General features: G+C 72.9%; 180 protein-coding genes, 6 tRNA genes, 1 other RNA gene, 1 pseudogene and 1 riboswitch (1 of these 189 only partly in view). Of the genes and pseudogenes, 113 read left to right on the top strand and 75 right to left on the bottom strand.

Annotated elements, in window-relative coordinates; genetic code table 11:
• Positions 1-112: 112 nt before the first annotated feature.
• Positions 113-1,117, bottom strand: coding sequence for a DUF7847 domain-containing protein (locus tag AC27L3_RS16840; protein WP_487234818.1), 1,005 nt, complete (start codon positions 1,115-1,117; stop codon positions 113-115).
• Between the two features lie 156 nt (positions 1,118-1,273).
• On the opposite strand from AC27L3_RS16840, the gene mtnA reads away from it, so the two are divergent.
• From mtnA to AC27L3_RS16805, 7 genes are all read left to right on the top strand, one after another.
• A complete protein-coding gene (mtnA, locus tag AC27L3_RS16835) occupies positions 1,274-2,413 on the top strand; it encodes an S-methyl-5-thioribose-1-phosphate isomerase (protein ID WP_487234817.1) in 1,140 nt (379 codons plus the stop codon).
• The gene (gene mtrA / locus AC27L3_RS16830; RefSeq protein WP_344438496.1) at positions 2,410-3,087 is read left to right on the top strand and encodes a two-component system response regulator MtrA; all 678 of its coding nucleotides are present in this window, start codon (positions 2,410-2,412) and stop codon (positions 3,085-3,087) included. The genes mtnA and mtrA overlap by 4 nt, the downstream gene beginning before the upstream one ends.
• A 1-nt stretch (position 3,088) precedes the next feature.
• Positions 3,089-5,158, top strand: a complete 2,070-nt coding sequence (gene mtrB / locus AC27L3_RS16825) for an MtrAB system histidine kinase MtrB (RefSeq protein ID WP_487234816.1) — start codon at positions 3,089-3,091, stop codon at positions 5,156-5,158.
• The gene (locus AC27L3_RS16820) at positions 5,155-6,999 is read left to right on the top strand and encodes an LpqB family beta-propeller domain-containing protein (protein WP_487234815.1); all 1,845 of its coding nucleotides are present in this window, start codon (positions 5,155-5,157) and stop codon (positions 6,997-6,999) included. Before mtrB ends, AC27L3_RS16820 begins: the two co-directional genes overlap by 4 nt.
• Positions 7,000-7,126: 127 nt before the next feature.
• Positions 7,127-7,930, top strand: coding sequence for a ComF family protein (locus tag AC27L3_RS16815; protein WP_487234814.1), 804 nt, complete (start codon positions 7,127-7,129; stop codon positions 7,928-7,930).
• A gap of 279 nt (positions 7,931-8,209) precedes the next feature.
• Positions 8,210-8,893: a ribosome hibernation-promoting factor, HPF/YfiA family gene (gene hpf, locus AC27L3_RS16810; RefSeq protein ID WP_487234813.1), complete on the top strand. Its 684-nt coding sequence runs from the start codon at positions 8,210-8,212 to the stop codon at positions 8,891-8,893.
• A gap of 189 nt (positions 8,894-9,082) precedes the next feature.
• The gene (locus tag AC27L3_RS16805) at positions 9,083-9,823 is read left to right on the top strand and encodes a response regulator (protein WP_487234812.1); all 741 of its coding nucleotides are present in this window, start codon (positions 9,083-9,085) and stop codon (positions 9,821-9,823) included.
• Positions 9,824-9,871: 48 nt separating this feature from the next.
• Here AC27L3_RS16805 and AC27L3_RS16800 read toward each other — a convergent pair whose 3' ends face one another.
• Positions 9,872-11,104: a winged helix-turn-helix domain-containing protein gene (locus tag AC27L3_RS16800; RefSeq protein ID WP_487234811.1), complete on the bottom strand. Its 1,233-nt coding sequence runs from the start codon at positions 11,102-11,104 to the stop codon at positions 9,872-9,874.
• A 53-nt stretch (positions 11,105-11,157) separates the two neighbouring features.
• Complete coding sequence (locus tag AC27L3_RS16795) at positions 11,158-11,751, bottom strand: GNAT family N-acetyltransferase (RefSeq protein WP_487234810.1); 594 nt, start codon at positions 11,749-11,751, stop codon at positions 11,158-11,160.
• A 228-nt stretch (positions 11,752-11,979) separates the two neighbouring features.
• On the opposite strand from AC27L3_RS16795, the gene secA reads away from it, so the two are divergent.
• Entirely contained in the window at positions 11,980-14,790 is a 2,811-nt protein-coding gene (gene secA, locus AC27L3_RS16790) for a preprotein translocase subunit SecA (protein WP_487234809.1), read from the top strand.
• 53 nt (positions 14,791-14,843) lie between these two features.
• Here the strand turns inward: secA and AC27L3_RS16785 are convergent, their stop codons facing one another.
• Positions 14,844-15,329: an Rv3235 family protein gene (locus tag AC27L3_RS16785; RefSeq protein ID WP_487234808.1), complete on the bottom strand. Its 486-nt coding sequence runs from the start codon at positions 15,327-15,329 to the stop codon at positions 14,844-14,846.
• Between the two features lie 261 nt (positions 15,330-15,590).
• Between AC27L3_RS16785 and AC27L3_RS16780 the strand changes: the two genes are divergently transcribed.
• The 4 genes from AC27L3_RS16780 to AC27L3_RS16765 all read left to right on the top strand — a co-directional run bounded on the left by AC27L3_RS16780 (position 15,591) and on the right by AC27L3_RS16765 (position 23,418).
• Complete coding sequence (locus AC27L3_RS16780) at positions 15,591-16,094, top strand: DUF6912 family protein (protein ID WP_487234807.1); 504 nt, start codon at positions 15,591-15,593, stop codon at positions 16,092-16,094.
• Between the two features lie 45 nt (positions 16,095-16,139).
• The gene (locus AC27L3_RS16775) at positions 16,140-16,829 is read left to right on the top strand and encodes an HAD family hydrolase (RefSeq protein ID WP_487234806.1); all 690 of its coding nucleotides are present in this window, start codon (positions 16,140-16,142) and stop codon (positions 16,827-16,829) included.
• 345 nt (positions 16,830-17,174) lie between these two features.
• Positions 17,175-22,160, top strand: coding sequence for an NAD-glutamate dehydrogenase (locus AC27L3_RS16770; RefSeq protein ID WP_487234805.1), 4,986 nt, complete (start codon positions 17,175-17,177; stop codon positions 22,158-22,160).
• 97 nt (positions 22,161-22,257) lie between these two features.
• Positions 22,258-23,418 (top strand): hypothetical protein, encoded by a 1,161-nt coding sequence (locus tag AC27L3_RS16765; RefSeq protein ID WP_487234804.1) that lies wholly within the window; start codon positions 22,258-22,260, stop codon positions 23,416-23,418.
• Here the strand turns inward: AC27L3_RS16765 and AC27L3_RS16760 are convergent.
• On the bottom strand, positions 23,346-23,897 hold the full coding sequence (locus AC27L3_RS16760) for a GtrA family protein (protein ID WP_487234803.1): 552 nt from the start codon (positions 23,895-23,897) through the stop codon (positions 23,346-23,348). The two genes, AC27L3_RS16765 and AC27L3_RS16760, sit on opposite strands and share 73 nt — an antisense overlap.
• Positions 23,898-24,032: 135 nt before the next feature.
• Here AC27L3_RS16760 and manB point away from each other — a divergent pair, with 135 nt between their 5' ends.
• Genes manB through AC27L3_RS16730 form a run of 6 tightly spaced genes read left to right on the top strand, consistent with a single transcriptional unit; the run spans position 24,033 to position 32,788 of the window.
• Positions 24,033-25,112, top strand: coding sequence for a mannose-1-phosphate guanylyltransferase (gene manB, locus AC27L3_RS16755; protein WP_487234802.1), 1,080 nt, complete (start codon positions 24,033-24,035; stop codon positions 25,110-25,112).
• Positions 25,113-25,154: 42 nt separating this feature from the next.
• Positions 25,155-25,970, top strand: a complete 816-nt coding sequence (locus AC27L3_RS16750; RefSeq protein ID WP_365984392.1) for a polyprenol monophosphomannose synthase — start codon at positions 25,155-25,157, stop codon at positions 25,968-25,970.
• A gap of 11 nt (positions 25,971-25,981) precedes the next feature.
• The gene (locus AC27L3_RS16745; protein WP_487234801.1) at positions 25,982-27,508 is read left to right on the top strand and encodes a hypothetical protein; all 1,527 of its coding nucleotides are present in this window, start codon (positions 25,982-25,984) and stop codon (positions 27,506-27,508) included.
• Positions 27,505-28,803: a glycosyltransferase family 87 protein gene (locus tag AC27L3_RS16740; protein WP_487234800.1), complete on the top strand. Its 1,299-nt coding sequence runs from the start codon at positions 27,505-27,507 to the stop codon at positions 28,801-28,803. The genes AC27L3_RS16745 and AC27L3_RS16740 overlap by 4 nt, the downstream gene beginning before the upstream one ends.
• Positions 28,804-28,811: 8 nt before the next feature.
• A complete protein-coding gene (locus tag AC27L3_RS16735) occupies positions 28,812-31,604 on the top strand; it encodes a bifunctional glycosyltransferase/CDP-glycerol:glycerophosphate glycerophosphotransferase (protein ID WP_487234799.1) in 2,793 nt (930 codons plus the stop codon).
• Positions 31,601-32,788, top strand: a complete 1,188-nt coding sequence (locus AC27L3_RS16730) for a glycosyltransferase (protein WP_487234798.1) — start codon at positions 31,601-31,603, stop codon at positions 32,786-32,788. Before AC27L3_RS16735 ends, AC27L3_RS16730 begins: the two co-directional genes overlap by 4 nt.
• 84 nt (positions 32,789-32,872) lie before the next feature.
• On the opposite strand, the gene AC27L3_RS16725 is transcribed toward AC27L3_RS16730, so the two are convergent.
• Entirely contained in the window at positions 32,873-34,639 is a 1,767-nt protein-coding gene (locus tag AC27L3_RS16725; RefSeq protein ID WP_487234797.1) for a glycosyltransferase, read from the bottom strand.
• 85 nt (positions 34,640-34,724) lie between these two features.
• Here AC27L3_RS16725 and AC27L3_RS16720 point away from each other — a divergent pair, with 85 nt between their 5' ends.
• Positions 34,725-36,287, top strand: a complete 1,563-nt coding sequence (locus tag AC27L3_RS16720; protein WP_487234796.1) for a glycosyltransferase family 39 protein — start codon at positions 34,725-34,727, stop codon at positions 36,285-36,287.
• Positions 36,288-36,291: 4 nt separating this feature from the next.
• On the opposite strand, the gene AC27L3_RS16715 is transcribed toward AC27L3_RS16720, so the two are convergent.
• The 4 genes from AC27L3_RS16715 to AC27L3_RS16700 form a co-directional block, all read right to left on the bottom strand.
• The gene (locus tag AC27L3_RS16715; RefSeq protein WP_487234795.1) at positions 36,292-37,176 is read right to left on the bottom strand and encodes a carbohydrate ABC transporter permease; all 885 of its coding nucleotides are present in this window, start codon (positions 37,174-37,176) and stop codon (positions 36,292-36,294) included.
• On the bottom strand, positions 37,173-38,549 hold the full coding sequence (locus AC27L3_RS16710; RefSeq protein WP_487234794.1) for a carbohydrate ABC transporter permease: 1,377 nt from the start codon (positions 38,547-38,549) through the stop codon (positions 37,173-37,175). The genes AC27L3_RS16715 and AC27L3_RS16710 overlap by 4 nt, the downstream gene beginning before the upstream one ends.
• A gap of 14 nt (positions 38,550-38,563) precedes the next feature.
• Positions 38,564-40,033 (bottom strand): ABC transporter substrate-binding protein, encoded by a 1,470-nt coding sequence (locus AC27L3_RS16705; protein ID WP_487234793.1) that lies wholly within the window; start codon positions 40,031-40,033, stop codon positions 38,564-38,566.
• 649 nt (positions 40,034-40,682) lie between these two features.
• Entirely contained in the window at positions 40,683-44,024 is a 3,342-nt protein-coding gene (locus AC27L3_RS16700) for an FtsK/SpoIIIE domain-containing protein (RefSeq protein ID WP_487234828.1), read from the bottom strand.
• A 529-nt stretch (positions 44,025-44,553) separates the two neighbouring features.
• Between AC27L3_RS16700 and AC27L3_RS16695 the strand changes: the two genes are divergently transcribed.
• The 4 genes from AC27L3_RS16695 (at position 44,554) to AC27L3_RS16680 (ending at position 50,395) form a co-directional block, all read left to right on the top strand.
• Positions 44,554-46,359 (top strand): serine/threonine-protein kinase, encoded by a 1,806-nt coding sequence (locus AC27L3_RS16695; protein ID WP_487234792.1) that lies wholly within the window; start codon positions 44,554-44,556, stop codon positions 46,357-46,359.
• A 221-nt stretch (positions 46,360-46,580) separates the two neighbouring features.
• Positions 46,581-47,930: a serine/threonine-protein kinase gene (locus AC27L3_RS16690; protein WP_487234791.1), complete on the top strand. Its 1,350-nt coding sequence runs from the start codon at positions 46,581-46,583 to the stop codon at positions 47,928-47,930.
• 97 nt (positions 47,931-48,027) lie between these two features.
• Positions 48,028-49,146, top strand: coding sequence for a peptide chain release factor 2 (gene prfB / locus AC27L3_RS16685; protein WP_344438451.1), 1,119 nt, complete (start codon positions 48,028-48,030; stop codon positions 49,144-49,146).
• 244 nt (positions 49,147-49,390) lie between these two features.
• Positions 49,391-50,395, top strand: a complete 1,005-nt coding sequence (locus AC27L3_RS16680; RefSeq protein WP_487234790.1) for a hypothetical protein — start codon at positions 49,391-49,393, stop codon at positions 50,393-50,395.
• A gap of 108 nt (positions 50,396-50,503) precedes the next feature.
• Here AC27L3_RS16680 and AC27L3_RS16675 read toward each other — a convergent pair whose 3' ends face one another.
• Complete coding sequence (locus AC27L3_RS16675; protein ID WP_487234789.1) at positions 50,504-50,698, bottom strand: hypothetical protein; 195 nt, start codon at positions 50,696-50,698, stop codon at positions 50,504-50,506.
• Between the two features lie 297 nt (positions 50,699-50,995).
• Between AC27L3_RS16675 and ftsE the strand changes: the two genes are divergently transcribed.
• From ftsE to AC27L3_RS16610, 13 genes are all read left to right on the top strand, one after another.
• On the top strand, positions 50,996-51,685 hold the full coding sequence (ftsE, locus tag AC27L3_RS16670) for a cell division ATP-binding protein FtsE (protein ID WP_487234788.1): 690 nt from the start codon (positions 50,996-50,998) through the stop codon (positions 51,683-51,685).
• 30 nt (positions 51,686-51,715) lie between these two features.
• Complete coding sequence (gene ftsX, locus AC27L3_RS16665) at positions 51,716-52,627, top strand: permease-like cell division protein FtsX (protein WP_344440105.1); 912 nt, start codon at positions 51,716-51,718, stop codon at positions 52,625-52,627.
• 80 nt (positions 52,628-52,707) lie between these two features.
• Positions 52,708-53,949 carry a S41 family peptidase gene (locus AC27L3_RS16660; RefSeq protein ID WP_487234787.1) on the top strand — a complete coding sequence of 414 codons (1,242 nt, stop codon included), beginning with the start codon at positions 52,708-52,710 and terminating at the stop codon, positions 53,947-53,949.
• 18 nt (positions 53,950-53,967) lie between these two features.
• On the top strand, positions 53,968-54,453 hold the full coding sequence (smpB, locus tag AC27L3_RS16655; protein WP_487234786.1) for an SsrA-binding protein SmpB: 486 nt from the start codon (positions 53,968-53,970) through the stop codon (positions 54,451-54,453).
• A 99-nt stretch (positions 54,454-54,552) separates the two neighbouring features.
• Positions 54,553-54,922, top strand: a transfer-messenger RNA (tmRNA) gene (gene ssrA / locus AC27L3_RS16650).
• A 121-nt stretch (positions 54,923-55,043) separates the two neighbouring features.
• On the top strand, positions 55,044-56,276 hold the full coding sequence (locus AC27L3_RS16645; RefSeq protein ID WP_487234785.1) for a hypothetical protein: 1,233 nt from the start codon (positions 55,044-55,046) through the stop codon (positions 56,274-56,276).
• 40 nt (positions 56,277-56,316) lie between these two features.
• The gene (locus AC27L3_RS16640; RefSeq protein WP_487234784.1) at positions 56,317-56,898 is read left to right on the top strand and encodes a flavodoxin family protein; all 582 of its coding nucleotides are present in this window, start codon (positions 56,317-56,319) and stop codon (positions 56,896-56,898) included.
• A gap of 95 nt (positions 56,899-56,993) precedes the next feature.
• Positions 56,994-57,593 (top strand): CGNR zinc finger domain-containing protein, encoded by a 600-nt coding sequence (locus AC27L3_RS16635; protein ID WP_487234783.1) that lies wholly within the window; start codon positions 56,994-56,996, stop codon positions 57,591-57,593.
• A gap of 321 nt (positions 57,594-57,914) precedes the next feature.
• Entirely contained in the window at positions 57,915-58,454 is a 540-nt protein-coding gene (locus AC27L3_RS16630; RefSeq protein ID WP_487234782.1) for a sigma-70 family RNA polymerase sigma factor, read from the top strand.
• Positions 58,451-59,188 (top strand): zf-HC2 domain-containing protein, encoded by a 738-nt coding sequence (locus AC27L3_RS16625; protein ID WP_487234781.1) that lies wholly within the window; start codon positions 58,451-58,453, stop codon positions 59,186-59,188. Before AC27L3_RS16630 ends, AC27L3_RS16625 begins: the two co-directional genes overlap by 4 nt.
• Positions 59,189-59,357: 169 nt before the next feature.
• A complete protein-coding gene (locus AC27L3_RS16620) occupies positions 59,358-61,646 on the top strand; it encodes a HelD family protein (protein WP_487234827.1) in 2,289 nt (762 codons plus the stop codon).
• Positions 61,647-62,093: 447 nt separating this feature from the next.
• Positions 62,094-63,527 carry an NAD-dependent malic enzyme gene (locus tag AC27L3_RS16615; RefSeq protein ID WP_487234780.1) on the top strand — a complete coding sequence of 478 codons (1,434 nt, stop codon included), beginning with the start codon at positions 62,094-62,096 and terminating at the stop codon, positions 63,525-63,527.
• A gap of 286 nt (positions 63,528-63,813) precedes the next feature.
• Positions 63,814-64,095 carry an HU family DNA-binding protein gene (locus tag AC27L3_RS16610; protein WP_190128934.1) on the top strand — a complete coding sequence of 94 codons (282 nt, stop codon included), beginning with the start codon at positions 63,814-63,816 and terminating at the stop codon, positions 64,093-64,095.
• 297 nt (positions 64,096-64,392) lie between these two features.
• Here AC27L3_RS16610 and murA read toward each other — a convergent pair whose 3' ends face one another.
• Positions 64,393-65,745, bottom strand: coding sequence for a UDP-N-acetylglucosamine 1-carboxyvinyltransferase (gene murA, locus AC27L3_RS16605; RefSeq protein ID WP_487234779.1), 1,353 nt, complete (start codon positions 65,743-65,745; stop codon positions 64,393-64,395).
• A 385-nt stretch (positions 65,746-66,130) separates the two neighbouring features.
• Here murA and AC27L3_RS16600 point away from each other — a divergent pair, with 385 nt between their 5' ends.
• The 12 genes from AC27L3_RS16600 (at position 66,131) to AC27L3_RS16545 (ending at position 79,932) form a co-directional block, all read left to right on the top strand.
• A complete protein-coding gene (locus AC27L3_RS16600; RefSeq protein ID WP_487234778.1) occupies positions 66,131-66,724 on the top strand; it encodes a YqgE/AlgH family protein in 594 nt (197 codons plus the stop codon).
• Between the two features lie 30 nt (positions 66,725-66,754).
• Positions 66,755-67,048: a DUF3039 domain-containing protein gene (locus AC27L3_RS16595; RefSeq protein WP_344434586.1), complete on the top strand. Its 294-nt coding sequence runs from the start codon at positions 66,755-66,757 to the stop codon at positions 67,046-67,048.
• Positions 67,049-67,171: 123 nt separating this feature from the next.
• Positions 67,172-68,836: a beta-N-acetylhexosaminidase gene (locus AC27L3_RS16590; RefSeq protein ID WP_487234777.1), complete on the top strand. Its 1,665-nt coding sequence runs from the start codon at positions 67,172-67,174 to the stop codon at positions 68,834-68,836.
• Between the two features lie 332 nt (positions 68,837-69,168).
• Positions 69,169-70,083, top strand: a complete 915-nt coding sequence (locus AC27L3_RS16585; protein ID WP_487234776.1) for an FAD binding domain-containing protein — start codon at positions 69,169-69,171, stop codon at positions 70,081-70,083.
• Entirely contained in the window at positions 70,080-71,495 is a 1,416-nt protein-coding gene (locus AC27L3_RS16580) for a (2Fe-2S)-binding protein (RefSeq protein ID WP_487234775.1), read from the top strand. Before AC27L3_RS16585 ends, AC27L3_RS16580 begins: the two co-directional genes overlap by 4 nt.
• A gap of 5 nt (positions 71,496-71,500) precedes the next feature.
• Complete coding sequence (locus tag AC27L3_RS16575) at positions 71,501-73,867, top strand: xanthine dehydrogenase family protein molybdopterin-binding subunit (RefSeq protein WP_487234826.1); 2,367 nt, start codon at positions 71,501-71,503, stop codon at positions 73,865-73,867.
• Positions 73,868-73,954: 87 nt separating this feature from the next.
• A complete protein-coding gene (locus tag AC27L3_RS16570) occupies positions 73,955-74,380 on the top strand; it encodes a hypothetical protein (protein ID WP_487234774.1) in 426 nt (141 codons plus the stop codon).
• Positions 74,380-75,957 carry a hypothetical protein gene (locus AC27L3_RS16565; RefSeq protein WP_487234773.1) on the top strand — a complete coding sequence of 526 codons (1,578 nt, stop codon included), beginning with the start codon at positions 74,380-74,382 and terminating at the stop codon, positions 75,955-75,957. Before AC27L3_RS16570 ends, AC27L3_RS16565 begins: the two co-directional genes overlap by 1 nt.
• Positions 75,958-75,979: 22 nt before the next feature.
• Complete coding sequence (mycP, locus tag AC27L3_RS16560) at positions 75,980-77,152, top strand: type VII secretion-associated serine protease mycosin (protein WP_487234772.1); 1,173 nt, start codon at positions 75,980-75,982, stop codon at positions 77,150-77,152.
• A gap of 66 nt (positions 77,153-77,218) precedes the next feature.
• Complete coding sequence (locus AC27L3_RS16555) at positions 77,219-77,596, top strand: hypothetical protein (protein WP_487234771.1); 378 nt, start codon at positions 77,219-77,221, stop codon at positions 77,594-77,596.
• Between the two features lie 6 nt (positions 77,597-77,602).
• On the top strand, positions 77,603-79,372 hold the full coding sequence (locus tag AC27L3_RS16550) for an alpha/beta hydrolase (protein WP_487234770.1): 1,770 nt from the start codon (positions 77,603-77,605) through the stop codon (positions 79,370-79,372).
• Positions 79,373-79,380: 8 nt separating this feature from the next.
• Positions 79,381-79,932, top strand: a complete 552-nt coding sequence (locus tag AC27L3_RS16545; RefSeq protein WP_487234769.1) for a hypothetical protein — start codon at positions 79,381-79,383, stop codon at positions 79,930-79,932.
• Positions 79,933-80,048: 116 nt separating this feature from the next.
• On the opposite strand, the gene AC27L3_RS16540 is transcribed toward AC27L3_RS16545, so the two are convergent.
• The 3 genes from AC27L3_RS16540 to AC27L3_RS16530 form a co-directional block, all read right to left on the bottom strand.
• A complete protein-coding gene (locus AC27L3_RS16540; protein WP_487234768.1) occupies positions 80,049-81,338 on the bottom strand; it encodes a hypothetical protein in 1,290 nt (429 codons plus the stop codon).
• A gap of 73 nt (positions 81,339-81,411) precedes the next feature.
• Positions 81,412-81,750, bottom strand: a complete 339-nt coding sequence (locus AC27L3_RS16535) for a hypothetical protein (RefSeq protein WP_487234767.1) — start codon at positions 81,748-81,750, stop codon at positions 81,412-81,414.
• 187 nt (positions 81,751-81,937) lie between these two features.
• Positions 81,938-82,213 (bottom strand): hypothetical protein, encoded by a 276-nt coding sequence (locus AC27L3_RS16530; protein WP_487234766.1) that lies wholly within the window; start codon positions 82,211-82,213, stop codon positions 81,938-81,940.
• Between the two features lie 248 nt (positions 82,214-82,461).
• Here AC27L3_RS16530 and AC27L3_RS16525 point away from each other — a divergent pair, with 248 nt between their 5' ends.
• Positions 82,462-83,139: a rhomboid family intramembrane serine protease gene (locus tag AC27L3_RS16525; protein ID WP_487234765.1), complete on the top strand. Its 678-nt coding sequence runs from the start codon at positions 82,462-82,464 to the stop codon at positions 83,137-83,139.
• A gap of 4 nt (positions 83,140-83,143) precedes the next feature.
• Here the strand turns inward: AC27L3_RS16525 and AC27L3_RS16520 are convergent.
• Together AC27L3_RS16520 and AC27L3_RS16515 are read right to left on the bottom strand one after the other, a co-directional pair.
• A tRNA-Cys gene (locus AC27L3_RS16520) sits at positions 83,144-83,215 on the bottom strand.
• Between the two features lie 83 nt (positions 83,216-83,298).
• Positions 83,299-84,168 carry an alpha/beta fold hydrolase gene (locus AC27L3_RS16515; RefSeq protein WP_487234764.1) on the bottom strand — a complete coding sequence of 290 codons (870 nt, stop codon included), beginning with the start codon at positions 84,166-84,168 and terminating at the stop codon, positions 83,299-83,301.
• 88 nt (positions 84,169-84,256) lie between these two features.
• On the opposite strand from AC27L3_RS16515, the gene AC27L3_RS16510 reads away from it, so the two are divergent.
• The 3 genes from AC27L3_RS16510 (at position 84,257) to AC27L3_RS16500 (ending at position 86,887) form a co-directional block, all read left to right on the top strand.
• On the top strand, positions 84,257-85,162 hold the full coding sequence (locus AC27L3_RS16510) for a LysR family transcriptional regulator (RefSeq protein ID WP_365966759.1): 906 nt from the start codon (positions 84,257-84,259) through the stop codon (positions 85,160-85,162).
• Positions 85,163-85,268: 106 nt separating this feature from the next.
• On the top strand, positions 85,269-85,853 hold the full coding sequence (locus AC27L3_RS16505) for a cysteine dioxygenase family protein (RefSeq protein WP_487234763.1): 585 nt from the start codon (positions 85,269-85,271) through the stop codon (positions 85,851-85,853).
• Positions 85,850-86,887: a YeiH family protein gene (locus AC27L3_RS16500; protein WP_487234762.1), complete on the top strand. Its 1,038-nt coding sequence runs from the start codon at positions 85,850-85,852 to the stop codon at positions 86,885-86,887. Before AC27L3_RS16505 ends, AC27L3_RS16500 begins: the two co-directional genes overlap by 4 nt.
• 36 nt (positions 86,888-86,923) lie before the next feature.
• Here AC27L3_RS16500 and AC27L3_RS16495 read toward each other — a convergent pair whose 3' ends face one another.
• Positions 86,924-87,505 (bottom strand): hypothetical protein, encoded by a 582-nt coding sequence (locus tag AC27L3_RS16495; RefSeq protein ID WP_487234761.1) that lies wholly within the window; start codon positions 87,503-87,505, stop codon positions 86,924-86,926.
• A gap of 11 nt (positions 87,506-87,516) precedes the next feature.
• Here AC27L3_RS16495 and AC27L3_RS16490 point away from each other — a divergent pair, with 11 nt between their 5' ends.
• The 3 genes from AC27L3_RS16490 (at position 87,517) to AC27L3_RS16480 (ending at position 91,107) form a co-directional block, all read left to right on the top strand.
• On the top strand, positions 87,517-87,705 hold the full coding sequence (locus AC27L3_RS16490; RefSeq protein ID WP_487234760.1) for a hypothetical protein: 189 nt from the start codon (positions 87,517-87,519) through the stop codon (positions 87,703-87,705).
• A 75-nt stretch (positions 87,706-87,780) separates the two neighbouring features.
• Positions 87,781-89,148 (top strand): MFS transporter, encoded by a 1,368-nt coding sequence (locus AC27L3_RS16485; protein ID WP_487234759.1) that lies wholly within the window; start codon positions 87,781-87,783, stop codon positions 89,146-89,148.
• A gap of 168 nt (positions 89,149-89,316) precedes the next feature.
• Entirely contained in the window at positions 89,317-91,107 is a 1,791-nt protein-coding gene (locus tag AC27L3_RS16480) for a DEAD/DEAH box helicase (protein WP_487234758.1), read from the top strand.
• A gap of 54 nt (positions 91,108-91,161) precedes the next feature.
• On the opposite strand, the gene AC27L3_RS16475 is transcribed toward AC27L3_RS16480, so the two are convergent.
• Positions 91,162-92,139 (bottom strand): LAETG motif-containing sortase-dependent surface protein, encoded by a 978-nt coding sequence (locus AC27L3_RS16475; RefSeq protein ID WP_487234757.1) that lies wholly within the window; start codon positions 92,137-92,139, stop codon positions 91,162-91,164.
• 294 nt (positions 92,140-92,433) lie between these two features.
• Between AC27L3_RS16475 and AC27L3_RS16470 the strand changes: the two genes are divergently transcribed.
• Positions 92,434-93,075, top strand: coding sequence for an IclR family transcriptional regulator (locus tag AC27L3_RS16470; RefSeq protein WP_487234756.1), 642 nt, complete (start codon positions 92,434-92,436; stop codon positions 93,073-93,075).
• A 109-nt stretch (positions 93,076-93,184) separates the two neighbouring features.
• On the top strand, positions 93,185-93,979 hold the full coding sequence (locus AC27L3_RS16465) for a S16 family serine protease (RefSeq protein ID WP_487234755.1): 795 nt from the start codon (positions 93,185-93,187) through the stop codon (positions 93,977-93,979).
• Positions 93,980-93,991: 12 nt separating this feature from the next.
• Here the strand turns inward: AC27L3_RS16465 and AC27L3_RS16460 are convergent, their stop codons facing one another.
• Positions 93,992-94,456 carry an Lrp/AsnC family transcriptional regulator gene (locus AC27L3_RS16460; protein ID WP_344434557.1) on the bottom strand — a complete coding sequence of 155 codons (465 nt, stop codon included), beginning with the start codon at positions 94,454-94,456 and terminating at the stop codon, positions 93,992-93,994.
• Between the two features lie 124 nt (positions 94,457-94,580).
• Between AC27L3_RS16460 and hppD the strand changes: the two genes are divergently transcribed.
• A complete protein-coding gene (gene hppD, locus AC27L3_RS16455) occupies positions 94,581-95,723 on the top strand; it encodes a 4-hydroxyphenylpyruvate dioxygenase (protein WP_487234754.1) in 1,143 nt (380 codons plus the stop codon).
• A gap of 77 nt (positions 95,724-95,800) precedes the next feature.
• Positions 95,801-97,210 carry an FAD-binding oxidoreductase gene (locus AC27L3_RS16450; RefSeq protein ID WP_487234753.1) on the top strand — a complete coding sequence of 470 codons (1,410 nt, stop codon included), beginning with the start codon at positions 95,801-95,803 and terminating at the stop codon, positions 97,208-97,210.
• A 40-nt stretch (positions 97,211-97,250) separates the two neighbouring features.
• Here AC27L3_RS16450 and AC27L3_RS16445 read toward each other — a convergent pair whose 3' ends face one another.
• Entirely contained in the window at positions 97,251-97,667 is a 417-nt protein-coding gene (locus tag AC27L3_RS16445) for an SsgA family sporulation/cell division regulator (RefSeq protein WP_487234752.1), read from the bottom strand.
• A gap of 194 nt (positions 97,668-97,861) precedes the next feature.
• Here AC27L3_RS16445 and AC27L3_RS16440 point away from each other — a divergent pair, with 194 nt between their 5' ends.
• On the top strand, positions 97,862-99,085 hold the full coding sequence (locus AC27L3_RS16440) for an RDD family protein (protein ID WP_487234751.1): 1,224 nt from the start codon (positions 97,862-97,864) through the stop codon (positions 99,083-99,085).
• Positions 99,086-99,185: 100 nt separating this feature from the next.
• Positions 99,186-99,713, top strand: coding sequence for an RDD family protein (locus AC27L3_RS16435; RefSeq protein ID WP_487234750.1), 528 nt, complete (start codon positions 99,186-99,188; stop codon positions 99,711-99,713).
• On the opposite strand, the gene AC27L3_RS16430 is transcribed toward AC27L3_RS16435, so the two are convergent.
• Entirely contained in the window at positions 99,699-99,962 is a 264-nt protein-coding gene (locus AC27L3_RS16430; protein ID WP_487234749.1) for a hypothetical protein, read from the bottom strand. The genes AC27L3_RS16435 and AC27L3_RS16430 overlap by 15 nt on opposite strands.
• Before the next feature lie 341 nt (positions 99,963-100,303).
• Here AC27L3_RS16430 and AC27L3_RS16425 point away from each other — a divergent pair, with 341 nt between their 5' ends.
• Positions 100,304-102,721 carry an immune inhibitor A domain-containing protein gene (locus AC27L3_RS16425; protein WP_487234748.1) on the top strand — a complete coding sequence of 806 codons (2,418 nt, stop codon included), beginning with the start codon at positions 100,304-100,306 and terminating at the stop codon, positions 102,719-102,721.
• 131 nt (positions 102,722-102,852) lie between these two features.
• A complete protein-coding gene (locus AC27L3_RS16420) occupies positions 102,853-103,188 on the top strand; it encodes a hypothetical protein (RefSeq protein WP_487234747.1) in 336 nt (111 codons plus the stop codon).
• Between the two features lie 64 nt (positions 103,189-103,252).
• On the opposite strand, the gene AC27L3_RS16415 is transcribed toward AC27L3_RS16420, so the two are convergent.
• Together AC27L3_RS16415 and AC27L3_RS16410 are read right to left on the bottom strand one after the other, a co-directional pair.
• Positions 103,253-103,846 (bottom strand): isochorismatase family protein, encoded by a 594-nt coding sequence (locus tag AC27L3_RS16415; protein ID WP_487234746.1) that lies wholly within the window; start codon positions 103,844-103,846, stop codon positions 103,253-103,255.
• Between the two features lie 104 nt (positions 103,847-103,950).
• On the bottom strand, positions 103,951-105,282 hold the full coding sequence (locus AC27L3_RS16410) for a nicotinate phosphoribosyltransferase (RefSeq protein ID WP_487234745.1): 1,332 nt from the start codon (positions 105,280-105,282) through the stop codon (positions 103,951-103,953).
• Positions 105,283-105,427: 145 nt separating this feature from the next.
• Here AC27L3_RS16410 and clpS point away from each other — a divergent pair, with 145 nt between their 5' ends.
• From clpS to AC27L3_RS16395, 3 genes are all read left to right on the top strand, one after another.
• Complete coding sequence (gene clpS / locus AC27L3_RS16405; protein WP_344434545.1) at positions 105,428-105,739, top strand: ATP-dependent Clp protease adapter ClpS; 312 nt, start codon at positions 105,428-105,430, stop codon at positions 105,737-105,739.
• Entirely contained in the window at positions 105,739-106,332 is a 594-nt protein-coding gene (locus AC27L3_RS16400) for a DUF2017 domain-containing protein (RefSeq protein WP_365966741.1), read from the top strand. Before clpS ends, AC27L3_RS16400 begins: the two co-directional genes overlap by 1 nt.
• 324 nt (positions 106,333-106,656) lie before the next feature.
• Positions 106,657-108,126: an amino acid permease gene (locus tag AC27L3_RS16395; protein ID WP_487234744.1), complete on the top strand. Its 1,470-nt coding sequence runs from the start codon at positions 106,657-106,659 to the stop codon at positions 108,124-108,126.
• A 355-nt stretch (positions 108,127-108,481) separates the two neighbouring features.
• Here AC27L3_RS16395 and AC27L3_RS16390 read toward each other — a convergent pair whose 3' ends face one another.
• The 6 genes from AC27L3_RS16390 to AC27L3_RS16365 all read right to left on the bottom strand — a co-directional run bounded on the left by AC27L3_RS16390 (position 108,482) and on the right by AC27L3_RS16365 (position 114,225).
• Positions 108,482-109,081, bottom strand: coding sequence for a methylated-DNA--[protein]-cysteine S-methyltransferase (locus tag AC27L3_RS16390; RefSeq protein ID WP_487234743.1), 600 nt, complete (start codon positions 109,079-109,081; stop codon positions 108,482-108,484).
• 19 nt (positions 109,082-109,100) lie between these two features.
• The gene (locus AC27L3_RS16385) at positions 109,101-109,907 is read right to left on the bottom strand and encodes an MGMT family protein (RefSeq protein WP_487234742.1); all 807 of its coding nucleotides are present in this window, start codon (positions 109,905-109,907) and stop codon (positions 109,101-109,103) included.
• Positions 109,904-110,491, bottom strand: coding sequence for an RNA polymerase sigma factor (locus AC27L3_RS16380; protein ID WP_487234741.1), 588 nt, complete (start codon positions 110,489-110,491; stop codon positions 109,904-109,906). The genes AC27L3_RS16385 and AC27L3_RS16380 overlap by 4 nt, the downstream gene beginning before the upstream one ends.
• Positions 110,491-111,948 (bottom strand): MFS transporter, encoded by a 1,458-nt coding sequence (locus AC27L3_RS16375; RefSeq protein ID WP_487234740.1) that lies wholly within the window; start codon positions 111,946-111,948, stop codon positions 110,491-110,493. The genes AC27L3_RS16380 and AC27L3_RS16375 overlap by 1 nt, the downstream gene beginning before the upstream one ends.
• Before the next feature lie 29 nt (positions 111,949-111,977).
• A complete protein-coding gene (locus tag AC27L3_RS16370; RefSeq protein ID WP_487234739.1) occupies positions 111,978-112,670 on the bottom strand; it encodes an HAD family hydrolase in 693 nt (230 codons plus the stop codon).
• A 61-nt stretch (positions 112,671-112,731) separates the two neighbouring features.
• The gene (locus AC27L3_RS16365; RefSeq protein WP_487234738.1) at positions 112,732-114,225 is read right to left on the bottom strand and encodes an amidase; all 1,494 of its coding nucleotides are present in this window, start codon (positions 114,223-114,225) and stop codon (positions 112,732-112,734) included.
• A 294-nt stretch (positions 114,226-114,519) separates the two neighbouring features.
• On the opposite strand from AC27L3_RS16365, the gene AC27L3_RS16360 reads away from it, so the two are divergent.
• The 5 genes from AC27L3_RS16360 to AC27L3_RS16340 all read left to right on the top strand — a co-directional run bounded on the left by AC27L3_RS16360 (position 114,520) and on the right by AC27L3_RS16340 (position 117,732).
• Entirely contained in the window at positions 114,520-114,942 is a 423-nt protein-coding gene (locus tag AC27L3_RS16360) for a M67 family metallopeptidase (RefSeq protein ID WP_487234737.1), read from the top strand.
• A gap of 152 nt (positions 114,943-115,094) precedes the next feature.
• Complete coding sequence (locus AC27L3_RS16355) at positions 115,095-115,376, top strand: MoaD/ThiS family protein (RefSeq protein WP_487234736.1); 282 nt, start codon at positions 115,095-115,097, stop codon at positions 115,374-115,376.
• 13 nt (positions 115,377-115,389) lie between these two features.
• Positions 115,390-116,340, top strand: a complete 951-nt coding sequence (locus AC27L3_RS16350; protein ID WP_487234735.1) for a PLP-dependent cysteine synthase family protein — start codon at positions 115,390-115,392, stop codon at positions 116,338-116,340.
• A gap of 110 nt (positions 116,341-116,450) precedes the next feature.
• Positions 116,451-116,585, top strand: coding sequence for an eL43 family ribosomal protein (locus tag AC27L3_RS16345; RefSeq protein ID WP_361746852.1), 135 nt, complete (start codon positions 116,451-116,453; stop codon positions 116,583-116,585).
• Between the two features lie 394 nt (positions 116,586-116,979).
• Positions 116,980-117,732 (top strand): MBL fold metallo-hydrolase, encoded by a 753-nt coding sequence (locus AC27L3_RS16340; protein ID WP_487234734.1) that lies wholly within the window; start codon positions 116,980-116,982, stop codon positions 117,730-117,732.
• Positions 117,733-117,821: 89 nt separating this feature from the next.
• Here the strand turns inward: AC27L3_RS16340 and AC27L3_RS16335 are convergent, their stop codons facing one another.
• Both AC27L3_RS16335 and AC27L3_RS16330 read right to left on the bottom strand, forming a co-directional pair.
• Positions 117,822-119,099 (bottom strand): PTS transporter subunit EIIC, encoded by a 1,278-nt coding sequence (locus tag AC27L3_RS16335; protein WP_487234733.1) that lies wholly within the window; start codon positions 119,097-119,099, stop codon positions 117,822-117,824.
• Between the two features lie 259 nt (positions 119,100-119,358).
• Entirely contained in the window at positions 119,359-120,672 is a 1,314-nt protein-coding gene (locus tag AC27L3_RS16330; RefSeq protein WP_487234732.1) for a PTS transporter subunit EIIC, read from the bottom strand.
• Positions 120,673-120,779: 107 nt separating this feature from the next.
• Between AC27L3_RS16330 and AC27L3_RS16325 the strand changes: the two genes are divergently transcribed.
• The 3 genes from AC27L3_RS16325 to rdgB all read left to right on the top strand — a co-directional run bounded on the left by AC27L3_RS16325 (position 120,780) and on the right by rdgB (position 122,516).
• Positions 120,780-121,079: a PTS sugar transporter subunit IIB gene (locus tag AC27L3_RS16325; RefSeq protein ID WP_344434523.1), complete on the top strand. Its 300-nt coding sequence runs from the start codon at positions 120,780-120,782 to the stop codon at positions 121,077-121,079.
• A gap of 97 nt (positions 121,080-121,176) precedes the next feature.
• Complete coding sequence (gene rph, locus AC27L3_RS16320) at positions 121,177-121,908, top strand: ribonuclease PH (RefSeq protein WP_487234731.1); 732 nt, start codon at positions 121,177-121,179, stop codon at positions 121,906-121,908.
• Positions 121,905-122,516, top strand: a complete 612-nt coding sequence (gene rdgB / locus AC27L3_RS16315) for an RdgB/HAM1 family non-canonical purine NTP pyrophosphatase (RefSeq protein ID WP_487234730.1) — start codon at positions 121,905-121,907, stop codon at positions 122,514-122,516. The genes rph and rdgB overlap by 4 nt, the downstream gene beginning before the upstream one ends.
• A 47-nt stretch (positions 122,517-122,563) precedes the next feature.
• Here the strand turns inward: rdgB and AC27L3_RS16310 are convergent.
• Positions 122,564-122,647, bottom strand: a tRNA-Leu gene (locus AC27L3_RS16310).
• A gap of 243 nt (positions 122,648-122,890) precedes the next feature.
• On the opposite strand from AC27L3_RS16310, the gene AC27L3_RS16305 reads away from it, so the two are divergent.
• Both AC27L3_RS16305 and AC27L3_RS16300 read left to right on the top strand, forming a co-directional pair.
• Complete coding sequence (locus AC27L3_RS16305; RefSeq protein ID WP_487234729.1) at positions 122,891-123,418, top strand: hypothetical protein; 528 nt, start codon at positions 122,891-122,893, stop codon at positions 123,416-123,418.
• On the top strand, positions 123,418-124,680 hold the full coding sequence (locus tag AC27L3_RS16300) for a sensor histidine kinase (RefSeq protein ID WP_487234825.1): 1,263 nt from the start codon (positions 123,418-123,420) through the stop codon (positions 124,678-124,680). Before AC27L3_RS16305 ends, AC27L3_RS16300 begins: the two co-directional genes overlap by 1 nt.
• A 91-nt stretch (positions 124,681-124,771) precedes the next feature.
• Here AC27L3_RS16300 and bcp read toward each other — a convergent pair whose 3' ends face one another.
• Complete coding sequence (gene bcp / locus AC27L3_RS16295; RefSeq protein ID WP_344434516.1) at positions 124,772-125,239, bottom strand: thioredoxin-dependent thiol peroxidase; 468 nt, start codon at positions 125,237-125,239, stop codon at positions 124,772-124,774.
• Positions 125,240-125,385: 146 nt separating this feature from the next.
• Here bcp and AC27L3_RS16290 point away from each other — a divergent pair, with 146 nt between their 5' ends.
• The 3 genes from AC27L3_RS16290 (at position 125,386) to AC27L3_RS16280 (ending at position 126,594) form a co-directional block, all read left to right on the top strand.
• Entirely contained in the window at positions 125,386-125,736 is a 351-nt protein-coding gene (locus AC27L3_RS16290) for a DUF3618 domain-containing protein (RefSeq protein WP_487234728.1), read from the top strand.
• A gap of 122 nt (positions 125,737-125,858) precedes the next feature.
• Positions 125,859-126,161 carry a GroES family chaperonin gene (locus AC27L3_RS16285; protein ID WP_048831771.1) on the top strand — a complete coding sequence of 101 codons (303 nt, stop codon included), beginning with the start codon at positions 125,859-125,861 and terminating at the stop codon, positions 126,159-126,161.
• Positions 126,162-126,173: 12 nt separating this feature from the next.
• A riboswitch (guanidine-III (ykkC-III) riboswitch) is annotated at positions 126,174-126,242 on the top strand.
• Between the two features lie 31 nt (positions 126,243-126,273).
• Entirely contained in the window at positions 126,274-126,594 is a 321-nt protein-coding gene (locus AC27L3_RS16280) for a DMT family transporter (protein WP_487234727.1), read from the top strand.
• Positions 126,595-126,642: 48 nt separating this feature from the next.
• On the opposite strand, the gene AC27L3_RS16275 is transcribed toward AC27L3_RS16280, so the two are convergent.
• The gene (locus AC27L3_RS16275; protein WP_487234726.1) at positions 126,643-128,928 is read right to left on the bottom strand and encodes a transglycosylase domain-containing protein; all 2,286 of its coding nucleotides are present in this window, start codon (positions 128,926-128,928) and stop codon (positions 126,643-126,645) included.
• 242 nt (positions 128,929-129,170) lie between these two features.
• A complete protein-coding gene (locus AC27L3_RS16270; RefSeq protein WP_487234725.1) occupies positions 129,171-130,493 on the bottom strand; it encodes a GDSL-type esterase/lipase family protein in 1,323 nt (440 codons plus the stop codon).
• A gap of 176 nt (positions 130,494-130,669) precedes the next feature.
• Between AC27L3_RS16270 and AC27L3_RS16265 the strand changes: the two genes are divergently transcribed.
• The 7 genes from AC27L3_RS16265 to AC27L3_RS16235 all read left to right on the top strand — a co-directional run bounded on the left by AC27L3_RS16265 (position 130,670) and on the right by AC27L3_RS16235 (position 137,426).
• Positions 130,670-131,962, top strand: coding sequence for a DUF445 domain-containing protein (locus tag AC27L3_RS16265; protein WP_487234724.1), 1,293 nt, complete (start codon positions 130,670-130,672; stop codon positions 131,960-131,962).
• Positions 131,963-132,003: 41 nt separating this feature from the next.
• Positions 132,004-132,204, top strand: coding sequence for a DUF3311 domain-containing protein (locus AC27L3_RS16260; RefSeq protein WP_487234723.1), 201 nt, complete (start codon positions 132,004-132,006; stop codon positions 132,202-132,204).
• 41 nt (positions 132,205-132,245) lie between these two features.
• Positions 132,246-133,733, top strand: a complete 1,488-nt coding sequence (locus AC27L3_RS16255) for a sodium:solute symporter family protein (RefSeq protein ID WP_487234824.1) — start codon at positions 132,246-132,248, stop codon at positions 133,731-133,733.
• Positions 133,734-133,805: 72 nt separating this feature from the next.
• A complete protein-coding gene (locus tag AC27L3_RS16250; protein ID WP_487234722.1) occupies positions 133,806-134,120 on the top strand; it encodes a DUF6412 domain-containing protein in 315 nt (104 codons plus the stop codon).
• 115 nt (positions 134,121-134,235) lie between these two features.
• The gene (locus tag AC27L3_RS16245; RefSeq protein WP_487234721.1) at positions 134,236-134,976 is read left to right on the top strand and encodes a YidC/Oxa1 family membrane protein insertase; all 741 of its coding nucleotides are present in this window, start codon (positions 134,236-134,238) and stop codon (positions 134,974-134,976) included.
• 134 nt (positions 134,977-135,110) lie between these two features.
• Positions 135,111-135,968 (top strand): fumarylacetoacetate hydrolase family protein, encoded by an 858-nt coding sequence (locus tag AC27L3_RS16240; protein WP_487234720.1) that lies wholly within the window; start codon positions 135,111-135,113, stop codon positions 135,966-135,968.
• Positions 135,969-136,076: 108 nt separating this feature from the next.
• On the top strand, positions 136,077-137,426 hold the full coding sequence (locus AC27L3_RS16235) for a choice-of-anchor A family protein (RefSeq protein ID WP_487234719.1): 1,350 nt from the start codon (positions 136,077-136,079) through the stop codon (positions 137,424-137,426).
• Positions 137,427-137,433: 7 nt separating this feature from the next.
• Here AC27L3_RS16235 and AC27L3_RS16230 read toward each other — a convergent pair whose 3' ends face one another.
• Positions 137,434-138,066: a pyridoxamine 5'-phosphate oxidase family protein gene (locus AC27L3_RS16230; protein WP_487234718.1), complete on the bottom strand. Its 633-nt coding sequence runs from the start codon at positions 138,064-138,066 to the stop codon at positions 137,434-137,436.
• 92 nt (positions 138,067-138,158) lie between these two features.
• On the opposite strand from AC27L3_RS16230, the gene AC27L3_RS16225 reads away from it, so the two are divergent.
• Positions 138,159-139,091, top strand: a complete 933-nt coding sequence (locus AC27L3_RS16225; RefSeq protein WP_487234717.1) for an aminoglycoside phosphotransferase family protein — start codon at positions 138,159-138,161, stop codon at positions 139,089-139,091.
• Between the two features lie 153 nt (positions 139,092-139,244).
• On the opposite strand, the gene AC27L3_RS16220 is transcribed toward AC27L3_RS16225, so the two are convergent.
• Positions 139,245-140,336 carry a Gfo/Idh/MocA family oxidoreductase gene (locus AC27L3_RS16220; RefSeq protein WP_487234716.1) on the bottom strand — a complete coding sequence of 364 codons (1,092 nt, stop codon included), beginning with the start codon at positions 140,334-140,336 and terminating at the stop codon, positions 139,245-139,247.
• A 56-nt stretch (positions 140,337-140,392) separates the two neighbouring features.
• On the opposite strand from AC27L3_RS16220, the gene AC27L3_RS16215 reads away from it, so the two are divergent.
• From AC27L3_RS16215 to AC27L3_RS16190, 6 genes are all read left to right on the top strand, one after another.
• Positions 140,393-141,577: an ROK family transcriptional regulator gene (locus tag AC27L3_RS16215; protein WP_487234715.1), complete on the top strand. Its 1,185-nt coding sequence runs from the start codon at positions 140,393-140,395 to the stop codon at positions 141,575-141,577.
• Between the two features lie 67 nt (positions 141,578-141,644).
• The gene (locus AC27L3_RS16210) at positions 141,645-142,388 is read left to right on the top strand and encodes a hypothetical protein (protein ID WP_487234714.1); all 744 of its coding nucleotides are present in this window, start codon (positions 141,645-141,647) and stop codon (positions 142,386-142,388) included.
• 111 nt (positions 142,389-142,499) lie between these two features.
• Entirely contained in the window at positions 142,500-143,279 is a 780-nt protein-coding gene (locus tag AC27L3_RS16205; protein WP_344434496.1) for an HAD-IIA family hydrolase, read from the top strand.
• Positions 143,280-143,419: 140 nt separating this feature from the next.
• Complete coding sequence (locus tag AC27L3_RS16200; RefSeq protein WP_487234713.1) at positions 143,420-144,091, top strand: hypothetical protein; 672 nt, start codon at positions 143,420-143,422, stop codon at positions 144,089-144,091.
• A gap of 24 nt (positions 144,092-144,115) precedes the next feature.
• Complete coding sequence (locus tag AC27L3_RS16195; protein ID WP_487234712.1) at positions 144,116-144,808, top strand: class F sortase; 693 nt, start codon at positions 144,116-144,118, stop codon at positions 144,806-144,808.
• Positions 144,809-144,969: 161 nt separating this feature from the next.
• The gene (locus AC27L3_RS16190; protein WP_487234711.1) at positions 144,970-146,016 is read left to right on the top strand and encodes a glycoside hydrolase family 6 protein; all 1,047 of its coding nucleotides are present in this window, start codon (positions 144,970-144,972) and stop codon (positions 146,014-146,016) included.
• Between the two features lie 29 nt (positions 146,017-146,045).
• On the opposite strand, the gene glxA is transcribed toward AC27L3_RS16190, so the two are convergent.
• From glxA to AC27L3_RS16175, 3 genes are all read right to left on the bottom strand, one after another.
• Positions 146,046-148,010, bottom strand: coding sequence for a radical copper oxidase GlxA (glxA, locus tag AC27L3_RS16185; RefSeq protein WP_487234710.1), 1,965 nt, complete (start codon positions 148,008-148,010; stop codon positions 146,046-146,048).
• Positions 148,010-149,857 carry a glycosyltransferase family 2 protein gene (locus tag AC27L3_RS16180; protein ID WP_487234709.1) on the bottom strand — a complete coding sequence of 616 codons (1,848 nt, stop codon included), beginning with the start codon at positions 149,855-149,857 and terminating at the stop codon, positions 148,010-148,012. The genes glxA and AC27L3_RS16180 overlap by 1 nt, the downstream gene beginning before the upstream one ends.
• 323 nt (positions 149,858-150,180) lie before the next feature.
• Positions 150,181-150,254, bottom strand: a tRNA-Lys gene (locus tag AC27L3_RS16175).
• A 252-nt stretch (positions 150,255-150,506) separates the two neighbouring features.
• Here AC27L3_RS16175 and AC27L3_RS16170 point away from each other — a divergent pair.
• Together AC27L3_RS16170 and AC27L3_RS16165 are read left to right on the top strand one after the other, a co-directional pair.
• The gene (locus AC27L3_RS16170) at positions 150,507-151,337 is read left to right on the top strand and encodes a C40 family peptidase (RefSeq protein ID WP_487234708.1); all 831 of its coding nucleotides are present in this window, start codon (positions 150,507-150,509) and stop codon (positions 151,335-151,337) included.
• Positions 151,338-151,516: 179 nt separating this feature from the next.
• The gene (locus tag AC27L3_RS16165; protein ID WP_487234707.1) at positions 151,517-152,107 is read left to right on the top strand and encodes a lytic polysaccharide monooxygenase auxiliary activity family 9 protein; all 591 of its coding nucleotides are present in this window, start codon (positions 151,517-151,519) and stop codon (positions 152,105-152,107) included.
• Between the two features lie 49 nt (positions 152,108-152,156).
• On the opposite strand, the gene AC27L3_RS16160 is transcribed toward AC27L3_RS16165, so the two are convergent.
• The 5 genes from AC27L3_RS16160 to AC27L3_RS16140 all read right to left on the bottom strand — a co-directional run bounded on the left by AC27L3_RS16160 (position 152,157) and on the right by AC27L3_RS16140 (position 155,281).
• Positions 152,157-153,020 carry a cytochrome c biogenesis CcdA family protein gene (locus tag AC27L3_RS16160; protein WP_487234706.1) on the bottom strand — a complete coding sequence of 288 codons (864 nt, stop codon included), beginning with the start codon at positions 153,018-153,020 and terminating at the stop codon, positions 152,157-152,159.
• Entirely contained in the window at positions 153,017-153,781 is a 765-nt protein-coding gene (locus AC27L3_RS16155; RefSeq protein WP_487234705.1) for a DsbA family protein, read from the bottom strand. Before AC27L3_RS16155 ends, AC27L3_RS16160 begins: the two co-directional genes overlap by 4 nt.
• A gap of 78 nt (positions 153,782-153,859) precedes the next feature.
• Positions 153,860-154,264, bottom strand: coding sequence for a hypothetical protein (locus tag AC27L3_RS16150; protein ID WP_487234704.1), 405 nt, complete (start codon positions 154,262-154,264; stop codon positions 153,860-153,862).
• A gap of 86 nt (positions 154,265-154,350) precedes the next feature.
• A tRNA-Lys gene (locus AC27L3_RS16145) sits at positions 154,351-154,424 on the bottom strand.
• Positions 154,425-154,522: 98 nt separating this feature from the next.
• Positions 154,523-155,281, bottom strand: coding sequence for an IclR family transcriptional regulator (locus AC27L3_RS16140; protein WP_487234703.1), 759 nt, complete (start codon positions 155,279-155,281; stop codon positions 154,523-154,525).
• A 183-nt stretch (positions 155,282-155,464) separates the two neighbouring features.
• On the opposite strand from AC27L3_RS16140, the gene AC27L3_RS16135 reads away from it, so the two are divergent.
• Positions 155,465-156,565, top strand: coding sequence for an LLM class flavin-dependent oxidoreductase (locus tag AC27L3_RS16135; protein WP_487234702.1), 1,101 nt, complete (start codon positions 155,465-155,467; stop codon positions 156,563-156,565).
• Between the two features lie 193 nt (positions 156,566-156,758).
• Here the strand turns inward: AC27L3_RS16135 and AC27L3_RS16130 are convergent, their stop codons facing one another.
• On the bottom strand, positions 156,759-158,474 hold the full coding sequence (locus AC27L3_RS16130; protein WP_487234701.1) for a putative bifunctional diguanylate cyclase/phosphodiesterase: 1,716 nt from the start codon (positions 158,472-158,474) through the stop codon (positions 156,759-156,761).
• A 508-nt stretch (positions 158,475-158,982) separates the two neighbouring features.
• Between AC27L3_RS16130 and AC27L3_RS16125 the strand changes: the two genes are divergently transcribed.
• On the top strand, positions 158,983-160,218 hold the full coding sequence (locus tag AC27L3_RS16125; protein WP_487234700.1) for a M6 family metalloprotease domain-containing protein: 1,236 nt from the start codon (positions 158,983-158,985) through the stop codon (positions 160,216-160,218).
• Positions 160,219-160,283: 65 nt separating this feature from the next.
• Here AC27L3_RS16125 and AC27L3_RS16120 read toward each other — a convergent pair.
• The 7 genes from AC27L3_RS16120 to AC27L3_RS16090 all read right to left on the bottom strand — a co-directional run bounded on the left by AC27L3_RS16120 (position 160,284) and on the right by AC27L3_RS16090 (position 166,735).
• Positions 160,284-160,357 (bottom strand) — tRNA-Lys (locus AC27L3_RS16120).
• A 56-nt stretch (positions 160,358-160,413) separates the two neighbouring features.
• On the bottom strand, positions 160,414-161,061 hold the full coding sequence (locus tag AC27L3_RS16115) for a bifunctional DNA primase/polymerase (protein WP_487234699.1): 648 nt from the start codon (positions 161,059-161,061) through the stop codon (positions 160,414-160,416).
• A gap of 134 nt (positions 161,062-161,195) precedes the next feature.
• Entirely contained in the window at positions 161,196-161,561 is a 366-nt protein-coding gene (locus AC27L3_RS16110; RefSeq protein WP_344434478.1) for a hypothetical protein, read from the bottom strand.
• Positions 161,562-161,658: 97 nt separating this feature from the next.
• Positions 161,659-163,011: an AAA domain-containing protein gene (locus AC27L3_RS16105; RefSeq protein WP_487234698.1), complete on the bottom strand. Its 1,353-nt coding sequence runs from the start codon at positions 163,009-163,011 to the stop codon at positions 161,659-161,661.
• Positions 163,008-164,567 (bottom strand): hypothetical protein, encoded by a 1,560-nt coding sequence (locus tag AC27L3_RS16100; RefSeq protein WP_487234697.1) that lies wholly within the window; start codon positions 164,565-164,567, stop codon positions 163,008-163,010. Before AC27L3_RS16100 ends, AC27L3_RS16105 begins: the two co-directional genes overlap by 4 nt.
• A gap of 112 nt (positions 164,568-164,679) precedes the next feature.
• A complete protein-coding gene (locus AC27L3_RS16095) occupies positions 164,680-165,831 on the bottom strand; it encodes a hypothetical protein (RefSeq protein ID WP_487234696.1) in 1,152 nt (383 codons plus the stop codon).
• Positions 165,752-166,735 carry a phosphatase PAP2 family protein gene (locus AC27L3_RS16090; protein WP_487234695.1) on the bottom strand — a complete coding sequence of 328 codons (984 nt, stop codon included), beginning with the start codon at positions 166,733-166,735 and terminating at the stop codon, positions 165,752-165,754. The genes AC27L3_RS16095 and AC27L3_RS16090 overlap by 80 nt, the downstream gene beginning before the upstream one ends.
• A gap of 224 nt (positions 166,736-166,959) precedes the next feature.
• Between AC27L3_RS16090 and AC27L3_RS16085 the strand changes: the two genes are divergently transcribed.
• A complete protein-coding gene (locus tag AC27L3_RS16085) occupies positions 166,960-167,553 on the top strand; it encodes a histidine phosphatase family protein (protein ID WP_487234694.1) in 594 nt (197 codons plus the stop codon).
• A gap of 31 nt (positions 167,554-167,584) precedes the next feature.
• Here the strand turns inward: AC27L3_RS16085 and AC27L3_RS16080 are convergent, their stop codons facing one another.
• Positions 167,585-168,964 carry an NsdA family TPR-like regulatory protein gene (locus AC27L3_RS16080; protein WP_487234693.1) on the bottom strand — a complete coding sequence of 460 codons (1,380 nt, stop codon included), beginning with the start codon at positions 168,962-168,964 and terminating at the stop codon, positions 167,585-167,587.
• 276 nt (positions 168,965-169,240) lie between these two features.
• On the opposite strand from AC27L3_RS16080, the gene AC27L3_RS16075 reads away from it, so the two are divergent.
• Together AC27L3_RS16075 and AC27L3_RS16070 are read left to right on the top strand one after the other, a co-directional pair.
• Entirely contained in the window at positions 169,241-169,726 is a 486-nt protein-coding gene (locus AC27L3_RS16075) for a hypothetical protein (RefSeq protein WP_487234692.1), read from the top strand.
• 30 nt (positions 169,727-169,756) lie between these two features.
• Entirely contained in the window at positions 169,757-170,626 is an 870-nt protein-coding gene (locus AC27L3_RS16070) for a spermidine synthase (protein ID WP_487234691.1), read from the top strand.
• A gap of 61 nt (positions 170,627-170,687) precedes the next feature.
• On the opposite strand, the gene AC27L3_RS16065 is transcribed toward AC27L3_RS16070, so the two are convergent.
• From AC27L3_RS16065 to AC27L3_RS16025, 9 genes are all read right to left on the bottom strand, one after another.
• A complete protein-coding gene (locus AC27L3_RS16065; protein ID WP_487234690.1) occupies positions 170,688-172,079 on the bottom strand; it encodes a GH1 family beta-glucosidase in 1,392 nt (463 codons plus the stop codon).
• A 65-nt stretch (positions 172,080-172,144) separates the two neighbouring features.
• Positions 172,145-172,984: a carbohydrate ABC transporter permease gene (locus AC27L3_RS16060; RefSeq protein ID WP_487234689.1), complete on the bottom strand. Its 840-nt coding sequence runs from the start codon at positions 172,982-172,984 to the stop codon at positions 172,145-172,147.
• Between the two features lie 9 nt (positions 172,985-172,993).
• Complete coding sequence (locus AC27L3_RS16055) at positions 172,994-173,968, bottom strand: carbohydrate ABC transporter permease (RefSeq protein WP_487234688.1); 975 nt, start codon at positions 173,966-173,968, stop codon at positions 172,994-172,996.
• Positions 173,965-175,287 (bottom strand): ABC transporter substrate-binding protein, encoded by a 1,323-nt coding sequence (locus AC27L3_RS16050; protein WP_487234687.1) that lies wholly within the window; start codon positions 175,285-175,287, stop codon positions 173,965-173,967. The genes AC27L3_RS16055 and AC27L3_RS16050 overlap by 4 nt, the downstream gene beginning before the upstream one ends.
• Positions 175,287-175,490, bottom strand: a complete 204-nt coding sequence (locus AC27L3_RS16045) for a cold-shock protein (protein ID WP_487234686.1) — start codon at positions 175,488-175,490, stop codon at positions 175,287-175,289. The genes AC27L3_RS16050 and AC27L3_RS16045 overlap by 1 nt, the downstream gene beginning before the upstream one ends.
• 146 nt (positions 175,491-175,636) lie before the next feature.
• Positions 175,637-175,709, bottom strand: a tRNA-His gene (locus AC27L3_RS16040).
• A gap of 118 nt (positions 175,710-175,827) precedes the next feature.
• Complete coding sequence (gene orn, locus AC27L3_RS16035; protein ID WP_344434463.1) at positions 175,828-176,433, bottom strand: oligoribonuclease; 606 nt, start codon at positions 176,431-176,433, stop codon at positions 175,828-175,830.
• 5 nt (positions 176,434-176,438) lie between these two features.
• Complete coding sequence (locus AC27L3_RS16030) at positions 176,439-177,830, bottom strand: helix-turn-helix domain-containing protein (RefSeq protein ID WP_487234685.1); 1,392 nt, start codon at positions 177,828-177,830, stop codon at positions 176,439-176,441.
• 368 nt (positions 177,831-178,198) lie between these two features.
• Positions 178,199-178,531 carry a hypothetical protein gene (locus AC27L3_RS16025; RefSeq protein WP_487234684.1) on the bottom strand — a complete coding sequence of 111 codons (333 nt, stop codon included), beginning with the start codon at positions 178,529-178,531 and terminating at the stop codon, positions 178,199-178,201.
• Between the two features lie 365 nt (positions 178,532-178,896).
• Between AC27L3_RS16025 and AC27L3_RS16020 the strand changes: the two genes are divergently transcribed.
• Positions 178,897-179,418, top strand: coding sequence for a universal stress protein (locus AC27L3_RS16020; RefSeq protein WP_344434459.1), 522 nt, complete (start codon positions 178,897-178,899; stop codon positions 179,416-179,418).
• Between the two features lie 128 nt (positions 179,419-179,546).
• Here AC27L3_RS16020 and glmS read toward each other — a convergent pair whose 3' ends face one another.
• The 6 genes from glmS to AC27L3_RS15990 form a co-directional block, all read right to left on the bottom strand.
• On the bottom strand, positions 179,547-181,367 hold the full coding sequence (glmS, locus tag AC27L3_RS16015) for a glutamine--fructose-6-phosphate transaminase (isomerizing) (protein WP_365966673.1): 1,821 nt from the start codon (positions 181,365-181,367) through the stop codon (positions 179,547-179,549).
• A 114-nt stretch (positions 181,368-181,481) separates the two neighbouring features.
• Positions 181,482-181,757: a hypothetical protein gene (locus tag AC27L3_RS16010; protein WP_190128819.1), complete on the bottom strand. Its 276-nt coding sequence runs from the start codon at positions 181,755-181,757 to the stop codon at positions 181,482-181,484.
• 156 nt (positions 181,758-181,913) lie between these two features.
• A complete protein-coding gene (locus tag AC27L3_RS16005; protein WP_487234823.1) occupies positions 181,914-183,074 on the bottom strand; it encodes an acyl-CoA dehydrogenase family protein in 1,161 nt (386 codons plus the stop codon).
• 9 nt (positions 183,075-183,083) lie between these two features.
• Positions 183,084-184,037: a hydroxymethylglutaryl-CoA lyase gene (locus AC27L3_RS16000; RefSeq protein ID WP_487234683.1), complete on the bottom strand. Its 954-nt coding sequence runs from the start codon at positions 184,035-184,037 to the stop codon at positions 183,084-183,086.
• Positions 184,034-186,160 (bottom strand): acetyl/propionyl/methylcrotonyl-CoA carboxylase subunit alpha, encoded by a 2,127-nt coding sequence (locus tag AC27L3_RS15995; RefSeq protein ID WP_487234682.1) that lies wholly within the window; start codon positions 186,158-186,160, stop codon positions 184,034-184,036. The genes AC27L3_RS16000 and AC27L3_RS15995 overlap by 4 nt, the downstream gene beginning before the upstream one ends.
• An 8-nt stretch (positions 186,161-186,168) precedes the next feature.
• Positions 186,169-187,800 carry a carboxyl transferase domain-containing protein gene (locus AC27L3_RS15990; protein ID WP_487234681.1) on the bottom strand — a complete coding sequence of 544 codons (1,632 nt, stop codon included), beginning with the start codon at positions 187,798-187,800 and terminating at the stop codon, positions 186,169-186,171.
• Between the two features lie 90 nt (positions 187,801-187,890).
• On the opposite strand from AC27L3_RS15990, the gene AC27L3_RS15985 reads away from it, so the two are divergent.
• The 4 genes from AC27L3_RS15985 to AC27L3_RS15970 all read left to right on the top strand — a co-directional run bounded on the left by AC27L3_RS15985 (position 187,891) and on the right by AC27L3_RS15970 (position 190,928).
• Positions 187,891-188,517: an SACE_7040 family transcriptional regulator gene (locus tag AC27L3_RS15985; RefSeq protein ID WP_344434454.1), complete on the top strand. Its 627-nt coding sequence runs from the start codon at positions 187,891-187,893 to the stop codon at positions 188,515-188,517.
• Between the two features lie 101 nt (positions 188,518-188,618).
• Positions 188,619-189,776, top strand: a complete 1,158-nt coding sequence (locus AC27L3_RS15980) for an acyl-CoA dehydrogenase family protein (protein ID WP_487234680.1) — start codon at positions 188,619-188,621, stop codon at positions 189,774-189,776.
• A gap of 6 nt (positions 189,777-189,782) precedes the next feature.
• Positions 189,783-190,688 (top strand): acyl-CoA thioesterase II, encoded by a 906-nt coding sequence (gene tesB, locus AC27L3_RS15975; RefSeq protein WP_487234679.1) that lies wholly within the window; start codon positions 189,783-189,785, stop codon positions 190,686-190,688.
• Positions 190,689-190,703: 15 nt separating this feature from the next.
• Positions 190,704-190,928, top strand: coding sequence for a hypothetical protein (locus tag AC27L3_RS15970; RefSeq protein WP_487234678.1), 225 nt, complete (start codon positions 190,704-190,706; stop codon positions 190,926-190,928).
• A gap of 48 nt (positions 190,929-190,976) precedes the next feature.
• Here AC27L3_RS15970 and AC27L3_RS15965 read toward each other — a convergent pair whose 3' ends face one another.
• Positions 190,977-191,759 carry a phosphatase gene (locus AC27L3_RS15965; RefSeq protein WP_487234677.1) on the bottom strand — a complete coding sequence of 261 codons (783 nt, stop codon included), beginning with the start codon at positions 191,757-191,759 and terminating at the stop codon, positions 190,977-190,979.
• A 187-nt stretch (positions 191,760-191,946) separates the two neighbouring features.
• Here AC27L3_RS15965 and speB point away from each other — a divergent pair, with 187 nt between their 5' ends.
• The 4 genes from speB (at position 191,947) to AC27L3_RS15945 (ending at position 200,705) form a co-directional block, all read left to right on the top strand.
• Positions 191,947-192,918, top strand: a complete 972-nt coding sequence (gene speB / locus AC27L3_RS15960) for an agmatinase (protein WP_344434449.1) — start codon at positions 191,947-191,949, stop codon at positions 192,916-192,918.
• 144 nt (positions 192,919-193,062) lie between these two features.
• Complete coding sequence (kdpB, locus tag AC27L3_RS15955) at positions 193,063-195,213, top strand: potassium-transporting ATPase subunit KdpB (RefSeq protein ID WP_487234676.1); 2,151 nt, start codon at positions 193,063-193,065, stop codon at positions 195,211-195,213.
• Between the two features lie 99 nt (positions 195,214-195,312).
• Positions 195,313-199,074 (top strand): ABC transporter ATP-binding protein, encoded by a 3,762-nt coding sequence (locus AC27L3_RS15950; protein WP_487234675.1) that lies wholly within the window; start codon positions 195,313-195,315, stop codon positions 199,072-199,074.
• Between the two features lie 200 nt (positions 199,075-199,274).
• Positions 199,275-200,705, top strand: a complete 1,431-nt coding sequence (locus tag AC27L3_RS15945; RefSeq protein ID WP_487234674.1) for a S28 family serine protease — start codon at positions 199,275-199,277, stop codon at positions 200,703-200,705.
• A gap of 19 nt (positions 200,706-200,724) precedes the next feature.
• Here AC27L3_RS15945 and AC27L3_RS15940 read toward each other — a convergent pair whose 3' ends face one another.
• The 3 genes from AC27L3_RS15940 to AC27L3_RS15930 all read right to left on the bottom strand — a co-directional run bounded on the left by AC27L3_RS15940 (position 200,725) and on the right by AC27L3_RS15930 (position 203,126).
• Positions 200,725-201,366 carry a hypothetical protein gene (locus AC27L3_RS15940; RefSeq protein ID WP_487234673.1) on the bottom strand — a complete coding sequence of 214 codons (642 nt, stop codon included), beginning with the start codon at positions 201,364-201,366 and terminating at the stop codon, positions 200,725-200,727.
• Positions 201,367-201,513: 147 nt separating this feature from the next.
• Positions 201,514-202,152, bottom strand: coding sequence for a TetR/AcrR family transcriptional regulator (locus AC27L3_RS15935; RefSeq protein WP_487234672.1), 639 nt, complete (start codon positions 202,150-202,152; stop codon positions 201,514-201,516).
• 59 nt (positions 202,153-202,211) lie between these two features.
• Positions 202,212-203,126 carry a LysR family transcriptional regulator gene (locus AC27L3_RS15930; RefSeq protein WP_487234671.1) on the bottom strand — a complete coding sequence of 305 codons (915 nt, stop codon included), beginning with the start codon at positions 203,124-203,126 and terminating at the stop codon, positions 202,212-202,214.
• A gap of 109 nt (positions 203,127-203,235) precedes the next feature.
• On the opposite strand from AC27L3_RS15930, the gene AC27L3_RS15925 reads away from it, so the two are divergent.
• Positions 203,236-204,210 (top strand): EamA family transporter, encoded by a 975-nt coding sequence (locus AC27L3_RS15925; RefSeq protein WP_487234670.1) that lies wholly within the window; start codon positions 203,236-203,238, stop codon positions 204,208-204,210.
• Here the strand turns inward: AC27L3_RS15925 and AC27L3_RS15920 are convergent.
• A pseudogene (locus tag AC27L3_RS15920) lies at positions 204,209-204,838 on the bottom strand (sugar phosphate isomerase/epimerase family protein); the annotation flags it as partial. The gene AC27L3_RS15925 and the pseudogene AC27L3_RS15920 overlap by 2 nt on opposite strands.
• A 114-nt stretch (positions 204,839-204,952) precedes the next feature.
• On the opposite strand from AC27L3_RS15920, the gene AC27L3_RS15915 reads away from it, so the two are divergent.
• The 3 genes in view from AC27L3_RS15915 to AC27L3_RS15905 are tightly spaced (each overlapping or abutting the next) and all read left to right on the top strand, a layout consistent with a single transcriptional unit that may run on beyond the window.
• Positions 204,953-206,113, top strand: a complete 1,161-nt coding sequence (locus tag AC27L3_RS15915; protein WP_487234669.1) for a Gfo/Idh/MocA family protein — start codon at positions 204,953-204,955, stop codon at positions 206,111-206,113.
• Positions 206,110-207,261, top strand: coding sequence for a DUF993 family protein (locus AC27L3_RS15910; protein WP_487234668.1), 1,152 nt, complete (start codon positions 206,110-206,112; stop codon positions 207,259-207,261). Before AC27L3_RS15915 ends, AC27L3_RS15910 begins: the two co-directional genes overlap by 4 nt.
• On the top strand, positions 207,258-207,388 hold the start of the coding sequence (locus AC27L3_RS15905) for a sugar phosphate isomerase/epimerase family protein (protein ID WP_487234667.1). 700 nt of this gene lie beyond the right edge of the window; 131 of the gene's 831 nt are visible here — the first part of the coding sequence; it begins with the start codon at positions 207,258-207,260; the stop codon falls past the right edge of the window. The genes AC27L3_RS15910 and AC27L3_RS15905 overlap by 4 nt, the downstream gene beginning before the upstream one ends.

Here is a 207,388-nt window from a genome sequence, read left to right as displayed (position 1 = left end):
CAACGGGGCTTCTCTGCGTTTACGGGCACTCCACCCCCGTCCCCCACTCCCCCCGGCCGTGTCGCTGCGGCGAAGCATGCGCAGCGACACGGCGAAGGTGAGAGGACGTGCGTCAGGCGGTACGCGCCGCAGCCGCCTGGGCCAGCTCGATGTCCAGGGACTCGCGGCGGATGCGCTGGTCCGTGTACAGCAGGGCCGTGACGCCGGCCGAAATCGGCAGCGAAACCGTCGCGCCGATTGCCGCCACCACGCCGCTCGTGATCAGGAAAGGCCACGAGGAAGCGTAAGCATCCGTCATGTGGCCGCCATTCGCAATGAATTGAATGGCCGTCACCGGAATCTGAATGATCATTCCGACCAGGGCGACGATGAGTGCTGCCAGCACCTGTATTCCGAAGATACGCCAGCCGTCGCCTCGAACGAGTTTGACGGCCCGTCGCATTGCCGAGGCCACGCCCTGCTTTTCGAGCATGAGGGCCGGCGCCGCGAGGTTGAATCGCGTCCACACCCAGGCGGACCCCGCCAGCCCCAGCATTCCGCCGAGGAGGGTCAGGGACACCCCGATCGGTGTCTCCCCGCCCGCGGCCAGCAGCAGGCCGGGGGCCACGCCCACCGCGCAGGGCAGGAGGATGAGCAGCGGCACCACGCAGAACAGCCCGGTCAGCCGCAGGAGTTCGGGCCGGGCGCTGCGCCAGGCGTCGGCGGCCGAGGTGGGGCGACCCAGGATGGCGCGGCTGACGACGACCGTCAGCATGGCCGTGGCGACGATCGAGCCGACGAGTCCTATGAGCGAGGTGAGCGCCAGTTCGGGCACCCTCTCCTTGGCCGCGTCCAGGACCTCCCGCAGGGCCGCCTGCGGGTCGCCGGCCTGGCCGGCTTCGGTGGCCTTGCGGAACCAGATGCCCTGGGCGGCCGTGGACACGCCCGTGGTGACGACGGCGACGGCCGCCGAGACCCCGAAGACGGTGCGCCAGTGGCGGCGCATCGTGGCGAAGGCGCCGCCGAGGATCTCGCCCGTGCCGAGGGGGCGCAGCGGGATGACGCCGGGCTGGGGTGCGGGAGGCACCGGAGGGGGCCACGGGGCGGCGTAACGGCCGTTCCCCGGAGAGTCGTACATCTTTGCGTTGCTCCTTCTGCTGCCCGTTGTGCCGTACACCGGCTTTTCGAGCGGTTTGCCGGTGAGCCATCGTGTCAGGAGGACCGGCGAAGCCCGTAAGAGGGAGCCGCAGGAGGAGCCCTTCAATAGTTGGTGTGGCCGGGGCAGACTGGACCAATGGCTGATCAGTACGTGGCATCCGCGTCTGTTGTCGGGTCCGCTCCCGTCGCGCTGCGCTGGGACGAGCCCCCCGAGGGCCCGGTGATCGTCCTCCTGGACCAGCGGCGGCTGCCCGCCGAGGAGGTGGAGCTGGTCTGCACCGACGTGCCCGCACTGATCGACGCGATACGGACCCTCGCGGTCCGTGGCGCACCGCTGCTGGGCGTGGCGGGGGCTTACGGGCTGGCTCTGGCGGCCGTGCGGGGCTTCGACGTGGAGGAGGCCGCGGAGATGCTCTCCGCGGCCCGTCCCACGGCCGTCAACCTCGCCTACGGCGTCGGGCGGGCCCTCGCGGCGTACCGGGCGGCTCTGGCGGACGGGGCGGGGCCGGAGGGGGCCTGGCGGGCCGCGCTGGCGGAGGCTCGTGCGCTGCACGAGGAGGATGCGCAGGCCAGCGCCCGCATGGCGGAGCACGGGCTGGAGCTGTTGAAGGAGCTGCTGCCCGGTGGGGGCTTCCGGCTGCTGACCCATTGCAACACCGGCGCCCTGGTCTCCGGCGGCGAGGGCACCGCGCTGGCCGTGGCGGGTGCGGCGCACCGGATCGGGGAGCTGCGCCGGCTGTGGGTGGACGAGACGCGTCCGCTGTTGCAGGGTGCCCGGCTGACCGCGTACGAGGCGGCGCGGGCGGGCATGCCGTACACCCTGCTGACCGACAACGCGGCGGGCTCGCTGTTCTCGGCGGGCGAGGTGGACGCCGTGGTGATCGGCGCCGACCGGATCGCCGCGGACGGGTCCGTGGCCAACAAGGTGGGCAGCTATCCGCTGGCCGTGCTGGCCCGCTACCACCATGTGCCGTTCCTGGTCGTGGCGCCCACGACGACGGTGGATCTCACGACGGCCGACGGTGGGGCGATCGAGGTGGAGCAGCGGCCGGCTCTGGAGGTGACCGAGTTCCCCGGTGGGATGCCCGGGGAAGTGCCCGGAAGGGCGGTCGCGCCCCTGGGTACGCAGGCGTACAACCCTGCGTTCGATATCACACCGCCGGAGTTGGTGACCGCCATTGTCACGGAAAACGGCATTGTTTCACCCGTGACGAAGACGGGTTTGGCGGAGCTGTGTGCCAGGTCACGATCGGGTAATGGGATGATGTCGATATGAAGGGACGCGTCCTCGTCGTCGACGACGACACCGCACTGGCCGAGATGCTCGGAATCGTGCTTCGTGGTGAGGGTTTCGAGCCGTCGTTCGTATCGGACGGCGACAAAGCGCTGGCCGCTTTCCGGGAGGCCAAACCCGATCTTGTATTGCTCGATCTGATGCTGCCCGGCCGTGACGGCATCGAGGTGTGCCGTCTGATCCGGGCGGAGTCCGGTGTGCCGATCGTGATGCTGACGGCGAAGAGCGACACGGTCGACGTGGTGGTCGGTCTGGAGTCGGGCGCGGACGACTACGTCGTCAAGCCGTTCAAGCCCAAGGAGCTGGTGGCCCGCATCCGGGCGCGGCTGCGCAGGTCCGAGGAGCCGGCACCCGAGCAGCTGACCATCGGGGACCTGGTGATCGACGTCGCCGGTCACTCCGTGAAGCGGGACGGCCAGTCGATCGCCCTGACGCCGCTCGAGTTCGACCTGCTGGTGGCGCTGGCGCGCAAGCCGTGGCAGGTGTTCACCCGCGAGGTGCTGCTCGAGCAGGTCTGGGGCTACCGCCACGCCGCGGACACGCGGCTGGTGAACGTGCACGTCCAGCGGCTGCGCTCGAAGGTCGAGAAGGACCCCGAGCGGCCGGAGATCGTGGTGACCGTCCGTGGTGTGGGGTACAAGGCGGGGCCGAGCTGAGATGTCGGGCAACGGCGCCGCTCCGGAGCGCGATGCGGGGCGGCCCGTCGAGGCTCCGGGCGGCATCTCCTTCTTCCGGCGCCTGTGGCGCGCCGGGAGGATGCTCTCGGACGGCGCCGGGGCCGGCCCGGTGCATCCGCTGCTGCGCCTGTACGTACGCTGGGTGAGGCGGCCGCTGCTGCCCGCGATGCGGCTGTGGCGGCGCAACATCCAGCTGCGGGTCGTGGCGACCACGCTGCTGATGTCGCTGGGCGTCGTGCTGCTGCTGGGCGTGGTGGTCATCGGGCAGGTGCGCAACGGCCTGCTGGAGGCCAAGCGGCATGCCTCGCAGAGCCAGGCCGAGGGCGGTTTCAAGGCGGCGCGCGATGCCGCCGACCCCGGGTCGGACCGGGGTCAGGACACCGCGCAGTCCGGTGGCCGGGGCAATCCCGACTCCGGCGCCTGGCTGACGGGTCTGGTGCAGCAGCTGGCCAGTGGTGGCCAGGGCGTCTACCACGTGGTGGCCCTCAGCGCGGGCGACGGCGACACCTCGTACGTCGGCGGTACGCGCGGCCCGCGGGCCTCGGGGGACATCGATCCGGAGCACAGTGTGCCGGTCGATCTGCGTCGGCAGCTGGACACCCACACGGGGACGTTCGAGAAGCCCGGCACCATCAAGCACAGCGCCTCCGACGAGGGTGAGCCGGCGCTGATCGTCGGCAAGCGGCTCTACGACGTCAACGGCAAGCCGTACCAGCTGTACTACCTCTTCCCCTTCACGCAGGAGGAGAAGTCGCTCAGCCTGGTCAAGGGCACGCTGGCGACGGCCGGCGTGTTCGTGGTGGTGCTGCTGGGCGCCATCGCGTGGCTGGTCGTACGGCAGATCGTCACGCCCGTGCGGATGGCCGCGAGCATCTCCGAGCGGCTGGCGGCCGGCGTCCTGCAGGAGCGCATGAAGGTCACCGGTGAGGACGACATCGCGCGCCTGGGCGAGGCCTTCAACAAGATGGCGCAGAACCTCCAGGTGAAGATCCAGCAGCTGGAGGAGCTGTCGCGGATGCAGCGCCGGTTCGTCTCGGACGTCTCGCACGAGCTGCGCACCCCCCTGACGACGGTCCGGATGGCCGCGGACGTCATCCACGAGGCGCGCGAGGACTTCGATCCGGTGACCGCGCGCTCGGCGGAACTGCTCATCGGGCAGCTGGACCGGTTCGAGTCGCTGCTGGCGGACCTGCTGGAGATCAGCCGGTTCGACGCGGGGGCGGCCGCCCTGGAGGCCGAGCCCATCGACCTGCGCGACGTGGTGAACCGGGTCGTGGACGGGGCGCTGCCGCTGGCCGACCGCAAGGGCAGCCGCATCCTGGTGCGCGGCGCCGAGCAGCCCGTGATCGTCGAGGCGGACGCCCGCCGGCTGGAGCGGGTGCTGCGCAACCTCGTGGTCAACGCCGTCGAGCACGGCGAGGGCAAGGACGTCGTGGTGCGCCTGGCGGCGGCCGGTGGCGCGGTCGCGGTCGCGGTGCGCGACTACGGCGTGGGCCTGAAGCCGGGCGAGGCGACGCGGGTGTTCAACCGCTTCTGGCGCGCCGACCCCGCCCGCGCCCGCACCACCGGCGGCACGGGGCTGGGGCTGTCGATCGCCGTCGAGGACGCGCGGCTGCACGGCGGCTGGCTGCAGGCGTGGGGCGAGCCCGGCGGCGGGTCGCAGTTCCGGCTGACGCTGCCGCGCACCGCCGGCGACAGCCTGCGCGGCTCGCCGATCCCGCTGGAGCCCGAGGACTCCCGGCGCAACCGCGGCGCCGCCGCGAACGGCGCCGCCCAGCAGGTGCAGCCGCCCGCCGGGCCGCCGCCCGGGGCCGTACCGCCCGCGGGCACCGCGCAGAGCAGAAACGTACGGCCACCGGTCGACCCCACCGCACTGCCCGGCAGCGGCGCCCGCGTCGTGGCGCGCCCGGGCGGCACCCTGGCCCCCGACCGGGGCGAGGGCGGCTCCGCCGGCCCGGCCCCGGACGACACGCCCGGCGCGCCCGGCACGCAGGAGCAGGACGGCGACGCGGGGACGCCCGGCGGGCGCGAGGACCGGAGGCGGACGTGAGGACAGCGCAGGACCACGCGGGCCGGCGGCGCGGCCGCCCGGCCGCGCGCCTGGCGGCGCTGGCCGTCGGCGGCGCCCTGATCGCCGGGTGCGCCTCGATGCCGGACGGCGGCGAGGTCAAGGCGGTGGACTCCTCGCAGCGGGCCGAGGCCGACGCGCAGGTGCGCGTCTACGGCGTGCCGCCGCGCAAGAACGAGCAGCCGCAGGAGCTCGTCACCGGTTTCCTGGAGGCGACCACCAGCGACGACCCCGACTACGACACGGCACGGATGTACCTGGCCAAGTCGGTGAAGCGGCAGTGGGACCCCTCGGCCCAGACGACCGTGCTGGACCGCACCCCGCAGGTGCGTGTCGAGCGCACGAGCGGCGACCGGGAGGGCGGCTACCTCGTCACCCTCACCGGGCACCAGATCGCGGTCGTCGACGCCAAGCACGCCTACAAGCCCGACGAGCGCGACTACAAGGCGCAGTTGCACATGGCGCGCGAGGACGGGGAGTGGCGCATCGACGCCCTCGACGCGGGCCTGGTCCTCGGTGTCTCCGACTTCCAGCGGATCTACCGATCCGTCAACAAGTACTACTTCGCGGAGCTCGGTTCCGCCGGCGGGGGCGCGGGCAAGAGCCACGAGGTGCTCGTCGCGGACCCGGTGTACGTGCGCAAGCGCATAGACCCGGTGACCTCGACGGTGAAGGCACTGCTGGACGGGCCGACGTCGTGGCTGGGCCCGGTGGCCGCCTCGGCGTTCCCGACGGGCACGCGCCTGGAGGACCAGCGCGTGAGCCTGGACGACTCCAACGCGCTCAAGGTGCGCCTGAGCGAGCGGGCCGCGGGCGCCAACCAGGACCAGTGCCTGCGCATGGCCGCCCAGCTGCTCTACACGGTGCAGGAGTCGGCCAAGGTCACCGACGTGACCCTGCAGCGCAAGGACGGCTCGCGGCTGTGCGTGCTGGGCCGGGACGAGGCCCGGTGGTACGCCCCGGCGCTGACCTCGGGGCGGCCGGACCGGCAGTACTTCGTCGACGGCCAGCACCACATGGCGAGCCTGTCCGACAGTGACGAGGAGCCGCACCGCGTCGCCGGGCCGCTGGGCGCCGACGCCGGGGTGCAGCTGCGCTCGGTGGCGGTGGATCGCACCGAGCAGCGTGCGGCCGGGGTCGGTGCGAACGGGCAGTCGCTGTACGTCGCCCCGATGCGCAGCGGGGCGCCCCTGGGCGAGCCCCGGCTGACCGTGCGCGGCGGTACGGGCGCCAGGACCGGGCTCACGGCACCGAGCTGGGACGGCCTGGGCGACCTGTGGGTCGCCGACCAGGACCCGGACCACCCGCGGCTGCTGCGGGTGCCCGGCGGCACCGGCACCCCCGAGGAGGTCCCGGTGCCGGGGCTGGACGGGGGCCGCATCACGGGACTGCGCGTGGCCGCGGACGGGGTGCGGATTGCGCTGCTGGTGACCAAGGGCGACCATACGGCCCTGCGGCTGGGCCGGGTCGAGCGGCGCGGCGGGGCCGGGCGGCCGGGCCTGTCGGTGCAGGAGCTGCGGGCGGTGGCGCCCCGGCTGGAGGACGTCAGCGCCGTCTCCTGGGCGGGCGCGAGCCGCCTGCTGGTGGCCGGCAACGAGCCCGGTGGGCTGCAGCAGCTGCAGTACATCGAGACCGACGGCTCGCAGCTGAACGGCTCGGGCCTGCCGGGCATCACGAGCGTGCGCGGCGTGGCCGCCTCGGAGAACCCGGGCAAGGCCCAGGCGCTCGTCGCCGAGGGCGACGGCGGCATCGTGCGGCTGCTGCCGGACACCAACTGGAAGCTGGTGGGCCGCGACGGCTCGGCGCCGGTCTACCCCGGGTAGCGGCCGTTCGCGCTGCGCGGCCCCGCCGGCGCGGGCGTTTGCGCAGATCATCGGTGGTTCGCCGGCCCTCTGCCGGTGGCTTTCCACAGGGGTGGCGGGGCCGGCCGGGCCGCGCGAGAGTGGATCCATGCACGGGTTGTGGCAGGAGATCGCCGGCCTGGTGCTGCCGGCGGAATGCGCGGGGTGCGGTCTGCCGCGGTCCGTGCTGTGCGACGGGTGCCGCGCGCAGCTGTGCGGGCGGCAGCCGGAGCGCGTGTGGCCGCAGCCGCGACCGGCGGGCCTGCCGCCGGTCCACGCGGCCGCGCGGTACGAGGGCGCGGTGCGGTCGGTGCTGCTCGCCCACAAGGAGCGCGGCCGGCTCGGCCTGGCCGAGCCGCTGGGCGCGGCCCTGGCGGGTGCTGCGGCCATGGCCGGTGCCAGGGGCCGGGGCGGTGGCGTACGGGGCCGGGGCGGGCCTTTGCTGCTCGTGCCGGTGCCTTCGGCGCGGCGCGCGGTGGCCGGGCGCGGCCACGACGCCGGGCGGCGGATCGCCCTGGCCGCGGCGCGGGCGCTGCGGGCCGGCGGGCTGCCGGCCCGGGTGGTGCCGGGGCTGCGGCTGCGGCGGGCCGTCGCCGACCAGTCCGGGCTGGACGCGCGGCAGCGCAGGGCGAATGTGACCGGGGCGATGGGGGTAGCGGCGGGGGTGGAGCGTCTGTGGCGCCCCGGACGGCCGGTGGTGCTGGTGGACGACCTGATGACGACCGGCGCCTCGCTGGTGGAGGCGGCACGGGCGGTCGAGGCCGGCGGCGGGCACGTCGTGGGTGCGGCGGTGGTCGCCGCGGTTCCGCGGATGGCCGGATTTCACCGGTCGGAGAGCGGAACGGACCGTGAACGCCCGGCGTTCCTGAGGGAAACGGCGAGAAAACACCTGAATGGAGGTACGTGGCGATAGGGGGTACCGACGCGCTTCCGAGCGAGATATGTTCGGTTGTGAGGAAGGGCAGGACCTATGCCTGGAATCTCCGATTGGCGCGCTTCGTACGCCTTCGCTGAAGCTTGAAGAAGTTCGCTGACGCCCGAAGAGGCGCGACGCCGGTGGGGTGTAGATCTTGTCGACGGGGGAGGAGGAGGTGAAAACCGCCTAGTCGGTGGCTCCGGACCTCCCCGGGGCCTGATGCAAGAGGGATGCGCTCCGCACCTTCGGCGGAGCGATCCGGGAACGGAGTTCTGCGTGGACATCGTCGTCAAGGGCCGCAAGACAGAGGTCCCCGAGCGGTTTCGCAAGCACGTGGCCGAAAAGCTCAAGCTGGACCGCATCCAGCAGCTCGACGGCAAGGTGATCAGCCTCGACGTGGAGGTGTCCAAGGAGCCCAACCCCAGGCAGTCCGACCGCTCCGACCGTGTGGAGATCACCGTGCGTTCGCGAGGACCGGTGATCCGGGCGGAGGCCGCGGCGACCGATCCCTACGTCGCGCTCGACCTTGCCACCAGCAAGCTCGAGGCGCGCCTGCGCAAGCAGCACGACAAGCGCATCACCCGCCGCAACGGCCGGATTCCGGCAGGCGGCGTCGGCGCGCTGGTGACCGGGGCCGCGGAGCTCAACGACAGGGGTGAGCTGACGACGGAGGGTGAGGGCGAGGTGCCCGTCACCCACATGGGACCGCTGGAGATCCGGGGCGAAGGCCCGCTGGTGGTCCGCGAGAAGACCCACTCCGCGCCGCCGATGTCGCTCGACCAGGCGCTGTACGAGATGGAGTTGGTCGGCCACGACTTCTATCTGTTCGTCGACTCCGAGACCAAGATGCCCAGTGTCGTCTACCGGCGGCACGCGTACGACTACGGCGTCATCCACCTGAACAGCGACCCCTTCTACACCGGAGAGCCCGGTGGGGCCGGCGGTGAACTCGGCGGCTGACGCGGCTTCGTGACGATGCCCTGGGAGCACGGCTCCCGGGGCATCGCCCGTGCGAGCACGGCCGGGAAAGCACGGGCGGGCGGCGCGGCATGAAATCATGGTCGCGTCCAACCGCGGGTGCGCCGGAACCGGTGGGAACGGCGCAGACCGCGCAACCGCGAAGGGCCATGGCCTTCAGGGGGAGGAACGATGGCGGACAGGTTCGGACCCGTGGCCGGGTCCGGCGAGGACGACGAGGGCGCCCGCGCCGGCCGCGACGCCGCACGCGAGGAGCCGATCCGGGTCCTTGTCGTCGACGACCATGCGCTCTTCCGCCGCGGACTGGAGATCGTCCTCGCCCAGGAGGAGGACATCCAGGTCGTGGGGGAGGCCGGGGACGGCGCCGAGGCGGTGGACAAGGCCGCCGACCTGCTGCCCGACATCGTGCTGATGGACGTGCGGATGCCCCGGCGCGGAGGCATCGAGGCCTGCACCTCCATCAAGGAGGTGGCCCCCAGCGCGAAGATCATCATGCTGACGATCAGCGACGAGGAGGCCGACCTCTACGACGCCATCAAGGCCGGGGCGACGGGCTACCTCCTCAAGGAGATCTCCACCGACGAGGTGGCCACGGCGATCCGGGCGGTCGCCGACGGCCAGTCCCAGATCAGCCCGTCGATGGCGTCCAAGCTGCTCACCGAGTTCAAGTCGATGATCCAGCGCACGGACGAGCGCCGGCTGGTGCCCGCGCCCCGGCTGACCGACCGGGAGCTGGAGGTGCTCAAGCTCGTCGCCACCGGGATGAACAACCGCGACATCGCCAAGGAGTTGTTCATCAGCGAGAACACCGTCAAGAACCACGTGCGCAACATCCTGGAGAAGCTCCAGCTGCACTCCCGGATGGAGGCGGTGGTCTACGCGATGCGGGAGAAGATCCTGGAGATCCGCTGACGACCGGCAGCCGGGGACCGGCGGCCGACCGGACCCCACCGGCCACCGTCAGCCCTCCAGGGCCGCCACCAGCGCCGCCGCCAGCCGGGCGTCGTCACAGCGCTCGACGCGCACGGCGTCGCAGCCCACCCAGCCGGCCGCCTCCCACAGCGCCCGGGCCATGGGCTCGACCGCCTTGGGGCCCTCCATGGACACCTGCCGGGCCACCAGCGTGCGGCCCTCGCGCGCCGGATCCACCCGGCCCGCCAGAGCGCCGCCCGTCAGCAGCGGCATCGCGAAGTAGCCGTGCACCCGCCGGGCCTTGGGCACGTACGCCTCCAGCCGGTGGGTGAAGCCGAAGATCCGCTCCGTACGCGGCCGGTCCCAGACCAGCGAGTCGAACGGTGAGAGCAGCGTCGTACGGTGCCGCCCGCGCGGCTCCTCGGCCAGCGCGGCGGGGTCCGCCCAGGCCGGCCTGCCCCAGCCCTCGACCTCCACCGGCACCAGGCCCGTGTCCCCGATCACCGCATCCACCTGCTCGGCCTTGAGCCGGTGGTAGTCCGCGAGGTCGGCGCGCGTGGCCACGCCCATCGCCGCACCCGCCTGCGCCACCAGGCGCCGTATGCACGCGGTGTCGTCGAGGTCGTCGTGGAACAGCTCCTGCGGGACCGCCCGTTCGGCCAGGTCGTACACCCGCTTCCAGCCGCGCCGCCGGGTGCACACCACCTCACCGGTGTCCAGCAGCCACTCGACCGCGATCTTGGTCTCGGACCAGTCGTACCACTCCCCGCCGTTCTTGGCGCCGCCCAGCTCCGTGGCCGTCAGCGGCCCCTCGGCCTTCAGCCGCTCGCGCACCGCCGCGCAGGAGCCCTCCGCGTCCTTCATGACGTGCCAGCGGTAGCCGCGCCGGCGGATGGCCCGGCGGCGGAAGGCGAACAGCGGCCACTCCTCGATCGGCAGGATGCACGCCGCGTGCGACCAGTACTCGAAGGCGGCGGCGTCCTCCCCTTCCCCGCTCCAGTACGCCGCCTCCACCGCCTCGCGGCCCACCGCGCCCAGCCGCGCGTACGGCACCAGCTCGTGCGAGCGCGCCAGCACCGAGATCGTGTCCAGCTGCACCGCGCCGAGGCGCCGCAGCACCCCGCGCGTGCCCGCGCGCCGGTCGGGGGCGCCGAGCAGGCCTTGGGCCCGCAGGGCCAGGCGTCGCGCCTGGCCGGCGGAGAGCCGGACCTCGGCCCGGGGGCCGTGCTCGGCGGTGCGTCCGGCGGTCGTACGGGCCTTCGGGTGGGCGGCAGTTGTCATGCCGGACACCCTAGAGGGGACCACTGACAACGCCGGTGGATCCCGCCCTGCCCTCAGCCGTCCCCGGGGAAGGGCAGATAGGGGGTGGCGCTCGGAAGGCCCAGGTCGGAGGGGAGCAGGGAGCCGACCCAGGCGTCCCGACGGGTCCCGCTCGACGGCAGTCGGGAGCGCAGCATCCCCTCCATCCGGAAACCCGCCTTCAGCGCGACGGCGCGCGAGCCCTCGTTCCCGGCCTCGGCGAGCCATTCCAGCCGTTCGACGCCCAGGTCCTCCAAGGCCCAGCGGCACACCTCGCGCGCGGCCTCCACGGTGTAGCCGCGGCCGCGCTGCTCCTTCGCCGTCCAGTAGCCGAGCTCGGCCTCGCGCTCGGGGGCGTTCGGCAGGGACAGCCGGACCAGGCCCATCGCCCCGACCAGGTGGCCGCCGCCTCGGGTGAAGACGCCGAAGGAGTACGCGGTGTCCTCGCGCCAGCCGTCCACGGCGATGCGCTCGACGAACGTGCGCGCGTCCTCCTCCGTGTAAGGGGACGGCACGCGGGTCCAGCGCGGGATCTCCGGATCCTGGCAGGCGGCGTGCACCGCGGGCACGTCGGCGGGGGTGAAGGGCCGCAGCAGCAGGCGAGCGGTGCGCAGGCGTATGGGCTCCATGAACGGAGTCTAGGAGCGCGCCGCGCCCGGCCGCCGCGAATAAAACGGATGCCCGGCACCTTGGGGGACCGCCGTTCGTTCTCACAGCGGGTGACACCCGGCCTGGGTGGTGACGGACCTCCCGGCCCGGCGGGGTCCTCGCTTACGATGGCCGTTGCGGCGGGGACTGCCCCGTCGTGCCCGCGCACCCCACCGTGCCCAGGCCCGACCGGCAAGGAGCCAGCCTACGTGTCCGTCTTCGGCAAGATCATGCGTGCAGGAGAAGGCAAGATCCTGCGCAAGCTGCACCGCATCGCGGACCAGGTCAATTCCATCGAAGAGGACTTCCTGAACCTCTCCGACGCCGAGCTGCGTGCCCTCACCGAGGAGTACAAGCAGCGCTACGCCGACGGCGAGAGCCTGGACGACCTGCTGCCCGAGGCCTTCGCCACCGTCCGTGAGGCGGCCAAGCGCGTCCTCGGCCAGCGGCACTACGACGTGCAGCTCATGGGCGGGGCCGCCCTGCACCTGGGCTACGTGGCGGAGATGAAGACCGGTGAGGGCAAGACCCTCGTCGGCACCCTCCCGGCGTACCTGAACGCCCTGTCCGGCGACGGCGTCCACCTGATCACGGTCAACGACTACCTCGCCGAGCGCGACTCGGAGTTGATGGGCCGGGTGCACCGCTTCCTGGGCCTGACGGTGGGCTGCATCCTCGCCAACATGACCCCGGCCGAGCGTCGCGAACAGTACAACTGCGACATCACCTACGGCACGAACAACGAGTTCGGCTTCGACTACCTGCGCGACAACATGGCGTGGTCGAAGGACGAGCTGGTCCAGCGCGGGCACAACTTCGCCATCGTCGACGAGGTCGACTCCATCCTCGTCGACGAGGCCCGTACGCCGCTGATCATCTCCGGCCCGGCGGACCAGGCCACCAAGTGGTACGGCGACTTCGCCAAGCTGGCCACCCGCCTGACCAAGGGCGAGCCGGCCAACCCGCAGAAGGGCGTCGAGGAGACCGGCGACTACGACGTCGACGAGAAGAAGCGCACCGTCGCCATCCACGAGGCCGGCGTGGCCAAGGTCGAGGACTGGCTGGGCATCGACAACCTCTACGAGTCGGTCAACACCCCCCTCGTCGGCTACCTCAACAACGCCATCAAGGCCAAGGAGCTCTTCAAGCGCGACAAGGACTACGTCGTCATCGACGGCGAGGTCATGATCGTCGACGAGCACACCGGCCGCATCCTCGCCGGCCGCCGCTACAACGAGGGCATGCACCAGGCGATCGAGGCGAAGGAAGGGGTGGACATCAAGGACGAGAACCAGACCCTCGCCACGATCACCCTGCAGAACTTCTTCCGCCTCTACAACAAGCTCTCCGGCATGACCGGTACGGCCATGACCGAGGCCGCCGAGTTCCACCAGATCTACAAGCTCGGCGTCGTGCCCATCCCGACGAACCGCCCGATGGTCCGCAAGGACCAGTCCGACCTGATCTACCGCACCGAGGTCGCCAAGTTCGACGCGGTCGTCGAGGACATCGCCGAGAAGCACGCCCTGGGCCAGCCGATCCTGGTCGGCACCACCTCCGTGGAGAAGTCCGAGTACCTCTCCCAGCAGCTCGCCAAGCGCGGCATCCCGCACGAGGTGCTCAACGCCAAGCACCACGAGCGCGAGGCCCAGATCGTCGCCCAGGCCGGCCGCAAGGGCGCCGTCACCGTCGCCACCAACATGGCCGGCCGCGGTACGGACATCAAGCTCGGCGGCAACCCCGAGGACCTCGCCGAGGCGGAGCTGCGCCAGCGCGGCCTCGACCCCGAGGAGCACATCGAGGAGTGGGCCGCCGCGCTGCCCGCCGCCCTGGAGAAGGCCGAGGCCGCGGTCAAGGCCGAGAACGAAGAGGTCAAGGAGCTCGGCGGCCTGTACGTCCTGGGCACCGAGCGCCACGAGTCCCGCCGCATCGACAACCAGCTGCGCGGCCGTTCCGGCCGTCAGGGCGACCCGGGCGAGTCCCGCTTCTACCTGTCGCTGGGCGACGACCTGATGCGCCTGTTCAAGGCCCAGATGGTCGAGCGCGTGATGGCCATGGCCAACGTCCCCGACGACGTGCCGATCGAGAACAAGATGGTCACCCGTGCCATCGCCTCCGCCCAGTCCCAGGTCGAGCAGCAGAACTTCGAGACCCGCAAGAACGTCCTGAAGTACGACGAGGTGCTCAACCGCCAGCGCGAGGTCATCTACGGCGAGCGCCGCCGCGTCCTGGAGGGCGAGGACCTGCACGAGCAGGTCCAGCACTTCATGGACGACACGATCGACGCCTACGTCCAGGCCGAGACCGTCGAGGGCTTCGCCGAGGAGTGGGACCTGGAGCGCCTGTGGGGCGCCTTCAAGCAGCTCTACCCCTGCCGGGTGACCATCGAGGAGCTGGAGGAGGCGGCCGGCGACCGCGCCGGGATCACCGCCGAGTTCATCGCCGAGTCCATCAAGGACGACATCCGCGAGCAGTACGCCGCCCGCGAGGAGCAGCTCGGCTCCGAGATCATGCGTGAGCTCGAGCGCCGCGTCGTGCTGTCCGTCCTGGACCGCAAGTGGCGCGAGCACCTCTACGAGATGGACTACCTCCAGGAGGGCATCGGCCTGCGGGCCATGGCCCAGAAGGACCCGCTGGTGGAGTACCAGCGCGAGGGCTTCGACATGTTCACCGCCATGATGGACGGGATCAAGGAGGAGTCGGTCGGCTACCTGTTCAACCTGGAGGTCCAGGTCGACCAGCAGCTGGAGGAGGTCCCCGTCGAGGAGGCCGCCGGACCGTCCCTGCAGAAGGTCCAGGACACCGTGCCGGCCGCCCGCCCGGAGATCCGCGCCAAGGGCCTGGACGCCCCGCAGCGGCCCGACCGGCTGCACTTCTCCGCTCCCACGGTCGACGGCGAGGGCGGCCTCGACGAGCGCGACGAGGAGATGCTGGAGTACCGCTCCGAGGCGGACGGCCTCACGCGCGCCGAGCGCCGCAAGGCCCAGCGCAGCGGCGGCGGCCGCCGCCGCAAGAAGTAGCGGCAGGCTCCCCGGCGGGGCGGGACACCAGGAGGTGTCCCGCCCCGCCGGCGTTATCCGGCACGCACGCCGCCCAGCTCCACCGCGGCGCACCGCCAGCGCTCGTCGGGGCACCGCTCCAGCCGGAAGGCCAGCGCCTGCAGCCGGTCGCCCGTGGCGATGCGGGCGAACGCCTCGATGACGCCCGGCCGCGGCTGGAACTCGTCGCAGTGGCGGACGTAGGGAGCCGCCCGGTCCGGCGGGACGGGCCGCAAGGGTGCGGCGGGGGCCAGCTCCACCAGCTGGTCGTACGCCCGGGGCAGGGCGTGGCCGAGCATCCAGTGCACCGGCCGCTGCCCGCTGAGGGTGAGCAGCAGCCGCTCGGCGAACCAGTGGCGCGGGTGCCGCGCGGCCGGCTGCCGGTACCGGGCGGCAAGACCCGCGCCGGGGCGCCGGGAGTCCGTGCGGCGGATCTGCGGGCGCGGTGGCCGGCCTGCCGCCGGCTGGTTCGGCTGACTCCGGTGCACGCGAATCTCCCCCGTGATGGCCGGGCCCGGCATGGGATACCGGGCGGTAGCGTCGGTCGACGGATCTTCTACCGGCGGTTTTTCCCGGGTGGGCAAGGTGGTGCCCGCGCCCGGCCGCGCCCGGTGGGGGTTCACCTATCCGGGCGAGCGGCGGCCCCGCGGACGGGTCGCGGGCCGCCCGGCCCGCGAGGCGGCGCCTTCGCCCACAGGCCCACCGGCAGCTCGAAGGGGGACTCCCGCCCGTATGCTGGCAGCACTATCCGTAAGTCCTCCGGAATCACGAAAGCGGCGGTCATGCGCGTCTACGTCCCCCTGACCCTCCCCTCCCTCGCGAAGGCGCACGAGGTGGGTCACCTGGGCCCGGCCCCGCTCACCGCCTACGCCGTCACCCCCGCCCTGCGCGAGTGGTACGTCTCGGAGGACATGGAGGAGCTGGAGTACGCCGCGCTGGGCCGCGCGTGCCTGGCCTCGCTGCGGCAGCTGGCCGCCGACCCCGCGGCACCCCGCCGCCGCGTCGTCGTCGCGGTCGACGTGGCCGACGCGGTCGTGACGGCCGTCGCCGACCGGGGCCCGGAGCAGCCGGCCCCGGGCGAGGTGCGGCTGGCGGAGACGATCCCGCTGCGCAAGGCGGCCTCCGTGCACGTCGACTCGTCCGACGCCGAGCAGGACGTGGCCGCCGCGGCCGCCGCCCTGGAGGCGGCCGACAAGGGCGACGAGGACGCGCAGTTCACGGTCGACGGCGCCGAGGACCACGACCTGATGTGGTTCGGCGTGCAGGAGATCCCCAACCTGGTCTGAGCCCGACGGGCGCGTTGTCGCACCCCCCGGGTACGGTCTGGGGGCATGGGGATGCACAGCACAGGGCAACGGGCGGCCGAAGCGGCTCCGCACATCGTGTGGGACTGGAACGGGACGCTCTTCCACGACATCGACGCGGTCATATCGGCCAGCAACGCGGCGTTCGCCGAGGTCGGCCTGGCACCGATCACCCTGGAGCGCTACCGCGAGCTGTACTGCGTGCCCATCCCCCGCTTCTACGAGCGGCTGATGGGGCGGCTGCCCTCCCAGGCCGAGTGGGACCACATGGACGGTGTCTTCCACCGCCACTACCGCGACCACCACATACGCTGCGGCCTGACCGACGGCGCCGAAGCCCTGCTGGCCGCGTGGCAGGCGGCCGGCCGCACCCAGTCGATCATGTCGATGTACCAGCACGACGACCTGGTGCCGCTGGTGCGCGGCTTCGGCATCGAGCGCCGCTTCGTCCGGGTGGAGGGCCGCACCGGTCCCTCCGGCGGCAGCAAGGCGGAGCACATGGAGCGCCACCTTGCCGGACTGGACGGTGTGGGGGCCCGGCGCACGGTGGTCATCGGCGACGCCGTCGACGACGCGGTGGCCGCGGCCCGCGTGGGTGCGCGCGCCGTGCTCTACACGGGTGGTTCGCACAGCCGCGAGAGCCTGGCGGCCGCCGGGGTGCCGGTGGTCGACAGCCTGGAGCAGGCCGTCGCCGAGGCGGAACGGCTCGTGGGCTGAGGCGCGCTGTCCACAGCGTCAAAGTTCGGTGGCGGGATTTGTACGAAAGCAGCTCGTGACGTCAGCCAGGGAAAGAGCGATAGCCTTACCAGGTGATCAGCGCGATATCCGGCAGGGGCGACGGCGCCTCTGACCTGCCCCCGGGCCGCCACCGCGCCCGGGTCGCCGCCGATCGTCGGAACCGGTCGTTCCAGGTGTGCCCCGGCACGCCCGCCGAGTTTTCGCGGAACGCTCCGGTCACCCCTCATCCCGGCATACCGTCGGATACGACAGGACATCCCGAGTCGCGACGTGATGCCATCACCACCTATGTCTCGCAACGGCGCGCGACAGGAGCCAGAGGACATGCAGACCAAGCTGGACGAAGCAAAAGCCGAGCTGCTCGAGCGGGCAGTACGCGTCGCCGAAGGGGGCCCGGCGCAGGGCGCGCAGGCGGCCGGTCCCCAGGGTGACGGCGGCGGCCTCGACCGGGGCGCCCTGACCGCCTACCTCCAGCGTTACTACCTGCACACCGCTCCGGAAGACCTCACCGGCCGCGACCCGGTCGACGTCTACGGCGCGGCGCTGTCGCACTACCGACTGGCCGAGGAGCGCCCCCAGGGCACGGCCAACGTCCGCGTCCACACCCCGACCGTGGAGGAGAACGGCTGGACCTCCAGCCACTCCGTCGTCGAGGTCGTCACCGACGACATGCCCTTCCTGGTCGACTCCGTCACCAACGAGCTCTCCCGCCAGAACCGCGGCATCCATGTGGTGATCCACCCGCAGGTCGTCGTCCGCCGTGACGTCACTGGCCGGCTGCTGGAGGTCCTCGGCTCCGCCTGCGACGCGCACGGCACCGGCCGCGACGCCGAGCTGGCGCACGACGCGCTCGTCGAGTCCTGGATCCACGTCGAGATCGACCGCGAGACCGACCGCGAGGACCTCAAGCAGATCGCCGACGACCTGCGCCGGGTGCTCTCCGACGTGCGCGAGGCCGTCGAGGACTGGTCGAAGATGCGCGACGCGGCCCTGCGCATCGCCGACGGCCTGGCCGACGAGCCCACCGCCGACGTCTCGGCCACCGAGCTCGACGAGGCCCGCGAGCTGCTGCGCTGGCTCTCCGCGGACCACTTCACCTTCCTCGGCTACCGCGAGTACGACCTCACCAGCGTGCGCACGGACGACGGGGAGGAGGACGTCCTGACCGCCGTGCCCGGCACCGGCCTGGGCATCCTGCGCTCCGACCCCACGCACACCGCCGGCGGCCACCACGAGGGCCACCACGCGCCGCTGTCGCGCCCGTCCTCCGCGTCCTTCAGCCGGCTGCCCGCCGACGCCCGCGCCAAGGCCCGCGAGCACAAGCTGCTGGTCCTGACCAAGGCCAACAGCCGCGCCACGGTGCACCGCCCCTCCTACCTCGACTACGTCGGGGTCAAGAAGTTCGACGCCGACGGCAACGTGACCGGCGAGCGCCGCTTCCTGGGCCTGTTCTCCTCCGCCGCGTACACCGAGTCCGTGCGCCGCGTGCCGGTCATCCGCCGCAAGGTCGCCCAGGTCCTGGACGACGCCGGCTTCAGCCCCGACAGCCACGACGGGCGCGACCTGCTGCAGATCCTGGAGACCTACCCGCGCGACGAGCTCTTCCAGATCCCGGCCGACGAGCTGCGCGCCATCGCCACCAGCGTGCTCTACCTGCAGGAGCGCCGCCGTCTGCGGCTGTACCTGCGCCGTGACGAGTACGGCCGCTACTTCTCCGCGCTGGTCTACCTGCCGCGCGACCGCTACACCACCGGGGTGCGGCTGCGCCTGATCGACATCCTCAAGGAGGAGCTCGGCGGCGACAGCGTCGACTTCACCGCCTGGAACACCGAGTCGGTCCTCTCCCGTCTGCACTTCGTCGTCCGCGTCGAGCCCGGCTCGGTCCTGCCCGATCTCAGCGACGCCGACGTCGAGCGCATCGAGGCCCGCCTGGTGGAGGCCGCCCGCTCCTGGGCCGACGGCTTCGCCGAGACGCTCACCGCCGAGGTGGGCGAGGAGCGCGCCGCCGAGCTGCTGCGCCGCTACGGCCAGGCGTTCTCCGAGGGCTACAAGGCCGACCACAGCCCCCGCAGCGCCGTCTCCGACCTCGGTCACCTGGAGCGGCTCGCGGCGAGCGAGCACAACTTCGAGCTGAGCCTGTACGAGCCGGTCGGCGCCGCCCCCGGCGAGCGCCGCTTCAAGATCTACCGCCAGGGCGAGCCGGTCTCGCTGTCGGCCGTCCTGCCGGTGCTGCAGCGGCTCGGCGTCGAGGTCGTCGACGAGCGTCCGTACGAGCTGCGCTGCGCGGACCGCACGACCGCCTGGATCTACGACTTCGGTCTGCGCGTGCCCGAGCGCGTCGAGGGCGACGACGCCCGCACCCGCTTCCAGGAGGCCTTCGCGGCCGTGTGGACGGGCGAGGCCGAGAACGACAACTTCAACATGCTGGTGCTCAAGGCCGGCCTCGACTGGCGCCAGGCCATGGTGCTGCGGGCCTACGCCAAGTACTTGCGGCAGGCCGGCTCCACCTTCAGCCAGGCCTACATGGAGGACACCCTCAGCAACAACGTCCACACCACCCGCCTGCTGGTCAACCTGTTCGAGGCCCGGATGTCGCCCGCGCTGCAGCGCGCCGGCAACGAGCTGATCGACGGCCTGCTGGAGGAGCTGGACGGCGCCCTGGACCAGGTCGCGAGCCTGGACGAGGACCGCATCCTGCGGTCCTTCCTGACGGTCATCAAGGCCACCCTGCGCACCAACCACTTCCAGCGCGACGAGCAGGGCAGGCCCCGCCCGTACCTGTCGATCAAGCTGGACCCGCAGGCCATCCCCGACCTGCCCGCGCCCCGCCCGGCCTTCGAGATCTGGGTCTACTCCCCGCGCGTGGAGGGCGTGCACCTGCGCTTCGGCAAGGTCGCCCGCGGCGGTCTGCGTTGGTCCGACCGGCGCGAGGACTTCCGCACCGAGATCCTCGGCCTGGTCAAGGCGCAGATGGTCAAGAACACCGTCATCGTGCCGGTGGGCGCCAAGGGCGGCTTCGTCGGCAAGCGGCTGCCGGACCCGGCGGTGGACCGCGACGCGTGGCTGGCCGAGGGCATCGCCTCGTACAAGACCTTCATCTCCGGTCTGCTCGACATCACCGACAACATGGTCGCCGGCGAGGTCGTGCCGCCCAAGGACGTCGTGCGCCACGACGAGGACGACACCTACCTCGTCGTCGCGGCCGACAAGGGCACCGCCACCTTCTCCGACATCGCCAACGAGGTCGCCCAGTCCTACGGCTTCTGGCTGGGCGACGCCTTCGCCTCCGGCGGCTCGGCCGGCTACGACCACAAGGGCATGGGCATCACCGCCCGCGGCGCCTGGGAGTCGGTCAAGCGCCACTTCCGCGAGCTGGGCCACAACACCCAGACGCAGGACTTCACCGTCGTCGGCGTCGGCGACATGTCCGGCGACGTCTTCGGCAACGGCATGCTGCTCTCCGAGCACATCCGCCTGGTGGCCGCCTTCGACCACCGCCACATCTTCCTCGACCCCAACCCGGACGCGGCCGTCTCCTACGCCGAGCGCCGCCGGCTGTTCGAGCTGCCGCGCTCCTCCTGGGCCGACTACGACACCTCGCTGCTCTCCGCGGGCGGTGGCATCCACCCCCGGTCGGCCAAGTCGATCCCGGTCAACGCGCACGTGCGCGAGGCCCTCGGCATCGCGCCGGGCATCACCAAGATGACCCCCGCGGAGCTGATGAAGGCCATCCTCAGCTCCCCCGTGGACCTGCTGTGGAACGGCGGCATCGGCACGTACGTCAAGGCGTCCACCGAGTCGCACGCGGACGTCGGCGACAAGGCCAACGACGCCATCCGCGTCGACGGCAAGGACCTGCGGGTCAAGGTCGTCGGCGAGGGCGGCAACCTGGGCCTGACCCAGCTCGGCCGCATCGAGTTCGCGAGCAACGGCGGCCGGGTCAACACCGACGCCATCGACAACAGCGCCGGCGTGGACACCTCCGACCACGAGGTGAACATCAAGATCCTGCTCAACGGCCTGGTCACCGAGGGCGACATGACCGTCAAGCAGCGCAACAAGCTGCTGGCGGAGATGACCGACGAGGTCGGCGAGCTGGTGCTGCGCAACAACTACGCGCAGAACGTGGCCCTGGCCAACGCCGTGGCCCAGGCCCCCAGCCTGCTCCACGCCCACCAGCGGATCATGCGCCGCCTGACCCGCGAGGGCCACCTCGACCGCGCGCTGGAGTTCCTGCCCAGCGACCGGCAGATCCGCGAGCGGCTGTCGGCCGGCCGCGGGCTCACCCAGCCGGAGCTGGCCGTCCTCCTCGCCTACATCAAGATCACGGCGGCGGAGGAGCTGCTCGCCACCGAGCTGCCCGACGACGCGTACCTGCAGCGCCTGCTGTACGCGTACTTCCCCACGGCTCTGCGCGAGAACTTCGGCGAGCAGATCGACAGCCACGCCCTGAGCCGTGAGATCGTCACCACCGTCCTGGTGAACGACACCGTCAACTCCGGTGGCTCGACCTTCCTGCACCGCCTGCGGGAGGAGACCGGCGCCTCGCTGGAGGAGATCGTCCGGGCGCAGACCGCGGCCCGCGAGATCTTCGGCCTGAACGCCGTCTGGGACGCCGTCGAGTCGCTGGACAACATGGTCGCCGCCGACGTCCAGACCCGCATCCGGCTGCACTCGCGCCGGCTGGTCGAGCGCGGCACCCGCTGGCTGCTCAACAACCGCCCGCAGCCGCTGCAGCTGGCCGAGACCATCGACTTCTTCCGCGACGGCGTGGACGCGGTCTGGGCCGAGCTGCCCAAGCTGCTGCGCGGCGCGGACATCGAGTGGTGGCAGTCGATCCACGACGAGCTGGTGGCCGCCGAGGTGCCGGACGAGCTGGCCGTGAAGGTCGCCGGGTTCTCCTCGGTCTTCCCGGCGCTGGACATCGTCGCCACCGCCGAGCGCGTCGGCAAGGAGCCCCTCGACGTCGCCGAGGTCTACTACGACCTGGCCGACCGTCTGCACATCACCCAGCTGATGGACCGGATCATCGAGCTGCCGCGCACCGACCGCTGGCAGTCCATGGCCCGCGCCTCCATCCGCGAGGACCTCTACGCGGCCCACGCGGCGCTCACCGCCGAGGTCCTCTCCGTCGGCAACGGTGCCTCCACCCCGGAGCAGCGCTTCCGCGAGTGGGAGGAGAACAACGCGGCGATCCTCGGCCGGGCGCGCACCACGCTCGACGAGATCCGCGGCTCGGACGCCTTCGACCTCGCCAACCTGTCGGTGGCGATGCGGACGATGCGGACGCTGCTGCGCTCGCACGGCTGATCCGCGCCGTCGTGCCCGCATGAAAGGGGCGGCCCCGGGGAAAACCCCCGGGGCCGCCCCTTTCGCACGGCACGGTTCGCACGGCAAAGAGAGACGGATGACAGTCGTTTCGCGGCTCGCGCCGCCCCGGCCGGCCCACCGGGAGGCGGTCCTCGCGGCGGCCCTCCTGCTGTCCGTCGCCGTCCTCGGCTTCACCGTCCTGCTGGTGATCAACCACCGTCTCGGGCACGACGTGCGCTGGCTGCTGTACCGCTGGGACAGCGGCAACTACCTGCACGTCGCCGAGCGCGGCTACCCGCGCTCCCTGCCGTACCGCCCGGACGGCACCCCCGACTACAACCGGCTCGCCTTCTTCCCCCTCGTCCCAGCCCTCATCCGTGCCCTGCACCTGGCCACCGGCCTGCCCTACATGTACGCCGGGGTGCTGCTGTCGTGGGGCGCCGCCGCCGTCGCGGCCGTCGGCGTGCACCGGCTGGTGCGCGCGGTGGGCGGCAGCGCCGGCGCCGGGTACGCGTGCGTGGCGCTGTGGGCCTGCTGCCCGTACGCCTTCGCGCTGTGGGTGCCGTACTCCGAGGCCCTCTTCAGTGCGCTGCTGGTGTGGTCGCTGGTGTTCCTGGTGCGCGGCAGCTGGGTGGCCGCGGGGGCCCTGTGCGCCCTGGCGGGCACCGTGCGCCCCACGGCGAGCGTCCTGGTCGCGGGCGTGATGCTGGCCGCCGGGTGGGCCGCGGTGCGCCGCCGCGACGGCCGGGGCCCCTGGGTCGCCCTGGCGCTCGCCCCGCTGGGGCTGCTGGTCAGCTGGCTGTTCCTGGGCAGCCGGGTGGGCCGGTGGGACGGCTGGTTCGAGGCGGAGCGGGCCTGGGGGCAGTCGTTCGACTTCGGCGTGGGCACGGCCGCGGTGCTGCGCCACATCCTGCTCTACCGGGACCTCCACCTGGCGGACGACGTACGCCGTGCGGCGGTGCTGGCCGTGGTGCTGCTGACGGCCGTCGGGGTGCTGGCCCTCGCGCTGGACCGGCGGGTGCCCTGGCCGCTGGTCGTGGTGGTCGCCGGGGCCTGGGTGCTGATGGTGGGCACGCCCGGTTCCCCCTTCTCCAAGCCGCGTTTCATGCTGCCGTTCCTGCCGGTTCTGCTGCTGTTGGCGGCCCGGCCGCTCGCCCGTGTTCCGCTGGGGGTGCGGGTGTGTCTCTACGGTGGAGGTGCGGTGGTCTCGGGTTGGTACGCGGCCGGGTTGCTCGTGCTGTTCGACGGCTCGCCGTGACGCGAGGGCGCGAGGTGGCCGGGCAGCGCCCGGAAGACCCAGGCGCGGTAGGACCAGAAGCGGAAGAGGGTGGCCGTGGCGATGCCCAGGAACTTGAAGAGGTTCCCCAACAGCGGTCCGCGCCAGCCGAAGCCGTAGGTCGCCACGTACAGGACGCCGTTCTCGATCACCAGTCCGACGATGCTGAAGGCCGCGAAGAGCGCGACCTCCCTGCTGCGGTGCCGCCGGTCCCGGCGGTCGCGGTAGGCGAAGTACCGCAGCCCCAGATAGTTGAAGGTGATCGCGACCATGGTCGCGATCACGCTGCAGCGCACCACGGGCAGGCCGGTGGCGCCCCGGCAGAGGTTGAAGACGCCCAGGTTGACGAAGATCCCCAACCCGCCCACCGTGCCGAACTTCGCGAACTCCCTGCCCAGCGCCAGCAGGCCGGCCCCGCCGGCCGTGCGCTTCCCCCTCGATTGCGTCGGTCGCAAGGGCATCTCCGGTCGCAAGGGCATCTCCAGATGCGGTCGCCACGCGTAGCGGACATCTCACGTAGACAACCGATTGTAGTGTAAATTGCCGCAAAAACTGACGCAGTGCGACGGTGCGACCACAATGGGCGAGGATCTGGCATGACAGAGGCGGTACTGCTCGTCGGAGGAAAGGGCACGCGGCTGCGGCCGCTGACCATCAACACGCCGAAACCCATGGTCCCGGCCGCCGGGGTGCCCTTCCTCGCCCACCAGCTGGCCCGCGCCCGGGCCGCCGGCGTCGAACACGTCGTCCTCGCCACCTCCTACCTCGCCGAGGTCTTCGAGCCCTACTTCGGCGACGGATCCGCGCACGGCCTGCGGCTGACATACGTCCATGAGGAGGAACCGCTGGGCACCGGAGGCGCCATCCGGCACGCCGCCCGGGCGCTCACCGCGGGACCCGGCGACCCCGTCCTCGTCTTCAACGGCGACATCCTCACCGGCCTCGACATCAGGGCCCTGCTGGAGCGCCACGAACGGGCCCAGGCCCACATCACCCTGCACCTGACCCGCGTCGCCGACCCGCGGGCGTTCGGCCTCGTGCCCACCGACGCCGACGGCCGTGTCCTCGCCTTCACCGAGAAGCCCAGCCGCCCCGAGGAGATCGTCACCGACCAGATCAACGCCGGCGGCTACGTCTTCCGGCGCGAGGTCATCGACGGCATCCCCGCCGACCGCCCCGTCTCCGTCGAGCGGGAGACCTTCCCGCAGCTCCTGGCCGAGCGGGCGGTGCTGCACGGCGTGGTCGACTCCTCGTACTGGCTCGACCTCGGCCGCCCCGCCTCCTTCGTGCAGGCCTCGGCCGACCTGGTGCGCGGCATCGTCCACTCGCCGGCCGTGCCGGGCGAGCCCGGCGAGTTCCTCGTCCTGCCCGGCGCGCACGTCGACGCCGGAGCCCGCCTGTCCGGCGGTACGGTCGTCGGCGCCGGGGCGCACGTCGCCGCGGGCGCCGAGATCGCCGGCTCCGTCGTCCTGGACGGCGCCCGCATCGAGGCCGACGCGCGGGTGCACGCCTCGATGGTGGGCACCGGCGCCCGGGTCGGCCCCAGGACCGTGCTCGACGGGGCCCTCATCGGCGACCACTCCCAGATCGGCGCCGACAACGAACTGCGCGACGGCGCACGCATCTGGTGCGGCACCGCCATCCCCGACGCGGCCATCCGCTTCTCCGCCGTCTGAGCCGGCCCCTCGCACCCCGTGCCATCGACCGAGGAACTTGCCATGAGCGCTCCCCGTACCTCCGCCGCCGCACCGCTCCCCGCCGAGTGGGGCCGCACGCCGCTGACCGTCGTCATGCCCACGTACAACGAGGCGCAGAACCTGCCCACCATGGCCGAGGCCCTCATGGCCCTGCCCCTGGAGGGCCTGCGGCTGCTGGTGGTCGACGACAACAGCCCCGACGGCACCGGCACCATCGCCGACCAGCTGGCCGACAAGTACAACGAGCCCGGGCGCACCCGCATGGGCGTACTGCACCGCACCGCCAAGGACGGCCTCGGCCGCGCCTATGCGGCCGGCATGACCCGGGCGGTCGAGGAGGGCGCGGCCTACGTCCTGCAGATGGACGCCGACGGCAGCCACCCCACCGACAAGATCGCCGAAATGCTCGGCGTCGCCCTGGCCACCGGCGCGGACGTCGTCGTCGGCAGCCGCTACGTGCCCGGCGGCACCCTCTCCGACGCCTGGAAGCCCCACCGCAAGCTGCTCTCCCGCTGGGCCAACGCCTACGCCAGCGGCATCCTGGGCACCCGCGTGCGCGACATCACCAGCGGCTTCAACCTCTGGAGCGCGCCCGCGCTGCGCGCCGTCCGGCTCGACACCGTCGACAGCGCCGGCTACAGCTTCCAGGTCGAGACCAAATACCGCGCGCTGCGGGCCGGCTTCACCGTCATGGAGGTGCCGATCCACTTCGAGGACCGCACGGCCGGGGTCTCGAAGATGGATCTCGCCGTCCAGCTGGAGTCGGTGGCGATGCCCTGGCGGCTGCGCTCCAGAGCGCTCGGGCACGGCGCGCCCGGCGGCAGGCGCGCCCGCTGAGGGCGGCCCTGGTGCCCGCGCACGGACACGGCCGGGGGGCCCGCCTGCCGCACCGGACGGCCGTGGCCGCGGTCGTCCTGCTCGCCGTCCTGCTGCTGCTCATGGTGGTGCGGCTGCCGTGGTCCGGCGACCTCGGCATGCACGCGGCCGTCCTCGAACGGCTGCGCACCGACCTGATCCACCCGGGCAACCCCCTGGTCGACGCCGACACCGACAGTCCCTACTACTCGCCGTGGACCGTCGCCCTGGCCCTGGTCGCCGGCGCGACGGGGTGGGGGACGTTCGGCGTGCTGCGGCTGGCGGGCCTGGCCGGGCTGGCGGCACTGGGCACGGGCCTCGCCGCCTTCGTCCGTACGTTCACCCGCGCCCGTACGGCCGTGCCGCTGGCGCTGCTGTGCTTCCTGCTGCTCTACGGCACCGTGCCGTTCGCCTGGAGCGGGATGCCGGGGCTGACCTCGCTGAGCCTGACGCTCGCCTACCCCAGCACCTTGGCCCTGGGGCTCACGCTGCACCTGTGGGCGCTGCTGCGCCGCGCGGTGCGGGACGGCTGGGGGCTGAGGCGGTTCCTGTGTCTGGGAGTTCTGCTGGGTCTGGTGCTGCTGGTGCATCAGTTCACCGGGGCGGTCGCGCTGCTGGGCACGGTGGCGCTGCTGCTGGGGGCCCGGCCGTGGCCGGACCGCACGGTGTGGCGGCGTCTCGCGGCGGGCGGGGCAGCGGCGCTGGTCCTGCCGCTGTGCTGGCCGTACTACTCGTTCCTCGCGCTGCTCGACGGCGGCCGGCTGGACGCCGTCCACCGGCATCTGTACGCGCACCTGCCCGTGCGGTTCGGACTGCTGGCGGTGGGAGCGGTGGCCCTGGGGATGCGCTGGCACCGCGATCGCCGGGATCCCCTGGTGCTCCTGTTCGTCCTGGCGAGCGCGGTGTTCGCGGTGGGCGGGCTCAGCGGGCACTACGCGTGGGGGCGGGTGCTGCCGGCCATTCTGATCCCCCCGCAGATCGCCCTGGCCGCCGAGGCGGCAGGGGCACTGGAGGAGTCCGGGACGGCGCCGGGGGCGCGGCTGCGGCGGGTGGTGCCCGTGGTGACGGCGGTCGCGCTGGCGGCAGGGGCCTGGGGCCAGGCGGGCGCCCTGACGTACGTCCTGCACCGGCAGGCGATCCCCCCGGGCCTGCGGCACGCGCGCGTCATCGCGCTGTGGCCGGGCTTCGGCTGGGCGGCCCGCCGGGTGCCCCGGGGCGCCACGGTGCTGACCGCCGACTACTACGCGCTGCGGTCGCTGCCGGCCTACGGCCGGTACACCGTCGCCCCCGCCTACCCCGACCTCTTCCTTCCCGACGAGGAGCGGCGCCACCGGGCCGTCCGGCGCTACTTCGCCCCCACGACCTCCCGGGCCGAACGGCTCGGCATCCTCAAGGAGTACGGCGTGCGCTGGGTGCTGCAGAAGAACGACGGGACGGGGCCGCCCCCCGCCGACCCCGCCCTCAGGCCGGTGGCACAGGGCTCCGGCGGTCTGTCCCTGATGGAGGTCGTGGCCCGGTGAGCGCGAGCACGGCGCAACACGAGCCCCCGCACGACGCGACGTGCGGGTGGGAGGAGCTCGTCGTGCACCGGCTGCGCGAGCGCGCCTCGTGGCCCGCCCTGACGGCGGCGGTGCTGCTGTACACGCTCAGTTCGGTACGGGCGTACGCCAAGGACCGCACCGGCATCGACAACGCCGTCGTGGTGCGGGCCGCGCACACCCTGCTGGAGGGCGGCTCCCCGTACGCGGACAAACGGTTTCTCTATCTGCCGGGCGCGGTTTTCGCCGCGCTGCCGCAGACACCGCTCTCGCGCCGGGTGCTGTTCTACGCCGTCCCGCCGGTGACCGGCGCCCTGGTGGCGCTGGGGGTGGTGCTGGCCCTGCGGATCTTCGACGTGCGCGCGGACAGCCGGCTGGCGGCGGCGGCGCTGGTGGGCACGGCATTGTTCGTCCCCTTCCAGAGCCTGGTCTTCCTGGGCAACTGGACGGCGGCATCGGTGGTGGCCCTCCCGGCCGCCCTGCTGCTCGCGCGGCGCGGCCGCTGGTCGGGGGCGGGCATGGTGGTCGGGGCCGCGGTGGCGCTGAAACCCATGCTGGTGCCGGTGCTGCTGCTGTTCGTCCTCGCCCGGCGGTGGCGGGCGCTGGCTTGGGCCGTCGGCCTGCCGGCCGCGCTCTCCCTGGCGGCGGCCTGGGCCATGCCCCGGCCCGGGCTGTTCTTCACCCGCACCCTGCCCTTCCTGCTGCACGGGCAGGACTCCTACGCCCGCCCCTACGACTCGGCCTGGCCGAGCGTGCTGCCCCGGCTCGGGGTGCCGCACACCCTGGCCCTTGTGCTGGCCGTGGCGGCCGGGGCGGCGGTGCTGTCCTTCGCCCGGCTGCGCTGGCGCGCGGGGGGCGAGGAGGCGTTGCGGCTGGTGGAGTGCGCCTCGCTGCTGATGCTGGCGGCTTTCGTGGTCTCGCGGCCCGCCTTTCTCAACTACGCGCTGGTCGTCGTGCCGTCGCTGGCCGCCTCGGTGGTGGAACGGGGTGCGGCGGCCCGCTCGGTGTGGTTCTGGATGCCGCTGGTGCCGCAGGTGGGGGGAGTGCCGTGGCCCGGCCTCGACACCGCGCAGCGGCACGCCTTCCGGGACGCGGTGATGTACGGGGGGCTGGCGGTGGTGCTCGCGCTGACGGCGAGGCGACGGGCGGGGCGGTCGTGGCGGCCGGGGCCGTCGGGGTGGTCGGGCGCGAAGGGACCGGGAAGAGGGCTTGTCACTCTCCGTAATGACGACTACTCTCTGTGTAGGGAAGGTCAGCCCAGAGCGACCCCGGAGTGAGGTGAGCCATGTCCGCCGCCCCTGACGTCAGCGTCGTCCTCATCGTCTACAACGACGCCGGGCGCCTGCCGCGCGCCGCCCGCTCGGTCCTGGCGCAGTCCCTGCACAACCTTGAACTGATCGTGGTCGACGACTGCTCCACGGACGCCACCGCGCACGTGGCCCGGCAGCTGGCCGCCACCGACCCACGGGTCAGAGTGCTGCGGCTGCTGGTCAACAGCGGCGGATGCGGAGCCCCGCGCAACGCGGGCATCGAAGCGGCCCGCGCCCCCTATGTGATGTTCCTCGACAGCGACGACGAACTCCCCTACCACGCCTGCAAATCCCTGCTGCTGACCGCCGAACGGACCGGAGCCGACTTCGTCACGGGAGAGGTCACGCGCCTGTTCGAGGAGAGCGGCACCACCGCTTTGTGGTACCCCGAACTCTTCGCCGAGGAACGCCTGGTGACCGGCCTGGCCTCCGCGCCCGCCTACTTCCTGGACCACCTGTCCACCAACAAGCTCTACCGCGCCGGCTTCCTCGCCGCCCACGGCCTGCGCTTCCCCGAAGACCTCCACTACGAGGACCAGCTCTTCTCCGCCCGGGCCTTCGTACTCGCCCGCTCCTTCGCCGTCGTCCCCTGGCCCGTCTACACCTGGCGACTGGCCACCGACCCGGCCACCGGGCCGTCCATCTCGTCGAGCCGGCACAAGATCGGCAACGTCGCCGACCGCATCGCGGTGGCCCGGCTCATCGACGACTTCCTCGCGGAATCCGGCAACGGCGGCCTCAAAGTCGCCAAGGACACCAAGTTCCTCCGGCACGACCTGCGGCTGTACCTCGGCGACCTGCCCTTCCGCGCCCCGGAATGGACGAAGGAGTTCGCCGCCACGGTCACGCCCTACCTCGCCGGCATCGCCCCCGAAGCCGTCGCCGCCATGCCGCGCGAACAACAGATCTGCCAGTACCTGCTGCAGACCGGACGGCTCGCGGAAGCCACCGAGTGCGCCCGCACCCTCGACCGCCCGCGCATCGCCCCGCGGCACGTCGTACGGGACGCCGCCGGGCGCACCTTCTGGGGCCGGACCCCGCCCGGCGACGAACAGGTCGCCCGCGCCCTGGACATCGGCTCCTGGCACCTGGACGAGCAACCCTTCGCCACCGGCCCCCTGCGCCACGAGATCACCGGCCTGCGTCTGACCGGAACCCGGCTGCGGATCGGCCTGCACACCTACGACCCCGCCCGGCTGCTCGGCGGCGCCGTCCCCGTCACGGCCGGACTGCGCGTGGCCGCCGCCGGGGACGCGCTCACCGTGCCCTTCTCCTACGCGCCGGCCCGGCCCGGCGCCCGGGAGCACACCGCCGACATCGATGTCGACCTGCGCCGCGTCCCGCTCGGCCCCAAGGGGTTCCACGGGCGCCGGCACCCCGTCGTCGTCCTCGAACGCCTCGGACTCGGCCGCACCGACCCCCTGCTCGCCCCCCACGACCTGTCGCCGCGGTCGGTGCGCACCGCCGGGCACCGGGTGCACATCCGGTGCGAGGGGCACGGCGCCGGACGGCTGGAGCTGCAGTGGGAGCGCACCGGCCTCCTCGGCGGCGCCGAGGCCGCGGCGGCGCGCCTCGGGCCCCTGGCCGCCGGGGCGGAGCGGCTGCACCGCAAAGTGACCGGGCCCCAGGCCAAGGCCCTGGTCCACCGGGAGCTGCAGAGGCTGCCCATCGACGAGGAACTGGTCGTCTTCGAGGCCCTGGAGGGCCGGGGCTACGCCGACAGCCCCCGCTACCTCCACGAGGAAGTGCGCCGCCGCGGGCTGCCGCTGCGCTGCGTGTGGTCCCACGCCGGGAGCACCGCCTCCTTCCCGGCGGACACGGAGCTGGTCCGGCGCGGCAGCTGGGAGTACGTCCGCCTGCTCGCCCGGGCCCGCTACTGGGTGGACTCGCACGGCTTCCCCGCCCCCCTCGCCAAGCGGCCGCAGACCCGCTACCTGCAGACCTGGCACGGGCAGGCCTTCAAGCACATGGGCTTCGACATCCCCGAGCTGCGCCTGGCGAACCCCGAGCAGCGACGGCGGCACCACGAGGCCGTCGCCCGGTGGGACGCCCTCGTCTGCCCCAGCGAGGACTTCGAGCGCACCTTCGTGCGCGCCAACGCCTACCCCGGCCGGCTGCTGCACACCGGGCTGCCCCGCAACGACGTGCTCGTCCGCAAGGACGAACCCGAGCAGCGCGACCGCGCCCTGGCCGCCCGCGAACGCCTGCAGATCCCCGAGGACCGCAAGGTGCTGCTGTACGCCCCCACCTTCCGCGACGGGGCCCGCGGCACCGGCGCGTCCGTGCGCGTCGACCTCGCCCGGCTGCTGACGGGCCGTGACGGGGTCGGCGAGGAGTGGACGGTGGTCGTCCGCCCCCACTACTACGAGCACTTCACCGTGCCCCGGGAGCTGGGGCACGCCGTGCGCGACGGCCGGGAGTTCACCGACCTCAACGATCTGCTGCTCGCCTCGGACGCCCTGCTCACGGACTACTCGTCGGTGATGTTCGACTACGCCAACCTCGGATGCCCCATCCTGCTGTACGCCGACGACTACGAGGACTACCGCAGCGCCACCCGCGGGGCCTACTACGACCTGGCCGAGATCGCGCCGGGGCCCGTGCTCGCCGACACCGGCGACCTGGCCGCCGCGCTGCGCGACCTGCCGGCGGTGGCCGACCAGTGGGCCGGTGCCTACGCGAAGTTCCGGGCGCGATTCAACCCCCACGAGACCGGCCGGTCGAGCAAGGCCGTGGTCGACCTGTTCTTCGAAGAGGCACAGCGATGAAAGAGCCGCGGACGAGGGTGGCACGGGGTGCGGCCCGGCACCTGTTCCTGGTGGGCATCGACGTGGACTCCCTCGGCGGCTCCCAACGCGTGCTGCACACCCTCGCCCAAGGCTTCGCCGGGCGCGGGCACGCCGTCGAGCTCGTCGGCATCCGGCCCAGCCCCGAGCCGCACCCCTTCGTCGCCGCCCCCGCCTACCGGCGCACCACGCTCTACCGCGCCCCCGCCCCGCCGGCCCGGCGCGCCGCCTCCCTGGCCGAGCGGCTCGGCCCCGCGCACCTGCGCGCGGCCCGTGCCGAGCGGGCCGAGCGCGCCCGCGCCCGGGCGCTGCTGGCCCGGCGCCTGGCCGCGGTGCCGCACGGGGTGCGCGCCCACGTGATCGCCGGCTCGCCGTGGGCGGTGGTGTGGCTGCAATCGGTGCCCCGCGACCCGCGCATCACCGTCATCGGGCAGTACCACGAGTCGTTCCTGCAGGCGCGGGCCACGGCCAACCTGCAGCTGATCCTGCAGCACTACCCGGCGCTGGAGAAGGCCCTCTTCCTCAGCGAGGCCGACGCCGCCGAGTTCCGGCGCCGGCGACTGCCCAACGCCGCGGCGATGCCCAACCCGCTGCCGTTCGAGCCCCCGCCCGGGCCGCCCGCACCCGACACCCGCCGCGTCGGCGCGGTCGGCCGGCTGGAGGAGGTCAAACGGCTGGACCGGCTGCTCGACGCCTTCGCCACGGCGAGCGCCGTACGGCCCGGCTGGGAGCTGCACCTGTTCGGCGACGGCCCGCTGGAGCCACGGCTGCGCGCCCTGGCCGCCCGCCTGGGCATCGCCGATCGGGTCCGCTTCCGCGGCAGCGTGCGGGACATGGCCGCCGCCTACCGGGAGCTGTCCGTGCTCGCCCTGACCAGCGAACGGGAGGGCCGGCCGATGGCCCTGGCCGAGGCGTCGGCGGCCGGGGTGCCGTGCGTGAGCTTCGACCTGTCGGGCGGGGTGCGGGAGCTGGTCGTCGACGGGCGGACGGGCACCCTCGTGCCGCACGGCGACACCGAGGCGTTCGCCGCCGCGCTGGGGGAGCTGATGGCGGACGGCGCGCTGCGGGAGCGGTACGGCAGGGCGGCCCGCGCCCACGTCGCGCCCCTGGCCCTGCCGGCGGTGCTGGACCGCTGGGAAGCGCTGTTCGAAGAAATCGACCGGTGAGGCAATCACCACGGGGGGACGCAGGACATGCAAACGCAGGACATGCAAGCGCAGCAGGACACGGAAACGCAGGACAGCAAGGCACTAGGCGTCGTCGCGCCGGGATCGGGGCGTGCGCAGCACGGTCGGCAGCAGTCTGGCCAAGGAAAGCCTGACCGGCACGAGCCGCACGGCCGGGCGCGGCCCTACAACCGCAGGCCGCCGCGCGGGCAGCCGGCGCACGAGAACCGTGCGCATCCGGCGCAGGACGATCCCCGCTCCGCAGCGCACCCCGGGCGCCAGCCGCAGGGCGAGCGAGCCGGCGCCGGTCGTGCAGGGCTGGGCCAGCAGCACGCCGCCGCGCAGCCCGAAGCGGACGCTCGGGCGCGTGCGGACGGCGACGGCCCGGGCGGCGGTGCGCAGCACTCCGCCGTGGGTGCAGTGGATGCGCACCCGCACGTCCCACGCCTGTGGCCCCCGCCCCGCGCCGTCGCGGCGGCCGCGGGCGGCCAGTTGCCCGAGGTCCAGGTCGAGGGCGGCCCGCCAGCCGGCGCCGTCCCGCGTGAGGGGGACGGCGTGCTCGACGACGGCCGCGCCGTCCCGCAGCCGCAGTTCGACGTGCAGGGTGTGCGGGGCCGCGGCGGCCAGCCGGCCGTAGATCTCGTGGACGCGCAGCCGCAGCCCGGCGCGCAGTTGGGGGCCGGGCAGCAGCGTGGCATCCACCGTGACCGGCAGCCGGCGGGCCGGCTTGGCGCCCGGTCCGGTGAGCCCGTCCAGGACGGCCTGCGGCAGGTCGGCCGCCCACACCGGCTCGCCCGCCGCCTCGGCGTAGGGCGGCAGCAGCCGGGCGGGCCGGGCCGCGAGCTGGGCGAGGCGGTCGAGGTCGCGCGGGGCGGGGGAGGCGAGGACCACGCGGGCGATCCAGCGGGCGGGCGCGCGGGCGGCCCGCAGGTCGGTCTCCTCGCAGCCGGCCAGCCAGTCGCGGGTCACCCGCCACCAGGCGCGGCGGTACGCCGGGCCGTGCCCGGGCAGCTCCCGGACGTACATGCGCAGGTCGTGGTCGAGGAACTTCACCCGGGCGGCGTGCGCGAGCGGTGTCCTGCCCGCCTCCGCGAGCACCGCCACGCCCTGCCGGTGGGCCCGCAGGCGCGCCTGCCAGTTCTCCACGCGCCGGCGGTCCAGGGAGAGGGAGGCGCGGGCGGCGTTCCGCCGCACGTGCCAGACGTAGACCGTGTCGGGCACCAGGGCCAGCCGGGGGCCCGCGGCCAGCAGCCGTGCGCCGAAGACGAAGTCCTCGTAGGGGAAGCGGCCGTCGGGGAAGACGATGCCGTGCCGGGCGAGGAAGGCACGTGCGTAGAGCTTGTTGACGCACAAGGTGTCCCGCACCAGGGCCGGGTGGTCCTCGGGCCGGTCGTGGACGACGGCCCGCCGGTACAGCTGCGGCTGCCAGGGGGTGTCGCGGCCGCGGGGGAGCTCCCGGCGCACGCACAATCCCGCCGCGACCGGCACCTCGTGGGCGAGGGCCGCTGCCAGCAGGGCCGGCACGGCTCCCTGCGGGAGCACGTCGTCGCTGTCGAGGAACATCACGTACGGCGCGGTGGCCGCGCGGACGCCGTCGTTGCGCGGGGTGCCGCAGCCACCGCTGTTGACCGGGCGGTGAATCACCCTCAGACGCGGTTCGCCTGCGGCCAGGCGGTCCAGGAGCGGGCCGGTCCGGTCGGTGGAGGCGTCGTCCACCGCGATGACCTCGGCGACCGCCGGGCCCTGGCCGAGGGCGGAGCGCACGGCATCGGCGATGTGCGCGGCGTCGTCGTAGCCGATGACGATCACGCTGACCTGTGCTCCGGGGATTCCGCTCCCGTTCACTGCCATAGCACTCAGTTGTATCCAATAAGTATGCCTAATCGGGGCATTCTGGGGCCGCGCGTGGCTCGGTCGTGCGGGGAGGGGTACGGAAATGGAACATGTGGCGGAGCTGACCGCCCCGCGGGGCGCGTCACGCGCCACGCCGGGGCCGGCGCCCCGGGGCCGGCCCTTCGCGGTGCCGGTCGCGGTCGTCGTCCCCGCCGCCGTGATGCTCTTCCTGGGCCTGTGGGGGCTGGACCGGGGCACCATGTGGCGCGACGAGGCGGCCACCTTCCAGGTCGCGCGCCGCAGCCTGCCGGAGATCTGGCGGACGCTGGGCCACGTGGACGCCGTCCACGGCCTGTACTACGTCCTGATGCACCCTCTGCTGGCCCTGCGGGCCGACGAGATTGTGCTGCGCCTGCCCTCCGTCGTGGCCGCGGCGGTCACCGCCGGGCTCGTCGGGGCGATCGGCAGCCGGCTGGCCGGCCCCCGGGCGGGCCTGTGGGCCGGCCTGCTCTACGCCGCGACGCCGTTCGTCAGCCACTACGCCCAGGAGGGTCGCTCGTACGCCCTGGTCGCCGCCGGTGCCGCGCTGGCCACCTGGCTGCTGCTGGAGGCGGTGGAGCGCCAGGAGCCGGGCCGGTACGGGCCCTGGGCGGCCTATGCGGCGGTGGTGGCGGTCACCGCGCTGCTGCACGAGTTCGCGATCCTGCTGCTGGCCGCGCACGGCACCACCCTGCTGCTCGCGCGCGTGCCGTGGCCGGTGTGGCGCGGCTGGGGCTGCGCGGCGGCCGCCGCGTGCACGGTCCTCGCCCCCTTGGCGGTCGTCTCGCACGGGCAGAGCGGCCAGGTCTCCTGGCTGCGCGCCCCCGGCCCCGAGCAGGCCGGGGCACTGCTCGACGCCTTCGCAGGCCCGCGGACGGCGGTCGTCGCCGTCACCGTGCTGCTGGCCGGCCTCGCCTGCGTCCTGCCGCTGCCGGGCACCGGCCGGCTCGGTGCGACCCAGGTCGCCCTGCCGCTGGCCGTGGTGCCGCCGGTGCTGCTGTACGCCGCGTCCCGCTGGCAGCCGCTCTTCCTGGACCGCTACCTGCTCTTCTGCCTGGCCGGCGTCCCGCTGCTCGCGGCGGCGGGCGCCGAGCGGGTGCTCGGCCTGCTGCCGTGGCGGCGCCTCGCCGCGGTGGCCGGGGCCGCGGCGGTGGCGGTGGCCTTCGTCGTCCAATTGCCGCAGCACGAGCGCGAACGCCTGCCCGCGAGCCGGGGCGACGAGCTGGCCCGGGTCGCCGCCGTGGTCGGCAAGCAGGCCCGGCCGGGTGACGCGGTCCTCTTCCTCCCGCTGCACGAGCGGCGCATATCCCTGGCCTACCCCGGCGCCTTCACCGGGCTGCACGACGTCGCGCTCGCCCGCTCGCCCGCCGCCTCCGGCACCCTCTACGGGCAGGAGACGACAGCCCCACGGCTGCGGGATCGCCTGCAGCGGCTCCCGCCCCGGCAGCGGCTGTGGGTGGTGTGGGACACCACCACGGTCGGCACGCCGTGGTTCGGGGCCCAGCGTGCCGAGACGGCGAAGCGTGCGGTGCTCGACACGCTGTACCGGGAGGAGTCCACGGTCTTCGTGCGCGGCGGGGCGGTCTCCCTCTACACCCGCATTCCCCGTGCCGGGCCGCTTACGTGACCGCTTACTTGACCGCGCCCGCCATCACGCCGCTGACGAACTGCCGCTGGAAGGCGAAGAAGACGGCCAGCGGCACGACCATCGACAGGAAGGCCCCCGATGCCAGCACGTCGACGTTGTCCCCGAACTGCCGCACCTGCTGCTGCAGCGCCACCGTGATCGGCGGATTGCCGCTGTCCGCGAAGATCAGCGCGACGAGCATGTCGTTCCACACCCACAGGAACTGGAAGATGCCCAGCGAGGCGATCGCGGGCCCGCCCAGCGGCAGCACGACCCGGGTGAACAGGCGCAGTTCGCCCGCTCCGTCCAGGCGCGCCGCCTCCAGCAGCTCGCGCGGTATCTCCGCGAAGAAGTTGCGCAGCAGGAACACCGCGAAGGGCAGCCCGAAGGCGGTGTGGAAGAGCACCACGCCCACGGTCGTCTCGAAGATCCCCAGGGTGTTGAAGAGCTTGGCCACCGGGATCAGCGCGATCTGCACCGGCACCACCAGCAGCCCGACCACCAGCAGGAACCACCAGTCGCGCCCGGGGAAGTCCAGCCAGGCGAAGGCGTAGCCGGCCAGCGCGCCGATCACGATGACCAGCACCGTCGCCGGCACGGTGATCAGCGCGGTGGTCAGGAGGGAGTGCATCACGTGCTCGTTGCCGAACAGCGACCGGTAGCTGGCCGTCGTCAGCTGCCCGGGGTGGGCGAGGACCTGCCACCACCCCGACGCCGCGATGTCGGACTTGTCGCGCAGGGAGGACAGCAGCAGCCCCACCGCCGGTGTCAGCCACACCAGGCCGACCACGACGAGGAAGACCCGCACGGCGCCCCCGCCGAGCCGGGCGGTGATCCGGGCCGCCAGGGAGCGCCTGCCCCGTACGACCGTGTTCGCGGTGGTGGTCATCGCCGCTCCTTCCGTTCCCGGCGGATCCGGCGCAGGTTCATCACCATCACGGGGGTGACGAGCAGCAGCAGGAGGACGGCGATCGCGCTGCCCACGCCCTGGTTGACGTTGGTGCCGAAGGACGACTGGTACAGCTGCAGGGCCAGGACGTTGGCGTTGTCCAGGCTGGAGCCGGGGGCGATGATGTAGACGAGGTCGAAGATCTTCAGCACGTTGATCATCAGCGTGACGACGACGACCGCGAGCACCGGCGCCAGCAGCGGCACGGTCACCCGGCGGAAGACCTGCCATTCGTTCGCGCCGTCGACCCGTGCGGCCTCCAGCAGTTCGCGCGGCACCCCGGCCAGACCCGCCGCGATGAGCACCATCGCGAAGCCCGCCCACATCCAGATGTACGCGCCGATGATGGACGGCGTCACCAGCGCCGGGCCCAGCCAGTCGACGCCGTTGTAGGCGGTGGCGAAGTTCGCGGCGGGCAGCCGCAGCAGGGCCCCGTCGGCCGCCTGCGGCAGCGTGAAGGTGCCGTCCGACGCGGTGGTGGCCGAGGCGACCGTACGGCCGTCCCGGACGGCCTCCACCGTCACTCCGGCGAGTCCCTTCTCGCCGCGGTCGATGGCGCCCGGCGCACCGCCGCCGCCCCGGGTGAAGTCCAGCCACACCGTGCCGGTGATTTTCCCGGCCGCCGGCCGGGCCGGGGCGGCGTCCTTCGCCCCGCCGACGTCCTCCGGCTTGACGGCGACCAGCGGCATCAGCACCGGCGAGCCGGCCCGTACCGCCGCCCACGTCGTGTACGCGCCGCCGCCGGCCTCCTTCAGCCCGGCGTTGGGCCGGGGCCGCGCCCCCGGGTAGGGGGCCGGGGCGGCGAAGGTGTCGTGGATACCGACCCAGACGGCATTGGCCACGCCGCGGTCCGGGTCCTGCTCGTACACCAGCCGGAAGATGATGCCCGCGGCGAGCATGGAGATCGCCATCGGCATGAAGACGACCAGCTTGAACGCCGTGCCCCAGCGCACCCGTTCGGTGAGCACCGCGAAGACCAGGCCCAGCGCGGTGGCCACCGTCGGTGCGACGACGACCCACACGATGTTGTTGCGCAGGGCCGTGCGAATGCGGGCGTCGGTGAAGACCTCCTGGTAGTTGTCCGCGCCCGCGAAGGAGGTGCCGGAGGCGTCGAAGAGGCTGCGGTAGACGGAGTAGCCGATGGGATAGAGGACGAGTGCGCCCAGCAGGGCCAGGGCGGGCAGCAGGAAACAGGCCGCCACCCAGCCGCGGGTGCCCGGGACGCCGCCGCGCCGGCCCGGCCCCGGGGCGGGGACGGGCGGTGCGGGCTTGGCGGGCGGCGGTGCGGACGGAGGCGCGGTCGCGGTGGTCATCCGTGCCGCTCCCGTCAGTTGCCGAAGGCCTTGGCCGCGTCGGACTCCAGCCGCTGCTGGGTGCCCGCCACGTCCGAGGGATTGCGCAGGAAGTCCTGCAACTGCTTCCACTCGCCCTGCCCCGGCTTGCCGCCGAAGGCGGCCGGTGCCTGGTCGGACATGTCGAAGCGGAAGTCGTCGCCCGCTGCGACCACGGCCTTGGCGATCGTGCGCAGCACGTCGTCCGGGTAGGCGGCGGGGTCGAGGTTCTTGTTGGCGGAGACGAAGCCGCCGTCCTTCGCCCACACGGCCGCCGCGTCCGGGGAGGCCAGGAAGGTCAGCAGGGCCTGCGCGGCCGGGCCGTCCTTGAGGATCGTGCCCACGTCGCCGCCGGTGACCACCGGGGAGCGGCTGCCGACCGCGGGGAAGGGGAAGACCTTGGCATCCGAGCCGATCTTCGCCTTCGCCCCGATGATGTTGGCCGCCGCGAAGTCGCCCTCGAAGACCATGGCGGCCTTGGCCTTCTCGCCGCCGCTGAAGGTCTGCGTCACCGACGTCGGGAACTGTATCTGCAGCGCCCCGTCGTTGCCGCCCGCTAGCAGTTCCCGCTTCCCGAAGAGCTGGCCGAGCGTGGTCAGGGCGTCCTTGACCGACGGGTCCGTCCACTTGATCCTGTGCTGGGCCAGCTGGTCGTACTTCTCGCGGCCGGCCTGGGAGAGGTAGACGTTCTCGAACCAGTCCGTCAGCGTCCAGCCGTCCGCGCCGCCCACCGAGACGGGCGGGACCCCGTAGTCGGCGACGGCCTGGGCCGTGCGCAGGAAGTCCGCCCACGTCGCCGGCGCCTTGACCCCCGCCGCATCGAAGATCTTGGTGTTGTACCAGACGAGGGACTTGTTGGTGGCCTTGAAGTAGACCCCGTACTGCTTGCCGTCGGCCGAACCGAGGTCCTGCCAGCCCTGGGAGAAGTTCTTCTTCAGCTGCGCGACGGCCTCGGGCCCCAGCGGCTTGAGCCACCCCTTCTTGGCGAACTCCCGCAGTGCCCCCGGCTGTTGCAGCAGGGCCACGTCCGGCGGATCGCCGCCGGCCACCTTCGAACCGATGAACGCCGACATGTCGTCGCCGCTGGGCACGTACGCGACCTGGGCCCCGGTGCGCCGGGAGAACTCGGTCAGGACCTTGGTGAAGCTCTTCTGCTCGGCGCCCGTCCACACGGCGGTCACCTTCAGCTTCTGCCCGTCCAGCTTGGGCAGTTGCACGGTGTGCGGGACGACGTCGGAGGCGCCCGGCGCCGGGGCGGAACTCTTCGCCGCCCCGCCGTCCTTGTCGTCGCCACTGTCGCTGCACCCGGCGGCCGCCAGGGCCAGCACTCCCACCACGGCCACGGCCCGGGCGCGCCGGCCGGCCCGCGTTCTGCGCCCGCCCGGCGCCCCGCGCCCGGCGCCCGCGCCGTGGGCGGCGAGCACCGCGCGTATCGCGCGGAGCGGTGTGCGTGTTGCCGTGCGCATGGCCGTACCTCCCGTGCCCGGTTCCCCGCAGGCGGCCGCGCCGTCCGTCGTCCCGATGGGCGGCCGCACTTCCGTGCGACAGTCCTACGCCCGGGGCCAGGCCGCCGCAATACCGTCTCCGGTGTCAACCGGGCCATCGTGACCGGGATGTGACGCGCGATCGGCGAGCCGCAGGCACCTGCGGCGCAGCCGCTTCACACCCGTGCCGCGCGGCACACGAGTCACCGCGGGGCGGTGCCGCGAGCCACGCTGGCGCGCTCGCCCTGCGGGCGGGACCGCGGCGCCCCGTAAGGGGCGCGGGGAACTGCACGACAAGCCACGACGCGCCCGCAGGTACGTCGGCTGCAGGCCGTCGGTGGCCGATCGCGCCCACGCGGTGGCAGCCGCAGATCGAACGCTGCCCCGCGCCCCTTACGGGGCACTGGGTGATCCGCCGGGCCCGCCCGGCCGCCGGTGGCCGATCGCGCCCACGCGGCGGCAGCTCGAACGCTGCCCCGCGCCCCTGGCGGGGCGCTGCGCGATCCGCCGGATAGGCCCTGGAGCACACGGTGCCGTATCCGCGCTTGCGCCCCGGGCGGGCCTGCCCGCCGTGCTGCCCGGGCCGGCGCAGCGGCACGTGTGCCGCGCGGCGTGCCCCTGCACCGCGGGGCTACAGCAGTGCCGGGGCCGCGTCTGCGCCTGCCGACTGGGCCGCGCGTTGGAGCGCGCTTGCGAGGAGGGCGAGGTCGGTCGGTCCGTTGCCGAGTTCGCGCACCGGGCGGCGGGTGGGCGGGTCGCCCATGCGTTCCCAGTCCAGCGCCACGACGGTCGGGCGCAGGGTCGCCGTCCGCGGGATACGGCCCGTCACGCGCCCCGCCTGGAACGGCGTCGTCGCGTCGTCGTCGGGCCGCTGGAGCCGGCCGCGGCCCGGGGCGGGTTCGCCGGCGGCCACGCCGTCCGGGCCCGCCGCGGCGCCGCCGGGCGCGTCCGCCGCGGGCGGCGCGATCTCCAGCGTCACCCGCAGCCCGGCCCGTTCGACGGCCGCGGTGTCGGCGGTGCGCTCGGGGCGGCCGGACGCGGCGATCAGGTGGATGCCCAGCCGTTCGCCGTCGCGGGCGACCGCCTCCAGGGCCCGGACCACCGAACCGGCGGCCGGCCGGCCCGTACTGCCGAGTGCCGGCGCGACCAGCGCGTCGTAGTCGTCGACGAGGACGACGAGGCGCGGCAGCGCCGTCTGCGCCGTGCGCACCGGCCCCCCGCGCTGGGTGCGCAGCTTGAGCGTGCCGCTGGATGCGGTCTCCAGGTCCTCGCCAGCGGTGTCCGCCGGGCGGCGCGGCGCGCCGACGCCCGGGTCGGGGGCGGGGTTGCGCTCGTGCCAGCCGGCGAAGTCGAGGGTGCCCAGCAGTTCGGCGCGGCGCTTGAGTTCCGAGCCGAGCGCTTGGGCGAACTCGCGCATCCGTACCGGGTCCGCGGCGGCGAGGTATGTCGAGACGTGCGGCAGGTCGGTGCACACCCGCAGGCCCTCGCCGCGCTCGGCGGCGGCGCCGTCGACCAGGACCAGGGAGAGCCGGTCGGGCCGGTCGCCGGCGGCCAGGGAGGCGGCGAGCGAGCGCAGCAGTTCGGTCTTCCCACTGCCGGGGCCGCCCTCGACGACCAGGTGCGGCCCGTCCGCCGCGACGTCCACGCACAGCGGTCCGTGCGGGCCCGCGCCCAGCACCGCCACCGCCCGCCCGCCGGGCCGGGTGGCCCGGTCGGCGGCGGCCGCCCAGCGTGCCGTCAGCGAGGCGGGGGTGGCCCGGGCCAGGCCGAGTTCGTCCAGCAGGCGCGCCGAGCGCGGCAGGGCCACCGCGACCCGGGAGGCGTGGGCGGGGTCGGCGGAGTTCTCGGCCACGCGCAGCGGGGCGAGGGCCCGGGCGAAGCGCTCGGCCCAGGCGGCGGAGACGGCGGCGACGCCGGCGACGGCCGTCGCGGGCGCCCCCGGCTCGGCTCCGGTGCGGTCGATGACCTGCACCACGGTGGCCACTTCGCCGCTGAGCAGGGCGACGGTGCCGCACCGGTCGAAGGCGGGGGAGACCGCTCCGGCCGTGGCGAGGGTGGCCGTCACGGGTGAGGACGGCGTGGCCGCCGGCGCCTGCGCCAGGCACAGCAGGTGGATGCCGACGGCCGGGCCGCAGGCGGCCAGGCGTGCGATGGACTCGCGCAGTCCGGCGGAACCGGGGTCGCCGTCGACGACGACCACGGTGTACGGCCCGTGGTGCCGTTCCGCGGCCGCGGCCACCGCCTCGGCCGGGGCGCCGGCCCAGCCGGTGCCCAGGGGGCCGTCCTCCAGCCGCCGCACGAGCTCGGCCACGCGGGCCTCGGCCTGCTCGCGGTCGTAGGCGAGCAGCAGCCGGCAGTCCTGTCCGTGCACGGGGCGGACGTGCGGCAGCCAGCCCAGCCACGACCACTGCGCCACCCGCTCCTCGGCGGGCCGCGCCCGGTCGGCGCTGATCAGGACGAGCTCCAGGGTGCCGGGCGCGTGCAGCGCGGCCAGCTGCGCCAGGACGGAGCGGGCCAGTCCCGAGAGCCGCTCCTGCGGCCCCGCCAGCCCCAGGGCGCCCGCGCGTCGCAGGTCCGCGGTCACGGGTACGGAGGGCAGCGGCCCGCCGCCGTCGGCCGCGTAGCGGTCGGCGGTGCCCAGGCGCACGGTCAGCAGGTCGGGGTGGCCCGGGCCGCGTTCCCACAGCCGGGGGCCGGGGCCGAGCGCGGTGAGCAGGACGGTGGCCGGGTCGGGCCACCGCTCGCGCAGCGCGGCCGCGGAGGACGGGGTGCCCTGCGGTGCGCCGTCCTCGGCGGTGGCGCCCTCGTGGTCGCGCCCGGGCTCCGGGCGCTGCCCGGCGCCGCGGCCGCCCGCCAGGCGGCGGGCCCAGGCCCCTATGCCCCGCCCCCGGCGCCGGCCCTCGGCGGGCTCCGGCGCGGGGTCCGCGTCGCCGCCGGGCACGGGTCCGGCGAGGTGGGCGAAGCCGGCGGTGCGGCCGACGCCGCCGGGGCCGGGCGGCGGGGTGTCGGGTCCGGCGGCGCCGATGCTGCCGGTGTGCCGCACCGGGCGCCCGGCGGGCGCGGCCGGGCCCTGTTCGGGCACGGCCCAGGACGGCGTGCGCGCGGCCCGGGCGTCGGGCCCGTACTGCTCGCCCAGGGGCACGCCGGCGGGCGGGGTGCGCGTGTCGTCGTCCGGCCGGGGGCCGGGGACGCCCGCACGGCCGGTGCGGGCCTCCCCGTCGCGGGGGCCCGGGACGCGTGCGGCGCCGGCCGCCGGCAGGTGGGCGTACCCGGGGTGCGCGGCGGTGCTGCCGCGGGGGCGGGCACCGGCGCCGGGCAGCGGCACCCGCAGGTGCCCCTCGCCGTCGGGCGCGGCCGGCAGGACCGGCGGCGCGCTGCCGGCGCCGGTCCCGCCCAGGGTCAGCGTGGACTCGCCCACGTGCACCAGCGCGCCGGGGACGAGCGGGACGGGTGTGGAGCCGACGCCCTCGCCGTCCAGCCGGGTGCCGTTGGTCGAGCCGAGGTCGCACAGGGTGACCGTGCCGTCGTCGGCGACCGTCACGGCGCAGTGCAGCCGGGAGACGTCGGGGTCGTCCAGGGGGATGTCGGCGGTGCTCGACCGGCCGATGCGCACCTCGCCGCCGTGCAGCAGGTGCACGCCGCCCGCGTCGGGGCCCGAGACGACGTGCAGGCGGGCGTCGGCCGCGCCGGCGACGGGCGGGTGCTCCGGCCCGGCCGGGGCGCCCAGCGCCAGTACCGCCCCGTCGATCAGCGGCGGCTCGCCCAGGGCGCAGCGCTGGGGGTCGAGGCGCTCGCTGCCGGCGTGCACCACGACGGTGCCGCCGCCGAGGTCCGAGCCGGCCGCCGCCACGGCCGCGGCCAGGCCGCTGGTGACGGCGGCCAGGGCGGTGCCGGCGGGGGCGGTCACGAGCACGTCGCAGGCGCACGTGGCGTGGCCGCTGAGCGGCCCGAGGACGGTCAGCCGGATCTGCATCGCCGTCAACGGTCCCTTCTGCCCGGCGGGCGGGACGGGCAGAAGGCAAGGCCCCTCCCCGCACCCGGCACGGGCGCGTCGGCTCGTACAGGTCAGCGCGTCGCCCCGGGGGGCTCCCGCTCCCCTTCGGCGGCGCGCGTGCTGGCATGCATCCTCGCACCTGCACGCGGCGACGCGCCCGGCGAGCGTCGATTCGTGATCTTGAACGACCGGACGGGCGCGTCGGCACTTTCGACCATGGTCGGCGTGTGGTCTGTTTCTTTTGAAAAAGACCTGGTCCGGACCGTTTTCCTGCGATTGTTGGAGCTGTCGCCGGCAGCGGCGGCGCCGGACGCGGCAACCTTCGGCCGCCGGGTCGCGTCTTTCCCCGGAGCCCCACCGGATTCGTCCGACCGGCGGTCCGGGCGGCGGCACTACAGTGGGCGCAAGGCGAAAGCCGGATCGCAGAGCCCCGCTTTTCCTCAGAAGAACCAGTCCGGTGAGACCAGTCCGGTGAGACCGGTCCGATCACGACCAGGGAGCGCATGACGTGCGGCCGGTAGGCAGCAAATACCTGCTCGAGGAGCCGCTCGGACGCGGAGCCACGGGAACCGTGTGGCGGGCCCGGCAGAGGGAGACGGCCGGGGCCGAGGCGGCCGTGGCCGGCCAGCCGGGCGAGACCGTCGCCATCAAGGTGCTCAAGGAGGAGCTGGCCAACGACGCCGACGTCGTGATGCGCTTCCTGCGCGAGCGCTCGGTCCTGCTGCGCCTGACGCACCCCAACATCGTGCGCACCCGCGACCTGGTCGTCGAGGGCGACCTGCTGGCCCTCGTCATGGACCTCGTCGACGGCCCCGACCTGCACCGCTACCTCCGCGAGAACGGCCCCTTCACCCCGGTCGCCGCGGCGCTGCTCACCGCGCAGATCGCCGATGCCCTGGCCGTCAGCCACGCCGACGGCATCGTCCACCGCGACCTGAAGCCCGCCAACGTGCTGCTGCGCAACGACGGCGGGCAGATGCACCCGATGCTGACCGACTTCGGCATCGCACGCCTGGCCGACTCCCCGGGCCTGACCCGCACCCACGAGTTCGTCGGCACCCCCGCCTACGTCGCCCCCGAGTCCGCCGAGGGGCGCCCGCAGACCTCCGCCGTCGATGTCTACGGCGCCGGCATCCTGCTGTACGAGCTGGTCACCGGCCACCCGCCGTTCGCCGGCGCGACCGCGCTGGAGGTGCTCCACCAGCACCTGAGCGCCGAGCCGCGCCGCCCCTCGACCATCCCCGAACCGCTGTGGACGGTCATGGAGCGCTGCCTGCGCAAGCGCCCCGAGGAGCGCCCGAGCGCCGAGAACCTCGCCCGCGCCCTGCGCGTGGTCGCCGCCGGCATCGGCGTGCACGCCTCCCCGGCCCAGGCCGAGGCCGCCCTCGGCGTCGCCGGGCTGCTCGCCCCCGACCCGCAGCCCACCGAGGTGCCCGGTACGGGAGCGGCCGCCGCCGACGCCCAGGCCACCCAGGTGCTGCCCACCGGCTCCGGCGCGCCCGCCGGGTACGACCCCGACGCCGCGACCAGCGTGCTGCCCAGCACGTCGGCCGGCCCCGGCGCCGACCCCACCCAGGTGCTGCCCGCCGGCTCCGGCCCGCGGGGCTCCGCCGACCCCACGCGCGCCATGCCGCCCGTGCCGCCCGGCCCCCCGCAGCAGCAGGGCGAGGACCCGCACCCGTGGCAGACCCAGCTGCGCGCGGCCCGCGACCGCAACGAGCAGACGCAGTACCTCGACCCCGGCGAGGACCCGCTGCGCCGCCGTCCCACCCGCCGCCAGGCGCCCCAGCCGCCGCAGGCTCCGCAGCAGCAGTACGGCCACCAGCAGTACGGGCAGCAGCAGTACGGCCGGCAGCCCCAGGGGCAGCAGCAGTACGGCCAGCAGCCCCCCTACCGGGCCCCGCAGCCGCCCCAGCCCCAGCCGCAGCAGTCGTACACGCCCTCGCGCGCGCCCAGGCACCAGACGCCGCAGCCTCCGCAGGCGTACGCGCCCCAGCCGTACGCCGCCCCGCGGGCGCCCGAGCCGGCCGCCGCGCCGCCGCGCCGGGAGCCGCGTCCGCCGCGGCAGCGCAGCGCCAATCCCATGCACATCCCGGGCCTCGGCTGCCTCAAGGGCTGCCTGTTCATGATCGTCCTGCTGGTGGTCGGCTCCTGGCTGGTGTGGGAGTTCACCCCGCTCAAGGACTGGGTCGCGGACGGCAAGAGCTTCTGGGACGCCACGTGGGACTGGGTGACCGGCGTCAAGGACTGGATCAGCGACCTCGTCTCCGGCAGCTCGGGCGGCTCCGGCGGCTCGGAGAGCGTCGTTCCGTAGCCGGCCGGGGCTTGCCGACGGCCCTCCGGGCCGCCGACGGCCCGAATCTGTCGATATGTCGACACCCGAAGGGTGTTTTCTGCCGCAGAAGTGACGGTTGGCGCCGAATCGGAGTCCCCAACTCCCCTCCGGCCGCGTAGCTTGGTCGCCGGCGCGGTCGGCCACTGCCGGCCGCACGCCGAGGCACTGTCGTCGAATGGCGGAGGAGTCGGGGAACAGTCTTGGCACGGAAGATCGGCAGCCGGTACACCGCCCACCAGGTCCTCGGGCGCGGCAGCGCCGGAACGGTCTGGCTCGGCGAGGGCCCCGAGGGCCCCGTCGCCATCAAGCTCCTGCGCGAGGACCTCGCCTCCGACCAGGAGCTCGTCGGCCGCTTCGTCCAGGAGCGCGCCGCCCTCCTCGGTCTCGACCACCCCCACGTGGTCGGCGTGCGCGACCTCGTCGTCGACGGCGCCGACCTCGCCCTGGTCATGGACCTCGTCCGCGGCACCGACCTGCGCACCCGCCTCGACCGCGAGCGGCGCCTGGCCCCCGAGGCCGCCGTCGCCGTGGTCGCCGACGTCGCCGACGGCCTCGCCGCCGCGCACGCCGCCGGGATCATCCACCGCGACGTCAAGCCCGAGAACGTCCTCCTCGACATGCAGGGCCCCCTCGGCCCCGGCGGCGCCCATCCCGCCCTGCTCACCGACTTCGGCATCGCCCGCCTCGTCGACGCGCCGCGCCCGGCCCCGGCCCGCGAGCGCGCCTCCACCGCGGACGGCGCCCGCGTCCCCGCCCAGCGCAGCGTCATCGGCACGCCCGACTACCTCGCCCCCGAGATCATCGAGGGCCTGCCGCCGCGCGCCTCCGTCGACGTCTACGCCCTGGCCACTGTCCTGTACGAGCTGCTGGCCGGCTTCACGCCCTTCGGCGGCGGCCACCCCGGCGCGGTGCTGCGCCGGCACGTCACCGAGACCGTGGCGCCCCTGCCCGGCATCCCCGACGAGCTGTGGCAGCTGATCGTCCAGTGCCTGGCCAAGGCCCCGGCGTCCCGGCTGCGGGCCTCCGAGCTCGCCGCCCGGCTGCGCGAGCTGCTGCCCGGGCTGGCGGGCATCCCCCCGCTGGACATCGACGAGCCCGAGGACGCCCCCGCGGGCCCGGGCCCCGCCGGCCCGGAGGGCACCCCCGCCCGCCCGGTCGCGGGCGTGCCCGAACCGCGCCGGCGCGGGGCCGTCCCGCTCGTACCGGGCGGCGGCCGGCCCGACTCCAACCGCGACACCCACACCAGCATGCGCGTGCCCGGGCCCGAGGAGCTCGCCGGCGGCGCCCACGGCACGGCCCGGGCGCCGCGGATGCCGGGCCAGCGCCGGGCGGGCTCGGCCCGCCACCGCACGCACGCGGAGGAGGTGCGCCGGCGCCGCATCCGGCTGGGTGCGGCGGCGGTGGCCCTGGCGGCGGTCGCGGGCGTGGGCGGCTGGTTCGCCACGGGCGGCGGGTCGGACGCGGGGGATGCGAAGCCGGGCGGCAAGCACTCCCCGGGAATCCACCGCCAGGTCCCCCCGGCGGACCCCTCGGTGGCCCCCTTGCGCTAGACGGCCCCCGAGGCCGCACCCCCGGGTTGCCGGGGTGCGGCCTCGGATGCGGCGGCCGACGGACCGGGGAACCCGGCACAGCCGTTAGGCTGGGTGCGTGGCAGTCGTTGATGTATCCGAAGAGCTGAAGTCCCTCTCCTCGACCATGGCGTCGATCGAGGCCGTTCTGGACCTCGACAGGATGAGGGCCGACGTCGCCGTGCTCGAGGAGCGGGCGGCGGCCCCGTCCCTGTGGGACGACCCCGAGGCCGCGCAGAAGATCACCAGCCAGCTGTCGCACCTGCAGGCGGAGCTGCGCAAGACCGAGGCCCTGCGCAGCCGCATCGACGACCTCGCGGTGCTCTTCGAGCTCGCCGAGGCCGAGGGCGACGCCGACACCTTCGCCGAGGCCGAGGCGGAGCTCGTCTCGGTGCGCAAGGCGCTGGACGAGATGGAGGTCCGCACCCTCCTGTCCGGCGAGTACGACGCCCGTGAGGCCCTGGTCAACATCCGTGCCGAGGCCGGCGGCGTGGACGCCTCCGACTTCGCCGAGCGCCTGCAGCGCATGTACCTGCGCTGGGCGGAGCGCCACGGCTACAAGACGGAGGTCTACGAGACCTCGTACGCCGAAGAGGCCGGCATCAAGTCGACCACCTTCACCGTCCAGGCGCCGTACGCCTACGGCACCCTTTCCGTCGAGCAGGGCACGCACCGCCTGGTGCGCATCTCGCCCTTCGACAACCAGGGCCGCCGCCAGACCTCCTTCGCGGGCGTCGAGGTGCTGCCGGTCGTCGAGCAGACCGACCACGTCGAGATCGACGAGTCCGACCTGCGCGTCGACGTCTACCGCTCCTCGGGCCCCGGCGGCCAGGGCGTCAACACCACGGACTCCGCGGTCCGCCTGACCCACCTGCCCACCGGCATCGTCGTCTCCTGCCAGAACGAGCGCTCGCAGATCCAGAACAAGGCGACCGCCATGAACGTCCTGCAGGCCAAGCTCCTGGAGCGGCGCCGCCAGGAGGAGCAGGCGAAGATGGACGCGCTCAAGGGCGACGGCGGCAACTCCTGGGGCAACCAGATGCGTTCGTACGTCCTGCACCCGTACCAGATGGTCAAGGACCTGCGCACCGAGCACGAGGTCGGCAACCCGCAGGCCGTGCTCGACGGCGAGATCGACGGCTTCCTGGAGGCGGGCATCCGCTGGCGCAAGCAGCAGGAACAGCAGCAGGAGAAGTAAGTAGGACAACCCCCCGCACAGCCGGGCAACCCCACCCTTTCCTTCCTTGACGCTGCCCGAAAAACTGGGAAGGGTGGCGTGCGGCATGCGATCACTGGGGCGTGTGTGGCGGGGGGCGAGCGGCCCGGCTCGGAACGTGACAAGAGAACGTCCTCGGGCCGTCGGATCACGCCGACCCCCGGAGCGCCACCGCCCCGTGCAGAGCTGCTCCAATGACGAGATCAGCTACTGGGGGTAGCAGGCAATGACGAGAAGGACGCGTGTACGCGTCGCGCGAATAGCCGCTGGTGCGGTCATCGCAGCGGGTGCCTCCCTGACGGCCGCGGGTGCGGCCTCCGCCGCCGGACTCGACGTCGAGATCGGCGGCTTCGGCGTGACGGCCACCGCCGGTGTGGGCGGCCCCGACGAACCGGGTCCCACCACCGGCCCCACCACGATCCCGCAGCCCACGGGCGACCCGGGCACGACCGGCGGCACCGGTTCGACCGGCGGCACCGGCTCCACGGGCGGTACGGGTTCCACCGGCGGCACCGGCTCGACCGGCGGCTCGGACACTTCGACCGGCGGTACGGGTTCCACGGGCGGCACCGGCTCCACGGGCGGTACGGGCTCGACCGGTGGCACCGGCTCCACGGGTGGCACCGGCTCCACCGGCGGCACGGGCTCGACCGGCGGCTCGGACACTTCGACCGGCGGTACGGGTTCCACGGGCGGCACCGGCTCCACGGGCGGTACGGGCTCCACGGGCGGCACCGGTTCGACCGGCGGCACCGGCTCCACCGGTGGCACGGGCTCCACGGGCGGTACGGGTTCGACCGGTGGCACCGGCTCCACGGGCGGCACCGGCTCGACCGGCGGTACCGGCTCCACCGGCGGCTCCGGCACGACCGGGGGCTCCGGGGACCACGACCACGGCTCCGCCACCGGCGGCACCGGCTCCACCGGTGGCTCCGACGGTGACGCCCACACCTGCCCCGTCGACACCGACGGCAACTGCAACAACACCAGCACCGACAGCGCGGGCTCCCGCCCGGTCGAGCAGGGCAAGCCCAAGGAGCAGCTGACCCAGGTGGGCGACGCCGGCCAGGGCAGCGGCAGCGGCGAGAAGGCCCAGGCCTCGGGCCAGCTGGCCGAGACCGGTGCCGGTCAGACCACGTTCCTGCTGGTCGGCGCCGCGACGATGATCGCCGGCGGCATCGGCTTCCGCATGCTGCCGCGCCTGATCAACAAGGGTGCGGCCACGGCCTGACCGTACGCATGCGTGCGCTCGCACACCGTGCGCGGCGCACAACGACCGGGGCCCGGGACGCCATGGCGTCCCGGGCCCCGGCCCGTGCAGCCCTGTGGGCGCGCGCCCCTAGCCGGCGAATCCCCGTGCGAGCACCGTCAGCGCGACGAGCAGCACCAGCAGCGCGATCAGCGCCGCCGGCGTCAGTGCGCCGAAGATGCCTTCCTGGTGCTGCAGCCGCTCGCGGCTCGCCCGGCAGACCGGGCACCTGCCCTCACTGACGGGAGCCGCGCAGTTGGCGCACACCAGCCGGTCGCATGTCATGCGAAGTCCTTCCTCCGGTAGGTCCAACGCGCGGGAGAGCCATGCGGTTCCCCTTACCACTGTGCCAGCTTCCCCGCCGTCCGGCGCGTCCGGTCCGGTGACGCGCGAAAAGGGGAGCAAATGTGCTCGGTTTGTCCCCGATGGTGTCGGTCGCCGACGCGGCGCTGACGCCGCCGGGCGGACCCGCCGCCGCGGGCCGACTGCGCGTGCACGGGCGGTTCGGTAGGGTCACGCTCACCGACGGAGCCGCGAAGGCGGCGTTCCGTGCCGCTACCCAGGCCGACACGTGGTGCACTCGTGATCCGATTCGACAACGTCTCCAAGACCTACCCCAAGCAGAACCGACCGGCACTCCGGGACGTCTCCCTCGAGATCGAGAAGGGCGAATTCGTCTTTCTCGTCGGGTCCTCGGGCTCCGGGAAATCCACGTTCCTGCGCCTTCTGCTGCGCGAGGAGCGGGCCACCCACGGACAGGTGCACGTGCTGGGCAAGGACCTGGCACGGCTGTCCAACTGGAAAGTGCCGCACATGCGCCGGCAGCTCGGCACCGTCTTCCAGGATTTCCGGCTGCTGCCCAACAAGACGGTGGCGCAGAACGTGGCCTTCGCGCTGGAGGTCATCGGAAAGCCGCGCGGCGAGATCCGCAAGGCCGTGCCGCAGGTCCTGGAGCTGGTCGGGCTCGGTGGCAAGGAACAGCGGATGCCCGGCGAGCTCTCCGGCGGTGAGCAGCAGCGCGTGGCGATCGCCCGGGCGTTCGTCAACCGCCCCCTGCTGCTGATCGCCGACGAGCCGACCGGCAACCTGGACCCCCAGACGTCCGTGGGCATCATGAAGCTGCTGGACCGGATCAACAGGACCGGCACCACGGTCGTCATGGCCACCCACGACCAGCAGATCGTCGACCAGATGCGCAAGCGCGTCATCGAGCTCGAGCAGGGCCGTCTCGTGCGCGACCAGTCGCGCGGCGTCTACGGCTACCAGCACTGACACCGCACGGAAAGGCACCGGGAAGACGCCATGCGCGCCCAGTTCGTCCTGTCGGAGATCGGCGTCGGTCTCCGCCGCAACCTCACGATGACCTTCGCGGTCATCGTCTCCGTCGCGCTCTCCCTCGCCCTCTTCGGCGGCTCGCTGCTCATGCGCGAGCAGGTGAGCACGATGAAGGGCTATTGGTACGACAAGGTCAACGTCTCCATCTACCTCTGCAACAAGAATGACGCGGAGTCCCAGCCGGCCTGTGCCAAGGGCGCGGTCACGGAGGAGCAGAAGAAGCAGATCCGCGCCGACCTGGAGAAGATGCCGGTCGTCCAGAAGGTCCAGTTCGAGACCGCGGACGAGGCGTACAAGCACTACAAGGAGCAGTTCGGCAAGTCGCCGATCGCCGGCTTCCTGACCCCCGACCAGATGCAGGAGTCCTTCCGCGTCAAGCTCAAGGACCCCTCCAAGTACAAGGTCATCTCCAGCGCCTTCTCCCAGCGGGCCGGCGTCCAGGAGGTCGAGGACCAGCGCAAGACCCTCGAACCGCTGCTCAACCTCCTCAACGGCATGAACCTCGCGGCCCTGGGCGTCATGGCGCTGATGCTCGTCGTGGCCCTGATGCTGATCGTCAACACCGTGCGCGTCTCGGCGTTCAGCCGCCGGCGCGAGACCGGCATCATGCGCCTGGTCGGCGCCTCCAGTTTCTACATCCAGATCCCCTTCATCATGGAGGCCGCCTTCGCCGGACTGCTGGGCGCCGGTTTCGCGGGGGTGCTGCTGGTGTGCGGCCAGTACTTCCTGGTGAACAACTGGCTCGCCCACCAGATCGACGTCGTGCAGTTCATCGGCTGGGACGCGGTGCTCACCAAGCTGCCGCTGGTGCTGGCCATCGGCCTGCTGATGCCCGCGCTGGCCGCCTTCATCGCCCTGCGGAAGTACCTCAAGGTCTGACACCCGCAGCGGATCCGCGCCGAGGGCGCCGTACGGTCAACTCACCGTGCGGCGCCCTTCGGTGTCCTAGACTCACGCGCATGCCCGGCCCCACGAGGAGTGTCACGGCGTACGTCCCGCCGCGCCGCGTCAGGCGCGCGGGCGCCCTGACGCTGGTCTTCGCGGGCGTGGTCGCGGCCGGCGCCGCCACCGGCGCCTGGGGCGTGGTCTCCCGGTCGCACGAGGGGCCCACCACCCCGGCCCGCGACGGCGACCGCGCGGTCGCACGTCCCGCGGGCTCCCTGCCCGCGGCCCGCGGCGGGGTCGACCGCGGCCCGCTCGACGACGCCGCCGCGCGCGCCCGGGCGGACGGCAAGTCCGGTGCGGACGCCGCCGCCGAGGTCCTCGGCCGCAGCGGCGACACCTGGAGCGCGGTCTACAGCGCCCGGGAGTACGAGGGGTTCGCGCTCGCCCTCGACGGTGCCTACGTCGGCGTGGGACTGACCGTCCGGCGCGCGGGCGGCGGGGTGATCGAGGTCGACGGGGTCCGCCCCGGCGGGCCGGCCGAGCGGGCCGGCCTCGTGCCCGGCGACCGTCTGCGCACCGTCGACGGCGCCGAGGTGACCGGCCGGCCCGTCACCGAGGTGGTCTCCCTTCTGCGCGGCCTGACCCCGGCCGGTGCCGGCTCCCGCGTGCGCCTCGGCCTGGAGCGGGACGACCGGCGCTGGGAGCGCACACTGCAGCGGGAGCGGCTGGTCACCCCGAGCGTCCAGGTCGAGCGGGTGGACGGCGAGGACGAGGCGGCGCCCGCCACCGTGATCAAGGTGGCGGCCTTCACCCGGGGCACCGGCGAGCGGGTGCGCGACGCGGTGCGCGCGGCCGCTCCGGGGGAGGGGGTCCTGCTGGACCTGCGCGGCAACTCCGGCGGACTGATCACCGAGGCCACCACGGCCGCCTCCGCGTTCCTCGACGGCGGACCCGTGGCCACGTACGACATCCGCGGCCGGCAGCACGCGCTGCGGGCCGAGCCGGGCGGGGACACCCGCCGGCCCCTGGTCGTGCTGGTCGACGGCGGCACCATGAGCGCCGCGGAGCTGCTGGCCGGGGCCCTGCAGGACCGCGGCCGGGCGATCGTCGTGGGCGCGCCCACCTTCGGCAAGGGCTCGGTGCAGATGCCCACGCGGTTGGCCGACGGCTCCGTGGCCGAGCTCACCGTGGGCCACTACCGCACGCCGTCGGGGCGGGCCGTCGACGACAGCGGCATCGTGCCGGACCTGGTGGTGCGCGAGGACGCCGAGCACCGGGCCCGCACGGTATTGAGTGGCCTCGGGGGCGGGTCGTAGTGCGAGAATGACGACGCTATGGCTAAAGAGACAGGTCGCAAGCTGATCGCGCAGAACAAGAAGGCGCGGCACGACTACCACCTCCTGACCACGTACGAGTGCGGCCTGGTGCTCACCGGCACCGAGGTCAAGTCGCTGCGCCAGGGCCGGGCCTCGCTGGTGGACGGCTTCGTCCACATCGACGGTGGCGAGGCATGGCTGCACAACGTGCACGTCCCGGAGTACAGCCAGGGGACGTGGACGAACCACAGCGCGCGGCGCAAGCGCAAGCTGCTGCTGCACCGCGCGGAGATCGACAAGCTCGCCTCGAAGGCGGACGAGACGGGGCACACGATCGTGCCGCTCTCGCTGTACTTCAAGGACGGCCGGGCCAAGGTCGAGATCGCCCTGGCCAGGGGCAAGAAGGAGTACGACAAGCGGCAGACCCTGCGCGAGAAGCAGGACCGCCGCGAGGCCGACCGCGCCATCGCCGCGGCCCGCCGCCGTCAGCGCGCCAAGGGGTGACCCCGCGGGGAATACGCTGGCACCGTCGTGCGTTGGTCACGTACGATGGGCGCATCGCACACCGGCCGAGCCGGGGTGCGCACCTTGAAAAAACAACATGGGGATGATCGGTTTCGACAGCGGATGTCGAAGCAGGGGAAGCGAGCCGAGGAAGCGGCAATGATCTCGTAAACCATATGTCGCAACCAATAATCGCCAACACCAAGCGCGATTCCTTCGCCCTCGCTGCCTAAGTAGCGACCTGCGAAGTGTCAGCCCGGGACTGTTCCCGACCCGGATCCTGGCATCATTGAGGGAACTAAACCACTAGGCCCGGCCACGGGGCCTGGTGGGAAACCACACAGTGGCTGAGCCCGTCGGAGACTTGTCCGTGTGATCTCCGGGGCCGAGAAAATCGCAGCGGACTGCGCTCGGAGAAGCCCTGGTTCTGCACCGTTGGACGCGGGTTCGATTCCCGCCATCTCCACTCATCCCATGGTGGAAAAGCCCCCGGCCCGACGGCCGGGGGCTTTTTCGCGTTCACCGGGAGGTCTCGACGGACGGTGGGCCGGGGAGAAACCAGCTGAGGCGCGGAACGACAGGGGGTGCCCGTGAAGGCGGAGCGGAGGCGAGCGACCGTCGCGCTGGCGGGCGCGGGGGTGCTGTGGCTGGGCGTGCAGGGCGGCCCGGCCGTCGCCGTCGGCGAGAGCCCGGACGGGGTGCACCTGCTGCTGGGCGGCGCCTTCGGCAGCCGGCCCGGCGAGCTGATCGACGTCGATGTGCGGGGTCTGCGGGCCGGTGCCGGGCAGGTCATCGTCACCTCGCCCGCCTTTGCCCGGCCCGTGCGCCTGGCACCGTACGGCGATGCCGGCGGGCGCGGTTTCCACGCGCGCCCCGCGGTGGCGATGCGCGCCGCGCCGGGCACGTACCCGCTGCGCGTGCACGCCGGCGGGCGGGTGGTCGCCGAGGACCGGGTGCGCGTCGAGGCGGCACGCCGGCCGAGCTTTTCGGTCTCCGCCCGGGGGAAAGCGCGGCCGGGGGAGCGGCTCGGGCTGTTCTTCGACGACCTCTACCCCGGCGAGACGGGCGACGCCTTCACCGTCACCTCGCCCGTCCTGCGCGCGCCGGTGCGCCTGCGGCACGATGCGCGCGGCGTGGAGTGGCACAACCCGCGGATGTTCACGGCGCCGGCCGTCGTGGCGCCGGAGGCCAAGGACGGCACGTACAAGGTGACGCTGACCGGCCCCGCAGGCCGCCGGATCGCCGAGCGGCCGCTCGTGGTGCGCGCGGCCCGGCCGGGCGACGACGACTGGACCGGCAGGGTGCGCGGACCGTCCTTCTTCGGTCCCTCCGCCCACCCGGAGGACGCCCGCGCCGCCGGCCGGCGGGTCGAGGCCGGCGGCACCGTCAACGTCCTGTGGCGCGACGCCTCACCCGATCCGGGGGAGGAGGAGAGCCTGACGGCCGCCTCGCCCGCCTTCGAACGCCCCGTCGCCCTGCGGCGGGACGACAGCAAGGCCGGCGACGGCGACGACCCCCGCTACTACGGCGCGGCCCGCATCCGCCGTGCCCTGGCGCCGGGGAGCTACCCGGTGACGGTCGTCAGCCACCACGGGCGCGTCCGGCGTACGGGGCAGCTGCAGGTCACCCCGCCCGCGGCCGCCACGGTGGCGCCGGCCGCGCACGGCGGCCCGGACCGTACGACGCTGGTCGTGGCCGTGGTGGCGGCCGGCACGGGGGTCGCCGTGCTGGTCACGGGAGCGGTTGTCCCGGTGCTGCGCCGCCGCAGGCGGCCGCAGGCCGCGAAGCGGGCCGCGGGGCCTGCGGCGGACCCTCCGTCATGAGGCCGGGAATCGCCTTGCGTTGAGCGGTGTTGACCATCGCATGATCGAAAATGACCGGAGCTCCGGCTTCGAGGGCCGCAGTTTTCTCTTCCTCCTGGGCAGCGGCCGCGAAGGCGGCAACACCGAGGCGCTCGCCCGCCACGCCGCCGCCCAGCTGCCGCAGGACGTCCCCCAGCGCTGGCTGCGCCTGAGCGAGCACCCCCTGCCCCCGTTCGACGACCCGCGCCACACCGAGGCCGGCGTCCCCGCCGAGCTGTCCGCCCCCGAGCGCCTGCTGCTGGACGCCACCCTCGACGCCACCGACCTCGTCATCGCCTCCCCGCTGTACTGGTACGGCGTCTCCGCCTCCACCAAGCTCTACTTCGACCACTGGGTGAACTGGCTCGTGCTGCCCGGCGCGGACTTCAAGCAGCGGATGGAGGGCCGCACCCTGTGGGGCGTCACCGCCGCCAACGGCGCCGCCAAGCCCGGCATCACCGGCCCCCTCACCGGCATGCTGAGCGCCTCCGCCGCGTACATGGGCATGCGGTGGGGCGGCCTCCTCCTCGGCCAGGGCAACGCACCGGGCGACGTCGAGGCGGACGACGACGCCCTCCTGGCGGCCAAGTCCTTCTTCTCCTAGGGCCTTTCCCGCACGGGCCGTTCTTCCCGTGGGCCGGGCCACGGGGGCACCCTGGAGGCGCGGGGCAGGATCCGTGAGGGGAAAGGGTGACACCCATGGCACCGGCAGCGGCCCCCGGCGGCCCGTACGGCCTGCGGTTCGACTGCGGCAGACTCTGCCTCGACCTGCTGGCCACGGCACAGCCCGAGGAACGGCTCGACAGCCCCCGCCGGTTGCGCGCCTGGCTGCTCGGCGCCGGCATCGTCCCGCACGGCACCCCGCTGGAGGCGGTGGACGCCGTCTGGCTCGCCCGTTTCCGGGCCGCCCGCGCGGTGCTGCTGCGCGTCGTGCAGGACGAGGTCGACGGCCGCGCCACCGACCCCGACCTGCAGACGGTCAACGCGCTCGCCGCCGCGGCCCCGCCCGCGCCGCAGGCCGGCCGCGACGCGGGCGGCCTGCTCGTGCGCAGCCTCGCGGGGGCGGTGGACTGCGACGCCCTCCTCGGGCAGATCGCCCGGGACGCCGTCGAACTGCTCACCGACCCCGCCGCCCGCGGGCGGCTGCGCCGCTGCGCGGGCCGCAGCTGCTCCCTGGTCTACCTCGACACCTCCCGCGGCCACCGCAGGCGCTGGTGCTCCAGCGAGGTGTGCGGCAACCGTGAGCGGGTGGCCCGCCACCGGCGCCGGGCCGGCACCACCCAGGAGACGAACAGGTAGACCGCCGCGCACGGCACGGCGCCGGTGGAGCCGCCGAGGGGAGCGCCCCCGAAGGGGCGCGGGGCAGTGTCGATCTGCGGCTGCGCCGCGTGGGCGCGACCGGCCACCACCCCGGCGCGGAGCAACGGCACTTCGTCCGCGGGTGCGTCGTGGCTTGTCGCGCAGTTCCCCGCGCCCCTTCGGGGCATCGTGGCGCCGCACCACGAAGATTCCCCGTCCGGCGACGGCCACGCGCCGCGCCCGTTCGACCGCCCGCCGCTGAACGGCCGCCGGCCGTCGCCCGTACTCCCTCCCGACGCGCTATCGACCCAGGGGGAAGACGTGCGCAAGGATGCCGCCGTGGCCGACAGGACCAGTCCCGACGAGGACCTCATGCGGTCCCTCTACGCCGAGCACGCCGGCCCGCTCCTGGGCTTCGTGCTCCGGCTCGTGGCGGGCGACCGGCAGCGGGCCGAGGACGTCGTCCAGGAGACCCTGCTGCGCGCCTGGCGCAACGCCGACCGGCTGCGCGGCGCCACCGGCTCCGTACGGCCGTGGCTCGTCACCGTCGCGCGGCGCATCGTCATCGACCACCACCGCAGCCGGCAGGCCCGGCCGCCCGAGGCCGACGCCGCCCCCCTCGAACTGCTGCCCGCCGCCGACGAGATCGACCGGGCCCTGCGCCTGATGACCCTCTCCGAGGCCCTGGGGGACCTGACCGCCGCCCACCGAGAGGCCCTCGTCGAGACCTACTTCAAAGGACGCACCGTGAGCGAAGCCGCCGAAGCCCTCGGCATCCCCGCCGGCACCGTCAGGTCCAGGGTCTTCTACGCCCTGCGCTCGCTGCGGCTCTCGCTCGAGGAACGAGGAGTGACGGCATGAACCGCCCGGCAGCACCGGACCCCGGGCACACCGCGGTCGGTGCCTACGCCCTCGGCACCCTGGACGAGGCCGAGGCCGCCCGCTTCGAGGAGCACCTCGCCGGCTGCGAGCGCTGCGGCGCCGAGCTCGACGGCCTCATGGGCCTCGCCCCCCTGCTCGCCGACCTCAAGGAAGCCGGCCCCGACCCGGCCGCCGCGCCCCCGCAGCCGCCCCCGCGGATGCTGGACGCGCTGCTCGACGAGGTGGGTGCCACACGCCGCGCCCGCCGGACCCGCCGGCTGTGGCTCGTCGCCGCGGCCGCCGCGCTCATCGTCGCCGGCCCGCTGGCCGGAGCCGCCCTGACCGGCCACGACACGCCCGGCCACAGCGGGATCAGCGCCGCGAAGCAGATGTACGAGGAGGGGGACAAGAAGGGCGCCGTCGACCCGGCGACCAAGGTCGACGCCACCGTCTCCCTGCAGGACAAGCCCTGGGGCACCCACGTCGCCCTCCGGCTGGGCAACGTCAGGGGCCCGCTGACCTGCGACCTCGTCGCCGTCGGCCGCGACGGGCAGGAGCAGACGGTGACCACCTGGGCCGTCCCCGCGTCCGGCTACGGCCTGGACAAGGGCGACAAGGCGGACCGGGAGCCCCTCTACACCCACGGCGGCGCCGCCTTCAGCCGCGCCGACATCGCCCGCTTCGAGGTCCGTACGCTCGACGGCCACCGCCTGGCGACCGTCCCGCTGGAGTGATCGAGCGCGTTCCGTCAACGGGTGACACTCGTGGCAAACCCCTCATGTCCTGACAGGTGCGTCGGCACCCCTGTTCGCGTACGGTTGACGGCTGCCCTACGCACAGCAGAAGGGGGCCTGGGTGGCCGCGCAGAACGCCACGGACGCGCGAGTGGCGACAGGACCGGCGATGGAACCCGACGGGGTCCGCGACCGTGAGATCGGTGCCGAACAGCACCATCTGGACCGGGTGTACCGGCGTCTCGAGGAGAAGATCCACGAGGCGGAGTTCCTCATGGACGACGCCGCCAAGCGCGGCCAGGTCGGCACGCCGGGCGCGCTCGCCGAACGGGACGCCCAGGTGTTCCGCGCCGGCGTCCACCTCAACCGGCTGAACAGCGAGTTCGAGGACTTCCTCTTCGGCCGCATCGACCTGCTGCGCGGCAAGGACGGCAAGAAGGGCCCCGACGGCGCCTACACCTCCGTCGAACCCGCCGACGACGCCGTGCGCGGCGACCGCGCCGAGATCGCCGAAACCCTGCACATCGGCCGCATCGGCGTCCTCGACGCCGACTACTCCCCGCTCGTCATCGACTGGCGGGCCCCGGCCGCGGCGCCCTTCTACCGCGCCACCCCCGTCGCCCCCGGCCGCGTCGTGCGCCGCCGCGTCATCCGCTCCAAGGGCCGGCGCGTCCTCGGCGTCGAGGACGACCTGCTGCGCCCCGAGCTCACCACCACCCTCGACGGCGCCGAGCTGCCCGTCGTCGGCGACGGCGCCCTCATGGCCGCCCTCGGCCAGGCCCGCAGCCACACGATGCGCGACATCGTCTCCTCCATCCAGGCCGAGCAGGACCTCGTCATCCGCGCCCCCGCCGCCTCGGTCACCGAGGTCGAGGGCGGCCCCGGCACCGGCAAGACCGCCGTCGCCCTGCACCGCGCCGCGTACCTGCTCTACCAGGACCGCCGCCGCTACGCCGGCGGCATCCTCGTCGTCTCCCCGACCCCGCTGCTCGTCGCCTACACCGAGGGCGTCCTGCCCTCCCTCGGCGAGGAGGGCCAGGTCGCCATCCGCGCCGTCGGCTCCCTCGTCGACGGCGCCGAGGCCGAGGTGTACGACGAGCCGGCCGTCGCCCGCGTCAAGGGCTCCTCCCGCATGGTCAAGGTGCTGCGCAAGGCCGTCCGCGGCGCCCTGGAGATCCCGCCCGCCGGCACCGAGGTGCCCGAGCGGCTGCGCGTCGTCGCCTTCGGCGCCCGCATCGAGCTCGACGCCGAGGACCTCGGGCGCATCCGCCAGAGCGCCCTCGGCGGCACCGCCCCCGTCAACCTGCTGCGCCCGCGCGCCCGCCGGCTGATCCTCGACGCGCTGTGGTCCCGCGCCGGCGGCCCCAAGCGCTACACCGACCCCGAGCTCGCCGCCGAGGCCCGCTCGGCGTTCGACGAGGACATCACCACCGAGGACTCCTTCACCGCCTTCCTCGACGCCTGGTGGCCCGAGCTCACCCCCCGCCGCGTGCTGGCCTGCCTCGCCGACGACAAGCGGCTGGGCCGCTTCTCCCGCCGGGTGCTGAGCCCGCGCGAAGTGCGCCTCGTGGCCCGCTCGCTGCGCCGCCTGGACGCCGCCGGCACCGGCCCGCTCTCCGTGCACGACGTGGCCCTCCTCGACGAGCTGGAGACCCTGCTCGGCGTGCCGCCGCGGCCCCGCCAGCCCCGCGAGGCGGACCCGCTGGACGCGCTGACCGGCCTGGAGGAGCTGATGCCGCAGCGCTCCGAGACCCGCCGCGAGCGCGCCGAGCGGCTGGCCCAGGAGCGCCGCGACTACGCCCACGTCATCGTCGACGAGGCCCAGGACCTCACGCCCATGCAGTGGCGCATGGTCGGCCGCCGCGGCCGGCACGCCACCTGGACGATCGTCGGCGACGCGGCCCAGTCCTCCTGGTCCGACCCCGATGAGGCGGCCGCCGCCCGCGACGAGGCGCTGGGCACCCGCCCCCGACGCCGCTTCGAGCTCACCGTCAACTACCGCAACCCCGCCGAGATCGCCGAGCTGGCCGCCAAGGTGCTGGCCCTGGCCATGCCCGGCATGCGCGCGCCCCGCGCCGTGCGCTCCACCGGCAGCGAGCCCCGCTTCACCGTGGCCGGCGACGACCTCGCCGGCTGCACCCGCGACGAGGTGGTGCGCCTGCTGGCCGACGTCGAGGGCACGGTCGGCGTGGTCGTCCCCATGGGCCGGCGCGAGCAGGCCCGCACCTGGCTGGCGGGCCTGGGCGAGCGGGTCGTGGTGCTCGGCAGCCTGGAGGCCAAGGGCCTGGAGTACGACGCGACGGTCGTGGTCTCGCCCGCCGAGATCGCCGACGAGTCCCCGGCCGGCCTGCGGGTGCTCTACGTGGCCCTGACCCGTGCCACGCAGCGCCTGACGGTGCTGTCGGGGGAGCGGGACGAACCGGACGAGCACGGGGTGCCCGACCTGCTGCGGGACTGACGGGGGCGGGGCCGGGGGCCGGGTGCGCGCCTGCGCCATCCGGCCCGCTCGCGGCACCCGATCTGACGTTCTGCGGGTGGAAGGCCGCCCGACGGAATGACTTCGCGGGCGGGTTTGTTAGCCTGGATGCGGCACCGGCTCGATCCAAGCCCCCGGGCCCAACCTTAGTCGCTACGAGCGACCACTTGCCGCGAGGCGAGCATGGCGGGTCGGTGTCGTCACACGTGGCACGACGGGCGTTCTTTCCCCGGGTTTCTCCCCGGGGAAAGAACGCCCGTCGGCATTTTTTCCTCCCTGATTCCGGAAGGTTTCTTCCAAAAAACGAGGCTGGTTTCCCCCTACCGGCCGGTAGGTGGGACGATCGGACGTCTCGCACCCCGGTGCGGGGATGTCGCGTCCTCGTGACGCACGCACCAGCGAAACAAGCGAAAGCAGAGGAAAGCGGCCATGGCAACGGCGCCTAGCGTCTCGTACTCGATGACGGTCCGGCTGGAGGTTCCCGCGAGCGGGACCGCGGTCAGCGAGCTGACCACGGCCGTGGAGTCCTCGGGCGGGTCCGTCACCGGCCTGGACGTGACCGCCTCCGGCCACGAGAAGCTCCGCATCGACGTCACCATGGCCACCACCTCCACCGAACACGCCGCCGAAATCGTGGAGAAGCTCCGCGGCATCGAGGGCGTGGTGCTGGGCAAGGTCTCCGACCGCACCTTCCTGATGCACCTCGGCGGCAAGATCGAGATGGCCTCCAAGCACCCCATCCGCAACCGCGACGACCTCTCCATGGTCTACACCCCCGGCGTCGCCCGCGTATGCATGGCCATCGCCGAGAACCCCGAGGACGCCCGCCGCCTGACCATCAAACGCAACAGCGTCGCCGTGGTCACCGACGGCTCCGCCGTCCTGGGCCTGGGCAACATCGGCCCCAAGGCCGCCCTACCCGTCATGGAGGGCAAGGCCGCCCTCTTCAAGCGCTTCGCCGGCATCGACGCCTGGCCCATCTGCCTCGACACCCAGGACACCGACGCCATCGTCGAGATCGTCAAGGCCATCGCCCCCGGCTTCGCCGGCATCAACCTCGAGGACATCTCCGCCCCCCGCTGCTTCGAGATCGAAGCCCGCCTGCGCGAAGCCCTCGACATCCCCGTCTTCCACGACGACCAGCACGGCACCGCCATCGTCGTCCTCGCCGCCCTGACCAACGCCCTGCGCGTCGTCGGCAAGAACATCGAGGACGTACGCGTCGTCATGTCCGGTGCCGGAGCGGCCGGTACGGCGATTTTGAAGCTCCTGCTCGCCGCCGGCGTGCGTCACGCCGTGGTCGCCGACATCCACGGCGTCGTCCACACCGGCCGCCCCGACCTCGTCGACGCAAGCCCCGAATCGGCCCTGCGCTGGATCGCGGACAACACCAACCCCGAAGGCATCACCGGCACCCTCAAGCAGGCCGTCCAGGGCGCCGACGTCTTCATCGGCGTCTCCGCCCCCAACGTCCTCGACGGCGACGACGTCGCCGCCATGGCCGACGGCGCCATCGTCTTCGCACTGGCCAACCCCGACCCCGAGGTCGACCCCGCCATCGCCCGCCGCACCGCCGCCGTCGTCGCCACCGGCCGCTCCGACTTCCCCAACCAGATCAACAACGTCCTGGTCTTCCCCGGCGTCTTCCGCGGCCTGCTCGACGCCCAGTCCCGCACCGTGAACACCGACATGATGCTCGCCGCCGCCCGCGCCCTCGCCGACGTCGTCGCCGGCGAAGAACTCAACGCCAACTACATCATCCCCAGCGTCTTCAACGACAAGGTCGCCGGGGCGGTCGCGGGCGCGGTCCGGGAGGCCGCCAAGGCGGCCGGGGCGGCTGTGACGGCCACCACGACGATCTGAGCACGGCGCGTCGAGTGGCGCGACGCCACTTGGCCCCCCATAAGGTGTCGGGCAGACATCCGGCTGCAGAAATGCGGCTGCATCCGAGGCTGTGGCGCTGGCCGTGGCGCTTTCCGTGTGACTCTCCAGGGTGCCGGATTGGCTTTCCCGCCACTGGTGGGGGCAGGATGCGTAACCGGGCGCGAGGGTCTGGCAAACGGACCCGGGTCCGGGGACTGTCCGAGGGCCCTGGCAGCATCGGCTTCGATCTCACGCCTCATTGGCAAGAAGAACACGGGAGTACAACATGAACCGCAGTGAGCTGGTGGCCGCAGTGGCCGACCGCGCCGAGGTGACCCGCAAGGACGCCGACGCCGTTCTGGCTGCTTTCGCCGAGACCGTCGGCGAGATCGTCGCGAAGGGCGACGAGAAGGTCACCATCCCCGGCTTCCTGACCTTCGAGCGCACGCACCGTGCCGCTCGGACCGCGCGCAACCCGCAGACGGGCGAGCCGATCCAGATCGCTGCCGGTTACAGCGTGAAGGTCTCCGCGGGCTCCAAGCTCAAGGAAGCCGCGAAGGGCAAGTAAACCTTCAGCAGGAAGGGCGGCCACCCCACCGGGGTGGCCGCCCTTTCGGCGTAAACGGCCCGTGAACGGCCCGTGAACCCCCTAACGCGCCGTCAGGGTGCCCCGGGCCCAACGGCCCCCGCCCCGACGCCGTGGCGCCCCGTCAGAGCGCCCGACCGCAAACAGCTCGGCCACAAACAGACGGACGGGCTGCTGTTGCAGCCCGTCCGGCGTTTGAGGACACCGCGCGTCAGCGCGGTCCGGGGGTGCGAGGGGGCGGAGCCCCGCTCGGAAGCGGTGAAGGGGCGGGGCTGGGGCTCAGCCCTGCGCAGCAGGCTCCGCCGCGCCCGGCAGTTCCACGTTGGCGCCCAGATCGCGCAGCTTCTGCATGAAGTTCTCGTAGCCGCGGTTGATCAGGTCGATGCCGTGCACCCGCGACGTCCCCTGCGCCGCCAGCGCAGCGATGAGGTACGAGAAGCCGCCGCGCAGGTCGGGGATGACCAGGTCGGCGCCCTGCAGCTTCGTCGGGCCGGAGACGACCGCCGAGTGCAGGAAGTTGCGCTGGCCGAAGCGGCAGGCCGAGCCGCCCAGGCACTCGCGGTACAGCTGGATGTGCGCGCCCATCTGGTTCAGCGCCGACGTGAAGCCCAGGCGGGACTCGTAGACCGTCTCGTGGACGATCGACAGGCCGCTGGCCTGCGTCAGGGCGACGACCAGCGGCTGCTGCCAGTCGGTCTGGAAGCCGGGGTGGACGTCCGTCTCCAGCGCTATGGCCTTGAGCGAGCCGCCCGGGTGCCAGAAGCGGATGCCGTCGTCGTCGATCTCGAAGGCGCCGCCGACCTTGCGGTAGGTGTTGAGGAAGGTCATCATCTCGCGCTGGCTGGCGCCGCGGACGTAGATGTTGCCCTCGGTGGCCAGGGCGGCCGAGGCCCAGGAGGCGGACTCCAGGCGGTCGGGCAGGGCGCGGTGGTTGTAGCCGCCGAGCGTGTCGACACCGGTGATGCGGATGGTGCGGTCGGTGTCCATGGCGATGATCGCGCCCATCTTCTGCAGCACGCAGATGAGGTCCTCGATCTCCGGTTCGACCGCCGCGTTGGACAGCTCGGTGACGCCCTCGGCGAGCACGGCCGTCAGCAGCACCTGCTCGGTCGCGCCGACCGAGGGGTACGGCAGGCGGATCTTGCAGCCGCGCAGTCGCTGCGGGGCCTCCAGGTACTGGCCGCCCTCGCGCTTCTCGATGGTCGCGCCGAACTGGCGCAGCACCTCGAAGTGGAAGTCGATCGGCCGGCCGCCGATGTCGCAGCCGCCCAGGCCGGGGATGAAGGCGTGGCCGAGGCGGTGCAGCAGCGGGCCGCAGAAGAGGATCGGGATGCGCGAGGAGCCGGCGTGCGCGTCGATGTCCGCGACGTTGGCGCTCTCCACGTAGGTCGGGTCCATGACCAGCTCGCCGGGCTCGTCGCCCGGGCGGACGGTCACGCCGTGCAGCTGCAGCAGGCCGCGCACCACGCGCACGTCGCGGATGTCGGGGACGTTGCGCAGCCGGGACGGCCCGGTGCCGAGCAGGGCGGCGACCATGGCCTTGGGCACGAGGTTCTTGGCGCCGCGGACGCGGATCTCTCCCTCGAGCGGGGTACCGCCGTGGACAAGCAGGACATCGTCAGGGCCGGTCATGGATCTCGCGTTCCTGGAGTTGGGCAAGGGGCAAGAAGAAAGGGTAATGCGACCGCGGGGCCCTTCTGCCGCCCCGCAGGGGGTGCGGGAACGTCATGGGTTTGTCACAACACGCTCCGTTAATGGAACGGTCGCTACCGGTTATCACGCCGCCGTCGCGGCCGCGCCGCTACGGGCGGTATGACCCCTTACGGGCGCTGCGCGCACTCGCAAGACGCTCCCTGGCCCTTCCGGGTTCCCCGGCTGCGGCACCGGCATTCCGGCCTCCGCGGCCCGCCGCGGTGCCCCGGAGCGCCGCAGGGCTGCTCTCGTACGCCCCCGCCCGCCCCTGCCGGGCGGGCCACCGCACTCCCCACACCGGCCCGAAATGCGGGATCATGTCGCCATGACCGAGGTGTCCTCGCTCACAGGGCGACTGCTCGTGGCGACGCCGGCCCTGGCCGACCCGAACTTCGACCGGGCCGTGGTCCTGCTGCTCGACCACGACGCGGAGGGCTCCCTGGGCGTGATCCTCAACCGGCCGACCCCCATCGGCGTCGGCGACATCCTCCAGTCCTGGGCGGCGCTCGCCGGGGAGCCGGGCGTCGTCTTCCAGGGCGGGCCGGTCTCGCTGGACTCGGCCCTCGGCGTGGCCGTGGTGCCGGGCGAGGCCCACGGGGAGGGCGCCGGGGCCGGCGCCGCGCCCGGACCGCTGGGCTGGCGCCGGGTGCACGGGGCGATCGGCCTGGTCGACCTGGAGGCCCCGCCGGAGCTGCTGGCCAGGGAGGTGGGCTCGCTGCGGATCTTCGCGGGCTACTCGGGCTGGGGCCCGGGCCAGCTGGAGGAGGAGCTGGTCGAGGGCGCCTGGTACGTGGTGGAGTCCGAGCCCGGCGACGTCTCCTCGCCCGACCCGCAGCGGCTGTGGCGGGCCGTCCTGCGCCGCCAGCGCAACGAACTGGCGATGGTCGCCACCTATCCGGACGACCCGAGCCTCAACTGACCCGGCTCCGCCCCAGTACCCTTGGAGACCATGAGCACTCTCGAGCCCGAGCGCGGAGCAGGTACCGGCACCCTCGTAGAGCCGACACCGCAGGTGTCGCACGGCGACGGCGACCACGAGCGCTTCGCCCACTACGTCCAGAAGGACAAGATCATGGAGAGCGCGCTCTCCGGCTCCCCGGTCGTCGCCCTGTGCGGCAAGGTCTGGGTGCCCGGGCGCGACCCCAAGAAGTACCCGGTGTGCCCGATGTGCAAGGAGATCTTCGACGGCATGGGCGCCGGCGGCGACGACAAGGGTGGCAAGGGCGGCAAGGGCGACAAGTAGTCCCCTCCCGGCCCGCCTCGGCTCTGCCACGGCTCCCGGGACGCACCGGCAGGTGCGTCCCGGGAGCCGTGCGTGCACCACGGGGCGTGCATACGACGGCCTCGGGCTGTCGATGATCGGGGCATGACCGATCTCGACGCCGCCCACTCGTTGATTCCCGCGCCGCGGTCCGTCCGGGAGGTGCCGCCCGCGGGCCTGTACGTGCTCGACGAGGACACCCTCCTCGAAGCGCGGCCCGGCACCGAGGGCACCGCCCGCTGGCTGCGCGCGACGGTCGGGGCCGCCACCGGCCTGCCCCTCGCCCCGGGCGACGACGACGACAACCGCATCGTCCTCGCCGTCGACCCCGCCGTGGAGCGCGAGCTCGGCCCGGAGGGCTACCGGATCGTCGTCGACGGCTACGCCGTGCGCCTCGACGGCGGCAGCCCGGCCGGCGTCTTCTGGGCGGCCCAGACCCTGCGCCAGTTGCTCGGACCGGAGGCGTTCCGGCGTGCGCCGGTGACGGGCAGGCGGGAGTGGCACGTGCCCTGCGTCGTCGTCGAGGACGCACCCCGCTTCGCCTGGCGCGGCGTCCTGCTCGACGTCGCGCGGCACTTCATGCCCAAGGACGGCGTGCTGCGCTATGTCGACCTGCTGGCCGCCCACAAGCTCAACGTCCTGCACCTGCACCTGACGGACGACCAGGGCTGGCGCCTGCAGATCGACGCCCACCCCCGGCTGACCGAGGTCGGCGCCTGGCGCGCGCGGACCAAGCTCGGGCACCGCGCCTCACCGCTGTGGGACGAGCGGCCGCACGGCGGTCACTACACCAAGGACGACGTGCGCGAGATCGTCGCCTACGCCGCCGAGCGGCACGTCACGGTCGTTCCCGAGATCGACCTGCCCGGTCACTCGCAGGCCGCGATCGCCGCCTACCCCGAGCTGGGCAACACCGACGTCGTCGACACCGCCGCCCTCGGGGTCTGGGACACCTGGGGCGTCAACCCCAACGTGCTCGCGCCCACCGACCGCGTCCTCGCCTTCTACGAGGACGTCCTGACGGAGGTGCTCGACCTGTTCCCGTCGCCGTTCGTGCACATCGGCGGCGACGAGTGCCCCAAGGACCAGTGGCGCGCCTCGCCGGCCGCGCAGGCGCGGATGGCGGCGGAGGGGCTGGCGGACGAGGCGGAGCTGCAGAGCTGGTTCATCCGCCACTTCGACCGCTGGCTCGCCCGGCGCGGCCGCCGCCTCGTCGGCTGGGACGAGATCCTCGAAGGCGAGGCGACGAAAACCGGCCTGGCCGACGGCGCCGTCGTCTCCTCCTGGCGCGGGTACGCCGGCGGGGTCGCCGCCGCCCGGGCCGGGCACGACGTCGTCATGTGCCCCGAGCAGCACGTCTACCTCGACCACCGGCAGGCTCCCGGCCCCGAGGAGCCGGTGCCCATCGGCTACGTGCGCACCCTGGAGGACGTCCACCGGTTCGAGCCCGTACCGCCCGCGCTGACCGGCGAGGAGGCGCGCCGGGTGCTGGGGGCGCAGGCCAACCTGTGGACCGAGGTGATGGAGAACCAGCAGCGCGTCGACTACCAGGCGTTCCCGCGCCTGGCCGCCTTCGCCGAGACCGTCTGGTCCGTGCTGCCCGCGCCCGCGGAGCGCGACTTCGCCGGGTTCGAACGCCGCATGGCCGCCCACTATCCCCGGCTGGACGCCCTCGGCGTCGAGTACCGGCCGCCCGCCGGCCCCCGCCCCTGGCAGCGCCGGCCCGGCGTGCTCGGACGCCCGATCGAGGGTGCGCCCCCGATCGTGTGAGCCCGGCGGGAAGCTGACGAACCGTACGGTGGCTCCTGGCACGGTGGTCCTTCGCACACCACCGTAAGTCGCACAAGGGTTCCGAAGCATGGCATTAAGCGGGCAATCGGGCCCACCATGACCAAATCGGCCATCCGGCCCGGGGTGGAGCCGGTCGCCGCATACGGACCTTTTGCGTAAGTGGGTGTGTTCCGGTGGTTCGCGGACCCTCACGACGACGGACCCGGAAGATGTGCCACAGTTTCCACGTCCGGGCCGACAGCACGTACCGTACGGCGAGACCTGGCGGAACAGTCGGAACCACCGGGACCACCGGGGAAGGGGCAGCTGGGTTGACCACGCACGCACCACAGGCGGCGCACACCGTGACGTTGCCGGCCTCGCTCGACGAAGCCGTGGCAGCGCTGGCCGCCATGCCCACAGCCGTGCCCGTCGCCGGGGGCACCGACCTGATGGCCGCCGTCAACGCCGGCCTGCTGCGCCCCGCCGGCCTCGTCGGCCTCGGCCGTATCAACGAGATCCGCGGCTGGCAGTACCAGGACGGCGCCGCCCTGCTCGGTGCCGGACTCACCCACGCCCGCATGGGACGGCCCGACTTCGCCGCCCTCATGCCCGCCCTCGCCGCCGCCGCCCGCACCGCCGGACCGCCCCAGATCCGCAACGCCGGCACCCTCGGCGGCAACATCGCCTCCGCCGCCCCGACCGGCGACTGCCTGCCCGTCCTCGCCGCCCTGGAGGCATCCCTCGTCATCGCCGGCCCCGGCGGCGCGCGCCGGGAGGTCCCCGTCGGCCGCCTCCTGGCCGGCCTCGACATGCTCCGCCCCGGCGAGCTGATCGGGTACGTCCGCGTGCCCCTGCTGCACGCCCCGCAGACCTTCCTCAAGGCCACCGGCCGCACCGGCCCCGGCCGCGCCACGGCCTCCGTGGCCGTCGTCCTCGACCCGGCGCGGCGCAGCGTGCGCTGCGCGGTCGGCGCCGTGGCGCCCATGCCGCTGCGCCCGTTCGACGCCGAGCGCTGGGTGTCCTCGATCGTCGACTGGGACGGCGAACGCGCCCTCGCCCCCGACGTGCTGGCCGCCTTCGGCGAGTACGTCGCCGCCGCCTGCATCCCCGATCCGACACCCGCGCCGGACGCCCTGACCGACCACGGGGCGGCCGCGCCCGGTACCCTGCCGCCGGCCGTGCTGCACCTGCGTCGTACGGTGGCGACCCTGGCCCGCCGAGCACTGGGGAGGGCACTCGCGTGAGTGACGAACAGCAGCACCACACCGCCGCGCCCGGCGCGGGCACCTGGCAGCCCATCCCGCAGGGCGCCGGCCTCGACGCCGAGGGCACCACCTTCGTACAGCTCCCGCCCGAGCTGCTCGCCCACCCGGGCCCGGGCGCCACCGACTCCTGGGACCCGCTCACCGCGCCCGGCACGGGCTACACCCCGCCGCCGGCCGACACCGGTCACTGGCAGACGGCGTACGAGCCGGCCGTCGCCCCGGCGCCGGCTGCTCCTGCCGCTCCTGCTGCTCCCGCCGCTCCCGCCGGGGAGGGGCTCGACGACACGCAGCAGTGGGCCATGCCCTTCGCCACCGGCGACGAGCCCGCGCACGAGCCCGCGCACGCCCATGACGCGCACGCCACGGGGGAGTGGACGGTTCCGGCCGCCGGGGACGACTCCGTGGAGGAGTCCGGCGAGTACGCGCTGCGCGACGCGGCAGGCCCCCGCCCGCCGGCGTACGACGCCGGCACCGTCACCGATGCGGGCGATCACGGCCTGCAGGAGTGGACGCCTACTCCTGCCGAGAACGCGGCCGTCGACGTGACGGAACCGGTGGAGGAGCCGGCGGAGGAGCCGGTTGCTCCCGCGGCAGCCGCGGAAGAGGAGGCGGCCGCAGCCGACCACGCGGACACCCCCGACCGCCCGGTCGAGCCCGCCGACGCCGCCGACTATGCAGCCGCCGACTACGCCGCCGCGGACTACACCAGCGACTACACCGGCGACTACGACACCGCCTACGCCGAGCCCGGACCGGCCGCCGAGGCGCACCCCCACAACGAACACCCCTGCGCCTCCTACGTCCTGCGCGTCAACGGCACCGACCGGCCCGTGACCGGCGCCTGGATCGGCGAGTCGCTGCTGTACGTGCTGCGCGAGCGCCTCGGCCTCGCCGGCGCCAAGGACGGCTGCTCGCAGGGCGAGTGCGGGGCCTGCTCCGTCCAGGTCGACGGCCGCCTCGTGGCCTCCTGCCTCGTGCCCGCCGCGACCACCGCCGGCTCCGAGATCCGCACCGTCGAGGGCCTGGCCGAGCACGGCCGGCCCTCCGACGTGCAGCGCGCCCTCGTCGACTGCGGCGCCGTCCAGTGCGGCTTCTGCGTACCGGGCATGGCCATGACCGTGCACGACCTGCTGGAGGGCAACCACGCCCCCAGCGACCTGGAGACCCGCCAGGCCCTGTGCGGCAACCTGTGCCGCTGCTCCGGCTACCAGGGCGTCCTCGCCGCCGTCCGCCAGGTCGCCGAGGAGCGCGCCGAAGCGGCCGCGGCCCTGGCCGAGGCCCAGGAACAGCAGGAGGGCGGCCAGGGCGACGGCACGGCCCGCATCCCGCACCAGGCGGCCCCGTACGGCGACGACGGCACCGGCAGCGGCTTCGGAAAGGCGACGGCATGACGGCAATGGGCGGCACGTCCGGCAGGGGCGGGGCGGGTGGAGCTGCGGGCACGCCGGGCCTGGACGACCCCGGGTCCGTCGCCACGGCCTTCGCCCTGCCCGTCACGACCCCGCCACCCCGGCTGCGCGGCATCGGCGTCTCCCTGCCGGCGACCGACGCCCCCGCCAAGACGCAGGGCACCTTCCCCTACGCCGCCGACCTGTGGGCCGAGGGCCTGCTGTGGGCCGCCGTCCTGCGCTCCCCGCACCCCCACGCCCGCATCGTCTCGATCGACACCACCGCCGCCGCCGCGATGCCGGGCGTACGCGCCGTGGTCACCCACGCCGACGTGCCCGGCCGGGGCCCGCACGGCCACCGCACCGCCGACCGGCCCGTCTTCGCCTCCGACGTGGTGCGCCACCACGGCGAGCCCCTCGCCGCCGTGGCCGCCGACCACCCCGACACCGCGCGCCTCGCCGCGGCCGCCATCGCCGTCGAGTACGAGCTGCTGGAACCGGTCACCGACCCCGAGCAGGCCTTCGCCGCCGAACCCCTGCACCCCGACGGCAACCTCGTGCGCCACATCCCGCTGAGCTTCGGCGACCCCGAGGTCGTCGGCGAGGTGATCGTCGAGGGGCTGTACCGCATCGGGCGCCAGGACCCCGCGCCCATCGGCGCCGAGGCCGCCCTCGCCGTCCCCCGCCCCGACGGCGGCGTCGAGATCTACACCGCCTCCACCGACCCGCACGCCGACCGCGACCTCGTCGCCGCCCGCCTCGGCCTGGAACCCGAGCGCGTCAAGGTCGTCGTCACCGGCGTCCCCGGCGCCATGGGCGACCGCGAGGACCCCGGCACCCAGCTCGCCCTCGGCCTGCTCGCCCTGCGCACCGGCCACCCGGTCAAGCTCGTCGCCACCCGCGAGGAGTCCTTCCTCAGCCACCCCCACCGGCACCCCACCCTGCTGCGCTACCGCCACCACGCCGACGCCGAGGGCCGGCTGCTGAAGGTCGAGGCGCAGATCCTCATGGACGCCGGCGCCTACGCCGACTCCTCCTCCGAGGCGCTCGCCGCCGCCGTCGCCTTCGCCTGCGGCCCCTACGTCGTCCCCAACGCCTTCGTCGAGGGCTGGGCCGTGCGCACCAACAACCCGCCCTCCGGCCACGTGCGCGGCGAGGGCGCCCTGCAGGTGTGCGCCGCCTACGAGGGCCAGATGGACAAGCTCGCCGCCCAGCTCGGCCTCGACCCCGCCGAGGTGCGCATGCGCAACGTCCTGGCCACCGGCGACCTGCTGCCCACCGGCCAGACCGTCACCTGCCCGGCCCCCGTCGCCGAACTCCTGCGCGCCGTCCGCGACTACCCCCTCCCGCCGCTCCCCGTCGACGACCCCTCCGGCACCGAGGACCACTGGCTGCTGCCCGGCGGCCCCGACGGCGCCGGCGAACCGGGCGCGGTACGGCGTGGCGTCGGTTACGGCGTGGGCATGGTCCACATGCTCGGCGCCGAGGGCGCCGACGAGGTCTCCACCGCCACCGTCAAGGTCACCGGCTCGGTGGCCACGGTCATCTGCGCCGCCGTCGAGACCGGGCAGGGCTTCACCACCCTCGCCCGGCAGATCGTGCAGGACGTCCTCGGCATCGACGAGGTCCACGTCGCCCCCGTCGACACCGACCAGCCCCCCTCCGGCCCCGCCGGCCACGGCCGCCACACCTGGGTCTCCGGCGGCGCCGTCGAACGCGCCGCCCGCATGGTGCGCACCCAGCTCCTGCAGCCGCTGGCCCACCAGTTCGGCATGTCGACCGAGCTGCTCACCATCGCCGACGGCAAGATCACCTCGTACGACGGCGTGCTCAGCACCAGCGTCGACGAGGCCCTCGCCGGCAAGGAACTCTGGGCCACCGCCCAGTGCCGCCCCCACCCCACCGAACCGCTCGACGCCACCGGCCAGGGCGACGCCTTCGTGGGCATGGCCTTCTGCGCGGTACGCGCCGTCGTCGACGTCGACGTCGAACTCGGCACCGTACGCGTGGTGGAGATGGCCGTCGCCCAGGACGTCGGCCGCATCCTCAACCCCGCCCAGGCCCGGGCCCGCATCGAAGCCGGCGTGACCCAGGGCATCGGCGCCGCCCTCACCGAGAACCTCCGCACCACCGCCGGCCACGTCCGCCGCCCCGACCTCACCTCGTACGCCCTGCCGACGTCACTGGACACCCCCGACATCCACGTGGTGAAGCTCGTCGAGGAACGCGACGTGGTCGCCCCCTTCGGCGCCAAGGCCATCAGCGCGGTCCCGGTCGTCACCTCCCCGGCGGCCATCGCCTCGGCAGTCCGCGCCGCCACCGGCCGCCCGATCAACCGCCTGCCGATCCGCCCCCAAACGGCGACGGTGAACTGAGTACGCGTACTCAGGAACGGTGTCGGTGCCCCTTAGTAACCTGTCCGGGCCGTAGGAGTCACGGACACAAGGGGACGGGGAACAGGCGTGGGCGCGGGGTCGGCAGCACGACTGCAGGCGGAACTGGATTCCCTCAAAACCTTCAAGGGACAGGTGGACGACCTCCTCACCACCCTCCACGAAGGCGACGCCGCCCCCGCCCGCATCACCGACGCCCGCCTGGGCGCCGGCCACCTGGGCGTGAACTTCACGGAGGTCACCACACTCCACCAGGCCTACAACCAGGTCCACACCCAGCTGGAGACGCTGTCCCACCTCCTGTCCGACCAGATCGAAGCCCTGAGCACGGCGGTCCAGGGTGCCCGCATCGGCTACGAAAACGTCGACGCCGACCTCCGCGACCGCATGTGGGCCATCCAGCGCCGCACCGAACAGCTCTACAACCGCCCCCTGGACCCGAACGCCACCCCGGCAGCCCCCGCCAAGAGCGGCAGCGACGAAGGAGCCATCTGATGACGACTCCGATCGGCCCGGTGATCAACCAGCCGGTGAGCGGCCTGTTCACGACGTCGGACTTCGAGTCCAAGACGCACGAGGAACTGCGCGCGATGGTGGCGAACGCGCAACCTGGGAAGGCCAGTCATCTCAGTGCCAAGCTCGCCACTGTGGCGGATGCACTTGGCAAGATGGGCGATGCGCTCAAGCAACGTGCACAGCACGTCAGCTGGGAGGGCGCAGGCGGCGATGCCTTTCGCCTCTGTGTGTCCGATACGGCAAATTTCACGTTGCACCTTGGCGCATATGCCAAGACGGCCAGTACATGGCTCGGCCACGCGGCTGAGACCTTGAGTCACGTGCAGTCGGCGATGCCTCAGGTTTCGGCTACCGACAAGACCATGCTCGCTTCCTACCAGCAGAATCACCCGGGCCAGGTCGGCTCCGTCCCACAGCCTCTGCTCTCCGACCAGAATGCCGGCCTGCAACAGCAACAGGGACCGACGCAGCAGCAGGCGTACGCCGCTCAACAGCGCATGGAGAAGGACCGCCTCGAGGCAGCCCGCCTGATGCGTCAGCTGGCCGAGTCGTACGCATGGTCGACGCACAACATGCAGGAGGCTCCGCTGCCCAGGCTCAAGCCGATCGACCCCCGCGTCATGCCACCGAGTTACCGCCGAGACTTCGAGTACATTCCCGCACCTGAAAATGCAAAGCGCTCTGTCGGTGGCAGCAGCAGCGCTAGCCTGTCGAATCCATCCGGCGAAGGAGTGTCCCATGTGGCAGCTGCACCTGGCGTTGCATCCACCGGGCATCCGGGTGGTAGTTACACAACCGCCAGGTCATCTCACGAGTCGAGCATGCCGTCGTCCCATGTCAGGGTTGACGGGGTTCTGGCAGTGCCGCAGACACCCTCAGTTTTGCCAGCCGTAGAGGCTCCGAGCCGCTCCGACTCGATCAGTGTGCCCAGCCAGATCCCGACGCCAGCGCCGTCACGTGTTCCAGCGATGCCGCCGACTGGCCGTGATGGGACGGCCATTGCCAAGCCCGTACTGGGCTCTCGGGTACCTGATGCACGAACGGTTGCCTTGCCGGAGCGCGGTGGCGGCAGTGGTCTTGTTCGCCCTCCTGGCCTGGCGGTGCCGCGCGACGGAGTCCTCGGCGGACGACAGGTGCCTCGGCTGCCGGGCCAGTCGCAGCTGCCGCCCATGGGAGGCGCGACTGTGGGGGGCGAGGCGGGTTCGGGCCGAATCCCGTCAGCTGCCCAAGCGGGACAGATGCCCGCAGGGCAGGGAGTCGTTCCTGGCGTGGCGTCCGGGGGGCCTGCCGGTCGAGCTGGAGCCGGCACAACTACCGGACGACGACTGGCAAGCGAACCGGGAGGAGTCGTCGGTGGCCAACCCCGACGGCGTGCCGGAGTCAACGGTGAGGGTCCGTTCACCGCAGGTGGCACAGGGTTGGTGCGCAGTGCGGGCGAGCGTAGTTCGTCTCCATCCCGTTCCGGACAGAGGGGGCAACGTCCCGACTACCTGGTTGAGGATGAAGACACCTGGGCACTGGGCAATCGTCGAGTGGTCCCGCCGGTCATCGGCTGATCTCGAGGCAGGACCAAAAGGTATGAATTCGAAGATCACAGCAGTTCGATGGAAAAGCGGAGCATGCACTGTCGCTGCGTTCCTCTCCCTCGCTGTGACCGCGGCACCAGCGCATGCTGACCCGATTCGCTCGCAGCAGTGGCACTTGGATGCAATGCAGGCAGAGGAGATGTGGAAGGTATCGACCGGCACCGGAGTCACGGTCGCAGTCATTGACAGCGGTGTCGACCCGACCCTTCCTGACTTGCAGGGGCAGGTTCTTGCAGGTAAGGACTTCTCCGGAATTGACGAGGCGATGCCCCCGGACTACTACGGTCACGGCACGGGCATGGCAGTTCTCATTGCCGGGACCGGCAGGAGTGAGGGTGGGCAAGGAAGTTTCGGCCTTGCCCCCGGTGCCAAAATCCTGCCCCTGAGGGTTGCCGGTGATCACGCGCCTCGTACCAAGCTGCTCCCTGGAGCGACCATAGCTCGCGCCATCCGGTATGCAGCCGAGTCCGATGCAAAGGTCATCAACATTTCCATGGGCGCCCCGGCCGAAGATCCGGAGCAGGCCAAGGCCGTCGAATACGCTATCGCCAAAGGGAAGCTGATCTTTGCTTCGGCCGGCAACAACGGGGCTAAGGGCAATGAGGTGGAATACCCGGCAGCCTATCCAGGCGTGGTAGGCGTGGCCGCCGTGGACCAGAGCATCAAAGCAACGACAGAATCAGAACACGGGCCGCAGGTAGACCTTGCGGCCCCGGGCGAGAACATGGTGGCTGCATGCCTCGGCGGCACCGGCGTATGCCGCTCCCACGGCACGAGCGACGCCACCGCCCTCGCTTCCGCCTCCGCCGCCCTCGTCTGGTCCGCCCACCCCGACTGGACCGCCAACCAAGTCCTGCGCGTCCTCATCAACACCGCCGGCGGCCCCAAGAGCGGCGAGAAGCGCAGTGACAGCATCGGCTACGGCGTGGTCCGCCCTCGCGTCGCCCTGCAGAACCCCGGCGACCCGGGCCCCCCGGACGTGAGCCCTCTTCCGGAGCTCGCAGCCGCCAAATCCTCGGCGTCCGGCGCCAGTCCGGTCAGCACGCATGACGGCGACGGCCTGCTGTCCGAGCGCAACGTCATCGCTGCGGGCGTCTGCATCGTTGTCGCGGCAGTTGCCGCGACGACCGTGCTGATGGTCCGACGGCGTCGAGCGCTTTCCTGACCAACCTTCCCCTTTGTCCCTCACTCAGAGGCATTGATGACGCACGCCCCCATCGAGGAATCGCCCATGGAGTCGCGAATAACCCTGGCCTCCGCCGGCCCTGCCGGTGGAGGCAGCGGTACCCACAAGGCCAGTGTTCATCCCTGGACAACCGCGGGCGGCGTCGCCGACGAGCTGCACGAGGGTATGGACGCCGCCATCAGGGACCTGGGCCACGCCCACGACGGAATCAAGTCCGGCACTGCCGGCTTCGCGAGTGCAGCAGCCCTCGCCACCATCCTGGCCACCTGGGAGACACGGCTGAGTGCCGTACGGGCCGAGTGCAAGTACCTCGGTGGTGCCCTGAGGAAGACAGGTGTCGGTTACGGGGAGAACGAAGCAGCGGTGAAGTCGTCGCTCGAGTCGGTCAAGTCCAAGATCGATGAATACTCGAAGGGACGCTGACCCGCTGTGGTGACCATCGACGAGCTGAAGGACCTGGACGTCTCCAAGTTCACGAAGGCTGCTGAGAGCTGGAGTGCGGTCAGCAACCGGTCCAGTGCGGCACGAGGCCGCGTGGACCACGACATGCTGGCCACGCTGGACGCGACGCAGCAGGGGTTCGGGGCCGATGCAGCCAGGAGCAGGCTCGGCAGGCTCAGCAAGAACTACGAATACATCCATGCCGAGTGCGGCATGGTTCGTACCGCACTGACCGGCGTGGCCGAGGAGTTGGCCGCTCCGCAGCGCAAGCTGAAGCAGGCACTGGAAGACGCCGCCGCCCTGAAGTTCACCGTCAAGCCCGACGGCTCGGTGGAGTACCCCAAGAGTCCCTCCACCCCCGCGCCTCTCGTCCCCATCCCGGCCGCGCCCGGCGCCATGCCGTCCCTCCTCAAACCGGAGAGCACCCCGGACCCGAACCAGGCCAAGGCGCAGGACATCGCCAACCGCATCGGGACCGCCCTCAAGGAAGCAGCCGAGATCGACGCCCGCTACGCCAGGGTCCTGGCCAAGCTCACGGCTGACCCCGATCTGAACAAGACCGACGGGTCCGACGTCGCGCGGGACTTCAGGGATCTCCGCGCCGCCGCCGGGAAGCACTTCTCGGACTCGGCGATCCCGAAGAACAAATCGCCCAAGGAAAATGCCGCTTGGTGGAAGCGCCTGAGCCAGGCCGAGCGTGATGAGTACATGGCGCTCTACCCTGACCGTATCGGTGCGCTGGACGGGGTGCCCGCAGCCGTTCGGGACAACGCGAACCGTGACTACCTTCCCATTCTCATGGGGCGGCTCGAAGGGCAGGACGATGACAAGTCCAGAACTCAGCTCGAGGGGTTGAAGGTGATTGACGAGAAACTGAGATCCGGATCCCGTCCGCCCATGTTCCTCCTTGGTGTCAGTGATTCCGGAAATGGTCGCGCCATCGTTTCCTACGGAGACCCCGATGCAGCCAAGAATGTATCGGTTTATGTCCCGGGGCTGGGGACGAAGCTCGACAAGGATTTCGCTGACGGCGGCTTGGAGAGAGCCCAGCAGACCGCCCTCGAAGCGCAGAAGTTCGACCGCTCGAGCGCTTCCGTGGTTTGGCTCGGCTATGACGCTCCGCTCATGGGTGTGGATCAGGGGCTTGACAATCTGGATGTAGCCGACAAGGCGAAGGCGAAGAGGGGGGCTGTCGATTACGATCACTTCCTTGAGGCTGTCCACGTCACTAACCAGAACAAGGACCCGCATGTAACGGCGATCGGCCACTCCTACGGCTCTCTGACCGTCGGCATGTCCTCTCAACGCCCCGGCGGCGTTCCGGCAGATGACGTCATTCTTTTGGGGAGCCCTGGCGCCGGGGTCAAAAAGGCGGCGGACCTCGGGGTCGGTGCCGACCACGTATTTGTTGGCGCAGCAGAGAACGACCCCGTGTCAAAGCTGCCGTCCAAGACGGATGCAGCTGCGAGCCTGGCCGGCGAGTTGATATTTGGACCCGTGGGTGGAGTGGCTGCCCATGAGGTTGCGGGCCTGCTCGGGGAGGACGACGAGAACTGGTTCGGTACGGACCCTGCCAGTGAGGCCTTCGGCGCACGGCGATTCAAGGTTGCTGACGGCCCCCTTCCTCTTGTGGAAAAGGGTTTCATGCCGGCTCACTCCGGATATTTTGACCCTGAGAGGGATCCTGAATCTGCGCGGAACATCGGCCTCATAGTTTCGGGTCACTCGAACCAAATAACACCGGAGAAGCGTCGATGAGATCGCGTATGCCGGCGCTCGTGCTGGGTATCCTGATGTTGACCGGGTGCAGTCTCGTCAATCCTGGGAATGACGGAAAGAGGAGTGGTGAGATGAACATGCAGCAGGGCGCTGAACGGGCGGATGAGATACTCGACGCCACGTTTGCCGCCATCGTTCCCTCGGTTGAGTGGACGCACCGGGAGTCGACTCATGGCGGATGCGGTCGTTCGTCTCTTGGATCGGTGACGCGGCGTCGCGCGGTTATGACGGTCATATCCGAGGGGAGGCGTGGAAGCTTCCTCGGGGTGGTCGAGCGACACTGGAAGAAGCAGGGGTTCAGCATCACCGGAACGGCTGCCGGTGGCGAGTTCCCGGCCATCTTCGCCTCTACGCCCGACAAGTTCCGGATGAGTCTGGAGTTCGGGGCCAAGGGGCAGGCATTCTTCGACGTGGTCACGCCGTGCCTCGACAAGTCGGAAGTGCACCCCCCGAGGACTCCTGCGAACGGGTCGAACTATGCAGGGAGTGAAGTTCCGTACCCGGACAAGCATTCCGACTTCTGGTCTGCCACAGGATGACGCGCCGTCTTCAGGACAAGTGGCGGGGCACCAGATACCCCGACGGCGACGTCGTGCCGCTCTCCGTCCCGGAGGTGCGGGACGCGCTCGTAATCTGGATCCGACTGCTCCGGCGGTCAGTCGGTTCGGCCGTCCGCCGCCTGCCGGTCGCGCCGTAGTGCCAGGCGCGCCAGTCCCCGTACCGGTCGTGCCAGTGCCACCGTCAGTCCCGCCAGGGGCAGTACCAGCAGCAGGCTCTGGATCAGGGCCGAGGCCAGGGCCAGGGCCTGGTTGCCGGGTGTGGTGTGGGCTGTCGTCATCAGCCAGGAGATGTGCTGCCAGTCGGCGACCAGCAGCTCCGGGAGGTTGATGAGCACCATGCCCAGTTGCAGGACGATTGCCGGGATCAGGATCAGGACCCAGGCCGCCACCACGATCTGTGGGCCGCGTTTGAGGGCGGCGAGGCGGCCGTCCTCGTCGGGGCGTCGCAGGAGAACGCGCTTGAGGATGGGGGCGATGTATTTGAAGAGGTCGGGAATGCCGATCAGGTCCGCGACGATGTAGTAGCCGTCGAAGCGCAGGGTGGGCAGCAGCTGCTGGATCATTTCCAGGTGGACGGAGAGGATCGCCACCAGGAGCGGCTGGAAGCCGGTACAGGCGTAGGCGCCGAGCAGGCCCAGGACGAAGAGGGCGTTGAAGTGGACGCCGCCGAGGTCGGCGCGGATGCGGCCGGCGCGGCCGAGGCGGTACGAGTTGGTGATGTCGGTGTAGAAGGCCGGCCAGACGAGATAGATGCCGCAGCCCATGGCCCCGGGGCGTACGCCGCCGTAGCGGCATGCCGCGCCGTGGCCCATTTCGTGGAAGACGCACGACGCGATGGCCAGGAGGAGGACGAGCAGGACGCCGGCCGGGTCGGTGAGCGTGGTCTGCAGGGCGGCGCCGGTGTCCTGGGTCGTCCACAGCCAGGTTTCGCCGGCCACGAAGGCGGCGACGGCGAGGGCGACGAGCAGGGGGCGGAAGAGCCAGGCGAAGAGGCCGGAGAGGAACCAGGTGAGGTTTTCCGGCACCACCGCGATCCGGAAGCGGAAGGCGAGAAAGGGATCGCTCTTGGCCGTGGGCGGAGGCGGTGAGCCGTCGCTGTAGGTGGTGATGCCGAGTGGCGCGAGCTTCTTGTCCAGGAGGAAGGCGACGTGTTCCTCGGCGAATTCCCGCCCCGTCTCGTTGCTGAGGTCCGCGGCCACCTGGGCGGTGCTGGTGGTGCCTGCGGCGAGGGCCTTGGCGACCTGGTAGAGCAGCGGCGGCAGCCGGACGAGCTGTCCGTCGGGGCGGCAGACGAGCTGGGGTGGCTCGCGGTAGCCGGATCCCTCGAACTCGCCGACCAGTTCGGTGCCGGCGACCAGCGTGGGGGCGGAGGGCAGGGTCGTCATGGTCGGCTCTTCCCGGGATCCACGATGGGGGAGGGAAGGGCCGGCGGGAGCTCCCGGCCCTTCCCGGCGGCGGTCAGTGGCTGGAGATCGCCGCGGGCGTGCAGGTCACGTTGCTGGCCGGGTTCTCGGAGCCCAGGCCGAGGCTGCCGAACAGGCCCGGGGTTCCCTGGCGGTCGATGGACTGGCAGGACGAGAGGATCGTGGTGCCGTGGTCGTGCGGTACGGGGGCGAACACCCCGCCGCCCGAGGCCGCCGAGGAGCTGGCGCCGGACGCGGCGCCCGCGCCCGTACCGTCACCCGGTCCGGCCGCGAGGCGTCCGAACGGGCTGGCGACGATGCCCATGACCGTGCGCTCGGGGAGTACCTCTCCCGCCATGCCGGCGAGTTCCTCGAAGCTGACGGCGTTGTTCATTCCGTTCCCCTTTCTCTGGTTTCCGCACTCCGGTCACCCGGTACGCTGGCACGGCGTACCGGGCAGTTCGTCCTCGCGCGAGGTCCGCTTCCGCTGTGCATGTCCGTCGGGAATCGCACGAGAACGAGTTCTGGGGTTCCCTGGCAGGGAGTGAAATGGATACGGGGCAGGCGGCCGGTGCAGTGAATCAGTGGGTCGAAATGGCCGCGGGAATGCAGGTGGTGGTGTAGCCGGGGTTGCTGGGGGCGAGCCCCAGGGCGACGAGGAGCGCCGGGCCGGCGGCGTTCTGCCGGTACTGGCAGGCGTAGGCGACCGTCGCACCGTGCTCGGTTCTGACCAGCGTCGGGTACACCGGCTGATCGCTGCCGCCGGCCACCGGTGCCACGCTCGACAGCGCGATGCGCGGGGGAAGTTCCTCACCCTGCAGCTGTTCGAGCTCGCCGAAGGTCACGGCGGGTCCCATCGCGTGCTCCCTCCCTCTGGGACGCCGCTGCACGGCTGCGGGCCGGGCGCCGACGTCCCTGCGTGAGGTTAGCGGCGAATAGGAAGACCCGACACGTCATCAATCCGCTGATCACCCGGTCGTGAGGAGGGGTGCCCCGGAAGGGTGGAATGGTGAATGTCCTCTGACGCGTGTGGCGAAAACCGTGTCAGGAGAGGAACGCGTGCCCGGTTCCGTATCGGCCCGCAGGGCCGCCGTACCCTACGCGGATGAGCAGGAGAGCGGCAGCGGCCCCCGTGGACGCGGAGCGGATGGTGGCGGAGGCGCGGAAGGCGTTCTTCGTCGTGGTGGGGTTGCTGGCGGTCGTGTGGGCCGTGCAGGTGGTCAACTGGGCGAGCGGGTACGAGCTGGCGCGGGAGTTCGCCGTGGTGCCCACTGAGGTGGGGCGGCTGCCGGACGTGCTCGTGGCGCCGTTGCTGCACTGGAGCTGGGCGCACATCGAGAGCAACTCGGGGCCGCTGTTCGTGTTCGCCTTTCTCGCCGCCTATCGCGGGGTGGCCCGGTTCCTGGGGCTGACGGTGCTGGTCGCCGTGGCGAGCGGGCTGACCGTGTGGTGTCTGGAGCGGGCGAATTCCGGAACCGTCGGCGCCAGCGGGCTGGTCTTCGGGTACTTCGGGTACGTGGTGGTGCGCGGCTTCGTCGACCGGCGGCTCGTCGACAGTCTCGTGGGCGTCGTCATGGGCGCCTCGTACGCCTATCTGCTCACTCTCGCCGTGCCGGGCACCCCGGGCATCAGCTGGCTCGGACACCTCGGTGGACTCGTGGGGGGCCTGCTCGGCGGGTGGGTCTTCCGGGACCGGCGCAGGGGCCGTGAGAAGGAGACGGAGCCCGCCGGCCATCCCCGGGCCGGTCTGCACCGGGAACTGCGTGATCTCGGGCTGCTGTAGGCAGAGGCCGTGACTGGAATCGAACCAGCGTAACTCGCTTTGCAGGCGAGCCCCTGAGCCACTCGGGCACACGGCCAATGTTCGTGAGACCACCGTAGGGGTGGCCCCGGGCGGCCTCAAGGGGTGGGGACGGGCTGTCACTTTGCGGACATGCGGCCGTCACAGTCCCAGCGGGGTGCGCAGGAAGTCGTCCACCAGGGGGCGGAAGAGGTCCGGTTCGTCGACCCACGGGTAGTGGCCGACGCCGTGCAGCGGGCGCAGGGTGCCGTGGTGGAAGGAGGCGGCGACCGCTTCGCCCGCGCGCATGCCCGTGACGGCGTCGAGGTCGCCGGTCACGACGAGGACGGGGACGGGCAGCTCGCGCAGGGCGTGCAGGATCTGCAGGCGCATGTCCTCGTCCACGCCCTGCCAGAAGCCGGCGCGGGGGACGGGGTTGAGCTGGTCGGGTTCGCCGGCGGCGTGGGCGCGCTGGGGGGCGTCCCAGCGGCCGTAGGCCATCGGGGCGGCGCGCAGCAGGAGGGAGCGGACCTCGGCGAGGTTGCCGGCGTCGGGCAGGGAGTGGACGGCGACGTAGGCGTCGACCCACCAGGGTTCGCCGGTGCGGGATTCGAAGATCTCCTCGGCGTCGGTCGGCAGTTCGCCCTGCAGGCGGGAGCCGGGGGTGACGAGCACCAGGTGGCTGAGGCGGTCGCCGTGTGCGGCCGCGTACGCCTGGGCGGTGGCGCAGGCGGCGTCGTGGGCGAGCAGGGCGAAGCGTTCCAGGCCGAGGTGGGCGCGCAGGGCCTCCAGGTCGCGGGCGAGGGCGGGGAAGGCGTACGCGGCCGGGTCGCCGGCCGGCGGGGAGGCGCCCGTGCCGCGGCTGTCGGGGACGACGAGGGTGTGGTGGGCGGCGAGGCCGCCGAGGTCGCCGAGGTAGGCGGCGTCGCGGCCGGGGCCGCCGGCCAGGCACAGCAGGGGCGGTCCGCCGGAGTCCTCGCCGAGGATCCGGTAGCTCAGCTCCGCCGAGTCGTATGAGGTGTAGTGCGGCATGGGTCCACCATGACGGATATGTCCAGCGATCCAGAAGCAACCCCCGAGTACCCCCGCGCCTGTCCCAAATTCCGCTTATGATTCCGGCGTGTTCGACTCGCGGCACATCAAGACCTTCCATACGGTGGTCACCGCCGGGTCCTACTCCGCCGCGGCCCGCGCCCTGGGCTACACCCAGCCCGCCGTCACCCAGCAGATGAAGGCCCTGGAACGCGCCGTGGGCACCCCGCTGTTCACCCGCGTCGGGCGGCGGATGCGGCTGACCGAGGCGGGTGAGGCGCTCGCCCGGCACGCCGGGATCATCCTGGAGAGCATTGCGGCCGCACAGCGGCAAATGAGCTCCCTGACCCGGCTGCGCGCCGGACGGGTCCGGGTGTGCGCCTTCCCCAGCGCCGGTGCGACCCTCGTCCCCGAGGCGCTGGCCCGCCTGAGCGCCGAGCACCCCGGCGTCCGCGTCGAGCTGCAGGAGGGCGAACCGCCCGACTCGCTCGGCCGGCTGGTGCGCGGCGAGTGCGACATCACGCTGGCCTTCACCTACCCGGGCCTGCACGAACAGGTGCCCGCGGAGCTCGCCGAGATACCGCTGTTCGAGGACCAGCTCACCGTCCTGCTGCCCGTCGGGCACGCCCTCGCCCGCCGCCGCGCCGTCAAGCTCGCCGACCTCGCCGGCGAGCGCTGGATCGCCGGCTGCCTGCGCTGCCGGGCCAACCTCCTGCACGAGTGCGCCGAGCAGGGATTTGCACCTGACATCGCCTTCACCACCAACGACAACCTCGTCGTGCAGTCGCTGGTCGCCGAGGGGCTGGGCGTGGCGATGATGCCGGGGCTCGTGTTGTCGTTCCTGCGGCACGACCGCATCACCGGGCGGGCCCTGGACCCGGCCTCGCGCCGCAAGGTCGCCGCCTACGTGCTGCGCGAGCACCTGCGGATCCCCGCCACGGCGCTGGTGCTCGACGAGGTACGGGCGGCGGCCGCCCGCCGCGTCGGCTGCTGAGGACGCAGGGCCGCGCGCATGCGCCCGCCATCCATAAGCCGGTGTTGGCATCCCGGCAAGAAACCGTCGTTGGACCTGTAGGAACGACCGGGGCGATCCTCCTGGCATGACCACCCACGCCGCCCCCCGGACCCTCCCGGTGACCCCCCGCATGGCGCGGCTCGTCGGCGAGATCGGGGACACCGTGGCGCGGGGCCTGGCCCCCGACACCACGGCGTACCTCGTCGGCGAGCACCTCGCCCCCCACCTCGGCGCCCCCGACCTGCTCACCGCCGAGCAGTGCCGGGGCGACGCCCACCACTACCGTCAGCACGTGCTGCACGCCGAGCGCGACGGCAGCTTCTCCGTCGTCGCCCTGGTCTGGCTGCCCGGCCAGCACACCGCCGTCCACGACCACGTCTCCTGGTGCGTCACCGGCGTCCATCTCGGCCGGGAGAGCGAGCGCCGCTACCGCCTCGTCCCCGACGGCGCGACCGCCCGCCTCGTCGCCACCGGGGACGTCGTCAACCGGCAGGGCGACGTGTGCGGCTTCGCGCCGCCCGGCGACATCCACCGGGTCGGCAACGCCTCGGCCTCCGTCGCGATCTCCCTGCACGTCTACGGGGCCGACGTCCTGCGCCTGGGCTCCAGCGTGCGCCGCGTGTACGACCTGCCGGAGGACGAGGGCCGGGCCAAGGGCACGTCGCCGTGACGGTCACCGAACGGCAGGTGCGCACGTACCCGGTCGCCGGCCCCCGCTCGCTGCGCCCCGGGCTCGCGCTCGCCGCCGCCGGGCCCGCCCTGGCGTGGGCCGTGCACCGGCTGCTGCCCGCCGTACCCGTGCTCACCGCATCCGTCGTCCTCGGCGTCGCCGCCGCCCATCTGCCCGGCGTACGGAACGTGGTGCGCGGCAGCGCCCGGCCGGGCCTGGCGTTCGCCGGCAGGCGGCTGATGCGTGCCGGCATCGTGCTGCTCGGCCTCGGACTGGGCTTCGGCGACGTCCTCGCCCTCGGCTGGACCACCGTCGCCATGGTGCTCGCCGTCGTCGTCGCGACCTTCGCCGGGACGCTGTGGCTGGGCCGCCGCCTGGGGCTGCCCGGCGACCAGCCGCTGCTCGTCACGAGCGGGTACGCGATATGCGGAGCCTCGGCGATCGGCGCGGTCGGCGAGGCCGCCGGCAGCGACGAGGAGGACGTCGCCACCTCCGTCGCCCTGGTCACGCTGTGCGGCACGCTGGCCATCGCCGTCCTGCCCCTGCTGCAGCACCCCCTCGGCCTGGATGCGGCACGGTTCGGGCGCTGGACGGGCGCGAGCGTGCACGACGTCGGCCAGGTCGTGGCCACCGCGCAGACCGCCGGCGCGGCGGCGCTGGGGCAGGCCGTCCTGGTCAAGCTGCTGCGGGTGGCGCTGCTCGCCCCGCTCGTGACGGCAGTGGGAGTGGCCCTGCGCAGGCGCGGGCGCAGGCGCGGGACGGCGACGGCGAAGCGGCCGGCCGTCCTGCCGCTGTTCGTGCTCGGCTTCCTCGCCATGGCCGGCCTGCGCACCACCGGCCTGGTGCCCGGTACGGTGCTGGCCCTGGCCCGGCACGCGCAGGAGCTGCTGCTCGCCGCGGCCCTCTTCGGCCTGGGCAGCGCCGTGCACCTGCCCTCGCTGGCCCGCACGGGCGGGCGGGTCGCCGCCCTCGGGCTGGGCGCGTGGATCGTCGTCGCCGGGCTGTCGTACGGGGGCGTCCTGCTCACGACGTGACACGACGGTAGGAGGACGCCTGCGCCTACGGGCGGTTCACGAACCCGAGAGCTCGGTCATCTCGGTGATCTTGTTGCCGGGGCCGATCGTCACGTCGTAGTAGTTCTGGCCCGCGCACCACTCCTTGTGGTCCGCCTTGCTCTGGTTGTCGTACTGCTGGTGGTTCGGGTCCGCGCACTCCTTGACGTGGCCGATCCCGGACATGACGGTGCCGGTGGGCTTGGCCGGACGGGTCTGGGGGCCGTCCAGGGTGAGGACGGTGACCTTGGCGTTGTCGTTGTCGAAGGCGTAGGTCCGCGTCTCGCCCTCGGGGCGGTAGAAGGCGCCCTCGTCCATCTTCGTGTTGCAGGAGACCTTGGCGTCCTGCGCGACGATGTTGTTCATCGCGCCTTCGACGAGGTTCACCTTGACGAGCTTGTGGCCCTTGGGCAGCGGGGCACAGGGGTCCTTGTAGCCGTCCTTGCCCTTGCCGCCGTTGTCGCCGGTGGGCTTCGACGGGGCCGCGCTCGCCGCGCCCTTGGAGTCGTTCTTGCCGTCGTCGTCGGTGGGTCCGCAGGCGGTCAGGGTGAGCACGCCGGACACGAGCAGTGCGGCGGCGACGGCATGACGAATGGACACGTGAATCCCCCGTGGTGGTGCTGGCTCTCCGGGCGCCGGGTGGCGCCGATCGCCAGGAAGCCTATGGGCATGATCATGGCGAAAAATCGACGGTTTGCATGATCATGATCAAGTCGCTGCAGAACCAGGACGCAGCTGTGGCCGATCCGTGGCCGACCACGGCCGACAGCCGCAGACCGAGCCCTGCACCGACCACGTGACTAGATCGCAAGACGGAGTGGATCTCGGGCTCGCGACAGGGGTCAAACCGGCCTTCGCCTCTTACTCTGAAGGCCATGACCACCACCGCCGATGCCATAGCCGGACGGTCCGCAGAGCAGGCCGAGGACGGCGTTCTCGGGCGCAGCCACCGCGCCCTCACCCTCGGCATAGTCTCCGTCGTCTCCCTCATCGCCTTCGAGGCCAGCGCGGTGAACACCGCCATGCCGGTCGCCGCCCGCGCCCTGGACGGCATCGGGCTGTACGCCTTCTCCTTCTCCGCCTTCTTCACCGCCAGCCTGTTCGCCATGGTGCTGTCGGGGGAGTGGTGCGACCGCGCCGGACCGCTCGCGCCGCTGTTCGGCGGCATCACGGCGTTCGGGCTCGGGCTGCTGGGCGCGGGCTCCGCCCAGCAGATGTGGATGTTCGTCGCCGCGCGCGGCGTGCAGGGCGCCGGCGGCGGACTGGTGATCGTCGCCCTGTACGTCGTCGTGGGCCGGGCCTACCCCGAACGGCTCCGGCCCGCGGTCATGGCCTCCTTCTCCGCCGCCTGGGTCGTCCCCGTGATCGTCGGCCCGCTGGTCGCCGGCAGCGTGACCGAGCACCTCGGATGGCGCTGGGTCTTCCTGGCCATCCCCGTCCTGATCGTGCCGCCGCTCGTCGTGATGCTGCCGGCCCTGCGCCGGATGCCCGCCGGGGACCGCAGCGACCGGCTCGACCGGCGGCGCATCGTGCTGGCCCTCGCGGTCGCCGCGGGAGCCGGACTGCTGCAGTACGCAGGCCAGGACCTGCGCCCGCTCTCCGCCGTACCGGCGGCGCTGGGGCTGGTGCTGCTCGCTCCGGCCGCGCTGCGGCTGCTGCCGCGCGGGACGTTCCGGGCCGGACGGGGACTGCCGGCGGTCGTGCTGCTGCGCGGCCTCGCGCAGGGATCCTTCCTGGCGGCGGAAAGCTTCGTTCCGCTGATGCTGGTCAGCGAACGCGGGCTCTCGCCCACGCTGGCCGGCCTGTCGCTGACCGGCGGCGGACTGAGCTGGGCACTGGCCTCCTTCACCCAGAGCCGGTCGTGGGTCGAGCCGCACCGCGAGCGCCTGATCGTCGCCGGTATGACCCTGCTGGCCGCGGCCATCGCCCTCGTCCCCACCGTGCTGATCGGCGCCGTACCGGCCTGGACGGTGGCCGTGGCCTGGGTGATCGGCGGCTACGGGATGGGGCTGACGATCTCCAGCGGCGCCGTGCTGCTGCTGCGGCTGTCGCGCAAGGGGGAGGAAGGCGCGAACTCGGCGTCGCTGCAGGTCTCCGACGCCCTCGGCAGCATCGTGCTCGTCGGCGTGGCCGGGGTGCTCTTCGCCCTCGGCGGGCGGGCCTTCGTACCGGTGTTCGCCCTGGCGGCGGGCTGCGCGCTGGTCGGTGCCTACGTGGCGACGCGACTGCGGCCGCGCGAGTAGGGCGGGGCGGACGGGGAGGACGGGGAGGACGGGGGAACGTACCCGACACGCACCGTGTTGTGACCTCGGTCCCACCGCCGGGTGAGGAGGGCCGGTCGTACCCGGTCGCCCCCGCGGACGCGGTTAGGCTGACGCGGTTGCCGATCGCCGAGCCAGCCGACGGAGACCGTGACTACCACCACCGCCCATCACCATCTCTCGCCCGCCTTCCCCGGCCGGGCCCCCTGGGGTACCGCCAACAAGCTGCGCGCCTGGCAGCAGGGCGCCATGGACAAGTACGTCCAGATGCAGCCGCGCGACTTCCTCGCCGTCGCCACGCCCGGCGCCGGCAAGACCACCTTCGCGCTCACCCTGGCCTCCTGGCTGCTGCATCACCACGTCGTCCAGCAGGTGACGGTCGTCGCCCCGACCGAGCACCTGAAGAAGCAGTGGGCGGAGGCCGCCGCCCGCATAGGCATCAAGCTCGACCCGGAGTACAGCGCGGGGCCGCTGGGACGCGAGTACCACGGCGTCGCCGTCACGTACGCCGGCGTGGGCGTACGGCCCATGCTGCACCGCAACCGCTGCGAGCAGCGCAAGACGCTCGTCATCCTCGACGAGATCCACCACGCCGGCGACTCCCGCTCCTGGGGCGACGCCTGCCTGGAGGCATTCGAGCCGGCCACCCGCCGCCTGTGCCTGACCGGAACGCCCTTCCGGTCCGACACCAACCCCATCCCCTTCGTCACCTACGAAGAGGGCAACGACGGCATCCGCCGCTCCTCCGCCGACTACACCTACGGCTACGGCAATGCCCTCGCCGACGGCGTCGTGCGGCCCGTGATCTTCCTCTCCTACAGCGGCAACATGCGCTGGCGCACCAAGGCCGGCGACGAGCTGGAGGCCCGCCTCGGCGAGCCCATGACCAAGGACGCGGTCTCCCAGGCCTGGCGCACCGCCCTCGACCCGCGCGGCGACTGGATGCCCAACGTGCTGCGCGCCGCCGACCGCCGCCTGACCGAGGTGCGCAAGTCCATCCCGGACGCGGGCGCCCTCGTGATCGCCTCCGACCAGGACTCGGCGCGCGCCTACGCCAAACTGCTGCGCGAGATCACCGGCGAGGGCCCCACGGTCGTCCTCTCCGACGACTCCGGCGCCTCCCAGCGCATCGACGACTTCTCCGCCGGCGACTCCCGGTGGATGGTCGCCGTCCGCATGGTGTCCGAGGGCGTCGACGTACCGCGCCTCGCGGTCGGCGTGTACGCGACGACGATCTCCACGCCCCTGTTCTTCGCCCAGGCCGTGGGCCGCTTCGTGCGCTCGCGCAGGCGCGGCGAGACCGCGTCCGTCTTCCTGCCGACGATCCCCATGCTGCTCTCCTTCGCCAACGAGATGGAGGCCGAACGCGACCACGTCCTCGACAAGCCCAAGAAGGAGGGCGAGGAGGAGGACCCGTACGCCGAGTCCGAGAAGGAGATGGACGAGGCGAACAAGCAGCAGGACGAGGACACCGGCGAGCAGGACATGCTGCCGTTCGAGGCCCTGGAGTCCGACGCCGTCTTCGACCGCGTGCTCTACAACAGCGCCGAATTCGGCATGCAGGCCCACCCCGGCAGCGAGGAGGAGCAGGACTACCTCGGCATCCCCGGCCTCCTGGAACCCGAACAGGTCCAGCTGCTGCTCCAGAAGCGGCAGGCCCGGCAGATCGCCCACAGCCGCCGCAAGCCCGACGCCGAGGCGGACCTGCTGGAGATCCCCGCCGAACGCCGGCCGGTCGTCACCCACAAGGAGCTGCTGGAGCTTCGCAAACAGCTCAACTCGCTGGTCGGCGCCTACTCCCACCAGAGCGGCAAGCCGCACGGCGTCATCCACACCGAACTGCGCCGCGTGTGCGGCGGACCGCCGACGGCGGAAGCGACGGCGGGACAGCTCACCGAGCGCATCACCAAGGTGCGCGAGTGGGCCACGCGGATGAAGTGACCCACGGCGCCCGACGGGCCCCGGACGCGCCTCGCGTCCGGGGCCCGTCGTGCGTCACGCCTGCTCGGCGGCCGCGGAACGGCGTCGCCGCGTCGCCACGACGAGACCGGCACCCGCGGCGATCGCGGCCGCACCGGCCACGCCGATCCACGGCGTGGCGGGGTCCGAACCGGTCGCGGCCAGCTGACCGCTCGCACTGTTCGAGCCGGACCCGCTGGCGCTGTTGCCACCGGAGGACCAGCCGCTGCCGGACGAGGCGGAGGCGGTCGGCGAAGCGGAGGCGCTGGCGCTGGCCGAAGCGGAGGCCGACGTGGTCGGAGAGGCGGAGGCCGTCGGGGACTTCGAGGTGCCGGAGGTCGGCGTCGTCCTGCCGGTGGCCGTGGGCGATGCGTTGCCGGTCGGGGCCGTGTCGTCCTTGGCGGCAAGGACGGAGAACGTCTGCTCGCCCGTGATCTTTACGTCACCCTGGTCGATCACACGGAAGATGGCGTCGTTCGCCGGCGTCGACTTCTTGAAGCGCAGCCGTACCTCGAACGTCACGGTGGTGCCCTTCTTCACCGTGTATTCGGGCAGGGCGGCCTGGAGCGTGAAGGACTCACCGTCCCTGTCGCTCTTGCTCTTGGCCACCTGCAGGTTGTTCACGCGCTGCCACGTGGCGTCCGGCGCCCGGTACTCGAGTTCGAGCGCGTAGTCCTTGACCTTCTCCATGTGGGGCTTGGCGGGTATGTAGATGGCGTGCGGCTTGAACGTCGCATCCTTGTCGCCGTTGCTGTTGTCGTACGCCAGGTAGACGACGGAACCCTTCTCGGCGCCGGCCTTGAGGGTCTTCGGCAGGCCGTACACATCCAGCGGGTTGTGGACCTCCGCGGCCTTTTCCGCCGCACCCGTCGTCGTCTGGTTCGTCTGCGTCGTCTGCTCGGTGGTCTGTCCCGTCGTGGCCGGGGCGTCGGCGGCGGTGGCCGGCGCGGCCAGGAAGAGGGCCGGGGTGATGACACCGGCCGCCACGATCGTGGCTATTCGGGAAATCTGCATGGCGATCACACTAAAGCCCCTGCAACGTCAACGGCCCCCTGGATCGCTGCACTCACGGTGGCCGGTCCGTGAAATGCCCTGTGTCCTGCCCGGATTGTGGGCAGACTCTTCCGCTGAGCGGACCGGCGGCGCTACCGTGCCGGTCACGCACACGCCCCGTGGCAGCGCCGCCGCGGAGCGCAGCCGGAACATGCGTCAAGCCGCCGGCGGCCTCTTCTCGCGCGCTGCCGGACGGGACCGGCCGGCGCAACCCCACCGTGACGAGGGGCCGCCTCTCATCGGAGGAGGGGCGTCGTGACCGCGGAGACTTCGCAGACGCTCGACAGAGGGCTCAGAGTCCTCAAATTGCTGGCCGACACCGATCATGGGCTGACCGTCACCGAGTTGTCCACCCGGCTCGGGGTCAACCGGACCGTCGTCTACCGGCTCCTGGCCACCTTGGAGCAGCACGCGCTCGTGCGCCGCGACATCGGCGGGCGGGCCCGAGTGGGGCTCGGGGTGCTGCGGTTGGGCCGGCAGGTGCATCCGCTGGTACGGGAGGCGGCCCTGCCCGCGCTGCGGGCCCTGGCCGAGGACGTCGGGGCCACCGCCCATCTCACGCTCGTCGACGGCACCGAGGCGCTCGCGGTGGCCGTCGTCGAGCCGAGCTGGACGGACTACCACGTCGCGTACCGCACCGGGTTCCGTCATCCCCTGGACCGCGGTGCGGCCGGCCGGGCGATCCTCGCCGCCCGCAGGGGCGAGGTGGACAACCCCGGGTACGCGTTGACCCATGGCGAGCTGGAGGCCGGGGCCAGCGGTGCGGCCGCGCCGCTGCTCGGCGTCTCGGGCATCGAGGGCAGCGTCGGCGTGGTCATGCTCGCCGACTCGGTGCCGGACCGGGTCGGCGCCCGGGTGATGGCGGCCGCGAAGGAGGTGGCGGACGCCCTGAGCTAGGACCTGACAGGCGCGCACACCGTGCGGTGGACGGGTCCCACCCCCGCCCGTCCACCGGCACACCGGCACCGGTAGGGCGCTCGCCCCTGCGGTGAAATAGGGTCGCAGCATGTCAGCTGCTCGCACCTCGTCCCGCCGGGCCGTCGCCATGTGCGGCGTTCTCGTCGTCGCCCTGTTCGCCGTGGTCGCGCTCGCCCCTCTGCCGTTCGTCATCGCCCAGCCGGGCACGACGACCGCGAACGTGCTCGGGGAGCACAAGAACAAGCCCGTGATCACCATCAGCGGCAAGCCGACGCGCCTGACGACCGGGCAGCTGCGCATGACGACGATCGAGGCCACCGGGCCGGACACCGAGATCCGGCTGGGCGACGTGGTCGACAGCTGGTTCCGTACCGACCGTGCCGTGATGCCGCGCGAGGCGGTCTACCCGTCGGGGCAGTCCGACCGGCAGATCGAGCAGCACAACGTGGCGGAGATGAAGAAGTCCCAGGACGCGGCCGCCGATGCCGCCCTGCGCTACCTGCACCTCTCGCCCAAGGACGTCAAGGTCGAGCTGAGCCTGGCGGACGTCGGCGGGCCGAGCGCGGGGCTGCTGTTCTCCCTCGGCATCATCGACAAGCTGGCCGGTGACGGCCGCGCCGGCGATCTGACGGGCGGCCGTGTCATCGCGGGCACTGGCACCATCTCCCCGGAGGGCGAGGTCGGAGCGGTGGGCGGCGTCTCGCTGAAGACGCAGGCGGCCGCCCGGGACGGCGCCACCGTCTTCCTCGTGCCGAAGGGGGAGTGCTCGGACGCGAAGGCGGAGCTGCCCAAGGGCATGCGGCTGGTGCCGGTCACGAGCCTGGGCCAGGCGGTGGAGGCGCTGAAGACGCTGAAGAACGACGGGGGCGGCCCCACCTGCTGACCGGCCTGCGCCTCAGTCCTGCGAGGCCTGCCGCACCAGCGGGATGATCCGCAGCGGCACCGGGTTCTCCATGACGATGGCCGTCGAGGCGCGCACGATGCCCTCGAAGGCCACCACCTTGTCGATCACCCGCTGCAGGTCGGCGTTGGAGCGGGCCACCAGCCGGCAGAGCATGTCGCCGTGGCCGGTCGTGGTGTGCAGCTCCAGTACTTCCGGCACCGTCGCGAGGTGGGTGCGGACGTCCGCGCCCTGGCCCTGCTTGATCTCCAGTGTCGCGAAGGCGGTCACCGGGTAGCCCAGCGCCGCCGGGTCCACGTCGGGGCCGAAGCCGCGGATGACGCCCTGGGACTGCAGCCGGTCCAGGCGGGCCTGCACCGTGCCCCTGGCCACGCCCAGGCGCCGGGAGGCCTCCAGGACCCCGATGCGCGGCTCCTGCGCGAACAGCTCGATCAGCCGGCCGTCCAAACGATCGATCACCCTCGCCCACCTCTCGTGGTCATCCTGCACAGATCGCCCGCATTACCGGGGGCATCGCTGAGCACATTGCCCAACGAAGACGCAAAGTATTGCGCATCTTGCGGTTCGGAGAGACGCTGCGGCCATGACTCAGACCACGGATCACGCCCCGCACACCGCTCGGCAGGCCGACCCCTTCCCGGTCAAGGGGATGGACGCGGTCGTCTTCGCCGTCGGCAACGCCAAGCAGGCCGCGCACTACTACTCCACCGCCTTCGGCATGAAGCTGGTCGCCTACTCCGGACCGGAGAACGGCAGCCGGGAGACCGCGAGTTACGTCCTGGAGTCCGGCAGCGCCCGGTTCGTGTTCACCACGGTGATCAAGGCCGCCACCGAGCACGGCCGCTTCCTGGCCGCGCACGTCGCCGAGCACGGAGACGGCGTGGTGGACCTCGCCATCGAGGTGCCCGACGCCCGGGCGGCGTACGCGTACGCCGTCGAGCACGGCGCCACCGGTCTGACCGAGCCGCACGAGGTGAAGGACGAGCACGGCACCGTCGTCCTCGCCGCCATCGCCACCTACGGCAAGACCCGGCACACCCTCGTCGAGCGCTCCGCCTACAGCGGCCCGTACCTGCCCGGCTTCGTCGCCGCCCGGCCCATCGTCGAGCCCGGCCCCCGCCGCTTCCAGGCCATCGACCACTGTGTCGGCAACGTCGAGCTCGGCAAAATGGACGAGTGGGTGGGCTTCTACAACAAGGTGATGGGCTTCACCAACATGAAGGAGTTCGTGGGCGACGACATCGCCACCGAGTACTCCGCGCTCATGTCGAAGGTCGTCGCCGACGGCACCCGCAAGGTGAAGTTCCCGCTCAACGAGCCGGCCATCGCCAAGAAGAAGTCGCAGATCGACGAGTACCTCGAGTTCTACGGCGGCCCCGGCGTCCAGCACATCGCCCTGGCCACCAACGACATCGTGGCCACCGTGCGCGCCATGCGGGCAGCCGGCGTGCAGTTCCTCGACACGCCCGACTCGTACTACGACACGCTCGGCGAGTGGGTCGGCGAGACCCGCGTGCCCATCGACACGCTGCGCGAGCTGAAGATCCTCGCCGACCGCGACGAGGACGGCTACCTGCTGCAGATCTTCACCAAGCCGGTCCAGGACCGTCCCACCGTCTTCTTCGAGATGATCGAGCGGCACGGCTCCATGGGCTTCGGCAAGGGCAACTTCAAGGCCCTCTTCGAGGCCATCGAGCGCGAGCAGGAGAAGCGCGGCAACCTCTAGCCCACGCGGCGCGCGTCCGGGCCGGTGCCGGCCGCCGCGATCTTTCCGGCGGAGCCGGCGGGTGACAAGGTGGGGTCATGGGTGATCTCATCGATCAGTTGCGCGCCGGGCTCCCCGCCGAAGCCGTCGTCACCGACCCCGACGTCACCGCCTCCTACGCGCACGACATGGCGAGCTTCTGCGCCGCCGGCGCGCCCGCCGTGGTCGTCCTGCCGCGCACCGTGGAGCAGGTGCAGCACGTCCTGCGCACCGCCACCGCGCTGCGCGTGCCGGTGGTCCCGCAGGGCGCCCGTACGGGGCTGTCCGGGGCGGCCAACGCCATCGACGGGTGCATCGTGCTGTCCCTCGTCAAGATGGACCGCATCCTCGAAATCGACGCGGTCGAGCGCATCGCCGTCGTGGAACCGGGCGTCGTCAACGCCGACCTCTCCCGCGCGGTGGCCGAACAGGGCCTGTACTACCCGCCGGACCCCTCCAGTTGGGAACAGTGCACCATCGGCGGCAACATCGGCACCGCCTCCGGCGGCCTGTGCTGCGTCAAGTACGGCGTCACCGCCGAGTACGTCCTCGGGCTGGACGTCGTCCTCGCCGACGGCCGGCTGCTGCGGACCGGCCGGCGCACCGCCAAGGGCGTCGCCGGCTACGACCTCACCCGCCTGTTCGTCGGCTCCGAGGGCAGCCTCGGCGTGGTCGTGCGGGCCGTGCTCGCCCTCAGGCCCGCACCGCCGCAGCAGCTGGCGCTGGCCGCCGAGTTCCCCTCCGTCGCCGCCGCCTGCGAGGCCGTGCGGCAGATCATGGCCGGTGGGCACGCGCCCTCCCTGCTGGAACTGATGGACCGCACCTGTGTGCGGGCCGTCAACGCCCTGGGCAACATGGGCCTGCCGGAGAGCACCGAGGCCCTGCTGCTGGCCGCCTTCGACACCCCCGACCCGGCCCCCGACCTGGCCGCGGTCGCCGAGGTGTGCACGCGGGCGGGCGCCACCGAGGTCGTACCGGCCGAGGACGCCGCCGAGTCCGAACTGCTGCTGCAGGCCCGCCGCATGGCCCTGCCCGCCCTGGAGCGGCTGCGGCCCGCCACCATGATCGACGACGTGTGCGTGCCCCGCTCGGCGCTCGCGGACATGCTGCAGGGCACCGCGGCCATCGCCCGCGAACACGGCCTGACCATCGGCGTGTGCGCCCACGCCGGGGACGGCAACACCCACCCCGTCGTCTGCTTCGACCCCGCCGACCCCGAGGAGGCCCGGCGCGCCCGGACCTCCTTCGACCGCATCATGGCCCTCGGCCTGGAGCTCGGCGGCACCATCACCGGGGAACACGGCGTGGGGCTGCTGAAGAAGCAGTGGCTGGCCGAGGAGGCCGGGCCGCTGGCCATGGAGCTCCAGCGGGGCATCAAGGCCGTCTTCGACCCCCTCGGCCTTCTCAACCCCGGAAAGGTGCTCGACGTTGCATCCCCTCACTCCATCGGGTTTCCCACCCCCACGTGAGGCGCACCCGAAGGAGCCCTTCCGCCCGCACGGCCCGCGGCTAGGCCCCCGAGGCCAGCAGCTCGCGCAGCTTCTCGTCGAGGGACAGCCACGCGCGCTCCTCACCGGGCGGCACGGCCCGCAGCGTGCGGTCCAGCCAGGCCGAGACCGCCCGCGCCGGCGCCCTGAGCAGGGCCGTGCCGTCGGGGGAGGACAGCGCGACGCAGACCACCGCGCGGTCCCCGTCGCGTCCGGGGAAGATGCGCACGTCCCCGGCGCCGGCCGCCCGGAACACCCCCTCGACCAGCAGATCTCTTGCGAACGTCCAGGTCACCGGTTGCGTGGAGGTGATGTGGAAGGTCAGGTGGACGGCGTACGGGTCGGCCGTCCGGTAGGTCAGCCGGGACGGTACGGGGATGCTGCGCTCCGGCGACAGCACCAGGTCGGTCTCCAGCTCTCGTTCCACCACGGTGTGCATGAGTGCGCCCTCTCTGCTCGGGGATCAGCATTTCCCCAGAGGGCGGAGGGCGCGATTCATGACGCGACTTCCGGCCATCGGTACGGTTCGCACGTGTGAGTGGTCCGCCGCGGGTGCGTCACGCGGGGCGGGGCGGTCTGGTAGACCTGGTGACCACCCAAGTACGGCCGAGCAGATACGGGACACCGGAGACCATGAGCGCACCCACCTCGGGATCCGCTGACAGCAGCCCCCCGCAGGGGTACTACCCGGACCCGTCGATCCCCGGCTACATCCGTTACTGGAGCGGCACCGCCTGGGTGCCCGGCACCAGCCGGCCCGCGCCCGCCGAGGGCGAGCCGATGCCCGCGCCGCCGCCCTCGGCGGTCGTCGCGCCGCGCCCGGCACCGCCCGCGCCCGCCACCCCCCGCGGGGCGGAGGAGACCGGTCCGGTGTTCCTCGACGAGGAGCCCCCCGCGGCGGCGGCCGGCGCGGCCCCGGCCACGCCGGCCCTGCCCCGGGCCCGCGACCCGCGCCTGGCCGAACTGCCCGTCAAGGAGCCGCTGCGGCCCGCGCAGCAGCCCCCGCAGCGCCCCGAGGCGGCGGCCGCCGCCGTGGAGGGCGGCCAGGGCACGCTCGACCTGCGCCCCACGGCGCACGGTGCCGCCGCCTCGCCCGCCCCCGCCGCCTCGCCCACGCCGGTGGCGGCTCCCGTGGCCTGGCCCGACCGGCGCGCCCAGGAGCCGGCCGCCGCGTCCGCCGCGCCCGCCGCCCCGGCGGAGGCCGAGGCCGCCGGGCTGCCGGCACGGCGCCCGGAGTCCGCGCCGGTGCCCCGGCAGCAGCAGCCCGTGGGCTGGGCGCAGCAGGTGCAGCAGCTGGCCCAGCAGGCGCCGCCCGGGGCGCCGTGGAAGCCGGTCGTGGACGACCCGTTCGTGCGGGCCGCGCAGGCCGCCCAGGCCCGGCCGGCCGGGCTGGGCCGGCGGCTGGCCGCCCGGCTGCTGGACACGGTGGTGCTCGGCGGCGTGGTCGGCGCGGTGGCCGTGCCGTTGTGGGCGAAGTCGGTCGAGCACATCGACGAGAAGGTCGAGCAGGCGCGGCAGACCGGGCGGACGGTGACGGTCTGGCTCCTCGACGGCACCACCGGCACGTACTTGGCCGTGGTGCTGGCCGTGCTCTTCGTCGGCGGCCTGCTCTACGAGGCGCTGCCCACGGCGAAGTGGGGGCGGACGCTGGGCAAGAAGCTGTTCAAGGTGCGCGTGGTGGACATCGAGTCGCACGACGTGGCGGGCTTCGGCGCGGCGGTGCGCAGGTGGCTGGTCTACGGGGCGCTGGGGGTGCTGGTGGTCGGCGTGCTGAACGTGCTGTGGTGCGTCTTCGACCGCCCCTGGCGGCAGTGCTGGCACGACAAGGCGGCCCGTACGTTCGTCGCGAGCGGCTGAGCCGGCCGCCTCGCCGCGTGCGCCCACCCGCCGTGGGCGTACACCCCCGAACGGCGGCCGGTCGGATGCGACGGGCATGCCGGCACGGTGTACTCGGGCCATGAGCACGGAGCCGCCGCCGTTCCCGCCACCGCCGCCCGCCGCCCCGGATCCGGCCGATCCCCTGGCCGGCATGCCGCCGCTGGGCAACCGCTTCAGGCGGCTGGTCGCCCGCATCATCGACGGCCTCCTGATCAGCGTTCCGATCAGCGTGATCTACACGTTCGCCACCTGGGACCAGGACTACGGCACCTGGGACTGGCGCAACGACCAGGGCCGTTCGACCTCACTGTCGATCATCGTCGCCCTCGTCTACTTCCTCTACGAGGGGCTGATGCTCTCGGCGCGCGGTCAGACCGTGGGCAAGATGGCGATGAGGATCCGGGTCGCGATGCTCGCCGACGGTGCGATCCCGCACGGCAGGCCGGGCTGGACGCGTGCGGCGGTGTACTCGCTGCCGGAGGTCATTCCGTGCTGCGGCTTCGTCTTCTGGCTGGTCAACGTGTTGTGGTGCACCTGGGACGAGCCGTACCACCAGTGCATCCACGACAAGGCCGCGAAGACGGTGGTGGTCTCAACCGTGCAGTGAGGCGGCCGGTGTGCGCCGGTCGGCCACGGCGCCTTCGGCGGCCGGGCATCGGCCGTGGTCGCGCCGTGTCCTCGGACGCCGCCGGGACGGTACGACGAGGGCCACGGCGACCCCCAGGGCGAGTGCGGCCAGGGCGATGACGCCCAGTGCGGCGCCCGGGGCGCCCGGTGCCAGCAACAGCATGGCCAGGGCGGCGCAGACGACGGTGGCCGATCCGTACGCGATCTGTGCAGGAGCCGGACGCGGCATGGCGGGATCCGTCCTCAAGGCATCAAAGGCGTCAGCGGACAGGGGAGGGGATCGAGTCGTCGGTACATACCGCTGGTATGTACCGCCTTCGACTCTACGAGGGTCTTTGCCCTGACGGAACGGGCGGTAAGCGTGACCTAACCCACGGTACCGGGAGCACAAGGGGTGCACGGGGGTGTTCGGCGCGCCCGGAGTGAGCCGTCGCGCTCGGGCTTGCCCGTTATCCGCAACTTAAAGGCCGGATAACGTACTTGCTTGACCTTGCACAGTCAAGATCTGTCTTTTCTGGCGTCACTCCGGTCAAATACCTCCACAGTTCTTACTGGGGAGGACATTCACAAGTGAAGATCAGCCAACGTCGGGTCGTCCGATCCGCCGCGGTGGCCGCCGTCGTCGCGGCCCTCGGCACGGGCACCCTGTCGGCCGGGATCGCGCAGGCGGCGGGCGTGACCACCCCGTCCGGCGCGTCCGACCGGCCCGTGACCATCGAGCGCCAGGACCCGGCGCAGGTCAAGAAGGGCGCGGAGCACGACCTCAAGGGTCCGTTCAGCAAGAAGCAGGAGGACCAGCGCAAGGCCGCGCTGGAGCAGGTCATATCCGGCGACGCCACGGCGCAGCAGCGCGGCGCGTCCAAGGTCGTGCAGCTCGGCAAGGGCAAGTACGTCGAGCTCGGTCGGGAGAAGACCGACAAGATATTCACCATCCTGGTGGACTTCGGCGACAAGGTCGACGACACCACGATGTACGACCCGGACGGCCCCGACGGCCCCAAGCCGCCCGTGAAGAAGTACGGCGGCACCCCCGGCCCGGCGCACAACACCATCCCCAAGCCGGACCGTTCCAAGGACAACAGCACCGCCTGGCAGCAGGACTACAACCGCCAGTACTTCCAGGACCTTTACTTCTCGCACGACGAGAAGAAGGAGTCCCTGGCCAAGTACTACGAGAAGCAGTCCTCCGGCCGCTACTCGGTCGACGGCGTCGTCACCGACTGGGTCAGGGTCCCCTGGAACGAGGCCCGTTACGGCTCCAACTACTGCGGCTCCACCAACTGCCCCAGCGCCTGGGACCTGATCCGCGACGCGGTCAACCAGTGGGTGAAGGACCAGAAGGCCGCCGGCCGCAGCGACGCCGACATCAAGGCCACCCTCGCCCAGTACGACCAGTGGGACCGCAACGACTTCAACCACAACGGCAACTTCAACGAGCCGGACGGTTACATCGACCACTTCCAGATCGTCCACGCCGGCGAGGACGAGTCCGCGGGCGGCGGCGCCCAGGGCAAGGACGCCATCTGGGCCCACCGCTGGTACGCCTACGGCTCCGACGCCGGCAAGACCGGCCCGGGCAGCAACAAGGCGGGCGGCACCCAGATCGGCGACACCGGCTTCTGGGTCGGCGACTACACCATGCAGCCGGAGAACGGCGGCCTCGGCGTCTTCGCCCACGAGTACGGCCACGACCTGGGCCTGCCCGACGAGTACGACACCACCGGCACCGGTGAGTCCTCCGTCGCCTACTGGTCCCTGATGTCGTCCGGCTCCTGGCTGGGCGAGGGCAAGGACACCATCGGCGACATGCCCGGCGACATGAGCGCCTGGGACAAGCTGCAGCTGGGCTGGCTCAACTACGACAAGGCCAAGGCCGCGACGAAGTCCACCCACAAGCTGGGCGTCGCCGAGTACAACACGCGCGACAAGCAGGCCGTCGTGGTCGACCTGCCCGCCAAGAAGGTCACCACCGACGTGGTCAAGCCCGCCGAGGGCAACGCCCAGTGGTGGAGCGGCCAGGGAGACGACCTGAAGAACACCCTCACCCGCCAGGTCGACCTCACCGGCAAGTCCAAGGCCGCCCTCGACCTGTCCGGCTGGTGGGACATCGAGGAGAACTACGACTACCTCTACGCCGAGGTCTCCACGGACGGCGGCGCCAACTGGACGCCCGTCGACGGCACCGCCGACGGCAAGCAGATCACCCGTGACGGCGGCGACAAGCCCGCTCTGACCGGCACCTCCGGCGCCTACAAGAAGCTGTCGTACCCGCTCGACGCCTACGCCGGCAAGAAGATCGGCCTGCGCTTCCGCTACGCCACCGACGGCGGCACCTCCGGCAAGGGCTTCACCGCCGACGCCATCACCCTGACCGCCGACGGCACCCAGGTCTTCGCCGACGGCGCCGAGAACGGCGACAACGGCTGGACCGCCCAGGGCTTCTCGCGCATCGGCGCCTCCTTCACCAAGGAGTACCCGCAGTACTACATCGCGGAGAACCGCCAGTACGTCTCCTACGACCGCACCCTGCGCGTCGGCCCGTACAACTTCGGCTTCCGCAACACCAAGCCCAACTGGGTCGAGCACTACCCGTACCAGAACGGCCTGCTGATCTGGCAGTGGGACACCTCGCAGGCGGACAACAACGTCGGCGTGCACCCCGGCGCCGGCCGCATCCTGCCGATCGACGCCCACCCGAAGGCCGAGAAGTGGGCCGACGGCACGATCATGCGCAACCGCTTCCAGGCGTACGACTCGCCCTTCAGCTGGTACCCGACCGACGGCTACACCGTGCACAGCAACGGCGTCGCCGCCCGCGTCAAGGGCAAGCTCGGCACCCCGGTCTTCGACGACCACCGCAACACCTACGTCGACCCGGCCAACCCCTCGGGCGGTGTGAAGATCACCGACACCAACACCCGCATCCGGATCCTCAACGAGGCCCTCACCGGCTCCACGATGACGATCCAGGTGGGCCCCGCCAAGTAACCCCGCAGGGCTCGTAGCACAGCTGTACGGCCGGTGCCCGTCTGGCGGGCGCCGGCCGTTCGTGCCGAGAATGCTTCTCATGATGGTCTTACGGACGCCACCGGCGTCCCCGTCCCCCCGGCGGGGGTGAGATGGCAGGCGGAGGCTTCGTGCGGCTCCCCGACGGCAGTGTCGTCGTCGCCCTGTCCCTAGCCGCCCCCCACGGCGGGTCCGCCCCGCCGGACGGGCGCGTACGCGTCCTGGTGCGCGCCCCCAATCGGGCCCGGGCCCTGACCCGGCTGCGCAACCTCGGGCTGCGCGCCGTCTACCTGCGCGGCAACACCGAACCGCCCACCCCCGACGAGGTCACGGCCGTCCTGCACCACCCGGACGGGCTGCTGTGGCGCTCACTGCCGCACGGGCACACCGAGTCCTGGCACCCCATCGGCACCCTCCTGCGCCCCGCCCGCACCGCCGACCCGGGCTAGGGCCTCTCGGACGGATCGTGCAGCGCCCCTCACGGGGCGCCGTGGTGCCATGTGGCGGAGATCCTCACGCCGCCTGGACGACCGGCTCGCCGCGCAGCTGCACGCCCGCGGCCTCGAGCTCCTGCAGCGTGCGCCGCGTGGTCTCCGGGGCCACCCCGGCCGTCAGGTCCAGCAGCACCCGGGTGGCGAAGCCCGCCCGCTGTGCGTCCAGGGCGGTCGCCCGGACGCAGTAGTCCGTGGCGATGCCCACCACGTCCACCTCGGTCACCTCGCGCTCGCGCAGCCAGTCGGCGAGCTTCGCGCCGGTCTCGTCCACGCCCTGGAAGGCGCTGTAGCCGGCCTCGTAGGCGCCCTTGTCGAAGACCGCCTGCACGGCCCCCGAGGCGATGGCGGGCGCCAGGTTGGGGTGGAAGCCGCTGCCCTCGGTGCCGGCCACGCAGTGCCGGGGCCAGGAGTGCTCGTAGTCCGGCTCGTCGGAGAAGTGCTCCCCGGGGTCGACGTGCATGTCCCGGGAGGCCACGACGTGGGCGTACCCGGCGGGCGCCTCGCCCACCAGGTCGGTTATGGCCGCGGCCACGTCGGCGCCGCCGGCCACCGCGAGGCTGCCGCCCTCGCAGAAGTCGTTCTGCACGTCGACGATGATCAGTGCACGGGTCATGGTGCAGATCCTTATGTGAGGGGCCCCCGGCCGGTCGTACGGATCAGCCTGTGTGACCGAGGGTAGTGAGTCGGGTGGCGGTGCGGGAGGGGCACTGGGGGCGCTCAGGAAGCGTATTCCGTGGGCAGGACAGGTTCCCCGCGGGAGAGCTGCGTGGCGGACATCGGCAGCCCCGCCAGCGCCGTGCGGTGCCGCTCGCGGGCCGCGGCCAGCGGCTCCCGGCCGACGACGGCGCCCCCGCGCACCAGCTCGACCAGCAGCTGCCGGTCCGCGAGCTCCTCCGGGACGTCGCCGGTGCCCACGACCTCGGCCTCGGCCACCCCGTGCGCGTCCAGGCGGCGCGCCGCCCACTTGCGACCGCCCACGGAGGATTTGCCGCCCATGGACTTCTTGGCCACCGGCCGCAGCGGCGCGTCCGGGCCCGCCTCGTCCGAACGGGCGACCAGCTTGTAGACCATCGAGCAGGTGGGGTGACCACTACCGGTCACCAGCTGGGTGCCGACGCCGTAGGCGTCCACCGGGGCGGCGGCGAGGGAGGCGATGGCGTACTCGTCCAGGTCGCTGGTGACCACGATCTTCGTGTCCTTCGCGCCCAGCTCGTCCAGCTGCCGGCGCACCCGGTGCGCGAGCAGCAGCAGGTCGCCGGAGTCGATGCGCACCGCGCCCAGGTCCGGGCCGGCGATCTCCACGGCCATCCGGACCGCCTCGGCCACGTCGTAGGTGTCCACCAGCAGGGTGGTGTTCGAGCCGAGCGAGGCCACCTGCGCCGTGAAGGCGTCGCGCTCGCTGTCGTGCAGCAGCGTGAAGGCGTGCGCACTGGTGCCGACGGTGGGGATGCTGTAGCGGAAGCCCGCGGCCAGGTCGGAGGTCGAGCTGAAGCCGCCCACGAAGGCAGCGCGCGCGGCGGCCACGGCCGCCAGCTCGTGCGTGCGGCGGGCCCCCATCTCGATCAGCGGCCGCTCGCCGGCGGCGACCGACATCCTGGATGCGGCGGCGGCCACGGCCGAGTCGTGGTTGAGGATCGAGAGGATCACCGTCTCCAGCAGCACCGCCTCGGCGAAGGTGCCCTCGACGCGCAGGACGGGCGAGCCGGGGAAGTACACCTCGCCCTCGGGGTAGCCCCAGATGTCACCGCTGAAGCGGTAGTCCGCGAGGAAGGCCAGGGTGGCGTCGTCGACGACCTTGCCGTTGGCGAGGAAGTCGAGGATGGCACTGTCGAAGCGGAAGTTCTCCACGGCGTCCAGGACCCGTCCGGTGCCCGCGACCACGCCGTAGCGCCGGCCCTCGGGGAGCCGGCGCGTGAAGACCTCGAAGACCGAGCGGCGGTGCGCGGTGCCGGACCGCAGCGCGCCCTGCAGCATCGTCAGTTCGTACCGGTCGGTGAACAGCGCCGTGGACGGCACGGTCACCGGGAGTCCCAGGTCCGCAGTGTTCATGGCGCCGATGCTACCCCCGATACTCGTCAGAGTGACGATTTCCCGGCGCGGGGGCGATGCGGGGGCCGTTGCGCGGGGCCGAAGCGGGGACGACGCGGGGCCTTGCGGGGGGCCGTTTGTGCGGGCGAAGTCGGCAAGTGGCAGCATGGAACCTGTGAGTGTTGCACCGGTCGAGATCGAACGGCCCGATACGGGGGAGTCGCCCTTCGCGGTGACCGAGCCCGACGTCCCCTGGGTGACTCTGGTCCACAACGACCCCGTCAACCTCATGAGTTATGTGACCTACGTTTTCCAGGCGTACTTCGGCTACCCCAAGGACAAGGCGCACCGGCTGATGCTCGACGTCCACCACAAGGGCCGCGCGACGGTCTCCAGCGGCACGCGCGAGGAGATGGAGCGCGACGTGCAGGCCATGCACGGCTACGGACTGTGGGCGACCCTGTCGCAGGACCGTTGATGGCCGGGCACTTCGAGCCGCTCCCCGGCGGCGGGGCCGCCGTTGCCCTGGACGAGGTCGAGATCTCCATCCTGCGCAGCCTGGCCGTGCAGCTGCTGGAGCTGATCGGCCCCGGCGAGACGGACGGCCCCGAAGCGGCCGACCCGCTGGCCCGCCTGTTCGCGGAGGGCCCCAGTGAGCCTCCTGCCGATCCGGCCCTGGCCCGGCTCTTCCCCGATGCCTATGGCACCCCCGGCGCCGAGCAGGACCGGCAGGAGCGTGCGTACGCCGCCGAGTTCCGCCGCTACACGGAGAACGACCTGCGCGAACGCAAGCGCGAGGACGCCCTCGGGGTGGTGCGCTCGCTGGACGCGCTCACCGTTGCCGGGGACGGCGTGGCCGTGCTGCGGCTGGCCCCGCAGGAGGGCCGGCAGTGGCTGGGCGCGCTCAACGACCTGCGGCTGACGATCGCGGCCCGGCTGGAGATCACCACCGAGGACGACGGCGACGCGCTGTACCGGCTGCCGGACGCCGACCCCCGCAAGCCCATGGTCATGGCGTACCTGTGGCTGGGCGGACTGCAGGAGACGCTGGTGGAAGCACTGATGGCTTGATCGTTACTTGTCGGTATCCATATGCGTCCGCTCACCGAACGCTCAATTCCGGATAACGATCGAATCACTGTAACGGCGGCTATTAGCCGCCGTTATTGCTTTTGTCCTGATTTATTTGTGATGCAGGCCACTCCAGCTGCTCGTATGCCGAGACGATCTCACGGTCAACCGTGATACATCTTGCCGACCTGCCTCCGTGACGCCACCCCTGTCACGGCGGGAGCGCTTTGCCGGCCGACCGCCGGCACCGAGCAGGAACTCCATCCGGGGGGATCGGTACCCGATCCGGAGCAACCGGGTCGGTATGGAGAAAGGCGCACCACCATGACCTCTGAGCAGGTCGCGGACCGGACCGCAGTGCGGGACGGCGACGGAAGCGACAAGGAAGCTTCCGAGGGTTACCAGCGGGGACTGGGCAACCGTCAGATCCAGATGATCGCCATTGGTGGCGCCATCGGAACCGGTCTGTTTCTCGGCGCGGGCAAGGCCATTTCCAAGGCCGGACCGAGCCTCATCCTGGCCTATGCGATAGCCGGCCTGGTCATCTTCTTCATCATGCGAGCGCTCGGCGAGCTGCTCATGTACCGCCCGGTGTCGGGCTCCTTCTCGGAGTACGCCCGGGAGTTCCTCGGCCCCTTCTGGGGCTATGTGACCGGATGGACTTACTGGCTCTTCTGGGTCGTCACCGGAATCACCGAGGTGACCGCCGCGGCGACCTATGTGCAGTACTGGAACAAGTCGATTCCCCAATGGGCCTCGGCGCTGGTCTTCACCGTCCTGCTCTACTTCGTCAACCTGATCTCCGTGAAGCTCTTCGGTGAGCTGGAGTTCTGGTTCTCGATGGTCAAGGTCACCGCCATCATCGGCATGATCCTCATCGGCCTCGGCGTGATCATCCTCGGCTTCTCCAAGGCCGGTGACACCGCCTCCTTCACCCTGCTGTGGGACCACGACGGGTTCTTCCCCAAGGGCATCGGCGGCACGCTGATGACCCTGCAGATCGTGATGTTCGCCTTCCTCGCCGTCGAGCTCGTCGGCGTCACGGCGGGCGAGGCCGCCGACCCCAAGAAGACCCTGCCCAAGGCCATCAACACCGTGCCGTGGCGCATCGCCGTCTTCTACCTGGGCGCGCTGATCATCATCCTGTCGGTCGTCCCGTGGACCGAGTTCATGCCGGGCGTCAGCCCCTTCGTGGCGGCCTTCGCCAAGATCGGCCTGCCGGCCGGTGCGGGCATCGTCAACTTCGTCGTCCTCACCGCGGCACTGTCGTCCTGCAACTCCGGCATGTACTCCACCGGCCGCATGCTGCGCGACCTCTCGCTCAACGGCCAGGGCCCGAAGTTCTTCGGTCAGCTGTCCAAGAAGGGCCTGCCCTTCCGCGGCACCACCTTCTCGGCCGCGCTGATGCTCGTGGGCGTGTGGATCAACTACCAGTGGCCGGGCGACGCGTTCAACTACGTCGTCTCCTTCGCCACGATCTCCGGTATGTGGGCCTGGATCATGATCCTGCTCTGCCAGCTGCGCTACCGCCGCATGGCGAACGCGGGCCTGCTGCCGCAGTCGGAGTTCAAGGCCCCGGGCGCCCCCTGGACCAGCCTGTTCGCCCTGGCGTTCATCATCATGGTCATCGTCCTGATGGGCATCGACGAGGACGCGCGGATCTCCCTGTACTGCGCGCCGATCTGGGCCGCGATCATGTGGGTCTCGTACCTCGTGCTCAAGCGCCGCAACCCGCAGGCGTTCGCGCGCCGTGACTACACGGCCGCCGTCGAGAAGACCGAAGCGGCCGCCTGACCGCAGGCGTCCCTCACCGGGCCCGCTCGCACCCTCCGGGGTGCGAGCGGGCCCGTTGTTTTGACGCCGGGCCTTCGCGGCGCCTGGCCTCGCGGCGCTGAAGATCCAGCCACAACGGATCGACACCGCCCCCGCCCCGTGCGGGGGCGCCCCGTGGGGGCGCGGGGAACTGCGCGACAAGCCACGACGTGCCCGCAGGCAGGGTGCCGTGCTGCGCCCGGGCCTCGGGGTGGTGCGTCGACTGCGGGCCGTCGGCGGCCGATCGCGCCCACGCGGCGGCAGCCGCAGATCGACACCGCCCCGCACCCCTACGGGGCGCCGCGGTGGCGCGTGACGAAGATCCGCCGGACACGGCCTAGGTCGACGAGCGTGTGCCCGGGGACGGGGCGGGAGAGGCCGCAACGGACTCCGTGGGCCGGGCTTCGAGGTCGAGGAGGAACCGCTTGGCCGGTATGCCTCCGGCGTAGCCCGTCAGCCGGCCGTGCGCGCCTATGACCCGATGGCAGGGCAGCACCAGACACAAAGGATTGGACCCGAGCGCCACGCCCACGGCCCGCGCCGCGCCGGGCCGGCCGATCGCCGTCGCGATCTGCGCATAGGTCGTCGTCCGGCCGTAGCCCGCCTGCCGGTCGACCGCCCGGAGCACCTCGCGGGCGAAGTCACTGGCCAGCCTTGGATCCAGCGGCACGGAGAAGGTGCGGCGCTCACCGGCGAGGTAGGCGTCGATCTGCGCCTGCGCCTGCTCCAGCACCGCGCGCTGGCCGGGGCGGACGGTGCTCGGGTCGTCGGTGCTGTGCCGGGCCACCCGGGACAGCTTGCGTTGCACCACGTCCACGGGGGCGAAGCCGCAGTAGAGCAGGGCGTCTTCCGAAGCGGCCAGCGACAGCCGGCCCACCGCGGTGTCGTGCCTCGTCACCGCCACGGAGTCCAGCAGAAGCGAGCGGTTCTCGGTCACCGGGACCTCCTTGTCCGGTTCAGGCCGGCACGGGCCGGCAGCTCTTGCAGGGGCGGTACCCGGCGTGCTGGGCCTCCGCGGCCGAGCGGAAGGGCACCCGGTGCGGCGGCGTGATCCTGCGGGCATGCGCACAGGTCGGGTGGCAGTAGATGTGGGTCGTGTCGCTGCCGAGGAAGACCGTCTCCAGCCGCGTCAACGACTCGATGTACTCCGGGTCCATCCCCTCCGCCCGGCGCAGAGCGGCTCCCGCATCACGGCCGTACGCCGCGTCGTAAGGGATCCCCCTGTCGTCGGCCACCCGGTGGCAGGGAATGAGCACATGCACCGGATTCCTCGCCAGCGCCTCGATGACCGGGGCCGTCCCGGCGAGCCCGGCCTCGTGGGCCACCCAGGAGACCGGCCGTATCTGCCCACGCGGAATACGGCGCACGGCTCCCAGCACGGCCTGCTCCACGGCGCTCAGGCCCCCCAGGTCGATGGCCACTCCCGAGGCGCGCCCCGTCCGCAGCGCGGGCCGCACTCCGGCGGGCGGATCCGCGGCGGAGATCGCCGAACGTCCGGTGCGCGCCAGGTGTTTCTCCTCGAACTCCCGGCGGTCGGCGACCACCGCTGCCAGCGTGGCCCCCGTCAGCGCCCGCCCGTTGCCCGCGACATAGAGACCGCCTGCGGGTGAGTCGACCAGGGCGTATGTGTCGTAGCGGCTCTGTGCGATCCCCAGAGCCTTGAGGACCCCCAGCTCGAATTCCGTCGGGGCGTCCTCGGCCCCCAACGCCGCCAGCATCCCCTCCAGGGGCGTCACCCCCGAGGGGCCGTTGACACTGCTCATGTCATCACCTCCTTCAGCATGGATTCCTCCGTCTCCAGGGCTTCGCGTAGCTTGGCCAGCCCCCGGGAGACCTGTGCCTTGACCGTGCCGACGGCACACTGCTGCGCCTCGGCCACCTCGGCGTAACTGAGCCCCATCACATGGCGCATGATCACTGCGGCCCGGTAGCGCTCCGGCAGCGTGGCCAGTGCGTCGACGAGCGCCTTGCGCTCGACGGTGGCCGTCGCCTGCTCCTCCGGCCCCGGCCGGTCGTCGGGCCAGCCGAGGCCGGCCTCCTCCACCCGGCCCGCCGAGACCGGCCGTCTGCTCTTGGACCGGAGGTCGTTGCGCCAGACGTTCGTCGCGATGCTCATCAGCCACGCCCGTGGCCGGAGCGAACGCCGACGGGAGGGGGAGAACTCCCGCAGCGCCACGTAAGCGCGCAGGAACGTGTCCTGTCCCAGGTCGTCCGCCTCGGCGGGTGAGCCGGTGAGGCGTAATAAATACGTGCGGATCGCCGAGCCATGGACCCGGACCAGTTCCACGAAGCCGTCGTCGAGGTCCAAGGCCAGACGATCAGTCAGCTGCCCTGTCATCTCGTCCATTACCCAATGAACACCGACGGCTCGCCATCGGTTGCCCGCCGCCGGGTGCCCAGCCGGGCCGCCCCGGCACTGAGCACGGCCATGACCATGCACGTGGCGAGGACCAGACCCAGCGCCGAGGCGGACCGCTCCGGCGAGCCGTTCCCGGCGAGGGCGAGATAGCCGCCGCCCAGGGCGGCCACCCCCAGTGCCCCGCAGAGCTGGGCGTTGGTGCTGATCACCCCGGACAGGTCGGCGGCATAGCGGTCCGGCATGGCGGACGTCATCCAGCCGATCAGGGCGTTGGAGCTGATGCCGAGCCCCAGCCCGCCGATGCCCAGCAGCACGAAGAGCGTCGGCCCGCTGTGGTGGCCGCAGAGCACATAGACCCACACCGCGGCATAGCCCACGGCCAGGACCAGGCAGCCCACCACCGGCATCGCGGCCCGGCGCTCCTCGGGTATCCGGGCGAGCAGCGGACCGGCGAACCCGAAGGCGGTCACCCACGACACCATCGCCAGCCCCGCGTACGTCGGCCCGTGCCCCAAACCGTCCTGCAGGTAGACGGCGAGCACGAAGAGCAGGGCGAAGTACGTCAGCGTGGTCACGCCGTGGGCGACCAGCGGCCATCGCACCGCCGGCTCGCGTATCACCTCCTCGGCGATCAGCGGGCGCCCGCCCTTCGCCGCCAGGCGCCGCTGCCCGATGCGGAAGGCGGCGAACAGCGCGCCGCTGGCGGCCAGGGAGACCCACATCCACACCGACCAACCCTGGTCCGTGCTCAGCAGCAGCGGGACGATCAGCAGCAGCACGGCGGCCGCCAGCAGCGCCATGCCGCGCAGGTCGAGTTCCTCGGCCCGCCGGTCGCCCTCGTCCTGCGGGATCCAGCGCATTGCCGCGTAGATCAGGAACAGCCCCACGGGCACGTTGATCAGGAAGATGGGCCGCCAGCCGGTGCCGTAGAGGTCGGCCGCTATCAGCAGACCTCCCAGCGCCTGCCCGGCCACGGCGCCTCCCGACAGGGCGACGGCGTAGTAGCCCAGTGCCTTGATGCGCAGATCCCCGCGGAAGTGCAGCTGGATGCCGCTGAGCACCTGCGGCACCATCAGCGCCGCCCCGGCGCCCTGCACCAGCCGGGCCACGATCAACTGGACGGGCCCGGTGGCCAGGGCACAGGCCAGCGACGCACCGGTGAAGACCGCCATCCCCGCGTTGAAGACGCGGCGATGGCCGTGTGCCGCGCCCAGCCGGGCCCCGGCCACCAGCAGCACGGCGTAGGCCACCACATAGCCCGACACCACGAGCCCGGCCTCGCCGCCGGACGCGCCCAGTCCGGACTGTATGGACGGCGCCGCTATGTTGGCGATGGCGGTGTCCACATTGGCCATGAACTGCGCGGCCAGCAGCACCGCCAGCACACGCCAGCGACGCCTGTCCGTGAGCGCCGCCCCCTTCTGCACTGCGCCGGGTCGCGACATGCTGTCTCCCACCCTCCTGAGCGGTGTCGTCAGCCGGAGATGCCGAGGGCGAGCGGAGGCCGGCCGATCTCCCTGAGATCCGGCACCACCAGGTCAGCGGCCCGCAGTTCCGCGGCCGAGTGCGTGGTGGTGAGCCCCACGCAGGCCATTCCGGCCCCCTTGGCGGCGGCCACCCCCGCGGGGGCGTCCTCGAAGGCCACGGCGCGGGCCGGCTCCACTCCCAGGGCCGCGCATCCGGCCAGATAGCCCTCGGGGTCGGGCTTTCCCCGGCTCACGTCCTCCGCGGTGATCAGGGCCGAGAACATCTCGGCCCCGCCGACCAGCGCGAGGAGCTCCCGGGCGTGCTCCCGCAGGCCGGAGGTGACCACCGCCATCGGCACGCCCTCGGCGGCCAGCAGCTTGACCAGGGTCTCCGCCCCCGGAACCGCATACGCGGCAGGAATGCCGGGCCCGTTGAGATATCCCACGGCTTCGTCGAAGAGCTCGTCCACGGTGCTGCCCGGGAACCGGTGGACGTGGTCGGCCAGTGCTTCCTTGCCCCGCCGTCCGACGAAGGAGGCGAGCAACGCGTCGTCCACCTCCAGGCCGTGGGTCCGGAAAAGGCGGGTCCATGCGGCACGGCTGCGATGTTCGGTGGCCACCAGCGTGCCGTCGAGGTCGAAGAGCGCGGCGTGCCACGGCGGACTGCCGGATTCCGTCCGCACCACGGAGGGATCGGTCATGAGGTGAGTGCCAGCCTTTCCTGCGTTCGGTGCTTGTCCTGCGGCTTCTTCTGCTGCTGTGTCACGCGCCGGGGCGCACGGCCTTCGTGGACGCCGCGAGGGTCTCTTCGAGACCCTCGTAAAGGTGCTGCCACGGCCGCTGCGTCTGGAGGGCGGCGGCCCCCCGCACCACCGCCGCGTCGTGGTGACGCCGGGCGGCGATCTGCAGACCGACGGGGACCCCGTTGGAGGCCAGGCCGACGGGGACGGTGGCGGCCGGGCTGCCGATCAGGTTGAAGGGGCTGGTCATCGACCAGCCGACGAACCTGTCGACGGCCTGGCCCGCGACCTGCGCGGGGCCGACCGTGGTGCGCGTGGTGTCGTTGGGGATCCCGGCGATCGAATTGACCGGGCTGATGATCAGGTCGAACTCGTCGAAGACGCTCTCGAAGGTGTCGAGCACCTGGGTGCGCAGCAGATCCGCCAGGCGGAAGTCCACGGCGCTCAGGCCCGCACCGACCGCCACGCTCTCCCGGTAGCCGGGGTCGATCCGCTCGTCGCCGGCGAAGTCCAGCCCCATCGGCCGGCTGATCTCGGCGGACTCGGCGTGGGCGAGCGAGAGGTAGCGCCGCCAGGTCGCGGTCAGCTCCGCGTGCGGCACCGGCAGCCGGAAGTCCGCCTCGACGACCTCCGCGCCCGCCTCCTTGAACGCCGGCAGCGCCGCCCGCACCAGCTGCTCCACCTCCGCCTCGACCGGATAGCCACCGAGGTCGGGGCTGTAGGCGATGCGCATGCCCTGCAGCGAGGGTGTCAGCGCGGAGGCGAGCGTGTCGCCGACGGGGAAGGAGTAGGGGTCCCTGGGATGCGGCCCGGACATCAGGTCCAGCCCGAGGACGGCATCCTCCACGGTCCGCGCCAGGGGTGCGTAGCAGACCATCGGGTTCAGCCGCCGGAAGGCGTTGGGCCGGGCGGGCACGGCGACCCTGCCGAAGGTCGTCATCATCGTGAACACGCCGCAGAACGCCCCGGGGACGCGCAGGGAACCCCCCGCGTCCGACCCCTGGGCCAGCGGCACCATGCCCGAGGCGACCGCGGCGGCGCTGCCGCCGGACGACCCGCCGGCGTTCATGGCGGGGTTGAACGGGGTGGATGCCGGGCCGAACAGGGCGCTGTCGGTCGTCGCCTTGAAGCCGAACTCCGGCGTGTTCGTCTTCCCGACCACGATGGCGCCCGCCCGCACCAGCCGCTCGACGCATTCGATCGTGTCCGGCGCGATCTCGTTGGCGAAGATCAGCGATGCGCGGGTGGTCCGGACGCCGGCCACCGGATCGAGATCCTTCACGCCGATGGGCACACCGTGCAGCGGCCCGACGTCGGCTCCCGACAATAAGGCGCGCGCCGCCCGCTCGGCCGCCGCCAGTGCCTCGTCGTGGCACACCGTGACGAAGGCATTTACCACTCCGTTGTACTCCTCGATGCGCTCCAGACTCTTGCGCACCGCCTCGACAGGGGAGACGTCCCCGGCCCGGATGAGCTCGGCGAGGCGGCCGGCGGTCAGCGATGCAAAATCTTCCATGGACCTCGTCCTCTTCGGAATCGGTACGGATCGAACGACCCCGGACCATGGCCGGTCAGCAGGTCATCGTCTCGTCGTAGGGGAAACACCGGCGGACGCCGCCGGGTTGCACCGCACGGTCCACCCGGCGGGACCGGGCTCCTGCCGCACGAGCCGCTTGCCCCTGCGGCGCCGGCCGGCCCCTCACGGGCGATCCCCATGCCGAGGAGGGCCCGAGGGGAACCGTGGATCTTTGTTCATACAGGTGAAACACCGGCGTGCCCCCGAGCGTTGCGCCCTGCCTATCCTTTGCGCATGCTGACCATCACGCAGGCCCTGTACGACCGCATCGTCGAGCATGCCCGCGCCGACCACCCCGACGAGGCGTGCGGAGTGATCGCCGGTCCGGTCGGCAGCGGTCGCCCCGAGCGGTTCATCCCCATGCTCAACGCCGCCCGTTCGCCCACGTTCTACGAGTTCGACTCCACCGACCTGCTCAAGCTCTACCGCGAGATGGACGACCGCGACGAGGAGCCCGTCGTGATCTACCACTCGCACACGGCGACCGAGGCATATCCCTCGCGAACCGACATTTCGTACGCCAACGAGCCCGGCGCCCACTACGTCCTGGTCTCCACGGCCGACACCGACGGCGCCGGCCCCTTCCAGTTCCGCTCCTTCCGCATCCTCGACGGCGAGGTCACCGAGGAGGCGGTCGAGGTGGTCGACGCGTACTGAGACGCGTACCGAGACGCGTACTGAGCGGTGAGACGCCGCATCCCGCCACATGGGACGAACATGCGGTGGGCGCACGGGGAATCGATACGATGCGCCCACGGTTCCCCACGACGTACCAGGAATCCCTCCGCACTCCGGCAGGAGCACACACCATGGCCATCGAGGTCCGCATCCCGACCATCCTGCGCACGTACACCGACGGGCAGAAGGCCGTCGAGGGCAGCGGCGCCACGCTCGACGACCTCTTCCGTGACCTCGACAGCAGGCACAAGGGCATCCGCGAGCGCCTGGTGGACGAATCCGGTGAGCTGCGCCGCTTCGTGAACGTCTACCTCAACGACGAGGACGTCCGCTTCCTCTCCGGCATCGCGACCGAGCTCGGTGACGGCGACAACGTCACCATTCTCCCGGCCGTCGCCGGCGGCATGGCCTGATCGGGCGCCCGGCGTGCGCTACGACAGCCCCTTGGCGGCGGTGGGCAACACCCCGCTCGTCCGCCTGCCCCGCCTGTCCCCGTCCGCCGACGTGCGGATCTGGGCCAAGCTGGAGGACCGCAACCCGACCGGTTCGGTGAAGGACCGCCCCGCCCTGCACATGATCGAGCAGGCGGAGAAGGCGGGTCGGCTGACCCCGGGCTGCACCATCCTGGAGCCCACCTCCGGCAACACCGGCATCTCCCTGGCGATGGCGGCCCGGCTCAAGGGCTACCGCATGGTGTGCGTCATGCCGGAGAACACCAGCCAGGAACGCCGGGAACTGCTGGCCATGTGGGGCGCCGAGATCATCCCCTCTCCTGCCGCCGGCGGCTCCAACACGGCCGTGCGGGTGGCCAAGGAGCTCGCCGAGCAGCACCCGGACTGGGTGATGCTCTACCAGTACGGCAACCCCGACAACGCCGGCGCGCACTACGCCACCACCGGTCCGGAGATCCTCGCCGACCTGCCGGAGATCACCCACTTCGTCGCCGGCCTGGGCACCACCGGCACCCTGATGGGCGTCGGCCGCTATCTGCGCGAGCACAAGCCGGACGTGAGCATCGTCGCGGCGGAGCCGCGCTACGACGATCTGGTCTACGGGCTGCGCAACCTGGACGAGGGCTTCGTGCCCGAGCTCTACGACGCGACGGTGCTCACCACCCGCTTCTCGGTGGGTTCCGAGGACGCCGTCCGCCGCACCCGCGAACTGCTGGCCGAAGAGGGCATCTTCGCCGGCATCTCCACCGGTGCCGTGCTGCACGCCGCGCTCGGAGTCGCCCGTAAGGCCGTACGGGCGCAGCAGAGCGCCGACATCGTCTTCGTCGTCGCCGACGGCGGCTGGAAGTACTTGTCCACCGGCGTCTACACCGCCGCCACCACGGAAGAGGCCGTCGCGGCGCTGCACGGCCAGCTCTGGGCCTGACCGGGTCGGCGGGCGCACGGCGCGCGCACGCGCGGGGGCACCCCGCGCATGGGTGAAGTCGCTACTACCGATGTTGGGACGCTGCTGACATCATCACGTGGGAGACGCACATGAACTGTCCCGCATGTGGATCTTCGGACATGAGGCAACTCAACAATGGAAACTGGCAGTGCGGAAACTGCGGCGCGGTCACGGCTGGAGCGCACACGGCTCGACAGGGCGGCCTGGGAAGCGCTCGCCCCTGAGACGCGTGAGCGGCTCTCGGCGTTCATGACGCCGGAGGTGTTCACGGTGACGGCCGGCAGCGAGGAGTCGGCCGACCGCTTCCAGCGCTTCATGGAGACGCTGGACCGCGCGGAGCGGCACCGCCCGCTGTAGTCGCGCCCGCCCAGGGCCGCACGCCGCCGGCGAGCGCCCTGCGCACTTCCGTACGCCCCGGGCCCCGGTCGCGCGCCCTCACCGGCAGCGCGGCCGGGGCCCCGCGTCTTCCCGGGGTGGCCGAGGCCCGGGCCCGGCCACGTCCGTCCTGGTGATTCCGCCCACACGCCCTGTTCGCGGAGGAGTCACCGACCGGATCTCGTCTTACCCTCGACTGCACGCATGGCCCCCCGTAACCGGCCCACGGAGGTTCAGGCCCGCATGAAGCTCACCGTCGTCGGATGCTCGGGCTCGTTCCCGTCCACGGACTCGGCCTGCTCGAGCTATCTGGTGGAGGCCGACGGCCACCGGGTCCTCCTCGACATGGGCAACGGCGCCCTCGGCGAGCTCCAGCGCCACGTCGGTCTGTACGACCTCGACGCCGTGCTCCTCTCCCATCTGCACCCGGACCACTGCATCGACATGTGCGGGTACTTCGTCGCCCGCTACTACCGTCACGACGGCGGCCGGGCCGGCGCCATCCCCGTCCACGGTCCCGAGGGCACCGAGAAGCGGCTGCTGACCGCGTACGGCGACGTGCCCGACGAGGCGTGCATGAGCGAGGTCTTCGACTTCCGCACCCTGACCCCGGGCACCTTCCAGGTGGGCCCGCTGACGGTGCGTACGGTACGGGTGAGCCACCCCGTGGAGGCGTTCGCCTTCCGGGTCGAACACGGTGGCTCCTCGCTGGTGTACTCCGGCGACACCGGCCCCTGCGAGGCCCTCGACGAGCTCGCCCGCGGCGCCGACCTGCTCCTGTGCGAGGCGTCCTTCACCCACGGCAAGGAGGACATCCCCGGCCTCCACCTCAACGGTCGCCAGGCGGGCGAGGTGGCCCACGCGGCGGGTGTCGGCCGGCTCGTGCTGACCCACATCCCGCCGTGGACGGACCCCCTGACCAATCTGCGCGACGCGCGCTCGGTCTACGGCGGCCCGGCGGAACTGGCCCGCGCGGGCGCGGTGTACGAGCTGTAATACCCCGGCTCCCGTACAGCCGGTACGACGAAGCCCCCGGAACACCTGACGGTTCCGGGGGCTTCGGGTCTCACGGCCCGGTCAGGACGTCACTTGACGTCCTCGAGCTGCCCTTCGGGCTCGCGGCCCGGGGTCGGGATGTTGAACTTCGTAATGGCGAACCGGAAGATCGCGTAGTACAGCGCGCCGAAGCACAGACCCACGAGCATCAGCATCCACGGCTTGGTGGCGATGCCGAGGTTCAGCAGGAAGTCGATGACACCGGCGGAGAAGCCGAAGCCGTCCTTCATGCCGAGCGCCCAGGTCAGGGCGTGCGAGACACCCGTGAGCACCGCGTGCACCGCGAACAGGGCCGGGGCGAGGAACATGAAGGTGAACTCGATCGGCTCGGTGACGCCCGTGACGAAGGAGGTCAGGGCCAGCGAGCCCATCATGCCCGCGACGCGCTTGCGGTTCTCGGGGCGGGCGCAGTGCACGATCGCCAGGCAGGCGGCGGGCAGGCCGAACATCATGATCGGGAAGAAGCCGGTCATGAACTGGCCCGCGCTCGGGTCGCCGGCCAGGAAGCGGGCGATGTCGCCGTGCTTGCCCTGGTAGTCGCCGGCCTGCAGCCACGGGAAGGAGTTGAGCAGGTGGTGCATGCCCACCGGGATCAGCGCGCGGTTGAAGACGCCGAAGATGCCCGCGCCCACGGCGCCGGAGCCGACCAGCCACTCGCCGAAGTTGTGCAGACCCGTGCCGAGGACCGGCCAGATGAGACCGAAGAGGATGCCGATGAGCAGGCCGGCGAAGGCCGAGATGATCGGGACCAGGCGGCGGCCGCCGAAGAAGCCCAGCCACTCGGGCAGCTTCTTGCGGTGGTAGCGCTGGTAGAGCAGGGCGACGACGATGCCCATGACGACGCCGCCGAGGACGCCGGCGTTGACCGGCGCTTCCGTCATGACGATCTTGCCGTCGACGACCTTGGCGACCTTGGGCAGGTTGCTGTCGGTGAAGGTGGCCAGGACCTTCTGGAAGACCAGGTAACCGGCGACGGCGGCGAGCGCCGTGGAGCCGTCGGACTTCTTCGCGAAGCCGATGGCGACACCGACGGCGAAGAGCAGGGCCATGTTGTCGAGCAGGGCGCCGCCGCCCGCCGACATGTACCCTGCGATCTTGGTGACGAACTCCGGGAAGGAGTCGCGGCCGAGCATGTCGGTGTTGCCCAGCCGGACCAGGAGCGCCGCGGCCGGCAGGACGGCCACCGGCAGCATGAGGCTGCGGCCGATGCGCTGCGCGACCGCCATGGCACCGGCGCCGAACTTCTTCTTCTCTTCCGGTGCGGCCTTTTCAGGCGCCTTCTTCGCCGCCTTGGCTGCCGTACTCATCGGATTCCTCCAGGTGAGGCGGGCGCTCGGGGGAAGTGGAGGGGCCCGCAATTTGGTCTACACCACTAGTGGTTTAGACCTGTTGTAGCACGTGTGCCGGGCATAAAGGAATCCACTGTTCCCCGTGGTGGGGGCCACAAGGTTAAGGATGGCGTCAGCGCCCTGCGCTGGGTCACCCGCCCCTCACGTGCCGTTGCCGCACAGGCCGCAAAAGCGGCGAAAACCGCTGAAGGGCTCCCGCCCGTGTCGCCGGACGGTTCTACTCGACGGTCTTCTTCTCGATCTCTTCCGCGATCTCCTCCGGTTCACGCCCCGGAGTCGGCAGATCGAAGAAAATGATCGCCACGCGGAAGAGCACGTAATAGACGGCGGCGAAGACCAGCCCGATGGGAATGATCAACCACGGCCTGGTCGCGAGTCCCCAGTTGATGACGTAGTCGATCAGGCCCGCCGAGAAGCTGAAGCCGTCGTGCACCCCCAGTCCCCAGGTGACGGCCATCGACACGCCCGTCAGCAGCGCGTGCACCACGTAGAGCGCCGGCGCGATGAAGAGGAAGGAGTACTCGATGGGCTCGGTGATGCCGGTGACCAGGGAGGTCAGACCGACCGAGAGCATCATGCCGCTCACCGCCTTGCGGTGCTCCGGCCGCGCGCAGTGGGCGATCGCCAGGGCCGCGGCCGGCAGGGCGAACATCATGATGGGGAAGAAGCCCGAGGTGAACTGACCGGCGTGCGGATCGCCCGCCAGGAAGCGGTTGATGTCGCCGTGCACCACCTGGCCGTCCGGCTTGGTGTACGAACCGAACTGGAACCAGACGAAGACGTTCAGGAACTGGTGCACACCGATCACCAGCAGGGCGCGGTTGGCCACACCGAAGATCCCGGCACCCCATGCGCCCAGGTCCGACAGCCACTCGCTGAAGCTCGTCAGCCCCCGGCCGACCGGCGGCCAGATCCACAGGCACAGTGCCGCGAAGGCGATCGCCACGAACGCCATGATGATCGGCACCAGTCGGCGCCCGTTGAAGAAGCCCAGCCAGTCCACCAGCCGCACGCGGTGGTACCGCTGCCAGAACCACGCCGCCAGCAACCCGATGACGATGCCGCCGAAGACGCCAGGGTTCTGGTACGTCGCCGGGCCCGCCGGCCCCGTCGTCCCCACGCACACCCCGCCCAGCAGGCCCAGGCCCGTGAAGTGCCCGCCGCCCGGGCACGTCTCGGGGAACTGGTGCACCACCGCGTAATAGACGAGGAAGCCCGTCACCGCCGCCAGCGCCGTCGAACCGTCCGCCTTCTTCGCCATGCCGATCGCCACACCGACCGCGAACAGCAGCGGCAGCCCCAGGGAGGAGTCCAGCAGCGCCCCGCCCGCGCCCGCCATCACCTTGGCGACGTCCGTCCAGCCCAGGCCGTCCTTGCCGAAGACGTCGGGCTGCCCCAGGCGGTTGAGGATGCCGGCCGCGGGCAGCACCGCGATCGGCAGCTGCAGGCTGCGGCCCATCTTCTGCAGGCCCTGGAACAGGCCCTGCAGCCGCATGCGGCCGCCGGAAGCCGGGGCGGCGGTCGAGCTCATCGGCGTCCTCCCGGCGGCTGGCATACTGGTGTAGACCACTTGCGGCGCGCTTCCGGGACCCATCCTTCGCCAGATGGCGGACGAGCGCCCGCACAGCTGGTCCGAACGTGGAATACCGTGGGAAAGCCGGTCGGCGGCACCGCCGAAGGGCGCAAGACAACTCAGGAGTGCACATGGCCAGCAAGGCTGAGAAGATCGTCGCCGGCCTCGGCGGTATCGACAACATCGAGGAGATCGAGGGCTGCATCACCCGCCTGCGCACCGAGGTCGCCGACGCCTCCCTCGTCGACGAGGCCGCACTCAAGGCCGCCGGCGCCCACGGTGTCGTGAAGATGGGCACCGCCATCCAGGTCGTCATCGGCACCGACGCGGACCCCATCGCCGCGGAGATCGAGGACATGCTGTGAGCTGAGCCACCGCGCTCCGCAGCCGGGCCCCGCCGGAACCGTACCGAAACGGTCAACCGGAACGGGGCCCGTCTTTTGTCCCGATAGGCTCACCACCATGTCTCGCATCGACGGCCGCACGCCCGACCAGCTCCGCCCCGTGACCATCCAGCGCGGCTGGAGCAAGCACGCCGAAGGCTCCGTCCTCGTCTCCTTCGGCGACACCAAGGTCCTTTGCACCGCCAGCGTCACCGAAGGGGTACCGCGCTGGCGCAAGGGCACCGGAGAGGGCTGGGTCACCGCCGAGTACGCGATGCTGCCCCGCGCCACCAACACCCGCGGCGACCGCGAGTCCGTGCGCGGCAAGATCGGCGGCCGTACCCACGAGATCTCCCGCCTCATCGGCCGCTCCCTGCGCGCCGTCGTCGACTACAAGGCCCTCGGCGAGAACACGATCGTCCTCGACTGCGACGTCCTGCAGGCCGACGGCGGCACCCGCACCGCCGCCATCACCGGCGCCTACGTGGCGCTGGCCGACGCCATCACCTGGGCCCAGGGCAAGAAGCTCGTCAAGCACGGCCGCAAGCCGCTGACCGGCACCGTCTCCGCCGTCAGCGTCGGCATCGTCGACGGCACCCCCCTGCTCGACCTGTGCTACGAGGAGGACGTGCGCGCCGAGACCGACATGAACGTCGTCTGCACCGGCGACGGCCGTTTCGTCGAGGTCCAGGGCACCGCCGAGGCCGCCCCCTTCGCCCGCGACGAGCTCACCCGCCTCCTCGACCTCGCCGTCGCCGGCTGCGCCTCCCTCGACGCCGCCCAGCGCCAGGCCCTGGAGGGCACCCTGTGAGCACCCGGCGCCTCGTTCTCGCCACCCGCAACGCCGGGAAGATCACCGAGCTGCGCGCCATCCTCGGCGCGGCCGGCCTCGACGTCGAACTCGTCGGCACCGACGCCTACCCCGACGTCCCCGACGTGAAGGAGACCGGCGTCACCTTCGCGGAGAACGCCCTCCTCAAGGCCCACGCCCTCGCCCGCGCCACCGGACTGCCCGCCGTCGCCGACGACTCCGGCCTGTGCGTCGACGTCCTCGGCGGCGCCCCCGGCATCTTCTCCGCCCGCTGGGCCGGCCGGCACGGCGACGACCGCGCCAACCTGGAGCTGCTCCTGGCCCAGCTCTCGGACATCGCCGACGAGCACCGCGGCGCCCACTTCGCCTGCGCCGCCGCCCTGGCCCTGCCGGACGGCACCGAGCGCGTCGTCGAGGGCCGCCTCGAAGGCACGCTGCGGCGAGCGCCGTCGGGCAGCGGGGGCTTCGGCTACGACCCGATCCTGCAGCCGCTGGACGACACGCGCACCTGCGCGGAACTGACGCCGCAGGAGAAGAACGCGATCAGCCACCGGGGCAAGGCCTTCCGCGGGCTGGTGCCGGTGGTCCGGGAGCTGCTGGCCCCGTGAACGCCGAAGGGCCGTCCCGCTGAACGCGGACGGCCCTTTGTTCTCTGTGCGGCCGGAGGGACTCGAACCCTCACGGGTGTGAACCCACTGGGACCTAAACCCAGCATGACTGCCAATTCCATCACGGCCGCTCGGCACGGCCATCGTACTGGGCCGCAGCTCGGCCGCGACCACGGTCATCGGTATTCGGCCGCCCGCGGCCGCCACTGCCCCGAGGGCCTGGACCGGGCACGGCAGTTCACCCGCCGCCGGCGCGGTGCGGTACGCGTGTCCATCCGCGCGCAAGGGAACGTCCGGCCGTATTTCTCCGTCACTCAGGGTGGGGAGGGCAGGCCCCCGCAGGAACGGCCGCCCGTGAGCGAGGAAGAGAGCCGATGACCGATCGCGCCGCGGCCCGGTGGGCCGGCCTGCGTACCGTGGTTGCCGGGCTCGCCGGGGTGCTCGCGCTGGTGCTGGGTGCGGTGTGGCTGGGGGACGTCACGGACCGGGCGAGCGTGGTGGACGCGGCGCCGAAGACGGCGGCCGCCCAGAAGTCGAGCGCCCAGCAGGACTCCCAGGTGGAGCTGGACGGCGCCACCTCGCGGCAGCTGCCGGGCGTACGCGACTGCGGGGTCGGCGAGCCGGTGCCGGAGCCGACGATCATCACGCTGGACTGCTCGACCTCGGGCCGGGTCGCCAGCGGCATCCGCTGGGACGACTACGCGGCGGACGGCGCGGCCGGCAGCGGCGTGGTGCAGGTCTCCGGCGGCGCGGCGGGCGGCGCGGGCAAGTCCTTCCCGGCCAAGCTGCGCCTGTACGGACCCAAGGAGGTGGACGGCTCCGTGGCGTTCACCGCGCTCGAAGTCGTCTACACGGGTGCCACCCCGGCGGGTGAGCACCGAGAGGTGCTCCCGATCGCGTGATGGGTATCCGGGGCCGGATCGCGTTCGCGATCTCCTTCGTCACCGCCTTGGCCGTGGTGGTGCTGGGCGTGGCCGTGCACCACATTTCCGGGCTGGAGCGCGAGCGCCAGGCCAAGGCGTACCAGGACGGCCTGCTGAGCTCGGCACTGCAGATCTACCAGCGCGACGGTTCGCTGGCGCTGGGTGCGCAGCTCGACGACTCGACCTTGCCCTTCCCGCTGCGGCAGGCGACGGCGAAGGGCGAGTCCGGGACGTACATCAGCGGGGGCGAGGACCCGCGCGTGTGGGCGGCCACGCCCGTCGGCGGCGACAAGGTCCTGTCGATCTCGGCGTCGTACCCGGCGCGCGACCCGTTCCAGACGGCGCTGGACAAGGCGCTCGTGGTGGCGGGCGCGGCGACCGTGGCGCTGATGGCCGTGGTCGCGTGGTTCGTGGCGCAAGGGCTGTCGCGGCGGCTGCGGCTGAGCGCGGCGGCGGCGCGGCGGATCGCGGCGGGCGAGGCGCCGGACGCCCGGGCGCTGGACAGCGGCGGCCGCGACGAGGTGGCCGAACTGGGCCGCTCGGTGCACCACATGGCGACGTCACTGGCCGCGCGGGTCTCCGCGGAGCGGCAGTTCACCGCGGACGTGGCGCACGAGCTGCGCACCCCGGTCGCCGGTCTGGTGGCGTCGGCGGAGCTGCTGCCGCACCCGCGCGCGGTGGAGATGGTGCGCGAACGGGCGCAGACGATGCGGGCGCTGGTCGAGGACCTGCTGGAGGTCTCCCGGCTGGACGCGGGCGTGGAGAGTGCGCAGCTGGACGCGGTGGAGCTGCCGTCGCTGGTGCGCGGGGTGGTGGGCCGGGCGCAGGGCCAGCGCGGGGTGGCCGACGTGGCCGTGTCGGTGGTCGGCGAGGGCCGCATCGTGAGCACGGACGCGCGCCGGGTGGAGCGCATTTTGGTCAACATCCTGGCGAACGCGGCCAAGCACGGGCGGCCGCCGATCGAGGTGACGGTCGACGGCACGCGGATCGTGGTGCGCGACCACGGCGACGGCTTCCCGCCGGGGCTGGTGGACCAGGGGCCGCGCCGGTTCCGGACGGCGGCGCCGGAGCGCGGCACGGGCCACGGCCTGGGGCTGACGATCGCGGTGGGCCAGGCGGCGGTGCTGGGGGCGCGGTTGTCGTTCGGGGAGGCGGACGGCGGCGGTGCCATGGCCGTCCTCGACCTGCCGGAGGCCGAGGACGTGCCGGAGGACGTGGCGGTGACGGCCTCGGGGCCGTGAGGCGCGGGCCGTGTGTGCGGGCCGTGTATGCGGGCCGTGTGTAAGGCCCGGCGTCCGTGGCTGCAGCCCCTTACGGCCGGCCCGCGGCGGTCTACAGCCCCAGGTCCTTGATGATCTTGGCGACGTGGCCCGTGGCCTTGACGTTGTACAGGGCGCGCTCGACCTTGCCCTCCTCGTCCACGATCACGGTGGAGCGGATCACGCCGGTGACCGTCTTGCCGTACAGCTTCTTCTCGCCGAAGGCGCCGTACGCCTCCAGGGTCGACTTGTCGGGGTCGGCGAGGAGGGTGACCTTCAGGCTCTCCTTCTCCCGGAACTTGGCGAGCTTCTCCGGCTTGTCGGGGGAGATGCCGATGACGTCGTAGCCGTGGCCGGCGAGCAGGTCGAGGTTGTCGGTGAAGTCGCACGCCTGCTTGGTGCAGCCGGGGGTCAGGGCGGCGGGGTAGAAGTAGACGATGACCTTGCGGCCCTTGCGGTCCGCGAGGGAGACCTCGGTCCCGTCCGCGTCGGGGAGGGTGAAGGCGGGGGCGGTGTCGCCGGGCTGCAGTCGCTGGCTCATGGCTCTCCTCGGGAGGTCGCGTTACGGTCCGTCCCGAGCGTAGTCAGGTCACGGATCGGGGGTGCCGCGGGGCGTGGCCGGGGTGCAGCTGACAGACTGTAGTCATCACTCTTCATCATTCTTATCGACGAGACGGAGGCAGCGCGGTGGCTGAGGCCAGGACCCCTGCGCAGATCGAGGCGGACATCGCCCGCCGGCGGCAGGAGCTCGCCGTGGTGCTCGACGAGATCGGGGTGCGGATGCACCCGAAGACGATCATCGGGGACGCCCGGGCGAAGGTGGCGGCGAAGGTGGACCGGACGGCGGGCCGGGCGTACGTGACGGCCAACCGCGTCGTCTCCGACGTGCGCTCGCGCTTCGTGGACGAGGAGGGCCGGCCGCGGCTGGAGCGGATCGTCCCGGTGGCGTTGGTCGCGGTGGGCGTGCTCGGCCTGCTGACGGCGTCCGCCAAGAGCTCGGGCAAGGACGCCAAGGGCGGCCGCCGCCGGGGCCGCTAGGCAGGGGCGATTTCCGGCAGGTTCCTGTACGGATGACGGCCCTGTGACACCGGTCCCGGCCGGGGCCGGGTACCGTCGTGGGCGTGAGGACGAACACCAGCCACGACAAGCTGCCCATCCGCATGCTCCACGACCGGGTTCTGGTCAGGACCGACATCCCGGAGGGCGAGCGCCGGTCGACCGGCGGCATCGTCATTCCGGCGACGGCCGCGGTGGGCCGCCGGCTGGCCTGGGCCGAGGTGGTCGCGGTCGGGCAGAGCGTGCGCACGGTGGAGCCGGGCGACCGGGTGCTGTACGACCCGGAGGACCGCGCCGAGGTGGAGGTGCGCGGGGTCGCGTACGTCCTGATGCGCGAGCGGGACCTGCACGCGGTGGCGGCGGAGCGCCTGGAGGGGTCGGAGGACTCCACCGGTCTGTACCTCTGAGGCCCGTCGGGCCCGCTGTTTGCTACCGTCGTACATACCCGACGAGACGCGCCGTACCGGGTCAGGACAAGACGACGCACCCCTGGACGTTCCTTTCCCGGAGGTGCCCGTCATGGCATGGTTCCTGCTCGTCGTCGCCGGCCTGCTGGAGGTCGGCTGGTCGGTCGGCATGAAGTACACCGAGGGCTTCACACGCCCCCTGCCGAGCGCGCTGACGATCGCGGGCATCGCGGCCAGCATGTACCTGCTCTCGCAGGCCGCGCGGACGCTTCCCATCGGCACGGCGTACGGCGTCTGGGTCGGCATCGGCGCGGCCGGCGCCGCGGTGGCCGGCATGGTCCTGCTGGGCGAACCGGCGACCGCCTGGCGGATCTTCTTCGTGGTCTTGTTGCTGGTTGCCGTGGTCGGCCTGAAGGCGACGGCCGGCCACTGAAGCCCTGAGGCCCAGCCCCCGAGGCCCTGACGCCCCCGAGGCCCGCCCTCAGTACTCGTACCCCAGCAGGTCCCTGCCCTCGCCCGGCGGGCCGAACGTGGGCGGGCCCTGGGGCGTCGGGAAGCCCGGCGGGGTGACCGGCGGCGGGCCGGGGAACGTCGGCTCCCGCGGCGGCGGGGAGAACGTCGGCGGGCCCGTGGGCGGCCCCGTCGGGCTCGGCGGGCCGCTGGAGGAGGGCGACGCCGAGGTCGGCGTCGGCTCCGGCGGGGGCGGCGCCGCGCCGTTTTCGAGCACCAGGTCGAAGTCGGTGGCCTCGGTGCCCTCCAGCGCCTTGGCGGTGTAGGCGCCCCAGATCTGCGCGGGGTAGCCGCCGCCGTTGATGCGGGGCTCGCCCGCGGCGCCGTACAGGGACTTCTGGTCGCCGGTGTCGGGGTCCTGGCCCATGACGGCCACGACGGTGGCCAGGTCGGGCGTGTAGCCGGCGAACCAGGCGGCCTTGTCCTCCTCCGCGGTGCCCGTCTTGCCGGCCGCCGGCCGTCCCGCGGACTGGGCCCGGCGCCCGGTGCCGGACTCCACCACGCTCTGCAGGATGGACGTCGTGGTGTCGGCGGCCTCGCGGGAGACGGCCTGCCGGGTGTCGTGCCCGTCGGGCAGCTGCACCTCCTCGCCGCCCTTGACCACCTTCTCGACCAGTGTGTACGGGCCGTGCCGGCCGTGGTTGGCGAGGGTGGCGTACGCCTGGGCCATGTCCAGGACGCTGGCGGTGGCGGGGCCGAGGGCGATGGAGGGGGTGGCCGTCAGGTCGGGGGTCTTCTCGGGGACGCCGAGGGCGACGGCGGTGTCCTTGACCTTGTCGGGGCCGACGTCCTGGGCCATCTGGGCGTAGACGGCGTTGACGGACAGGTCGGTGGCGCGGGTGACGGTGATGTTCGGGTAGGAGATGCCGTCCTCGTTCTCGGGGCTGTAGCCCACCGGTCCGTTCGGCCCGAGGACGGGCCGCTTGTTGGTGCCGTCGTAGACCGTGTAGGGCGTGATGGTCTGGCCGCCCTGCGTGGTGGAGTGGTTGTCGACGGCGGAGGTGAAGACGAACGGCTTGAAGGTGGAGCCGACTTGGTAGTCGCGCCGGGTGGCGTTGTTGACGTACTGCTTGGTGTAGTCGATGCCTCCATAGAGGGCGACGACCTTGCCCGTCCTGGGGTCGACGGAGGCGCCTCCCGCGCGCACGTACCGGTCGACGGTGCGGCTGGTGCCGAGGTCGTTCATCAGCTCGGTGCGCACAGCGGAGACGAAGGCGTCCTCCTTCTTTTTGTCGATGGTGGTGGTGATGCGGTAGCCGCCGGCGGCGAGCGTCGTCTCATCGACGATCTTGTTGCTGGTGAGGTAGTCCTTGACGGCCTCGACGAGGTAGCCGCGCTGCCCGGACATGTTCAGACGCGGCCGGCTCTTGCCGGGGTTGGGGAAGGCCATGGCCGAGCGCTGCGCAGGGGTGAGCCACTTCTTCTTCACCATGCCGTCGAGAACGTAGTTCCAGCGGGCCAGGGCCCGGCCGCGGTTCTCGGGATGGGCGCCGACGTCGTAGGCGCTGGGGGCGTTGAGGAGGGTGGCGAGGTAGGCGCCCTCGGCGGCGGTGAGCTTGTCGGAGTCCTTGTTGAAGTACGCCTGGGAGGCGGCCTGGATGCCGTAGGCGTTGCGGCCGAAGTAGCTGGTGTTGAGGTAGCCCTCGAGGATGTCGTTCTTGCTGTACTCGCGGTCCAGCTTGATGGCGATGAAGAACTCCTTGACCTTGCGGCTGATGGTCTGCGCCTGCACCAGGTAGTAGTTCTTGACGTACTGCTGGGTGATGGTGGAGCCGGACTGCTTGCCCTTGCCGGTGGCGGTGTTCCAGGCGGCGCGCAGCATCGCCTCGGGGTTGACGGCGGACTCGGAGTAGAAGTCGCGGTCCTCGGCGGCCAGTACGGCGTGCTGCACGTCCTTGGGGACCTTGCTCAAGGACACGCTCTCGCGGTTGATCTCGCCGTCGCGGGCGAGTTGGGAGCCGTCGGAGTAGAGGAAGACGTTGGACTCGGCCGTGGCGGCCTTGTTGGCCGGGGGGATGTCGACCAGCAGGTAGCCGGCGACGAGCCCGCCCACGACGAGGAGCACGATCAGCAGGAAGGCGCCGAGGACCATGCGCCAGGTGGGCAGCAGCCGGCGCCAGCCGCGGCGGCGCGACCGCCCGGGCCGGCCCGGCCCGGCCGGCCGGCCGGGGTCCGTGGCCACCCGGCCCCGGGGGGCCCAGCCCGGTGGTGCGTGGCCGCCACCAGCCCGACGCTGCTGTGACTGCTCGTCGCTCATGTCTCTTGGGACTCCTCGGCCGCCGCCGGGGTTGTGCGGCCCCGGCGACGGGCTGTCGTCTGACGGCGGTTGAGAGCTGCAGGACTGCGTTCCACGCCCCCGGGACACTGTCGCATCATGCGTTCCGGTGCGGGGGCCAGCGCACCGTTGAGGGCCCCGGAAGGGCCTATCGGGCCGGTCCGACCACTCCTGGGGGTGAAAAACGGCGATTCGAGGTTCGACCTCACCCCATCGGGGGCGCGCTACAGGTGGGCCGGACCCTGCCCCTTGAGCGTGGCCAGGTCCAGGGCCTTCGCCATGACCAGGTAGCCGGTGTCGTTGGGGTGCAGGTGGTCCCCGCAGTCGTAGGCCGGCAGCAGCCGCTGCGGGACGGCCGGGTCGCGCAGCACCACGTCGAAGTCGACGACGTCGTCGAAGACGAGCCCGGTGCGGATGGCGTCGTTGACGCCCTGACGGACCAGTTCCTGGTCGGGGCCGGTGCCGGCGCGCCCGCCGAAGGGCGACAGCGTCGCGCCCACCACCCGCAGCCCGTGCGCGTGGGCCCGGTCCACCAGCCGCTGCAGGCCCGCCACGATCGCCTCGGGGTGCGTCTGGCGGGGGCGGCGCAGGATGTCGTTGACGCCGAGCTCGACGACGACGACGCGCACGCCCGCGCGCGCGAGCACGTCGCGGTCGAAACGCTCCAGCGCGCTGGGGTTGTTCACCCGGGAGGCGCCCATGCCGCCGAGCAGGACGCGGTTGCCGCTGATGCCCTCGTTGAGGACGCCGTAGCGCGGGGCGCCGGGTTCGGTGTGCAGGCGGCGGGCGAGGAAGTCGGTCCAGCGGCGGTCGGCGCCGACGGTGGCGGAGACCCCGTCGGTGATGGAGTCGCCGAGGGCCACGACCGCGCCCTGCGCCTCGGTGCTGCGGACGTCGACGGCGGTGACGTAGCGCCAGAAGGGCGTGGGGACGGTGTACGCGCCGCCGTCGCCGTCCTGGGTGTGGTCGCCGGCGGCGAGGAAGGACAGCTGGCGGGCGTGCGGATGCAGGGTGACGGGCCCGGACGGGGTGGGGGAGTAGGTGCTGACGAGCAGGTCCGCCGGGTAGCCGACGGCCAGGCCCACCGGGTCGCTGACGGCCGCCCGCCCGGCCGGGATGGTCACCGACGTCCGCCCGCCGAAGGTCATGGCGCGCACGCTGCCCGGCACGGCCGCGGGGCTGCCGGGTGCGGCGGCCACGGCGAGGGAGGCGTGGCCGATGGTCAGCGGGGTGGTGCCGAAGAGGTTGGAGAGCTGCACCCGGGCGGCGGAGCCGGCCAGCGTGGTGTGCACGACGTTGCGGATGGACCGGCCGGCGTAGCCGTGGGCCGTGCCCGGTTCGGCGGCGGCCGGGGCGGCGGCCCAGGAGCCGGCCCAGCGGCCGGCGGCCGGCGTCGCGGGGCGCGCCGGCACCGCTGCCCGGCGCTGCGCGGGTGCGCCGGCGCCGTGCGTGCCCGCCCATATCGGGACCGACACGGCCAGCAGCGCGGCCGTCAGCGCGGCGAGCACGGCCCGGACCGCGCCGCGCGGGGCCGGGGGCCTGGTCATGGCGGCGATCTCCTGTCCGAGGCGTCGGACACGGGGAACTCTTCGTCCGTCCCCCGAGTCGGTCGGGTAGGGACAATGCACAGGGGCGACAGCCGGAACGGGTGGTGTGGATGAAACGGTTCCACGGTGCAGGGCCGGCTGCCGCCGGAGGCGGCGCGAATGCCGCCGATGGGGTGATGCCCGGCCGTCCGGGCGGCTTCACCCCCGGCGCCCCGGAGAGCGCCGCCGACGCCGAGAAGCGGCGCGGTGTGCGCCGGATGAAGGCGCTGGCGACGGGCCTGCTGCTGGCGGTGGCGCTGGTGTACGCGCTGGCGAAGTGGGCGCAGGCGGCGGGTGCGGGCGGCTGGGCGGCGTACGTGGCCGCGGCGGCGGAGGCAGGCATGGTCGGTGCGCTGGCCGACTGGTTCGCCGTCACCGCGCTCTTCCGGCGGCCGATGGGGCTGCCGATCCCGCACACGGCGATCATCCCGACGAAGAAGGACCAGCTCGGCCGGCAACTGGGCGACTTCGTGGGGGAGAACTTCCTGTCGCCCGACGTGGTGCGGCTGCGGCTGCGCTCGGTGGGCGTCGGCTCCCGACTGGCGGCCTGGCTGGCGGATCCGGCGCACGCCGACCGGGTGACGGCCGAGCTGGCCACGGCCCTGCGCGGGGCCCTGACCGTGCTGCGCGACACCGATGTGCAGGCGGTGGTGGGGGAGGCCGTCACCCGGCGGGCGGAGGCGGCGGAGGTCGCCCCGGGCATCGGGGCGGCACTCGAGCGGATCGTCGCCGACGGCGGCCACCGGCGGGTGGTCGACCTGGTGTGTGCCCGGGCCCGCGACTGGCTGGTGCTGCACGGCGACTCGGTGGCGGCCGCCGTCACCGGCGGGGCGCCGGGGTGGACGCCGCGCTTCGTCGACCGCAAGGTGGGCGAGCGGGTCCACAAGGAGCTGCTGCGCTTCGTCACCGAGATGCGCGACATGCCCGACCACCCGGCCCGCGGCGCCGTGGACCGCTTCCTGGCCGACTTCGCGCAGGACCTGCAGGCGGACGACGACACCCGGGCGCGGGTGGAGCGGCTGAAGTCGGAGCTGCTGGGCCGGGGCGAGGTGCAGGACGTGATCGCCTCCGCGTGGTCCGCGGTGCGCGCAATGATCGTGGCGGCCGCGGAGGACGAGCACAGCGAGCTGCGGCGGCGCACGCGGGAGTCGGTGCTGTCCCTGGGCACGCGCATGACGGCGGACGACCGGCTGAGGGCGAAGGTCGACGGCTGGCTGGAGGACGCCGCGGTGTACGTGGTGACGACCTATCAGAACGAGATCACCGCACTGATCACGGACACCGTCGCGAGCTGGGACGCCGAGCACACCTCCCGCAAGATCGAGGCGCACATCGGCCGGGACCTGCAGTTCATCCGCATCAACGGCACGGTGGTGGGCGCACTTGCGGGCCTGCTCATTTACACCGCGTCGCGCCTGCTGGGGGCGTGAGGGGCAGCGGGGGCCGCCGCACGCGCCTAGGGTCGGACAACGTGCTGAAGAAACGTCCCCACCTGCTGTGGCTCCTGGTGCCCTACGGGCTGTACCTGGTGGCCCTGCCCCTGGCGAACCGGCTGCGGCCCACCGTCGCGGGCCTTCCCTTCCTGTTCTTCTGGCTGCTGCTGGCCACCCTCGCCACTCCCCTCGCCGTCTGGCTGGCCTGGCGGGGCGACCGCAAGCGGGGCCGGGCGTGAGCGCGAACGCCGCCGTCGCGACCGGCATCTTCGGCGGGTTCATGGTGCTCACCGTCGCCCTCGGGCTGCTCGCCGTGCGCGGCCGCACCCGCCGCGACCCGCACGGCGCCCTGGCGGACTGGTCGGTCGGCGGGCGCAGCCTGGGCACCGTCTTCATCTGGGTCCTGATGGCCGGTGAGGGCTACACCAGCTTCAGCTACCTCGGCGCCGCCGGCTGGGGCTACAACCACGGTGCGCCGGTGCTGTACGTGATCGCGTACCTGTCGTGCGGCTACGCGATCGGGTACGTCGTCGGGCCGGCCCTGTGGGCGTACGCGCGCCGCCACAACCTGGTGACCATCACCGACATGGTGGCCCACCGCTACGGGCGGCCCTGGCTCGGCACGCTCGTCGCCGTCCTGGCCACCGTCTGCCTACTGCCCTACATCCAACTCCAGATCACCGGCATGGGCGTGGTGGTCTCCACCATTTCCTACGGAACCATCAGCCTGAACTGGGCCTATTTCATCGCCTTCGCCGTGACGACCGCCTTCGTGGTCGTCAGCGGGCTGCGCGGCAGCGCCTGGGTCTCCGCGCTCAAGGACGCCCTGGTCATCCTCACCCTCGGCTTCCTCGCCGTCTACGTGCCGCTGCACTACTTCGGCGGCTACGGGCCCTTCCTGGACCGGCTGGTGACGCAGAAGCCGGACTGGCTGACGCTGACCGGGCACGGCGGCAGCGGCATGGGCGTGAGCTGGTTCGCCACGACCAGCCTGCTGAACTCCCTGACCGTCGTCATCTTCCCCACCACGGTCGCCGGCTACCTGGGTGCGCGCAATGCCGACGCGCTGCGTCGCAACGCCGTCCTGCTGCCGTTCTACAACGTGCTGCTGTTCGTGCCGATGCTGCTGGGGCTCGCGGCCCTGTTCGTCGTGCCGGGGCTGACGGGGGCGGGCTCGAACCTCGCTCTGTTCAAGCTGGTCGTCGACTCGCTGCCGGCCTGGGCGGTGGGGGTCATCGGCGTGGCAGCGGCCCTGTCCTCGATCGTGCCGATGGCGGTGTTCATGCTGGTCATCGGCACCATGTGGGGCCGCAGCGTGCTGGGCGCCGTGCCCCGCCTCGCGGGCCGGCCGGACCGGCAGAAGACGGCGGCGCAGGTCGTCGTGGTGCTCTCCGGCGCGCTCGCGCTGCTGCTGACGTACACCGAGCCGAACACGCTCGTGCGGCTCTCGCTCATCTCGTACGAGGGCATGGCCCAGCTCGTCCCGTTGATCCTGCTGGGGCTGACGTGGCGCAGGCTGACGCTGTGGGGTGCCCTGAGCGGGCTCGCGGTGGGCGGGACGCTGGTGTGCGCCCTGGTCTTCACCGAGCACGACCCGGTGGGTGGGGTGAACGCCGGCGCCCTGGCGCTGGCGGTGAACCTGCTGGTCGCCGTGGCTGTCTCCGTGTGGGGACCGAAGCCGTCGGCGGCCGATGCGGCCCGGCCCGACGACGAGGTCCTGGCCCGGGATCCGGGCCCGGACGCAACCGCTGTCAGTGGGGGCGTCTAGTATCGGTACCGAGCCGATGAGTGCTCAGGAGTTCGACGAGCAAAGGGCCGGACGGCCCGGGAGGGGAGTGCCATGAGTGCCGTGTTCCGCACGCACATCGGCCTGCTCCTGCTGCTGCTCGGCGAGCTCCTGCTGACCCAGAGCGGCCTGGGCGGCCTGCTCGGCGCCCTCGCCCTCGCCACGGCCACCGCCGTGGTCGCCGCGGCGGCGCTGCTGCTGTGCGCCGCGGCCGCCGCCCGCTCCAGCGGGCCGCTCACCCCCACGCGCATACGCACCGCGATACGCGACCGCGAGCTGCGCACGGCCTTCCTCGCCCAGCGCGACCCCGACGCCCGGGGCCGCCGCCGCCCGCGGGCACCCGGGTACGCCCTCCCGGCGACCGCCTAGGCACTTCGCCCGGCACCGGCCGCAAGGCCCTGCCGCGCGAGCTGCCCTGGCGCCTCGTCACGCCGATCGCTCCACCTTCCCCATCGGCACGACGGGACCCTCGGAGGGCTCACCCATGTCCGTCTTCGCATTCCTCGCCTCGCTCCTCGGCCACGTCGCCGACGCCCTGGACCCGCTGTTCGGCGCCTCGGCGGCGGCCGCCGCGGTCGTCCTGCTCACCATGGCCGTACGCCTCGCCCTGCACCCCCTGGCCCGGTCCGCGGCGCGCGGCGAGCGCACCCGCGCCGAGCTCGCGCCCCGGCTCGCCGAGCTCAAGCGCAAGCACCGCAAGAACCCCGAGCGGCTGCAGCAGGAGGCCGCCGAGATGTACCGGCAGGCCGGCTCCTCGCCGCTGGCCGGCTGCCTGCCGATGGCCGTCCAGCTGCCGGTCTTCTACGTCATGTACCACCTCTTCTCCACCGACGGCGGCGGCGACCTGCTGCGGCACACCCTGCTGGGCGCGCCGCTGGGCGACCGGTGGGCCGACGCCCTGGCCGACGGCGGCCCGCTGGGCGCGCGGGGGCTGGTCTACCTGGGCCTGTTCGTGCTGGTCGCGGCCGTCGCCACCTGGACGTACGTGCGCGCCCGCAAGGCAGCGGCCGCCGCGCCGGCACCGGTCGCGGGGGACGAGGAGGTGCCGGGCGCCGCGGTGCTGGCCCGCATGGGCAAGGTGCTGCCGCTGCTCTCCTTCGGCACCCTCGTCACCGTGGCCGTCGTGCCGCTCGCGGCCGGTCTGTACCTGGTGACGTCCACGACGTGGACGGCGGTGGAGCGGCTGGTGCTGCAGCCCCTGCGCACACCGGCCGGACAGGTCTGAGCCACCCGGGGGGAACAGCGCCCTTCGATGCGGGACGGGAGGGGCCCACGGGCCGAAAGGGGGCTTGTGGAGAGGGCCTCCGGTCCTGGACGATCAAGCCGGGCCCGACGACCTGAGACAACCGGAGTGTGGCGATGAGACTGCTGCGGGTCGGACCCGCCGGTGGCGAGCGTCCGGCGCTGCTCGAGGAGGACGGCACCCTGCGGGACCTGTCCGCCCTGGTGCCGGACGTCGACGGCGCGCTGCTCGCCGACCCCGCCGCGCTCGACCGCATCCGGGCGGCCGTGGGCGCGCGTGTCCTCCCCGCCCTCGACCCGTCGGGGCTGCGCATCGGCCCGCCGGTCGCCCGGATCGGCAAGATGGTCGGCATCGGCGTCAACTACCACGATCTGGTCGCCGAGATGCGGGTGGGCGTCCCCACCGAGCCGGTCGTCTTCCTCAAGGCGCCCGACACGGTCGTCGGCCCGGACGACACCGTGCTCGTGCCGCGCGGCAGCGTGCGCACGGACTGGGAGATCGAGCTGGCCGTCGTCATCGGGCGCACCGTGCGCTACCTGGACTCCGACGAGGAGGCCATGGCGGCGGTCGCCGGCTACGCCGTCGCCAACGACCTCTCCGAGCGCGACTTCCACCACGGGCGCGCCGGCCAGTGGGGCAAGGGCAAGAACTGCGAGACGTTCAACCCGCTCGGCCCCTGGCTGGTGACCGCAGACGCGATCCCCGACCCGCAGAACCTGCGCATGCGGCTGTGGGTCAACGGCCGTCCCGCGCAGGACTCCAGCACGGCCCGGATGATCTTCCCCGTGGCCCGGCTGATCCGCTACCTCAGCCACTACATGCCCCTGCACCCCGGCGACGTGATCAACACCGGCACCCCGGCGGGCGTGGCCCTGGCCCAGCCCGAACCCAAGCCCTACCTGCGGGCCGGGGACGTCCTGGAGCTGGAGATCGAGGGGCTGGGCCGGCAGCGGCAGGAGCTCAAGGACGCCTGATGCCCTGACGCCCCGGCACCCAACCCAGCCCGAGGGGCTGGGCCGTCCGGGGCAGTCGGTGGCGTGTGCTGCCGGCTTCCGGTCCGCCCGTTATGCATATTTTCGTACATGGAGCAGAAGGAGTACGTGCGCTGGCTCAGGGTGAACCGCCCCGCGGCGTCCGGCATGGCCCTGCTCTCCCTCATCGGGGGCACGCTGCTGGCCGGCGCCTTCACCCTGCTCGGCAGCACCGGCACGGCACCCGCCCCCGCCGGACCCGGCCCGTGCGTCCCGGGCAGCTGCCCCCGCTCGTACCCCGAACCGCACCACGGCCCCCTCAGCGGCCGTGACAACGGCGTCAACGTCTTCGTCGGCGGCGACTACGCCGTGCGGGCGGCCGCCGCCGGAGCCGAGGGCCGCGTCGTCGTCCTTGGCGACGTCGACGTCGCCAAGGACGCCGGAGCGCCGCCCGACTACAACATCGGCGTCCTCGCCACCGGTTCCCGCGTCGTGCCGGACGACGGCTCGCCGTTCCTGCGGGCGGGCGGTGACGTCAAGGTCGCGGCCGGCCAGCGGCTGGTGGCCCGGGAGGGCCCGGTCGCCGGCACCGTCGCCTACGCCGGCCGCGTCCACAGCGGCACCGTCGCCCCCAAGGTCGTACGGGATGCAGGAGCCGTCACCGCGTACGAGGCCGTCCGCGACCGGCTGACGGCCGCCAGCACCTGCTACGCCTACGACGGGGGCCTGCCGCGCAGGACCACGGGGGGCGTCGTCAGCCGGGGCGGCACCACGGTCCTCACCGGCGACGGCAGCTCCACCCCGCAGGTCTTCGACGTCCCCTTCGACATCGCCGCACCCGGCGGCGGACCGCAGGAGGTGTCCTTCCGCAAGGTGCCGCCCGGCGCGACCGTCCTGGTCAACCTCACCAACCCCACCGGGCGGACCCGCACCCTGAGCACTGCGGGCTCCGTCACCGGAGTGCGGCGCGAGAAGCTGCTGTGGAACTTCCCCGACGCCCAGGACGTCCGCCTGGCCGGCAGCGGCCGCCTGGAGGGCAGCGTCCTCGTCGGCCGGCGCACCAGCACCGTGCGGGTCAGCGCCCCGGCGGTGAACGGGCGGCTGTTCACCGCCGGTTCGCTCGTCCACGAGTCCCGCGCCGGTACCAGCGGGCAGGCCCTGTACGCGTACCCCTTCGAGGGCACCCTGCCGGAGTGCGCTGCGGCCCCCACGGCCGGTGCGGACGACTCCGGCGAACCCCTGCCCCTGCCGGTGCCCAGCGGGGCGCGGCCCCCCGACCCGGCCGGTCTCGCCGGCCCGCAGCAGCGCGCCGCCCCCGCCCCCGAGGCTCCCCGCGCCCGCCGCACGCCCGCCCGCAGCGGGCCCCCGATGAGTCCCGCCCTGGCCCTGGGCACGGCCCTGGTCGCCACGGGCGCGGTGCTGGCCCTGGCCGTCCTGTACCGCACGCGGGTCGATCGCTGAGCCCTGGTCAGCTGTAGAGCGTCTCGGCGTACCGCGGGCCGTAGTGGCGCTCCAGTTCCTCCAGGGACTGCTCCGGGACCTCCAGGGTCTTGGCGATGCGGGCCCGGGAGGGCATCGCCTGGGGGGTCCAGGTCTCCGGCTTCCACAGATCGGAGCGCAGGAAGGCCTTCGCGCAGTGGTGGAAGACCTCCTCGATCTCGACGACCAGTGCCAGCCGGGGGCGGTGGCCGGCCACGGTGAGGCGGTCGAAGAAGGGGGCGTCGCGCAGCAGGCGGGCCCTGCCGTTGATGCGCAGGGTGTCGCTGCGGCCGGGTATGAGGTAGATCAGGCCGACGTGCGGGTTGGACAGGATGTTGTGGAAGCCGTCCGCGCGGCGGTTGCCGGGGCGTTCGGGCAGGACGACGGTGGTGTCGTCCAGGACGAGCGTGAAGCCGGCCGGGTCGCCCTTGGGCGAGACGTCGCAGGTGCCGTCGGCGGCCGACGTGGCCACCAGGCAGAACGGCGACAGCGCCAGCCACTGCCGGTCCAGCTCGTGCAGGCGGTGGCGCACCTTGTCCCGGGCCCGGGGGAGTGGCGGACCGAGGAGTTCCGTCAGTTCCTCGTGCGTGGTGATCTCGGCTGTGTCCGCGGCGGTCCCCATCGGTGCCTCGTCCCTTCGTGCGGTCGCGCCCGCGCGCTTGCCCTGCGAAAACGCTTCGACGGAGCGCGGTTCCCGAGGGGAAGATCGCACGCATGAGCAACCTCAGCAAGCGTGCCGAACAAGCTGTGGCCCTGGCCACAGCGGCCGGAGAGCGGTTAGGGCTGCGGGCGGAGCAACCCCGCGTCCTGCACGACGTGTTCAACGTGCTCGTGCACCTCGCCCCGCATCCGGTGGTCGTGCGCGTCCCGTCACTGACCCTGGTCACCGCCGGGGAACAGGCGGCCAGGCAGCGCCGCGAACTGGCCGTCACCGGCTGGCTCGCCGACACCGGCGCGCCGGTCGTACGCCCCAGCCCGCTGGTGCCGCGCGAGCCGGTGGAGTGCGGGGGACGGTCTCTGACGTTCTGGGAGTTCGTGACGGAGGAGCCGCTCGCCGACGGCGCCGACCTGGCAGAACTCTTCGTCCGCCAGGCCGCGGACGCGGCTGCGCTGCACCGGCTGCTGGCCGGTTACCCCGGCGCGGGCGAACTGCCCGTGCTCTCCCCGCTCGTTCCCGCGACCGGAGCCGCCCTCGCCCTCCTGCGCACCCAGGACGGTCACGGCCTGACGGAGGCCGAACTGCAGCGGGCGGAGCGCGAGTACGCCGTCCTGGAGACCCTGGTGCGCGACCTGACGGCGCACTTCCCCGGCGCACGCGTCCAGACCCTGCACGGCGACTCACCCGCGTACAACATCCTGCGCACCACCGGTGGTCCCCTCTTCAGCGACTTCGAGGACGTCACCCGGGGCCCGGTCGAGTGGGACCTGACCCTGGCCGGGCCGCAGGCGATCGAGGCGTACGAGCGCGCCGGCGGCCGGCCGGTCGACCGTGCACTGCTGGACGTCATGGAGGGCGCCCGCCTGCTGCAGGTGGTCGGCGCCCTGGCGCTCGTACCGCAGATGCCGCAGATGGGGCCGATGATGGCGCCCGCCGTCGACCTGTGGCGCAGTCGGGCCCCGCTCGCCCTGCCGCACGGCGCCGCGTAGGGGGCGCGGGACGGTGTCGATCTGCGGCTGCCGCGCGTGGGGGCGACAAGTCACGACGCGCCCGCAGAGGGAGTGCCGCAGCTTCACCCGTGCCCCGGGGAGGCCCGTCACCTGCGGGTCGTCGGTGGCCGATCGCGCAGTTCCCCGCGCCCCTTACGGGGCGCCGGGCAGGGGGTCCAGCGTGACCGTGGTGCCCTTGGCGGCCGATTCCCTGGCCGCCTCCAGCACCCGCAGCGCGGCCGAGGCCTCCCGGGCCGTGACGGGCGGTTCGCCGCCCGTGCGCAGGGCCTCGGCGACGGCGGCGTAGTACGCGGGGTAGTCGCCCGGAAGGGTGCGCACCGGTTCGCCGCCGCCGGTGAGGGGGGACTCGCCCGCGCCCAGCCGGCCCCAGGCCGACTCCGCCTCGACACCCCACGACGGCGTCGTGCCCGGGCGCAGGCCCTCGCGCAGGGCGGCCTCCTGGGGGTCCAGGCCGTACTTCACATAGCCCGCCGTGCTGCCCAGCACCCGGAAGCGGGGGCCGAGCTGGGCGGCGGTGGCGCTCATCCACAGGTGCGAGCGGACGCCACCGGTGTGGGTGAGGGCGACGAAGGTGTCGTCGTCGGTCTCCGCGCCCGGACGGCGCACGTCCGCCTCGGCGTAGACGGAGGCGACCGGGCCGAAGAGGGTCAGCGCCTGGTCGACCAGGTGGCTGCCGAGGTCGTAGAGGATCCCGCCGACCTCGGCCGGGTCGCCGGACTCCCGCCAGCCGCCCTTCGGGTGCGGCCGCCAGCGTTCGAAGCGCGACTCGAAGCGCTGGACCTGCCCGAGCGCGTCGTCGTCGATCAGCTTGGCGACGGTACGGAAGTCGTTGTCCCAGCGGCGGTTCTGGAAGGCGCTCAGCAGCAGGCCCCGGCTCTCGGCCAGCCGGGCCAGCGACTCGGCCTCGGCGGCGGTCGCGGCCAGCGGCTTGTCCACGACGACGGCCAGCCCGGCGTCGAGTGCGGCGCGGGCGAGGGGGACGTGCGTGCGGTTGGGGGTGGCGACGACGACGAGGTCGAGCTCGCCGGCGCGGGCCCACAGCTCGTCGGCGGTGCCGGCGACGCGGACGCCGGGGTGCTCGGCGCGCGCCTGGTCGCGGCGGTCGGGGTTGGCGGTGACCACGGTGTCGAGGACGAGCCCGTCGGTGGCGGCGACCAGCGGGGCGTGGAAGACGGAGCCGGCGAGGCCGTAGCCGAGGAGGCCGACGCGGAAGGGATGGTCCATGGGCTCCACTTTGGCAACAGCGTTGCGTAAGTGCAAACGCGGGAGAGAATGGGCCCGTGAGCAATCTTGGGGCCAACCTCTCCGTCCTGCGCGACCACAACACGGCGGTCGTGCTCGGGCTGCTGCGCGACGCGGGCGGGCACGGGGCGAGCCGCGCGGAACTCGCGGCCGCCACGGGGCTGACGCCCCAGGCCGTCAGCAAGATCACGGCCCGGCTGCGGGACGAAGGACTGGCCGCCGACGCCGGCCGCCGCGCCTCGACCGGAGGCAAGCCGGCGGCGGCGTTGCGGCTGGTGGCAGGCGCTGCACTGGCGGTGGGGGTGCAGGTGGACCGGGACGCGGTCACCGCCGTGCTCGTGGATCTGGCGGGGGCGGTGTGCGCCGTGCGGACGGCGCGGCTGGACTTCGGGGCGGGAGCGCAGGCCGTGCTGTCCGCTGTCGCGGAGGAGGTGCGGGCCGTCGCGGGTGCGGTGGGGGCGGCGCGGGCCGGTGGGCCGGTCCGGGCCCGCCCGTGTCTCCCCCGGCTGTCGCCGGGGGCGCCCCCGGCGGGCGGACTGCCCGCGAACGAGGTGCTCGGCGTCGGCGTCGCCGTGCCAGGGCCGCTCGATCACCGGCTCGGAGTGCTCGGCAGGGTGACCGGCTTCGCGCAATGGGACGGGTTCCCGTTGCGGGAGGCGCTGCGCGAGCGGCTCGGGCTGCCCGTCGTCCTCGACAAGGACACCAACGCCGCCGCCCTGGGCCTCACCCGCCGCACGGCGCGGCCCGGCGGCTCCTTCGCCTATCTCCACCTCGGCACCGGTCTGGGCGCCGGTCTCGTGCTCGGCGGGGCGGTGCACCGGGGTGCGAGGACGGGCGCGGGCGAGTTCGGCCACCAGGTGCTGCAGCTCGACGGGCCCCCGTGCGCCTGCGGCCGCCGCGGCTGCCTGGAGGTGCTGTGCCTGCGCGCGGTCGCCGCGGGCGACCGTGCGCAGGCCGCGCGCCTGCTCGGCACCGGTGCCGCCAACCTCGTCCAGCTCCTCGACGTCGACCGCGTCGTGCTGGGCGGCCGTACGGTCCTGGCCGACCCGGAGGTCTACCTGCGCGGCGTACGGGCCGAGGTGCCGGCCACCGTCGCGGTGGCCGTCGCGCCCGCCGGGGAGCGCACCGTCGCCGAGGGGGCGGCCGAGTCGGTGCTGGCTCCGCTGTTCGGGCCGGCCACCCGCCCGGATGATGCGATCATCGCCCCGATGAGCGGCGTTTGACGGCCAGTCGGGTGTAAACCCCCGCTCCGCCCTCCGGTGCCGCGGGCACCGTGGGAGGTTCCCTCACATGCCTCCACGACGCCTGCGGCGTGCCCTTCTCGTCGGCGCCGCCGTCCTCGCGCTCGGCGCCGCGACCGGCGCGGCGCGCCCGTCCGCGGACACCCCCGGGCTGCACTGCGGCGACCCGCGCAGCACCGAGTTCCCCATCACCTCGCGCCTGATCGGCGGCCCGGCCGCGTACGAGCGCGGCGGGGTGCCCGCCACCTGGCGGCTGGAGCTGCACAACACCACCGCCGACGCGTGCCGGGACGTCCACCCCGTCGCCGTCCTGGCCGACCGCCGGCGCGCCCTGCAGCCGGGCCACTTCCACCTGGACTTCTACGACACCGCGCACTCCCGCTGGCAGCCGGTGCGCTTCGAGCGGACCGACGAGGCGGAGAACGTCGGGGTCCTGGAGTCCGGTTTCGCCGTTCCCGGCCACGGCACGCTCGTCGTGCCCGTGCGCCTGGGCTTCTCCGGCGACGCCCCCGAGGGGCCGGTGACCGCCAACGTCACGACCGTGCAGCGGCGCGGCACGGACGGCGCGTGGGTGGGGGAGTCCGGCGACTACGCCTTCGCCGTCGGTGCCGGTGACGGAGGCCCCGCTGCGCCGGCGCCGTCCCCGCGCGGTACTGCCGTCCGAACGCCGGTGGCCGGCGGGCTCGCCGACACCGGTGACGCCCGGCTGATGTTCGGCCTGGGCGCGGTCTCCGGCGTCCTGCTCGTCGCCGGTGCCGGACTGTTGTTCGGGGGCCGCCGGCTGCGGCGCTGATGCCCGAGGGGCGACTGATTAGGCTGGGGGTGCCGGGACGGCGCACGAGTGGTGCCGTTCCGGTTGTCAGCAGGCCCCCGCCCCGGGGCGCGAGCACGGCAGGAGTCCGTTGTGGCAGAGCGCAAGCCGATCGAGTCCTGGCTCACCGACATGGACGGTGTCCTCATGCACGAGGGCATCCCGATCCCCGGTGCGGACACCTTCCTCAACCGGCTCCGGGAGTCCGGCAAGCCCTTCCTCGTCCTGACCAACAACTCCATCTACACCCCGCGCGACCTGCACGCCCGGCTGCGGCGCATCGGCCTGGAGGTGCCGGTGCCCAACATCTGGACCTCCGCGCTGGCCACCGCCCAGTTCCTGGACGACCAGCGGCCCGGCGGCACCGCGTACGTCATCGGCGAGGCGGGCCTGACCACCGCCCTGCACGACATCGGCTACGTGTTGACCGACTCCGACCCCGACTACGTGGTGCTCGGCGAGACCCGGACGTACTCCTTCGAGGCGCTCACCAAGGCCATCCGGCTGATCGAACAGGGCGCGCGGTTCATCGCCACCAACCCCGACGAGACCGGCCCCTCCGCCGGCGGCCCGCTGCCGGCCACCGGCTCCGTCGCGGCCCTGATCACCAAGGCGACCGGCGCCGAGCCGTACTTCGTCGGCAAGCCGAACCCGCTGATGATGCGCGCCGGCCTCAACGCCATCGGCGCCCACTCCGAGACCAGCGCGATGATCGGCGACCGCATGGACACCGACGTGCGCGCCGGCCTGGAGGCCGGCATGGAGACCTTCCTGGTGCTCACCGGGCTGACCCGGCCCGAGGAAGTGGACCGCTTCCCCTACCGGCCCTCGCGTGTCGTCGACTCCATCGCCGACCTCGTCGAGCTGATCTGACGGATCCCCGCCGGCGCGCCGGCGTTGCTCCGATCGCCGCCCGGTCGGCTGAGCCGATCACCGGATGGAGCAATAGGACTACGGTCCGGATGCGGCGGCGGACCGCACCGGGTGAACCTCTGGATGACAGGAGGTTCACCATGGATGCAGTCCGCTTCGCCCTCTGCGGAGCCGTGACGGCGGCCCTCGCCGTCAGCGCGGGCCCCGCCCACGCCCACGACGGTCCCGCCCTGCGCTCCGGAACCCTGCAGCTCGCCCCGGTCTCCGGCAGGCCCGGCGGCGAGGTGCGGCTGCGGGTCTCCGGCTGCGCCGGAGAGCGCGGCACCGCCTCCTCCGAGGCGTTCGTCACCGACGCCCGGCTCGCCAAGGGCACCACGGGCCTGTTCGCCGAGGCCACCATCCGCCGGGCGGTACGCCCGGGCACCTACCCGGTGAAGGTGACCTGCGCCGGCACGGACGCCACCGCCGACGGCCGGCTGACCGTCGTCGACACCCACCGCGGCACCACGCCCCACGACGACCCCGACGACGACGACCTCTTCGCCGCCGGGCGCGCGGACCACGACGAGCGCACCGGCCACGACCGGTACGGCGGGCACGAGGAGGACGACGACGGGTTCGGGGACGCCACCGGCCGCGACCGGGCGCACCCGCACGCCTCGCCGGTCGCCCCGGTGCCCGCCGGAGGCGGCGGCAGCGTGCCGGCGCCCGAGCGGCCCGACACCGCCGGCCTCGTCCTCGCCGGCACGACCGCGGCCATCGCCGGCGGGCTGATCTGGTACCGGCGGCGAACCGACGCGGCCGGGCGCTAGGGGCGCGGGAGGCGAACGGCTGCCATGTCTGCCCCCTCTCCGCGTTCGAGCGGCACCGGCCGCCTGCTGACCGGCGTGGCCTGGGCCGCCCTGCTGGCCGCCCTGTGGTTGTGGGGCCGCGACATCACCGAGGTGCCGGTCGCCGGCGACACCACCACCGGCGACGTCGCCGCCGTGGGCCGGCCCGCCCCCAGCGAGCTGCCCCCGGCGCACCCGCCGCTGGCCGGGGCCCGCCCCCAGGGCCTGGCCATCAAGGCCATGAACGTGCGCGCCCCCATCGAGGAGCACGGCCTGAACCCGCTCGGCGCGGTGGACCCGCCCCCCTACGACCGCCCGGGTGCCGTCTCCTGGTACCGGGACGGGCCCCAGCCCGGCAGCGCCGGGGCCGCCGTCCTCGTCGGCCACCTGGACACCGACCGCGCCCCGGCCGTCTTCTACCGGCTCGGCGAGCTCAAGCGCGGCGCGAAGGTGAGCATCGCCCGGGCCGACGGCTCCATCGCCGAGTTCACGGTCGAGGACGTCTCCGTCTACGGCAAGGACCGCTTCGACGCCGCCAAGGTCTACGGCCCCCGCGAGAAGGGCCGCGCCGAACTGCGCCTGATCACCTGCGGCGGCACCTACGACCACGACGCCGCCTCCTACACCGCCAACCTCGTCGTCTCGGCCTACCTGACGGGCGTCGTCGAGCCCGCCTCCGCCGCCGGTCGGCCGGCGTGAGGGCCGCCCTCCCGGCCGGTCGCCCGGGAGGGCGACGCGCCCCGTGTCGTACCGGGACCGCCCCCGCACGGGGGTGCACCTGTGCCAGCATGGACGGGGCCCGCAGGGCCCAGGCACGTTGGCACGTCACCTCCACAGGCAGTACACCCAAGGGGGAGTGGATGTACCGCAGTCGGTCCGGCCGCCCGCGCCGGGGACGCAGGGCGGCGGTGGCCCGGGGTACGGCGGCGGTGCTCGTGCTGCTGGCCGCCGCGGGCTGTTCGACCTCCCCCGACGAGGGCCCGGCCACGGGCGCGGCCTCCCTGCGCCCGCCCTCCCAGCTGCCCAAGGACCGCACCCCCTTCTGGGTGAACCCGGACGGCACGGCGGCCCGCGCGGCCGTGCGCCTGATGAAGGACGGCAATGCGCACGACGCCGCCCTGCTGCAGAAGATCTCCGCCCGCCCGGTCGCCGAATGGGTGGGCCCCGACGACCCCGACGGACAGACGCGCGGCTTCACCGAGGCCGCCGCGGGCGCCGACCGCGAGGCGCTGCTGGTGCTCTACAACATCCCCCACCGCGACTGCGGCCAGTACTCGCGGGGCGGCGCCGCCGACGGCAACGCCTACCGGGCCTGGCTGGAGAAGGCGGCGAGCGGCATCGGCGACCGCCGGGCCACGGTGATCCTCGAACCCGACGCGCTGCCGCACATGGAGGACGGCTGCACCCCGCAGCAGTTCCACGAGGAGCGCTACGCCCTGCTGAAGGAGGCCGTCGGCAGGCTCAAGGCCCTGCCGCACACCAAGGTCTACCTGGACGCCGGCAACCCCAGCTGGGTCACCCCCGCCGACCGGATGGCCGAGCCGCTGCGCCGCGCCGGCATCGACCGGGCCGACGGCTTCGCCCTGAACGTCTCCAACTTCCAGACCACGGACGCCAGCAAGGACTACGGCCACCGCCTGTCGGAGCTGCTGGGCGGCAAGCACTTCGTCATCGACACCAGCCGCAACGGCAACGGCCCGCTCTCCGGCGACCACGACAAGGCATGGTGCAACCCCGCGGGCCGCGCCCTCGGCGACCCCCCGACCGTCCGCACCGGCGACGCCCTGGTGGACGCCTTCCTGTGGGTCAAGCGGCCGGGGGAGTCCGACGGGGCCTGCCGGGGCGGCCCGGACGCCGGCAAGTGGTGGGAGCCGTACGCCCTGGAGCTGGCCCGCAACGCCCACTGACCGGCGCCGGTCGGTGGGCGTCGCGCGCGTCACTCCTCCCGCGACTCCGGGGCGAACTCCTCCGCGACCGGCACCTTGACCCAAACCGCCTCGGACGGGGTGCCCTCGTCGTCGACGACCTCCAGCATGTACCAGCCGGGCGGCACCAGGGAGGGGTCCTTGGGGACGGTGACGGTCACGCCGCCGTCCGTCCGCGCGAGGTCCAGGGCGATCGAGCGCTGCTCGTTGTTGGTGACGTGGGTGAAGGAGCCCGGCCGGATCAGCCGCGCCCGGGCGATCCTGCGCGGATCGCTGGTGCGGTAGGTGCTCTGCTCCCCGAGCTTCACCGTCCTCGGCTCGGTGTCCTTGAACTCCGGCCGGTCGTCGCGGAAGCCGTAGGGCGGGGTGTAGAGGTCGATCTGCTGCTGGAAGGTGCCCGGCTTGCTGTTGGCCTTGTCTCCGAAGAGCGAGTCGGAGCCGAAGGTCATCACCCGTCCGTCCGGCAGCAGCAGGGCGCCCGAGTGGTAGTTGCGGCCCACCAGGGGGTCGGCCACCGCGCGCGTGGTGTCGGTGGCCGGGTCGTACAGCTCGGCCTTGAGGATGTTGGAGTCGCTGCGGCCGCGGTAGTCGCCGGAGCCGTTGGTGGTCAGCACGGTGTCGTCCGGCAGGATGACGCTGCTGGGGTAGCGGACCTTGGCGTACAGCCGGGGACCGTCGTGGAAGCGGGGATTGTCCTCGCGCAGGTCCACGATCCGGGTCTTCGCCGTCGACCTGCGGTTCTCCCCGACCCCGCCACCGCCGAGGACCATGTAGCGCTGCTCCTGGGCGGGCGGCAGCAGCACCGACATCGAGGTCTCCAGCAGGTCCGGGTCGCTCATGCCGGGCACTTCGGTGAAGTCGTTGGTCTCCAGGTCCCACAGGCCCGGGGTGCGGCCCTTGTCGGCCGGTCCGTAGCCGGCGTTGGAGCCGGTGTAGAAGATGCGGCCCCGGTCGGCGAGGAAGAGGGCGGGGTAGGTGGGGAAGAAGCGCTCGGTGGGCAGGTAGCGCCAGGTGCGACTGGCGGGGTCGTAGATCTCGTTCTTGCCGGGGACGACCTGGCCGATCTCGTCCAGCCCGGACACCGACAGCACCCTGCCGTCCTGCAGGGTGGTCAGCGTGGGGTACCAGCGGGCCTCCTGCATGGGGTCGACGGTGATGTAGCGCTCGGCGACCGGATCGAACTCGAAGGCGTCCTTGATGCCCTGGAAGTCCTTCTTGTCGAAGGACAGCTTGTTGGCGATGCCGTACGCGTTGCGGGCGTCCTCGCCGGTGAGGCCCTCGATGCGGTAGTTGTCGGTGGTCCCCGTCTCGTACTCCGCGCCCTTGCCGAGGGCCTCCACGTAGACGCGCGCCGTGCTGGCCGTGACCTTGACCTGGTCGCCCTCGCCGGTCTTGCGGGCCCGCGGCACGAGAACGGCGTCCTTGGACTCGAAGGTCTTGTGGTTGTCCTTACCGGTGAAGCGGGTGCCGGCGGGGAAGGTCATCGGCTTGTCGGGGTTCTCGTTGTGGACGACCATCAGGCCGCCGGCCCTGGTGACGTCGCCCTCCAGCTTCTCGTAGCGCTGGGTGCCCCCGGCCACCAGCAGCTTGCCGTCGGCGAGCTGGGTGTGGCCGGCGCAGAAGAGGTCCTTGGGCGTGGGGATGTTCTTGAAGGTGTTCGTGCGCGGGTCCCACAGGACCGTGCGGAAGGTCTTCGCCTTGAAGTTCGCGGCGTTGTTGCCCGATCCCGCGACCAGCAGCACCTTCCCGGTGTGCAGCAGGGCCGCGTGGATGGTGTTGATGCGGTACTCGCGGGGCACGTCCACGACGTCCCAGTGGCCGTTCCGTGCCTTGTAGGCCGGCTGGTTGATCTTGTAGTCGTGGTACTGGTGCGCGGCGTAGCCCCACAGGGCCGGGCCGTTCATGCCGGCCAGCGCCATCAGGGCGGCGGCCCCCAGGGCCGTGCGCCGGGTGCGGCGGCTCGGACGCAGGCGCATCACCGGGCGGCCTCCTCGGCGGGCCGGGCGCGGTGCAGGCCCCAGCGCCAGGCGACGATGGGCGCCACGGTGATCACCAGGGCGAGCACGGCCCAGGTGCGCATTGCCACATGGGTGTGGCCCAGCACGAACGAGGCCACCAGCGAGCCGCCGAAGACCACCAGGAAGAACAGGTGGATGCGGAAGGTGCCGAAGAGTGTGTCGGGGCTGGCGGAGTCGCCCTTGGGCGTCACCACGAAGCGGCTCTTGCGGCGCAGCACGGCGTCCATGAGCGAACGGGCGTAGACGGGCGCCGACAGCGCGGACATCACCATGCCGGCCAGGCCGCCGGAGCCCTCGGGCTCGTGCGGGGAGACGTTGTGCCGGCGGTTCCAGATGTACAGGCCGATCTGGAGGGCGGCGGCGTCGCTGTAGAGCATCATCCAGATCTCGGAGTCGATCGAGATGCCGGAGGCGCCGAGGCCCAGGAAGAGCGTGCAGCTCAGGGCGCCGAGCATCCAGTTGATCGCGGTCATGGGGTAGTAGATGACCATGAGCGTGTAGTTGAGGAACGGACCCGGCCCGAGGGTGAAGGGCCCTTTCCAGTACTGCTTGAGGATGGTCTCGTACGTGCCCCGAGACCAGCGCAGCTGCTGTGTGAAGAAGTCCGTCCAGGCGTTCGGTCCCTCGCCGACGGCGAGGACGTCGGGGGTGTAGACCGAGCGCCACTTGCGACCGGTGGCCGGGTTGCGGTGCCGGTGCAGTTCGAAGCCGGTGGCCATGTCCTCGGTGATCGAGTCGTACAGGCCGCCGATGCTCTTGAGGGCCGAGATGCGCACGGCGTTGTTGGTGCCGACGAACATGGGGGCGCCGTAGCGGTTGCCGGCGCGCTGGATCAGGGCGTGGAAGAGGAACTGCTGGCTCTCGGCGGCCTTGGTGACCGCCGTGTCGTAGTTCCCGTACACCTGCGGTCCAACGACAAAAGCGACATCCGGGTCACGGAAGTAACCGAGCATGCGCTCGAGGAAGTTGGGCAGCGGCACGTGATCGGTGTCGACGGAGGCGAAGAAGTCGTAGTCGTCGCCGTGCGCGTCGAGCCAGGCGTTGTAGTTCCCGTGCTTCGTCCGAGCCCGGTGCGGGCCCTTGGGCGTGTTCCACTTCTCGATCCCCTTGCGGCTGAAGTGCCGTACGCCCAGCCGCTCGCAGACCGCCTTGACCTCGGGGTCGTCGCCCTCGTCGAGGAGCCAGACGTGCACGGGACCCCGGTGGCGGACCCGCACGGCCGCCTCCAGGGTCTTGGTGACCATGGACAGGGGCTCCTTGCCGGGCACGAAGGACGTCAGGAAGGCGACCTTGGTGCCCGACTCGGGCACCACCGGTATGGGATCCCGGGCCACCAGGGTGGCGTGGGCGTTGGAGACGACGTTCAGTGTGCGGAAGAGCTCGATCAGCCCGATGGACACCAGCATCACCGTGTCCAGGGACCGCATCAGCGCACTCGCGTGGTCGCGCTGCGTCCAGTGCGCGGGCTGCATCAGCCAGATCAGCAGGCCCAGCGAGACGACGGGCGCCGCTCCGAGCAGCAGCGCGGCCTGGATCCGGTGCGGCTCGTCGGCCAGCAGGCTGCGGTAGCGGACGCGGTAGGGGCCGGGCCCCTCGGGCGGCCGGCTCAGCGGGCCGGCCAGCCGGCTGTAGTGCTCGTAGTCGTAGCGGGGCAGGGGTTTGCGGCGGTACGGCGGGGAGGTCCGCCCCGGCGGGCCGGTGCGCCGCGGCCGGTCCGGCGAGCGGGCCGGCGCGGGCACGAGCACCCCCTCGGGCGGTGCGGAAACGGATCTCTGCTGCCGGGCACCGGCAGGCGTCGACGTCATAGTCATTCCCCCCGCACGCATGCGACTGCGTGTGTACGTGCCGTACGTGGGCCCCCCGGCCCCCCTCGCCCCCGCCCAACTCACGGATTTCCCAGTGATATTGGGCGAAGACGTGCGTTTCAGGATCTCGGACCCAAGGTCATGATCGCAAGGGTGAAACGCGGTGCTTAGCGGGCAAAGTGGTGCGTCGAACGAAGATGCCCATGAAGCATGAGAAACGGAAGAAAAGTGGTCACATCTGACACGCTTGTGCCTTCGTGACGCGCGGGACGCGCACAACGACTCAGGGCTCCTCACGTGCGTGAGGAGCCCTGAGTCTCGCGTGCGCCGCCAGGGACTCGAACCCCGGACCCGCTGATTAAGAGTCAGCTGCTCTAACCAACTGAGCTAGCGGCGCCTGCTGACAGAGAAAACTCTACCTGACGTCCGGGGGTGCTTCCGACCACCCCGGATGCCGCTCGGCGGCCCGCGCCCGGCCGTTCTCGTCGGACACACGCCGGCAGGGCGGGCGTTCTGTCCATTTATGCGGAGATTTCCCTTACGTAGGGTAATCGTCGTGCGGCATGCGGTTCCGTGCGACCGCTGGGAAGCTGTGGCGAACGAGGCGAAAGTTTTCTCCTGATCCTCGTGAGGGGAAGGTGGCAGCGAGATGGCCGAGGACGCACCCGAGGACATATCCACCGCAGGCCCCGCCCGCGCCCGGCGGCATCCGGCGCGCGGGGCGCTGGTCGCCGCCGTCGGAGCGGCCGTGATCGCCGGTGCCGGCCCGGTCGCGGCGGCAGCGGAACCGTCGGACCCGTCGCCCGGCGTGGGATCGGAGGCCGGAACGGCCGTCCAGGAGGACGTCCGGCACGGCACCGACGAGGACCCCCGCGGCGACGCCGGGCAGGAGGCGGACCACGAGACGGACCACGAGACGGACCGGCAGGCGGGCCGCCAGGCGGCCCCGGCGGGTGCGGAGGGCGCCGCCGAGGACGCCGGCGAGAGTGCCGCCGAGGGCGCCGGCGCCCCCGCCGGGAGCCGGCCCGCCGCCCCCGACCTGGAGCCCGCCGTCGCCTACGCGCTGCGTCACGTCGGCGACCCGTACGTCTTCGGCGCCGAGGGGCCGCGCAGCTGGGACTGCTCCGGCCTCGTCCAGCAGGCGTACCGGCGCGCGGGCGTGCGGCTGCCGCGCCTGGCCGCCGACCAGTACCGCGCCACCCGGCCCATTGCGCGCAGCGCGCTGCGCCGCGGCGACCTGGTCTTCTGGTCGACCGACGGCAGGGCCTCGGGGGTGCACCACGTGGCCATCTACGCGGGCGGCGGCCGCTACATCGAGGCGGCCCGGCCCGGTACGCGCGTCCGGGTTTCGACCTTCGCGTACTACCCGCCGCAGCTCTACGGGCGGGTGGTGTGGGCGGGTCCGGCGCAGGTCCTGCCGGGCGAGGAGGAGGCGGACGCGCACGTCACCTGTTCGGACGATGCCGCGGGGTGCGGCTGAGGGGTTCGGGTCCGGCTGCCCGGTCACGGTGCGTGGCGTGATCGGGCAGGGGGCGGCGGCGTCCGTCAAGGGCGCCTTTTTGGCCTGGACATGACTACGGGCCGGTACTAGCCTCCGTGTTGGTCTAGACCGCGTTCCACTCGTCTCACAGAACCCCCCACGTTCGCGAGGAGTGACGTATGCGCAAAAAGATCAGCGCGACGATCATCGGCCTGAGCGTCGCCTGCATCTCCCTCTTCCCCGCCGGCAGCGCCGGCAGCCACGGCTACACCGACGCACCCACCAGCCGCCAGTCCTTCTGCGCCCAGGGCGCGGTGGAGGACTGCGGCGAGATCCAGTGGGAGCCGCAGTCCGTCGAGGGCCCCAAGGGCTTCCCGTCCCACGGCCCCGCCGACGGCACGCTCTGTGCCGGCGGCAACAGCCGCTTCGCCGAGCTCGACGACCCGCGGGACGGCACCTGGCCCGCCACCCGGGTCACGGCGGGCCGCAGCTACACGTTCCGCTGGAGGCTCACCGCCCGCCACGCGACCACGGACTTCCGCTACTACCTCACCAACGACCACTACCGGCCCGGCCGGCCGCTCACCCGCGCCGACCTCGACCTGCAGCCGTTCCTGACCGTGCCCTACGGCGGTCGCGTCCCCGACGCCACCGTCACCCACCAGGCCACGATCCCGGCGGGCCGGAGCGGCAAGCAGCTGATCCTGGCGGTCTGGACGATCGCCGACACGGGCAACGCGTTCTACGCCTGCTCCGACGTGCAGTTCTGATGCCCGCCTCCGGCGCCGGGGCCGCGCCCCGGCGCCGGAGTGCGCGCCGTCAGGACGGCCCGCCCGCTCCGCCGTCGCCGTCCCGCTGCTGCTCGGCGGGGTCGCGCCGCAGCGCGTACCGGGCCAGCAGGCCCGCGACGACCAGGGCGACCACGGCCAGCAGCGCGTAGTCGGGCACCGCGCCGCCCGCCCGCGTGGCGAGTTCCTGCAGACGGGAATCGGACGCGTCGTCCACCAGTCCGGGCAGCGCGGTCGTGCCGCCCCAGCCGAGGAAGAGCACCCCGATCCCGATGAAGAACAGCCCCGACAGCAGGGACGTGGTGTGCAGCCGCAGCCGGCCCAGCCGCAGCTCCCGGCCGCGCAGCCACGCCCGGCCGCCCAGCCGGAAGCGCTCCCAGAACAGGGCCAGCACGAACAGCGGCAGCGCCATGCCCAGCGCGTAGACGGCCAGCATCGAGGCGCCGTGCACCGGGTTGCCGTGCAGTGCCGTCATCGTCAGCACGGCGCCCAGGATCGGCCCGGCGCAGAAGCCGGCCAGCCCGTACACGCAGCCCAGCAGGAACGTGGAGGCCGCCGACGTCGGCGTGATCCGGCCCGCCGCCTGCTGCGCCCGCCGGGAGGCGAATCCCAGGCCGAGGATCTGGGCCGCGCCCAGCGCGATCACCGTCCAGCCGCCGATGGTGATCAGCAGCTCGCGGTGGCCGTTGAAGAGCCGGCTGGCGGTGGAGGAGGCCGCCCCCAGGGGGACGAGCGTGGTGGCGAGCCCGAGGTAGAACACGCAGGTACGGGCGAGCAGCCGGCCCGGCGTGGCCAGGGAGTAGGCGAAGAACGCCGGCAGCAGCAGTGCGCTGCACGGGCTGACCAGGGCGAGGACGCCGCCCAGGAAGGCGGCGAGGTAGCCGATGTCGGTCACCGGCCCGCCTTCCCGGATGCCGCGGCCGCCTCCTTCGCGGCCCTGGCCTGCGCGATGGCCGCCTCGAACTCCTTCAGCGGCTGCGCGCCCGCCAGCGGCCGGCCGCCGACGAGGAAGGAGGGCGTGCTCTGCACGCCCAGGGAGTAGCCCTCCTCCTGGTCCTTCTTCACGGCTGCCGCGGCCTCGTCGCTGCCCAGGTCGGCGCGGAACTTCTCCAGGTCGGTCACGCCCGCGGAGCGGGCCAGGTCGGCCAGCTTGTCCTCGGCCAGCGCGTCGCCCTTGCGGTGCTCGGCGAACAGCAGGTCGTGCAGTTGCCAGAAGCGGCCCTGCTTGCCGGCGGCCCAGGAGGCGCGGGCGGCCCGCTCGGAGTCCTTGCCGAAGATCGGGAAGTTGCGGAACTCGATGCGCAGGACGCCGGCGTCGACGTACTTCTTGATCAGCTCGGGCTGCGTCTCACGCGTGAAGCGGCCGCAGTAGGAGCACTGGTAGTCGGCCCATTCGACGAGCACGACGGGTGCGTCCGGCTTGCCGACGGCGAGCGCGTCGCCCTGCTTCCGGCGGCTGGTGGCCTGTTCGAGCTTGTCGTAGGTGGCCTGCTGCGGGTCGTAGGCCGGCTGCGGGTCGGCGGAGGCATGCGAGCCGGAGCCGCCGGAGGAACCCTTGCCGATGGCGATACCGGCGGCCACCAGGGCCACCAGGAGGGCGACTATGGCGCCCACGGCCGCCCACCGGCGGGAGAGCGTGGAAATGCGTGCGGACATGGGGAACGTGACTCCCTGGGTCGTACGGGATCTGGGCGTGCCGGAGCGCGGCCCGGCGGCGGGCCGCTGCAGGGCGGTCTAGATCCGTAGGACGGGGAGCGGGCCGGTGGCGCCGGCCGGGGGAGCGGGCGGGGCGCGCACGCCCCCGGTCCGCGGCGCCCGGTCCTGCGCCACGGTGCCGCGGGCACCGGCCGGGCAGGTGACGGGATCGGCGTGCGGGGCGGCGACGGCCGCCTGGATGCCGCCCGGCGGGGCGTCCTGCTGACGGCAGGAGCCGCCGGGGGAGGAGGTGTCCGCGCGGAGGTCCGCCACGGGGACGGCCTCGGGGGTACGGACCGCGGAGGCGGCCCGCGCCGTGGCGGGCCCGCCGGAAGCGCCTGCGCCGGGCGCGGCCGCGCCGGCGAGGGGCGCGAGGACGACGGCCAGGAGGAGCAGGAGCACGGCGAGCGGGGCAGGGCGCTGCCACTGTGCCGTGGGCGACACGCGCTGCTCCTTTCCGTGGGTGTCCGCTTCTGCGGCCGTACTACGGCGAAGGCCCCCACCGTGTGGTGAGGGCCTTCGTCTGTCTGTGCGCCGCCAGGGACTCGAACCCCGGACCCGCTGATTAAGAGTCAGCTGCTCTAACCAACTGAGCTAGCGGCGCCTGCTGACAGAGAAAACTCTACCTGATGTCCGGGGGTGCTCCGAACCACCTGTCCCACCGGCCCCGCGCGCCCCGGTCCGCTCAGGGCTTCGCGCGGCTCACAGCGCCATGGACAGCAGCAGGGGCGCGGCGTGCCGGCTGAGCGTCTCCGCCGCCTCCCGCAGCCGGTGCGCGTGTCGCACCGGCAGGGACAGCGCCAGGGAGCCGACCGAGCGCCCCGCGGTCATCGGGACCGCCGCGCACACGGTGCCCACCGCGTACTCCTGCAGGTCGAGCACGGGCACGCTCGCCGGGTGCGCGTCCAGCTTGCTGAAGAGCACCTTCTCGTTGGTGATCGTCCGGGAGGTCAGGCGCGCCGTGCGGTGCCGGGAGAGGTGGTCGCGCCGGCCGTCGTGGTCGAGCTGGGTGAGCAGGCACTTGCCCAGCGCGGTGGCGTGGGCGGCCGCCCGGAAGTCGACCCATTCGTTGACCTTGGGGGTGCGCGGGCCGTCCGCGTACTGCGTGATGCGCAGCTCGCCGTCCACATAGCTGCTGAGGTAGACGGCCGCGCCGACCGTGTCGCGCAGCTTCGACAGCGAGTGCTGCAGCTTGCGCTCCAGCGCGGTCTTGCGGTCGTACCCGGCGCCGAGCAGGACCAGGGCCTCGCCCGTGACGTAGCCGCCGTCGCCGGTGCGCCGCACGTACTGCTCGCGGCGCAGCATCGTCAGCAGGCGGGCCAGGTGGGTCGCGGGCAGCCCGGTCTCGCGGGCGAGCTGGGCCTCGTCGATGCCGCCGGTGTGCCTGGCGACCGTCTCCAGCACGCGCAGGGCGTGCTGGACCGCGTGGAACGGTGCGGTCGGCTCGTGCCTGAGCGCCACGGTCTCCCCCTAGCGGTTACCTGTGGGTGTACCTCCGCCCACGATAAGGGCGAACCTGCCGCTCACGAGAGGGACTTGACGGGATCGGGATGCGGCCGGAATAAACGGAGAGACGCTCCGGTTGAACACCGGCCGAGCCCACCGGCTCGCAGGCACAGGCGTTCATCAAGGAGGCGGGCCACCGTGGCCGACGTACAGGACGACACCATCCGCGCGACGGCGCTCGGCAGCGCCCCCGTGCCCCTGTCCGTACTGGACCTGGCGACCGTCGGCACCGGCCGCACCGCCCACCAGGCCCTGGGCACCACCGTCGAGCTCGCCCGGCTCGCCGAGCGGCGCGGCTACCACCGCTTCTGGGTCGCCGAACACCACTCCATGCCGGGCGTGGCCAGCTCCTCCCCGGCCGTGATCCTCGCCCACCTCGCAGCCCGCACCGAGCGCATACGCCTCGGCTCCGGCGGGGTGATGCTGCCCAACCACGCGCCCCTGGTGATCGCCGAGCAGTTCGGCACCCTGGAGGCGCTCGCCCCCGGGCGCATCGATCTGGGACTGGGGCGCGCACCCGGCACGGACGGCGCCACCGCCGCCGCCCTGCGCCGCCGGGACCGGCCCGCCGAGGGCGCCGACGAGTTCCCCGAGCAGCTCTCGGAGCTCACCCGCTTCCTCGACGACGACTTCCCCGACGGCCACCCCTACGCCCGCATCCACGCCGTCCCCGGCCCCGTCCAGGGCCGGGTGCCCGGCGGGGTGCAGCGCGCCGACCGGCCGTCCATCTGGCTGCTCGGCTCCTCCGGCTTCAGCGCCCGCCTGGCCGGGCTGCTGGGCCTGCCGTTCTCCTTCGCGCACCACTTCTCCTCGGCAAACACGCTGCCGGCGCTCGAGCTCTACCGCGAGTCCTTCCGGCCCTCGGCCGTGCTCGACCGCCCCTACGCCAAGATCGGCGTGCAGGCGCTGGCCGCCGACGACCCCGCCGAGGCACGCCGGCAGGTCCTCACCGGGGCGCTGTCGATGCTGCGCCTGCGCACCGGCCGGCCCGGCCTGGTGCCGTCCCCGGAGGAGGCCGAGAGCCACGCCCTGGGCCTCGCCGAGCAGGAGTTCGTCGCCGACTGGCTGCGCAACGTGGTCTACGGCACGGCCGACCAGGTGCGCGAGGGGCTGGACGCGCTGGCGAAGCGGACGGGCGTGGACGAGCTGATGATCACCGCCAACGTCCATGGCCCGCAGGCCCGGCTGCGCAGCTACGAGCTGATCGCCGACGCATACGGCCTCCCGGCCGGCCGGTAGCCCGCGCCGGACGGGGGCGGCCCCGCGCCAGGTCGTGTCCGGCGGATCACGCAGTGCCCCGTAAGGGGCGCGGGGAACTGCGCGATCGGCCCGCGACGGCCCGCAGCCGACACGCCACCCCGCCGCCTGCGGGCGCGTCGTGGCCGGTCGCGCCCACGCGGCGGCAGCCGCAGATCGGCACAGCCCCGCGCCCCTACGGCCGGACGCCGGTGCTCAGCAGCGCCGAGATGCGGTCCGCCGGCACCGGGCGGGAGTAGAACCAGCCCTGCCCGGTGTCGCACCCGATCCGCCCCAGCCGCTCCGCCTGCTCCGCGCTCTCCACGCACTCCGCCGTCACCGTCAGGCCCAGCCGGTGCGCCAGCTGCACCAGCGCCTCCACGATCGTCTCGTCCGCCGGATTGGGGTGCTCCTCGGCGCGGAAGCCGTGGACGAAGGATCCGTCCAGCTTGAGCGTGGAGACCGGCAGACGGCTGAGGTAGGCAAGATTGGAATAGCCGGTGCCGAAGTCGTCGATGGCGATGGCCACGCCCATGTCGCTGAGCGCCTGCAACTGCTGCAGCGGCCGCCCGGCCGAACCCATCACCGCCGACTCCGTCAGCTCCAGCTGCAGCAGGCTCGCCGGCAGCCCGGTCTCGGCGAGGATGCCGGCCACGTCGGCGACGAGGTCGGAGTCCCACACCTGACGCACCGCCACGTTCACGCTGACCACGAGCGGTTCGCCGGGGTGGTCCAGCTGCCAGCGGCGGGCCTGGCGGCAGGCGGTGGCCAGCACCCAGCGCCCCAGCGGCACGATGGCGCCGGTCTCCTCGGCCAGCCCGATGAACCGGTTGGGGCCCAGCGTGCCGAACTGCGGGTGCCGCCAGCGCACGAGCGCCTCGACCCCGCGCACGACGCCGTCGCCGAGCCCCACCAGCGGCTGGTACTGCAGGTCGAACTCCTCGCGTTCGACGGCCGGCCGCAGGGTGTTCGACAGCGTCTGCCGGGTCATGCGGTGGGCGTTGCGCTCGGGGTCGAAGAGCGTCCAGCGGGCCTTGCCGTCCGCCTTCGCCCAGTACAGCGTGGTGTCCGCGGCCTGCATCAGCTCGGTCGCATGCGTCCCGGCGCACGGGCGCTCGACGACCCCGATGCTCGCCGAGACCGCCAGGTGCTGGCCCGCCACCTCGAACGGGCGGGCGAGCGCGCTCTGCACGGCACCGGCGAGGTCGATCAGCTGTTGGGTGCCCGTGGAGTCCTCCACCATCAGGGCGAACTCGTCCCCGCCGAGCCGGGCCACCAGGTGGCCGCCGGGCGCGGCGCACTCGGTCAGCCGCCGCGCCACCGCGGTCAGCAGCCGGTCGCCGGCCCGGTGGCCGAGCGTGTCGTTGACGGCCTTGAAGCCGTCCAGGTCGAGGTAGCACAGCCCGATCCGGCCGCTGCGCCGGGGACGTTCGCCGGCCGGTACGGCCTCCGGGGCGGCCGGTGTCCGCGGCGCGGCCAGCGCACCGGCCAGGCGTTCGAAGAACAGGCTGCGGTTGGGCAGCCCCGTGACGGGGTCGTGCATCCGCAGGTGCCGCAGCCGGGCGCGCAGGTCGCGGCGGTCGGTGATGTCGGCCACGGACAGCAGTGCGGTGCGGGTCTCGGGCAGCGGGGTCACGGTCACCTCCGCCCACAGCCGTCCGCCGCCGGCTTGTCTGAGCCTGCGCGTGCAGTGCAGGCTCTCGCGGCGGCCGAGCAGCACCTCCCGGTAGGCGCTCCACAGCCGCAGGTCGTCGCGCAGCCCGGTGAACTCCGCGGCGGGGCGCTCCCGCAGGTGCTCCGGATCGGTGCCCAACAGGGCGGCGAGGGCGTCGTTGGCGATGCGTACGAGGCCGTCGCTGCCGACGACGGCCATGCCGAGGCGCGCGGCTCGGAAGGCAGCGCGGAATTCCATCGAAGTGACGTTACGTTGCGTGACGACTGGTGGCTCCGAATCGGGCGTTCCGTCCCGGCCGTCGAGTGCTCCGCTCAACGCTCGCTCCCGCGTGGCATCGGTTCCGCACGGATCCCCGTGCGGGTGTCGTGTGTCTCGTACGCGTGGTGGAAAAGGCGGCAAATGGCCGCCTGTAGGGGGATTCCGTGCTGGAAGTGTGGCGAGCATAGAGCCCGCGCAGGGACCGTTCCAGCGGCCCGGCCGCGAGGGGCGGTGCCGCAGGCAGGGTCCCGACCGATTCCGTCCGTCCGTGAGCGCGTGTGCACCGTCGTGCCCGGGACTGCTTGGCAAATCTTCTTGATTGTCTTCCTCGATTGACCGTCCGTGACTGAGTGTGATGTACCCAGAAGTCGGCTTAGTCACTCGACTGGGGTAGTGAAACGGGGCATAACACCGCAAATAACAAGAGGGTGGGTGAGGTCTCCCAATTCCGTCCCCGGAGGTCGACGTGGTGCGTCCGCTGACACCCATGGGAGTGGACCCGCTGCGGCCCCGCCGCCCGCAGCGGTCCCGGCTGCGCCGCGCGGGCGCGGTCCTGACCAGCCTGTGCGCCATCGCCACGACCATCGCCGCGGCCCCGGCGCACGCCACCGGCCCGGGCGGCCCCTGCGCGCTCCCGCGCAGTCAGGCGCACCACTCCGAGGGCCTCGACACCTGGAACCCGGACTACCCGCGCCCCCTCGGCCGCCTCGACGCCGTCATGATCTTCCTGTCCTTCCCGGACTCCCGCCCCGTGGTGACCCCCGAACGGCTCGCCGCCGACCACTTCCCCGGCACGTCGCGCTTCTTCGAGCGCGCCTCCTACGGGCGCTTCACGCTGCGGGTGCACCCCCTCAAGCGGTGGCTGCGCATGCCCCGGCCCTCCGGCGAGTACCACATACAGCGCGACTGGGACGGCGAGCGGCGCTCGGCCTATCTGCGCGACGCCGTCGCCGCCGCCGACAAGACGGTGGACTTCCGCCACTTCAACCTCGTCTACCTCGTCGCCGACCCCGACGCCCCCGGCGTCGACTCGGACGCGACCAAGGTCGTCAACCTGGAGGAGCCCCTGCGTGTCGACGGCACCGAGCTGCAGCGCGTCGTCACCGTCTTCGAACACCACCCGCCCGACCGCAACGTCCTGGCCCACGAGACCGGCCACGTCCTGGACCTGCCCGACCTGTACCACCGGCCCACCGACGGCAAGGGCGACTGGGACACCCATGTCGGCGACTGGGACATCATGGGCAGCCAGTTCGGGCTGGCCTCCGAGCCCTTCGCCTGGCACAAGTGGAAGCTGGGCTGGCTCGGCCCCCGCCAGGTCCACTGCGTCAGCAGCTCCGGCAGCACCCTGCACACCCTGCAGCCGCTGGAGTCGCCCATGCGCGGCGGCGCGGACGGCCGGACCCGGATGGTGGTCGTGCGCACCGGCGCGGCCAGCGCCATCGTCGTCGAGGCGCGCACCGCCAACGGCAACGACGCCGGCACCTGCACCGAGGGCGTGCTCGTCTACCGGGTGCGCAGCGACACCGCCTCCGGCAGCGGGCCCATCCAGGTGCTGGACGGCCACCCCGCCGGCCACGCCTGCTGGGGCGAGTCCGTCTACCCCCCGCTCGCGGACGCCCCGCTGGGCGCGGGGGAGTCCCTGGAGGCGGACGGGGTACGGGTCGAGGTGCGCGGCCGCGCGCCCACCGGCGCCTGGAACCTGAAGGTCACCCGAGGGTGACGCCCGGCACCCGGACCGCATACGCAGAAGGCCCCCACCGCACGGTGGGGGCCTTCTGCTGTCTGTGCGCCGCCAGGGACTCGAACCCCGGACCCGCTGATTAAGAGTCAGCTGCTCTAACCAACTGAGCTAGCGGCGCCTGCTGACGTGGAAGACTTTAGCACCCCGATCCGGTGGAAAGAAAATCCGTATGTTTCAGCGGGTGGGACGCGTGGGTACAGGGCCTTCTCCCGCGGCCCGCAGACACGCCCACAGCAGCACGTCCGCGCCCGGCAGCCACGGGCGGCGGACCTCCGGGGCCACCAGCCAGCGCGCGGCCGCCGGCCCGTCCTCCCCGCCCGCGGGGAACGGCGGCGGCACGGTCACCGCGTCGCCCGTGCCGTAGTACAGCAGCGACGGCGCGCTGCGGCCCGTACGGCTCCACTCCTCCCAGGCCAGCAGCGCCGGCAGGCGCTGGGCCGTGCCCGGCGCGGCGAACAGCAGCAGCCTGCCCCGGTGGGCGGCCACCGGGCCGGACCCGGGCGCGCCGGGCGACCACAGGCGGTCCAGCATCCGGCGGCCGAAGAGCACGGGCGCGTCGATCACGTCGAAGACGGTGCCGCAGGGCAGCTCCACCGGGGCGCCGGGATGATGTGCCCACAGCGTGTGCACCCGGTGCGGGAAGCGGTCCGCGGAGGCCAGCCAGTCGATGCCCGCCAGCGTGACGAAGGCACCCTGCGCCCGCGGACCGGCGCCGGTGCGGGTGCCGGTGCCCCGGGCAGGGGGCCGGTGATCGGGGGTGCGACGGGCCGGGGAGGGAGAGGGGGAGGGGACGGGGTGCGGTAGGTACGACCGGGTGCTCATGGCCCCATCGTCGGGGCCCCGCCGGGGTGCCTTCGGGGTACTTCCCGGAATTCGGGACAGGGCCCCGGAGCGTGCGCTACTTTGTGCGCCGCATATGCCAACGGCCCATGGTCGGGGACCACGGGCCGTACGGGTCACTCGGCGGCGGCGCTGCCCCGCAGCAGGTCACGGCCGAACTCGACCATCTTCTTGGTGTAGTCCTCGCTCCACTCGGCGCGCGCCGCGATCACCGCCATCGGCAGCCGGTCGAAGCGCCGGGGATCGGCGAGCTGAGCCGCCGCCACCGCCTGGAACTCCATCGCCCGGTCCGCGGCCGCCCGGAAGGCCAGTGCCAGCTCCGTGGAACGGGTCAGCAGCTCACGCGGATCCTCGATCGACTCGAGGTCGAAGAAGTGCTCGGGGTCGGCGACGGCCTCGGGCGGCTCGAAGAGCAGCTGCGCGGGCTTCAGGCGGCGCGGGGCACTGCCCTGCGCGCCGGGAGCCTGCTTCGGCTCGCACATGTACATACCTCCACAGATTCGTCTGCACCGCCATCCATTGTCCTGCCACGCGCAAGTGCGCCCCCACTTCTCCCGCGCGCGCTGCCGCGGCCCGCGATCACGGCTGCCAGGCGATGCGGTGTTCGGCGAGGTGGGCCAGGACCGCATGGTTCGCCTCCCAGCCGTCGGGGAACTTCACCGTCACGCCCAGCTGGACCGGCTCCGTCGAGGGGTGCTCGTCCAGGAGGCGGTCCACGCCGGCGCGGCAGACCACGATGCACGCGTGGCGGTGGCGCGAGGCCAGGACGCACAGGCGGCCCGTCTCCAGGTGGAACGCCGTCGCGTCCGGGCGGCCCGAGAGGGGGTGCAGGACCACCGTCACGTCGAACTCGCGGCCCTGCAGACGGTTCGCCGTGTCCACCGTCACCCCGCTCGCGCCCAGGCCGGCCAGGGCCGCCCGGACGGCCGCCGCCTGGTCGCGGTGGGCCGTGCCCACCGCGATGCGGTCGGCCGTCAGGGGCGCCGGGTCCAAGGAGCGCTCGCTGGTCACCGCGCCGCCGCGGTCCAGCAGGCGGCGCACCACCAGGGCCACCGCACCCACCGCCTCGGGGTCCGTGCGCGGCGTGTGCCGGGCCGGCAGCTCCAGCAGGCCCCAGCCCGAGGCGGCCGCCTCGTCCAGCACCCGGTCCGGGCCCGTGCCGTCGGAGGGCACGCCGAAGGCCAGCCGCCGCTCGCCGTGGCCGGTGCCGCTGCGGAACGGCGTGTACGGGTAGAACGCGTCCGACACCAGCGGAGCCGCCGACGCCGGCAGCCGCCAGGACACCGGCAGCCGGTGCTGCGGCAGCGACGGATTGTGGGCGAGCAGCGTGCTGACGGCGCTCGCCGACGGGTCGTACGACAGCCCCGCCCACTGCTCCGCGGCGACCTGGCTGAACGGGTCCAGCTGGCCGGGGTCCCCGACGAACAGGGCCCGCTCGAACAGCCCGGCCACGGCCAGCAGCGCATCCGAGCGCATCTGGTAGGCCTCGTCGACGATCGCATGGCCCCACGGCTCGGCGACCTTGGTGTGCGCCCACTTGGCGGCCGTGGAGACCACCACCTCCAGCCCGGCCAGCTCGGCCGCCTTCGCCGAGGTGACCACCGAGGCGAGGCCGTCGAGGGCGGGGTCGTAGGCGCCCTTGTCGTTGCTGTGCAGCCGGCCCACCGGCAGGTCGGGGTCCTCCTTCGCCAGCCGCAGGACCAGGTCGTCGACCTGCGCGTTCGTCTGGGCGACGATCATCAGCCGACGGCCGGCGGCGGCCAGCTCCCGGGCCGCCCGGACCACCAGTGTCGACTTGCCGGCGCCCGGCGGGGAGTCCACCACGACGCCGCGGTGCGGGCCGTGCAGGGTGTCGTGCAGGATCGCGTCCGTGGCCGCTGCCGCCGCCCGTGCGGGGTCGAAGACGCGGCCGTGCGCCGTGCGTACGGTCACAGGTAGTCCTCCGGGGTCACGGGATCGGGGCCGCCCGCCGGTCCGCCCGCGGGGCCGTCCGGCGGGCCGCCGTGGGTCCACGGCGTCTCCTCGGGGTCCGGCAGCTCGGGCCCGCCGCGCGGCGCGTGCTCGAAGAGCGTCCAGCACACGCTCTCGCCCGGGACCGGCACCGAGCCCTCCTCGGGCACCTTGCCGCGCCCCATCCCGCCGGTCAGCCGCACGGTGATCCCGCTCGTCGGCTCGTGGTACGCCACGAACTCGGCCGGCTGGGACCGGCCGCTGCCGTCCGGCAGGACGCGGTACACCCGGGCGCCGTCCGCCAGGTGCGGGGCGTCGTCGGTGTGCAGGGTCACCAGCGGCCGCGGCCGCGGCACCTTGGCCTCGGTGTACTCCATGACCACTGCGGTGACCTCGCCCGCGAACGCCTCCCCGGCCAGCCGCCGCTCGGCCATCACCAGGGCGTCGTCCAGCGCCTCCTGGGCGTGCAGCTGCGCCTGGGCCGTCTCGCGGGAGGCGAGCTTGCGGGCGGCGGTCACCGCGTCGTCCCGCCGGGGCTGCGGGGGCTCGCCGGCGCGCAGCCGGTCGCGGTGGGCGGTGTACGACCAGCGGTCGCGCTTCCAGCGCTCGGCCACGTGCGCCCCCTCGGGCAGGGCGCGCAGCAGGTCCAGACCGTGCCAGACGGCGTCCCAGGTGGGGCGCAGCTGGCCGGCCAGCAGATCGCGTATCTCCCGCTCGGCGGCGGCCAGCCGCTCCCGCGCCGCGGCGGCCTGGTGCGGGGCGGCCTCCAGCAGCCGGCCGCGGGCGGTGTCGTAGCGGGCGACGGCGGGGCCGAGGAGCTTGTTGTCGAAGACGGGGTCGGTGGCGGGGCCGGCCGGGGGCTGCCGCAGCAGCCCGTCCGGGCCGCGCTCGGTCTCGGCGCGCAGGGCGGCCTCGGCGCCCGTCGTGCCCTCGGGCGGGTCGATCCAGGCGAGCAGGGCGCCCAGGTGCTGGTCCTCCAGGACGCTCTGGCCGGTGGCCCAGTGCCGGCCCAGGACCTGGGTCATGGCCAGCAGCAGCGAGGAGCCCGGCACCCGTGCGCGCTCGCCGTAGTGGGTCAGCCAGCGGCCCAGCAGCGGCACCCGCGGCGGGGCGGGGTGGGGCGTGTCGGGGTCCTGCTCGGCGGTGCGGCGAAAACGCATCGAGCGGCCGAGCAGACGGACGTACTCCACGGCCGCGGCACCGGGCACGAGCAGCTGCGGGGCATCGGCGCACAGCTCCGAGTCGGGCTCGGTCGCGTCGAGGTGCTCCTCGATGTGCGGCAGCAGCGCGTCGGCCAGCTCGGCGAGGAACGCCGAGCGCAGGTCGCGGTCGCGCGGCTGGGGCACGATCAGCAGCCGCGGGGCGTCGCGGTCGGTGCCCACCATGGCGCCCAGCGGCGCGCCGGCCTCGCCGGCGGTGGTCAGGGGGACGAGGACGAGCGGGCGCCCGGCGAGGTGCCGGTGGCGCACGGTGGCCAGCGGTGTGGCCCGTCCCTCCCGGACGGCCTCCAGGCGCGCGAGCGTACCGATCAGCGACATGCGGCCTCCTTGCGCGAGATCGGCCACGAGCGGTCCGCACCCGATGCACCCGGCCCCGCCGCCCCAGGGGCGCGGGGAACTGCGGGATCGGCCACGAACGCCCCGCAGCCGCTCATCGGGCGGCTCCCGCCAGTGCCTCCGCCCGCAGCGCCGCGGCCCTCCGCAGGGCCGCCACCGTCGGGTCGGCCGCGTCGCCCTGCTCGCCGCGCGCGGCGGCGAGCACCGAGCCGACCGTGGTCAGCCCGCCCAGCTCGCCGCGCACACCGCGGCCGAGCGCCTGCACGCAGCCGCTCGCCCGGGCCGAGGCGCGGCAGTGGAAGGCGAGCTCGCAGGCGGCCAGGCACTCGGGTGCGTAGGCGGCGGGGACGGCGTCGAGGGCCTCGGTCAGCTCGCCGGCCGGGCGGCTCACGTCGAAGCTGGTGCCGTCGGGCAGCGCGGCGGCGATCTCCTCGACCCCGGTCAGCCGCGTGAGCTGGCGGCGCGTGGTGGCGCGCTGCTTGCGCAGGTCGACCAGGGCGGCGGTGGGGAGGTTGGAGAAGTCCTTCGGGCACACGAGCAGGGCCTGGGAGCGCACGGTCGCGCCCTCGGTGTGTCCGGCGACGGCTTCGAGGGCGAGGGCGTAGACGGCGGCCTGCCGGGCGGCGGCGCCCACCTTCGCGGAGTCGGCGGCGCCGTCGATCATGGGGAAGGACTTGATCTCGACGACCGTCCACTCGCCGCCGGGGCGCACGACGATCGCGTCCGGCTCCAGGTAGGCGGGCGTGCCGGCGACGGGCAGGGCGAGCATCGGGTGGTCGAGCACCGCCCAGCCGCCGGCGGCGGTGGCCTCGCGCAGGGCCAGGGCGGTGCGGGCCGTGCGGCCCTCGGGGCCGGCGGCGGTGAGGTCGGGGGCGCTCACGGCGCCGGTGGCGGGCGGCTCGGAGCCGTCGGCGAGCCGCTCGTGCAGCAGGCGGGCCAGCTCCGCGCCGCCGTCGGCCTTGACGCGGGCCTCGAAGGAGTGACCGCGCATGAAGGCGAACTGCGACTGGCCGAAGCCCGAGGGCGCTCCCAGGGCCCGGGCGAGGGCGGCCTTGTCGACGCCCGCGCCGTCGAGCAGGGCGCGGCGGTGGCAGCCGGGGTTGGCGGCCAGGGCGGCGAGTGCGCGGGCGTCGAGCGGCAGCGGTGGCACCGCCGGGCCGCGCAGCTCAGCGAGCCGCGCTCGCAGCGCCTTCGGTGCGGGTGTCTCCGGCCTCGCCCCGGGCCGGCTGTCGGGGGAACTGGTCACTGGCGTCCGCCTCGCGAAGTGTCTGTGGCGCCTGCGCCGCCACGCCCGCTCCGGCGGGGGAGCCGGACGGGGTCGCGCCGGTGGGCGCTGTACCCGCCGAAGTCTCCCACCCGCCACTGACATTCGCGGCCGTCCCGGCCGCCGGCGTGCCGGTGAGCCGGGCCCGGATCCGGTCGGCCAGGCGCAGGGCGCGGGGGGCGAGCAGGTAGCCGGTGCCCATGACGGCGGCGCCGGCGAGGGCGTCGAGGAAGTAGTGGTTGGCGGTGCCCATGACGACGAGGGCGGTCAGCAGGGGGTAGCCGATGCCGGCGACCTTGGCCCACAGGGAGCGGCCGTGGCGCCACAGGACGACGCCGCACCACAGGGCCCAGCCCACGTGGAGGCTCGGCATGGCGGCGTACTGGTTGGTGAGCCCGCCGAGTCCGCGCGGGGCGCTGGCCTCGGCGCCCCACCAGCCGTACGAGGAGTACTGGCGCATGGTGTCGATGAAGCCGTAGGCGTCGTCGAGCAGCCGGGGCGGGCAGGTGGGCAGCAGGGTGAAGCCGATGAGGCCGATGAGGGTGGAGAGCATCAGCCAGGTGCGCAGCCGGCGGTAGTGGCCGGGGCGGCGCCGGAAGAGCCACACCAGCAGCGCCGGTGTGACGAGGTAGTGCAGCGAGGCGTAGGCGAAGTCGGCGGGTATGCCGAGCGACGCGTGCTCGGTGAAGAACCGGTTGAGCGGGTGCTCGAAGTTGATGCGAAACGTTTTTTCAAGGTCGAGTATGCGCAGGCCGTGATCCACGGCGTCCTGCTGATCACCTCGGGCGAGGAGCCGGCCGGCCGAGTAGAGCCCGTACACCACGGCTATCAGTGGCAGTTCGGTCCACCAGCGCGGCCGCTTCTCCAGCGGGGCGGTGCGGTACATCCGGACGGCTCTCCATCGGTTCAGGCGACATCTTCAGGCGACCCATGAGCGCGCAAGCAACCAACCGTACGGTGTACGCCACATTGCTCGCACACCGCCCCACGACTTCACGGGAGCCACAGAGCGCGGTCCGGGAGACGCCGCAGGTGGCCGCAGGGTTGCCCGGAAGTGACGTGAGTGATGATGGAGACGCACGTCGTCTCACATCCCGGAGGGGCCGAACCATGGCACCGCGCATCCTGCTGGCCCGGCACGGGCAGACCGAGTGGTCGCTGTCCGGCAAGCACACCGGCCGCACGGACATCCCGCTCCTGGACGAGGGGCGGCGCGGCGCCAAGCTCCTCGGCGAACGACTGCACCGCGCGCCCTGGGACGGCCTGCCGGGCCTGGACGTGCGCACCAGCCCCCTGCTGCGCGCCAAGGAGACCTGCGACCTGGCCGGCTTCGGCGACCGGGCCACCCCCTGGGACGCGCTGCTGGAGTGGGACTACGGCGCGTACGAGGGCATGACCCCCGCCGAGATCAAGGCCGGTCGCCCGGACTGGCTCATCTGGCGCGACGGCGTCCCCGAGGGCGAGACGATCGCGCAGGTCAGCGCGCGGGCGGACGAGGTCGTGGCCTGGGCCCGGTCGGCCGACCGCGACGTGCTGGTCTTCGCCCACGGCCACATCCTGCGCACGATCGCCGCCCGCTGGCTGGGCGAGGACGCCTTCTTCGCCTCCCGCATCCGCCTGGCCCCGACCTCCCTGTCCGTGCTGGGCTGGGCGTACGGCGCGCCCGCCCTGGAGCGCTGGAACGACACCGGCCACCTCGACTGAGGGCCGGGCCGGCCGGGCGGTGAGGCGTGTCTCACACCGCCCGGGCGGTCGTCCCGTGGCGGGTCAGGAACGAGGCCACCGCCGGGTCGGCCGCGTGCCGGCGCAGCATCCGGCCCGTCGTGGCGAGCATCGAGCTGATCCGCGCCGAGCGCACCTGGTCCAGGTGACCCAGCGCCCGCTCGCCCGCGGCCGCCGCCGCGTCCGGCGCGCCCCCGCGGGCCAGGTCGCCGGCGAGCTGCGAGGTGTACAGCGCGATGTTCCGCGCGAAGTGCGGATCCTGCAGGGCGACCGCGCACCGCGCGTGCTCCACGGCCCGGCGCCAGTCGCCGAGCACGGACCAGCACTGGGCCTCGAGGAACTCCAGCTCCGCCTCGCCGAAGAAGCTCATCCACTCCGGGTCGTCCTCGGCCGCCCCGTGCGCGAACAGCGTCCGGGCGCGCAGCAGGGCCTCCTCGGTCGCCGCCCGGTCGCCCATGCCCGCCAGGCCGCCCGCCTCCCGCAGGGCCAGCAGGGACATCAGCCGGTGCGAGCCCAGGGCGCGCCCGGCCTGCTGCGCGGCCTGGGCGGCGCGGACCGCCTCGCGGGGCCGGCCGGCGTCCCGGGCGAGGAAGGACATGTTGCAGAACGCGTGCGCCTCCAGGCCCGCGTCCCCGGCGACGCGGGCGGTGGCCAGCGCCTCGGCGTAGTGGGAGCGGGCGTCGGTGAAGCGGCCCGAGTCGTGGGCCAGCCAGCCGACCGAGACGGCCAGCTCGCCCGCGCCCCGGTGCAGCCGGTCGGCCACCGAGCGCCGCCGGGTCTCGGCGTCCAGCAGCTCGTAGGCCGCCTGCAGCGGGCGGGCCGCGCGGCGGTAGAGGCCGTCGGCGCCGTGCCGGTCGTCGAGCAGGCGGATGCGCCGCACCGCCTGCTCGACGGCGCGGGCCTCGGCCTCGCCGGCGTGGCGGGGGCCGGGACCCCCCGGGGCCGGACCGCCCAGGGAGGCGGCGGCCAGGGCGGCCGGTCCGGAGGTCATGAACGCGCGACGCAACACGTCGCTCTCCTCGTCGTTCTCGGTGGATCTCTCCGCCGCCCCGGGGGTACGGCTTTCGGCGGGGCTCTCTGTTGGACCGGACGGCGCGGAGCCCTTCTTGCGCGCCCCCCGGCCGCGCACGCTCTCGCGCGGCGCGAAGCCCATGTCCGCCGGTTCCCGGCCGGGGAACATATGCCGGAACACTCGCTCGTAGGCGTAGTTGGGGCAGCGGATCTCCCCCGACTCCACGCGCCCGACGTAGCGCGCGTCACACGAGACGTGCTCACCGATCTCGCGCGCGGCCCGGCGCACCGCCGCCGCGAACTCCCCTGGTGAGAGCTGTCCGCGCAACTGCCGGAACTTCGCGTTCGGGCGGGGTGACGGGGACTGGTGGGGCGGCGCCATGGCGGACCCTCTCCCTGGCGAGCCGCCCCGGGACGCTCCCCGGAGGCGGCGGCTGTGCTTGCCGTACGGCGTGATGACCGTACCGGCTGTGACGGGCCCACTATTGGGGGTCCGGTGGGGGAATTGGCTACAAACTGGATATCCCACCTGTCATCCGCCATGAACTGCCATCCTTTGCGGCGGCATGTCGCCGTAGCCGTTGACGCATCTCGGCCGTTGAACCAGTGAGCGTGAGTGCGCTCGACGCTAAGGGCACGGCGTGAGGAGGGGTTTCCCGTGGTGGAGGCCGGAGTGGACATCGGCGGCTCAGGGACGACGGCACTGCAGCACCGGCCGCGCCAGGACCACGGCCCGCGCCCGGCGCCCGGCGGCGACCCGGCACAGGAGCGCACTGCCCAGCAGGACGCCGACGGCCGGCCCTGCGACCTCGTCACCGTGCCGGCCCGCCAGGGCCTGGAGGCGGTCGACATCCTGCGGCTGCGCGACGGCGTCGGGCCCGTCCTGCACGACGGCGACTGCGACACCCTCGGCTTCCTCGTCCCGCCCGGCACCGCCGACGCCTGGGACCTGCCCGGCAGCGCCTGCACCCAGACCTACGCCCACGCCCTGCCCGCCGGCATCCCCGCCGACCCGCCCGTGCGCGGTGCCGGCTGGCTCGTCGCCCCCGAGGCCGCCTACGCCGCGGCCACCGACCCCGTCGTGCTGCGCGCCGCCCTCGGCGAGGCGGCCCGCACCATCGAGGCCGTGGACCGCTGCCGCTGAGCCGCTTTGGGCACCGGCGATACTGGAGGGGTGGCGAAGGGCAGACGCAAACAGGAGCGCGGGCGCGCGGCAGAGGCGATATCCGCGCAGGTGGCGGGCGGTCTCGCCGAGCTGGTCCCGGACCGTGACCGCCCCCGCGCCCGGACGCTGCTGATCGACGGCGCCCCGCAGTCCCACGTCGACCCCGACGACCCGGCCCACCTCGACTTCGCCTACCAGCGCCGGCTCGGGCACATCGCCGACCTCGTCGCGCCCCCGGGCCGGCCGGTGCAGGCACTGCACCTGGGCGGCGGCGCGTTCACCCTCGCCCGGTACGTCGCCGCCACCCGCCCCCGCTCGACCCAGCAGGTCGTCGAGATCGACGCCCCCCTCGTGGCGTTCGTCCGGGCCGAGCTGCCGTTCGACCCCGCCTGGCGCATACGGGTGCGCGGCGGCGACGCCCGCGAGGGGCTCGCCAAGATGCCCGACGGCTGGGCGGACCTGATCATCGCCGACGTCTTCAGCGGTGCCCGCACCCCCGCCCACCTGACCAGCACGCAGTTCGTCGGCGAGGTCCGCCGGGCGCTGCGCCCCGGCGGCTTCTACGCCGCCAACCTCGCCGACGGGCCGCCGCTGGCCCACCTCAAGGCCCAGATAGCCACCGTGCGCACCGTCTTCCCCGAGGTGTGTCTGACCGCCGATCCGGCGGTCCTGCGCGGACGGCGGTTCGGCAACGCCGTCCTGCTCGCCTCCGACCGGCCGCTGCCCCTCGCCGACCTCACCCGCAGGGCCGCCACCGACCCGCACCAGGGCCGGGTCGAACACGGCCGGGAACTCGACGACTTCACCGGTGGCGCCGCCCCGGTGGACGACGCCGCCGCCCGGCCGTCCCCGGCGCCCCCGCCCTCGGTCTTCGAGTGACGCTGCGTCAGCCGCATCAGCCGCATCAGCCGCATCAGCCGCATCAGCCGTGTCAGCCGCGTCAGTCCGGCCGTCCGGTGCGGGCGACGCGGGCGTACCACCGGGCGCTCGACTTGGGGATGCGGGCCTGCGTGGCGTAGTCGACGTAGACCATGCCGAAACGCTTGTCGTAGCCGTAGGCCCACTCGAAGTTGTCCAGCAGCGACCACAGGAAGTAGCCGCGGACGTCGGCGCCCTCCGCCAGCGCCCGCAGCACTGCCTGGAGATGAGCGCGCACATAGGCAATGCGCTCCGGGTCGTGCACCTGCCCGCCGGCGTCCGGCTTGTCGTCGTACGCCGCCCCGTTCTCGGTGACGTACAGGGGCAGGCCGGGCCTCTCACGGGTGAAGCGCATCAGCATCTCGTGCAGGCCGGTGGGGTCCACGGCCCAGTCCATCGCCGTGCGCTTGCCGGGCGGCTGGTGGAAGACCACCCGCTCGGCGCCCGGCCAGGGCGAGGGCCCGCCACGCGCCGGGGGGTCGTTGTCAGTGGCGGCTGATACGACTGTGGGGGCGTAGTAGTTCAGGCCCAGCGCGTCGAGGGGGTGCTCGATGACGTCGGTGTCGCCGTCGCGGACGAAGGACCAGTCGGTGATCCGCCGCGTGTCCGCCAGCAGGTCGGCGGGGTACGCGCCGTGCAGCAGGGGCCCGGTGAAGATACGGGTGGCCAGCGCGTCGATGCGCCGCTGAGCGTCGAGGTCGGCGCACGAGCCGGTGCGGGCCCGCACGACACCGGGGTTGAGGGTCACCGACAGCCGGGCGGTGGCCGGCAGCACGGTGCGCAGCGCGCCGGCGGCCAGCCCGTGGGCCAGGTTCAGGTGGTGCGCGGCGCGCAGCGCCGCCGCCGGATCCTGCCGGCCGGGCGCGTGCACGCCCGCGGCGTAGCCCAGGAAGGCACTGCACCAGGGCTCGTTGAGGGTGCTCCACAGTCCGACCCGGTCGCCGAGCGCCTCGCCGACCAGGTGCGCGTAGTCGGCGAAGCGCAGCGCCGTCTCGCGTGCGGGCCAGCCGCCGGCCGCCTCCAGCTCCTCGGGCAGGTCCCAGTGGTAGAGGGTGACCACGGGCCGGATGCCGTGCGCCAGCAGGTCGTCGGTCAGCGCCCGGTAGAAGTCGAGGCCGCGCGGGTTCGCCGGGCCCCGGCCGGTGGGCTGGACGCGCGGCCAGGAGACGGAGAAGCGGTAGGCGCCGAGACCGAGGTCCGCCATCAGCTGCACGTCCTCGGCCCGCCGGTGGTAGTGGTCGCAGGCCACGTCGCCGGTGTCGCCGCCGTGCACCCGGCCGGGCGTGCGGCAGAAGGCGTCCCAGATGGAAGGGGTGCGCCCGTCCTCCCGGGCCGCGCCCTCGATCTGGTACGCGGCGGTGGCGGCGCCCCACAGGAAGCCGGGGGGAAAGCCGGGCGGTCGGGTCACGGTCATGGGCGAGCCCTCCTGGGGGAGAGACGGGCAAGGAGGAGTGAGGACGGTGGGGGGCAGTGCACGGTTCAGCCCTTGAGGGCGCCCTGCATGACGCCGCCGACGATCCGGCGGCCGCACAGGACGAAGACCAGCAGCAGCGGCAGGGTGCCCAGCAGGGCCCCGGCCATCACCACCGCCTGGTCCGGCACGTAGCCGCGGCCGAGACCGGTCAGGGCCACCTGCACGGTGGGGTTCTCCTGGGTGAGGGCGATCACGGGCCAGAAGAAGTCGTTCCACGCCTGGACGAAGGTGAGCATGCCCAGCACCGCCATCGCCGGCCGGGCAACGGGGAAGACGATGTGCCACACCATCCGCGGGCTGCTCGCGCCGTCGACCCGGGCGGCCTCCAACAGTTCGGTGGGCAGCGCCTGCAGCAAGTACTGGCGCATGAAGAAGACGCCGAAGGCGCTCACGAGCGCCGGCAGCACCACCGCCTGCAGCCGGTCGGTCCAGCCCAGCCGGGACAGCAGCAGGAACAGCGGCACGACGCTCAGCTGCGGCGGCACCATCATCGTCCCCACCGTCAGGGCGAGCAGCGCCCGCCGGCCGCGGAAGCGCAGCTTGGCGAAGGCGAAGCCGGCCAGGGTGCAGAAGAACACCGTCCCCAGTGCAACCGTCCCCGCGACGAGGGCCGTGTTGCCCAGTGCCCGCCCCACGTTCGCCTCGGTCCACGCCGTCCGGAGGTTGGCGGGCAGCCGGCCGCCGAACCACAGTGGCGGTGGCGTGCGGGCCAGTCGGCCGTCGTCCCCCGAGGCGGCGACGGCCGTCCACAGCAGCGGCAGGAGCGAGCCGGCGGTGCACACCACCAGCACGGCGTACGCGAGGGGCCCGGCGCGCGGCCGGCCCCGTGGGGCGCTCCCGGTCACCCGCCGCCCTCACCGGTCCGCGCGCAGCCGGCGCGCCAGGAGCCCGCCCGCGCCCGCGATCAGCACCATCAGTAGGAACATCGTCCAGGCGACGGCCGCCGCCCGGCCGAGGTGGTAGTCGAACCAGCCCTGCTCGTACAAGTACAGCCCCAGGGTCTGGTACTGGTGCGAGGCGCCGCCCTTCTGCCCCGCCGCCCCGCCGAACAGCAGCGGTTCGCCGAAGAGCTGCGTGGCCCCGATCGTGGACACCACGACCGTGAACAGGATCGTCGGCCGCAGCGCCGGGACGGTGACGTGGCGGAACTGCTGCAGGCGCGAGGCGCCGTCCAGCGCCGCCGACTCGTACAGCTCGTCGGGCACCGCCTGCAGGGCGGCCAGGTAGATCAGCGCGTTGTAGCCCGTCCACCGCCAGACGACGATCGAGGAGACCGCGCACCGCGCGCTCCAGGTGCCGTTCTGCCAGTCCACCGGACCGACGCCGATCGCGTCGAGCGCCCAGTTGACCATGCCGTGGTCCCGCCCGAAGAGCAGCACGAACACCAGCGAGGCGGCGGCGACCGACGTGGCGTACGGGGTCAGCAGCGCGACCCGCCAGAACGTGGCGGCGCGCAGCCGGAGGTGGAGCAGATGGGCCAGGCCCAGCGCCATCAGCAGCTGCGGCACGGTCGAGAGCACACCGATGGTGACGGTGTTGCGCAGGGCGTTCCAGAAGAAGTCGTTGCCCAGCAGCCGGGCGTAGTTGTGCAGTCCCACCCACTGCGCGCGGTCGGGGGAGGTCAGCTCCACCCGGTGCAGCGAGGCCCAGCCGGTGTACAGGAGGGGGAAGAGTGCGAATGCTGCAAAAAGGAGGAAGAAGGGGGCGACGAGGACGTACGGGCTCCAGCGTGCGTCCCACCGGTGGGCCCGGCCGCCGCGGACGGCGGCCTGCCGCGGGCGCTGCCGGGAGGGCGGCGCGCCCTCCAGGACGGGGGCGGTGGCCGTCATGCGTCCACCGCGTTCTCGATCTCCTTCTGCGCCGCCCGCCAGCCGGCCCCCGGGGATCTGCCCTGCTGCTCGACCTGGGGAATGCCCACGTCGGTGAACGCCAGCCCGATCTGCTGCTCCCGCGGCCCGAAGACCAGGGTGGGCACGCCCCGCGCGGCCGCGGTGAAGATCGCTCCGATGGGCGCGTCGCCGAAGTACGGGTTCCGGGCGCCCCGCACCTCCGGCAGGTCGTAGGCGGCGGGGGTGGAGGGGATGGCGGCCTGTCGCCGGAAGAGCCGGGCCTGCTGGGCGGGCGCGGTGAGCCAGACCGCGAGGCGCACCGCCTCCGCCCGGTGCCGGGCGGCCTTCGGCACACCGATGAAGGAGCCGCCCCAGTTGGCGGGCCGGGGAGCCGCGGCCACGTCCCACTTGTCGCGCCCGGCGGGGCCGGACTTCTCCTTGATGTAGGCGAGCATCCACGGCGGGCAGGCCACCGTGGCGAAGCGCCCGTTCGCGTACGCCTGGTCCCAGCCCTTGTCGAACTGCCGCAGCCGGGCCGTCAGCCCGTCGCGCACCGCCCCCATCGCCAGCTCCCACGAGGCCCGCACGGCCGGGCTGGTCCCTGCGACCAGGCGGCCGGAGGCGTCGTAGTAGCGCTCGGCGTGGCCGTGGAGCGCGGCGTTGTAGAGCCCGGCCGCCGAGTCGGTGAAGACCGTGCCGGCCGGGGCCCTGCGCCGGTAGGCCCGGCCCACGGCGAGGTAGCGCCGCCAGTCGCCGGCCCACAGCCGGCCCACCGCCTCCCGGTCCGCCGGCAGGCCGGCCCGGCGGAAGAGGTCCTTGCGGTAGCAGACGGCGAGCGGGCCGATGTCCGTGCCGAGGCCGATCGTGCGGCCGTCCCGGGCGGTGGCCTGGGCCCACTTCCACGGCAGCCAGTCCGCCCGGTGCACACCGGGGGCCCGGGAGAGGTCCTCGAAGAGCTCGCCGCGCTCCTCGGCCAGCTCGTGGACGGTGCCCACCTCCATCGCCTGGATGTCGGCCAGGCCGCGGCCGGCGGCGAGGTGGGTGAGGAGCTGGGGGTAGTAGACGTCGTTCCGCGCGATCACGTGTTCCTTGATCGTCACGTTCGGGTGCAGCCGCTCGTACTCCTGGTAGAGGCCGGCCTGCCGGTAGCCGAAGACGCCGAAGGTGCCGACGGTGACCGTGGTCCGCCCGGCGGCACGGCCCCGGCCGGCGCCGTCCCCCGAGCAGCCGTCGAGCACGCTCATGCCCAGCACGAGCAGGGCGGCGACGACCAGCAACAGGGCCCGGCGCCGCACGGCTCCGCTCGACCAGGAGGGCATCAGTCGGGAACGACCTGCTCCGCCTGCGGGCCCTTGGCGCCCTGCACGATCTCGAATCTGACGTGGTCGCCCTCGGCGAGGGACTTGAAACCCGCCCCCTGGATCGCCGAATAGTGGACGAAGACGTCGGGGCCGTTGTCGTCCTGCTGGATGAAGCCGAACCCCTTCTCGGAGTCGAACCACTTCACGGTGCCTGTAGCCATCGGTCATGACCCTTCGTCCGGTGCCGCCACTTCAGCTTTCCCCGAACGGGCGGCAGACGTTCCCCGTCCGCCACCGTCATCACCCCTGAGGGGGAACGGCAAAAAGCCCGGCCCGCTTGCGCGGACCGGGCTCTTCGACCGATCAGGGTGAGTAACGGGACTCGAACCCGCGACATCCTGGACCACAACCAGGTGCTCTACCAGCTGAGCTATACCCACCACGTCCGGCGTTCGTTTCCGTGTTTCCCACCGGCCGAGAAAAAGTGTACAGGGTCTTTCGGGGTGCTCGCTCCCGGCTTTCGCCGCGCCGGGAGCGAGCTGCGTCACGTTGCCTTCGCTACGCCTGAACGGGCAGGACGTGCTTGGCCGCGATCGTCCTCGCCGTGTCGGAGTCCGGGCCGGGCTGCGGCACGAAGATCGCCTCGCGGTAGTAGCGGAGTTCGGCGATGGATTCGCGGATGTCCGCCAGCGCGCGGTGGTTGCCGGACTTCTTGGGGCTGGCGAAGTAGGCGCGCGGGTACCAGCGGCGCGCCAGCTCCTTCACCGAGGAGACGTCGACGATCCGGTAGTGCAGGTGACCTTCGAGTGCGGGCATGTCGCGCAGCAGGAAGCCGCGGTCGGTGCTGACCGAGTTCCCGCACAGCGGCGCCTTGCCGGCCTCCGGGACGTGCGCGCGGACGTACTCCAGCACCTGGCGCTCGGCTTCCTCGAGCGTGGTGCCGGAGTCCAGCTCCGCGAGCAGCCCGGAGGCCGTGTGCATCTGGCGCACGACCTCGGGCATGGTGGTGAGGGCCTCGGCGGGCGGGCGGATCACGATGTCCACACCGTCGCCGAGGATGTTCAGCTCCGAGTCGGTGACCAGTGCGGCCACCTCGATGAGCGCGTCGGTCGACAGCGAGAGTCCGGTCATCTCGCAGTCGATCCACACCATGCGATCGTTCATACGTCTCACCCTACGGGGCGCTCCCGCTGGCCGGGCAGCCGTGGGGCGTACAGGTCGGCCTCCCCCCGCCCCGCGTCCGCCGCGCCGCCCCCGGGGCCGTGACCCTGGGAGTGGCCGGTCGTATGGGTCAGGTGCCCGCCGTGTCCGCCGGCGTGTCCCGCACCCGGAGGGGCGGCGCCCAGGGGCGCGCCCGACATGGCGTGCGCGGGCGTGGCCGGGGACCCGGGCGCGCCCGGGAAGGCCGGACGGCGCATCGCCATCAGGGACGGCTCGCCGGGCCGGGCCTCCATCGGGTCCGGCCGCTCGAACCGCTCCCCGCGCTCGCCGCGCTCCATCCGCTCGGGCCGCTCGCCCCGCTCCGGGCGGTCCACCGGGCCGCTCTGCGGCCGGCGGGCCCGGTAGGCCGCCCGGTAGGCGGCCGGGGAGGACCCCAGCTGCCGCCGGAAGTGGCCGCGCAGGGCCACCGGCGAGCGGAACCCGCAGCGTCCGGCGACCTCGTCCACGGAGTAGTCCGAGGTCTCCAGCAGCCGCTGGGCCTGCAGCACCCGCTGGGTGATCAGCCACTGCAGCGGGGCGCTGCCGGTCAGCGAGCGGAACCGCCGGTCGAAGGTGCGGCGGGACATGTACGCACGGGCGGCCAGCGTCTCCACGTCGAACTGCTCGTGGAGGTGCTCCAGCGCCCAGGCGACGACCTCGGCGAGCGGGTCGGCGCCGATCTCCTCCGGTAAAGACCTGTCGAGGTAGCGTTCCTGCCCGCCGCTGCGGCGGGGCGGCACGACGAGCCGGCGGGCCAGGGCCCCCGCGGCGTCGGCGCCGTGGTCGGTGCGGACGATGTGCAGGCACAGGTCGATGCCTGCCGCGGTGCCCGCGGAGGTCAGTACGTCGCCGTCGTCGACGAAGAGCTCCCGCGGGTCCACGTGGACCGACGGGTAGCGCTTGGCGAGCGTGGGCGCGTACATCCAATGTGTGGTGGCGGGCCTGCCGTCCAGCAGCCCCGCGGCGGCCAGTACGAAGGCCCCGGTGCACAGCCCGACGATGCGGGCGCCCTCCTCGTGGGCCCGGCGCAGCGCGTCGAGCGCGGCGGCGGGCGGCGGCTGGGTGATCGACCGCCAGGCGGGCACGACGACGGTGCCGGCCCTGGAGAGTGCCTCCAGGCCGTACGGTGCGGTCAGTTCCAGGCCGCCGGTCGTTCGCAATGGCACATCTTCGCCCGCACACACCAGCAAGCGGTAGCGGGGGACTCCCGCGTCCTGGCGGTCGATGCCGAAGACGGAGAGCGGAATGGAGCTTTCGAAGATGGGTCCGCCGCTGAAAAGCAGCACGGCGACGATCTCCCGGCGGCGGCGTCCGGAGAGCTTGCGCGCGGTCTCCGGTACGGTCGTGGAGTCCTGGCTCATGGCGCTAAGCCCCCCTCGGCGGTCGAGTCCTCTCGGTCCTGCACGTTTCCCCTCGGTCCTGAACGGTTCCCCCGCCGGTCATGGCCAAGATCGAATCTACTGCGTCGCTTGGGGACGCGATGACCAGTTCACCACCCGCCTCTAAGTCGACATGACAACTTGGCGCGAAGCGTTCGATCACGAAGCGTTGCACCTGCAGGCTCCGGTGAAAAGTACGCCTCTCGCCCCTGCCCACACTCCGTAGGCGGCAACCGCGTTTTGGGGTTCTTTCCTTGCTGGTCGACCGGCTGTTGCGAGGGGTGTCGGCCAAGGTACGAGGTTCGGCCTGAAGTTGGCTGAAAATGTATGGGTCCAGGCGTGCGAGGGGGTCAGTCCGCGGAGCTACCGGTGCCCGGATGACGCGCCCCGCGGTGGCTCCCGCTGCCCGTCCGGCCGTGCCGGCCGCGGTGCGGAACCGCTGCTTCCGTGGACACCCTGGCGGCCGTGCGCTCGGACTGGCGCAGCAGGGCGTGGCAGACGCACGTGAGCGCCACCAGACCGGCCGCCGTGCCGGCCGCGCCGCCGAACGACTGACCGCACATCAGCAGCACGACGGGCACGAGGGCGCAGCTGAACGCCGCCCAGCGGACCACATCGCTCACCGGATCGGGGGACGGCCCCTCGGGGGCTTCCTCACGGTCGTCATCGCGGCGTGCGGACACGGAACGGCTCCCTGGTGGCGGCTGCTGGCGGTACTACAACGCCGTGCCGGGGCCGCGGGTCACTGCCGCGGCGGGCCCGGGAGGGACAGTCCGGGCCATTGCGCTACGCGCCGCGCTCGTGCATGCTCCGGGGAACGCCCACGGGGTCCGTGCCCCGCCCGGCACTCCCTGGGCAGGGGGCGAGTACCGCCGTACCCTGGGGGTAAGCACTTGAAAAGATGAATCCCGGACGGATTTGGCCGTCCAAGATCCCTCCGGTCGGTCCGCGATCCATCCGGGGTCCATCGACGGGCACCCCCCTCGACAACTCCAACCAGTCCACCCGCCGATCCCCTCGATCAGAGGCTTCCTTCGCCGAGACACCGATGGCCGGTCACGAATTCTCCGAACCCGCGGACCGCAAGCGGATCGCCGATCAGACGGCGCATCCCGAAGCGGCGGAAGAAACACGTCATTCCTGCGATCCGGCGTTCCAGCACGGTGTCGTGGTGGGCTTCGACGGTTCCACGTCGAGCGAACGAGCGCTTGCGTATGCAATCGGCATGGCCCGGCGAGCGGGCTCGGGGCTGATCATCGTCCATGTGGCCAACCGGCTGCCGACCACCGTCTGGGCGGGCTGCGAACCCCCCGTCTTCGTGGACGTGCCCGACCATCGCACCGAGGTCCTGGGCCTGGAGCTGGCCTGCGCGGACTACCTCTCCGAGGTGCCCTGGATCCTGGTCGAGCGCGGCGGGGACATCTGCCACGAGCTGGAGGAGGTCGGCCGGGAGTACGCCGCCGACGCCATCGTGGTCGGCTCCACGCACGGGCTGGTCGGGCGGATCTTCGGCTCGGTGGCGGGCCGGCTGGCGCGCCGGGCCCAGCGCCCCGTCGTGGTCATTCCCTAGAAGGTCGACAAGGGCAAAAGGGAGCGGCCCTCCCCGGCGTGTGGTGGCACGCGTGGGGAGAGCCGTCCTCTCGGACCTGTCGCGGACAGGTGCGGACAGGTACGAGAGCCTTGAGGGTCCGGCGAGGACTACTCGACGGTGACCGACTTCGCCAGGTTGCGCGGCTTGTCGATGTCACGGCCCATGGCCTTGGCCGTGTAGTACGCGAAGAGCTGCAGCGGGATGCCCATCAGGATGGAGTCCAGCTCGTCCTCGTTCTTCGGCACGACGATCGTGTGGTCGGCCTTCTCCTGCTCCTGGTGCGCGACGGCGAGGATGCGGCCGCTGCGGGCCTTGATCTCCTCCAGCGCGGCGCGGTTCTTCTCCAGCAGCTCGTCGTCCGGCACGATCGCCACGGTCGGCATGGCCGGCTCGATCAGGGCCAGCGGGCCGTGCTTGAGCTCGGAGGCCGGGTAGGCCTCGGCGTGGATGTACGAGACCTCCTTCAGCTTCAGCGAGGCCTCGCGGGCCACCGGGTAGCCCCGGACACGGCCGATGAACATCATCGACTTGGCGTCCGCGTACTCCTTGGCCAGCTCCTCGATCTGCGCCTCGTTGGCCAGGATCTCCTCGATCTGGCCGGGCAGCTTGCGCAGGCCCGCGATGATCCGCTTGCCGTCGGCGACGGACAGGTCGCGGGTGCGGCCCAGGTGCAGGGCCAGGAGGCCGAAGGAGACCACCATGTTGGTGAAGCACTTGGTGGAGACGACGCAGACCTCGGGGCCGGCGTGCACGTAGATGCCGCCGTCGGTCTCGCGGGCGATCGCGGAGCCGACCACGTTGACCAGGCCGAGGACGCGGGCGCCCTTGCGCTTGAGCTCCTGGACGGCGGCGAGCACGTCGTAGGTCTCACCGGACTGCGACACCGCGATGTAGAGGGTGTCGGGGTCCACGACCGGGTTGCGGTAGCGGAACTCGGAGGCCGGCTCGGCGTCCGCGGGGATGCGGGCGAGCTCCTCGATCATCTGGGCGCCGATCTGGCCGGCGTGGTACGAGGTGCCGCAGCCGAGGATCTTCACCCGGCGCACGGCGCGGGCGTCGCGGGCGTCGAGGTTCAGGCCGCCCAGGTGCACGGTGGAGAAGCGGTCGTCGATGCGGCCGCGCAGCGCGCGGTCCACGGCGTCGGCCTGCTCGTGGATCTCCTTGTGCATGTACGTGTCGTGGCCGCCCATGTCGTAGGACTCGGCCTCCCACTCCACGGTGGTCGGCTGGGCGGAGGTGCGCGAGCCCTCGGTGGTGTAGGTGCGGTAGTCGTCCGCCTTGAGGGTGGCCATCTCGCCGTCGTCGAGGGTGACGACCTGGCGGGTGTGGGAGACCAGCGCGGCGACGTCGGAGGAGACGAACATCTCCTTCTCGCCTATGCCGAGCACGACGGGCGAGCCGTTGCGGGCGACGACGATGCGGTCCGGGAAGTCGGCGTGCAGGACGGCGATGCCGTAGGTGCCCTCGATGTGGCGCAGCGCCTCGCGGACCTTCTCCTCCAGCGTGGCGGCCTCGGAGCGGGCGATCAGGTGGACCAGGACCTCGGTGTCGGTGTCGGACACGAAGGTGAAGCCGTCGGCGGACAGGCGGGTGCGCAGCTCGGCGGCGTTGTCGATGATGCCGTTGTGGACGACGGCCACCTTCTCCTCGGCGTCGAGGTGCGGGTGGGCGTTGACGTCGTTCGGCGCGCCGTGGGTGGCCCAGCGGGTGTGGGCGATGCCGGTGGTGCCGTTGAAGCGCTTGGGCAGGCGGGCCTCGAGCTCACGGACGCGGCCCTTGGCCTTGGCGCTCTTCAGGCCACCGGTCTTGCCGCCGGCGTGCAGGGCGATGCCCGCGGAGTCGTAGCCGCGGTACTCCAGTCGCTGCAGCCCCTCCAGCAGCAGCGGGGCGACATCGCGCTTGCCGATGTAGCCGACGATTCCACACATAGGTGACCCTCCCAAGTAGGCGTTCGAGGTGCCCGACGACGCTTGTCGGCGATCGGCGGTGAGCTGCTCCGGCGGCCGTGCGGTGCCACCGGGAGCCCCGGGTGTCCCGGCCGGTCAGCCGTAGACGATGCGGCGCAGTTGCCGCAGCGAGAGCTCCGGTGGTGCCACCGCACGGTGCGGCAGCTCGGCCGCGATGCGCTCGAAGATCTCCGCGTTGTTCAGTCCGCCGGACTGAAGCTCGCGATGGCGACGGCGGACGAACTCCTCGGTCGTCTCGTCGAAGTACGCCAGCACGTCCAGCACCACCCGGGCCGCCTCACCGCGCTGGAGCGGTGTGCTGCGCACCAGGTGGTCGACCAGGTCGTCGTGGGACATGCGGCGTTCGAGCACCCGTCGATATTGAGGGCTGGGAGGGGCTTTCGCAAGAATCCTGCCCGATATCGGGCAGGATGGCTAGCGAATGTGGTGAGAAACGCGAGAAAAGCCTAGGAAGGGTGGATTCCGCGCGTAACGATCACCGGGAGGGACGACGGGGAGTGGCGCACCTCACGCCGGCAGGTCCAGCTCCCGGGCGATCAGCATGCGCTGCACCTCGCTCGTGCCCTCGCCGATCTCCAGGATCTTGGAGTCCCGCCACATGCGGGCCACGGGGTACTCGTTCATGAAGCCGTAGCCGCCGTGGATCTGGGTGGCCTCGCGGGCATTGGTGACCGCGATCTCCGACGAGTACAGCTTCGCCAGGGCGGCCTCTTTCTTGAACGGCTCCCCGTGCACCAGCCGGGAGGCCGCGTCCCGCCAGGCCAGCCGGGCGGTGTGGGCCCGCATCTCCATGTCCGCGATCTTGAACTGGATGGCCTGGTTCGCACCGATCGGGCGCCCGAACGCCTCGCGGGTGCGCGCGTACGTCACGGACTCGTCGACGCAGCCCTGGGCCAGCCCCGTGGCCAGGGCCGAGATCGCGATGCGGCCCTCGTCGAGTATCTGCAGGAACTGCGCATAGCCCCGGCCCTCCTCGCCCAGCAGGTTCGCCGCCGGGACGCGGACGTCCGAGAAGGACAGCTCACGGGTGTCCGAGGCGTTCCAGCCCACCTTGGAGTAAGGGGCGGCAACCGTGAAGCCCGGCGTGCCCGACGGCACGATGATCGCCGAGATCCGCGGCCTGCCGTCCGGCTTGTGGCCGGTGACCGCCGTGACCGTGACCAGGCCGGTGATGTCGGTGCCGGAGTTGGTGATGAAGCACTTGGTGCCGTTGATCACCCACTCGTTCGTCGCCTCGTCCAGCCGGGCCGTGGTGCGCGTGGCGCCGGCGTCCGAGCCGCCGTCCGGCTCGGTCAGGCCGAACGCGCCCAGCATCTCGCCGGAGCACAGCCGCGGCAGCCAGGTGCGCTTCTGCTCCTCGGTGCCGAAGCGGTAGACGGGCATCGCGCCCAGCGACACGCCCGCCTCCAGCGTGATCGCCACCGAGGAGTCCACGCGGGCGAGCTCCTCCAGGGCCAGGCCCAGGGCCAGATAGTCCCCGCCCATCCCGCCGTACTCCTCGGGGAACGGCAGGCCGAACAGACCCATGCGGCCCATCTCCCGCACGATCTCGTACGGGAACTCGTGGCGCTCGTAATAGTCGCCGATCTTGGGTGCGACGACGTCGTGTGCGAACTCCTCCACCGTGCGGCGGAGTTCCTCGTGCTCGGGGGAGAGGCGGTGGTCCAGCGACATGACTCAGGGCTCCTGGTGGGAGAGGGCACGCACGGTACGGGAGGGGCTGGGGCGGCCCAGCCGGCCGGCCATCCACACGCTTGTGGCGGTGAGACGGCCGAGGTCGACCCCGGTCGAGATGCCGAGGCCGTGGAGCATCCACACGAGGTCCTCGGTGGCGAGGTTCCCGGTGGCGCTCTTGGCGTACGGACAGCCGCCCAGGCCGCCGGCGGAGGCGTCGACGGTGGTCACTCCGTGACGGAGGGCGGCAAGGGTGTTGGCCAGTGCCTGGCCATAGGTGTCGTGGAAGTGCACGGCCAGCCGGCCGGTGGGCACGCCCGCCTCGTTCAGCGCGGTCAGCAGGGCGGCGACGTGCCCGGGCGTGGCCACGCCGATGGTGTCGCCCAGGCTCAGCTCGTCACAGCCCATCTCCAGCAGGCTGCGGCAGACGCGGACCACCTGCCCGACGGGCACCGCGCCCTCCCACGGATCGCCGAAGCACATGGAGAGGTAGCCGCGCACCGCCACCCCGGCCTCGCGCGCCGCCGCCACGACCGGGGCGAACATCGCCAGCGACTCGTCGACGGTGCGATTGAGGTTCGCCTTGGCGAAGGACTCGGTCGCACTGCCGAACACGGCGATCTCCCGGGCTCCCAGGGCGAGGGCCCGGTCCAGGCCGCGCTGGTTCGGCACCAGGACGGGCAGGCGGACGCCGCCCCCCTCCTTCAGGTCGGCCAGCTGCGGCATCAGCTGCTCGGCGTCGGCCAGCTGCGGCACCCACTTGGGGTGCACGAAGCTGGTCGCCTCGACCGTCGTCAGACCGGCGTCGGCGAGACGGTGGATGAACTCCGCCTTCACCTCCGTCGGCACGACGGCCTTCTCGTTCTGCAGGCCGTCCCGCGGGCCCACCTCGTGAATGCGCACCCGGGAGGGCAGCGCGGGGTCGGGGACGACCATGGGCAGGGCGGCGTGGGTCATGACTCCACCTCGCTGTCGGAAGCCGCCGGGGCGACCACGGCCAGCACCTGGTCCATGGCCACCGTGCTGCCGGCCGTGACGTCGAGCTCCGTCACGGTGCCGGCGTGCGGGGCGGCGATGACGTGCTCCATCTTCATCGCCTCGACGACGAGCAGGCTCTGCCCCGCGGCCACCTCGTCGCCGACCGCAGCCTTGACGACGGTGACCGTGCCGGGCATCGGCGCGGTGAGCGTCCCGGCGTGCGCACCGGCCGCACCGCCGTGCAGACCGGCGTCGACGGGGTCGTGGGGGAGCAGGTGCCAGGCGCCGTCGGTCCCGGCGAGCCAGGTGCCTTCCGGGCTGTGGGTGACGATGAAGGTGCGGGTGACGCCGTCGAGCTCAAGGGTGATTTCCCCCGCCCCGCTCCTTCCCGCAGTGTCGACATGCGGCTCCGCCGCGTGCGGGGGCAGGCCCCCGGGCCCCCGGGAGGGCAGCAGCTTCGCGCTGCGGGGAACCTCGGTGGCGCCGCCCTCCGTGGGCAGCAGATACTCCGCGTCCGCGGCCTCGCCGCGGACGCGGACCGTCACCGGGGCGTGGCCCGGCACGCGGAAGTGGTGCTGCGTCCAGGCGGCTTCGCCGCCGAGGCGCCAGCCGGTCGGGACGGAGAACGGATCCACCCACTCGGGGGTCCCCGCGCTGCGGTCCACGCGGGGGAACAACTCCTGCTGGCGCAGCAACGCACCCGCCACGTACACCTCCGGGGGCACCTCGCCCGCGACCAGCGACGCCGCCTCCCGGTCCACCAGGCCCGTGTCCAGCTCGCCCGCCACCACCGCCGGGTGTCCCAGCAGGCGGCGCAGGAAGGCGGCGTTGGTGTCCACGCCGAGCACGACCGTGCGGGCCAGCGCGCCGCGCAGGCGGCGCAGTGCCGTCGCGCGGTCGGGGCCGTGGGCGACGACCTTGGCGACCATGGGGTCGTACGACGTGCCGACGGCGATGCCCTCCGCGAGGCCGGAGTCCACGCGGACGCCGTCGCCTGCCGGCTCGTGCAGGGTCAGCACCGTGCCCGCCGAGGGCAGGAAGTCGACGCGGTCGCCCGTGACGCGCGCCGTCTCGGCGCAGATGCGGGCTTCCACCGCGTGCCCGGTGAGCGTGACGTCCTCCTGGGCGAGGGGCAGGTGCTCGCCGGAGGCGACGCGGATCTGCCACTCGACGAGGTCCAGCCCGGTGATCATCTCGGTGACCGGGTGCTCGACCTGCAGCCGGGTGTTCATCTCCATGAAGTAGTAGGCGGAGGGGTCGTTGCCGGGCACGATGAACTCGACCGTGCCCGCGCCCGTGTAGCCGCAGGAGCGCGCGGCCTGCACCGCGGCCTCGCCCATCGCCGCCCGGGTGGCCTCGTCGAGGAACGGGGAGGGCGCCTCCTCGATGATCTTCTGGTGCCGTCGCTGCAGCGAGCACTCGCGCTCGCCGAGGTGGACGACGTGGCCGTGGCCGTCGGCGAGGACCTGGATCTCGATGTGCCGGGGCCGGTCGACCCAGCGCTCGACGAGCAGCGTGTCGTCGCCGAAGGAGCCGCGCGCCTCGCGCCGTGCCGCCGCGATCTCCTCGCCGAGCGCGGACTCCTCGCGCACCAGACGCATGCCCTTGCCGCCGCCGCCCGCCGAGGGCTTGAGCAGCACCGGCATGCCGATCTCGCGCGCGGCGGCCGCCAGTTCCGCGTCGCTCAGGCCGCTGCCCGAGGAGCCGGGCACGACCGGCACGCCGGCCGCGCGGACCGTCTCCTTGGCGCGGATCTTGTCGCCCATGAGCTCGATCGCACCGGCCGGCGGGCCGATGAAGACCAGGCCGGCCTCGGCGCAGGCGCGGGCGAAGGCGGCGTTCTCGGCGAGGAAGCCGTAGCCGGGGTGGACGGCCTGCGCGCCGGTGCGGGCGGCGGCGTCGATCAGCCGCGGTATGGACAGATAGCTCTCGGCGGCGGCCGCCGGGCCGATGCGCACGGCGGTGTCGGCCTCGCGCACGTGGCGGGCTCCGGCGTCCGCGTCGCTGAAGACGGCGACCGAGCGGATCCCGAGCGAGCGCAGGGTGCGCACGACCCGTACGGCGATCTCGCCTCGGTTGGCGACCAGGACAGTGTCGAACATGCTCCGCCTCACATCCGGAAGACGCCGTAGCCGGGCGCCGTGCCGTCGCGCTGCGGCAGCGGCGCATTGGCGCACGCGGTCAGGGCCAGACCCAGCACCTGCCGGGTCTCCAGGGGGTCGATGACGCCGTCGTCCCACAGCCGGGCAGTCGCGTAGTAGGCGTTGCCCTGGCGTTCGTACTGCTCGCGGATGGGGGCCCGGAAGGCCTCCTCGTCCTGCGTGCTCCACTGCTCGCCGTGCGCCTCCAGCTGGTCGCGCTTGACGGTGGCCAGCACGGAGGCGGCCTGCTCGCCGCCCATCACCGAGATCTTGGCGTTCGGCCACATCCACAGGAAGCGGGGCGAGTAGGCCCGGCCGCACATCGAGTAGTTGCCGGCGCCGTAGGAGCCGCCGATGACGACGGTGAGCTTGGGCACGCGCGTGCACGCCACGGCGGTGACCATCTTCGCGCCGTGCTTGGCGATGCCGCCCGCCTCGTACTGCCGGCCGACCATGAAGCCGGAGATGTTCTGCAGGAACAGCAGGGGTATGCCGCGCTGGTCGCACAGCTCGATGAAGTGGGCGCCCTTCTGGGCGGATTCGGCGAAGAGGATGCCGTTGTTGGCGACGATGCCCACCGGGTGGCCGTGGATGCGGGCGAAGCCGGTGACCAGCGTCTGCCCGAACTCCGCCTTGAACTCGGCGAACCGCGAGCCGTCGACGACGCGCGCGATGACCTCGCGCACGTCGTACGGGGTGCGCGAGTCGACCGGCACCACGCCGTACAGGCCGGCCGGGTCGGCCTTCGGCTCCTCGACGGGCTCCACCGCCCACGGCAGGGGGCCGCGGCGGGGGAGGGTGGAGACGATGGTGCGCACGATCCGCAGGGCGTGCTCGTCGTTCTCGGCGAGGTGGTCGGTGACGCCCGAGATGCGCGAGTGGACCTCCCCGCCGCCCAGCTCCTCGGCCGTGACGACCTCGCCCGTGGCCGCCTTCACCAGCGGCGGGCCGCCGAGGAAGATCGTGCCCTGATCGCGCACGATCACGGCCTCGTCGCTCATCGCCGGGACGTACGCCCCGCCGGCGGTGCACGAGCCCATCACGGCCGCGATCTGCGGGATGCCGGCGCCGGACATCCGCGCCTGGTTGTAGAAGATGCGGCCGAAGTGCTCGCGGTCGGGGAAGACCTCGTCCTGCATGGGCAGGAAGGCGCCGCCGGAGTCCACCAGGTACAGGCAGGGCAGCCGGTTCTCCAGCGCGATCTCCTGCGCCCGCAGGTGCTTCTTGACGGTCATGGGGTAGTAAGTGCCGCCCTTGACCGTGGCGTCGTTGGCGACGATCACCACCTCGCGCCCGGAGACCCGGCCGATGCCGGCGATCACGCCCGCGGCAGGCGCGGCGTCCCCGTACATCCCGTCGGCCGCCAGGGGTGCGAGCTCCAGGAACGGGGAGCCCGCGTCCAGCAGGGCGTCCACCCGCTCGCGCGGCAGCAGCTTGCCGCGCGCGGTGTGCCGTGCGCGCGCCTTCTCGCCCCCGCCCAGCCGGGCCCGGGCGAGCTTGGCGCGCAGCTGCGCCACCAGCTCGTGGTGAGCGGCCTCGTTGCCCCGCCAGGCCTCGGACGCCGGATCGGCGGCGCTCCCGAGCACCGGTGCCTGCTGCATGTCCTCGAGCTCCCTTGCTCGGTTAATGAGCGTTAACACAACCAGCTTCAGGTTAACGAGCACTAACGCCGCTGTCTAGAATTGTTTTTCGTGAACGACGCAGCCCCCCGCACCCGGACCGCCGCCGCCCCGGCCGCCGCCTCCCGCCGCGAGCAGATCCTCCAGCAGGCCGCGCGGCTCTTCGCCGAGCGCGGCTTCCACGGGGTCGGGGTGGACGAGATAGGGGCCGCGGTCGGCATCAGCGGCCCCGGCCTGTACCGGCACTTCGCCGGCAAGGACGCGATGCTGGCCGAGCTGCTGGTGGGCATCAGCGGCCGGCTCTTCGCGGGCGGCCGGCGCCGGGTGGCCGAGGCGGCGGAGGCGGGCGCGGATCCCGCCGCCGTGCTCGACTCGCTCATCGACGGGCACATCGACTTCGCCCTCGACGACCGCGACCTGATCACGCTGCACGACCGGGAGCTGGGCCAGCTGCGCGACAGCGACCGCAAGCTGGTGCGCTCCCTGCAGCGGCAGTACGTGGAGCTGTGGGTCGAGGTCGTCCGCCGGCTGCACCCCGAGGCCGCCGAGACCGAGGTGCGGGCCGCCGTGCACGCCGTCTTCGGCCTGCTGAACTCCACCCCGCACCTGGGTCGCCCCGGCGCCCTGCCCGGCCGGGACGCCACCGCCGCACTGCTGCGCCGCCTGGCCCTGGGTGCGCTGGCCGCCCTCGCGCGCTGAGGTCGCGCCGCGCGGAGGGCAAGGATCTGGACAGCCCCCTGACCGGCCGGTAGCTTGCGCTGAGCAAGCGCTTATACAGCGACAGCCGGGGAGGGGACGCGATGCGCCGCACCGTCTTCAACGAGGACCACGAGGCTTTCCGGGAGACGATCCGCGCCTTCATCGCCGCCGAGGTCGTCCCGCACTACGACGAGTGGCGCGCGGCCGGGGCCGTTCCGCGCGACTTCTACAAGAAACTCGGCGAGCTCGGCGTCTTCGGCATCGAGGTGCCCGAGGAGTACGGCGGCGCCGGCCAGCGCACGTACAAGTACCAGGCGGTCATCAGCGAGGAGTGCGCCCGCGCCGGCGTCGGTTTCGGCGGCAGCAGCGTGCACACCGCGCTGTGCCTGCCCTACCTGCTGAGGTACGGCACGGAAGAGCAGAAGCAGCGCTGGCTGCCGCCGTTCGTCTCCGGCGACATGATGACCGCCATCGCCATGACCGAGCCCGGCACCGGCTCCGACCTCGCCGGGATGCGCACCACCGCCCGCCTGTCGGACGACGGCACCCACTACGTCCTCAACGGCGCCAAGACCTTCATCACCGGCGGCGTGCAGGCGGACCGCGTCCTGGTGTGCGCCCGCACCTCGCCCGCCACCCCCGAGGACCGGCGCGGCGGCATCTCCCTCCTCGTCGTCGACACCTCCTCCGAGGGCTACGCCGTCGGCCGCAAGCTGGAGAAGCTGGGCCTGCAGGCATCCGACACCGCCGAGCTGTCCTTCACCGACGTCAAGGTGCCCGCCTGCGACCTCCTCGGCGAGGAGGGCAAGGCCTTCGGCTACCTCACCCACAACCTCCCGCAGGAACGGCTCGGCATCGCCTTCACCGCCTACGCGCAGTCGGCCGCCGCCGTCGAGTTCGCCAAGAAGTACGTGCGCGAACGCACCGTCTTCGGGCAGCCCGTCGCCGCCTTCCAGAACACCAAGTTCGTCCTCGCCGACTGCAAGGCCGACGTCGACGCCATGCAGGCGGTCGTCGACCGCGCCCTGGAAGCGCACGACGCCGGCGAGCTGACGGCCGCCGACGCCGCCTCCGCCAAGCTCTTCGCCACCGAACGCGCCGCCGTCGTCATCGACAAGTGCCTGCAGCTGCACGGCGGTTACGGCTACATGATGGAGTACCCGATCGCCCGCCTGTACGCCGACACCCGCGTCAGCCGCATCTACGGCGGCACCAGCGAGGTCATGCGCTCGATCATCGCCAAGTCGATGGGTCTGTAGGAATCCGTGACGAACAAGCCCTCCACCGAGCCCCCCACCCCGCTCGACGACCTGCTCGCCCTCCTCGACCTCGAACCGATCGAGGAGAACATCTTCCGCGGCACCACCGACCGCCCCATCCTCGTGCCGCGCGTCTTCGGCGGCCAGGTCGCAGCCCAGGCCCTGGTCGCCGCGGGCCGCACGGTCCCCGGCGACCGGCAGGCCCACTCCCTGCACTCCTACTTCCTGCGCCCCGGCGACCCCGCGGTGCCCATCGTCTACACCGTCGACCGCATCCGGGACGGGCGCTCGTTCACCACGCGCCGCGTCGTCGCCGTCCAGCACGGACAGCCGATCTTCCACCTCTCCGCGTCCTTCCAGACGTACGAGGAGGGGCTCGAACACCAGGAGCCCATGCCGGCGGCCGCCGACCCCTCCACGCTGCCCACGGCCGCCGAGATGCTGCCGCGCTACGCCACCCACCTGGGCGGGCAGGACCGCGTCGAGCGCATCCTCGAAGCCCGCGCCGCCGTCGACCTGCGGTACGCCGACGAGCCGCCCTTCGCGAGCGTCGGCGAGCCGAGGGAGGCCAAGTCGCAGGTTTGGTTCCGGACGAACGGCAAACTGGCGGACGATCCGCTGCTGCACATCGTGCTCGCCACTTATGTCTCCGACATGACCCTGCTGGACTCGGTCCTGCTCGCCCACGGACGGGGCGGCTGGGCCGTCGGCGACGTCGTGGGCGCGAGCCTGGACCACGCCATGTGGTTCCACCGGCCCTTCCGTGCCGACGAGTGGCTGCTGTACGACCAGGAGAGCCCCACCGCCCAAGGCGGCCGCGGTCTGGCGCGGGGGCGTATCTTCACCCAGGACGGGCGGTTGGCGGTCTCGGTCATCCAGGAGGGACTGGTCCGCGTACCGCGGGGCTCCTAGGGGAGGGAAAACGCGATGGGAACGGCCGGACGGGCTCTGCTGATGGCAGGGGGAGCGGTCGTGATGGCCGCGGGCATCGTGCTGGCGTTCTTCGCGCACGGCCGCGTGCTGGAGATGACCGGCCTGGACCGGCTCGGCTGGGGCCTGGCCCTGCGGGCCTTCGAGGCGGCAGTGCTCTACGGCGGCTCGTGGCTGGTGATCCGCGGCTGGAACGGCCTGCGCGGCCGTACGGCGCAGTGAAGACGGCGCAGTGAAGACGGCCCCGGCCCGCCGGCCGGGGCCGTCCCCCTACGCGAGCCCCGCCGCGTCCAGCAGGTACGCCGTCATCGGCTCGTAGAACCGCGGGTCCAGTACGTGGTCGTCCAGCGGCACCGCCACCTGCAGCGTGCCCTCCGCCTCCGCCAGGAACAGCGCCGGGTCGTTGCAGTCCGCGTACCCGACCGCGTCGATGCCGCGCTGCGCCGCGCAGCCGGCCCAGCCGTGGTCGGCGACCACCAGGTCCGGCAGCGGCCGGCCGCACGCCGCGAGACCGTCGAGGATCGCCGCCATCGGCGCGGGGGAGTGCGTGTGCCACAGCGTCGCGCCGCGCTCGTACACCGCCACGCCCGCGACCTGCTGGACGGCGCCGTCGTCCGCCCGCACACCGCCCGGGACGGAGAGGATCTCGCAGCCGGCGGCCCGCAGCGCGTCCGCCGTCATGCGGTGCACGTCCAGCAGCCCCCCGGGATGCCCCGTGGCGAAGAGCACCCGCTGCCGCCCCTCCGTCGCCTTGCGCAGGAACGCCGCGGCCCGCTCCAGCGCGGCCACCGTCAGCTCCGGGTCGATGGTGTCCTGCCCGGCGCGGTGCTCGACGTCGTCGCTGACGCCGCAGCGCTCCGCCATGACGGCGAGCACGTCCTGCTCGTCCGCCCAGCGCTCGCCGAACTCCAGCCCGAACCAGTAGTGACGATCACCGAGGGCGAGCCTGCGGTAGTGCTCCAGATTGTTCTCCCGCGGGGTGGCGACGTTCCCCGCGATGCGCGTCCGGACGAGGTGGTCGATCAGTTCGCTGCGGCTGGGTGCTATCGGCATGGACCCATTCTCCCCCGGTCGGCGCGATGGACGCGGTGTCCATATGGCGAGGCCGGACCTGCACTTCCGTACATGTGCGCACACGGCCTCCCTGCCTACCCTCGGGTACGACCACGCCAGCCGTTCGCGCGTTGACGCGACCGTGACCCGGCGGCGCCCCGTCCGTGATCCGAGAGGCCCGAGAAGCATGAGCACCCCCGCCCCCCGTGAACCGCGCGGCCCCGTCGACTCCTCGCGCATCCCGCGCTACGCCGGCCCGGCCACCTTCGCCCGCCTGCCCCGCCTGGACGAGGTCGGCACCGCCGACGTCGCCGTCGTCGGCGTGCCCTTCGACACCGGCGTCTCCTACCGCCCCGGCGCCCGCTTCGGCGGCAACGCCATCCGCGAGGCCTCCCGCCTGCTGCGCCCGTACAACCCGGCGCAGGACGCCTCCCCCTTCGCCCTGGCCCAGGTGGCGGACGCCGGCGACATCGCCGCGAACCCGTTCAACATCGACGAGGCCGTCGAGACGATCGAGGCCGCGGCCGACGACCTGCTGGGCACCGGTGCCCGCATGATGACGCTCGGCGGCGACCACACCATCGCGCTGCCGCTGCTGCGCTCGGTGGCCAAGAAGCACGGCCCGGTCGCGCTGCTGCACTTCGACGCGCACCTGGACACCTGGGACACCTACTTCGGCGCCGAGTACACCCACGGCACGCCGTTCCGCCGGGCCGTCGAGGAGGGCATCCTCGACACCGAGGCGCTGTCCCACGTCGGCACGCGCGGCCCGCTGTACGGCAAGAAGGACCTCACCGACGACGAGAAGATGGGCTTCGGCATCGTCACCTCGGCCGACGTGATGCGCCGCGGCGTGGACGAGATCGCCGACCAGCTGCGCCAGCGCGTCGGCGACCGCCCGCTGTACATCTCCATCGACATCGACGTCCTGGACCCGGCCCACGCGCCCGGCACCGGCACGCCGGAGGCGGGCGGCCTGACCTCCCGCGAGCTGCTGGAGATCATCCGCGGCCTGTCCTCCTGCAACCTCGTCTCCGCCGACGTCGTCGAGGTCGCCCCGGCGTACGACCACGCGGAGATCACCTGCGTCGCCGCCTCGCACACCGCGTACGAGCTGACGACGATCATGTCGCGCCAGATCGCCGCCGCGCGCGGCTGATGCCGTGGTCGCTGCTGTAAAGGCGGCGTAAGGCCGGGCCCCGAACGCGACAAGGACGCGTCAGGGGCCCGGCCCGCGGTGTTCCTGCCCGGTTGGGTGGAGGTGACCGATCACCTCACCGACTGCCGAAGGCCGACACCGCCGATGCTTGACCTGGGACCGGACACCGCTCAGCAGCAGCCCCCGACCCTGCCGCCGGCGCCGCCCCGCGGCGGGCGCCGCCGGCACCGGCGGATCGGGGCCGGGGTCGTCGAACCCCGCCAGCTGCTCGCCTGCCTGCCGGAGGCGGTGCGCAAGCTGCATCCGCGGGTGATGGTCCGTCATCCGGTGCTGCTCGTGGTCGAGGTGGGCTCGGCGCTCACCACGCTGTCCGCGATCCTCGACCCGTCGGTCTTCACCTGGTTCATCAGCCTCTGGCTCTGGCTCACCGTCGTCTTCGCCAACCTGGCCGAGGCCGTCGCCGAGGGCCGCGGCCGGGCGCAGGCGGAGTCGCTGCGCCGCGCCCGCAGCAGCACCACCGCGCGCCGGCTGCGCAGCTGGCGGGTGGGCATGGACCGCCGCGAGTGGTACGAGGAGCGGGTCCGGGCCACCGACCTGCGGCCGCACGACGTGGTCGTGGTGGACGCCGGCGAGACCGTCCCCGGCGACGGCGAGGTCGTCGACGGCGTCGCCTCTGTGGACGAGTCGGCGGTCACCGGCGAGTCCGCCCCCGTCATCAGGGAGGCCGGTGGCGACCGCTCCGGCGTCACCGGCGGCACCACGGTGCTCTCCGACCGGATCGTGGTGCGGATCACCTCGCGTCCCGGCAGCACCTTCCTCGACCGCATGATCACGCTGGTCGAGGGCACCAGCCGGCAGAAGACCCCCAACGAGCTGGCCCTGAACATCCTGCTCGCCGCGCTCACCGTGATCTTCATCCTGGCCGTGGTCTCGCTGCAGCCCATGGCCGGCTGGTCGGGCGCCCCCCAGTCGATCACCGTCCTGGTGGCCCTGCTGGTGACGCTGATCCCGACGACCATCGGCGCCCTGCTCTCCGCCATCGGCATCGCCGGCATGGACCGCCTCGTCCAGCGCAACGTGATCGCCCTCTCCGGCCGGGCCGTGGAGGCCGCGGGCGACGTGGGCACCCTGCTGCTGGACAAGACCGGCACCATCACCCAGGGCAACCGGCAGGCCGCCTCCTTCGTACCCGTCCGCGGCATCGCCGCCGAGCTGCTCGCGGACGCCGCCCAGCTGTCCTCTCTTGCCGACGGGACGCCCGAGGGCCGCTCCATCGTGGCCCTGGCCGAGCGCTACGGCATCCGGCACGCGCCCGGGGAGCTCGCGCACGGCCGCTTCGTGCCCTTCTCCGCGCAGACGCGCATGAGCGGCGTCGACTTCCATCACCAGGGCGACTTCTGCCGCATCCGCAAGGGCGCCGCCGGCGCGGTCACCGCATGGGTCGCCCGGTGCGGCGGGCAGGTGCCCGCGGAGGCCGGCTGGATCGCCGACAGCATCGCCGCCGGCGGCGGCACGCCCCTGCTGGTGGCCATGGAGGACCCCCAGGGGGCACGCGTCCTGGGCGCCGTCCATCTGAAGGACGTCGTCAAACCCGGCATCGCCGAGCGGTTCGCCGAACTGCGCGCCATGGGCATCAGGACCGTCATGGTCACCGGCGACAACCCGCTCACCGCCAAGGCCGTCGCGGCCGAGGCCGGCGTCGACGACTTCCTGGCCGAGGCCACGCCCGAGGACAAGATGGCGCTCATCAAGCGCGAACAGGCCGGCGGCAACCTGGTGGCGATGACCGGCGACGGCACCAACGACGCCCCCGCCCTGGCCCAGGCGGACGTCGGCGTGGCCATGAACACCGGCACCTCCGCCGCCAAGGAGGCCGGCAACATGGTCGACCTCGACTCCGACCCCACCAAGCTCATCGAGATCGTCGAGACCGGCAAGCAGCTGCTGATCACCCGCGGCGCTCTGACCACCTTCTCCATCTGCAACGACGTCGCCAAGTACTTCGCCATCGTCCCCGCCATGTTCGGCGGCGTGGCCGGCTACGAGGGGCTGGAGAAGCTCAACGTCATGGGCCTGCACAGCCCCACCTCCGCCATCGCCTCCGCGATCGTCTTCAACGCCCTGGTCATCGTCGCCCTCATCCCCCTCGCCCTGCGCGGCGTGCGCTACGTACCCGCCTCCGCCCACGCCCTGCTCCGCCGCAACCTGGGCATCTACGGGCTCGGCGGGCTGGTGGCCCCCTTTGCCGGCATCAAGCTCATCGACCTGCTGATCCAGTACGTACCGGGAATGTGACGTGCGTGTCGCAGTGCATGACAGCGGGATGAAATCCGCAGCCCAGAGCGTTGGGGCCTTCCGTCGGAGACAGGCAGGAATAGGACGGGGAGGTTCCGGGTGGCCGCGACGACCACGACCGGTCAGGGGTGGGCCAGGCGGCTCACCGGGTATTGCTGGCGGTACCGCGGGGCGGTGCTGCTGGCCCTCGGCTCGTCCCTCGCCGGCATGGCCGTCATGGCGCTCGTCCCCCTGATACCCAAGCTGATCATCGACGACGTCATAGGCGCCCACCGGCGCCCCCTCGCCCCCTGGGCCACCCTCCTGATCGTCGCGGCGCTGGTCGTCTACGCGCTGACCTACGTGCGCCGCTACTACGGCGGACGGCTGGCCCTGGACGTCCAGCACGACCTGCGGACCGAGATGTACGCCGCGATCGCCCGCCTGGACGGCAAGCGGCAGGACGAACTGTCGACCGGACAGGTCATCGGCCGCGCCACCAGCGACCTGCAGCTGATCCAGTCGCTGCTGTTCATGCTCCCGATGATGATCGGCAACATCCTGCTGTTCGTCATCTCCCTCGTGGTGATGCTCGCCCTCTCCCCGCTGCTGACCGTCGTCGCCCTCGCCGTCGCCCCCGCCCTGTGGTTCCTCGCCCAGCGCAGCCGCGCCAAGGTCTTCCCGGCCACCTGGTACGCCCAGGCCCAGGCCGCGGCCGTCGCGGGCGTCGTCGACGGCGCCGTCGGCGGGGTGCGCGTCGTCAAGGGCTTCGGGCAGGAGGCCCAGGAGGCCGCCAAGCTCCGCGAGGTCGGCCGCGGCCTCTTCGCCGGCCGGATGCGCACCGTACGGCTCAATTCCCGCTACACCCCCGCCCTGCAGGCCGTCCCGGCCCTCGGACAGGTCGCCATGCTGGCCCTCGGCGGTTGGATGGCCACCCGCGGCCAGGTCACCCTGGGCACCTTCGTCGCCTTCTCCACCTACCTCGCCCAGCTCGTCGGCCCCGTGCGGATGCTGACCATGGTGCTCACCGTCGGCCAGCAGGCCCGCGCCGGCGTGGAGCGCGTCCTGGAGCTCGTCGACACCGAACCGGTGGTCAAGGAGCGCGACGACGCGCGCGAACTGCCCGCGGACGCCCCCGCCACCGTCGAGTTCGACGACGTGACCTTCGGCTACGGCTCCGGGCGGGCCGTCCTGCAGGGCGTCTCGCTGCGCCTGGAGCCCGGCGAGACGGTGGCCGTCGTCGGCGCCTCCGGCAGCGGCAAGTCCACCCTCGCGCTGCTGCTGCCGCGCTTCTACGACGTCACCGGCGGCGCGGTGCGCATCGGCGGCCAGGACGTGCGCGAACTGACGCTGCCCTCGCTGCGCGCGGCCATCGGGCTGGTGCCGGAGGACAGCTTCCTGTTCTCCGACAGCGTCCGCGACAACATCGCCTTCGGCGTGCCCGGCGCCACCGACGAGCAGATACGGGCGGCGGCCCGCGCGGCCCAGGCGGACGGATTCGTCTCGGCCCTGCCCGACGGCTACGACACCAAGGTCGGCGAGCAGGGCCTGAGCCTGTCCGGAGGCCAGCGCCAGCGCCTCGCGCTCGCCCGCGCCATCCTCACCGACCCCCGGCTGCTGGTGCTCGACGACGCCACCTCCGCCGTCGACGCGCGCGTGGAGCACGAGATCCACGAGGCGCTGCGCGGGGTGATGGCGGGCCGTACGACCCTGCTGATCGCCCACCGCGCCTCCACCCTGGCCCTCGCCGACCGCATCGCCGTCCTCGACGGCGGCCGGCTCGTCGACGTGGGCACCGCGGAGGAGCTGCAGGAACGCTGTCCGCTCTACCGCCGCCTGCTGACGGACCCCGAGGAGCTGGCCGGGGTGACGAAGGACCCCGCCGGCGCGGTGGGCGTCGGCGCCGCCTTCGGCGGCGAGGCCGCCGCCACCGGCCTGATGGAGCGCCCGGCGCTCAAGGAGGAGGCCCCCGCGGCCCCCCGCCGTGTCGTCGACGGCGTCACCCCGCAGCTGTGGGTGCGCAAGGAGGACGACGGCGCGCTCCGGGCGCCGGCCGGCACGCCCGCCTCCCCCGAACTGCTCGCCAAGGTCGAGGCGCTGCCCCCGGCCACCGACACCCCCGACATCGACGAGGAGCAGGCCGCCCGGCCCGAGGAGTCCTACGGGCTGCGGCAGATGCTGCGGGGCTTCGGGGCACCGCTGGCGGTGAGTCTGCTGCTGGTGGCCGCCGACGCGGTGGCCGGCCTGCTGCTGCCCGTACTGATCCGGCACGGCATCGACCAGGGCGTCCAGAAACTGGCCCTCGGCGCCGTCTGGGCGGCCTCCGCCCTCGCGCTGCTCGTCGTCGTCGGCCAGTGGGCCGCGCAGGTGGGCGAGACCCGCATGACCGGACGCACCGGCGAGCGGCTGCTGTACGCGCTGCGCGTGAAGATCTTCGCCCAGCTGCAGCGGCTCGGGCTCGACTACTACGAGCGCGAACTGACCGGCAAGATCATGACCCGGATGACCACGGACATCGATGCCATGTCGACGTTCCTGCAGACCGGTCTGGTCACCGCCGTCGTCTCCGTGCTCACCTTCTTCGGCATCCTCGTCGCCCTCGTCGTCATCGACGTGGAGCTCGCCCTGGTCGTCTTCGCGACGCTGCCGCCGCTCGTCGTCGGCACCGTCTTCTTCCGCCGGCAGAGCGTCAAGGCCTACGAACTGGCCCGCGAGCGCGTGGGCGTGGTCAACGCCGACCTGCAGGAGACCGTCGCCGGGCTGCGGATCGTGCAGGCGTTCCGCCGCGAGGAGACCGGTGCCCGCCGGTTCGCCGAGCGCAGCGCGCAGTACCGGCAGGCGCGGGTGCACGGCCAGTGGCTGATATCCGTGTACTTCCCCTTCGTGCAGCTGCTGTCGTCCGTCGCCGCGGCCGGCGTGCTGATCGTGGGCGCGGGCCGGGTGAGCGACGGCACCCTGACCGCTGGCGCGCTGGTGGCCTACCTGCTCTACATCGACCTGTTCTTCGCCCCCGTCCAGCAGCTGTCGCAGGTCTTCGACGGCTACCAGCAGGCGATGGTCTCCCTCGGCCGCGTCCAGGAGCTGCTGCAGGAGAAGACGGCCACGCCGGTGGCCGCCGATCCGCAGCCGGTGCGCAAGCTGACGGGCGAGATCGTCTTCGACGACGTCCACTTCGGCTACGGCGACGGGGAGGAGGCCTTGTCCGGCATCCGGCTCACGGTGCCCGCCGGGCAGACCGTCGCCTTCGTCGGCGAGACGGGCGCCGGGAAGTCCACCCTGGTGAAGCTGGTCGCGCGCTTCTACGACCCCACCTCCGGCGCCGTCCTGGCCGACGGGGTCGACCTGCGCGCGCTCGACCCCGTCGCCTACCGCCACCGCCTGGGCGTCGTGCCGCAGGAGCCGTACCTCTTCCCCGGCACCGTGCGCGACGCCATCGCCTACGGCCGCCCGGAGGCCACCGACGCCGAGGTCGAGGCGGCCGCACGGGCCGTCGGCGCGCACGGCATGATCGCCACCTTGGAGGGTGGCTACCTGCACCCGGTCGCCGAGCGCGGCCGCAACCTCTCCGCCGGCCAGCGACAGTTGATCGCCCTGGCCCGGGCCGAGCTCGTCGACCCCGACGTCCTGCTGCTGGACGAGGCCACGGCCGCCCTGGACCTCGCGACGGAGGCCCTGGTCAACCAGGCCACCGACCGGCTCGCCGGCCGCCGCACGACCCTGGTGGTGGCCCACCGGCTGTCGACGGCGGCCCGCGCCGACCGCGTCGTGGTGCTCGACCACGGCCGCGTCGTCGAGGACGGCACGCACGCCGAACTGCTCGCCCAGGACGGCCACTACGCCCGTCTGTGGCGCACGTTCACGGGAGAGGCCGTTCTCGCCTAGGCGCCCCGTAGGGGGCGCGGTGCGGTGCCGAACTGCGGGCGCGCGGTGGCTCGTCGCGCAGTTCCCCGCGCCCCTGCGGCGCGCCGTAGGGCGAACCGGGGCGCAGGTCAAGGTCGTTTTTCCGCCGCCCAGGGCTCTGGCGTGGCGGCCGTGCGCCCCGGTAGGTTCGCGGCGACTTTCGCGAACCAAGGGGAGGGCGCATGCGCAAGGCTGTCAGAGCGCTGCTGGCACTGGCGATGTCCATAGGGACGGTCGGTGCCGGCAGCACGGCGGCGATGGCGGCGGACACGACCGCCACGCCGGACATCAAGGACCGCATCCTGAAGATCCCGGGGATGAGTTTCGTCGAGGAGAAGCCCTACGAGGGCTACCGCTACCTCGTGCTGAACTACACCCAGCCCGTGGACCACAGGAACCCGGCCAAGGGCACCTTCCAGCAGCGCTTCACGCTGCTGCACAAGGCCACCGACCGGCCCACCGTCTTCTACACCTCCGGCTACAACGTCTCCACCAGCCCGTCCCGCAGCGAGCCCACGCGCATCGTCGACGGCAACCAGGTGTCGATGGAGTACCGCTTCTTCACCCCGTCGCGGCCGCAGCCGGCCGACTGGTCGAAGCTCGACATCTGGCAGGCCGCCAGCGACCAGCACCGCCTCTTCGAGGCCCTCAAGCCCGTCTACGGCAAGAACTGGCTGGCGACCGGCGGCAGCAAGGGCGGCATGACGGCGACGTACTACCGCCGCTTCTACCCGAAGGACATGAACGGCACCGTCGCCTACGTCGCGCCCAACGACGTGGTCAACGACGAGGACTCCGCCTACGACCGCTTCCTGGCGAACGTCGGCGACCAGGCCTGCCGCACGCAGCTGAACTCCGTGCAGCGCGAGGCGCTCGTCCGCCGCGGCGAGATCGTCGCCCGCTACCAGAAGTGGGCCGACGAGAACGGCAAGACCTTCAAGACCGTCGGCAGCGCCGACAAGGCCTACGAGAACGTCGTCCTCGACCTGGTGTGGGCGTTCTGGCAGTACCACCTGCAGAGCGACTGCAAGACCGTCCCGGCGACGAAGGCGTCCACCGACGAGCTGTACAAGTTCATCGACGACATCTCCGGCTTCGACGGCTACACCGACCAGGGCCTGGAGCGCTTCACGCCGTACTACTACCAGGCCGGCACCGAACTGGGCTCGCCGACGCCGAAGTTCGCGCACCTGAAGGACCTGCTGCGCTACCGCGACAGCTACCAGCCGCGCACCTACGTGCCGCGTGACATCCCCATGAAGTTCCGCCCCGGTGCGATGACCGACGTCGACCGCTGGGTGCGCGAGAAGAGCAGCAACATGCTCTTCGTCTACGGCCAGAACGACCCCTGGAGCGCCGAACCGTTCCGCCTCGGCCGGAACGCCACCGCCCGCCACGACTACCGCTTCTACGCGCCCGGCGGCAACCACGGCTCCAACATCTCCCAGCTGGTCGCCGACGAGCGGGCCACCGCGACGGCCGAGGTGCTGCGCTGGGCGGGCGTCGCCCCGGCGGCCGTCCAGAAGGACGAGCACAAGGCCAAGCCGCTCGCGCCGTACAACGAGAAGCTCGACAAGCAGAAGGTCGAGCGTCAGAACACGCTGCGGCCGTAAGGGCCTCGGGAGCGGTGTTCTAGGGCAGGCGGCGGGCGCACCCCACGGGTGTCCCGCCGCCGACCTGTACGTACAGGTCGGTGTCCGGCGGGCAGGCGGAGCGCGTGCGCACCGCCGACTCGACCCGGTACTCCGGCGCGTGGCCGAGGGAGCCGTCGCACGCCGTCTCCTTCACCACCCCGCGGTGCTCGGTGTAGACGCAGTCCCCGGGCACCGTCAGCGGGCCGCCGCCCATGCCGGGGTCGCCCGGGTGGGGCGGGGCGAGATTGCGCATGCAGGCGTAGCCCTCCGGCGCGCTGAGCGCCTCCGAGGTGCCCTCGGTGACGGCGGTGATGTGCAGCACGAAGTCGGTGATGTCGGGGCAGCGCGGGCCGCCCGACTGCGGGCCGTAGTAGCGCGCCAGGACGCTGGCCGCCGCCCGCTCGCTGGCGCAGTCCACCTCGCCGAAGGCGCCCTGCGGCGCCTGCCGGCCGGCGCACGCGCCCCGCGCCAGGAACGCCGCGCCCGCCCCGGGGCCGGTCGGCGCGGGGGCCAGGGCCTGATCGCCCGGGACGACGCTCTCCGCCGCCCCGCGGGCCGGCGCCTGGCAGCCGGTCAGCGCCCACGACCCGTACAGCACGGCGAATGCGAACAGCGCCCGCGGCAGCGCACGATGGCGCATCTCTTCCCCCAACCCGCCAAACCGGCTTCCAGAGTTACCGGACGGCCACCGGCGCACGCCAGGCGTGCGGGACGGTTCGCGGAGGGTGATCACGCCCCCGGCGCTTGGACGTGGCGTCCGCCCCGGCGGTTCCCCGGCGGGGATCTTCTAGCGGGTCCGGCGGACGCGGGTCAGGCGGCGGGCCCGGGCGGCCCGGATCGGCGAGCGCACGGCCAGCAGCCCGGCCCGCGGGGCGAGCCGGCGCACCATGGCGAAGACCGACTCGGTGCGGGAACGGTCGGCGTCCAGCACGGTGAAGAGGTTCACGCCCAGGTAGAAGGTGACCGCGGCGTTGGCCAGGTCGCGCGGCGGTGTCAGGCGGGCCAGGGGAGTGCCGCCGATGACCCGCTCCAGCGTCTCCTCGATGAATGCCATCCACGGTTCGACCCGCACCCGGATGCCCTCGCGCAGTTCCGGTTTGGCGACGGCGGCGGCCACCAGCTCGGACAGCAGCGTGATGTGCCCGCCCTCGAGGTCGTCGCGGTAGATGCGGGTGGCGCGCTCGGCGAGCTCGGCAAGGGTGCGGGCATCGGCCACGGTGGCGGTGTGCAGGGCCATCCGCTCGGCGGAGGAGCGGTCCAGGGCGGCGAACAGCAAGGGGTCGACACCGCCGAAGTGGTAGAAGATCAGCGCCGAGTTGACACCGGCCTCCTTCGCGATGGTCCGGGCGCTGGCCTTGCCGTAGCCCTGGGTGCGCAGCACCGTGCTCGCGGCGGTGATCAGCCGTTCCTTTGTCTCCACCGACATCTGCCGCCCTCTCGCCGAGCGTTCATCATACGGTTGAATCGATCGCTCAACCGGGCTGGTCACGGCTCTCCCAGCTGCCGCTCGTGCCAGTGCGCCGACAACAGTCGCACGGTCTCCCGTATCGCCGGCCGCCGGGTGGTCCCCGTGCGCCAGTAGGCGAACAGCCGGCGTACGGGGACGGGCTCGACGGGCACCGCCACCACGCCCGGCGGCAGCGGACCGCGGCCCAGCCGGGGAGCGACGGCGATGCCCAGCCCGGCGGCGACGAGGGCGATGTGGGTGTGGTTCTCGGTGGCCTGGTAGGCCAGGTCGGGTTCGCTGCCGGAGGCGCGCAGCGTCCGCACGAGCCAGTCGTAGCAGACGCTGCCCGGCTGCTGGCTGATCCAGCGCTGATGGGCCAGATCGGCCGGGAGCACCGGTGCCCGCTTCGCCAGCGGATGGTCCCGCGGCACCAGCAGATCGCACACGTCCTCGCCGATCGGGGCGCGCCGCAGCCCGTCCGGGGCCGGCAGCGGGGCGACGTCCCACTCGAAGGCGACGGCCACGTCGAGGACGCCCTGCTCGACCAGCCCCACGGACAGGTGCGGTTCCACCTCCGCCAGCCGGGCGTCGACGTCAGGGTGCTCGCGGCCCAGGGCGGCCAGCACGGACGGCAGCAGGCCGCGGGCCGCGGACGGGAACGCCCCGACCATCAGGCGCCCGGCGGGCAGGCCGCGCCGCTCCTCCAGATCGGTCTCGGCCCGCTCGACGATGGCCAGGACGTCCTTGGCGGTCGCGGCCAGCCGCTCGGCCGCGTCCGTCAGCGCCACACCCCGCCCCCTGCGCTCCAGCAGCGTGGTGCGGGTCTCCCGCTCCAGCTTGGCTATGGCCTGCGAGACGGCGGAGGGGGTGTACCCCAGGGCGTCGGCCGCCGCGGTGACCGTGCCGTGCACGGAGACGGCGTACAGGGCGCGCAGCCGGGAAAGGTCCAGCACGACTCGGAATCCTCCCTCGGACGGCCTGTCATTTTTGAGCGTTGCTGAAACCCATCATGTACGAACGTGTGCTGGTGCTGCACGGTCGGGTCTCTTGATGATGGCTCGTATGCGCCCGTTCCACACCTTCCTTGCCGTGTGCGTCGCCGCCCTGTGGGGCGTCAACTTCGTCGTCATAGACGCCGGTCTCGACCGCTTCCCGCCCCTGCTGTTCTGCGCCCTGCGCTTCCTGGCCGCCGCCGTGCCCGCCGTCTTCCTCGTCGGTCGGCCGCCGGTGGCCTGGCGGTGGATCGTCGCCGTGGGACTGGTCCTGGGCGTGGGCAAGTTCGGCCTGCTGTTCATCGGCATGCACGTGGGCATGCCCGCCGGACTGTCCTCTCTTGTGCTGCAGGGGCAGGCCGTCTTCACCGCCCTGTTCGCCGTGGCCGCCCTCGGCGAACGACCCGGCCCGAGGCGCCTGGCGGGCATGGCCGTCGCCATGGCCGGTATCGCGGTGGCCGCCGTGGACGAGGGTGCCTCCGGGCCGCTCGCCGGTTTCCTGTGCGTCGTGGCCGCCGCGGCCTTCTGGGGCGTCTCCAACGTCCTGACGCGCAAGGCCGCACCGCCGGACGCGCTGCGCTTCACCGTCTGGCTGAGCACCGTGCCCGTCCTGCCGCTGCTGCTGCTCTCCCTGGTCTTCGAAGGACCGCGGGCCGACCTGGACGCCCTGCGCTCGGCGGATCTCACCGGCGTCGGCGCGGTCCTGTTCGTCGCCTGGGTCTCCACCCTGCTGGGCTTCGGCGCCTGGGGTCACCTGCTGCGCCGCTACGACGCCTCCACCGTCGCCCCCTTCACCCTGCTGGTGCCCGTCTTCGGGATGTCCTCGGCGTTCGCGCTGCTGGGCGAGGGCGTGAGCCCGCTGCGCTGGTGCGCGGCCGTGCTGCTGGTCGGCGGCGTCGCCCTCACGTCGCTGCCGGGGCGGCGGCGACCAGCCCCCGCAGGTACTCCGCACCCGGACCGGCCAGTTGCACGAAATCTGCCGCCTGCGGGTGCCACCGCTTCTCGTACTCCCAGCACAGCCAGCCGTCCCAGCCCGCGCGGCTGAGCGTGCCCACGCAGGCGCCCAGCGGCAGCACCCCCGCCCCCAGCGGCAGCGGCGCGGTCTCCTCCACCGAGGCGACGTCCTTCACCTGCACGTAGCCCAGGTGCGGGGCCAGCGCGGGGAAGCTCGCGTCCGGCTCCTCGCCGCCCAGCCAGGTGTGCAGCACGTCCCACAGGGCGCCGACGCTGCCGTGCCCGACGGGCCCGAGCACGCGCACCGCGTCCTGGGCGCGGCGGTGCGAGTCGTGCGTCTCCAGCAGGACGCGCACGCCCGCGTCCGCCGCCACCGGGGCGATGGTCCCCAGCCGCCGCGCGGCGTCCGCGTCGGCCTCCTGCGCCGGCCGCTCCCCGCCGCCGGGGAACACCCGCACGTACGGTGCGCCGACGTCCCGCGCGAGCCGCACCAGCGCGTCGAGCTCCGCCATGACCGGCTCGTCCGGACCGGCTCCGGCCACGCGCGCGTACCCGGCGACCGCGAGGACCGCCACACCCGCCTCGGCGAAGCGCACGGCCACCGAGGCCCGCTGTGCGGGCGTCAGCCCCGGGTGCACCGGTTCCTCCGGATGGGCCCGCAGCTCGACTCCGTCGTAGCCGCAGGACGCGGCGAGGTCCACCACGTCGGGCAGGGGCATACCGGGGACGCCGAGAGTGGAGAAAGCCAGCTTCATGGTGATCGGTTTCCCCGCCCGGCGCCGGGAAATGCCCCCAGTGCGAAACAAGCGGTCCGCACGAGGGGGGTTGTGCCCATGGCCGACGGTGCAGGCAGGACGGTGCGGATCGCCATGAACGGCGTCACCGGGCGCATGGGGCACCGCCAGCATCTGGTGCGCTCCATCCTGGCCATCCGCGACGACGGCGGTGTCCGCCTCGACGACGGCAGCACCCTGTGGCCCGAGCCGGTGCTCGTCGGGCGCTCGCCGGAGCGCCTGCGACCGCTCGCCGAGCGGTACGGGCTGCCGGAGTGGAGCTGCGACCTGGACGCCGTGCTCGCCGACCCCTCCGTCGAGGTGTACTTCGACGCCCAGGCCACCGCCGCCCGCGAGGCGGCACTGCGCCGGGCGCTGCAGGCCGGCAAGCACGTCTACTGCGAGAAACCGGTCGCCTCCGGCTACGCGGCCGCCCTCGCGCTCGCCCGCCTGGCCGACCGGGCCGGGGTACGGCACGGGGTCGTGCAGGACAAGCTCTTCCTGCCCGGCATCCGCAAGCTCGCCCGCCTCCTCGCGGCCGGGTTCTTCGGCCGGGTGCTCTCGGTGCGCGGCGAGTTCGGCTACTGGGTCTTCGAGGGCGACACCCGGCCCGCCCAGCGGCCGTCGTGGAACTACCGCGCCCACGAGGGCGGCGGCATCGCGGCCGACATGTTCCCCCACTGGGAGTACGTGCTGCGCGAGCTCTTCGGGCCCGTACGATCCGTCCAGGCGCGGCTGGCCACCCATGTGCCGCGGCGCTGGGACGAGCAGGGCACCGCCTACGCCGCGACCGCCGACGACGCCGCCTATGCCGTCTTCGAACTGCAGGGCGGGGTGGTCGCACAGTTCAACTCCTCCTGGGCGGTGCGCGTGCACCGCGAGGACCTGCTGGAGATCCAGGTCGACGGGACCGAGGGCTCGGCCGTCGCCGGACTGCGGCACTGCCGCGTCCAGCACCGGGCCACCACGCCGAAGAACGTCTGGGACCCCGACGCGGGCCACCGCCGCGACCACCGCGCCCACTGGCAGGAGGTGCCCGACGACGAGGACCACCCCAACGCCTTCCGCGCCCAGTGGGAGCTCTTCCTGCGCCACGTGGCCCGGGGCGGCCCCTGGCGGCACGACCTGCTGACCGGGGCCCGCGGCGTCCTGCTGGCCGAACTGGGCCGGCGCTCCTCCGTCGAGGGCCGGCGGGTGGCCGTACCGGAGCCGGCCCTGTGATCCGGCTGCCCGACGCCTCCGGGCGGCTGCGGACGTACGAGCCCGGGCGCGCCGTCCCCCCGCCGCCGGGCCCGCCCCCGCGCCGCCGCGCGGTCCTGGCCGCCGCCCACGTCGTCGCCGACCCCCTGACGGGCACCGCACCGCACGGACCCGCCCGGCTCGACTGGGACGCCACGCTGGCCTTCCGCCGCCACCTGTGGGCGCACGGGATGGGCGTCGCCGAGGCCATGGACACCGCCCAGCGCGGCGCCGGCCTCGACTGGCCGGCCGCGGCCGAGCTGGTGCGCCGCACCGCCGCCGAGGCGCGCGCCGTGGGCGGCACCCTCGTGTGCGGCGCGGGCACCGACCAGCTGACCCCGCCGTACGGCCCCCCGGCCGCCGTCACGGCCGCCTACGAGGAGCAGCTCGCCGTCGTGGAGGAGGCGGGGGCACCCGCCGTCCTTATGGCCTCCCGGGCTCTTGCGGCCGTCGCGCGCGGACCGGAGGACTACGCGGAGGTCTACGGCAGCCTGCTGCGCCAGGCGCGTGCTCCCGTCGTCCTGCACTGGCTCGGCGCCGACTTCGACCCCGCGCTCGCCGGCTACTGGGGCAGCCACGATCCGGACGTCGCCGCCGACGTCCTGCTGGGGATCGTGGCCGCGCACCCCGGCAAGGTGGCCGGGGTGAAGGTCTCGCTGCTGGACGCCGGCCGCGAGCGGGAGCTGCGCCGCCGGCTGCCGGCCGCGGTGCGCTGCTACACCGGCGACGACCTGCACTACCCGGAGCTCGTCGAGGGCGACGAGTGGGGCCACAGCGACGCCCTGCTGGGCGTCCTGGACCCGCTGGCACCGATCGCCGGCCACGCCCTGCGCCTGCTCGACGCCGGCGACCGCCGGGGCTTCCGGGCCGTCCTGGATCCGACCCTGGCCCTGGCCCGGCACCTGTTCGAGCCGCCGACGCGCTTCTACAAGACCGGAGTCGTCCTGCTGGCCTGGTTGGCCGGGCACCAGGAGCACTTCGCCATGCTTGGCGGCCTGCACGCGGCCCGTTCCCTGCCGCATCTCGCACGCGCCTACGAACTCGCCGACTCCCTCGGGCTGTTCCCCGACCCCGAGCGCGCGCAGGCCCGCATGGCCGGCCTGCTGGCGGTCCACGGGGTGGCGCAGTGACCGCCCCGGACGGCTTCGCCCTCAACCAGCAGACCGTGCGTCAGTGGAGCCTGCCCGAGCTCGTCGCGGGATGCGTGGAGGCGGGGGTGCGCAGCGTCGGCCTGTGGCGGGAGCCCGTGCGGGCGTA

Source organism: Streptomyces sp. PKA51, from assembly GCF_057552455.1.
This window is presented reverse-complemented; position numbering and strand designations above follow the sequence as displayed.

Coding starts and splice junctions, on each gene's coding strand:
- AC27L3_RS16370 (WP_487234739.1), bottom strand. CDS start 112,670: ATGACCGATCCCTCCGTGGTGCGGACGGAATCCGGCAGTCCGCCGTGG.
- AC27L3_RS16030 (WP_487234685.1), bottom strand. CDS start 177,830: ATGAGCCAGGACTCCACGACCGTACCGGAGACCGCGCGCAAGCTCTCC.
- AC27L3_RS15940 (WP_487234673.1), bottom strand. CDS start 201,366: ATGCGCCATCGTGCGCTGCCGCGGGCGCTGTTCGCATTCGCCGTGCTG.
- AC27L3_RS16565 (WP_487234773.1), top strand. CDS start 74,380: ATGACGACTCCGATCGGCCCGGTGATCAACCAGCCGGTGAGCGGCCTG.
- AC27L3_RS16505 (WP_487234763.1), top strand. CDS start 85,269: ATGACCACCCACGCCGCCCCCCGGACCCTCCCGGTGACCCCCCGCATG.
- rph (WP_487234731.1), top strand. CDS start 121,177: ATGTCTCGCATCGACGGCCGCACGCCCGACCAGCTCCGCCCCGTGACC.
- AC27L3_RS16375 (WP_487234740.1), bottom strand. CDS start 111,948: ATGTCGCGACCCGGCGCAGTGCAGAAGGGGGCGGCGCTCACGGACAGG.
- AC27L3_RS15995 (WP_487234682.1), bottom strand. CDS start 186,160: ATGTTCGACACTGTCCTGGTCGCCAACCGAGGCGAGATCGCCGTACGG.
- AC27L3_RS16610 (WP_190128934.1), top strand. CDS start 63,814: ATGAACCGCAGTGAGCTGGTGGCCGCAGTGGCCGACCGCGCCGAGGTG.
- AC27L3_RS16635 (WP_487234783.1), top strand. CDS start 56,994: ATGGCACCGGCAGCGGCCCCCGGCGGCCCGTACGGCCTGCGGTTCGAC.
- AC27L3_RS16190 (WP_487234711.1), top strand. CDS start 144,970: ATGTACCGCAGTCGGTCCGGCCGCCCGCGCCGGGGACGCAGGGCGGCG.
- AC27L3_RS16240 (WP_487234720.1), top strand. CDS start 135,111: ATGAGACTGCTGCGGGTCGGACCCGCCGGTGGCGAGCGTCCGGCGCTG.
- AC27L3_RS16275 (WP_487234726.1), bottom strand. CDS start 128,928: ATGAGCGACGAGCAGTCACAGCAGCGTCGGGCTGGTGGCGGCCACGCA.
- AC27L3_RS15925 (WP_487234670.1), top strand. CDS start 203,236: ATGCGCCCGTTCCACACCTTCCTTGCCGTGTGCGTCGCCGCCCTGTGG.
- AC27L3_RS16400 (WP_365966741.1), top strand. CDS start 105,739: ATGGCCGGGCACTTCGAGCCGCTCCCCGGCGGCGGGGCCGCCGTTGCC.
- AC27L3_RS16805 (WP_487234812.1), top strand. CDS start 9,083: ATGGCGGACAGGTTCGGACCCGTGGCCGGGTCCGGCGAGGACGACGAG.
- AC27L3_RS16065 (WP_487234690.1), bottom strand. CDS start 172,079: ATGACCGTGACCCGACCGCCCGGCTTTCCCCCCGGCTTCCTGTGGGGC.
- AC27L3_RS16285 (WP_048831771.1), top strand. CDS start 125,859: ATGCTCCACGACCGGGTTCTGGTCAGGACCGACATCCCGGAGGGCGAG.
- AC27L3_RS16815 (WP_487234814.1), top strand. CDS start 7,127: ATGCACGGGTTGTGGCAGGAGATCGCCGGCCTGGTGCTGCCGGCGGAA.
- AC27L3_RS16770 (WP_487234805.1), top strand. CDS start 17,175: ATGCAGACCAAGCTGGACGAAGCAAAAGCCGAGCTGCTCGAGCGGGCA.
- mtrB (WP_487234816.1), top strand. CDS start 3,089: ATGTCGGGCAACGGCGCCGCTCCGGAGCGCGATGCGGGGCGGCCCGTC.
- AC27L3_RS16335 (WP_487234733.1), bottom strand. CDS start 119,099: ATGAGTACGGCAGCCAAGGCGGCGAAGAAGGCGCCTGAAAAGGCCGCA.
- glxA (WP_487234710.1), bottom strand. CDS start 148,010: ATGCGCCTGCGTCCGAGCCGCCGCACCCGGCGCACGGCCCTGGGGGCC.
- AC27L3_RS16200 (WP_487234713.1), top strand. CDS start 143,420: ATGGATGCAGTCCGCTTCGCCCTCTGCGGAGCCGTGACGGCGGCCCTC.
- AC27L3_RS16465 (WP_487234755.1), top strand. CDS start 93,185: ATGTCAGCTGCTCGCACCTCGTCCCGCCGGGCCGTCGCCATGTGCGGC.
- AC27L3_RS16235 (WP_487234719.1), top strand. CDS start 136,077: ATGGAGCAGAAGGAGTACGTGCGCTGGCTCAGGGTGAACCGCCCCGCG.
- AC27L3_RS16705 (WP_487234793.1), bottom strand. CDS start 40,033: ATGCGCACGGCAACACGCACACCGCTCCGCGCGATACGCGCGGTGCTC.
- AC27L3_RS16020 (WP_344434459.1), top strand. CDS start 178,897: ATGGCCGGTCACGAATTCTCCGAACCCGCGGACCGCAAGCGGATCGCC.
- AC27L3_RS16230 (WP_487234718.1), bottom strand. CDS start 138,066: ATGGGGACCGCCGCGGACACAGCCGAGATCACCACGCACGAGGAACTG.
- AC27L3_RS16780 (WP_487234807.1), top strand. CDS start 15,591: ATGCGCGTCTACGTCCCCCTGACCCTCCCCTCCCTCGCGAAGGCGCAC.
- AC27L3_RS16475 (WP_487234757.1), bottom strand. CDS start 92,139: ATGCAGATTTCCCGAATAGCCACGATCGTGGCGGCCGGTGTCATCACC.
- mtrA (WP_344438496.1), top strand. CDS start 2,410: ATGAAGGGACGCGTCCTCGTCGTCGACGACGACACCGCACTGGCCGAG.
- AC27L3_RS16760 (WP_487234803.1), bottom strand. CDS start 23,897: ATGCCCTTGCGACCGACGCAATCGAGGGGGAAGCGCACGGCCGGCGGG.
- AC27L3_RS16715 (WP_487234795.1), bottom strand. CDS start 37,176: ATGACCACCACCGCGAACACGGTCGTACGGGGCAGGCGCTCCCTGGCG.
- AC27L3_RS16440 (WP_487234751.1), top strand. CDS start 97,862: ATGAGCGCACCCACCTCGGGATCCGCTGACAGCAGCCCCCCGCAGGGG.
- AC27L3_RS16355 (WP_487234736.1), top strand. CDS start 115,095: ATGGCCATCGAGGTCCGCATCCCGACCATCCTGCGCACGTACACCGAC.
- AC27L3_RS16080 (WP_487234693.1), bottom strand. CDS start 168,964: ATGGCGCCGCCCCACCAGTCCCCGTCACCCCGCCCGAACGCGAAGTTC.
- AC27L3_RS16680 (WP_487234790.1), top strand. CDS start 49,391: ATGACGAGAAGGACGCGTGTACGCGTCGCGCGAATAGCCGCTGGTGCG.
- AC27L3_RS16100 (WP_487234697.1), bottom strand. CDS start 164,567: ATGTCGCTGATCGGTACGCTCGCGCGCCTGGAGGCCGTCCGGGAGGGA.
- mtnA (WP_487234817.1), top strand. CDS start 1,274: ATGGCTGATCAGTACGTGGCATCCGCGTCTGTTGTCGGGTCCGCTCCC.
- AC27L3_RS15990 (WP_487234681.1), bottom strand. CDS start 187,800: ATGCAGCAGGCACCGGTGCTCGGGAGCGCCGCCGATCCGGCGTCCGAG.
- AC27L3_RS16435 (WP_487234750.1), top strand. CDS start 99,186: ATGAGCACGGAGCCGCCGCCGTTCCCGCCACCGCCGCCCGCCGCCCCG.
- speB (WP_344434449.1), top strand. CDS start 191,947: ATGAGCACCCCCGCCCCCCGTGAACCGCGCGGCCCCGTCGACTCCTCG.
- orn (WP_344434463.1), bottom strand. CDS start 176,433: ATGAACGATCGCATGGTGTGGATCGACTGCGAGATGACCGGACTCTCG.
- AC27L3_RS16340 (WP_487234734.1), top strand. CDS start 116,980: ATGAAGCTCACCGTCGTCGGATGCTCGGGCTCGTTCCCGTCCACGGAC.
- AC27L3_RS16615 (WP_487234780.1), top strand. CDS start 62,094: ATGGCAACGGCGCCTAGCGTCTCGTACTCGATGACGGTCCGGCTGGAG.
- AC27L3_RS16090 (WP_487234695.1), bottom strand. CDS start 166,735: ATGTACCGCACCGCCCCGCTGGAGAAGCGGCCGCGCTGGTGGACCGAA.
- AC27L3_RS15915 (WP_487234669.1), top strand. CDS start 204,953: ATGGCCGACGGTGCAGGCAGGACGGTGCGGATCGCCATGAACGGCGTC.
- AC27L3_RS16385 (WP_487234742.1), bottom strand. CDS start 109,907: ATGAGCAGTGTCAACGGCCCCTCGGGGGTGACGCCCCTGGAGGGGATG.
- AC27L3_RS16300 (WP_487234825.1), top strand. CDS start 123,418: ATGGGTATCCGGGGCCGGATCGCGTTCGCGATCTCCTTCGTCACCGCC.
- AC27L3_RS16540 (WP_487234768.1), bottom strand. CDS start 81,338: ATGACGACCCTGCCCTCCGCCCCCACGCTGGTCGCCGGCACCGAACTG.
- AC27L3_RS16225 (WP_487234717.1), top strand. CDS start 138,159: ATGAGCAACCTCAGCAAGCGTGCCGAACAAGCTGTGGCCCTGGCCACA.
- hppD (WP_487234754.1), top strand. CDS start 94,581: ATGACTCAGACCACGGATCACGCCCCGCACACCGCTCGGCAGGCCGAC.
- clpS (WP_344434545.1), top strand. CDS start 105,428: ATGGAACCTGTGAGTGTTGCACCGGTCGAGATCGAACGGCCCGATACG.
- AC27L3_RS16000 (WP_487234683.1), bottom strand. CDS start 184,037: ATGACCCACGCCGCCCTGCCCATGGTCGTCCCCGACCCCGCGCTGCCC.
- AC27L3_RS16245 (WP_487234721.1), top strand. CDS start 134,236: ATGTCCGTCTTCGCATTCCTCGCCTCGCTCCTCGGCCACGTCGCCGAC.
- AC27L3_RS16055 (WP_487234688.1), bottom strand. CDS start 173,968: ATGACGGCCACCGCCCCCGTCCTGGAGGGCGCGCCGCCCTCCCGGCAG.
- AC27L3_RS16110 (WP_344434478.1), bottom strand. CDS start 161,561: ATGTGCGAGCCGAAGCAGGCTCCCGGCGCGCAGGGCAGTGCCCCGCGC.
- AC27L3_RS16155 (WP_487234705.1), bottom strand. CDS start 153,781: ATGTCCGCACGCATTTCCACGCTCTCCCGCCGGTGGGCGGCCGTGGGC.
- AC27L3_RS16395 (WP_487234744.1), top strand. CDS start 106,657: ATGACCTCTGAGCAGGTCGCGGACCGGACCGCAGTGCGGGACGGCGAC.
- AC27L3_RS16125 (WP_487234700.1), top strand. CDS start 158,983: ATGGGAGTGGACCCGCTGCGGCCCCGCCGCCCGCAGCGGTCCCGGCTG.
- glmS (WP_365966673.1), bottom strand. CDS start 181,367: ATGTGTGGAATCGTCGGCTACATCGGCAAGCGCGATGTCGCCCCGCTG.
- AC27L3_RS16765 (WP_487234804.1), top strand. CDS start 22,258: ATGACAGTCGTTTCGCGGCTCGCGCCGCCCCGGCCGGCCCACCGGGAG.
- AC27L3_RS16515 (WP_487234764.1), bottom strand. CDS start 84,168: ATGCCGCACTACACCTCATACGACTCGGCGGAGCTGAGCTACCGGATC.
- AC27L3_RS16840 (WP_487234818.1), bottom strand. CDS start 1,117: ATGTACGACTCTCCGGGGAACGGCCGTTACGCCGCCCCGTGGCCCCCT.
- AC27L3_RS15980 (WP_487234680.1), top strand. CDS start 188,619: ATGCGCCGCACCGTCTTCAACGAGGACCACGAGGCTTTCCGGGAGACG.
- AC27L3_RS16600 (WP_487234778.1), top strand. CDS start 66,131: ATGACCGAGGTGTCCTCGCTCACAGGGCGACTGCTCGTGGCGACGCCG.
- AC27L3_RS16420 (WP_487234747.1), top strand. CDS start 102,853: ATGGCAGGCGGAGGCTTCGTGCGGCTCCCCGACGGCAGTGTCGTCGTC.
- AC27L3_RS16725 (WP_487234797.1), bottom strand. CDS start 34,639: ATGGCAGTGAACGGGAGCGGAATCCCCGGAGCACAGGTCAGCGTGATC.
- AC27L3_RS16775 (WP_487234806.1), top strand. CDS start 16,140: ATGGGGATGCACAGCACAGGGCAACGGGCGGCCGAAGCGGCTCCGCAC.
- AC27L3_RS16210 (WP_487234714.1), top strand. CDS start 141,645: ATGCCTCCACGACGCCTGCGGCGTGCCCTTCTCGTCGGCGCCGCCGTC.
- AC27L3_RS16365 (WP_487234738.1), bottom strand. CDS start 114,225: ATGGAAGATTTTGCATCGCTGACCGCCGGCCGCCTCGCCGAGCTCATC.
- AC27L3_RS16795 (WP_487234810.1), bottom strand. CDS start 11,751: ATGGAGCCCATACGCCTGCGCACCGCTCGCCTGCTGCTGCGGCCCTTC.
- ftsX (WP_344440105.1), top strand. CDS start 51,716: ATGCGCGCCCAGTTCGTCCTGTCGGAGATCGGCGTCGGTCTCCGCCGC.
- murA (WP_487234779.1), bottom strand. CDS start 65,745: ATGACCGGCCCTGACGATGTCCTGCTTGTCCACGGCGGTACCCCGCTC.
- AC27L3_RS16085 (WP_487234694.1), top strand. CDS start 166,960: ATGGCACCGCGCATCCTGCTGGCCCGGCACGGGCAGACCGAGTGGTCG.
- AC27L3_RS16640 (WP_487234784.1), top strand. CDS start 56,317: ATGATCGAAAATGACCGGAGCTCCGGCTTCGAGGGCCGCAGTTTTCTC.
- AC27L3_RS15970 (WP_487234678.1), top strand. CDS start 190,704: ATGGGAACGGCCGGACGGGCTCTGCTGATGGCAGGGGGAGCGGTCGTG.
- AC27L3_RS16710 (WP_487234794.1), bottom strand. CDS start 38,549: ATGACCACCGCGACCGCGCCTCCGTCCGCACCGCCGCCCGCCAAGCCC.
- AC27L3_RS16590 (WP_487234777.1), top strand. CDS start 67,172: ATGACCGATCTCGACGCCGCCCACTCGTTGATTCCCGCGCCGCGGTCC.
- AC27L3_RS16130 (WP_487234701.1), bottom strand. CDS start 158,474: ATGGAATTCCGCGCTGCCTTCCGAGCCGCGCGCCTCGGCATGGCCGTC.
- AC27L3_RS16360 (WP_487234737.1), top strand. CDS start 114,520: ATGCTGACCATCACGCAGGCCCTGTACGACCGCATCGTCGAGCATGCC.
- manB (WP_487234802.1), top strand. CDS start 24,033: ATGACAGAGGCGGTACTGCTCGTCGGAGGAAAGGGCACGCGGCTGCGG.
- AC27L3_RS16555 (WP_487234771.1), top strand. CDS start 77,219: ATGGAGTCGCGAATAACCCTGGCCTCCGCCGGCCCTGCCGGTGGAGGC.
- AC27L3_RS16660 (WP_487234787.1), top strand. CDS start 52,708: ATGCCCGGCCCCACGAGGAGTGTCACGGCGTACGTCCCGCCGCGCCGC.
- AC27L3_RS16750 (WP_365984392.1), top strand. CDS start 25,155: ATGAGCGCTCCCCGTACCTCCGCCGCCGCACCGCTCCCCGCCGAGTGG.
- AC27L3_RS16270 (WP_487234725.1), bottom strand. CDS start 130,493: ATGACCAGGCCCCCGGCCCCGCGCGGCGCGGTCCGGGCCGTGCTCGCC.
- AC27L3_RS16305 (WP_487234729.1), top strand. CDS start 122,891: ATGACCGATCGCGCCGCGGCCCGGTGGGCCGGCCTGCGTACCGTGGTT.
- AC27L3_RS16620 (WP_487234827.1), top strand. CDS start 59,358: ATGGAACCCGACGGGGTCCGCGACCGTGAGATCGGTGCCGAACAGCAC.
- AC27L3_RS16115 (WP_487234699.1), bottom strand. CDS start 161,061: ATGAGCACCCGGTCGTACCTACCGCACCCCGTCCCCTCCCCCTCTCCC.
- bcp (WP_344434516.1), bottom strand. CDS start 125,239: ATGAGCCAGCGACTGCAGCCCGGCGACACCGCCCCCGCCTTCACCCTC.
- AC27L3_RS16525 (WP_487234765.1), top strand. CDS start 82,462: ATGAGCAGGAGAGCGGCAGCGGCCCCCGTGGACGCGGAGCGGATGGTG.
- AC27L3_RS16675 (WP_487234789.1), bottom strand. CDS start 50,698: ATGACATGCGACCGGCTGGTGTGCGCCAACTGCGCGGCTCCCGTCAGT.
- AC27L3_RS16730 (WP_487234798.1), top strand. CDS start 31,601: ATGAAAGAGCCGCGGACGAGGGTGGCACGGGGTGCGGCCCGGCACCTG.
- AC27L3_RS16345 (WP_361746852.1), top strand. CDS start 116,451: ATGAACTGTCCCGCATGTGGATCTTCGGACATGAGGCAACTCAACAAT.
- AC27L3_RS16165 (WP_487234707.1), top strand. CDS start 151,517: ATGCGCAAAAAGATCAGCGCGACGATCATCGGCCTGAGCGTCGCCTGC.
- AC27L3_RS16250 (WP_487234722.1), top strand. CDS start 133,806: ATGAGTGCCGTGTTCCGCACGCACATCGGCCTGCTCCTGCTGCTGCTC.
- AC27L3_RS16180 (WP_487234709.1), bottom strand. CDS start 149,857: ATGACGTCGACGCCTGCCGGTGCCCGGCAGCAGAGATCCGTTTCCGCA.
- AC27L3_RS16545 (WP_487234769.1), top strand. CDS start 79,381: ATGCCGGCGCTCGTGCTGGGTATCCTGATGTTGACCGGGTGCAGTCTC.
- AC27L3_RS16535 (WP_487234767.1), bottom strand. CDS start 81,750: ATGAACAACGCCGTCAGCTTCGAGGAACTCGCCGGCATGGCGGGAGAG.
- AC27L3_RS16625 (WP_487234781.1), top strand. CDS start 58,451: ATGAACCGCCCGGCAGCACCGGACCCCGGGCACACCGCGGTCGGTGCC.
- kdpB (WP_487234676.1), top strand. CDS start 193,063: ATGCTTGACCTGGGACCGGACACCGCTCAGCAGCAGCCCCCGACCCTG.
- AC27L3_RS15945 (WP_487234674.1), top strand. CDS start 199,275: ATGCGCAAGGCTGTCAGAGCGCTGCTGGCACTGGCGATGTCCATAGGG.
- AC27L3_RS16575 (WP_487234826.1), top strand. CDS start 71,501: ATGGGCGGCACGTCCGGCAGGGGCGGGGCGGGTGGAGCTGCGGGCACG.
- AC27L3_RS16410 (WP_487234745.1), bottom strand. CDS start 105,282: ATGAACACTGCGGACCTGGGACTCCCGGTGACCGTGCCGTCCACGGCG.
- AC27L3_RS16450 (WP_487234753.1), top strand. CDS start 95,801: ATGGGTGATCTCATCGATCAGTTGCGCGCCGGGCTCCCCGCCGAAGCC.
- AC27L3_RS16785 (WP_487234808.1), bottom strand. CDS start 15,329: ATGCCGGGCCCGGCCATCACGGGGGAGATTCGCGTGCACCGGAGTCAG.
- AC27L3_RS16735 (WP_487234799.1), top strand. CDS start 28,812: ATGTCCGCCGCCCCTGACGTCAGCGTCGTCCTCATCGTCTACAACGAC.
- AC27L3_RS16195 (WP_487234712.1), top strand. CDS start 144,116: ATGTCTGCCCCCTCTCCGCGTTCGAGCGGCACCGGCCGCCTGCTGACC.
- AC27L3_RS16530 (WP_487234766.1), bottom strand. CDS start 82,213: ATGGGACCCGCCGTGACCTTCGGCGAGCTCGAACAGCTGCAGGGTGAG.
- AC27L3_RS16045 (WP_487234686.1), bottom strand. CDS start 175,490: ATGGCTACAGGCACCGTGAAGTGGTTCGACTCCGAGAAGGGGTTCGGC.
- AC27L3_RS16255 (WP_487234824.1), top strand. CDS start 132,246: ATGGTGCTCACCGTCGCCCTCGGGCTGCTCGCCGTGCGCGGCCGCACC.
- AC27L3_RS16280 (WP_487234727.1), top strand. CDS start 126,274: ATGGCATGGTTCCTGCTCGTCGTCGCCGGCCTGCTGGAGGTCGGCTGG.
- AC27L3_RS16800 (WP_487234811.1), bottom strand. CDS start 11,104: ATGACAACTGCCGCCCACCCGAAGGCCCGTACGACCGCCGGACGCACC.
- AC27L3_RS16415 (WP_487234746.1), bottom strand. CDS start 103,846: ATGACCCGTGCACTGATCATCGTCGACGTGCAGAACGACTTCTGCGAG.
- AC27L3_RS15935 (WP_487234672.1), bottom strand. CDS start 202,152: ATGTCGGTGGAGACAAAGGAACGGCTGATCACCGCCGCGAGCACGGTG.
- smpB (WP_487234786.1), top strand. CDS start 53,968: ATGGCTAAAGAGACAGGTCGCAAGCTGATCGCGCAGAACAAGAAGGCG.
- AC27L3_RS16595 (WP_344434586.1), top strand. CDS start 66,755: ATGAGCACTCTCGAGCCCGAGCGCGGAGCAGGTACCGGCACCCTCGTA.
- AC27L3_RS16720 (WP_487234796.1), top strand. CDS start 34,725: ATGGAACATGTGGCGGAGCTGACCGCCCCGCGGGGCGCGTCACGCGCC.
- AC27L3_RS16265 (WP_487234724.1), top strand. CDS start 130,670: ATGCCCGGCCGTCCGGGCGGCTTCACCCCCGGCGCCCCGGAGAGCGCC.
- mycP (WP_487234772.1), top strand. CDS start 75,980: ATGAATTCGAAGATCACAGCAGTTCGATGGAAAAGCGGAGCATGCACT.
- AC27L3_RS16170 (WP_487234708.1), top strand. CDS start 150,507: ATGGCCGAGGACGCACCCGAGGACATATCCACCGCAGGCCCCGCCCGC.
- AC27L3_RS16485 (WP_487234759.1), top strand. CDS start 87,781: ATGACCACCACCGCCGATGCCATAGCCGGACGGTCCGCAGAGCAGGCC.
- AC27L3_RS16700 (WP_487234828.1), bottom strand. CDS start 44,024: ATGCAGATCCGGCTGACCGTCCTCGGGCCGCTCAGCGGCCACGCCACG.
- AC27L3_RS16220 (WP_487234716.1), bottom strand. CDS start 140,336: ATGGACCATCCCTTCCGCGTCGGCCTCCTCGGCTACGGCCTCGCCGGC.
- AC27L3_RS16430 (WP_487234749.1), bottom strand. CDS start 99,962: ATGCCGCGTCCGGCTCCTGCACAGATCGCGTACGGATCGGCCACCGTC.
- AC27L3_RS16380 (WP_487234741.1), bottom strand. CDS start 110,491: ATGGACGAGATGACAGGGCAGCTGACTGATCGTCTGGCCTTGGACCTC.
- AC27L3_RS16445 (WP_487234752.1), bottom strand. CDS start 97,667: ATGCACACCGTGGTGGAACGAGAGCTGGAGACCGACCTGGTGCTGTCG.
- AC27L3_RS15965 (WP_487234677.1), bottom strand. CDS start 191,759: ATGCCGATAGCACCCAGCCGCAGCGAACTGATCGACCACCTCGTCCGG.
- AC27L3_RS16330 (WP_487234732.1), bottom strand. CDS start 120,672: ATGAGCTCGACCGCCGCCCCGGCTTCCGGCGGCCGCATGCGGCTGCAG.
- AC27L3_RS16050 (WP_487234687.1), bottom strand. CDS start 175,287: ATGCCCTCCTGGTCGAGCGGAGCCGTGCGGCGCCGGGCCCTGTTGCTG.